224 protein-coding genes, 7 pseudogenes and 1 other annotated feature (1 of these 232 only partly in view) are annotated in these 225,829 nt (G+C 54.6%); of the genes and pseudogenes, 122 read left to right on the top strand and 109 right to left on the bottom strand.

The genetic code is table 11. The annotated features are described in order from the left end of the window. From hflD to rluE, 4 genes are all read right to left on the bottom strand, one after another. Nucleotides 1-403, bottom strand: partial view of a high frequency lysogenization protein HflD gene (gene hflD, locus ABTW00_RS13990; RefSeq protein ID WP_064546344.1) — the 5' portion only. 239 nt of this gene lie to the left of the window's left edge; the window shows 403 of its 642 coding nt (coding positions 1-403); its start codon is at nt 401-403; the stop codon falls past the left edge of the window. A 75-nt stretch (nt 404-478) separates the two neighbouring features. Next, nucleotides 479-1,588: a tRNA 2-thiouridine(34) synthase MnmA gene (gene mnmA / locus ABTW00_RS13985; protein ID WP_433636090.1), complete on the bottom strand. Its 1,110-nt coding sequence runs from the start codon at nt 1,586-1,588 to the stop codon at nt 479-481. Between the two features lie 53 nt (nt 1,589-1,641). Continuing rightward, the gene (locus tag ABTW00_RS13980; protein WP_065356322.1) at nt 1,642-2,103 is read right to left on the bottom strand and encodes an NUDIX hydrolase; all 462 of its coding nucleotides are present in this window, start codon (nt 2,101-2,103) and stop codon (nt 1,642-1,644) included. A gap of 221 nt (nt 2,104-2,324) precedes the next feature. Next, nucleotides 2,325-2,987, bottom strand: coding sequence for a 23S rRNA pseudouridine(2457) synthase RluE (gene rluE / locus ABTW00_RS13975; RefSeq protein ID WP_065356323.1), 663 nt, complete (start codon nt 2,985-2,987; stop codon nt 2,325-2,327). 215 nt (nt 2,988-3,202) lie between these two features. Here rluE and icd point away from each other — a divergent pair, with 215 nt between their 5' ends. Both icd and ABTW00_RS13965 read left to right on the top strand, forming a co-directional pair. Then, entirely contained in the window at nt 3,203-4,453 is a 1,251-nt protein-coding gene (gene icd / locus ABTW00_RS13970; RefSeq protein ID WP_065356324.1) for an NADP-dependent isocitrate dehydrogenase, read from the top strand. A gap of 461 nt (nt 4,454-4,914) precedes the next feature. Continuing rightward, nucleotides 4,915-5,355 (top strand): GNAT family N-acetyltransferase, encoded by a 441-nt coding sequence (locus ABTW00_RS13965; protein ID WP_433641040.1) that lies wholly within the window; start codon nt 4,915-4,917, stop codon nt 5,353-5,355. Nucleotides 5,356-5,466: 111 nt separating this feature from the next. Here ABTW00_RS13965 and ABTW00_RS13960 read toward each other — a convergent pair whose 3' ends face one another. The 4 genes from ABTW00_RS13960 to ABTW00_RS13945 form a co-directional block, all read right to left on the bottom strand. After that, nucleotides 5,467-6,120 (bottom strand): LysE family translocator, encoded by a 654-nt coding sequence (locus ABTW00_RS13960; protein ID WP_433636089.1) that lies wholly within the window; start codon nt 6,118-6,120, stop codon nt 5,467-5,469. A 216-nt stretch (nt 6,121-6,336) separates the two neighbouring features. Then, on the bottom strand, nt 6,337-6,870 hold the full coding sequence (locus tag ABTW00_RS13955) for a GNAT family N-acetyltransferase (protein ID WP_433636088.1): 534 nt from the start codon (nt 6,868-6,870) through the stop codon (nt 6,337-6,339). Between the two features lie 294 nt (nt 6,871-7,164). Next, entirely contained in the window at nt 7,165-7,776 is a 612-nt protein-coding gene (locus ABTW00_RS13950; protein ID WP_433636087.1) for a histidine phosphatase family protein, read from the bottom strand. 226 nt (nt 7,777-8,002) lie between these two features. Beyond that, entirely contained in the window at nt 8,003-8,404 is a 402-nt protein-coding gene (locus ABTW00_RS13945) for a GNAT family N-acetyltransferase (RefSeq protein WP_433636086.1), read from the bottom strand. 163 nt (nt 8,405-8,567) lie between these two features. Between ABTW00_RS13945 and ABTW00_RS13940 the strand changes: the two genes are divergently transcribed. Further along, nucleotides 8,568-9,803: a tyrosine-type recombinase/integrase gene (locus tag ABTW00_RS13940; protein WP_433636084.1), complete on the top strand. Its 1,236-nt coding sequence runs from the start codon at nt 8,568-8,570 to the stop codon at nt 9,801-9,803. Nucleotide 9,804: 1 nt separating this feature from the next. Continuing rightward, nucleotides 9,805-10,029 (top strand): helix-turn-helix transcriptional regulator, encoded by a 225-nt coding sequence (locus ABTW00_RS13935; protein WP_433636083.1) that lies wholly within the window; start codon nt 9,805-9,807, stop codon nt 10,027-10,029. A gap of 63 nt (nt 10,030-10,092) precedes the next feature. On the opposite strand, the gene ABTW00_RS13930 is transcribed toward ABTW00_RS13935, so the two are convergent. Both ABTW00_RS13930 and ABTW00_RS13925 read right to left on the bottom strand, forming a co-directional pair. Then, entirely contained in the window at nt 10,093-10,935 is an 843-nt protein-coding gene (locus ABTW00_RS13930; RefSeq protein WP_433636081.1) for a DUF3800 domain-containing protein, read from the bottom strand. Nucleotides 10,936-10,996: 61 nt separating this feature from the next. Continuing rightward, nucleotides 10,997-11,179, bottom strand: coding sequence for a YlcI/YnfO family protein (locus ABTW00_RS13925; RefSeq protein WP_433636080.1), 183 nt, complete (start codon nt 11,177-11,179; stop codon nt 10,997-10,999). A gap of 139 nt (nt 11,180-11,318) precedes the next feature. On the opposite strand from ABTW00_RS13925, the gene ABTW00_RS13920 reads away from it, so the two are divergent. The 9 genes and pseudogenes from ABTW00_RS13920 to ABTW00_RS13880 all read left to right on the top strand — a co-directional run bounded on the left by ABTW00_RS13920 (nt 11,319) and on the right by ABTW00_RS13880 (nt 17,496). After that, a complete protein-coding gene (locus ABTW00_RS13920; protein ID WP_072129108.1) occupies nt 11,319-11,591 on the top strand; it encodes a host cell division inhibitor Icd-like protein in 273 nt (90 codons plus the stop codon). Nucleotides 11,592-11,671: 80 nt separating this feature from the next. Next, nucleotides 11,672-11,890, top strand: a complete 219-nt coding sequence (locus ABTW00_RS13915) for a hypothetical protein (RefSeq protein ID WP_433636079.1) — start codon at nt 11,672-11,674, stop codon at nt 11,888-11,890. Beyond that, nucleotides 11,887-12,256, top strand: a pseudogene (locus ABTW00_RS13910) (hypothetical protein). The gene ABTW00_RS13915 and the pseudogene ABTW00_RS13910 overlap by 4 nt, the downstream one beginning before the upstream one ends. After that, the gene (locus tag ABTW00_RS13905) at nt 12,253-13,620 is read left to right on the top strand and encodes a helicase RepA family protein (protein ID WP_433636077.1); all 1,368 of its coding nucleotides are present in this window, start codon (nt 12,253-12,255) and stop codon (nt 13,618-13,620) included. Before ABTW00_RS13910 ends, ABTW00_RS13905 begins: the two are co-directional and overlap by 4 nt. 145 nt (nt 13,621-13,765) lie before the next feature. Further along, entirely contained in the window at nt 13,766-14,164 is a 399-nt protein-coding gene (locus tag ABTW00_RS13900; protein WP_433636076.1) for a hypothetical protein, read from the top strand. A gap of 240 nt (nt 14,165-14,404) precedes the next feature. Next, nucleotides 14,405-14,596 carry a hypothetical protein gene (locus tag ABTW00_RS13895; protein ID WP_052284111.1) on the top strand — a complete coding sequence of 64 codons (192 nt, stop codon included), beginning with the start codon at nt 14,405-14,407 and terminating at the stop codon, nt 14,594-14,596. Further along, nucleotides 14,593-16,506, top strand: coding sequence for a ClpP-like prohead protease/major capsid protein fusion protein (locus ABTW00_RS13890; RefSeq protein ID WP_433636075.1), 1,914 nt, complete (start codon nt 14,593-14,595; stop codon nt 16,504-16,506). Before ABTW00_RS13895 ends, ABTW00_RS13890 begins: the two co-directional genes overlap by 4 nt. Before the next feature lie 146 nt (nt 16,507-16,652). Then, nucleotides 16,653-16,910 carry a DUF1441 family protein gene (locus ABTW00_RS13885; protein WP_326970917.1) on the top strand — a complete coding sequence of 86 codons (258 nt, stop codon included), beginning with the start codon at nt 16,653-16,655 and terminating at the stop codon, nt 16,908-16,910. Then, on the top strand, nt 16,897-17,496 hold the full coding sequence (locus ABTW00_RS13880; RefSeq protein ID WP_433636074.1) for a tail assembly protein: 600 nt from the start codon (nt 16,897-16,899) through the stop codon (nt 17,494-17,496). Before ABTW00_RS13885 ends, ABTW00_RS13880 begins: the two co-directional genes overlap by 14 nt. A 16-nt stretch (nt 17,497-17,512) precedes the next feature. On the opposite strand, the gene ABTW00_RS13875 is transcribed toward ABTW00_RS13880, so the two are convergent. Next, complete coding sequence (locus ABTW00_RS13875) at nt 17,513-18,535, bottom strand: DUF2971 domain-containing protein (protein ID WP_433636073.1); 1,023 nt, start codon at nt 18,533-18,535, stop codon at nt 17,513-17,515. Between the two features lie 187 nt (nt 18,536-18,722). Then, complete coding sequence (locus ABTW00_RS13870; protein WP_433636072.1) at nt 18,723-19,325, bottom strand: helix-turn-helix domain-containing protein; 603 nt, start codon at nt 19,323-19,325, stop codon at nt 18,723-18,725. Nucleotides 19,326-19,368: 43 nt separating this feature from the next. On the opposite strand from ABTW00_RS13870, the gene ABTW00_RS13865 reads away from it, so the two are divergent. The 4 genes and pseudogenes from ABTW00_RS13865 to ABTW00_RS13850 all read left to right on the top strand — a co-directional run. Continuing rightward, a complete protein-coding gene (locus tag ABTW00_RS13865; RefSeq protein ID WP_433636070.1) occupies nt 19,369-20,064 on the top strand; it encodes a B3/B4 domain-containing protein in 696 nt (231 codons plus the stop codon). Between the two features lie 21 nt (nt 20,065-20,085). Continuing rightward, entirely contained in the window at nt 20,086-20,979 is an 894-nt protein-coding gene (locus tag ABTW00_RS13860; protein WP_433636069.1) for a dihydrodipicolinate synthase family protein, read from the top strand. Nucleotides 20,980-21,342: 363 nt separating this feature from the next. Further along, a complete protein-coding gene (locus tag ABTW00_RS13855) occupies nt 21,343-22,530 on the top strand; it encodes an MFS transporter (protein WP_433636068.1) in 1,188 nt (395 codons plus the stop codon). Between the two features lie 28 nt (nt 22,531-22,558). Beyond that, nucleotides 22,559-22,713, top strand: a pseudogene (locus ABTW00_RS13850) (DMT family transporter); the annotation flags it as partial. Nucleotides 22,714-22,801: 88 nt separating this feature from the next. On the opposite strand, the gene ABTW00_RS13845 reads toward ABTW00_RS13850, so the two are convergent. Beyond that, nucleotides 22,802-23,371: a hypothetical protein gene (locus tag ABTW00_RS13845; RefSeq protein WP_065356332.1), complete on the bottom strand. Its 570-nt coding sequence runs from the start codon at nt 23,369-23,371 to the stop codon at nt 22,802-22,804. 109 nt (nt 23,372-23,480) lie between these two features. Further along, a complete protein-coding gene (locus tag ABTW00_RS13840) occupies nt 23,481-24,380 on the bottom strand; it encodes a LysR family transcriptional regulator (protein ID WP_064546314.1) in 900 nt (299 codons plus the stop codon). A 104-nt stretch (nt 24,381-24,484) separates the two neighbouring features. On the opposite strand from ABTW00_RS13840, the gene ABTW00_RS13835 reads away from it, so the two are divergent. From ABTW00_RS13835 to ABTW00_RS13825, 3 genes are all read left to right on the top strand, one after another. Beyond that, a complete protein-coding gene (locus tag ABTW00_RS13835; RefSeq protein ID WP_433636067.1) occupies nt 24,485-24,964 on the top strand; it encodes a cyclophilin-like fold protein in 480 nt (159 codons plus the stop codon). Nucleotides 24,965-25,098: 134 nt separating this feature from the next. After that, nucleotides 25,099-26,313, top strand: coding sequence for an MFS transporter (locus ABTW00_RS13830; protein ID WP_433636066.1), 1,215 nt, complete (start codon nt 25,099-25,101; stop codon nt 26,311-26,313). Between the two features lie 28 nt (nt 26,314-26,341). Continuing rightward, complete coding sequence (locus ABTW00_RS13825; RefSeq protein WP_433636065.1) at nt 26,342-27,370, top strand: alpha/beta hydrolase; 1,029 nt, start codon at nt 26,342-26,344, stop codon at nt 27,368-27,370. 133 nt (nt 27,371-27,503) lie between these two features. Here the strand turns inward: ABTW00_RS13825 and ABTW00_RS13820 are convergent, their stop codons facing one another. Both ABTW00_RS13820 and ABTW00_RS13815 read right to left on the bottom strand, forming a co-directional pair. After that, a complete protein-coding gene (locus ABTW00_RS13820) occupies nt 27,504-27,746 on the bottom strand; it encodes a DinI-like family protein (protein ID WP_433636063.1) in 243 nt (80 codons plus the stop codon). A 130-nt stretch (nt 27,747-27,876) separates the two neighbouring features. Next, entirely contained in the window at nt 27,877-28,437 is a 561-nt protein-coding gene (locus tag ABTW00_RS13815) for a thioredoxin fold domain-containing protein (protein WP_416374524.1), read from the bottom strand. 224 nt (nt 28,438-28,661) lie between these two features. On the opposite strand from ABTW00_RS13815, the gene ABTW00_RS13810 reads away from it, so the two are divergent. Then, nucleotides 28,662-29,201, top strand: coding sequence for a DUF2058 domain-containing protein (locus ABTW00_RS13810; RefSeq protein ID WP_065356337.1), 540 nt, complete (start codon nt 28,662-28,664; stop codon nt 29,199-29,201). Nucleotides 29,202-29,212: 11 nt separating this feature from the next. Here ABTW00_RS13810 and ABTW00_RS13805 read toward each other — a convergent pair whose 3' ends face one another. Continuing rightward, nucleotides 29,213-29,896: an RluA family pseudouridine synthase gene (locus ABTW00_RS13805; RefSeq protein WP_064546301.1), complete on the bottom strand. Its 684-nt coding sequence runs from the start codon at nt 29,894-29,896 to the stop codon at nt 29,213-29,215. Between the two features lie 191 nt (nt 29,897-30,087). Between ABTW00_RS13805 and ABTW00_RS13800 the strand changes: the two genes are divergently transcribed. Continuing rightward, entirely contained in the window at nt 30,088-30,564 is a 477-nt protein-coding gene (locus ABTW00_RS13800) for a cold-shock protein (protein WP_065356339.1), read from the top strand. A gap of 67 nt (nt 30,565-30,631) precedes the next feature. Here ABTW00_RS13800 and ABTW00_RS13795 read toward each other — a convergent pair whose 3' ends face one another. Beyond that, nucleotides 30,632-31,027, bottom strand: coding sequence for a DUF1398 family protein (locus ABTW00_RS13795; RefSeq protein ID WP_064546298.1), 396 nt, complete (start codon nt 31,025-31,027; stop codon nt 30,632-30,634). A 247-nt stretch (nt 31,028-31,274) separates the two neighbouring features. Here ABTW00_RS13795 and ABTW00_RS13790 point away from each other — a divergent pair, with 247 nt between their 5' ends. From ABTW00_RS13790 to ABTW00_RS13780, 3 genes are all read left to right on the top strand, one after another. Next, nucleotides 31,275-31,499 (top strand): hypothetical protein, encoded by a 225-nt coding sequence (locus ABTW00_RS13790; protein ID WP_064546296.1) that lies wholly within the window; start codon nt 31,275-31,277, stop codon nt 31,497-31,499. A 299-nt stretch (nt 31,500-31,798) separates the two neighbouring features. Beyond that, complete coding sequence (locus tag ABTW00_RS13785) at nt 31,799-33,133, top strand: MASE4 domain-containing protein (RefSeq protein WP_433636061.1); 1,335 nt, start codon at nt 31,799-31,801, stop codon at nt 33,131-33,133. A 105-nt stretch (nt 33,134-33,238) separates the two neighbouring features. Next, nucleotides 33,239-33,874: a carbonic anhydrase gene (locus ABTW00_RS13780; protein WP_065356340.1), complete on the top strand. Its 636-nt coding sequence runs from the start codon at nt 33,239-33,241 to the stop codon at nt 33,872-33,874. A gap of 277 nt (nt 33,875-34,151) precedes the next feature. Here ABTW00_RS13780 and ABTW00_RS13775 read toward each other — a convergent pair whose 3' ends face one another. The 3 genes from ABTW00_RS13775 to ABTW00_RS13765 are packed head-to-tail and all read right to left on the bottom strand — an operon-like array spanning nt 34,152 to nt 35,051. Beyond that, the gene (locus tag ABTW00_RS13775) at nt 34,152-34,334 is read right to left on the bottom strand and encodes a DUF1869 domain-containing protein (protein WP_064546290.1); all 183 of its coding nucleotides are present in this window, start codon (nt 34,332-34,334) and stop codon (nt 34,152-34,154) included. A 5-nt stretch (nt 34,335-34,339) separates the two neighbouring features. Further along, nucleotides 34,340-34,693 carry a DUF1971 domain-containing protein gene (locus ABTW00_RS13770; RefSeq protein WP_065356341.1) on the bottom strand — a complete coding sequence of 118 codons (354 nt, stop codon included), beginning with the start codon at nt 34,691-34,693 and terminating at the stop codon, nt 34,340-34,342. 31 nt (nt 34,694-34,724) lie between these two features. Continuing rightward, nucleotides 34,725-35,051: a DUF1971 domain-containing protein gene (locus tag ABTW00_RS13765; protein ID WP_064546286.1), complete on the bottom strand. Its 327-nt coding sequence runs from the start codon at nt 35,049-35,051 to the stop codon at nt 34,725-34,727. 213 nt (nt 35,052-35,264) lie between these two features. On the opposite strand from ABTW00_RS13765, the gene ABTW00_RS13760 reads away from it, so the two are divergent. Together ABTW00_RS13760 and ABTW00_RS13755 are read left to right on the top strand one after the other, a co-directional pair. Continuing rightward, the gene (locus ABTW00_RS13760; RefSeq protein WP_064546284.1) at nt 35,265-35,525 is read left to right on the top strand and encodes a DUF2534 family protein; all 261 of its coding nucleotides are present in this window, start codon (nt 35,265-35,267) and stop codon (nt 35,523-35,525) included. A gap of 195 nt (nt 35,526-35,720) precedes the next feature. Next, the gene (locus ABTW00_RS13755) at nt 35,721-37,196 is read left to right on the top strand and encodes a GGDEF domain-containing protein (RefSeq protein WP_433636060.1); all 1,476 of its coding nucleotides are present in this window, start codon (nt 35,721-35,723) and stop codon (nt 37,194-37,196) included. A 99-nt stretch (nt 37,197-37,295) separates the two neighbouring features. Here the strand turns inward: ABTW00_RS13755 and ABTW00_RS13750 are convergent, their stop codons facing one another. Beyond that, on the bottom strand, nt 37,296-37,400 hold the full coding sequence (locus ABTW00_RS13750; RefSeq protein WP_100249921.1) for a YoaK family small membrane protein: 105 nt from the start codon (nt 37,398-37,400) through the stop codon (nt 37,296-37,298). Nucleotides 37,401-37,446: 46 nt separating this feature from the next. Beyond that, a complete protein-coding gene (locus ABTW00_RS13745) occupies nt 37,447-38,466 on the bottom strand; it encodes a sensor domain-containing diguanylate cyclase (RefSeq protein ID WP_433636058.1) in 1,020 nt (339 codons plus the stop codon). A 323-nt stretch (nt 38,467-38,789) separates the two neighbouring features. On the opposite strand from ABTW00_RS13745, the gene ABTW00_RS13740 reads away from it, so the two are divergent. Both ABTW00_RS13740 and ABTW00_RS13735 read left to right on the top strand, forming a co-directional pair. Beyond that, complete coding sequence (locus ABTW00_RS13740; RefSeq protein WP_433636056.1) at nt 38,790-39,038, top strand: putative hemolysin; 249 nt, start codon at nt 38,790-38,792, stop codon at nt 39,036-39,038. Between the two features lie 61 nt (nt 39,039-39,099). Next, a complete protein-coding gene (locus ABTW00_RS13735; RefSeq protein ID WP_271446837.1) occupies nt 39,100-39,405 on the top strand; it encodes a hypothetical protein in 306 nt (101 codons plus the stop codon). Nucleotides 39,406-39,439: 34 nt separating this feature from the next. Here ABTW00_RS13735 and ABTW00_RS13730 read toward each other — a convergent pair whose 3' ends face one another. Continuing rightward, nucleotides 39,440-39,784 (bottom strand): DUF488 domain-containing protein, encoded by a 345-nt coding sequence (locus ABTW00_RS13730; RefSeq protein WP_065356346.1) that lies wholly within the window; start codon nt 39,782-39,784, stop codon nt 39,440-39,442. Between the two features lie 139 nt (nt 39,785-39,923). Between ABTW00_RS13730 and ABTW00_RS13725 the strand changes: the two genes are divergently transcribed. Next, entirely contained in the window at nt 39,924-40,631 is a 708-nt protein-coding gene (locus ABTW00_RS13725; RefSeq protein WP_433636054.1) for a CTP synthase C-terminal region-related (seleno)protein, read from the top strand. 50 nt (nt 40,632-40,681) lie between these two features. Here the strand turns inward: ABTW00_RS13725 and ABTW00_RS13720 are convergent, their stop codons facing one another. Continuing rightward, a complete protein-coding gene (locus tag ABTW00_RS13720) occupies nt 40,682-41,872 on the bottom strand; it encodes a CynX/NimT family MFS transporter (RefSeq protein ID WP_065356348.1) in 1,191 nt (396 codons plus the stop codon). 99 nt (nt 41,873-41,971) lie between these two features. Here ABTW00_RS13720 and ABTW00_RS13715 point away from each other — a divergent pair, with 99 nt between their 5' ends. After that, a complete protein-coding gene (locus ABTW00_RS13715) occupies nt 41,972-42,763 on the top strand; it encodes an AraC family transcriptional regulator (protein ID WP_433636052.1) in 792 nt (263 codons plus the stop codon). Here ABTW00_RS13715 and ABTW00_RS13710 read toward each other — a convergent pair. The 6 genes from ABTW00_RS13710 to eamB form a co-directional block, all read right to left on the bottom strand. Further along, nucleotides 42,747-43,193, bottom strand: coding sequence for a DUF441 domain-containing protein (locus ABTW00_RS13710; protein WP_064546264.1), 447 nt, complete (start codon nt 43,191-43,193; stop codon nt 42,747-42,749). The genes ABTW00_RS13715 and ABTW00_RS13710 overlap by 17 nt on opposite strands. A 163-nt stretch (nt 43,194-43,356) precedes the next feature. Beyond that, nucleotides 43,357-45,393, bottom strand: coding sequence for a glycoside hydrolase family 31 protein (locus ABTW00_RS13705; RefSeq protein ID WP_433636050.1), 2,037 nt, complete (start codon nt 45,391-45,393; stop codon nt 43,357-43,359). A gap of 7 nt (nt 45,394-45,400) precedes the next feature. Beyond that, nucleotides 45,401-46,744 (bottom strand): glycoside-pentoside-hexuronide (GPH):cation symporter, encoded by a 1,344-nt coding sequence (locus ABTW00_RS13700; RefSeq protein WP_074398798.1) that lies wholly within the window; start codon nt 46,742-46,744, stop codon nt 45,401-45,403. A 216-nt stretch (nt 46,745-46,960) separates the two neighbouring features. Then, on the bottom strand, nt 46,961-47,461 hold the full coding sequence (locus tag ABTW00_RS13695; RefSeq protein ID WP_065356350.1) for a YbaK/prolyl-tRNA synthetase associated domain-containing protein: 501 nt from the start codon (nt 47,459-47,461) through the stop codon (nt 46,961-46,963). Then, nucleotides 47,454-48,962 carry a diguanylate cyclase DgcJ gene (gene dgcJ / locus ABTW00_RS13690; protein ID WP_433636049.1) on the bottom strand — a complete coding sequence of 503 codons (1,509 nt, stop codon included), beginning with the start codon at nt 48,960-48,962 and terminating at the stop codon, nt 47,454-47,456. The genes ABTW00_RS13695 and dgcJ overlap by 8 nt, the downstream gene beginning before the upstream one ends. 175 nt (nt 48,963-49,137) lie before the next feature. Then, nucleotides 49,138-49,722 (bottom strand): cysteine/O-acetylserine transporter, encoded by a 585-nt coding sequence (gene eamB, locus ABTW00_RS13685; RefSeq protein WP_065356352.1) that lies wholly within the window; start codon nt 49,720-49,722, stop codon nt 49,138-49,140. Nucleotides 49,723-49,833: 111 nt separating this feature from the next. On the opposite strand from eamB, the gene ABTW00_RS13680 reads away from it, so the two are divergent. Then, nucleotides 49,834-50,763: a LysR family transcriptional regulator gene (locus ABTW00_RS13680; RefSeq protein ID WP_271446833.1), complete on the top strand. Its 930-nt coding sequence runs from the start codon at nt 49,834-49,836 to the stop codon at nt 50,761-50,763. A 46-nt stretch (nt 50,764-50,809) separates the two neighbouring features. On the opposite strand, the gene ABTW00_RS13675 is transcribed toward ABTW00_RS13680, so the two are convergent. Beyond that, entirely contained in the window at nt 50,810-52,093 is a 1,284-nt protein-coding gene (locus ABTW00_RS13675) for a YeaH/YhbH family protein (RefSeq protein WP_064546253.1), read from the bottom strand. A gap of 112 nt (nt 52,094-52,205) precedes the next feature. Next, entirely contained in the window at nt 52,206-54,140 is a 1,935-nt protein-coding gene (gene yeaG, locus ABTW00_RS13670; RefSeq protein WP_064546251.1) for a protein kinase YeaG, read from the bottom strand. A 436-nt stretch (nt 54,141-54,576) separates the two neighbouring features. On the opposite strand from yeaG, the gene ABTW00_RS13665 reads away from it, so the two are divergent. Further along, the gene (locus ABTW00_RS13665) at nt 54,577-55,323 is read left to right on the top strand and encodes a MipA/OmpV family protein (RefSeq protein WP_433636047.1); all 747 of its coding nucleotides are present in this window, start codon (nt 54,577-54,579) and stop codon (nt 55,321-55,323) included. Between the two features lie 175 nt (nt 55,324-55,498). Next, nucleotides 55,499-56,350 (top strand): aldo/keto reductase, encoded by an 852-nt coding sequence (locus tag ABTW00_RS13660; protein WP_433636046.1) that lies wholly within the window; start codon nt 55,499-55,501, stop codon nt 56,348-56,350. Between the two features lie 49 nt (nt 56,351-56,399). Here ABTW00_RS13660 and ABTW00_RS13655 read toward each other — a convergent pair whose 3' ends face one another. Then, nucleotides 56,400-57,284 (bottom strand): D-hexose-6-phosphate mutarotase, encoded by an 885-nt coding sequence (locus ABTW00_RS13655; protein ID WP_433636045.1) that lies wholly within the window; start codon nt 57,282-57,284, stop codon nt 56,400-56,402. Between the two features lie 81 nt (nt 57,285-57,365). Continuing rightward, the gene (gene gapA, locus ABTW00_RS13650) at nt 57,366-58,361 is read right to left on the bottom strand and encodes a glyceraldehyde-3-phosphate dehydrogenase (RefSeq protein ID WP_064546246.1); all 996 of its coding nucleotides are present in this window, start codon (nt 58,359-58,361) and stop codon (nt 57,366-57,368) included. Nucleotides 58,362-58,700: 339 nt separating this feature from the next. On the opposite strand from gapA, the gene msrB reads away from it, so the two are divergent. After that, the gene (gene msrB, locus ABTW00_RS13645; protein ID WP_064546244.1) at nt 58,701-59,114 is read left to right on the top strand and encodes a peptide-methionine (R)-S-oxide reductase MsrB; all 414 of its coding nucleotides are present in this window, start codon (nt 58,701-58,703) and stop codon (nt 59,112-59,114) included. Between the two features lie 43 nt (nt 59,115-59,157). Further along, a complete protein-coding gene (locus ABTW00_RS13640; RefSeq protein ID WP_065357636.1) occupies nt 59,158-59,436 on the top strand; it encodes a YeaC family protein in 279 nt (92 codons plus the stop codon). Here ABTW00_RS13640 and ABTW00_RS13635 read toward each other — a convergent pair. Next, on the bottom strand, nt 59,433-61,361 hold the full coding sequence (locus tag ABTW00_RS13635) for an aliphatic sulfonate ABC transporter substrate-binding protein (protein WP_433636044.1): 1,929 nt from the start codon (nt 61,359-61,361) through the stop codon (nt 59,433-59,435). The two genes, ABTW00_RS13640 and ABTW00_RS13635, sit on opposite strands and share 4 nt — an antisense overlap. Before the next feature lie 273 nt (nt 61,362-61,634). Here ABTW00_RS13635 and ssuD point away from each other — a divergent pair, with 273 nt between their 5' ends. From ssuD to ABTW00_RS13620, 3 genes are read left to right on the top strand one after another with little or no spacing between them, the layout of a single operon-like run. Then, nucleotides 61,635-62,807, top strand: a complete 1,173-nt coding sequence (gene ssuD / locus ABTW00_RS13630; protein ID WP_065357634.1) for an FMNH2-dependent alkanesulfonate monooxygenase — start codon at nt 61,635-61,637, stop codon at nt 62,805-62,807. 10 nt (nt 62,808-62,817) lie between these two features. Then, entirely contained in the window at nt 62,818-64,203 is a 1,386-nt protein-coding gene (locus ABTW00_RS13625) for an FAD/NAD(P)-binding protein (protein WP_433636043.1), read from the top strand. A gap of 56 nt (nt 64,204-64,259) precedes the next feature. After that, nucleotides 64,260-65,657, top strand: coding sequence for an LLM class flavin-dependent oxidoreductase (locus ABTW00_RS13620; RefSeq protein WP_065357633.1), 1,398 nt, complete (start codon nt 64,260-64,262; stop codon nt 65,655-65,657). 56 nt (nt 65,658-65,713) lie between these two features. On the opposite strand, the gene ABTW00_RS13615 is transcribed toward ABTW00_RS13620, so the two are convergent. The 4 genes from ABTW00_RS13615 to sppA all read right to left on the bottom strand — a co-directional run bounded on the left by ABTW00_RS13615 (nt 65,714) and on the right by sppA (nt 70,716). After that, a complete protein-coding gene (locus ABTW00_RS13615) occupies nt 65,714-66,967 on the bottom strand; it encodes a glycoside hydrolase family 18 protein (RefSeq protein ID WP_433636040.1) in 1,254 nt (417 codons plus the stop codon). A 173-nt stretch (nt 66,968-67,140) separates the two neighbouring features. Further along, complete coding sequence (pncA, locus tag ABTW00_RS13610; RefSeq protein ID WP_433636039.1) at nt 67,141-67,782, bottom strand: bifunctional nicotinamidase/pyrazinamidase; 642 nt, start codon at nt 67,780-67,782, stop codon at nt 67,141-67,143. A gap of 10 nt (nt 67,783-67,792) precedes the next feature. Next, nucleotides 67,793-68,809 (bottom strand): asparaginase, encoded by a 1,017-nt coding sequence (ansA, locus tag ABTW00_RS13605; RefSeq protein ID WP_433636038.1) that lies wholly within the window; start codon nt 68,807-68,809, stop codon nt 67,793-67,795. Nucleotides 68,810-68,865: 56 nt separating this feature from the next. Continuing rightward, a complete protein-coding gene (sppA, locus tag ABTW00_RS13600) occupies nt 68,866-70,716 on the bottom strand; it encodes a signal peptide peptidase SppA (RefSeq protein WP_433636037.1) in 1,851 nt (616 codons plus the stop codon). A gap of 162 nt (nt 70,717-70,878) precedes the next feature. Here sppA and ABTW00_RS13595 point away from each other — a divergent pair, with 162 nt between their 5' ends. The 3 genes from ABTW00_RS13595 to ABTW00_RS13585 all read left to right on the top strand — a co-directional run bounded on the left by ABTW00_RS13595 (nt 70,879) and on the right by ABTW00_RS13585 (nt 74,544). Continuing rightward, entirely contained in the window at nt 70,879-71,430 is a 552-nt protein-coding gene (locus ABTW00_RS13595; protein WP_064546227.1) for an NAD(P)H nitroreductase, read from the top strand. 128 nt (nt 71,431-71,558) lie between these two features. Further along, the gene (selD, locus tag ABTW00_RS13590; RefSeq protein WP_064546226.1) at nt 71,559-72,602 is read left to right on the top strand and encodes a selenide, water dikinase SelD; all 1,044 of its coding nucleotides are present in this window, start codon (nt 71,559-71,561) and stop codon (nt 72,600-72,602) included. A gap of 4 nt (nt 72,603-72,606) precedes the next feature. Further along, on the top strand, nt 72,607-74,544 hold the full coding sequence (locus ABTW00_RS13585; RefSeq protein ID WP_433636036.1) for a DNA topoisomerase III: 1,938 nt from the start codon (nt 72,607-72,609) through the stop codon (nt 74,542-74,544). Between the two features lie 143 nt (nt 74,545-74,687). On the opposite strand, the gene gdhA is transcribed toward ABTW00_RS13585, so the two are convergent. Then, the gene (gene gdhA, locus ABTW00_RS13580) at nt 74,688-76,031 is read right to left on the bottom strand and encodes an NADP-specific glutamate dehydrogenase (protein WP_433636035.1); all 1,344 of its coding nucleotides are present in this window, start codon (nt 76,029-76,031) and stop codon (nt 74,688-74,690) included. Nucleotides 76,032-76,266: 235 nt separating this feature from the next. Here gdhA and ABTW00_RS13575 point away from each other — a divergent pair, with 235 nt between their 5' ends. Next, nucleotides 76,267-76,536 (top strand): DUF1496 domain-containing protein, encoded by a 270-nt coding sequence (locus ABTW00_RS13575; protein WP_433636033.1) that lies wholly within the window; start codon nt 76,267-76,269, stop codon nt 76,534-76,536. Here the strand turns inward: ABTW00_RS13575 and ABTW00_RS13570 are convergent. Beyond that, the gene (locus ABTW00_RS13570) at nt 76,496-76,912 is read right to left on the bottom strand and encodes a pyrimidine (deoxy)nucleoside triphosphate diphosphatase (RefSeq protein WP_064546216.1); all 417 of its coding nucleotides are present in this window, start codon (nt 76,910-76,912) and stop codon (nt 76,496-76,498) included. The two genes, ABTW00_RS13575 and ABTW00_RS13570, sit on opposite strands and share 41 nt — an antisense overlap. Nucleotides 76,913-76,990: 78 nt before the next feature. Here ABTW00_RS13570 and ABTW00_RS13565 point away from each other — a divergent pair, with 78 nt between their 5' ends. Together ABTW00_RS13565 and ABTW00_RS13560 are read left to right on the top strand one after the other, a co-directional pair. Then, nucleotides 76,991-77,557 (top strand): carboxymuconolactone decarboxylase family protein, encoded by a 567-nt coding sequence (locus ABTW00_RS13565; protein WP_064546214.1) that lies wholly within the window; start codon nt 76,991-76,993, stop codon nt 77,555-77,557. Next, nucleotides 77,550-78,182, top strand: coding sequence for a CDP-alcohol phosphatidyltransferase family protein (locus tag ABTW00_RS13560; protein ID WP_064546212.1), 633 nt, complete (start codon nt 77,550-77,552; stop codon nt 78,180-78,182). The genes ABTW00_RS13565 and ABTW00_RS13560 overlap by 8 nt, the downstream gene beginning before the upstream one ends. On the opposite strand, the gene ABTW00_RS13555 is transcribed toward ABTW00_RS13560, so the two are convergent. The 7 genes from ABTW00_RS13555 to xthA all read right to left on the bottom strand — a co-directional run bounded on the left by ABTW00_RS13555 (nt 78,179) and on the right by xthA (nt 85,226). After that, entirely contained in the window at nt 78,179-79,483 is a 1,305-nt protein-coding gene (locus tag ABTW00_RS13555) for a rhodanese-like domain-containing protein (protein WP_065357640.1), read from the bottom strand. The two genes, ABTW00_RS13560 and ABTW00_RS13555, sit on opposite strands and share 4 nt — an antisense overlap. 84 nt (nt 79,484-79,567) lie before the next feature. Continuing rightward, nucleotides 79,568-80,200 (bottom strand): ATP-binding cassette domain-containing protein, encoded by a 633-nt coding sequence (locus ABTW00_RS13550; protein ID WP_433636032.1) that lies wholly within the window; start codon nt 80,198-80,200, stop codon nt 79,568-79,570. Continuing rightward, entirely contained in the window at nt 80,200-81,735 is a 1,536-nt protein-coding gene (locus ABTW00_RS13545) for a thiamine ABC transporter permease (protein WP_433636031.1), read from the bottom strand. The genes ABTW00_RS13550 and ABTW00_RS13545 overlap by 1 nt, the downstream gene beginning before the upstream one ends. Then, nucleotides 81,708-82,898: an ABC transporter substrate-binding protein gene (locus ABTW00_RS13540; RefSeq protein ID WP_433636029.1), complete on the bottom strand. Its 1,191-nt coding sequence runs from the start codon at nt 82,896-82,898 to the stop codon at nt 81,708-81,710. Before ABTW00_RS13540 ends, ABTW00_RS13545 begins: the two co-directional genes overlap by 28 nt. Next, complete coding sequence (locus ABTW00_RS13535; protein WP_433636027.1) at nt 82,898-83,590, bottom strand: TVP38/TMEM64 family protein; 693 nt, start codon at nt 83,588-83,590, stop codon at nt 82,898-82,900. The genes ABTW00_RS13540 and ABTW00_RS13535 overlap by 1 nt, the downstream gene beginning before the upstream one ends. Next, on the bottom strand, nt 83,587-84,243 hold the full coding sequence (locus ABTW00_RS13530; RefSeq protein ID WP_433636026.1) for a TVP38/TMEM64 family protein: 657 nt from the start codon (nt 84,241-84,243) through the stop codon (nt 83,587-83,589). The genes ABTW00_RS13535 and ABTW00_RS13530 overlap by 4 nt, the downstream gene beginning before the upstream one ends. 179 nt (nt 84,244-84,422) lie before the next feature. Then, nucleotides 84,423-85,226 carry an exodeoxyribonuclease III gene (gene xthA, locus ABTW00_RS13525; RefSeq protein ID WP_433636024.1) on the bottom strand — a complete coding sequence of 268 codons (804 nt, stop codon included), beginning with the start codon at nt 85,224-85,226 and terminating at the stop codon, nt 84,423-84,425. A gap of 449 nt (nt 85,227-85,675) precedes the next feature. Between xthA and astC the strand changes: the two genes are divergently transcribed. From astC to spy, 6 genes are all read left to right on the top strand, one after another. After that, a complete protein-coding gene (gene astC / locus ABTW00_RS13520) occupies nt 85,676-86,896 on the top strand; it encodes a succinylornithine/acetylornithine transaminase (protein ID WP_433636022.1) in 1,221 nt (406 codons plus the stop codon). Further along, the gene (astA, locus tag ABTW00_RS13515) at nt 86,893-87,927 is read left to right on the top strand and encodes an arginine N-succinyltransferase (protein ID WP_433636021.1); all 1,035 of its coding nucleotides are present in this window, start codon (nt 86,893-86,895) and stop codon (nt 87,925-87,927) included. Before astC ends, astA begins: the two co-directional genes overlap by 4 nt. After that, complete coding sequence (gene astD / locus ABTW00_RS13510) at nt 87,924-89,402, top strand: succinylglutamate-semialdehyde dehydrogenase (RefSeq protein ID WP_433636020.1); 1,479 nt, start codon at nt 87,924-87,926, stop codon at nt 89,400-89,402. Before astA ends, astD begins: the two co-directional genes overlap by 4 nt. Continuing rightward, the gene (gene astB / locus ABTW00_RS13505) at nt 89,399-90,724 is read left to right on the top strand and encodes an N-succinylarginine dihydrolase (RefSeq protein WP_433636018.1); all 1,326 of its coding nucleotides are present in this window, start codon (nt 89,399-89,401) and stop codon (nt 90,722-90,724) included. Before astD ends, astB begins: the two co-directional genes overlap by 4 nt. Before the next feature lie 9 nt (nt 90,725-90,733). After that, on the top strand, nt 90,734-91,711 hold the full coding sequence (gene astE / locus ABTW00_RS13500) for a succinylglutamate desuccinylase (protein ID WP_064546190.1): 978 nt from the start codon (nt 90,734-90,736) through the stop codon (nt 91,709-91,711). Nucleotides 91,712-92,028: 317 nt separating this feature from the next. Continuing rightward, a complete protein-coding gene (gene spy, locus ABTW00_RS13495) occupies nt 92,029-92,541 on the top strand; it encodes an ATP-independent periplasmic protein-refolding chaperone Spy (protein ID WP_074416846.1) in 513 nt (170 codons plus the stop codon). A gap of 82 nt (nt 92,542-92,623) precedes the next feature. Here the strand turns inward: spy and nadE are convergent, their stop codons facing one another. Beyond that, nucleotides 92,624-93,451, bottom strand: a complete 828-nt coding sequence (gene nadE / locus ABTW00_RS13490) for an ammonia-dependent NAD(+) synthetase (RefSeq protein WP_433636017.1) — start codon at nt 93,449-93,451, stop codon at nt 92,624-92,626. 218 nt (nt 93,452-93,669) lie between these two features. On the opposite strand from nadE, the gene osmE reads away from it, so the two are divergent. From osmE to cedA, 8 genes are all read left to right on the top strand, one after another. Then, nucleotides 93,670-94,011, top strand: a complete 342-nt coding sequence (gene osmE / locus ABTW00_RS13485; protein WP_065357612.1) for an osmotically-inducible lipoprotein OsmE — start codon at nt 93,670-93,672, stop codon at nt 94,009-94,011. A gap of 285 nt (nt 94,012-94,296) precedes the next feature. Next, complete coding sequence (locus ABTW00_RS13480; RefSeq protein WP_064546183.1) at nt 94,297-94,617, top strand: PTS sugar transporter subunit IIB; 321 nt, start codon at nt 94,297-94,299, stop codon at nt 94,615-94,617. 79 nt (nt 94,618-94,696) lie between these two features. Beyond that, the gene (gene chbC, locus ABTW00_RS13475; protein ID WP_065357611.1) at nt 94,697-96,055 is read left to right on the top strand and encodes a PTS N,N'-diacetylchitobiose transporter subunit IIC; all 1,359 of its coding nucleotides are present in this window, start codon (nt 94,697-94,699) and stop codon (nt 96,053-96,055) included. Nucleotides 96,056-96,111: 56 nt separating this feature from the next. Further along, nucleotides 96,112-96,459 (top strand): PTS N,N'-diacetylchitobiose transporter subunit IIA, encoded by a 348-nt coding sequence (gene chbA / locus ABTW00_RS13470; RefSeq protein WP_064546179.1) that lies wholly within the window; start codon nt 96,112-96,114, stop codon nt 96,457-96,459. Nucleotides 96,460-96,484: 25 nt separating this feature from the next. After that, on the top strand, nt 96,485-97,309 hold the full coding sequence (gene chbR, locus ABTW00_RS13465; RefSeq protein ID WP_100249979.1) for a transcriptional regulator ChbR: 825 nt from the start codon (nt 96,485-96,487) through the stop codon (nt 97,307-97,309). A gap of 104 nt (nt 97,310-97,413) precedes the next feature. After that, nucleotides 97,414-98,760 carry a 6-phospho-beta-glucosidase gene (locus tag ABTW00_RS13460; protein ID WP_433636014.1) on the top strand — a complete coding sequence of 449 codons (1,347 nt, stop codon included), beginning with the start codon at nt 97,414-97,416 and terminating at the stop codon, nt 98,758-98,760. An 11-nt stretch (nt 98,761-98,771) separates the two neighbouring features. After that, nucleotides 98,772-99,527 carry a chitin disaccharide deacetylase gene (gene chbG / locus ABTW00_RS13455; RefSeq protein WP_433636013.1) on the top strand — a complete coding sequence of 252 codons (756 nt, stop codon included), beginning with the start codon at nt 98,772-98,774 and terminating at the stop codon, nt 99,525-99,527. A 133-nt stretch (nt 99,528-99,660) separates the two neighbouring features. Then, the gene (gene cedA, locus ABTW00_RS13450) at nt 99,661-99,900 is read left to right on the top strand and encodes a cell division activator CedA (RefSeq protein ID WP_065357608.1); all 240 of its coding nucleotides are present in this window, start codon (nt 99,661-99,663) and stop codon (nt 99,898-99,900) included. Between the two features lie 65 nt (nt 99,901-99,965). Here the strand turns inward: cedA and ABTW00_RS13445 are convergent, their stop codons facing one another. The 4 genes from ABTW00_RS13445 to hxpB all read right to left on the bottom strand — a co-directional run bounded on the left by ABTW00_RS13445 (nt 99,966) and on the right by hxpB (nt 103,799). Then, nucleotides 99,966-101,357, bottom strand: a complete 1,392-nt coding sequence (locus ABTW00_RS13445) for an L-cystine transporter (protein ID WP_433636012.1) — start codon at nt 101,355-101,357, stop codon at nt 99,966-99,968. A 178-nt stretch (nt 101,358-101,535) separates the two neighbouring features. After that, nucleotides 101,536-102,126, bottom strand: coding sequence for a metal-dependent hydrolase (locus tag ABTW00_RS13440; protein WP_065357639.1), 591 nt, complete (start codon nt 102,124-102,126; stop codon nt 101,536-101,538). Nucleotides 102,127-102,215: 89 nt separating this feature from the next. Beyond that, nucleotides 102,216-102,977, bottom strand: coding sequence for a 2-dehydro-3-deoxy-D-gluconate 5-dehydrogenase KduD (gene kduD, locus ABTW00_RS13435; RefSeq protein ID WP_433636010.1), 762 nt, complete (start codon nt 102,975-102,977; stop codon nt 102,216-102,218). 153 nt (nt 102,978-103,130) lie between these two features. Further along, nucleotides 103,131-103,799, bottom strand: coding sequence for a hexitol phosphatase HxpB (hxpB, locus tag ABTW00_RS13430; protein WP_271446816.1), 669 nt, complete (start codon nt 103,797-103,799; stop codon nt 103,131-103,133). 137 nt (nt 103,800-103,936) lie between these two features. Here hxpB and ABTW00_RS13425 point away from each other — a divergent pair, with 137 nt between their 5' ends. After that, nucleotides 103,937-104,473: a YniB family protein gene (locus ABTW00_RS13425; RefSeq protein ID WP_433636009.1), complete on the top strand. Its 537-nt coding sequence runs from the start codon at nt 103,937-103,939 to the stop codon at nt 104,471-104,473. A 33-nt stretch (nt 104,474-104,506) separates the two neighbouring features. Here ABTW00_RS13425 and yciA read toward each other — a convergent pair whose 3' ends face one another. Genes yciA through ABTW00_RS13405 form a run of 4 tightly spaced genes read right to left on the bottom strand, consistent with a single transcriptional unit; the run spans nt 104,507 to nt 106,689 of the window. Beyond that, entirely contained in the window at nt 104,507-104,905 is a 399-nt protein-coding gene (yciA, locus tag ABTW00_RS13420) for an acyl-CoA thioester hydrolase YciA (RefSeq protein WP_064546155.1), read from the bottom strand. Between the two features lie 15 nt (nt 104,906-104,920). Beyond that, entirely contained in the window at nt 104,921-105,460 is a 540-nt protein-coding gene (locus tag ABTW00_RS13415; RefSeq protein ID WP_065357604.1) for a septation protein A, read from the bottom strand. A gap of 46 nt (nt 105,461-105,506) precedes the next feature. Then, nucleotides 105,507-106,250, bottom strand: a complete 744-nt coding sequence (locus ABTW00_RS13410) for a YciC family protein (RefSeq protein ID WP_433636008.1) — start codon at nt 106,248-106,250, stop codon at nt 105,507-105,509. Between the two features lie 25 nt (nt 106,251-106,275). Then, entirely contained in the window at nt 106,276-106,689 is a 414-nt protein-coding gene (locus tag ABTW00_RS13405) for a YkgJ family cysteine cluster protein (protein ID WP_065357602.1), read from the bottom strand. A 269-nt stretch (nt 106,690-106,958) separates the two neighbouring features. On the opposite strand from ABTW00_RS13405, the gene ompW reads away from it, so the two are divergent. After that, entirely contained in the window at nt 106,959-107,594 is a 636-nt protein-coding gene (ompW, locus tag ABTW00_RS13400) for an outer membrane protein OmpW (RefSeq protein ID WP_065357601.1), read from the top strand. 514 nt (nt 107,595-108,108) lie between these two features. Further along, a complete protein-coding gene (locus ABTW00_RS13395; protein WP_064546054.1) occupies nt 108,109-108,540 on the top strand; it encodes a hypothetical protein in 432 nt (143 codons plus the stop codon). A 370-nt stretch (nt 108,541-108,910) separates the two neighbouring features. Here the strand turns inward: ABTW00_RS13395 and ABTW00_RS13390 are convergent, their stop codons facing one another. Then, entirely contained in the window at nt 108,911-110,392 is a 1,482-nt protein-coding gene (locus tag ABTW00_RS13390) for a UbiD family decarboxylase (RefSeq protein ID WP_433636005.1), read from the bottom strand. 111 nt (nt 110,393-110,503) lie between these two features. Between ABTW00_RS13390 and ABTW00_RS13385 the strand changes: the two genes are divergently transcribed. Further along, complete coding sequence (locus ABTW00_RS13385) at nt 110,504-111,421, top strand: LysR substrate-binding domain-containing protein (RefSeq protein WP_433636003.1); 918 nt, start codon at nt 110,504-110,506, stop codon at nt 111,419-111,421. Here the strand turns inward: ABTW00_RS13385 and ABTW00_RS13380 are convergent. The 6 genes from ABTW00_RS13380 to ABTW00_RS13355 form a co-directional block, all read right to left on the bottom strand. Further along, the gene (locus ABTW00_RS13380) at nt 111,418-112,053 is read right to left on the bottom strand and encodes a LysE family translocator (protein WP_271446814.1); all 636 of its coding nucleotides are present in this window, start codon (nt 112,051-112,053) and stop codon (nt 111,418-111,420) included. The two genes, ABTW00_RS13385 and ABTW00_RS13380, sit on opposite strands and share 4 nt — an antisense overlap. Before the next feature lie 356 nt (nt 112,054-112,409). Next, on the bottom strand, nt 112,410-113,219 hold the full coding sequence (gene trpA / locus ABTW00_RS13375; protein WP_065357598.1) for a tryptophan synthase subunit alpha: 810 nt from the start codon (nt 113,217-113,219) through the stop codon (nt 112,410-112,412). Further along, nucleotides 113,219-114,412: a tryptophan synthase subunit beta gene (trpB, locus tag ABTW00_RS13370; protein WP_163448901.1), complete on the bottom strand. Its 1,194-nt coding sequence runs from the start codon at nt 114,410-114,412 to the stop codon at nt 113,219-113,221. The genes trpA and trpB overlap by 1 nt, the downstream gene beginning before the upstream one ends. Before the next feature lie 9 nt (nt 114,413-114,421). Further along, complete coding sequence (trpCF, locus tag ABTW00_RS13365; RefSeq protein ID WP_433636001.1) at nt 114,422-115,780, bottom strand: bifunctional indole-3-glycerol-phosphate synthase TrpC/phosphoribosylanthranilate isomerase TrpF; 1,359 nt, start codon at nt 115,778-115,780, stop codon at nt 114,422-114,424. Nucleotides 115,781-115,783: 3 nt separating this feature from the next. After that, a complete protein-coding gene (trpD, locus tag ABTW00_RS13360) occupies nt 115,784-117,379 on the bottom strand; it encodes a bifunctional anthranilate synthase glutamate amidotransferase component TrpG/anthranilate phosphoribosyltransferase TrpD (protein WP_065357595.1) in 1,596 nt (531 codons plus the stop codon). Further along, a complete protein-coding gene (locus ABTW00_RS13355) occupies nt 117,379-118,941 on the bottom strand; it encodes an anthranilate synthase component 1 (RefSeq protein ID WP_065357594.1) in 1,563 nt (520 codons plus the stop codon). Before ABTW00_RS13355 ends, trpD begins: the two co-directional genes overlap by 1 nt. A 34-nt stretch (nt 118,942-118,975) precedes the next feature. Next, nucleotides 118,976-119,068: a sequence feature (Trp leader region), on the bottom strand. A gap of 165 nt (nt 119,069-119,233) precedes the next feature. Between ABTW00_RS13355 and rnm the strand changes: the two genes are divergently transcribed. Together rnm and ABTW00_RS13345 are read left to right on the top strand one after the other, a co-directional pair. Beyond that, nucleotides 119,234-120,115 (top strand): RNase RNM, encoded by an 882-nt coding sequence (gene rnm, locus ABTW00_RS13350; RefSeq protein WP_065357593.1) that lies wholly within the window; start codon nt 119,234-119,236, stop codon nt 120,113-120,115. After that, entirely contained in the window at nt 120,112-120,732 is a 621-nt protein-coding gene (locus ABTW00_RS13345; RefSeq protein WP_065357592.1) for an L-threonylcarbamoyladenylate synthase, read from the top strand. The genes rnm and ABTW00_RS13345 overlap by 4 nt, the downstream gene beginning before the upstream one ends. Before the next feature lie 47 nt (nt 120,733-120,779). Here the strand turns inward: ABTW00_RS13345 and ABTW00_RS13340 are convergent, their stop codons facing one another. Then, a complete protein-coding gene (locus ABTW00_RS13340) occupies nt 120,780-121,310 on the bottom strand; it encodes an HNH endonuclease (protein WP_271446809.1) in 531 nt (176 codons plus the stop codon). Nucleotides 121,311-121,565: 255 nt separating this feature from the next. Here ABTW00_RS13340 and rluB point away from each other — a divergent pair, with 255 nt between their 5' ends. The 4 genes from rluB (at nt 121,566) to ABTW00_RS13320 (ending at nt 127,378) form a co-directional block, all read left to right on the top strand. Next, nucleotides 121,566-122,468 carry a 23S rRNA pseudouridine(2605) synthase RluB gene (gene rluB, locus ABTW00_RS13335; RefSeq protein ID WP_065357590.1) on the top strand — a complete coding sequence of 301 codons (903 nt, stop codon included), beginning with the start codon at nt 121,566-121,568 and terminating at the stop codon, nt 122,466-122,468. Between the two features lie 181 nt (nt 122,469-122,649). Then, nucleotides 122,650-124,011, top strand: a complete 1,362-nt coding sequence (locus tag ABTW00_RS13330) for an MFS transporter (protein ID WP_065357589.1) — start codon at nt 122,650-122,652, stop codon at nt 124,009-124,011. Between the two features lie 17 nt (nt 124,012-124,028). Next, nucleotides 124,029-126,380 (top strand): beta-glucosidase, encoded by a 2,352-nt coding sequence (locus ABTW00_RS13325; protein WP_433635998.1) that lies wholly within the window; start codon nt 124,029-124,031, stop codon nt 126,378-126,380. 23 nt (nt 126,381-126,403) lie between these two features. Next, nucleotides 126,404-127,378 carry an AraC family transcriptional regulator gene (locus ABTW00_RS13320; protein WP_433635997.1) on the top strand — a complete coding sequence of 325 codons (975 nt, stop codon included), beginning with the start codon at nt 126,404-126,406 and terminating at the stop codon, nt 127,376-127,378. Here the strand turns inward: ABTW00_RS13320 and cobO are convergent. Together cobO and ABTW00_RS13310 are read right to left on the bottom strand one after the other, a co-directional pair. Then, complete coding sequence (gene cobO, locus ABTW00_RS13315) at nt 127,350-127,940, bottom strand: cob(I)yrinic acid a,c-diamide adenosyltransferase (protein WP_064546030.1); 591 nt, start codon at nt 127,938-127,940, stop codon at nt 127,350-127,352. The two genes, ABTW00_RS13320 and cobO, sit on opposite strands and share 29 nt — an antisense overlap. Continuing rightward, the gene (locus tag ABTW00_RS13310; RefSeq protein ID WP_433635994.1) at nt 127,937-128,695 is read right to left on the bottom strand and encodes a YciK family oxidoreductase; all 759 of its coding nucleotides are present in this window, start codon (nt 128,693-128,695) and stop codon (nt 127,937-127,939) included. The genes cobO and ABTW00_RS13310 overlap by 4 nt, the downstream gene beginning before the upstream one ends. A 254-nt stretch (nt 128,696-128,949) precedes the next feature. Between ABTW00_RS13310 and sohB the strand changes: the two genes are divergently transcribed. After that, complete coding sequence (gene sohB / locus ABTW00_RS13305) at nt 128,950-129,996, top strand: protease SohB (RefSeq protein WP_249021934.1); 1,047 nt, start codon at nt 128,950-128,952, stop codon at nt 129,994-129,996. An 82-nt stretch (nt 129,997-130,078) separates the two neighbouring features. Here sohB and ABTW00_RS13300 read toward each other — a convergent pair whose 3' ends face one another. Next, nucleotides 130,079-130,330 (bottom strand): YciN family protein, encoded by a 252-nt coding sequence (locus tag ABTW00_RS13300; RefSeq protein ID WP_064546024.1) that lies wholly within the window; start codon nt 130,328-130,330, stop codon nt 130,079-130,081. A gap of 395 nt (nt 130,331-130,725) precedes the next feature. Between ABTW00_RS13300 and topA the strand changes: the two genes are divergently transcribed. The 5 genes from topA (at nt 130,726) to acnA (ending at nt 137,986) form a co-directional block, all read left to right on the top strand. Beyond that, a complete protein-coding gene (gene topA / locus ABTW00_RS13295) occupies nt 130,726-133,323 on the top strand; it encodes a type I DNA topoisomerase (protein ID WP_433635992.1) in 2,598 nt (865 codons plus the stop codon). 180 nt (nt 133,324-133,503) lie between these two features. Then, nucleotides 133,504-134,478 carry an HTH-type transcriptional regulator CysB gene (cysB, locus tag ABTW00_RS13290; protein WP_035892921.1) on the top strand — a complete coding sequence of 325 codons (975 nt, stop codon included), beginning with the start codon at nt 133,504-133,506 and terminating at the stop codon, nt 134,476-134,478. Nucleotides 134,479-134,782: 304 nt separating this feature from the next. Continuing rightward, entirely contained in the window at nt 134,783-134,932 is a 150-nt protein-coding gene (locus tag ABTW00_RS13285) for a YmiA family putative membrane protein (protein ID WP_416374479.1), read from the top strand. Between the two features lie 2 nt (nt 134,933-134,934). Continuing rightward, entirely contained in the window at nt 134,935-135,099 is a 165-nt protein-coding gene (locus ABTW00_RS13280) for a hypothetical protein (RefSeq protein WP_157093553.1), read from the top strand. Between the two features lie 211 nt (nt 135,100-135,310). Continuing rightward, a complete protein-coding gene (gene acnA / locus ABTW00_RS13275; protein WP_433635990.1) occupies nt 135,311-137,986 on the top strand; it encodes an aconitate hydratase AcnA in 2,676 nt (891 codons plus the stop codon). 72 nt (nt 137,987-138,058) lie between these two features. On the opposite strand, the gene ribA is transcribed toward acnA, so the two are convergent. Then, complete coding sequence (ribA, locus tag ABTW00_RS13270; RefSeq protein WP_035896308.1) at nt 138,059-138,649, bottom strand: GTP cyclohydrolase II; 591 nt, start codon at nt 138,647-138,649, stop codon at nt 138,059-138,061. Between the two features lie 166 nt (nt 138,650-138,815). Here ribA and pgpB point away from each other — a divergent pair, with 166 nt between their 5' ends. From pgpB to yciH, 5 genes are all read left to right on the top strand, one after another. Then, nucleotides 138,816-139,547 (top strand): phosphatidylglycerophosphatase B, encoded by a 732-nt coding sequence (pgpB, locus tag ABTW00_RS13265; protein WP_065357937.1) that lies wholly within the window; start codon nt 138,816-138,818, stop codon nt 139,545-139,547. 163 nt (nt 139,548-139,710) lie between these two features. Then, nucleotides 139,711-140,019 carry a LapA family protein gene (locus ABTW00_RS13260; protein WP_065357938.1) on the top strand — a complete coding sequence of 103 codons (309 nt, stop codon included), beginning with the start codon at nt 139,711-139,713 and terminating at the stop codon, nt 140,017-140,019. Between the two features lie 6 nt (nt 140,020-140,025). Further along, complete coding sequence (lapB, locus tag ABTW00_RS13255; RefSeq protein ID WP_064545998.1) at nt 140,026-141,195, top strand: lipopolysaccharide assembly protein LapB; 1,170 nt, start codon at nt 140,026-140,028, stop codon at nt 141,193-141,195. Nucleotides 141,196-141,345: 150 nt separating this feature from the next. Further along, a complete protein-coding gene (gene pyrF, locus ABTW00_RS13250; RefSeq protein ID WP_064545996.1) occupies nt 141,346-142,080 on the top strand; it encodes an orotidine-5'-phosphate decarboxylase in 735 nt (244 codons plus the stop codon). Further along, entirely contained in the window at nt 142,080-142,406 is a 327-nt protein-coding gene (gene yciH, locus ABTW00_RS13245) for a stress response translation initiation inhibitor YciH (protein ID WP_064545994.1), read from the top strand. Before pyrF ends, yciH begins: the two co-directional genes overlap by 1 nt. An 83-nt stretch (nt 142,407-142,489) precedes the next feature. Here yciH and osmB read toward each other — a convergent pair whose 3' ends face one another. The 14 genes and pseudogenes from osmB to ABTW00_RS13175 form a co-directional block, all read right to left on the bottom strand. Next, nucleotides 142,490-142,708, bottom strand: a complete 219-nt coding sequence (gene osmB / locus ABTW00_RS13240) for an osmotically-inducible lipoprotein OsmB (protein WP_064545993.1) — start codon at nt 142,706-142,708, stop codon at nt 142,490-142,492. 275 nt (nt 142,709-142,983) lie between these two features. Further along, complete coding sequence (locus ABTW00_RS13235; protein ID WP_271446795.1) at nt 142,984-143,733, bottom strand: DNA-binding transcriptional regulator YciT; 750 nt, start codon at nt 143,731-143,733, stop codon at nt 142,984-142,986. Nucleotides 143,734-143,805: 72 nt separating this feature from the next. Next, nucleotides 143,806-143,988 carry a YciZ family protein gene (locus ABTW00_RS13230; protein ID WP_064545989.1) on the bottom strand — a complete coding sequence of 61 codons (183 nt, stop codon included), beginning with the start codon at nt 143,986-143,988 and terminating at the stop codon, nt 143,806-143,808. An 81-nt stretch (nt 143,989-144,069) separates the two neighbouring features. After that, nucleotides 144,070-146,055 (bottom strand): cyclic di-GMP phosphodiesterase, encoded by a 1,986-nt coding sequence (gene pdeR, locus ABTW00_RS13225; protein ID WP_433635984.1) that lies wholly within the window; start codon nt 146,053-146,055, stop codon nt 144,070-144,072. Between the two features lie 135 nt (nt 146,056-146,190). Continuing rightward, nucleotides 146,191-148,125 carry an exoribonuclease II gene (locus ABTW00_RS13220; RefSeq protein ID WP_433635982.1) on the bottom strand — a complete coding sequence of 645 codons (1,935 nt, stop codon included), beginning with the start codon at nt 148,123-148,125 and terminating at the stop codon, nt 146,191-146,193. A gap of 80 nt (nt 148,126-148,205) precedes the next feature. Next, nucleotides 148,206-149,363: a CMD domain-containing protein gene (locus tag ABTW00_RS13215; protein ID WP_433635979.1), complete on the bottom strand. Its 1,158-nt coding sequence runs from the start codon at nt 149,361-149,363 to the stop codon at nt 148,206-148,208. A gap of 252 nt (nt 149,364-149,615) precedes the next feature. Continuing rightward, nucleotides 149,616-149,702: pseudogene (locus ABTW00_RS13210) on the bottom strand (enoyl-[acyl-carrier-protein] reductase FabI); the annotation flags it as partial. A 123-nt stretch (nt 149,703-149,825) separates the two neighbouring features. After that, a complete protein-coding gene (fabI, locus tag ABTW00_RS13205; RefSeq protein WP_065357943.1) occupies nt 149,826-150,611 on the bottom strand; it encodes an enoyl-ACP reductase FabI in 786 nt (261 codons plus the stop codon). A gap of 37 nt (nt 150,612-150,648) precedes the next feature. Then, complete coding sequence (sapF, locus tag ABTW00_RS13200; RefSeq protein ID WP_064545963.1) at nt 150,649-151,455, bottom strand: putrescine export ABC transporter ATP-binding protein SapF; 807 nt, start codon at nt 151,453-151,455, stop codon at nt 150,649-150,651. Between the two features lies 1 nt (nt 151,456). After that, nucleotides 151,457-152,449: a putrescine export ABC transporter ATP-binding protein SapD gene (gene sapD / locus ABTW00_RS13195; RefSeq protein ID WP_064545961.1), complete on the bottom strand. Its 993-nt coding sequence runs from the start codon at nt 152,447-152,449 to the stop codon at nt 151,457-151,459. Then, nucleotides 152,449-153,339 carry a putrescine export ABC transporter permease SapC gene (gene sapC, locus ABTW00_RS13190; protein ID WP_064545959.1) on the bottom strand — a complete coding sequence of 297 codons (891 nt, stop codon included), beginning with the start codon at nt 153,337-153,339 and terminating at the stop codon, nt 152,449-152,451. Before sapC ends, sapD begins: the two co-directional genes overlap by 1 nt. Then, entirely contained in the window at nt 153,326-154,291 is a 966-nt protein-coding gene (sapB, locus tag ABTW00_RS13185; protein WP_064545958.1) for a putrescine export ABC transporter permease SapB, read from the bottom strand. The genes sapC and sapB overlap by 14 nt, the downstream gene beginning before the upstream one ends. After that, nucleotides 154,288-155,937 carry an ABC transporter substrate-binding protein SapA gene (sapA, locus tag ABTW00_RS13180; RefSeq protein ID WP_064545956.1) on the bottom strand — a complete coding sequence of 550 codons (1,650 nt, stop codon included), beginning with the start codon at nt 155,935-155,937 and terminating at the stop codon, nt 154,288-154,290. The genes sapB and sapA overlap by 4 nt, the downstream gene beginning before the upstream one ends. Nucleotides 155,938-156,027: 90 nt before the next feature. After that, the gene (locus ABTW00_RS13175) at nt 156,028-158,325 is read right to left on the bottom strand and encodes a helix-turn-helix domain-containing protein (RefSeq protein ID WP_433635978.1); all 2,298 of its coding nucleotides are present in this window, start codon (nt 158,323-158,325) and stop codon (nt 156,028-156,030) included. Nucleotides 158,326-158,497: 172 nt separating this feature from the next. Here ABTW00_RS13175 and ABTW00_RS13170 point away from each other — a divergent pair, with 172 nt between their 5' ends. Together ABTW00_RS13170 and ABTW00_RS13165 are read left to right on the top strand one after the other, a co-directional pair. Next, nucleotides 158,498-159,670, top strand: a complete 1,173-nt coding sequence (locus ABTW00_RS13170; RefSeq protein WP_065357508.1) for a M20 aminoacylase family protein — start codon at nt 158,498-158,500, stop codon at nt 159,668-159,670. Between the two features lie 27 nt (nt 159,671-159,697). Continuing rightward, entirely contained in the window at nt 159,698-161,089 is a 1,392-nt protein-coding gene (locus ABTW00_RS13165) for an MFS transporter (protein WP_433635977.1), read from the top strand. Between the two features lie 80 nt (nt 161,090-161,169). Here the strand turns inward: ABTW00_RS13165 and ABTW00_RS13160 are convergent, their stop codons facing one another. The 3 genes from ABTW00_RS13160 to pspF all read right to left on the bottom strand — a co-directional run bounded on the left by ABTW00_RS13160 (nt 161,170) and on the right by pspF (nt 163,124). Beyond that, nucleotides 161,170-161,343 carry a hypothetical protein gene (locus ABTW00_RS13160; protein ID WP_164092385.1) on the bottom strand — a complete coding sequence of 58 codons (174 nt, stop codon included), beginning with the start codon at nt 161,341-161,343 and terminating at the stop codon, nt 161,170-161,172. Nucleotides 161,344-161,426: 83 nt separating this feature from the next. Continuing rightward, a complete protein-coding gene (locus ABTW00_RS13155; RefSeq protein WP_065357510.1) occupies nt 161,427-162,002 on the bottom strand; it encodes a hypothetical protein in 576 nt (191 codons plus the stop codon). Nucleotides 162,003-162,149: 147 nt separating this feature from the next. Then, nucleotides 162,150-163,124 (bottom strand): phage shock protein operon transcriptional activator, encoded by a 975-nt coding sequence (pspF, locus tag ABTW00_RS13150; RefSeq protein WP_433635975.1) that lies wholly within the window; start codon nt 163,122-163,124, stop codon nt 162,150-162,152. A gap of 167 nt (nt 163,125-163,291) precedes the next feature. Here pspF and pspA point away from each other — a divergent pair, with 167 nt between their 5' ends. The 16 genes from pspA to ABTW00_RS13070 all read left to right on the top strand — a co-directional run bounded on the left by pspA (nt 163,292) and on the right by ABTW00_RS13070 (nt 179,268). Beyond that, the gene (gene pspA, locus ABTW00_RS13145) at nt 163,292-163,960 is read left to right on the top strand and encodes a phage shock protein PspA (RefSeq protein WP_065357512.1); all 669 of its coding nucleotides are present in this window, start codon (nt 163,292-163,294) and stop codon (nt 163,958-163,960) included. Between the two features lie 52 nt (nt 163,961-164,012). Then, on the top strand, nt 164,013-164,237 hold the full coding sequence (gene pspB, locus ABTW00_RS13140) for an envelope stress response membrane protein PspB (RefSeq protein WP_035894063.1): 225 nt from the start codon (nt 164,013-164,015) through the stop codon (nt 164,235-164,237). Further along, nucleotides 164,234-164,593 (top strand): envelope stress response membrane protein PspC, encoded by a 360-nt coding sequence (gene pspC / locus ABTW00_RS13135; protein ID WP_163447468.1) that lies wholly within the window; start codon nt 164,234-164,236, stop codon nt 164,591-164,593. Before pspB ends, pspC begins: the two co-directional genes overlap by 4 nt. Nucleotides 164,594-164,607: 14 nt before the next feature. Further along, nucleotides 164,608-164,826 (top strand): phage shock protein PspD, encoded by a 219-nt coding sequence (gene pspD, locus ABTW00_RS13130; protein ID WP_064545936.1) that lies wholly within the window; start codon nt 164,608-164,610, stop codon nt 164,824-164,826. A gap of 34 nt (nt 164,827-164,860) precedes the next feature. Further along, nucleotides 164,861-166,258: a YcjX family protein gene (locus tag ABTW00_RS13125; protein WP_064545935.1), complete on the top strand. Its 1,398-nt coding sequence runs from the start codon at nt 164,861-164,863 to the stop codon at nt 166,256-166,258. Then, nucleotides 166,255-167,322, top strand: a complete 1,068-nt coding sequence (locus ABTW00_RS13120; protein WP_433635972.1) for a TIGR01620 family protein — start codon at nt 166,255-166,257, stop codon at nt 167,320-167,322. The genes ABTW00_RS13125 and ABTW00_RS13120 overlap by 4 nt, the downstream gene beginning before the upstream one ends. 124 nt (nt 167,323-167,446) lie before the next feature. Further along, nucleotides 167,447-169,015: an ABC transporter substrate-binding protein gene (locus tag ABTW00_RS13115; RefSeq protein ID WP_433635969.1), complete on the top strand. Its 1,569-nt coding sequence runs from the start codon at nt 167,447-167,449 to the stop codon at nt 169,013-169,015. 78 nt (nt 169,016-169,093) lie between these two features. Then, the gene (locus ABTW00_RS13110; protein WP_065357517.1) at nt 169,094-170,143 is read left to right on the top strand and encodes an ABC transporter permease; all 1,050 of its coding nucleotides are present in this window, start codon (nt 169,094-169,096) and stop codon (nt 170,141-170,143) included. Then, complete coding sequence (locus ABTW00_RS13105) at nt 170,143-170,976, top strand: ABC transporter permease (RefSeq protein WP_433635966.1); 834 nt, start codon at nt 170,143-170,145, stop codon at nt 170,974-170,976. The genes ABTW00_RS13110 and ABTW00_RS13105 overlap by 1 nt, the downstream gene beginning before the upstream one ends. Then, the gene (locus ABTW00_RS13100) at nt 170,969-171,805 is read left to right on the top strand and encodes an ABC transporter ATP-binding protein (RefSeq protein WP_433635965.1); all 837 of its coding nucleotides are present in this window, start codon (nt 170,969-170,971) and stop codon (nt 171,803-171,805) included. The genes ABTW00_RS13105 and ABTW00_RS13100 overlap by 8 nt, the downstream gene beginning before the upstream one ends. Then, nucleotides 171,792-172,496, top strand: coding sequence for an ABC transporter ATP-binding protein (locus tag ABTW00_RS13095; RefSeq protein WP_433635962.1), 705 nt, complete (start codon nt 171,792-171,794; stop codon nt 172,494-172,496). Before ABTW00_RS13100 ends, ABTW00_RS13095 begins: the two co-directional genes overlap by 14 nt. 204 nt (nt 172,497-172,700) lie before the next feature. Continuing rightward, nucleotides 172,701-174,242, top strand: coding sequence for a transcriptional regulator TyrR (tyrR, locus tag ABTW00_RS13090; RefSeq protein WP_433635960.1), 1,542 nt, complete (start codon nt 172,701-172,703; stop codon nt 174,240-174,242). A 211-nt stretch (nt 174,243-174,453) separates the two neighbouring features. Further along, on the top strand, nt 174,454-175,713 hold the full coding sequence (locus ABTW00_RS13085) for an oligosaccharide MFS transporter (protein WP_433635959.1): 1,260 nt from the start codon (nt 174,454-174,456) through the stop codon (nt 175,711-175,713). A gap of 7 nt (nt 175,714-175,720) precedes the next feature. Beyond that, entirely contained in the window at nt 175,721-177,379 is a 1,659-nt protein-coding gene (locus tag ABTW00_RS13080) for a hypothetical protein (protein ID WP_433635957.1), read from the top strand. Between the two features lie 120 nt (nt 177,380-177,499). Continuing rightward, nucleotides 177,500-178,177: an oligogalacturonate-specific porin KdgM family protein gene (locus ABTW00_RS13075; protein WP_164092390.1), complete on the top strand. Its 678-nt coding sequence runs from the start codon at nt 177,500-177,502 to the stop codon at nt 178,175-178,177. Between the two features lie 215 nt (nt 178,178-178,392). Continuing rightward, on the top strand, nt 178,393-179,268 hold the full coding sequence (locus ABTW00_RS13070; protein WP_065357524.1) for an AraC family transcriptional regulator: 876 nt from the start codon (nt 178,393-178,395) through the stop codon (nt 179,266-179,268). A 46-nt stretch (nt 179,269-179,314) separates the two neighbouring features. Here ABTW00_RS13070 and tpx read toward each other — a convergent pair whose 3' ends face one another. Beyond that, complete coding sequence (tpx, locus tag ABTW00_RS13065; protein ID WP_064545896.1) at nt 179,315-179,821, bottom strand: thiol peroxidase; 507 nt, start codon at nt 179,819-179,821, stop codon at nt 179,315-179,317. 100 nt (nt 179,822-179,921) lie between these two features. Between tpx and ycjG the strand changes: the two genes are divergently transcribed. Next, nucleotides 179,922-180,887, top strand: a complete 966-nt coding sequence (gene ycjG / locus ABTW00_RS13060) for an L-Ala-D/L-Glu epimerase (RefSeq protein WP_433635955.1) — start codon at nt 179,922-179,924, stop codon at nt 180,885-180,887. On the opposite strand, the gene mpaA is transcribed toward ycjG, so the two are convergent. Continuing rightward, nucleotides 180,878-181,597: a murein tripeptide amidase MpaA gene (gene mpaA, locus ABTW00_RS13055; protein ID WP_064545892.1), complete on the bottom strand. Its 720-nt coding sequence runs from the start codon at nt 181,595-181,597 to the stop codon at nt 180,878-180,880. The genes ycjG and mpaA overlap by 10 nt on opposite strands. Before the next feature lie 191 nt (nt 181,598-181,788). Between mpaA and ABTW00_RS13050 the strand changes: the two genes are divergently transcribed. Then, nucleotides 181,789-183,405: a peptide ABC transporter substrate-binding protein gene (locus ABTW00_RS13050; protein ID WP_433635954.1), complete on the top strand. Its 1,617-nt coding sequence runs from the start codon at nt 181,789-181,791 to the stop codon at nt 183,403-183,405. A 229-nt stretch (nt 183,406-183,634) separates the two neighbouring features. After that, a pseudogene (locus tag ABTW00_RS13045) lies at nt 183,635-183,805 on the top strand (Arm DNA-binding domain-containing protein); the annotation flags it as partial. A gap of 177 nt (nt 183,806-183,982) precedes the next feature. Here the strand turns inward: ABTW00_RS13045 and ABTW00_RS13040 are convergent. Beyond that, nucleotides 183,983-184,810 (bottom strand): SDR family oxidoreductase, encoded by an 828-nt coding sequence (locus ABTW00_RS13040; protein ID WP_065357529.1) that lies wholly within the window; start codon nt 184,808-184,810, stop codon nt 183,983-183,985. Nucleotides 184,811-184,882: 72 nt separating this feature from the next. After that, nucleotides 184,883-186,031 carry an iron-containing alcohol dehydrogenase gene (locus ABTW00_RS13035; RefSeq protein WP_433635951.1) on the bottom strand — a complete coding sequence of 383 codons (1,149 nt, stop codon included), beginning with the start codon at nt 186,029-186,031 and terminating at the stop codon, nt 184,883-184,885. A 131-nt stretch (nt 186,032-186,162) separates the two neighbouring features. On the opposite strand from ABTW00_RS13035, the gene ABTW00_RS13030 reads away from it, so the two are divergent. From ABTW00_RS13030 to ABTW00_RS13020, 3 genes and pseudogenes are all read left to right on the top strand, one after another. Continuing rightward, complete coding sequence (locus ABTW00_RS13030; RefSeq protein WP_433635950.1) at nt 186,163-187,125, top strand: LysR family transcriptional regulator; 963 nt, start codon at nt 186,163-186,165, stop codon at nt 187,123-187,125. 194 nt (nt 187,126-187,319) lie between these two features. Next, nucleotides 187,320-188,171 (top strand): aldo/keto reductase, encoded by an 852-nt coding sequence (locus tag ABTW00_RS13025; protein WP_433635948.1) that lies wholly within the window; start codon nt 187,320-187,322, stop codon nt 188,169-188,171. Between the two features lie 26 nt (nt 188,172-188,197). Beyond that, nucleotides 188,198-188,368: pseudogene (locus tag ABTW00_RS13020) on the top strand (aldo/keto reductase); the annotation flags it as partial. Here ABTW00_RS13020 and bdcA read toward each other — a convergent pair. Next, nucleotides 188,368-189,081, bottom strand: coding sequence for an SDR family oxidoreductase (bdcA, locus tag ABTW00_RS13015; RefSeq protein WP_433635947.1), 714 nt, complete (start codon nt 189,079-189,081; stop codon nt 188,368-188,370). The pseudogene ABTW00_RS13020 and the gene bdcA overlap by 1 nt on opposite strands. A 37-nt stretch (nt 189,082-189,118) precedes the next feature. Here bdcA and ABTW00_RS13010 point away from each other — a divergent pair, with 37 nt between their 5' ends. Continuing rightward, complete coding sequence (locus ABTW00_RS13010; RefSeq protein ID WP_077248597.1) at nt 189,119-189,745, top strand: TetR/AcrR family transcriptional regulator; 627 nt, start codon at nt 189,119-189,121, stop codon at nt 189,743-189,745. Between the two features lie 54 nt (nt 189,746-189,799). On the opposite strand, the gene ABTW00_RS13005 is transcribed toward ABTW00_RS13010, so the two are convergent. Beyond that, a complete protein-coding gene (locus ABTW00_RS13005; RefSeq protein WP_065357533.1) occupies nt 189,800-190,006 on the bottom strand; it encodes a DUF1471 domain-containing protein in 207 nt (68 codons plus the stop codon). A gap of 29 nt (nt 190,007-190,035) precedes the next feature. Then, nucleotides 190,036-190,965, bottom strand: a complete 930-nt coding sequence (locus ABTW00_RS13000; RefSeq protein ID WP_433635946.1) for an aromatic alcohol reductase — start codon at nt 190,963-190,965, stop codon at nt 190,036-190,038. A gap of 142 nt (nt 190,966-191,107) precedes the next feature. Between ABTW00_RS13000 and ABTW00_RS12995 the strand changes: the two genes are divergently transcribed. Then, on the top strand, nt 191,108-192,007 hold the full coding sequence (locus ABTW00_RS12995) for a LysR substrate-binding domain-containing protein (protein ID WP_433635945.1): 900 nt from the start codon (nt 191,108-191,110) through the stop codon (nt 192,005-192,007). Here ABTW00_RS12995 and ABTW00_RS12990 read toward each other — a convergent pair whose 3' ends face one another. Further along, nucleotides 192,008-192,934: a LysR family transcriptional regulator gene (locus tag ABTW00_RS12990; RefSeq protein WP_065357572.1), complete on the bottom strand. Its 927-nt coding sequence runs from the start codon at nt 192,932-192,934 to the stop codon at nt 192,008-192,010. A gap of 91 nt (nt 192,935-193,025) precedes the next feature. Between ABTW00_RS12990 and ABTW00_RS12985 the strand changes: the two genes are divergently transcribed. Then, on the top strand, nt 193,026-193,868 hold the full coding sequence (locus ABTW00_RS12985; protein ID WP_065357536.1) for an MBL fold metallo-hydrolase: 843 nt from the start codon (nt 193,026-193,028) through the stop codon (nt 193,866-193,868). Beyond that, a complete protein-coding gene (locus ABTW00_RS12980) occupies nt 193,868-194,779 on the top strand; it encodes an NmrA/HSCARG family protein (RefSeq protein ID WP_433641036.1) in 912 nt (303 codons plus the stop codon). Before ABTW00_RS12985 ends, ABTW00_RS12980 begins: the two co-directional genes overlap by 1 nt. A gap of 40 nt (nt 194,780-194,819) precedes the next feature. Here the strand turns inward: ABTW00_RS12980 and ABTW00_RS12975 are convergent, their stop codons facing one another. Further along, nucleotides 194,820-195,725 (bottom strand): SDR family oxidoreductase, encoded by a 906-nt coding sequence (locus ABTW00_RS12975; protein WP_433635943.1) that lies wholly within the window; start codon nt 195,723-195,725, stop codon nt 194,820-194,822. A gap of 100 nt (nt 195,726-195,825) precedes the next feature. Here ABTW00_RS12975 and ABTW00_RS12970 point away from each other — a divergent pair, with 100 nt between their 5' ends. Beyond that, on the top strand, nt 195,826-196,692 hold the full coding sequence (locus tag ABTW00_RS12970) for a helix-turn-helix transcriptional regulator (protein ID WP_271447730.1): 867 nt from the start codon (nt 195,826-195,828) through the stop codon (nt 196,690-196,692). Nucleotides 196,693-196,696: 4 nt separating this feature from the next. Here ABTW00_RS12970 and ABTW00_RS12965 read toward each other — a convergent pair. Then, a pseudogene (locus tag ABTW00_RS12965) lies at nt 196,697-196,894 on the bottom strand (3-oxoacyl-ACP reductase); the annotation flags it as partial. A gap of 51 nt (nt 196,895-196,945) precedes the next feature. Beyond that, complete coding sequence (locus ABTW00_RS12960; protein WP_433635941.1) at nt 196,946-197,332, bottom strand: VOC family protein; 387 nt, start codon at nt 197,330-197,332, stop codon at nt 196,946-196,948. A gap of 100 nt (nt 197,333-197,432) precedes the next feature. On the opposite strand from ABTW00_RS12960, the pseudogene ABTW00_RS12955 reads away from it, so the two are divergent. Further along, nucleotides 197,433-198,193, top strand: a pseudogene (locus ABTW00_RS12955) (SDR family NAD(P)-dependent oxidoreductase). Between the two features lie 318 nt (nt 198,194-198,511). Here the strand turns inward: ABTW00_RS12955 and ABTW00_RS12950 are convergent. Next, nucleotides 198,512-199,267, bottom strand: a complete 756-nt coding sequence (locus ABTW00_RS12950) for an SDR family NAD(P)-dependent oxidoreductase (RefSeq protein ID WP_433635940.1) — start codon at nt 199,265-199,267, stop codon at nt 198,512-198,514. Nucleotides 199,268-199,424: 157 nt separating this feature from the next. Between ABTW00_RS12950 and ABTW00_RS12945 the strand changes: the two genes are divergently transcribed. Further along, the gene (locus ABTW00_RS12945; RefSeq protein WP_433635938.1) at nt 199,425-200,327 is read left to right on the top strand and encodes an AraC family transcriptional regulator; all 903 of its coding nucleotides are present in this window, start codon (nt 199,425-199,427) and stop codon (nt 200,325-200,327) included. On the opposite strand, the gene ABTW00_RS12940 is transcribed toward ABTW00_RS12945, so the two are convergent. Beyond that, on the bottom strand, nt 200,296-200,838 hold the full coding sequence (locus tag ABTW00_RS12940; protein WP_433635937.1) for a TetR/AcrR family transcriptional regulator: 543 nt from the start codon (nt 200,836-200,838) through the stop codon (nt 200,296-200,298). The genes ABTW00_RS12945 and ABTW00_RS12940 overlap by 32 nt on opposite strands. A gap of 88 nt (nt 200,839-200,926) precedes the next feature. Between ABTW00_RS12940 and ABTW00_RS12935 the strand changes: the two genes are divergently transcribed. Then, a complete protein-coding gene (locus ABTW00_RS12935) occupies nt 200,927-201,955 on the top strand; it encodes an NADP-dependent oxidoreductase (protein WP_433635935.1) in 1,029 nt (342 codons plus the stop codon). 227 nt (nt 201,956-202,182) lie between these two features. On the opposite strand, the gene ABTW00_RS12930 is transcribed toward ABTW00_RS12935, so the two are convergent. From ABTW00_RS12930 to ABTW00_RS12920, 3 genes are all read right to left on the bottom strand, one after another. Beyond that, nucleotides 202,183-204,675, bottom strand: coding sequence for an autotransporter domain-containing protein (locus tag ABTW00_RS12930; RefSeq protein WP_433635934.1), 2,493 nt, complete (start codon nt 204,673-204,675; stop codon nt 202,183-202,185). Between the two features lie 497 nt (nt 204,676-205,172). Continuing rightward, nucleotides 205,173-206,363 carry a glycosyl transferase family 8 gene (locus tag ABTW00_RS12925; protein WP_433635933.1) on the bottom strand — a complete coding sequence of 397 codons (1,191 nt, stop codon included), beginning with the start codon at nt 206,361-206,363 and terminating at the stop codon, nt 205,173-205,175. Further along, nucleotides 206,360-208,441: a tetratricopeptide repeat-containing sulfotransferase family protein gene (locus tag ABTW00_RS12920; protein ID WP_433635931.1), complete on the bottom strand. Its 2,082-nt coding sequence runs from the start codon at nt 208,439-208,441 to the stop codon at nt 206,360-206,362. Before ABTW00_RS12920 ends, ABTW00_RS12925 begins: the two co-directional genes overlap by 4 nt. A gap of 355 nt (nt 208,442-208,796) precedes the next feature. Here ABTW00_RS12920 and ABTW00_RS12915 point away from each other — a divergent pair, with 355 nt between their 5' ends. Together ABTW00_RS12915 and ABTW00_RS12910 are read left to right on the top strand one after the other, a co-directional pair. Further along, nucleotides 208,797-209,636 carry an alpha/beta fold hydrolase gene (locus ABTW00_RS12915; protein WP_433635929.1) on the top strand — a complete coding sequence of 280 codons (840 nt, stop codon included), beginning with the start codon at nt 208,797-208,799 and terminating at the stop codon, nt 209,634-209,636. 252 nt (nt 209,637-209,888) lie between these two features. Continuing rightward, on the top strand, nt 209,889-210,758 hold the full coding sequence (locus ABTW00_RS12910) for an aldo/keto reductase (RefSeq protein ID WP_433635928.1): 870 nt from the start codon (nt 209,889-209,891) through the stop codon (nt 210,756-210,758). Nucleotides 210,759-210,820: 62 nt separating this feature from the next. Here the strand turns inward: ABTW00_RS12910 and ABTW00_RS12905 are convergent, their stop codons facing one another. Further along, nucleotides 210,821-211,387: a DJ-1/PfpI family protein gene (locus ABTW00_RS12905; RefSeq protein WP_163447384.1), complete on the bottom strand. Its 567-nt coding sequence runs from the start codon at nt 211,385-211,387 to the stop codon at nt 210,821-210,823. A gap of 260 nt (nt 211,388-211,647) precedes the next feature. Here ABTW00_RS12905 and ABTW00_RS12900 point away from each other — a divergent pair, with 260 nt between their 5' ends. Beyond that, nucleotides 211,648-212,013 carry a hypothetical protein gene (locus ABTW00_RS12900; RefSeq protein WP_164092389.1) on the top strand — a complete coding sequence of 122 codons (366 nt, stop codon included), beginning with the start codon at nt 211,648-211,650 and terminating at the stop codon, nt 212,011-212,013. 26 nt (nt 212,014-212,039) lie between these two features. Here ABTW00_RS12900 and ABTW00_RS12895 read toward each other — a convergent pair whose 3' ends face one another. Beyond that, nucleotides 212,040-214,184 (bottom strand): putative bifunctional diguanylate cyclase/phosphodiesterase, encoded by a 2,145-nt coding sequence (locus ABTW00_RS12895; protein WP_433635927.1) that lies wholly within the window; start codon nt 214,182-214,184, stop codon nt 212,040-212,042. Nucleotides 214,185-214,560: 376 nt separating this feature from the next. Between ABTW00_RS12895 and ABTW00_RS12890 the strand changes: the two genes are divergently transcribed. The 3 genes from ABTW00_RS12890 (at nt 214,561) to dbpA (ending at nt 218,596) form a co-directional block, all read left to right on the top strand. Then, nucleotides 214,561-215,739, top strand: a complete 1,179-nt coding sequence (locus tag ABTW00_RS12890) for a methyl-accepting chemotaxis protein (protein ID WP_433635926.1) — start codon at nt 214,561-214,563, stop codon at nt 215,737-215,739. Between the two features lie 167 nt (nt 215,740-215,906). Next, complete coding sequence (zntB, locus tag ABTW00_RS12885; protein WP_064545875.1) at nt 215,907-216,890, top strand: zinc transporter ZntB; 984 nt, start codon at nt 215,907-215,909, stop codon at nt 216,888-216,890. A gap of 332 nt (nt 216,891-217,222) precedes the next feature. Then, complete coding sequence (dbpA, locus tag ABTW00_RS12880) at nt 217,223-218,596, top strand: ATP-dependent RNA helicase DbpA (protein WP_433635925.1); 1,374 nt, start codon at nt 217,223-217,225, stop codon at nt 218,594-218,596. Between the two features lie 45 nt (nt 218,597-218,641). Here the strand turns inward: dbpA and ttcA are convergent, their stop codons facing one another. Further along, on the bottom strand, nt 218,642-219,577 hold the full coding sequence (gene ttcA / locus ABTW00_RS12875; protein ID WP_064545871.1) for a tRNA 2-thiocytidine(32) synthetase TtcA: 936 nt from the start codon (nt 219,575-219,577) through the stop codon (nt 218,642-218,644). A gap of 309 nt (nt 219,578-219,886) precedes the next feature. Between ttcA and umuD the strand changes: the two genes are divergently transcribed. Together umuD and umuC are read left to right on the top strand one after the other, a co-directional pair. Then, the gene (umuD, locus tag ABTW00_RS12870) at nt 219,887-220,321 is read left to right on the top strand and encodes a translesion error-prone DNA polymerase V autoproteolytic subunit (RefSeq protein ID WP_065357552.1); all 435 of its coding nucleotides are present in this window, start codon (nt 219,887-219,889) and stop codon (nt 220,319-220,321) included. Then, nucleotides 220,305-221,558, top strand: a complete 1,254-nt coding sequence (gene umuC / locus ABTW00_RS12865) for a translesion error-prone DNA polymerase V subunit UmuC (protein ID WP_433635924.1) — start codon at nt 220,305-220,307, stop codon at nt 221,556-221,558. The genes umuD and umuC overlap by 17 nt, the downstream gene beginning before the upstream one ends. A gap of 33 nt (nt 221,559-221,591) precedes the next feature. Here umuC and ABTW00_RS12860 read toward each other — a convergent pair whose 3' ends face one another. Next, entirely contained in the window at nt 221,592-221,855 is a 264-nt protein-coding gene (locus tag ABTW00_RS12860) for a hypothetical protein (protein ID WP_240492964.1), read from the bottom strand. 226 nt (nt 221,856-222,081) lie between these two features. Then, nucleotides 222,082-222,285 (bottom strand): putative selenium delivery protein YdfZ, encoded by a 204-nt coding sequence (gene ydfZ, locus ABTW00_RS12855; protein ID WP_433635923.1) that lies wholly within the window; start codon nt 222,283-222,285, stop codon nt 222,082-222,084. Nucleotides 222,286-222,621: 336 nt separating this feature from the next. Between ydfZ and amyA the strand changes: the two genes are divergently transcribed. After that, complete coding sequence (amyA, locus tag ABTW00_RS12850; protein ID WP_433635921.1) at nt 222,622-224,109, top strand: alpha-amylase; 1,488 nt, start codon at nt 222,622-222,624, stop codon at nt 224,107-224,109. 231 nt (nt 224,110-224,340) lie between these two features. After that, nucleotides 224,341-224,904, top strand: coding sequence for a class I SAM-dependent methyltransferase (locus ABTW00_RS12845; RefSeq protein WP_433635920.1), 564 nt, complete (start codon nt 224,341-224,343; stop codon nt 224,902-224,904). Nucleotides 224,905-225,001: 97 nt separating this feature from the next. On the opposite strand, the gene ABTW00_RS12840 is transcribed toward ABTW00_RS12845, so the two are convergent. After that, entirely contained in the window at nt 225,002-225,745 is a 744-nt protein-coding gene (locus tag ABTW00_RS12840; protein WP_433641034.1) for an SDR family oxidoreductase, read from the bottom strand. Nucleotides 225,746-225,829 lie beyond the last annotated feature (84 nt).

Here is a 225,829-nt window from a genome sequence, read left to right as displayed (position 1 = left end):
CCATGGCGCTTAGCAGGGTATCGGACTGTAAATCAAAATGGTCGAGCTGGCGCTGTAACCCATTGATGCGGTTACCCAGCGTGTCCATGGCGCCTTTCGCGGCGGCGAGCTTCCGCTCAAGCACCATCAGGCTAAGAGTATAGCGGGTTAACTCGGCGTTCAGACCCTGACGGCTGCTGGCATTGAGCACGCCGAGTAGGGTTTCCAGGCCGAGACGAAGATTTGCTTCGCTGCCACCGAACACGCCCAGCGCGGAATCTGGGTTGAGGTCGATAACGCTGTTCAGCGAAACGTGTAACGCCTCGCCGTCGCAGTGCCCCTGATGGGCCAACTGCTGCACCAGACGGGCTGACTGGCAAATTCCCGCCAGCGCCAGGGTGATGTCATAGTAATTCTTCGCCACGCTAACTCCTTGTTGGCGCCTGCCCGACGGCGCGACGCCAGGCAGACTGTGTTACGCCCTACTCAGGTGAGGGCTTTATTCCACTGGCAGCGGCAAACGCTGCTCAATCACGCCGCCACCCAGGCAGATTTCACCGCGGTAAAACACGGCGGACTGACCAGGGGTGACCGCGGCAACAGGTTCATCAAAACGAACCTCAATACGTTCTTCATCCAGTGCGGTCACGGTGCAAGGGATATCCGTCTGACGGTAGCGGGTCTTCACCGTGCAGCGGAAGGTACCGGTGACCGGCTCGCGATCGACCCAGTGCAGCTGTTGGGCAATCAGGCCCACCGACATCAGGCGCGGGTGATCGTGACCCTGAGCGACAATCAAAATGTTGTTCTCGACGTCTTTATCGACGACATACCACGGATCTTCGCTGCCTTCTTTGGTACCGCCGATGCCCAGGCCTTTACGTTGACCCAGCGTGTGGTACATCAATCCCTGATGGGTGCCAATCTCTTCGCCATCAACGGTGATGATTTTACCCGGCTTCGCGGGCAGGTAGCGACCGAGGAACTCACGGAATTTGCGCTCGCCGATAAAGCAGATACCGGTAGAGTCTTTTTTCTTCGCGGTGATGAGATCCAGCTCTTCGGCGATTTTACGCACCTGCGGCTTTTCCAGTTCGCCAACCGGGAACAGGCTTTGCGCGATCTGTTCGTGGCCCAGGGTATAAAGGAAGTAGCTCTGGTCTTTGTTGCCATCAAGGCCACGCAGCAGTTGGCTCTTACCGTCGACGTCAGCACGGCGCACGTAGTGGCCGGTGGCGATGTAGTCGGCGCCGAGATCCTCTGCGGCGAACTCCAGGAAGGCTTTGAACTTGATCTCTTTGTTGCACAGGATATCCGGGTTCGGCGTGCGGCCCGCTTTGTACTCCTGCAGGAACAGTTCAAACACGTTGTCCCAGTATTCGGCAGCAAAGTTCACGGTGTGCAGCTCAATGCCGAGCTTATCGCACACCGCCTGCGCATCGGCAAGGTCGGCGGCGGCAGTACAGTATTCCTCGCCGTCGTCTTCCTCCCAGTTCTTCATGAACAGGCCCTCCACCTTATAGCCCTGTTGTTGTAACAGGTAGGCGGAAACGGAGGAATCAACACCGCCGGACATGCCGACGATCACTTTTTTCTGGCTTTCTGACATTGGAATACTCACGACATTGGACTTCAAGGCGGCATATTCTAGCACGCAGCCCGTTACTTGGCACCCTCGGTAAACGGCCAGTTAAATGCGCCGATTAATGACAGCGGATAGCGCTCGCCCTGCTGATAGCAACGGATGCTTTCAGCCACCAACGCCGAGCGCAGATTTTTAGCCCGAAGGATCTCTTCCGCGCTGACCCACAGGCAGCGGTCGATATCACTATCGTGCGGCTGGGTAGGGCAAATTTCGCTGAGTTCAATAGCGAAAAGGAAACGCAGAAACGGCGTGCGGTCCGGGGCAATCCACTGGTGCAGACGAATAAAGTGTTGCGGAGTCGCGCGAATGCCGGTCTCCTCCCACAGTTCGCGCTCGGCAGCCTGTACCAGCGTTTCATCCGCTTCAAGATGGCCTGCGGGTTGGTTCCATAACGCTTTACCGTTGATGGTTTCTTCAACGACGAGAAATTTGCCCGCGGCGTGAACAATACAGGCAACGGTAACGTGGGGTTTAAACATGCGTCGGCATCCTTATCGGGCGAGAAAGGAGATAAGGATATAAAGAAGGAGAGGGGAAAATCAAACGCCTGTTCTACATCATCATGACGCTCTGCTGATGGCGAAGCGTCACCGTGATTTGTGGTGCTGAAAACCCTGGCGACATCAGCTAACCGGTTCCTGGAAACAGCTAAGCGTATTGTTGTCCCTGATATTTCCAGGCATCCGTTGCCGGAAGAAGGCTATCCGCGCTCGCCGTCGGCTTCACGCCACTCGCCGTTACCGAGGTTATCCAGCGTATAATCGCCCATGGCATAACGAATTAATCGCAGCGTCGGGTAACCCACGTGGGCGGTCATCCGCCGGACCTGGCGATTGCGGCCTTCATACAGCGTGACTTTCAGCCAGGCGGTCGGGATCGACTTGCGCTCGCGTATCGGTGGGTTACGCGGCCACAGCCAGTCGGGAGCGTCCACGCGTTCGATACCGGCCGGCAGCGTTGGCCCATCGTTCAACGTGACGCCATGCCGCAGCGCGTCTATGGCCTCTTCCGTCGGTTCCCCTTCGACCTGCACATAATAAATTTTTCCCGTCCGCTTGCCCGGCTGCGTGAGCCTGGCCTGCAGGGCGCCGTCGTTTGTTAACACCAACAGGCCTTCACTGTCGCGGTCAAGACGCCCGGCAGCGTATACATTCTGTACGGGAATAAAATCTTTCAGCGTGCTACGGCCTGCTTCGTCGGTAAACTGCGGCAAAACATCATAGGGTTTATTGAACAGAATAACGCGTTTTGGTTGGTTATCCCGGCGCGGCTTAGCGGCTTGTTTTGAGCTGAATCGCTCAACTCGGTGTTTTCTAAAAGAAGTTTTAATCATAGTATTTTCAGGCTTTATAGATTCGCGCATTATAGCCTAAGAACGAGAGTCTTTCATGGCGCCAAACAATCAGGTAGTATTGACAGGCTTATTACAAAACATTAACAAAAATGCTCTAACTCTTTGTGTTGCAGGAAGACGGTAAGACAGTGCATCTCCAGACTCGGTGGAGTGGGTGTAGTAGCGGCAAGAACCTGTGGCGTAAAGGATGACGAGCACACCAGTAGCGCTCGAAGGAGAGGTGAATGGAAAGCAAAGTAGTTGTTCCGGCGGAAGGTCAAAAAATCACCCTGAAAGACGGCAAGCTGAATGTGCCACACAATCCGATTATCCCATTTATTGAAGGCGACGGTATCGGCATTGACGTGACTCCGGCAATGCTGAAAGTGGTTGATGCCGCTGTTGAGAAAGCCTACAAAGGCGAGCGTAAAATTTCCTGGATGGAAATTTACACCGGGGAAAAATCCACTCAGATCTACGGCCAGGACGTATGGCTGCCAGCAGAGACGCTGGATCTTATCCGTGATTACCGCGTTGCTATCAAAGGCCCACTGACCACGCCAGTTGGCGGCGGCATTCGTTCTCTGAACGTTGCGCTGCGTCAGGAACTTGACCTGTACGTTTGTCTGCGTCCGGTTCGTTACTACCAGGGTACCCCTAGCCCGGTTAAACACCCAGAACTGACCGATATGGTTATCTTCCGTGAAAACTCCGAAGACATCTACGCGGGTATCGAATGGAAAGCGGACTCCGCTGACGCTGAGAAAGTGATTAAATTCCTGCGCGAAGAGATGGGCGTGAAGAAAATTCGCTTCCCGGAACATTGCGGTATCGGTATCAAGCCGTGCTCCGAAGAAGGGACCAAGCGTCTGGTGCGTGCGGCGATCGAATATGCGATCACCAATGACCGTGACTCCCTGACCCTGGTGCACAAAGGCAACATCATGAAGTTCACCGAAGGCGCGTTCAAAGACTGGGGCTACCAGCTGATTCGCGACGAATTCGGCGGCGAACTGATCGACGGCGGCCCGTGGCAGAAAATTAAGAACCCGAACACCGGCAAAGAGATCATCATTAAAGATGTGATCGCCGATGCGTTCCTGCAGCAGATCCTGCTGCGTCCGGCAGAATACGACGTTATCGCCTGTATGAACCTCAACGGTGACTATATTTCTGACGCCCTGGCCGCACAGGTTGGCGGCATCGGTATTGCACCGGGCGCAAACATCGGTGATGAGTGCGCACTGTTTGAAGCTACTCACGGTACCGCACCGAAGTACGCAGGTCAGGACAAAGTAAACCCAGGTTCCGTAATCCTTTCTGCTGAGATGATGCTGCGTCACATGCAGTGGTTCGAAGCCGCAGACCTGATCGTTAAAGGCATGGAAGGCGCAATCGCCGCGAAGACCGTGACCTATGACTTCGAACGTCTGATGGAAGGCGCGAAGCTGCTGAAATGTTCAGAGTTTGGCGACGCGATTATCGCGAACATGTAATCCAGATTATGGATGAGTGAAAAACGGGAGCCGATGGGTTCCCGTTTTTATTATTAGAGTTCGAACGGCTATCAACCGTTTATCAAAACAAGCGATCTAATTTCCCTCTAAACTTTTTTCTGGATGGTAGGTTTCTTCGGCCAGTTCCACTTTGGCGTAATCGTTCAGGAAATGATGGCTGTCGGCCTGGCCGTACCGTCATTGTTCTCGGTCGAAATCATTCTGTGCCGGGCCGCTCCGGTGATTTCTGACCGGGTCGGGTATGACAAGCTTTGAAATAAAACTCGGGGCGAAAGACGTTAGCTGAGATAAGAATCCAACACAGGGTAGCGCACGCTCCTGATGTATTTATGAGAGCCTGTTCTTCTGAGCAAAAGGTCCGCTGTGGGCGAGGAGCGGAAGTTGGCAACGTGCGGGTGATTTGGATATTTTTACTAAACTTTTATGAAGGAAGTTATGGCATGGTCTTAATCAGGACGCCAAAGTTAAAAGATATACCCTCTCTAAATAAGCTGTTTCTGCAACTGGGATATCAGACAGAGAGAGAACGCTTAGAAAAGCACATTGACCAAGAGCATACCGGTCTTAGCATATTGGTTGCTGAATTAGAAAAAGAACTTTGCGGGGTTATTGTGGTGAATTTTATCACGCCTCTGCATGAAAACAGTTTATGGGCATTAATTTCAGCGCTGGTCATAGATGAATCATTGCGAGGGGCAGGGATCGGGCGGAAGCTCCTCATCGCCGCTGAGCAAATCGCCCTGGAGAAAGGATGTTCTCAAATTGAGCTTTCAAGCAGTGAAAGAAGAGTCAGAGCACACAAGTTTTATGAAGATAATGGTTATCAGGAAGTGAGGAAGCGTTTTGTTAAACACCTCGCCGACGTTCCCGTTGTTAATTAACTCCCTCGCAAGGTTTGCATTATCCGCTCCTGGCACAGAGCGGACGAACCCACTGAGTTTCAGCTTCACTCTGAGCGAGAAGCGGAACCGGGTTTACCGGTTGTGTGTAACTTAACGGGCTGATTTCGATACTATGCCGGACCCGCTTAACAACATGCGGATACCCAGGCCAATCATGACAATACCTGTAAATCGTTCCTGCCATTTGATAACGCCTGGGTGTTTACCTAGCCAGTTGCCAAAGGTTCCTGATGCCATCGCGACTGACCCCAGGGAAACAATCCCAGCCAGCTTTTGGATACTGCCCAGGACAAGTAATTGCAGCCAGATAGGGCCCGCGGCGGAATCGACAAACTGAGGAAGAAAAGCAAACATGAACAGCAGGGATTTTGGATTAGTCAGGCTGTTCAGGGCGCCTTCCTTAACGGCATTCCAGTCAGAAATTTTTGCCGTTTTTCGCAGCCGCGTATCAGTGCCTGAAGTCGCAATCATTTTTATGCCCAACCACATCAGATAAGCCGCACCGACCCACCTTAGCAGATCTAGCGCTACTGGCCAGGCATGAACAACGGTTACCAGGCCCAGGACAAGAAAAGAAACTTGCACAAAACCAGCGACAAATACATTACCCAGTACCGTAAGCAGTGCAATACGTCTTCCCTGGCCGACGCCTCGGGCGATAGTCAGCATCATGTCTGGCCCAGGAGAAATCTCCAGAAGCGTCAGCGCGAGAAGGAAAGTCATAAATGTTTCGATGGAAGGCATTTTGGTTGAGTCCGGAACACTGTTTCCGCTACGTTACCTCAGTCCGAGTCGAGTCGAAAGTGGAATGTACTTCAACGTCAGCTGTGAACGAGAAGCGGACATTCTGTCAGGAATCCCAGGATTGCTGTTTCTCCATAACCTTTGATCCGTTTGATTCACACGAAGCCCCCTGATTTTCACTGTTTTGACAACGGCAAAGTTGACACTTAATTGAAGCTAAACAGAGGACAGTGGACGGATTAGCAGGCGTACATTTTTATTATGGTATATAACATGGCTCTGGTATTGAAAACCGAATCGCTCAGCCAAATAATTTGAACGCTGGTTTTCTTCCGCAATAATACAGCATACAGGGGAGGTAAATGTCTGGTCTGCCCAGCCTAAAATCGCTGCCAATGCCTCATTGGCGTAACCCTTTCCGCGCATTTCAGCGATGATTGTCCATCCTGCTTCTGGATATGTTAATGCTGGTTCAATATTGCGATGCGCATCCTGAAACCCAAACGCGCCAATATAAAGATGGGTTGCTTTCTCAAAAACAGCCCAGTAACCATAGCCTAACGCTTGCCAGTGACCTATGTAACGTAACAAGCGGGCCCATACTGCTTCTGAAGTAGGAACTTCTCCGCCATTTATCTTAACCATTTCTGGATCGGCCCAGCATGCCTGAAGAGCAGAGAAATCTTCCAACGTGAAATGTTTTAGAATTAAGCGCTCGGTCTCTAGCTGAGGTGCCTGTCGCAAAATCATCATATCCCCTTGAATAGTCAGGTTACATTGTCCGGTTTATTAGTATAAATTGCAGCCAGCCTAGGCTATTAACATAGAATTAACAAGGCATGCTTCCCACAATAAATCATTTGTACGCATCACTATCGGCAATCGATCAATCAAAATGATGCTCGAAAACCAAACTGTCCGCTTCTGGCGCGAAGCAGAATGGGCTGAAGGGAAAATCCCCTGGTGCTCGATGGGCGAGAAGCGGACGTCCTGCTAATGGTGATGGCTCATGCAAGCTGGCCTTGAAGGATTGAAAGTTAACGATTAATCCAGATGACGTAAATGTGTAGCAATCCCCCATCTGAGAGTGTCGCATCTTCCATTAATCAGGTCGAAAACGGAGTAACTCGCGTTGGGTTGGGCATATCGGGAAAAATCATCGACAGATCCACTTTTTAGAATTGAAAGCACGCCCTGACTGACGCGCCCGTGAGACACAATACATATTGTTTGATGATGTCGTTTTTTTTCCAGATTGTATAAAAAATGCATCATTCGCTGAGAAGCATGCGAGAGAGACTCTCCCCCAGGCGGGCAATACTCTGCGTCAAGTTTGAATAACGCCTTTACCGCGTTCGGAGGGAGCTGTGCTGTTGACATGCCTTCAAACTGACCAAATGCCTGTTCTTTCAGGGCGGATTCAGCGATCGGTGAGCAACAAAAGCTCTCAGCCAGACGCTGTCCCATTTGCCAGGCACGGCCGAGCGGAGAAGCGTAAACACATCCTACCCGGTAATCACTCGCTGTAAGCGCCGCAAGTAAGGCCGATGTTTGGCGTTTCCCCCGAGGGGTCAACGCACTGTCACTCTGTCCCTGAATAATGCCTCTTACATTCCACTCTGTTTCCGCGTGTCGAACAAGTATCACTTGCATCATTAAAGGTCCGTGTAGGTTATTGATTTAAATGACGCAGACCAAACATATCCCGTTAATATGATGGGATGTTCTCTGTTCTGGACGAAAAACAGGAACAAGTGTAGATGAATATTGTTATGTTCAGCCTCAGAAGTGATGCATTGAATAGCGTTAATATTCGTTTTTGACACGGAGCGAACGCGCTAAAGGTCTGCCCTGTACCAAAAGTGGACGTCGCAATGTTTGTTCAACTGACACAAGTTGAGCGTTTCATAATGATATCTCTCTGAGGATCTGTCCCAACCTGGATTATCCGTCGCAAACGTGACATCAATGGATGGGCGTGACAGCATTCAATCAGCCAACGACCAAGACCACTTTTCTGATAATCGTTCAGCACGTAGACGTCGCACAAATAAGCAAAAGTGGCATAGTCTGTGACCAGACGGGCGAAGCCGATTTGTTTTGTTCCATCCAGAAGCGCAAAACAGAGGCTGTTCTGGATTGATATCCTGACCGTTTCAGCATCAATGCCAGGAGCCCAGGACGATTGCGAGAGATAATCGTGAATGGCTTCCTGTTGGAAAAAGGCGGGATCGGTTGTGACGGTAAACTGGCCTTTGGTAAAACTCAGATGCTGATTATCCATTATCCATCACACTACCTCATGGGTACGCATGAAGAACCAGATTCATTCATTAACTCATTGTTAATTATGAAGAAGAAAGAAATGTTGTTTGCATTGCTTTTCTACTGTTTTTCGGCGTTGCAGCTAAGTGTGTATTGCAATGTGTATTGCAGAATGAGGTTTTATGGCTGGCGAGAACAAGTTAAGTGACAAGGCATTAAAAGCCTTACATGGTAAACCGCAGCAGCGCCAAAAAATGGTGGCTGATGGTCGGGGGCTGTCTGTCAGAGTAAGCATGAGTGGCACTGTCAGCTTTGTTTACTTCTTTAGGCATTCCGGCCGACAGAGTGCCCCCGTCTGGATGACGTTAGGCAAGTACCCTGATATGACACTTAAACAGGCCAGGGAGAAAAGGGACGAGTGCCGGGGATGGCTGTCACAGGGACTTGATCCACGGATAGAGAACAAACTCACTAAAGAGAGCTTGTTTACTCCGGTGACAGTTAAGAACGCTGTCGATTACTGGTTTGATAACTATGCCAGGGAAAAACGCAAAGAGACGGTGCGCCTCTATCGCCGTTATGAGAGATATATCTTTCCCTACATCGGCGGGTTTCCTGTCGAAAAATGCGGTCTGTCGGACTGGATAAAATGCTTTGAGCGCGTGAAGAAAATAGCACCGGTTCAGTCTGACGCAATGCTGATTGAGTTAAAGCAGATCTTCAAATACTGCCGGGTGCGCCAGTATGTGCGATGTAATGTGCTGGATGACTTGAGTCCTACAGATATTGGTAAGTATCAGAACAAGAGGGAGCGGTTGCTTGAAGAAAGCTATGTTGCTGACCTGTGGGGCGTTTACTTTCATGGCAAGGGCAAAACCCGCGTAATGAATTACAAAAAACGGATGGCGATTTTGTGCCTTGTGTTTGGATGCCGACTCAGTGAGGTTCGTCTATCCACATGGGATGAATGGGACTTCGATAAATGGCTTTGGACGGTGCCTAAAGAGCACAGTAAAAACGGCGAAGAGATTATTCGTCCCGTTCCTCAAAAGATGCGCCAGTGGCTTGTAAACCTTCGTGAAGAGACTAAACGGCGTAAATATATAATGGGTGAACTTAAATCTAACTCAACAGTGAGTGCTATGGGATGTTCAAACTTCACTTCCCTCAAACATGAAAAACGCTGGTCATTACATGATTTGAGACGAACGTTCTCGACAAGTCTTAACGATATGGGCGTTGATTTTATTGTGGTAGAACAGCTGCTGGGGCACACCATAAAGGGCGTGGCCGGAATCTATAATCGCAGCAAGTATATTCCTCAAAAGCAAGAAGCGCTGGACCGATGGGTTGATTACCTTGATGGGCTGGTGGGTGAAGAGAATACAGTCAAAGTGATTAAGAAAAGGAGCGCCTGATATGGCTATGTTATCCGTAGTGAAAAAAAAAGATTTACAGTTGATGCCTGAGCTTGACCGAATGATTCGTGAACCTGAATGCCGAGCTATGACCACGCTGTCTAACTCTACGCGCTGGCGTATGGAACAGGAAGGAAAGTTTCCAAAGCGCATCAAAATTGGACCTTCAGCTGTCGCGTATCGGCTTTCCGAGATCCAAGCATGGATCAAAGGTAGTTGGAATTAATTATAAATATGTTTTAAGTAATTTACAGGGAAGGTATCTTTATCGTCGATACCTTCTCATATTTTAATTTTTCCTACCAGGTCCAAATATTTTCCCGATTAAATTTATCTCTTCAAGGTCTGGGGTGAATTGTAACATTAAAAATTCCTCCAAGGGATGACCTGAACTAGCCTTTGATGTATTAAGAACCATTGTAGGATTATCTTTCATAAATTTAATCAGATGTTGAAATGTTGTGTAAGATAATACATCGGAAATAAATGTGGTTGTTGAATTTTCAACGCGAATATCAACTTCGAACTTCCCATTTTTGGGTCTCGGGTCATGTGATAAATTAGTTATTTCTGATTCGACATATTTGGTTTTGGTTATGTATGTTCGATTCCTTGTCCCATTTAAAAAATTAACTATTCTGGAATAATCTTTTTTCATTGTTTTTAATACGCCGGAATCTATATTATCACTTACGATTTGTAATTTTACATCAGTGTTGAACTTTTCAATTAGACGGGTACAGAATGATAGAGCTGTAATTAAGATGGTTTGTAGTAACTGAGAGTGCATGGACTCTTTTTTTTGCTCTGGGCTGAGTCCAACAAAAGATGCATACGATGACGTATATATTACAGAATAAAAAAACTTAAGATTAAATTGTTTAAATAACTTTTTGATTAAATCAATTGCTTTGGCTTGCTGATTTTTATCTAACTCTGACATGTGAAGTTTTTTTAATGGATCGAGGTTGAGTTTTCTTAATCCACTCTCCATTTTTTCTTCTAGGCTCGGAAGATCCCAGTCGTTGATGAGGAAGCCTGCCATTACTCCTATTTCATGACGGGGTTTTGAGTTTGAATAACCTTTATCCCCTGATTCATCTATGTAGAAGTATATAGTTGTACTATTCATAAACGTCCTTCTAAAAACATTAATATTACAAAGTTTAGATTTTGCGCTAAAAAATTATAACTTAGCCTTTAGGTTCTATTCCGATTTTACGAAGCTTTTCACGGCAGGCATCTTTTACCCATGAACTGAACTGGCCAGAACCAGCAGCCGTATTGATTTGCTCCAGTAGCTCGTCCTCAAAGCGTATGTTTTTAGCCGTGCTGCTAGAACGGTCGAAATCGCGTTTAGTCTTTTTCTCTTGCATTGGTATATACCGGAAGTGTAGAGTGATTATAGATGGTATATACCATCTGCTTATGAAGCAAGTTTTAAAAAAAACGAAGCCCCGAAGTGCTCGAACACTGCCGGGGCTTCTAACCAAACCGTTAACTGGAGTAACGACTATGGCTGGAACACAGCATACCCAAACTCACCCTAAATTTACATGGTTGTTCCTTGGAATGCCTAAAGGACACACATGTAATCCAGTAGTTCTTCGAACGACAGCTGCAACAGAGGAAATTGCGCGTGATGCTTTCAGCGGTTGGGAACTAACCTTCGCAGCAAAAATTCGAACTGAAAGCCCATATTCAGTCACATGGGCAGACCATGATAGCCAGACCCTTTGGTCAATCATCGGCGGGAAAATCGATGTTTCGGGGGTTGCTCATGGCTGATATGCACAATCTCCAGTTACTTATAGACGCTAACTACAATTGTGACGCGAACACAGCGAAACAGGTTTTAACCGCTGCTGATGAAGCTGGTACGACACTTCCGCTTGGTTTGGCATATAGGTAACCTGATGTACTTCGCATCTTCTAATGAAGATTACGACGAAGAATCGTTACGTGCCGACATGTTCAATGTTGGATTACTCATGCGTTGCTTGGGCAACTTTCAGGTAGCAATTAGGACGGCAGAAGAAAATGCAGGTGCTGTAGTGCGTAGCGAAAAAGAGGGGGCTGCCGAATGATTAGCAACGTGAAATTTAACGAACTCGAAAAACGCGTAGATCTGTCTGGTGGATAAGGTGATTTCGCTCGAGACGCAGATCAAATCGTTAACTGATAGTCAGGGAGGCGAAATTCCTCCTGGCATGACAGCAGTAGCGACGTTGGCGGCAGAGTTTGGTATATCGACCAAAAAGGCTGAGGAGCTGGCGAAGAATACCGGGGTTATGCTGGTTAAGCTGAAATCGGGTGGTTTTATTGCACCTGATGAGAAATTTAGAGAAGCGGCCCGTTTAGTTCTGCGCAGTGCCAAACGCAAATACGGATCCGCGTACTGGTTCCATCCACTGATCGGCAAGTTTCAGATGAGTGGGGGTATTCCAAAATGACAGTACAACTGACAGCCGTAGAAACTGTATCTGATGCCCTGTTTACCTGCTCTTATCAGTGGGCCCATGGCAAACAGTACAGTCGTAGTGATTTGGATAAAGCCCTCCACCAGCATAAGGATCCCACTACCCGATACGGGAAGCTGGTGACGCGTCTCAATCAGATAGCTGCGATGCCATACGAGGCGCTTTGTGATGCCGGGTATCTTGATACCGACCGCAAGAAAATGGTTGTCTCTCGCCGTGCCGTTCTGGTGGAAGAGATTGGCGAAGCTGAGATGAATGCATGGTTGTCTGATGTTCAACGGATTCACCGTGTCTTTCCTGATTCCAGTGCAAAGTTCAGAACAAAACTACCGCTCTCCCGGGGTTCTGACGGCTTTGATGTTCGTCAGGACTATATCCTTAAACACTTTTTGCCAGCGCAGTCACTATGCAGTATTTACGGCCCCAGCGGTTCGTATAAGAGCTTTCTCGCGGTTTCGTGGGCCTGTCATATCGCCGCTGGTTTGTCATGGGCAGGGAAGAAGGTATCTCCCGGTGCTGTGCTGTATGTGGTCGGTGAAGGCGGTGTTGGTGTTCCCCGGCGCGTACGGGCATGGGAACAGGTGCACGGCAAACAGGCCGACAATCTTTGGCTAGTTAATCGCCCAGTGTTTCCAGTACGTGAGAGTGAGGTTGCTGAAGTGCTCCTGGCTGCCAGGCAAATTGAATCTGAAAGCGGGGTTCCAGTTCGCATGGTGGTGATCGATACGCTTGCCCGTTGCTTTGGTGGCAATGATGAGAACGATGCTCGTGATATGGGGGCGTTTATCGAGGGCTGTGATGTTATCAAACAGAAAACAGGTGCAACGGTGCTGGTAGTCCACCACTCTGGAAAGGATGAGGCGAAAGGTGCCCGCGGCTCCAGTTCTTTCCGTGCTGCGCTTGATACCGAGTTTAACGTTAAGCGTGAAGGGGATGGAAAGGCGCTTATTATGACCTGCACCAAGATGAAGGATGCAGAAGAACCTGAGCGTAAAGCATACGACCTGAAAACGGCGGAGCTTTACACCGATGAGGATGGTGAGTTGGTTTGCTCTCTGGTGGTACATGATGAGCCAAGGGCGGCAAAAGAGGTGGAACCAGAGCTGTCCAATGTGTCACGCCTTAGCGATAACCACCAGGCGTTATGGCAGGCAGTACGCAGTCGAACAGCCAGAGGGGAGTCATGCACAAGATCTGTTATACGTGACGATTTGAAAGCGATTGGTATCGACACTAAGCACTTTAGCCGTTGGGTTCAAAAGTTGGTAGATGATGGATTGATTATTCAGAACGATGATGTATTAACTGTACAGTCATTACGGGAAGTGGGCGTGTAAGTGGGTAGCAGGTGGGGAAGGTTGGGGAAGTGCCTCTGTTTTCCCCACTTTGCACCTATATACACAGACTAAGTGGGTAAAATTGATGGAAGCCTTGCCATTACTGGTTTGACGTGGTGTTAGTAAAAATGCTTATGGGTAGTAAGTGGGAACTCAACCAAGTGGGGAAAATGTGGGGAATATGAAGGAAGAACCAACTCGTAATGTAGTGGATGAAGCATTTGTACGATTTTTCGATACGTTTCATACTGTGGCTGAAAAATCTTCCGGTACTTTGGCAATAGGCATTATCCAGTTTTTGGTCATGGCTACTTCTGTAATAAAAAGAGCTCAAGCTAATGGATTAATGTATTGGGGGCTAACATTTTTTGCGGTTGTTTCTACTGTTGGTTTCTTTGTGAGTTTTTTTTCTATAATTAATGTGATTTTAAAACAAAATGAATGTGAGAAATGGATTAAGTGTTTGATGATACTGCTGTATGCACCTGTTTATGTAGGGGTGATGCTTTCTGCCATTTCAACATATTATTCATTGAATGGATGATGTTTTTTGAGCCAACTAATAGAAGTTAAAATCGCTTGAGGCATTAGAAAATCGGCAACCAGATACAGGAAGAGCACTAAAACGAAGTTAATGACATGGATGAGTATTCTACGCCGGGGAAACCCGGTTTTTTTATGTCTAAATCTGATTAATCTGTTTTTCTGATAAAAATCTGTTTACTTACCACATTTATCGATCAATTATTCGGCTTGTACCAATAATCACGATAAGGGTAAGAGAATGGATAACGACAACGATAGCCTCAACCTGGGTGAACCGAAGGGCTGTTCAGTGCACATTGATGCGGCCACTAACCAGCGGCTTAAGCAGTACCGTATTCGCTTCATCAAAGAAAACCCGGGCAAGCCAGTGCCGGGGATCGCGCAAATTATTCGCCATGCCGTGAATCAGTGGCTGGATGGTGCCGAATGAAAAGCTGGTACACCATCAAAGCGGCCGGCGATGCCACCGGCGCCAATATCAGTATTTACGAGGAGATCGGCGGCTGGGGTATCACTGCCCAGCAGTTCTCTGAAGATCTGAAAGCCCTTGGCGATATTTCCCATATCAGTCTTCACATTCACTCACCCGGCGGTGACGTTTTCGACGGCATCGCTATCTACAACCTCCTGAATAAACACCCGGCAAAAGTCACAGTGCATATCGATGGTCTGGCCGCTTCTATGGCATCAGTCATTGCGATGGCCGGTGACCGTATCGTTATGCCTGAAAATGCACTCATGATGATTCACAAGCCATGGGGAATTTCAGGCGGTAACGCAAACGATATGCGCGACTATGCCGAGCTGCTGGACAAGGTGGAAAGCGTCCTGATCCCGGCTTACGCCCGTAAAACAGGTAAATCAGCTGAGGTGCTGGGGACCATGCTGGAGAGTGAGACCTGGATGGATGGCCGTGAATGTGTGGCTCAAGGTTTCGCTGACGAACTGTTACCGGCGGTCAGTGCAATGGCCTGTATTGAATCGAAACGAATTGAGGATTTTGAGCATATGCCAAAAGATATTAAAGGGATGATCACCAGCCCGAAAGGCTCCACCGGCAGCGCGGTACCGGAACAGAACCGCATCAACGGGATTAAAGACCTGTTTGCTATGTTTGGCGGTAAGCATGATTCACTGAAGATGCAGTGCCTGGAGGATGTGGACTGTACGCCGGAAAAAGCGAAAGACATGTTGCTGGCCTCACTGGGCAAAAATGCCACCCCGTCGAACAAAACCGCTGATGCACACATTTACGCAGGTAACGGTAACATCACCGGCGATGCTATCCGCCAGGGGCTTTATTCCCGTCTGGGTCACGAACGCGCCGAACGGGGAAACCCTTACGCCATGATGAGCCTGTTTGATATGGCTCAGGCTTCGCTGGTGGATCGCGGCATCAGCGTTAGTGCTTTTGGCAACCGTTCGCAGATTGTGAATATGGCATTTACACACAGCAGCAGCGATTTCTCGCATATCCTGGCTGGTGGTGCTGAAAAGTCGGTGCTGACCGGCTGGCAGAACAGCGGTGAAACATTCCAGCAGTGGACTAAAACCGGCTCGCTCTCTAACTTCCATGAAGCCAAGCGCGTTGGTCTGAATGGCTTCTCTGAGCTGGATAAGGTGCCGGAAGGCGCTGAGTATAAATATGTCACAACCAGTGATAGTGGCGTACCTATCGCTCTGGCGACGTACGGCAATATCTTCTCCATTACCCGCCAGGCCGTCATCAATGACGATTTGAACCAGTTAACGACCATTCCCCAGGCAATGGGCCGCGCTGCGGCGCGTACCGTAGGTAATCTGGTCTACCTCAACCTGACAGCGAACAGTAAGTTCACCGATGGTAAAGCGCTGTTCCACGCCGACCATAAAAACCTCATTGCTAAAGGGATGGATACAGACGGACTCAATGAGGCCCGTAAGGCTATGCGTCTGCAGGAGGATGCAAACGGCGACCCAATCAATGTCATCCCAGCCTATATCCTCGTTCCTGCTGCTCTGGAAGGGGCAGCCAATCGCGCGGTGCTCTCATCTTCCTCGCTGTTCCCGATAGACCAGGACGGCACGCTGAACCAGAACCCAGGCATTATCAACGTGGTGAAGGATATGGCTCAGGTGGTGGTTGAGCCGCGACTGGATAAGGCGGACAACAAGCAGTGGTATGTTGTCGCGGCACAGGGTACAGACACTATCGAGGTGGCTTATCTCGACGGGATGGATACACCATATCTTGAGCAGCAGGAGGGCTTCACCGTTGATGGTATCGCCTGGAAGGTACGCATCGATGCAGGCGTGGCTGCGCTGGACTACCGCGGGCTGGTCAAATCGAGTGGGGCATAAGAGCAGCGGGGCGGCCACAACCACCCATTTCACGTGGGTCCTCCGGGTGGGGCGACCTGCCACGGGGCGGCGGCATCGCGGGAAACGGCTCGTTTTTGAATTGTATGGTCATCATCATCATGTGCTAACTGATTGATTTTAATTGCATGAAAATGATGAAAAACAGGAAAGATGATGGATTGTATGTTTTTTGTTCATCATCTTTGGGGGTAATGATGAAACAAATACGGTTGACGATTACTGAGCTGGCTGGCGCCACGGGGATGCACCGGCAGACAGTATCAAAGCGCCTGCGGGATATTCCACCCGCACCAGGCAGCAGCTGTAAGAGAAAACTATACGACCTGAAATCAGCCTTATCGGCAATCTATTCCACCGGGGGAAGCCAGAATGCAGAACACTGAAGTAATGACAAATATCAAACTGAGCGGGTCACTGGCTAAATTATTTGGAAGGGAGCACCAGAGGGTTATCGGGCCAACACGGGAAGCATTTAGAGCGTTATCAGCCACCATTCCTGGATTCCAGAAGTTCATGAATACCAGTAAAGCCCGCGGGTTGACGTTTGCAATTTTTGTAGGTGAAAAGAATGTTGGAGAGGATGACTTGGCATTCCCTAATGGCGGTCGGGAAATTCGTATAGTTCCTGTAATTATCGGTAGTAAGAAGGCTGGTATCTTCCAGACAATACTAGGCGCGGTCATCATTGCGGCTTCAGCTGTCGGGAATTATTTCGCACCCGGTAACCCATTTTCAGCATTTGGATATAAGGTTGGTGCAGCAATGATGTTAGGTGGTGTCGTTCAGATGTTGTCACCGCAACCAGCCGGATTAGCCAGCAAACAGGATGCCGACAATAAAGCCTCCTACGCCTTTGGTGGTGTGACTAACACCGCGGCTCAGGGGTATCCTGTGCCACTTGGTTACGGTAAGCGCCGCATAGGCGGCGCTATAATTTCGGCAGGAATATATGTAGAAGATAAACTATAGTTAAACCCTGTTCAATTTAAGTAAGGTTGTCGATGATATTTTTAGTATAGTCGAACTTGTTATTCCACTCGGCAACCACTTCACGAGTCATTTTGTTTACTCTTCCTGTTTTTATGTTGTGAGTATTGCCGGATACTATTTGAATTTCATTGTTGTTATTTAATGCTGAATCGAATGATAAAAAATCGTTCTGTTCTCCAAACGATCTATTTTCGTGCAAGGCTTTTATTGTTCGCTCTTTAAAATTAACATCACAGCGAGAACCAAAAATAACCCCTTTTACCAAAGACACTTCATGATGAAGTATTTCTCCTGCTGACCTTGTTTGAGAGAAGATTACAAGTCGGCTTTCTTTCTCATATTCCCAGTGTTTATTTTTAGAGATGAAGCATGAACTGTCTGTAAAGACATTGTTGAATATTAACGACCATAAATCAACTTGGCTTACTCTATCTAAATAAGTTACGTCTTGCATTTCAACTTTTAATACATCCCCTCCATAAATGTGCTTTTTTAATTCTGTCTTTCCATGTTCAAAATCATAAATCAATACACATCCCTTAAAACCATTGGCATAATGCGACCACATTAGATAATTAAATGGGTCTTTACTAAAGGAAACAGATAAGAAATTAATTTCATCCTTTAGTCTGCAAAATTTACCAATCAAAAATGATGCAGCGGAATCAATGTCTTGACCTGATGCTAGATTATGGTTTTCTATTATTTTAGCTACATCTCTTTGGATTTGTGATTTATCTTCAACTATCTGCATTAAATTCTGGTTGCAGAATAATTTGTTTGTATCTATATAAAAACTGTCATCTTGAGGTTTTGTAATATAATCCGAAAAATATATCCCAAAATAATTTAGATGTTCTAGAAGTTTTTTCCATTTTTCGATGTCATCCCAAAGCACAGGATTGAACCACAAATCCATTGGATCGTTTAGCGTGCTGTTGGAAGCGAAAAAAAGTTCGTTGTATCTTATTGATTTTTCGAAATAAGTGTCATTTCTAAAATATTTGAAATAATACATATTTGAGAGTTCTCTTTACGTTTCCAAGTGTATTGCAAAGTGTATTGCAGCTCTTAAAACGACAAATATGATATAGGGGAAAACGCTTTAAAACCAGTGGGTTGTTTTCAAAGCATTGCATGATGATCCACCACTCCTTGCAACTTGCTTTGATGAGGCAAGCCCTAATGGCATACCGGGCAACAATTCAGGATGCTTTCTCATGTACCGTCATGAGAAATACCAATGGGTCCTTCTCCCGGTTTTCATAGAAATGAGGAACGTCCGTTCTGGCCGTTGCCGAACAGCCGGTTTTTACCCGATACAGATGGTCCTGTACGCCCAGTGTGAGCGTGCCCTTCTGAACATAAAAAAGTTCAAGCGTTCCTTCCGTGTGGCCGGGTGACGCAAACTTTTCCCCTGGCTGCATTTCCCACATCCAGAGCTCGGTCATATCAGGGCCACCCGACCCAGCAAGCAACCTTGCTCTCCCACCTTTTTCACCTGCCCACAATTCTGGGATCTCGTCTTCAGCAATGAGATGAACGGTCGGCTTGGAACTGACATCCACAAAATCTGCCACCGAAACCCCCATCGCGGCAGCCAGACGGCATAACAGGGCAATGCTGGGATTCGCCCGGCATCCCTCAATCTCAACCAGCGCTCCCTTGCTGACGCCGGCCCGACGGGAGAGCTCATCGAGGGATATTTTCTTTTGCTTACGATACCGTTTAATTCGCTGAGATACGGCTTCATTCACCGTGTTGACGATAGAATTTGCATCGGTCATTAAATTGACTTTTTTGGTCATCGGTCATTATTATGGGATAAATTAGTCATTACAGGATTATCGCGTGTTAACAGTATCTCCGTCAATTGCCCCTGAAATTTATCGTATTGCGCCAGGTTTTCGGGCTCTCAGTATCTATGTAAACGCTGCGCCAGTGCTTAATCCTGACGCTGGAGAAACCGCGCTGCGGGAAGCCTGTGAAGCCGTTCTGGCCGGTGAACCTGAATGGGCGGAAGCTCATCTGGCCGCATGGGCCGATGTTTTTCAAAAATTTGGCGCTAAACCTAAACGCGCCCCTTGCTCAGCGGATGCGTTACGTAAGCGCGTATTACGTGACGGAACGATGCCATCGCTCGACCCCATCGTTGATCTTTATAATGCCGTTAGCCTCCGCTACGCCATTCCGGTTGGTGGAGAGAATATTTCTGCCTATCAGGGGGCGCCACGTCTGGCTGTGGCAAAAGGAATCGAGCCTTTTGATACCGTCAAAGAGGGGGAAACGGCCGTTGAATATCCTTCACAAGGCGAGGTTATCTGGTGTGATGACACCGGCGTGACTTGCCGTCGATGGAACTGGCGACAGGGGATCAGAACCCGCTTAGGCGTGGAAGCTCAGCAAATGTGGTTCATTCTGGAAAGTCTCCCACAGATGCCGTTGGAGAGGCTTCACGAAGCCGGGAAAATGCTGACCGATGGACTTGAAAAAATGATGCCTGGTCTGTGGTTTGAAGTGGCTCTCATCGAAGAACAACAACAGTAATACCATTCAGGAGAAACACTTATGTTTACCGGTTTGTCGGCGTTTCCATTAACGCCAGTCACCGCCAGCGGCGTGGATGAAAAGGGGTTCAGCCATATTCTTTCCCGCCTGACAGAAGCTCGGGTGGATTCTATGGGCATCCTGGGGTCAACCGGAAGCTACGCCTATCTGACCCGGGAGCAGCGCAAGCGGGTAGCTACTCTGGCAAAACGGCATGCCGGGGATATCCCTGTTATGGTATGCGTGGGGTCGGTCAGTACCGATGCCATTCTGCACCTGGCAGATGATGCGCAGGCCGCCGGCGCGAATGCCCTGTTACTCCCGGCGGTCAGTTATCAATCACTCCGTGACGAAGAAGTCTTCTCACTCTTTGAGACCGTTACCCGGCACGTGTCTGTACCGGTGTGTATCTACGATAATCCGGGCACTACGCATTTTACCTTTACGGATGAACTCCACGGTCGTCTCTCATCACTTGAGGGTGTTTGCTCGGTCAAGATCCCTGGCGTCCCGGATAGTTCGGCTGCTGCGGCCGAACGGGTAGAGGCCTTACGTCGACATCTGCGCCCTGGCGTAACAATCGGTATCAGTGGCGACGCTTATGCGGGGCTGGGATTAAACGCCGGTTGTGAAGTCTGGTATTCCGTGTGCGGCGGTCTGTTCCCTGAGATGTCGAAACAAATCACTGAAGCCGCGGCGGTAAAGGATCATCAACGCGTTACAGCCCTGACAGACCGCCTTGAACCTTTGTGGGCGCTGTTCCGTAAACATGGTGGAAGTCTTCGTGTTATTGCCGCTGCCGCAGGTGTGCTTGGACTTACCAATACGGACTGCTTGCCTCGACCTCTACAGCCGTTGTCAGCAGATGATATCGCGGATATTGCCCGTGTGATAAGCAAGCTGGAGCTGAAGTAATCTACCTGCAGTGCCGCCAGTCCTTCTGGAACCTGGCTGAATATCAATCCTCATTACCTGTTTAAAGCAACAGCTTTAGGCCCATTTCTTGCTCATCAGGCGCAACCATACTCAAATCTTCCACATTGCAGGAGATTTGAGTATGAACAAGCCATCGTGGAACAAAGACCGTATCATTGGCCAAAAAGACCGCTTCAGATAACTCACCTCTGGACCGGGAACGTCAGTCGAGCTTGCGTGGACACAACGGTGGCGCTTGCGCCCCCAGCCAGCCTGCCATAGTTTATTTATGAAAAATGATTCTCATTAACATTTAGCGTGATGTGATGTTTAATAGCGTTTTTCCTATTCAAAGGATGTGAAATGAGTCTTCGATTTTCGACATTACGTCGCATTCCCGGTGGCGTCTGGATTATTGGTTTCGTCAGCCTTTTGATGGATATTTCATCTGAAATGATCCACAGCCTCCTGCCACTTTTCATGGCAACGTCTTTAGGGGCTCCGGTAGTTATCATCGGACTCATAGAAGGAGTGGCTGAAGCGACAGCGTTGTGCGTCAAAGTTTTTTCAGGGGTTATCAGCGATTACATTGGCAAACGTAAAGGGCTGGCTGTCCTTGGATATGGCCTTGGCGCGCTTAGCAAGCCGCTGTTCGCACTGGCCTCCACATCAGGAATGATATTCAGCGCACGAATGATTGACCGTGTAGGCAAAGGAATAAGAGGGGCGCCCCGAGATGCTCTCGTTGCTGACGTTACTCCGCCCGAGATCAGAGGAGCGGCTTATGGCCTGCGCCAGACACTGGACACAATGGGAGGGTTCCTCGGACCGCTGCTTGCCGTGGGCCTGATGCTGTTATGGAGTAATGATTTCCGCGCCGTTTACTGGGTGGCGGTCGTTCCAGCCTTTCTGGCCGTGGCCCTGTTATTCTTCGGATTACATGAACCACGCTCGCCTGTCGTAACAGCCAGGACTAACCCGATAAAAAAAGAGAACCTGAAAAGGCTGGGCGTAGATTGTTGGTGGGTGATAGGGCTCGGCGGGGTATTTACTCTCGCCAGGTTTAGTGAGGCTTTCCTGGTTCTCAGAGCTCATGAGGTCAATATTCCACTGGCTTTCATCCCTCTCGTTATGGTCGCCATGAATATTGTATTTTCATTTACAGCCTATCCGTTCGGACGCTTATCAGACAGCACCAGCCACCGGCGATTGCTCCAGATGGGGCTGGTGGTGCTCATCGTGGCAGATTTAGTCCTTGCCCTGAGTCATTCCTGGGTGGGGATTATTGTTGGCGTAGTATTGTGGGGTGTACATATGGGAATGACACAGGGTTTGCTGAACTCGATGATTGCTCACACCGCACCAGCTGACCTTCGTGGAACGGCGTTCGGATTATTCAGTTTGTTGAGTGGCCTGGGATTACTGATAGCGAGTCTGGGGGCAGGATTGTTGTGGGACATCTGGGGTTCTGCTTCTACATTTTTTGCTGGCGCGGTGATCTGTGTATTGACGTTAATTCTGACTCGGTTTGTCCCTGAGAAGTCCGATTAATCAATCGGTGCCGATGAAATCCTGAGATATGCCTCTCAATAGCTTCGGCTGGCTGGGCAATGAGTCATTCCGTGCTCGATGAGCCGACTCGGCGTCATCGTTCTAATGGGTATCGCGCTGTTTTTCATTTACGCCAGCAGCAAGTCACAAGCCGCACCGACGAAAATTTCGAACCGAGGCTGACATTTTTAAATCCCTCCCGGTTTGCGACTAAACAGGGAGGGGCAGGAGAGGATGTCATTATCGCCTGAATCTCCCGAAAGGCAGGTCGTCAGATACAGGGCCCAGTGGCACATCCGTACATCATGTATAGCGGAAACAAAGGTACTAAGGGGATCATGGCGACTTGGCCAAGATCGCTAATCGTTTTGGTCTTATCATTGATGGATACCACAACCGGGTGTTCTAACTGGTAGGCGGCGGCCAGATCGGGCGGGTACGATGAAGACCAAAATCCTGCTGCTTTAAACGAAACACCGAGGTGATCGTTATCAATTTGCACCGCATGATACTCATTGCGCAATTGGGTCAACTGCCCGGCATCCAGCTTGCGCTTATCCATCACAACCTGGTATTCCGCCGTCACCTCATGTTGCTCTACCTCAAAGCTAACCCGCACCCCGGAAGCCTGTTGGTGATAGCGTTCATAAAAAGTCTTATAACGTTGATACTCCTGAGGTACACCGTTACGGTTAAAACGGTAACCGTATTTAGCTGAACTGGCGATAATGCCGGACTCGGTAGGTTTAACAGCCACAATGGTATCCGTAGGCGGCAAGTTGGGTGCACTTGTACATCCTACAAGCATCACCACGACCAGCAGCGATAAATATTTCATCATTTTGAGCGGTTCCTGTTCGCTATTTTCTCTGTGATATCAGGAGGTTTTTTAACACACGGAGACAAACATTTATCCTTGTGTATCATCATTTCCGAACCTGCTTTTAACCCTACATTTTCTTGTTCATACGCAGCGCATCAACAACGAGTGAAAAAGCCGGTGAAGGCTGTTTACGGCTGGGGTAATAAAGATAGTAGCCTGGAAAAGGATGACACCAGGACTCAAGTACGTGTACGAGACGACCTTCTCGAATGTGTGAGCCGAACTCTTCTTCGGGCAAAAAGGCGATGCCTAACCCAGCCAGCGCAGCGTCGACAACATGTTCCGACGTATTAAATGTCAACTGTCCGTTAACCCGGACGTTCAGTTCTCCTCCTTCCCGATCAAATTCCCAAACATAAATCCCCCCGGATCGGACCATACGCATATTAATACACTGATGCTGTGTAAGATCATGGGGCGTTTGGGGGATCGGATATCGTTCGAAATAATCGGGCGAGGCTGCCGCTGCCATACGCAGTTTCGGGCCGATTGGCATCGCTATCATGTCTTTATCGATCGTGTCACCAAGCCGTACGCCCGCATCAAAACGATCTGCCACGATATCCCGGAATCCGTGGTTTGCATCGAACTCGATATGAATATCCGGATACTCGCGCAGCAGTGGCGTCAGTTTAGGCAGAAGGGTCGTTTTCAGCACGTTCGGCCCGCAGGTTATTCGGACGGTCCCCGCAGGCTTGTCCCGCAGTTCGGTCAGCATATCCAGCTCAGCCTCAATCTCGTCAATGCGATGGCCCACTGATTGCAGCAGGCGCTCCCCGGCGGCCGTCGGGGACACGCTGCGGGTTGTCCGCGTCAGCAGGCGGATTTGCATCCGCTCTTCCAGCCCGGAAATCGCCTGACTCAGCGCTGGCTGGGTCACGCCAAGCAGCGCGGCGGCACGCGTGAAGCTGCCTTCCCGCGCCACGGTGACAAAAGAGAGTAAATCGTTGAGGTTGCGTCTTGCCACGTTTGTTTCCTGGCTATTTATAAATTTTACTTATAAGGCTATTAAGCATTCATTAGCTAGTTTTGCCGCTGCCTATTGGTAACAATAATGCGATGAAAAAGTCAATGCTAAACAATACGCAAAATGCTGATGGCAAAACGTCGCTGTTGCTTCTGCTCTTTATCGGGCTGCTGTGCGTCACGCAGTTCGTGATGGCGGGTAACAACAAACGGGTAGCCGTACAGGAGACGCTGATGAAAATTGAGATCGTTGTGAACGGTGAGACCGCGACCGCCACCCTCTATAACACACCGACAGGGCGGGATTTTGCGTCACTGCTTCCCCTCAGCCTCACGCTGCAGGATTACGCCGATATAGAGCGCATTAGCGATCTACCGCGCAGGCTTTCTACGGCACAGGCTCCAGAAGGCATGACGCCGCAAGCCGGGGATATAACTTTCTACGCGCCCTGGGGCAACCTGGCGATTTTTGTCCAGGGTAGACCTTACGCCCGTTCACTGATCCCGGTTGGCAAAGTCGATTCAGGGCTGCCCGCCCTGCAGCGCCACGGACCGCTTAGGGTACAGATCAGGGCCGTAGACTAAGCGGTCACGCGTTTCAAAAAAACGCATTTCCTTTTACCACCAGACTTATCCCTCACGTCGTCGCTTCGGGGTCTCTTGCAGGCCTGAAGGCGCAAGGGGAGGGCATCGTATTATCTACAGAAAAGAAAGGCTAAATGCGTAATCAGAAAACTGAAACCAGAAACAACAACGGAGCAAGTGAAAAACAGCGGGCGCACTGGGGCGGCGTGTTTGCCATGACGCTGTGCGTCTTCGCCCTGATCGCCTCCGAATTTATGCCGGTCAGCCTCCTGACGCCGATGGCGCACTCCCTGAATATTACCGAAGGCATGGCCGGGCAGGGAATCGCCATTTCTGGCGCGTTTGCGGTAGTGACTAGCCTGTTTATTTCCAGAGTGTCAGGCGCGCTTGACCGGAAAATCCTGCTGCTCGGCCTGACGTGCATGATGGCGCTTTCCGGCGCTGTCATCGCGATGGCGCCCAATTACCTGACCTATATGGCGGGTCGCGCCCTGATTGGCATCGTCGTCGGCGGGTTCTGGTCGATGTCGGCGGCGACAGCGATGCGATTGGTACCGGTGCACCGTGTTCCGTTGGCGCTGGCTATTTTCAATAGCGGTAATGCGCTGGCAACCGTCGTGGCTGCCCCCCTGGGCAGTTGGCTGGGTTCAGTCATCGGCTGGCGGGGAGCCTTCTTCTGCCTGTTACCTGTCGCCATCATCGCGTTTGTCTGGCAACTGCTCAGCCTACCCTCCATGCCGGTTACCCGTCAGCCGGCGGGGGCCGGCAATGTCTTCATGCTGTTTCGCCGCCGGGTGGTCACGCTGGGCATGCTGGGTGTGGGAATTTTCTTTATGGGCCAGTTCACGCTCTTCACTTATATCCGGCCTTTCCTTGAGGCGGTCACGAAGGTGGATGCCTCGGCGGGGACTCTCATCCTGTTGGTCATCGGTATGGCCGGTTTCATCGGCACCGCGCTGATTGGCCGGGTATTGAAGCGCGGATTCTACCCGACCCTGATGGCGATTCCCGTGCTGATGGCAATTGTCGCACTCGCCCTGATCGCGTTTGGCAGCCAGGCGGCCATTGTGACGGCGTTGCTGGGGCTGTGGGGGTTTATTTCAACCGCCGCGCCCGTGGGGTGGTGGGCATGGATTCCACGCACGTTCCCGCAGAATGCCGAAGCGGGCGGCGGGCTGATGGTGGCGATGGTGCAACTGTCTATTGCGCTGGGCTCCACCGTCGGGGGCCTGCTGTTCGACCATCATGGCTACCAGAGCACCTTCCTGACCAGCGCCGCGATGTTGATTATTGCAACCGTACTGATTTTCCTGACCTCACGTGCAGACGCATCTGCCGGTGACCATTGATAACACTAATCCTGATAAGGAAACCATCATGAATAAATTCACGTTAGCGCTGGGGCTGTTCATCAGCGCATTTGCCTCCTCTGCGGCGGATATGTCCAGAGGTGCTGATAACTTTTATAAAAGCGATAAGCTCACGCAGCAAAAAGTGACCTTCAAAAACCAGTATCAGATGAACGTGGTCGGCAATTTGTTTATCCCGAAAACGATGAATCAGAACGCTAAAAACCCGGCGATCGTCGTTGGTCATCCAATGGGCGCGGTCAAGGAACAAAGCGCAAACCTGTATGCGCAGACGCTGGCGGAGCAGGGGTTTGTCACGCTGGCGCTCGATCTCTCGTTCTGGGGAGAAAGCGAGGGTAAGCCGGGTCACCTGATTTCACCGGAAATCTACACGGATGACTTCAGCGCGGCGGTTGATTATCTCAGTACACAGCCGTTTGTTGACCCGGAAAACATCGGCGTGCTGGGCATCTGCGGCAGCGGAAGCTTTGTTATCAGCGCCGCGAAAGTTGACCCGCGGATGAAAGCCATCGCCACCGTCAGCATGTATGATATGGGAGCCGCGTTCCGTAACGGCCTTAACCATTCCCAGACGCTGGAACAACGCAAGGCTTTTATCCAGTCGGCCATTGAGCAGCGGTTTGCCGAGTTCCAAGGGGGAGAGACAGCTTACATTCCGGGCACCGTGAATAAACTGGACGCTTCCACGCCGGAAATTCAGCGCGAGTTCTTTGATTTCTACCGCACCGAACGCGGCGGCTATACTCCGGAGGGCGAGAAAGAAGAACTGACGACAAAACCAATGCTGAGCAGTATCGGTAAGTTTATGAACTTCTACCCGTTCAACGATATTGAAACCATTTCACCGCGTCCGATGCTCTTTATTACCGGTGACCGGGCCCATTCAAAAGAGTTCAGCGAGGACGCCTTCAAACGCGCCGGTCAGCCTAAAGAGCTGTATGTCGTTCCGGGGGCCGGGCACGTCGACCTGTATGATCGCACTGACGTGATCCCCTTCGACAAACTGGCTAACTTTTTCCGTAGCAACCTGAAATAACGCGCTCGGTTAAACCAACTCGCGTCAGGATCATGGATGAGGCGGTATCCACTTTTCGATACCGCCGCTCTACACGGCGGGCTGCAGACTTGAGGGAACCGATGGGTTCCCTTTATTTGCGTGTACTGCTGTCTTACTCGCTGACCAGCCAGAATTCTGCTTCATCAAACATTTCTGTCACCACTCTGCTTATCTGCTCTTTCTCATGCTTGCTGGCGTCAGTATTGATGGCGGGTAAGGTCATCATGGGTTTGACGCGGACTTCCGCGTCAGGAAATACGGTGCGCACTCTTTTGCTCAACTCTGCCAGGATTATCTCTTTCGCGCCAGGCAAACCTTCAAAATTCCGTTTGTCATAGACGAGTTCCACAAACATGCTTTTACTCCATTTTACTGTATATAAAAACAGTATATAAACCGTCTGGGTCAGTGGTGTCAATTTTATTTGGCAATAAAAAACCCCGCCAGGCGGGGTGTATCAAAGCGAACGGCATGCTATACGGGGCTTACAGGGCTTTACCGCTAATCTTTTCCAAAATGGCGTCAGGTTTCGCGCTACCCAGAATCACCTTCGGCGGGTTATCGAGCACGATCATCGTGGGCGTCAGTTGGATGCCGAGACGTTCGGCCAATGCCGATTGTTTGACCACTTCATCCGAACAGCTGGCGCTGGTGTCGTTATTGGGCAGGAAACCGGCCATGGCGCCTTGCAGACTCTTCTGGCGATCGTCTGAGCACCAGACGCGACCCATATCTTCAATCACGGAATCGCGAATAGAAGGTGGGGCAACGGTCAGAAATGACATAGTCAGCCCGGCATCGTTGTAACTCTTAATGTTCTTGACTACCTGCGAACAGAAAGTGCACTGGTTATCGATGAACACCAGAACCTTGTGTTTTTCATCGGCAGCGGCAAAAGTCACTGGGGTTAATTCAGGCAGAGTGCGGTCGAGATCCTTTAATGCTTCTGCGGTGCTCTCATCGGCGCTGGCCGGGGCATCAGCGGAAAAAACGCTAAAACTCATCGCCCAGACTACTGGCAGGGCAATCAGCGGAATTACTTTCACGGTATACCTCATTGGATAATGCTTAGGATCGTCAACGGCGTTTACGGATGATGCTTTTAACATCAACTGCAAAACGCTGTGACTGTAGCGGATTGTGGTGTATTTGATCAATGTTTATTTTTTGTACAAAATGCGCGGGCTGGGGAAGCTATTTTGCAATCTGGAATCGGCGCAAACATTACGGGTATAATCTTGCAAAATTTATCAATGAGTTTAGAGCGAAGATGACAAAACTGACCTTACAAGAGCAGATGCTAAAAGCAGGGCTGGTCACCAGTAAAAAAATGGCTAAGGTTCAGCGCACGGCGAAAAAGTCGCGCGTTCAGGCCCGCGAAGCGAGGGAAGCCGTAGAGGAAAACAAAAAAGCCCAGCTTGAGCGTGATAAGCTGCTGAGCGAGCAGCAGAAACAGGCGACGCTGTCGAAAGAGTACAAGGCGCAGGTTAAACAGCTTATCGAGATGAACCGCATCACCGTTGCCCGAGGCGATATCAACTTTAACTTTACCGACAATAACTTGATCAAAAAAATTGCGGTGGATAAGCCGACGCAAACTCAGCTGATTAACGGCCGTCTGGCGATTGCGCGTCTCGCCACTAACGCGGCAGGCGAAAGTGAATACGCGATTATCCCGGCGGTTGTGGCGGAGAAAATCGCGCAGCGTGACGCAACCAGCATCGTTCTGCACAGTGCGCTCAGCCAGGAAGTACAGGACGAAGACGATCCGTACGCAGATTTCAAAATTCCTGACGACCTGATGTGGTAATCCGCTTCGGATTAAAACGGACTGGCGCTGTAGGCGTCAATCTTTTCCCGGGTAACGGGATGCACAAAGCTCAGCGCGCTGGCATGCAGCATCAGACGTGGCGTCTGTTCGGTTCCAGGGCGTTCGCGGCCACCGTAGAGGTCGCAACCTAAAATTGGGTAGCCCAATAGCTCGCAGTGAATACGTAGCTGATGGGTGCGCCCGGTTTCAGGAATAAGCTGCACGCGAGTCAACGCCAGGCGGTCGTGATAAAAGCGTGTCACAACCTGGTAGCGAGAACGCGCCGGCTTGCCATTGGCGGCGGAAATTGACATTCGCGGAAACCGTGCAGGATCTTTGGCAATTGGCGCATCAATCACTCCTTCATCCTCGTGTAGGTGTCCGCAAAGTAGGGCGCTATAGGTTTTTGTCACCGAACGCTGGCTGAACTGCTGACAAAGGGCGGCATTGATCGCTTTATTGCGGGCGACGACCATCAGCCCGGATGTCCCGAAATCCAGACGGTGGGCCAGCGTGCAGTCTGGAAACTGCTGAACCAGACGGTAGTGTACGGAGTCGAGATTCTGCGGGTTTTTACCCGAGAGACTGAGTAACCCGCTGGGCTTATTGATAATCAGCAGATGCGCGTCCTGATGGAGTATCTCTATTTGCTCATGGCAAGGTGGGGCAATAAAGGTATCGAGAATGGTAGACATCTGGCTGCACGGCTGGAGAGTGGGAGCGGATGATACCCAATTTTTCGCCAACAGGCGAATCCGGTGGGCTCGCCCAGAGGAAATTTATCATCCACACTTAACCCAAAGACATAGTCTGCGCGGGCATTGTGCATTACACTGCGCGCTGCAAAAAATTGAGTTGATAAACGATTAACCAGGCGGTAACGGCGATGAATGGAACAATCACAACGTGGTTTAAAGATAAAGGTTTTGGATTTATCAAAGATGAAAATGGCGATAATCGCTATTTTCATGTGATTAAGGTTGCCAACCCTGAGCTGATTAAAAAAGATGCAGCGGTAACTTTTGAACCCACGACCAATAACAAAGGGCTGTCAGCCTATGCGGTGAAGGTGATCCCGGATAGCAAGTACATCTACATTGCGGGCGAGAAGCTAAAGCTGACATCCATCAAGTCTTTCCTGGTCTATAGCGAAGAGGTTCCCGCGGAGACCCGAATCGATAAAGAAAATGCGGTGTTGTCGGTGGGCTTACTGATGAATAGCATCAAACCCAAAGCCGATGTCAAGCCGGGTGAGATGCGTACGCTGAAGAAGCTGGCCATCACGACGTTCCAGGGAACGACGCTGATTTTCTCGGAAGATGAGATCGATATAGAAGACACGGTAAAAATGCTGAAAGTCTGATCGCCGCGCGGTGATAAAAAGGGAGATAGCCATAATGGCGAGTCTCCCTTTTTTTATCGGTACCTAATTACGTAGGGCTAATAATATTCTCAGTATGTAATAGCTGGTTATCTTTAGACCAGTAATGGCGGCTCACCTCTTCAACGTCCACCACCCATTTAAATACCCCCGCTCGGGCTAACTCACGGCAGTATTGATCGAAATGAGTGATGCCAGTGAAATGGCGCCTGGCGGCAATTTTGGTTAAACAGCTACTGCCACCCGCACTGACCTTAATTAAGCTACGATGACTCTTCATGGCAACATAGGAATCGGTTGTTGTTACAATTTTGACATTGCCGGTGGCGACGAAATAAATGTAATACGAGATGTTGTTTTGTTTTAACTCTGTTAAAAACTGCAGGAAATCTGACTTGCATCTGACCTGCTCAAATAAGCCGCAGAGCATTTCACTAAATTCCATTTCTGTCCTCTATATATGCCTTTTATAACATTCGTGTTACTTATTGTTTTTGTGTGCGTTGTGATGATGTTTAGTTTAAACGATTAATCAATTAGAAATCGAATAATTAATCACGGACATTTTAGGGGCTGCGAATGAAATGGAGTAGTGTTTCAATTGTTACCAGGTGTTGCATGGCCCTACCGATTTTGATGGCGTGTGCAGGTCTATCCCCCTACACTAGGAAAGAAACTAAAAGGAGAGAACAATGTTAGAAGGGTACTTTGATCTTGATGGCGCAACCGGTGCCGATGTGGTTGAAAACAGAAAGCGTTTGCTGGCCGTTCAGGCGGCGCTGGAGATAGCAAAAGCGGCGGTTTCTGCCACGACGGCGAATTCCGGGATCCGTTCACAGATGGATCTGCGCAATGTCTCTCAAGAAGTGGCGACACTGGCTGACGCTATCCAGGATGCGTTGGAGTCTGAGGCGTAATAGGACAATACCGCCTTCGGGCGGTTATTAGCAATATCTATTGGTAAGCTTCATTTATATATAATTGTATATGTTTTTTGGGCATTTATCTCCAGCCGGGGTTGATGCTATGGTAGACATATTCATGCCGTATGAATTCAAAAAACATATTGGTATTAATTATAATTCCGCTGTAAATCAGATGTATATAAATAGCAAGTCACTAATTATTTTTTTTTGAATTCTAAGTTTGACTAAGCGCAATATTTTTTAGCATCTCAGCAGACTATAACATATAGAGTGGTCATGGAGGACTCGTAATGAGCCTAAGTTGTTCCAGAATAAATAGTCGAACGAGTTTATGTATCGTCTCCGCATGTTGCCTACTTGCGGCGATGTTTATGTTAGCGGACTATCTCACAACATTTAATATTGCTATCCCAGATATTTATTACCTGGTTTTTTCTGGGTTACTGCTATTACTTGATGCAATTATCTTTTTCTTCATGTTTTTCCAGTTTATTTGTAATAGAAAGCTACTCTATGTTGCCATTCTTGGGCTCGGTTTTTTGGTCGCAGATATCTACTGGCTTGAGGCGCTAACGCTTATCCAGCAACTTATTGCGTTATGCATCCCGTTGAAATCGATTACTAATGATTTGGCCATATTTTATCTGTTCCGCCAACTCACCATGATGTTTGCCGTTCTGGTCGCACTCTTTTATGTGTATCGCATGAATCGGAACATCGCACCTTCAGGTAAAGACGAGGTGTGGGTAATCGTACTGGCCTGTGTCTTCCTGCTGATGGCCATTCTGGCGCATAATTTATCTAGCTATAATCCGCAGATATCGCTCAACCTGATTGGTACAACATCACTGAATGGTCGTAATGCGTGGAATAATTATTACGGTATAGCGATCGTCGCCGCCTGGTTTATCACGCTGTTGCTGGCTATCGTCATTACGCAGCTGCGAAGCCTGTTATGGGTGAGTATCGCGGTCTTCTGCGTTTCCAGCTTGTTTAGCAACCTTATTCTGCTGAATCTCAGCGATTATAATTTCCCTGTCTGGTACCTCAGCCGCGGCATCGAGGTGGTCTGCACCTTTTTTGTGATTAATGTCCTGCTCTACGACATTTTCGTGATGCATAAAGAATCGACGAAGCTGTCGAACCACGACCCGCTGACCGGCATCTATAATCGTGCCTATTTCTATCGAGAGCTACAGCTACTGCTGGCATCCCGGGAGGATATCAGTTTGATGATTCTCGATATTGATCACTTCAAACGTATCAACGACCGTTATGGGCATCCGGTGGGCGATACGGTCATCAAAACCGTTGTGGACCTGGCGAAACGTTCCATCCGCGAGTGCGATATCATTGCCCGCGTTGGTGGAGAAGAATTTGCCGTGCTGATGCGCAACGCGTCATCAGAAGTCGCCATGCAGGTGGCTGAGCGGATTCGCGGTAAGGTTGAGGAGGAAACGGCGAAGCGCGCGCCTTACCGTACGCCGGAGCCAATGACCATCAGTATCGGCGTCTTTACGTCGTCAGATAAGCACTTCACCGCTGATGAATGCATTTCGTTTGCCGACAGGGCGCTGTATGCGGCCAAAAATAGCGGTCGTAACAAGGTGATGACCAGTGCTTAACATGCGCATTAGCGTGAGAAGGGGCTTTTCCTTCTGCGTTCAGGTGGTAAACTGAAAATGTGATGTTAATCATGACCTGCGTAAAAACGAAAAAGAGATACTGCTATGCAACATATCATTGAAGGGTTCCTCAACTTTCAGAAAGAAGTTTTCCCTCAACGTAAGGAACTCTTCCGCAGCCTGGCATCCAGCCAGAACCCAAAAGCGCTGTTCATCTCCTGTTCAGACAGCCGTTTAGTCCCCGAACTGGTCACGCAACAAGAGCCGGGGCAGCTGTTTGTCATCCGTAACGCCGGTAATATCGTGCCTTCTTTTGGTCCGGAACCGGGCGGGGTATCCGCGACGATTGAGTACGCGGTCGTTGCTTTAGGCGTAACGGATATTGTTATCTGCGGTCACTCTAACTGCGGCGCGATGAAAGCTATCGCCACCTGTCAGTGCCTGGAGCCGATGCCGGCTGTCTCCCACTGGCTGCGCTATTCCGACGCGGCCAAAGCGGTGGTTGAGAAAAAAACCTACGATAACGAAACCGACAAAGTTAACGCCATGGTCGAAGAGAACGTTATTGCTCAGTTGAATAATATCAAAACGCATCCGTCGGTGGCCGTGGGGCTCCGTGACCATGCGATCCGCCTGCACGGCTGGGTGTACGATATTGAAAGCGGCGAAATCCGCGCGCTGGACAAAAACAGCAAGACTTTCGTGTCGCTGGCCGATAACCCAGAGGTCTTTTTCGAGTAATCGGCAATAAGCGCCGCGTAATGCGGCGCTACGCGTTGCTGACCAGCTTCAGTTTTCCGCGTCTCGCTGAACGACGCGGGGCAGGGTTGGAAATCAGAAACAGAAAAGGGCGCCAGGCCATTACATTATCCTCCCGCTATCACTGTTTTAACCATGGCAAAGCGGGAGGAAAGGGCGTTACAACGAAAGTATGAATCCGTCGAATGCAGCCGATTCATGGGTGTGACGGCGAAAAAAGGGAGCCACGATAGGCTCCCTTTTTGACGTCCGGACGGCGTTACCAGCCGCAAACGTCATGCTCGTTTTCGGTATCGTACGCACGGACGGTATTGATCAGATCTTTCACCACATCCGCGGCAACATCCGGGACCAACAGCTCCATCGGCGTTTCAGTTTCATAATCGACGGAAATGCCGTTGCTATTGTTGGTGACGGTTACCGTATAAGTTGCCTTACTCATTGTTATTACCCCTTATGCGAATTAACCACTTTGCCCAGACCGGTGCCTTCAAGCGTCGCCTCAGGATCGGCAAAGAAGTCGATATTAAACCAGGTGTCGTCAGTCAGTAGCTCAATGCGATGCCACTTCTGCGGCGGCGAAATACCAAAGGACCCGGCTTCAATCACCACGTCGACGTCCGGTTCGGTGGCGTCGGCGTCAGGGAAGCCAAAGTAGCGCACGGCGCCTTGCATCACGGACAAGCGGCCATAGACGTGGGCTTTGGTATTGTGGTGGGTGAACAGGGCTTTCGGCGCGGTGTCTTTATTCCAGAACGGGGTCGAACGCGAATGAACAAAGTTCTCAGGAATACGTAACATGAATGATTCCTTACTCCAGTAGCTCGGAGTTCTATAGGGATTTCAGCACTTCAGCTTCAACAAAAAAGTCGATTTGAAAGACGGTATCGTCGGTCATTGTTTCGATGTAATGCCATTTTTCCGGTGGGAACACGCCAAAGTGACCGGTGTTGATGATCAGCTCACTGTCGGCCTCTGGTGACGTTTCGCTGGCAAAGCCGAGATAGCGTACGGCTCCCTGATGTACCGACAGGCGTGGATAGACGCCCGGGCGGGTGCCTTTATCAAGATGGCGCTGAAAAATACCGGCAGGCGCGGTGTCTTTGTTCCAGAACGGCGTGGAACGGGTATGAATACAAGTGTGCGGAATACGTAACATGTTTTCCCCCTCTATGTTGAGAGTATTAAAACACAAATTCAGAGCGCTGTTGATTAGAAAATGCATTTTAAATGCATCTTATTGTGGGTGTTAAAAAGTTGTTCTTTGCGCCAGGCGTAATAGCCAAATAACGCAACAATAAACATTCAATTTATGCTTCATTAATGTTACAAATACAGCAAAATATCGTGAGATCAGCGTCGGGAGGATGCGATGATTCTGGAGAAACTGCGGACGCCAAACGGCAAAAAATTCCTGCTGTCCGCTTTTGTGGTGTTTGTGATTGCCGCAGTGGTTGTCGGTCGTGCAACCTTTGGTGGCGTGGTGCGTGAATACAATCTGCCGTATGCCGACTGGACCACCAGCATGTTTGTGCTGCAAGGGGCGATGGTGTTTGTTTACAGCTGTATTTTCACGTTGCTGTTTGCGATTCCGCTGGGCTTCTTCTTCTTAGGTTCAGATAACCAGCGTTAATCCTTTCGTGCGGGCATTCTGCCTGCACGCGCATTTTCTTATTGTCTTTCCGGCAAGGAGCTGACACGATCAAAATTCACGCTTGCGGAAGATTTCATCCATACTGATCCAGATACGTAATGAAGACGTACCGTGACGCTTAGGTTGATTGCGTGGGTGGCGTTTCAGGGATTAACCCGTCGGTACGGAGTAGCAGTGAGAATTATTCAGGATAGTTTGCGTAAGAAGCAGTCGCTGCTGGCCTCCGCAGCGATAACGTGTCTGCTGGTCTGTATTGCCCTCTTTTTTCTGTATCAACGCGCGCTTTCACAGGTTAGCGAAGGCGTCAACACGTTACAAAACCAGATGATGACGATATTTAATGATAACGAGCTGATGGCTGAGGCTGCTGGCGTGCGTTATCAGCAAATCAGTCGTCATGAACTGTGCGGTGACGGAGATATTTTTCAGCCCCACGCTGGGGCCTGGGGGATTAATGCCGACCCTGAAACACTGGTGCCTGACCGTGGCGCCCTGGTGACCAGAACGCCGGAGTACAGCGCCCGCTGTATCTATGTTGCCGCGGAATATATTCGCGCAAAAGTGAAGGCGCTGAATCCGGGTCTGCACGATATCCATCGTTATATCATCGCCAATGATGGTCGCTGGTTTTACTGGTTTAACCCCGCCGACTCGATACCTTTTAGTTTTGCTACCTCGCAAATGGCGCGCGACCCTCAGCGTTTTTTCAGCGAACCCGAAATGTTCTATGACCGGGTTCTGCAAAAAGGCATGCGAAAGAAGTCGCTGAGTTCGACCCGTTTATACGCCGATAAAATAACCGGCGACCGGGCCTACAGCGTGGTGAGCTACATTTACGATCTCTCCGAGGGAGAACCGAGCAACCATATTATTGGCTATCTGGCCTACGATCTTTCTCGCCCGGAGCTGGAGTACATGCTACGTGAGGCGTTTAATGGCAAGGTGCCTGAAGGGCTGATTCTCGGATATGAAAGCCGACAGAGCGGTGAAGTGCTGTGCATCGTTAATAACTGTCGCTGGCTTGACGATGCGCATTCACATCCGGTTTCGCGGCGCTATGAGATTAAATACGCATTGCCCGGCTGGCTGTTTATCTCCCAGGACCGCAATGCGCTGGGCGTGCTCGCACTGGCGCCGGTGCTGCTCATTCTGCTGTTTATGTTGATACGTTACCATCTCAATCAAGCCGACCTGCGTTTTTACCGCGATCCGCTGACCGGGTGCTTCACGCGTAATATTTTCACCCTGATTCAGCAGCGATCGTTACCCTTTATGACGGTCATTCTGTTCGATTGTAATAAGTTTAAGGCGATTAACGACAGCTACGGCCATCAGGCAGGCGATCGTGCGCTGCAGGCGATTGCCGATTGTATGCTCAATGATGTGCGCGCCAACGATGACTGGGTGATTCGTAGCGGCGGCGACGAATTTGTCGTATTACTCAGTGACACCGATATTGCGCACGCGCATATGGTGGCTCAACGTATTGCAGCCAGCATTGCCGTGTACCCGTTCAGCCCGCAGGGACACCCGGTACATCTATCGGTATCGTGGGGCGTGGCGCCGTGCGTGGACTCGCTGGATGCGGCTATTCAGCAGGCGGATGCCCAGATGTATCAGATGAAGAAACGCCGAGGCGAGAGACGATAAGCCGACGCATGCGCGGCTTATCTAAGATTTACCACCAACCGAGCTGGACGCCGACGACGGTCACGATCGCGATGATTAGCATGATGATTGTGGTCTTTCTCATTGTGCTCCTCCCGGCAGCGCATAGCCGCCGATAAAAAACCAACCCAGAAAGATCACGGCAATAAAAAAGATAACGATGGGGAAGGCGATACCCAGTCTCATGGTGATATCCTGATTCCTGTTATAGATAGCGCGTATGATACTGTAATTAGCTCACCCGCTGGGTGCTAATTTCCGGGCGATGGCGAAATTTCTTGTCGCGATACATCGCGCTATCGGCTGCCCGTAGCGCGCTATCCGGGTCCATTTGGGTCGGGTCAACGCTGATGACGCCAATGCTGGCGCCGGGGTAGTGAATCAGTACGTCGCTTAGCAGGTAATCGCCAACCAGCAGCTGCCGCAGCGTCTCGGTAAACTGAGCCAACTGCGCCGTTGAGCGTTCAAGGGTGGCGACCATAAACTCGTCCCCGCCCAATCGCCCAAGCTGGTCATCGGCTGAGATGCCTGACTTCAGGCGCTGGGCCACCTGCTGTAAGAACTCATCGCCCGCCTGATGGCCATAGCTATCGTTGATCTTCTTGAAGTGATCGAGGTCAATAAATGCCAGAATCACTGAATGGTTGAGGTGCCTGGCCAGGGAAAAGAGGGTCTCGAGGTTTTCAAACACCGCGCGACGGTTTGGCAGCCCGGTGAGTGCATCGGTGTAGGAGTGGTAAATCAGCGCGGCATTCGCCTCCTGCAGCTGAGACACCAGCGATTCTTTCTCAATATAACGGGCAATGATACTGGCAAACAGCTGAAGTACGTGCTCGCTGTTAAAGCTGAGCGGCTTCTGTTGCTTGCTGGCGGCGCACAGCGTGCCGTACAGCGAACCATCGGTCAGATGAATAGGCGTACTCAGAAAGGTGGTGATCCCCAGCGCTTTTGCCGCGTCGCAATCGTTCCAGCGGCCCGGTACGTTATCGCTGTAAAAACAGTTGTCGTCCATGGCGCGTTTGCACAGCGTATCGCCCCACGGGACGGAGAGATTTTCGGGGATATCCATGTCACCGCTATTACGCGAGTAGACAATGTGCTGCAGGTCGGCCTGGGTATCAATTTTCGTCAGATAGGTCGATTCCATATTAGTGACCAACTCAAGCATCTCAAGCAGTTGACGGACAAGGTTCTCTAACGATTGTTCCGTAGCAAGTGTTTGCGATACTTTGGCAAGGATAATATCTGACATGGAAACGAGGGGCCCCTGGATTAGCAAAAGTAGTTATGGTGTATGATCCCAAAACGAAATTGGACCTCCTGAATTTTATACATTATGTATCCAGAAGGTAAGCGCTGTGTTGTGAAAACGGACAAAACTGAGGGTATGCGCTTCTAATTACAGGTAAAAAAAGCCCCATCGGGGGAGATGGGGCAAAGTAACTCATTGATTATGGAATGTTCTGTTCTCTGGTCAGTTGAGAACGAGACGTACTTTACGTCTCAAAAGTGTAGTTAAAATGAAGAAATTATGGAGTTTAAAGCTAAACTTCAGCGTAAAACTAAGGAGAATTTATGCAATCCCGCTATCTTTTACTGCTGCTTCTGCTCCTTGCTGGCTGTGCGAAACAGGCAGAACCCGAGGCGCCGAAACCGCCGCAGGTGGGTATGGCAAATCCTGCTGCGGTTTACTGCCAGCAGAAGGGCGGAGAAAGTATTCCGCAGGTTAATTCGCAGGGGCAATACAGCCTGTGTAAATTGCCAAACGGTGAAACCATTGAGGAATGGGCATTATGGCGTCGCGATCACCCTCAGAAACAATGACAGCGAAGCGCGCATCCAGTACAATTCGTGACCTAGGATTATTCTGATTAACGAGAGATGTATGTTTTCGCTTAAACCGGGCACCACCGCCATTATCATCGGTGCTCGTACGACTGCTGGTCGAGCCAATATCGGTAAAAGCGTTGAGCTTTTTGCCCTGATTAACCCAGGTGAGCGTTGCCTGAATCCGGTCAACGGCGTGATGACCGAACTGGCCGCCGACGCGCCGCGCGCGCTGTGGCTGGTGACTGGCGAGGTCAGCGCCGGTGAAGGTCAGCACGGTTTTGCATTTGTCCGTTCCGAGTATTTACTGCCATTGACGCCCGATGCGTTGCCTGCGCATGAACGTGAGGCGCTAGTAGGGTAAACGCGACGCCGTCAGACGCCGCGCGGTTGATGGGTTACAGGTTTTTCAACCACTCGGCGAGCACGCGCGCATGGTTTTGCGCCGTGTTCGCGGCGGCGTAAACCAGCGTCACCCCCTGCTTTTGTGCAATGTCCGCCAGGCGACGCCCATCCTCCAGATGATGGGCGAGCTCGTCGCGATAGTGTTGGCAGAAACAGGCAAAATCGATCACTTCGCCGTGAAAGGCCTTGCGCAGTTCGGCGGACGGGGCAAGGGTTTTACACCACTCATCGTAGATGAGATCTTCCTTTTTGATGCCGCGTGGCCACAGTCTATCAACCAGAACACGGTAGCCGTCATCGGGTGCGGCGTCTTCATATACGCGTTTACACTGGATCATATCCTTCCTCCCTTTATCCTCTTTGACCATACCACAAACTTTGGCTGGGTACGCTAGCCGGGTATTGCTATTGCGCGCAGACATCGTTAGTCTGAGGTTCCTTATGCCGTACGTTAACGTCAGCCCATAAGGACCTATCATGGAAAACTCCGCTGTAACTCCCACTCTTCATATTGCTCTGGTTGGCGACTATAACGCCGATGTTATCGCGCATCAGGCCATTCCGCTGGCGATCGATGACGCCGCGGCGGTGCTGGAAGTGCCCGTTGAATACCGCTGGCTGGCAACGCGTGATGTGAAAAGCGCCGACGATCTCGCCGAATTTGATGCTATCTGGCTGGTGCCTGCCAGCCCTTATCAAAATACCGAAGGCGCACTGACCGCCGTGCGCTATGCGCGTGAAAACAGCGTGCCATTCCTCGGAACCTGCGGCGGTTTTCAGCACGCCATACTGGAATACGCGCGTAACGTGATGGGCTGGGATGATGCAGCGCATGCGGAAACCGACAGCGAAGGGCGGATGGTGATTGCACCGTTGGTCTGCTCACTGGTGGAAAAAAGCGATACCATTGAGCTGCGCGCAAATACGCTGATTGCCCGAGCCTATGGGCGTGACAGTATTGAAGAAGGGTACCACTGCAACTATGGGATTGCCGACGACTTTGCCGCCGAGCTGGAAGCCCAGCCGCTGCGGGTGACGGGCTGGGATGATAATGGCGATATTCGCGCGGTGGAGCTGGTGACGCATCCGTTCTTCGTGGCGACGTTATTCCAGCACGAACGCAACGCGCTGGCCGGGCGTCCGGCACCGCTGGTGCAGGCGTTCCTGCACGCCGCCGCGCAGTAAAATCGATTCCAGTAGGCCGGATGGCGGCTACGCCTTATCCGGCCTACCTATCAGCGACTACCGACGTGAATTTCTCTATCGCGTCCGGCCAGCCCGCCGAATACGGCCATCACCAGCGCAATGGCTGCTACTGCCATCAGCGAAAGATGCCATGTCCCCGTGGCATCATGCATTTTACCCATCAGCGGCGGCCCGCAAGCCGCCAGCAGATAACCGACGGCCTGCGCCATGCCCGACAGCGCCGCAGCCTGGTGCGCCGAGCTGGCGCGTAGCCCGATAAACGTTAGCCCCAGAATCATTGTTGCGCCGGAGCCGAAACCAAAAATTACCGTCCACAACGCCGCTTGCGACGGGTATATCCAGTAACCCATGGCGCTTACCGCGCACATCAGCGCGACGGCGATGGCGATCCCGCGCTGATCCTTAAACCGATGCAGGATCAGCGGGATGACAAAGCCGGGCGCGGCGGTTGCCAGTTGGAGTAGGCCGTGCAGAGAGCCCGCCTGCGCTTCGCTGTAGCCCTGGCTCATCAAAATAGTCGGCAGCCAGCCGATGATGACGTAGTAAACCAGAGAGTTCAGCCCGAGGAAGAGCGTCACCTGCCAGGCTAGCGCCGAACGCCAGATCCCACGGTTGTGCATCGCACCGCTGCTGGAGAGCGCCGTGGCTTTCGATGCTCGCCACTGCGGTAGCCACAGCAGCAGCGCCAGCAGGGGGAAAGCCATGAGTAATAGCAGCGCGCCGCGCCAGCCGAAGCCGCTCAGCGCAATCGGCACGACCAGCGCCGAACCCAACGCGGCAGCGGCCCCCATCGTGACCGAATAGGCGCCGGTCATTTTGGCCACCTGGCCGGAGAAGTCCCGCTTAATCAGCCCGGGTAGCAGGACGTTACCAAGCGCGATCCCGCAGCCAATGACTGCGGTGCCGATAAACATCAGCATGATAGAGGGCAGGGAACGCACGGCGATTCCGGCGCAAATCATCAGCATGGCGATAAACAAGCTGCGTTCCATGCCAAGCCGACGAGCAATGCCAGCCGCCAGCGGCGATACCAGACCAAAGGCTAACAGCGGAAGGGTGGTGAATAGCCCGGTCTGCGCGGTGGTCAGGCCATATTCAGCGCGAATCGCATCGAGCAGAGGAGCCGCGCCGGTAAAAGTCACGCGTAGCGTCGAGGCAATCAGTAAAATACCGACAATCAACAGCCAGCGGCGTTGTGATGAAGCAACAGCGTCAGACATAGTGTTCTCAAACAGAAAATTGAGCGACTACGATACCCGGTTTAGCTCACGTTGAAATCAAGCTAAAATGACAGATTATCGCTAAATTCGGACAAAATAATGCTCGGACTCGGTTTAGGCGGCTATCACCCGGACAGTCACGATGACGCGGCGGTGGCGTTTGGTATACAAGTGGTGGAGGGAGAGCAGCACATTCCCGTCCATCAGCACCGTAAGGGGCAGTTGATTCTGGCGCTGCGCGGAGCGATTACCTGCGAGGTGGAGAACGCGATGTGGATGGTACCGCCGCAGTTTGCGGTGTGGATCCCCGGCGAAGTACCGCACAGCAACCGCGCCACGCCGCAGGCGGAACTGTATTTTTTGTTTATTGAGCCGGGAGCCGCGCGGATGCCGGCCCATAGCTGTACGCTGAAAATATCGCCATTAGTGCGCGAGCTGATTCTGACTCTGGCCGAGCGGAATGAAGCCGCACGTCAGACGCCAGAAAGCCAGCGTCTGATACAGGTGCTGTTTGACGAGCTGCCGCAGCAGCCGGAACAGCAGCTACAGCTGCCGGTATCCGCGCACCCGAAAATTCGCCTGATGGTCGAGACCATGGAAGCAGAACCGGCACAGTGGCAGACGCTGGCGCAGTGGGCCAGCCGCTTTGCGATGAGCGAACGCAACCTGGCGCGGCTGGTGGTCAAGGAGACCGGGCTTAACTTCCGTCGCTGGCGGCATCAGCTACAGCTGATCCTCGCGCTACAGATGCTGGTGCGCGGCCTGAACGTTCAGCAGGTTGCGCTATCGCTGGGCTACGACTCCACCACGGCGTTTATCACCATGTTTCGCAAAGGGTTAGGGCAAACGCCGGGGCGCTACCTGGCGGCGCTGACTACGACTTCCCAATAAGCAGCGATACCAGCCCGGCGGCAATCAGCGGCCCCACCGGCACGCCGCGAAACAGCGCCACGCCAAGTACGGTGCCGATCAGCAAACCCGCCACCAGATGGGGTTGACTGCCCATCAGCGTCACGCCGCGCCCGCCAAGCCAGGAGACAAATATACCGACGGCGATAGCCACCAATGATTTCCAGTTGCCGAACGAGTGGATAAGCGTGCTGGCGGGCAGAGCGCCGCTGGCGATCGGCGCCATGACGCTAATGGTGAGAATGATAATACCGATACTCAGCCCCTGTTTTTCCACCCACGGGAAAAAGGCACTGAGTGGCGTCACGCGGATAATGATCAGAACCAGAATAGAGACAGCGACGGTGGTGTTGTGGCTGATGAAGCCGAGCGCAGCCAGACCCAGGAGGATCAGCAGGGTGGTATCGAGCATAGAGCGGTAATCCTTGCCAAAAAGAGAAAAAGACAGCATTTCGTAGCCACGGCATCGCGACGCGTAGCCGGGCTACGTATTTTCGTTTGTCTACTTTACGCAAGAAGCGGCGCGTAAACAGGTCTTTTTCAATCTTAGTAATGGATTTCAGGCATTTGCCTGATTATTTGACCAATACCGTGATTAATGGGCTGCCTTCGCGAATAAACAGAGGAATCGTCTCCAGCCCGGCGGCGACGGCGATCCGCTGCCCCCCCTGATACTGCTCACCATCAAGGCCAACCCAGGCGTTGCCGCTCGGTAACCAGACGTCACGCTGACGCTGTCCGGCGTGCATCACCGGCGCGACCAGCAGGTCTTCGCCGAACAGATACTGATCCTCCGCTTGCCAGCTCTGTGGCTCGTCCGGGTAGTGCCAGAACAGCGGGCGCATCAGCGGGTCGCCGTGGCGGTGCGCATTGTCATACAGCGCATCAATGTAAGGACGCAGGCTTTCCCGCACCTCAAGCCAGCGCTGCATAATGGCGTAGTTTTCCTCGCCGTAGCTCCACAGCTCGTTTGGCGAGCCGCTGTCGCACTGCGGAATGCCGTTACGGTAGCTTTCCGGCGGCTGCACGCGCGGTTCACGGTAGCCATGCATACGCAGCACCGGGCAAAATACCGCCCACTGGAACCAGCGAATCAGCAGTTCGTGGAACGCCGGATCGTGAATATTGCCGCCCTGGAAACCGCCGATATCGGTAGTCCACCAGGGGATGCCCGCCAGCCCCATATTCAGCCCGGCCGTCAGCTGATTGCGGAAGGCGTGGAATGAGGAGTGGACATCGCCGGACCATGCCAGCACGCCGTAACGTTGGCTGCCCGCCCAGCTACAGCGCACCAGGTTGACGATATCGCGCTCGCCCGCCTCGCGCAGGCCGTCGTAGAAACCCTGGGCAAAATCGCGCGGATAACGGTTGCCAACTTCCAGCACCGGGCCCGCGTGATAGCGGTAGTTGTCAAAATCATAAGCGCGGTATTCCGGCTCTGCTTCATCCAGCCAGAACAGCTTGATCCCGAGATCGTAGTAGTTTTTCTTCACAGTCTCCCAGACAAACTGGCGCGCCTGCGGGTGGGTAGCATCGAAGAAGGTGGTATTGCCCATAAAGTCGAGATTGACCTGTACGCCCCGGTCGCTGGTGACCAGCCAGCCTTTAGCCTTCATCTGTGGGAACAGCGGACTGCGCGCTTCAACCGTTGGCCAGACTGAGACCATCAGCTTGATGCCCAGCGATTCCAGTTCGTCGACCATCGCCTGCGGGTCCGGCCAGTCAACCGGATCAAAACACCAGGTTCCCTGGTTCGGCCAGTGGAAAAAGTCGATAACCATGACCGACAGCGGCAGGTTGCGTCGACGATATTCACGGGCAACCTCCAGCACCTCCTGCTGATTGCGGTAGCGCAGCTTGCACTGCCACAGCCCGCTGATAAATCCCGGGGCGGGCGGCGGCGTACCGGTTGCGCGTGCGTACTGGCGGGTGACCTGAGCGATGCTATCGCCCGCGGTGATCCAGTAGTCCATCTCTTCGGTGACGCGCGCCGTCCACTCGGTGTGGTTTTTCGCAAGCCGCGCTTCTCCGATGGCCGGGTTGTTCCACAGCATGCCGTAGCCGAGGCTGGACTGTAAAAAGGGCACGCTAGCCTGCGAGTTGCGCTGGGCAAGCTCCAGCGAGCAGCCTTTGAGATCCAGCCACGGCTGCTGGTACTGGCCCATACCGTACAGCCGCTCACCATCGCGGGATTCAAAACGTACCGTGAGCTGGTATTTGCCGCCGGGCAGTGGTTTAAATTCACGGCCGTCCAGCTTTAGGGCACTGACGTATTTGTCCTGGCTCTTTTCGCTGGCGCCAATCCCAACGGTTGAACGCTGACGCCACATCTCTTCCAGCAGCAGCTCGCCGCGCTGGTTATAAAACGCCAGTTGTCCTTTGAGGTTCAACACCGCGCGAATGTTGCCGTGGGTTAAGGTCAGCGTTTCCGCATCCTGCTCAATGACGGCCTGGCCGCTGGCCTGTGGTAACAGCGCGTGCAGTTGGTCATTGAACGACGGAGCGCAGGTAGCACGTACGCGCAGGCTGTTCTCTCCCCACGGCTCAATGCGCAGGATCTGTCGTTCAAAACGCCATTCAATAGCGTTAGCGTGCTGGATTAATTCGCTCATGGTTGGCTCATCCTTTAACGAGAGATTGGGTTTTCGCGAGATTGATTTCCTGCATGGTGTGGTCGTCGAGCTTGTACCAGCGCAGGGTGATGAATGCGCCGAGCGACAGCAGCCCCGGCACCACGGTAAAGAGCGCGACGATGCAGTGCATCGCCAGCGGCGTTTGCTCCGCCGCGTTGGCGACGTAGCCGCTGAAGCCGAGCGTCCAGCCGACGATAGCCCCGCTCAGCGCCATACCCAGCTTAAGCACGGCCAGGAAGGTCGAGAAAATAATACCGTCCATGCGCTTGCCCTGACGCCATTCGCCGTAGTCGGCAACGTCGGCCATCATGACCCACATCAGGGTGGTCGTAGACTGATAAAGAGTAGAGACGATAAAGGTAAGCGGAACCAGCACCAGGACCGCTTTCGGCGCGAAGAACAGCCCGATGCTCAATAGACCGGCTAGCACGGAACAGTAGCCGAACATCTGTACCTTATTGGCATTGCGGGTCAAGCGTTTCGCCAGCAGGCTGCCGGCGGCCTTGCCGATAATGTGCGCGGCCAGCATCCACATAAAATAGGCGGCGTTACCAAGATAGTAGGTGACGAAATACATCATCGCGCCCAGGCGGATAACGCCGAAACCGATGTTGGTCATCACCAGCACGGCGACAACGCGCCACTGGTCATTGCGCAGCAAATCACGGAGTTCCGCGAGATAGTTGTTGTGGGTAGCGGGGGCTTTAATGCGCTCGCGGGTGTTGGCAAAGCAGAACCAGAACATGATGACCGCGGCGCTGGCCATAATCGCCATGGCCCAGCGATAGCCCGCCAGCTTGTCCGCGCCGCCGAGATATTCGGCCAGCGGCATCATAAAGAACGTTGACATTGCTCCGCCGAGGGTGGCGAGAAAAAAGCGCCAGGACTGCAGCGAAATGCGTTCGTCATTATCCGGGGTGATCACCGCCCCCATTGAACAGTAGGGAATGTTGATGGCGGTATACATCAGCATCATAAAGGTGTAGCTGACGCTGGCAAAAATCATCTTGCCAGACATATCCAGCGACTGCGGTACGGCGTAAGTCAGCAGGCAGCTTACGCCAAACGGCAAGGCCAGCCACAGCATCCACGGGCGAAATTTACCCCAGCGAGAACGCGTGCGGTCGGCCATATAGCCCATTGCCGGGTCGATGATGGCGTCGGCGGTGCGGGCCAGTAAGAACATGGTGCCGACAAAGGCGGCCGGTAGGCCCACCACGTCGGTATAGTAGAAGGTTAAGAAGATAATGACGTTATCCAGCCCGATGTGGCTGGCCATGTCGCCCAATCCATAGCTGATCTTTTCTTTACGGGTAACTTTCGTATTCATCAGGTCACCTGGTGTCGTTAAGGTACGATTGTGGGGAAAGACGCTATATAGTGTGGATGGGAGCGGGGAGTTAACAATTGCGATATTCCGTATTACGTTTACGTAAACTGCTTTACGTGATACCGGTAACAAAAGTACGTAACACGAGCGCAACGATTCATTCACCGGATTGATATCCGGCAAATGAAGGGATTAAGTCAGATTGAAGAGAGGGCGTCAGGACTGACGGCGGAAGGCAACCAGCTCCGGCTGGGCAATACGCAGGTAGTCGGCGGTGTTGAGAATGACCGATTTCTCCAGGCTACCGGCGTTAAAGGCGATCTCGTGATAGCGTTCAAACAGCAGCGGGTCGGCGATCAGTCGCAGGGCGCGATGAAAGCTAAATGGCGGGATAGCGCCAAAAACGCAGGCGGTCAGCGCGTCCACTTCGGCAGGGCTGGCCAGCGAGGCCTTCAGGCCGCCAACATACTGCGCGAGGCGCGAAAGATCGGCCTGCTGGTCGGCGGCGAGAATCGCCAACACGTGTTGATTCACGCCGTTGCCCTTCACCTTGCACACCAGCGCTTTGGCCCCCTGGCCCAACGCGGTGCCGCGTATTTCTGACACGGCTTCACATTTTCCTACCGCTTCATGCTCCATGACTCGATAACGCGCCTGCTGCTCGTCGAGCAGGGCGAGCAGCTGCTGGTGGATATTGGGTGATACTGGCTCAATCATGTTTTTTCCCCTGATGCGCCCCGCTCTTGCTGTGGCGCTGATTTTTCTGCTGGTACAGACGCCGATCGGCGATCTCCATCGCGCCGTCGAGATTGTCCCCAACGCGCATTTTGTACGCTCCCCACGAGAAGCTGACGCGGTTGTCTTCGTCGATAAGCGCCAGTTGATGCTTGATTCGCTGCGGAATCAACTGCGCGTCCTCTTCGTCATAGTCCACCAGAATTATGCAGAACTCGTCGCCGCCAAGACGCACCGCATAGTCGCTTTTGCGTACCGTCGCGGAAATGGCCTGCGCCAGCAGGATGATCGCCCGGTCGCCCTCGTTGTGCCCCCAGGTGTCATTAATGTGCTTCAGTTTATCCAGATCCAACGCGATGATCACGATGCTCGCACCCTGTTCGGTCAGCCGCTGCAGGCGCAGACTCTGCATCGGCGAGAGAATTTTACGGTTATATAACCCGGTGAGCGAGTCGCTGATGTTCTCTTTGCTGACCATCCGATAAAGACGGAAATGGGTGCGTACCAGGTGCAGCAGCGCAGCGGTGGTGAGCAAGTAGAAGAGGAACAGCTTCCAGGAACTGAGCAAGAAATAGGTCACGTCCAGCGACAGCTCCACGCGCATGTTCTCCGCCAGCGGGCGTGAGTAGTGAACATAGCTCAGCAGATGCGCTGCGCTGCGCTGGACTTCGATATTGGCGTTGTTGTCGGAATCAGTAAAGGAGATATCGAGATAACGCCAGACCAGCGGGCGATCGCGAGTGTAGAAAATCTCACGCATGTCCTGATGTGACAGGTCGACCATGACGATACCTTTCAACTGCTCCTGACGATAAACGGGGGTCAGAAAAGTTAAGATATTCTTACGAGTGAAGGTATCGACATAAATACTGGAGACCACCGTACGGCCAAGAAATAAATTTTCCAGACTGGCTGATGAAATTCCCAGGCGTGCGCCATAAAGAAAATTCCAGCTGGTTAAAGTAGGGTCTTTAATTATGACCGGTGAATTAAAATAAATATATTGATTCACCATATCAATATAATAGCGAAAACGCTTTTCCGGTCTGAGATCGTCAGGCAGCAGAGGATTCCAGACAATATCGTTGCTAATTGCGCTATCAAATGCCTGAAGCATCGGGAGGTCCTGAACCCACTGCGAGCAGGGCGTTTTGCCTGCGGTTAATGAACCCTTGAGCGGTGAGTAGTTATGACCGTCAATGTTCAGACCAACCACCTCGCCGCGGCGCTGCACGCTGTCACAAGCTCTCATGGCCGCATCGGCGGTAGGGACTTCATCCATCTTTCTCGAGAGTTGCGATATAATCAGCTGGTTCTGATATTTATCATAGAGAAAAGCCGATTCTCCTTTGTCTATGATATATCGCATATAATCCGTCATATCCCGATGGCTTGAGATCAACTCATAGATCAGAAATGAAGATGTGAGTATTACCACGCCGGATGAAATCACGAAGCGGAGTATTTTGTTTTGCAGTTTCATGGCGAAATGATGAGTTCTTCCGTGTAATGGGAAATTTTACCATGTGCGGGGCGCTATCACTAGCGAAGCATTAGCTATGAGAATGTATTACGAATATCGGGTGAGGACGACCTGTGACGAGGCTGCTGATTTATCTCCTTTTATTCCCATTCCTCGTCACGCATTGCACGAGAGGTTAGACAAACATCCTGACGGCACAATACACCAGCAGCAGCGCCAGGACGATATTCACGCTCCGGCCATGCCGACGAAACAATGACTGAAACAGATGGCCAGCCAGCGCCCAGATCAGATTCCCCAGACTGCCAATCACGGCCAGCAGCACGCTGACGGCGATGACCCAGAACATATCCTGCGTATAGGGTAATACGAAAGCGGACAGCGCCGTAATACCGTAAAGAATGATCTTCACGTTGGCAAACTGAAGACCAAAGCTGAGCCAAAATCCTAAAGGCTGCGTATTGGCTTCTGCTGCTGATGAACTGGTCGCTATTTTCCAGGCCAGCCAGAGTATATACGCCGCGCCTACCCACACCAGCCATCGGGTGATGGATGGCATCACGCTGATCAGCGCATAGGTAAACAGACCGCAAAGGAGCATCAGCACCAGAAAGCCAGCGCTCATACCGGCCAGGACGCGAACACTACGGCGTAAACCATGCTGATTGACCGAACTTAACGCGAGGATATTGTTAGGCCCGGGCGTCAGCGCGGTAATGAGGGTATAGGTTAAAAAGCCGCTAATAATGAGAGTGGTCAATTGTATTCTCCTTGTTTCTGCTGCATATTAGCCGCGTAAAAACATTCAAAAAAGCGAATGTTTTAAATGTCAAACTTTCAGTATTTCGATGTGTTTGCGTGAGAGGAATCTATGGACTTGCGTCGTTTCATCACTTTTAAAACGGTTGTTGAAGAAGGGTCGTTTGCTCAGGCCGCGCGCAAGCTGTGCTGCACGCAATCTACCGTCACTTTTCAGATCCAACAGCTGGAACAGGAACTGTCATACTCGGTATTTGAGAAAGTGGGGCGCCGAATGGTTCTCACGCCTGCGGGGAAATTACTCCTGCCAAGGGTAAGAGAACTGACGCGTGTGCTGGAGGGAATTCGGCAGATCTCCGATCGCGAGGAAGAGATCGCCGGGGACCTTAGGGTGATGGTTGGGGAAACCTTACTCGCCTACAAAATGCCGGAGGTTCTGAAACTGCTGAGGATTAAAGCGCCAAAAGTGCGTCTTTCTCTCCAGTCGGTAAACTGTTATGCCATTCGGGACGCGCTGCTCAACGATAATACGGATCTGGGCGTCTTTTACCGCGTGGGCCATGATGAAGCGCTGCACAAGGAATATTTTGGCCAACAGGAATTGGTGCTGGTGGCATCCCCGGAGCTGCAGGGCGTTGATTTCACCAGAAAGAATCAGCATATTCCGCTCAGTTTCATTATCAATGAACCGCAGTGCGTTTTCAGGCAACTCTTCGAATCGACGCTCCGCGAAAGAAAGATCACGTTAGACAACACGATTGAGCTATGGAGCATTGAGAGCATTAAACGCTGCGTGGCCAGCAATCTGGGGATCTCATTCCTGCCTCTTTTCAGCGTATTGCGGGAACTGGAATCCGGCGAGTTGATAAGGCTTCCTTTTTCCGCCGCGCCGATGACGATAACGGCGCTTTGCGCCTATCATGCCGACAGAACGCTGAGTCCCGCGATGGAGATATTCATTGACTGCATGCGGCAGTGTTTAGGGGAGGCGCATTCTGAATGCCTGGGGGAATTATCTCCCCATCTTGACGTCTCGTCGTAGGTGAAGAAATCAGCCAGAAAACAAGTTAACTGGCTGATTTTTTTTATTAATCCTTGATGGTGCTACCCTGTTTGTGGAACAGCTCGCGGAACACCGGGTAAATATCTTCCTGATCGCGGATATGCTGAATGGCAAAGTTATCGAACGTCTGTTGCAGATGTTCATACTCGCGCCATAGGGTCTGATGCGCCCGGCGGGTGATTTCGATATAGCTGTAGTAACGCACCACCGGCAGAATTTTCTTCGCCAGAATTTCGTGACACAGCGGTGAGTCATCCGCCCAGTTATCGCCATCCGACGCCTGTGCCGCATAGATGTTCCACTGCGCCGGGTCGTAGCGCGCTTTAACCACCTCATCCATCAGCTTCAGCGCGCTGGAGACGATGGTGCCGCCCGTTTCCTGAGAGTAGAAGAACTCATGCTCATCCACCTCTTTGGCCTGGGTGTGGTGACGAATGTAGACCACTTCGACGTTTTTATAGGTTCGGCTCAGGAACAGATAGAGCAGGATATAAAAGCGTTTTGCCATGTCTTTAGTGGACTGATCCATCGAACCGGAAACATCCATCAGGCAGAACATCACCGCCTGGCTGGAGGGCTCTGGCCGTTTCTCGTAGTTTTTGTAGCGTAAGTCAAAAGTGTCGATAAACGGTACGCGATCGATCTTCGCCCGCAGCTCGGCGATCTCTTTGCGTAAACGCTCCTCTTCCAGCAGCTGCGCCGGCTCGCTTTTCGCGACTTCATCCAGCGTGGCTTCCAGCGCGTGCAGTTCACGGCGCTTGCCTGCCGTCATGGCGGTACGGCGGGCAAGGGAGTTTTGCAGCGAACGCACGACGCTGATATTGGCGGGCACGCCGTTCGAGGTGAAGCCCGCGCGGTGGGTTTTATATTCGGTAAGCTGGCGCTGCTGGTTGCGTTTGAGATTCGGCAAGGCCAGATCCTCAAACAGCAGATCCAGATACTCGTCTTTGGAAATCTGAAACACAAACTCGTCCTGGCCTTCGCCGTCGGCGCTGGCCTGGCCCTGTCCGCTACCGCCACCTCCGCCGCCGCCCTGAGGGCGCTCGATGCGATCGTTTTGTACAAAGTGGTCGTTACCGGGATGAACCCGATGGCGTAATCCTCCGCGTCCCTGATGGAACATAGGTTCGCTAATATCATCCGTCGGAATAGAGACGGACTCGCCGCTGTCGATGTCGGTCACCGAACGCTTGTTGATGGCCTCGGAGATCGACTGTTTTATTTGCGCTTTATAACGGCGCAAGAAGCGCTGGCGGTTAACCGCGCTCTTGTTTTTGCCGTTGAGACGCCGGTCAATAAACCAGGTCATATATCCCTCCCGTACTGCATTTGCCAACTTGCAGCGCCTGTAAGTGCCGGAAACGCCGGCCTACGGGACATTGTTGTAGGCCCGGTAAGCGCACGCGCCACCGGGCAGATTGTTAAGACGATTTACGCACGCGCAGGTACCACTCGCACAGCAGACGGACCTGCTTGCGGGTGTAGCCTTTTTCCATCATCCGATCGACAAAATCGTCGTGCTTTTTCTGCTCATCGGTTGAGGTTTTCGCATTGAATGAAATAACCGGCAGCAGCTCTTCGGTATTGGAGAACATTTTCTTCTCAATCACCGTGCGCAGCTTCTCGTAGCTCGTCCAGTTCGGGTTGCGACCGTTGTTGTTGGCGCGGGCGCGCAGCACAAAGTTGACAATTTCGTTACGGAAGTCTTTCGGGTTGCTGATCCCGGCAGGCTTCTCAATTTTCTCCAGTTCCGCGTTCAGCGACTCGCGGTCGAACAGCTGGCCGGTATCCGGGTCACGATATTCCTGATCCTGAATCCAGAAGTCCGCATAGGTGACATAACGATCAAAGATGTTTTGTCCGTATTCGGAATAGGATTCGAGATACGCGGTCTGGATCTCTTTACCGATAAACTCAGCGTATTTCGGGATCAGATAGCCTTTCAGGAATTCCAGATAGCGTTCCGACTGCTCCTGCGGGAACTGCTCGCGTTCGATTTGCTGCTCCAGTACGTAGAACAGATGCACCGGGTTGGCGGCCACTTCGGCATGGTCGAAGTTAAACACGCGCGAGAGGATCTTAAAGGCGAAGCGCGTCGACAGGCCGTTCATGCCTTCGTCCACGCCTGCGTAGTCACGATACTCCTGGTACGACTTGGCTTTCGGATCGGTATCTTTCAAGCTTTCGCCATCGTAGACGCGCATTTTCGAGTAGATGCTGGAGTTTTCCGGCTCTTTCAGACGCGAAAGAATCGAGAAGCGCGACAGCGTTTCCAGCGTACCCGGCGCACACGGCGCATGGGTCAGCTCACTGTGGTTAAGCAGTTTTTCGTAGATTTTGATCTCTTCGGAGATCCGCAGGCAATAAGGCACCTTGACGATATAAACACGGTCGAGGAACGCCTCGTTGTTTTTGTTGTTACGGAAGGTCACCCACTCAGACTCGTTCGAGTGCGCGAGGATTATGCCGTTAAACGGCAGGGCGGAGATCCCCTCGGTACCGTTATAGTTGCCTTCCTGGGTTGCGGTCAGCAGCGGATGCAGCACCTTAATCGGCGCTTTAAACATCTCGACGAATTCCATGATCCCCTGGTTGGCGCGGCACAACGCGCCGGAGTAGCCGTAAGCGTCCGGGTCGTTTTGCGCGTAGTGCTCCAGTTTACGGATATCGACTTTACCGACCAGCGCAGAGATATCCTGGTTGTTTTCGTCGCCCGGTTCGGTTTTGGCAATCGCAATCTGTTCCAGAATGGACGGCCATACCTTCACCACACGGAATTTGGTGATGTCGCCGCCAAACTCGTGCAGGCGTTTCGCCGCCCACGGCGACATGATGGTTCCAAGATAGCGGGGAGGCACGCCGTACTCTTTTTCCAGAATTTGCGCGTCTTCCTGCGGGTTAAACAGGCACAGCGGATGGTCGTTAACCGGGCTGCGTTCGCCATTAGCGCTCAGCACATATATCGGCACCCGCTGCATCAGGGATTTCAGTCGTTCAGCCAGCGATGATTTACCGCCGCCGACCGGCCCCAATAAGTAGAGGATTTGCTTTTTCTCTTCCAGTCCCTGGGCGGCATGTTTCAGATAAGAAACAATCTGCTCAATGGCTTCTTCCATGCCGTAAAACTCTTCGAACGCCGGGTAGCGCCCGATGACTCGGTTCGAAAAGAGACGGGAAAGCCGCGGTTCCTGGGCGGTATCAACCATTATCGGCTCGCCAATAGCCGTTAATAGCCGTTCTGCCGCGTTAGCATAAGCACTGCGATCTTGCTTACATACAGCAAGAAACTCCTGCAGTGTGAACTCTTCGTCCTTGGCAGCTTCATAGCGCTGGCGATAGTGATCGAATATATTCATGGCATGCCGTCCTTTCGTTTTTTAGCACAGGTTAAGAGCCGTTGGTATGAATAATGGGGGCTCCCGGAAGAGGTAAGCCGAACGACGCTCAACCTTGATCCAGCAACCTGTGTGCCAGGTTGTCGGACAATAAGCAATGACGTTCGCGGCAATTACACCTTCTAAAAATAAGCGTAGATGGCATTTGCAAAACTTGCATGGCGATAAAATCGATTTTCAATGACATATCAATAACTCATCAAAAAATACGGGCATTAAATCTTTTCATCTTTTTTCTTCTTTCATATAGCTGTCACGTATTTGCAAGCCTGTTGCCATGATAGGTAGAGATAATGGCAAGTCATAATGTGTAATTACAGGTAAAAAATTTGTCGTAGGGCAATGTGAAAGGTAAACTTTCGCCGTTGATACGTTGAATAAAAAGGAATTACAGATTGTGAATCGAATCAAACTTCTAACGCTAGGGGTCCTGATCGCCACTTCTGCTACTGCGGTACATGCAGAGAGTAAGTTCACGCTGGGCGCTGGCGTGGGGATCGTTGAGCATCCTTACAAGCAATACGACCATGATGTGTATCCCGTTCCGGTTATCAGTTACGAAGGGGACAACTTCTGGTTCCATGGCTTGGGCGGCGGTTACTACCTGTGGAATGACGGTACCGACCAACTGTCCCTGACGGCCTACTGGTCGCCGATGTACTTCAAACCAGGCGACAGCGACAATAGCCAACTACGCAGACTGGATCGCCGTCAGTCGACGATGATGGCCGGTGTTTCATGGTTCCATCACACGCAGTACGGCTCTCTGCGCACGACGCTTGCGGGAGATACACTGGATAAAAGCAACGGTCTGGTCTGGGATCTGGGCTGGGTTTACCGCTATACCAACGGCGCTCTGACCTTGACGCCGGGCATCGGGGTTGAGTGGAACAGCGAGAACCAGAACGACTACTACTACGGTGTATCCCATCGTGAATCGGCGCGTAGCGGCCTGCGCAGCTATAGCCCGGACAGCAGCTGGAACCCGTATCTGGAACTGAGCGCGAACTATCGCTTCGCCGGCAGCTGGAGCGTGTACGGCACCGCGCGTTACACCCGCCTGTCTGACGAAATCACCGACAGCCCGATGATTGATAAGAGCTGGACCGGCCTGCTGTCTACCGGTATCACCTACACGTTCTAATCGTCAATGTTGATGATGGATAAAAGCTCGCCAGCAGGCGGGCTTTTTTTGCACCAAAAAAGGGCGGAGTTAGGCGACTGCACGATGATGGTGCGCGAAATTTGGGCAACCACACGGCGATGTACTGAACGGTTATCCTTTACGGTAGTTATCGCTAACCGAAAAGGAGGTGCATATGAAGGCCCGTAACATCCTTTTTTGCGGTCAATCGCTGCCTGCGATTGGCCAGGGGACCTGGTATATGGGGGAAAATGCGACGCGGCGTCAGCAGGAGGTAGCGGCGCTGCGGGCGGGTATCGAACGCGGGCTCACGGTGATTGATACCGCGGAAATGTACGCGGAAGGCGGAGCCGAGAAGAGGGTTGGGGAGGCTATTCGCGGTCTGCGCGATAAGGTATTTCTGGTATCCAAGGTGTATCCGTGGAACGCGGGGGGAAAGCAGCTGGTCAGCGCCTGTGAAGGCAGCCTGCGCCGTCTGGGTACCGAGATCATCGACCTCTACTTGCTGCATTGGCGCGGCGGTTTTGAACTTGCGGAAACCGTAGAGGGCATGCAGGCGCTGATTGCTCAAGGCAAAATTCGCCACTGGGGCGTGTCTAACCTTGATGTGGATGATATGCAGGAACTGTGGTCGGTGGAGGGGGGCGCAGGCTGTGCTGCTAACCAGGTGCTTTACCATCTGGCGTCACGGGGAATTGAGTATTCGCTGTTGCCCTGGTGTCAGTCGCGGACTGTACCGGTGATGGCATACTGCCCGCTGGCGCAGGCGGGCCGTTTACGCAGCGGCCTGTTGGCAGACGCTACGGTACAGCGTATTGCCCACGATCATCTGGCGACACCTGCCCAGGTGCTGCTGGCGTGGGTGATTCACCATCACGGGGTCATGGCAATTCCTAAGGCGGCGACCATCGCCCACGTAGAAGAGAATGCCGCGGCGTTGCAATTAACGCTGACAGCGGAAGATATCACGCGTCTGGAGAGGGCGTTTCCGGCGCCGGAGACAAAGATCGCGCTGGACGTGGTGTAGGTTTTGGCAAAAACCCGGCGTCGCATGGCTTAGCCGGGTAACCAGGGACTTAGCGTTTGGCGACTTTAATGGTCTGTGACAAACGCGCTGGTTTTTCTTCGGTAGCTTTCTGGGCCGCACTGGCACAGGCGGTTTCGACGCACACGAAGGTTTTGTAGCCGTCGTCCGGCATGTCGGTCATGCTAACGGAGAGCGCCGGGCCTGGGTTCCAGCCCACCACGTTGAGGTGGTGATGATGGATCACGTCAATTGCACGCTTCAGCGAGGCATCGTGGATGACGCTGCACGCTTCAGGATTCAGATAAACGCGGTCTGTTCGGTCCGGGAAGGTCTGCACACCGTCGCTCAGCTCGCCGATTTCGGCATTCTGCACTTTATCGATGTAACGATCGCCCAGGCCACTCACTTTAACGGCGTGAATATCGCCGACGTTGAAGTAAGTGTGCAGCGCGGTGGTGGTTTCAAATTCGCCGTGCGCTTCCAGCTCCATCTCGCAGGTGTTACCCAGCTTGAATCGGGCCAGCAGGCTGAATTCATGCGGCCAGTACTGGCGGGTGGCATCACTGCTTTTCAGTTCGAAGGTTAACACCACGCCGTTATCGTCTTCATTGTGCGCTTTCAGCTCCCACGGCAGATTACGGGCAAAACCGTGTGCCGGAAAACCTTGCTGCGCCGCCGGGCCGAACCAGGGCCAGCAGATCGGTACGCCACCGCGAATGGCAACGCCGTTTTTGAACGGTGTGTTACCGCTCAGCCACAGCACTTCTTCTTCACCTTCAGGTTTCCAGGAGAGCAGGTGAGCGCCCTGGAAGGCCACGGAGGCTTTTACTTTTGGGTGATTGACAACGATAACGTCCAGCTCGTCTAACTGGCGGCGAGAGAGCACAGGGGTAAGCTGTTCGAGAACCGGGAGAGCGAAAATTGTCTTAATCATAATGCAATCCTTGGTGTTGAAAACGTAACCATAAAAAAAGGCGACCGAGGTCGCCTTTTTGGATCAGTTTCTCATCTCAACTTATTTGGAGATGTGAGCGATCAGGTCCAGAACTTTGTTGGAGTAACCAGTTTCGTTATCGTACCAGGAAACCAGTTTCACGAAGTTGTCGTTCAGAGCGATACCTGCTTTAGCATCGAATACGGAAGTGCAAACTTCACCGTTGAAATCGGTAGATACAACGTCGTCTTCGGTGTAACCCAGAACACCTTTCATCGGGCCTTCGGAAGCAGCTTTGATTGCTTTCTTAATTTCTTCGTAAGAAGCAGCTTTTTCCAGACGAACGGTCAGGTCAACTACGGATACGTTCGGGGTAGGAACGCGGAACGCCATACCGGTCAGTTTGCCGTTCAGTTCTGGCAGTACTTTACCTACAGCTTTAGCAGCACCGGTAGAGGACGGGATGATGTTCTGAGCTGCGCCGCGGCCGCCGCGCCAGTCTTTGTGAGACGGGCCATCAACGGTTTTCTGAGTTGCGGTGGTCGCGTGAACAGTGGTCATCAGACCTTCGATGATGCCGAAGTTGTCGTTGATAACTTTTGCCAGCGGAGCCAGGCAGTTGGTGGTGCAGGATGCGTTGGAAACGATGTCCTGGCCTTCGTATTTGTCAAAGTTAGCGCCTTTAACAAACATCGGAGTGTTGTCTTTAGACGGACCAGTCAGAACCACTTTTTTCGCGCCAGCGGTGATGTGCTTACGAGCGGTTTCGTCGGTCAGGAAGATACCGGTTGCTTCAGCAACTACGTCAACACCAACTTCGTCCCATTTCAGGTTAGCCGGATCACGTTCAGCGGTAACACGGATTTTTTTACCGTTTACGATCAGATGACCGTCTTTCACTTCAACGGTACCGTTGAAACGGCCGTGAGTGGAGTCATATTTCAGCATGTAAGCCATGTAGTCTGCGTCTAACAGATCGTTGATTGCAACGATCTCGATGTCAGAACGTTCCTGAGCAGCACGGAAAACAATGCGACCGATACGGCCAAAACCGTTGATACCTACTTTGATAGTCATATATTCCACCAGCTATTTGTTAGTGAATAAAAGGTTGCCTGTAAAATTACAAAAACCTTACGCAGCGTCAAGCGGAATCGTGTCAATCATTGCGACAAATCAATCTGCTGCCTAAGCTTTGCACGACTAACCTGTCTCACTCTTCCTATGAGCTAGAAACCACATGAGGGCGGCGCCGGGAATTTTAAAGGGCACGCGAGATAAAAATGTGATGTTTATCACAATTACCTGGCTGCCTTTTCACGCCGATTAAGTTTAGAACAAAAGTTCACGCTTCATTGTTAATGTTTTGTTAGAATCGCCTGGTAAATGTATTTTTCATAGCGAGATGTGAGCAAAATGGTGAATAAACCTTCCCCGGATGACCTGAAAAATACCCTGAGTGAAATGCAGTTCTACGTCACGCAGAAACATGGCACAGAGCCGCCGTTTACCGGGCGTTTACTGCACAACAAGCGTGATGGGGTTTACCACTGTCTGGTGTGCGATGCGCCGCTTTTTCACTCCCAAAGCAAGTATGATTCCGGATGCGGCTGGCCGAGTTTCTATGAGCCGGTGAGCGAAACCGCCATTCGGTATCTCAACGATTACTCCCACGGCATGCAACGTACTGAAATTCGTTGCGGAAACTGTGATGCGCATCTGGGGCACGTCTTTCCCGACGGCCCACAGCCAACCGGCGAGCGTTTTTGCGTCAACTCTGCGTCGCTCAGCTTCACGGATGACGAAAACGGTGATTCCACCAAAGGCTGAAGAAACGATTCAGCAAATTATTCCACAGGAGAGGGGGCTGAACATGAATATTGAGCAAATGATCGACAACATGACGCCGGAGATTTATCAGCGTTTAGCCACCGCGGTGGAGCTGGGAAAATGGCCGGATGGCGTGGCGTTGACCGACGAGCAAAAAGAGAACTGCCTGCAGCTGGTGATGCTCTGGCAGTCACGCAATAACCGCGACGCGCAGCATATGACCATTGATACCAACGGCCAGATGGTGATGAAGAGCAAGCAGCAGTTGAAGGAAGACTTCGGCATTGTGCCGAAGCCGATTGCGACGTTTAAGCCGCACTAAGCGGCTGCCCACGGCTCGATAAGCCGTTCTCTGGCGTACCACATCGCTTCTCTGACCGCGACGGGCCTGCTCAGCAGGCCCAGCGCGTAAAAGCGATCGGCGATGGTCTGCTGTGCGCGGATGGCCTGCATATCCATTTCTCGCGTCTGATGGCTGCGCCGCGCCAGCGCACAGGCCAGCGATGCGGTGTCCAGCCCCAGTTCTCCCGCCAGCAGTTGCGCCGCCTCGAGGCGATGCCGGTCAATAAATTTCCCCGTTTTCACCAGTGCCGCCACGACGCCGGCAATAATTTCTTCGTTCTGCTGTGCATACTGGCGGCGGGTGAGATAGAACTGATGGTTGCTGACGCGGCCTTCACCGGTTGCCAGCACGCGCAGCGTCCCGCTACGCTCAGCGGCGCTCAGTACCGGGTCCCACATCATCCAGGCATCTGCGGACAGATAGTCGCTGGCGGTCAACGGGTATTTTGGCGGCGCGTAGACGATCTTAACGTCATCCAGGCCCAGACCCGCTTCTTCCAGCAGCTGCACCAGCAGCCAGTGCACGTTCGAACCTTTATTCAGCGCAATGCGCTTTCCCCGTAGCTGGGCGAGCGAGCGTATATCGCTGGCGTTGGGCACGACCATGGCCACACTCCGCGGCGCTGGGGGCTCCCAGGCCACGTACAGAAGCGCGTTGTCTTTCGCCTGCGCGAAGATAGGGGGGGCTTCACCGGTGGTGCCAAAGTCAATTTCGTTGTGACTGAGCGCCTGAAGCAGCTGTGGTCCAGCCGGATATTCGCTCCACATCACGTTAATCCCCAGCTCGGCAAAATTCTGCTCCAGCAGCTGACGCGCCTTCAGCACGCCCAGATTGCCAAACCGCTGGTAGCCAATGCGCAGTTCGCGCTCACGCGGCGTGGGGGCAGGCAGCTCTCCAGTCTTGCGCCGCTGCTTGATGACGCCCAGATGAGCCAGCTGTGTGCGCAACGTATGGCGGCTGACGCCAAGCAGCTGTGCGGCCTGGCTCTGATTATTTTGGCTTTGACTCATTGCCGCCTGAATCATGGCGCGCAGCATACGGTCGTACAGCGCGCCGCTGTGGGCCAATAGCTGACGGCGCATAAACTCTCCCAGTTCATCGTGTTGCGCAGGCGATGAGGAGGGCGCCGAGGTCGCAGAGGTGAGGCGAAGATGCTCAGGGCCCAGTTCCACATCCGGATTCAGCAGTACCGCATTGTGCAGGGTATTTTCCAGTTCGCGAATGTTCCCCGGCCACGGATAGTCCTGCAGCAGCGCAAGCGCTTGATCGGAAAGTCGCTGCGCCGGGCGCCCGAGCCGGCGCGCGTAAAGCTGCACGAAATGGTGCGCCAGAACCGGGATATCCTGCCGGCGCTGGCGTAATGGCGGCAAGGTCACGGCGGCGATATTCAGGCGATAGAAGAGATCTTCGCGAAAACGACGCTCCTGAATGGCGCGTGCCAGATCGACGTGTGTCGCCGCCACGACCCGCACGTTAATGCGAATGGGTTTGTGGGAGCCGACGCGGGTAATCTCCCGCTCCTGGAGGACGCGCAGTAGCTTCACCTGCAACGACAGGCTCAGTTCGCCAATCTCATCCAGTAATAACGTTCCGCCTTCCGCAGCCTCAAACCAACCCTGGTGAGTATGCATTGCGCCACTGAATGCGCCTTTCTCATGGCCAAAAAGCTCTGACTCGGCCAGCGACTCGGTCAACGCGCCGCAGTTAACGGCCAGAAAAGGCCCATTGGCCCGTGGGCTATGACGGTGGAGATAACGGGCGACCACCTCTTTGCCGGTCCCCGTTTCCCCGACGATCAGCACCGTGGCGTCGGTGGGAGCAAGTCGCGCCAGCACCTTCTGAAAGGCCTGTGAGGCCGGGTCGACCAGGGCGGGCCCGGATAATGTGAGTTCTGCGTTGAGCATCGGAATTCTCCAGCAAGTTCATGTCTGGACGGTATCTGTTGGCGACGTAAGTTTCCAGAGGGGGGAGGCGCGCGGTTGTCGCGATTGCGGCAGCGGATGCCGTCTGAGTGTTGCATTTGCAACAGTTTCCGAAAGTCAATGTTTAGGTTAATTAATTGATAGTTAACAATATTTTTTCTTCTGAAAATTGGCATGTATTTCGCTAACTCCTTTATAACTGACGAAGATAACTGCTTCTATAAATACCAAATATAGTTATAAAGGAAATGGATAATGACAGTACAAGCCGCTGAACAAATCAATGTCTTCTGGTTCTTACCCACCCACGGTGACGGGCGGTATCTGGGCACCACCGAAGGCGGTCGTCCGGTGGATCTCCCTTATCTGCAACAGGTGGCGCTGGCGGCGGATAGTCTCGGCTATTACGGCGTACTGATCCCCACGGGGAAAAGCTGCGAAGATTCCTGGCTGGTGGCCGCCGCGCTGGCGCCGATTACCCGTCATTTGCGCTACCTCGTGGCCGTCCGCCCCGGGCTTCAGCCGCCCACGCTGGCGGCGCGAATGGCCGCAACGCTGGACCGCCTTTCGGAAGGGCGCCTGCTGATTAATGTGGTGACCGGTGGCGATCCGGTGGAGAACAAAGGCGACGGTATTTTCCTCAGCCACAGCGAACGCTATGAAGTGACTCATGAATTCCTCGAGGTTTACCGTCGCCTGCTGGCCGGTGAAAAGGTGGACTATCACGGCACGCATATTCAGGTTGAAGGGGCGGAAGTGCTGTTCCCGACGGTGCAGCGCAATGGCCCGCCGCTGTACTTTGGCGGCTCATCGGCGGAGGCGATTGACGTTGCCGCCGACCATATCGATGCCTACCTGACCTGGGGTGAACCGCCGGCGCAGGTGGCGGAAAAGCTGGCGGTCGTGAAAGCTCGCGCGCAAGAGAAGGGGCGTCAGCTGGAGTACGGTATCCGTTTGCATGTGATTGTGCGTGAGACGGAGGAAGAGGCGTGGGCCGCCGCGGATAAGCTGATTGCTCACCTGGATGATGACACTATCGCTCAGGCGCAGCAGATTTTTGCCCGCATGGACTCTACCGGGCAGGCGCGCATGAGCGCGCTGCACAACGGAAATCGCGACAAACTGCGGATTGCACCCAATCTGTGGGCGGGCGTCGGGCTGGTTCGCGGCGGCGCCGGGACCGCGCTGGTGGGAAATCCCCAGCAGGTTGCCGAACGTATCCGTGAATATCAGGCGCTGGGGATCACCAACTTTATCTTCTCCGGCTATCCGCATCTGGAAGAAGCGCACCGCTTCGCTGAGCTGGTGATGCCGCTGCTGCCCACCAGCACCCAGCCGCGTTCCGCGAAGGGGCAGGTTAACACCGGGCCGTTTGGCGAAACCATCGGTGGGGCGAAACGGCCTGTCCCGCAGGCGAGCGCCAGCTGAGGAGTTTGCGATGTCACGACCAGAAAGCGAACCACACATTGTGATTGTCGGCGGCGGATTCAGCGGCGCGGCCGTTGCCCTTCATCTGCTGCGCGAGTCGCGCCGCGCTCTGCGCATTAGCGTGGTGGAGCCGCGTCCCGCGCTTGGCTTTGGTGTGGCCTACTCGGCAACCGATCCCGCGCATCGAATCAACGTTCCCGCCGCGCGCATGCAGCTGGCGGGTGACGACGACGGCGCATTCGACCGTTGGTATCGTCGGCACGGCGATTTTCCGCAGGACCCCCACGCACGGCTGGCGGACGGGAGCGTCTACCCGCAGCGTGGCGCATTTGGTCGCTACGTCCAGGACAATCTGGCACAGGCGATAAAAGCGCACAGCGGCAGCCTGACCCATATACGGGATCGCGCGGTGGGCTGGCATGACGGATGCGTGATCACCGCCGAGGGGCAGCGGCTGCGCGCCGATGGTCTGGTGCTGGCGGTGAGCCACCCGCCGCCACGGCTGCCGAAGGTGGTCCAGCACGTCGCTCAGCACCCTGGACTGATTGCGAATCCCTGGCGCGCTGGCGCGCTGGCGGCCATTCCGTTGAACGCGCGGGTCGCCATTATGGGGACGGCGCTCAGTATGGCGGATGTTGTTGCGACGCTGCATCGTCAGGGGCATCAGGGAACAACGCTTGCCTTCTCACGCCATGGTTTACTCTCCCGAGCCAACGCGCCGCTCGCCGCATCGGCATGGCAGGCCAACTATCAGACGGGCTCATTACGCCAGCGCCTGCGGCAGATTCGCGAGGATATCCCGCGTGCAGCGGCGCAGGGATTGCCCTGGCAGGCCGTTCTGGATGCCGTACGTGGTCAGGGACAGGCTATCTGGCAGCAGCTTACGGAGGCGGAAAAGCGACAGTTTTTACGTCATCTGCGTCGCTTCTGGGATGTGCATCGCTACCGTATTGCGCCGCAGGTGGCGCAAGCCATCGCGGAGAAACGGGCGGACGGCACTTTCCGCTCGCTGGCGGCGCGGCTACAGGCGCTGACGGTCGAAGGCGAGGCCCTTCGCCTTCAACTGGCGCAGCGCAGCGGCGGCACCGTGTGGCAAGAGGTTGACTATCTGGTGCTCACCACCGGGCCAGACCATGCCGATTTAGTGGCGAGTCAGCCTTTTCTGGCGGCACTGCATCAGGATGGGCAGATTCGCCCGGATGCGCTGGGCATGGGCATTGAGGTTAACGCGCATTCGCAGGCGGTTGGCGCTTCCTCGCCGATATGGGTCGCCGGCCCGGCGGCGCGCGGGCGATTCGGCGAACTGATGGGGCTCCCGCAGGTGGCGGAACATGCCCGACAGGTCGCGCAAACGGTGCTGCAAACCCTGACAAGCCGTCAGAACGTGACGGCCTGACCCCCGATATAAACGCATTATTGTGCCGGGAACAACCGGGCGCAGGAGAGATTGTTATGTCATCACAACGTGAAATTCGTCTGAATGCTTTTGATATGAACTGTGTCGGCCACCAGTCGCCGGGGCTGTGGGCGCACCCGCGCGATCGATCCTGGCAGTATAAGGATCTGGACTATTGGGTTGACCTGGCGCGTCTGCTGGAGCGCGGAAAGTTTGACGGCCTGTTTATTGCCGACGTGCTGGGCGTCTACGATGTCTATAACGGCAACGGCGACGCGGCGATTCGTCAGGCGGCGCAGGTGCCGGTAAACGATCCGTTGGCGCTGGTTACCCCAATGGCGCTGGTGACGGAGCATCTGGGCTTTGGCCTGACCGCCTCGCTGTCGTTTGAGCACCCGTATCCGTTTGCTCGCCGTCTCTCGACGCTGGATCACCTGACCAAAGGCCGCGTAGGCTGGAACATCGTCACCTCGTATCTGGAAAGCGGCGCGCGTAATATTGGCCAACAGGCGCAAACGGCGCACGATGCTCGCTACGACTATGCCGATGAGTATCTGGAGGTTATCTACAAGCTGCTGGAAGGCAGCTGGGAAGAGGGAGCGATTCTGCGCGATCGTGAACGGCGCATTTTCAGCGATCCGAGTAAAATTCACGCCATTAATCATCATGGCAAATTCTTTGATGTGCCGGGCTATCACCTGTGTGAACCGTCGCCGCAGCGCACGCCGGTGCTGTATCAGGCGGGCGCGTCCAGCCGCGGCAAGCAGTTTGCCGCCAGCCATGCCGAGTGCGTGTTTGTGGCTTCGCCGTCAAAAAGCGCGCTGAAAAAGACCGTGGCGGATATTCGTCGCCGCGCGGCGGAGGCGGGGCGCGATCCGCACAGTATTCTTATTTTCAATATGCAAACGGCGATCGTCGGTGAGACGGATAAGGCCGCGCAGGCGAAGTGGCAGGAGTATAAAAACTGGACCAGCTACGAAGGCGCGCTGGCGCTGATCTCCGGCTGGACGGGCATCGATTTTGGGCAATATCAGCCGGATGAAGTGTTCACCTATGCCAAAACCAATGCGATTCAGTCGGTGGTCGATACCTTCTCCACCGCCGATCCGGATAAACAGTGGTCGGTAAAGGCCATGGCCGAGTGGGTTGGTATCGGCGGCTTTGGTCCGCTGATTGTCGGCAGCGCGGAAACGGTCGCCGATGAGCTGCAGTCGTGGGTGGAGGAGACGGACGTGGATGGCTTCAATCTTGCCTACGCGGTCACGCATGAAACCTTTACCGATGTGGTTGAACTGTTGATTCCAGAGCTGCAAAAACGCGGCGTCTATAAGCGCGAGTACCGCCAGGGGACATTACGCGAGAAGCTATTTGGCGGTAGCGCCAGGCTTCAGGCTCCACACCCGGGCGCAGGCTACCGTATTCATGAGCAAAGCGGGATTTTAATGCCGGTGTAATGCTGGCCGATTAACGATAACCCGGACTGGTAACCGGGTTATCGTGTTGGGGGACCTTAGTGTTTAATCCCCAGCGACTCCGCCAGCTGCTTCGCCAGCTGGTTGTTGTCGTCCGCGCCGTACTCCCAGAACATCGCGCCCGCTAGCCCTTTGCTCTTGATATAGTCCGCTTTAATGCTGACCGATCGCGGATTCTCGTAGGAGAGGGCGAACAGCGGTTTGCCCTCCGCCGATTGCACCGACAGCCAAGGAACCTTCGCCTGGTCATCCCAGTGCTCGGTAAAGCGCTTCTGCGGGTCGTTCAGCAGCTTGCTGACGATATCTTTGTACTTCACGTAGCTGTCTTTGCTGAGGTCAACGCCGAGCGATTTAAACAGCGCCACCTCCTGTGCGCCGAAGTAAGGCTGAGTCACCGGGTTTTTTTGCGCGTCCGGCTTGCTCCAGTCGATGCCCGGTTCCACGCTGCGTTTCGGTACGCGGCCATAGAAGCCAATCCCGAGGTTCATCTGGCTGGGTTTTAAACCGGTGGCGAGGTAGTTATTGACCACGAAATCGGCGCTGTATTTATCCGCTTCCGCCACCGTTGGCCACTGCGTTGAATCGTACAGGTTCGAGTTAAAGTACTGGGTACCGTACGCCATGTCGTAGGTCATCAGGTTGATGTAATCCAGCAATGGCGCGATGGCTTTAACGTCAACCCAGCTTTTTGGGCTTTCGGCGTTAGCGCCGACGGCAATGGTCACCAGCTTTTTATTGCCAAACGCCGCGCGTAGCTCTTTGAGCAGGGTGGTGAAATTATCGCGGTCCGCCGGCTGGCTTGCCACCAGCCCCCACGCCCCGTTGACCGGATATTCCCAGTCGAGATCGATGCCATCGAGGCCGTATTTTCCGACCACTTCCTGCGCCGAGCGGATGAACACCGCCCGTGCTTCCGGCGTGGCGGCCGCGCCGGAGAAGCCGCGCGCGCCCCAGCCGCCGACCGACAGCAGCACTTTCAGATTGGGGTTCTGCTGACGCAGTGTTGGAATTTTTGCTAAATCGGACTGTACCTTGGGCGATAGCCAGATTTGATGCAGCTTCGCAGGATCTTTTAACGCGTCGTTGGTTTCGTCTTTCTCATCGTTGTAGATAAGGCCAAACGAATAGTTGAGGTGGGTAATTTGCCGCACGTCCAGCTTATCGATATCACCGCCCGGCCCGGCGGTAACGTCACCGCCGCCGTTGAAGTAGCCAACGGACATCAGGGAATTCGCGGAAACAACCGAAACGCAGAGCAAGGGTAATGCTGCCAGCAAAGGCAAAAGTTTCATACACGGTCCTCTTTGACATTAAAAAAGCAAACACGCCACGGAAATGGCGTGGCGAAAAAACAACCTTTCGACCCTATCATTGCCGCTGCGTTAAATCTGCGAGATGGTTCACGAGGGGAAAAAGAGGAGAGAGTTGTAGGCCGGATAAGCAAAGCGCCATCCGGCACTACGGGCTAGTGCTGAATTTCCAGCCAGTCATCCAGCGTATACAGCGTCGCGCCTTCTGCCGCCATTTCCATAAAAGCCTGAGCGCTATCCTGCGGCTGAATGTTGACGCCGCGACAGCCGTCGGTAATGACGTTGACCGCATAGCCAAGCTGGAGGGCGTCCAGCACGGTAAACTTCACGCAGTAGTCGGTAGCCAGCCCGAGAACCGTCAGTTCGTCAATCGCCTGTTCGCGCAGCCAGGCGTCCAGCCCGGTCTTCTGCCGATGACCGTTGTCGAAAAAGGCGCTGTAGCTGTCGATGTTGACGCTTTCGCCCTTGTGGAACACCGCGTCGATCGCGTTGTGCGCCAGCAGCGGATGAAACGCCGCGCCATCGCTGTTTTGCACACAGTGATCCGGCCAGAAGGTCTGCGGCAGACCGTCGAGCGTTCCCTGGCTGTAAGGCTCCACGTCGTGCTGGCTGGCAAAGCTGCCGTGATTGGCCGAGTGCCAGTCCTGGCTGGCAATCACCGCTTCACCGCGGCGTTGCGCTTCACCGATCAGCACATTGGCGACATCAATCGTGCTGTCGCCATCGGCAACCGCCAGGGCGCCGCCCGCACAGAAATCATTCTGTAAGTCGACTAATAACAGGGCGCGTTTGCTCATCACTCTCTCCTTAATCGTCTGGCGTCAGTTCGCCGCGCAGGTTCTGCTGCATCGCCGCGCGAATGGCGTCGGCATCCAGCCCCTGACTCAACAGGTAATGTAACTTGGTCAGCGTCGCTTCCACCGTCATATCGGCACCGCCGATGACGCCCGCCTGCGCCAGCGCGTTGCCGGTCGCGTAGCCGCCCATATTCACCTTGCCGGACATACATTGGGTGAGGTTAACCACCACAATACCGCGGCTGCTGGCTTCTGCCAGCTCTTTCAGGAAAACAGCGTTTTGCGGGGCGTTACCCACGCCATAAGAACGCAGGATAAGCGCTTTGACCGGCTGAAGCAGGAAGTTGCGTACCACATCGGCGGAGATCCCCGGATAAATCGTTACCACGCCAATCGGCTGCGGGGTAATGGGATGCACAATCAGCGCACCGTCGCCGTGCGGGGCGGGCGGGGTACCCAGCTTACGAATATGGATACCCGCTTCCAGCAGCGGCGTCAGGTTTGGCGAGGCAAACGCGTCAAAGCCATCCGCATGGGCTTTGGTCGTCCGGTTACCGCGATAGAGACGGTTGTTGAAGAACAGCGTCACTTCGTTAATCGGGTAGTTGGCGGCGACGTACAGCGAATTCAGCAGGTTAATCTGCCCGTCGGAACGCAGCTCCGCCAGCGGGATCTGCGAGCCGGTCACGATAACCGGCTTACCGAGGTTTTCCAGCATAAACGACAGCGCTGAGGCGGTGAACGCCATGGTGTCGGTGCCGTGCAGGATCACAAAGCCATCGTACTCGTCGTAGTGCGCTTTAATATCGTCGGCGATGTGCTGCCAGTCTTCCGGCGTCATGTCGGAAGAGTCCATCAGCGGGTCGTATTCGTGGATAGTAAAGTCCGGCATCTCGGGGCGATGGAACTCTGGCATCAGCGCCAGCTGGCGCTGCAAATGCCCGGAGACCGGGATATAGCCGTGGTCTGAGCGCTGCATCCCGATGGTCCCGCCGGTATAGGCGACGTAAATGGATTTTTTTGGCATGGTTCGTCTATCGATTGAGCAAAAGAAAATCCCCTCCGACAAGGAGGGGATTGCGATTAGCGAATATTGGCGCAGGTCAGGCAAATTGCATAGCGATTTTGCGGATCGTTAAACACCGCCAGCTTATCGCTTTCGGCCTTGACTGCATTTGCGGCGTTCGCCAGCGGGGCCGGGAGATACGCCTGCAGCGCCTGCGGCAGAGAGGCGCGCACCGAGCCGGAGAGGTTATCCATCACCATATCGAAGAACGTCGGTTCGCTCTGATAGTAGTCGATGTGCCACGTCTTCACTTTCGCCAGCTCGGCGGCTTTCGCTACCGCATCGTCAAAGTCGCCAAGGCTATCCACCAGACCATTGGCTTTGGCGTCCTCACCGGTCCAGACATGGCCCTGAGCGATTTTATCAATCGCTTCCGGCGTGCTCTTACGCGACTGCGCCACAAGGGTAATAAAACGTTTGTAGCCGTTTTCGATGCTGAGCTGCATCATCTGCTGCACTTCCTGCGTCAACGCTTTGGTCATCGCCATATCCGCCAGCGGCGAGGTGGCGACGCCGTCGGTGTGCACGCCGATTGAATCCAGCGTGTTCTCGACGGTGTTGATGACGCCAAAGATGCCGATAGACCCGGTCAGCGTGCTCGGGCTGGCAATAATGTAATCCGCCGGGGTAGAAATCCAGTAGCCGCCGGAGGCCGCCATGCCGCCCATTGAGACCACCACCGGTTTGCCCGCCGCTTTCGCTGCCGCCAGCTCTTCGCGAATGACCTCAGAAGCGCTTACGCTGCCGCCAGGGCTGTTCACGCGCAGCACGATGGCTTTGACCTTCGGATCCAGACGCGCGTCGCGAATCTGCGCTGCGGTGGTGTCGCCGCCGACGTTACCCGGGGTTTCTTCACCGTCCATGATGGCGCCGTTTGCAAACACCACTGCGATACTTGAGCCGGTGTCCGCCGGCGTTTTCACCGCATAGTCATACATGCTGATGGCGCTGTAGTTATTGTCGGCCTTGCTCCAGCCGAACGCTTTGGTCATCGCTTTTTCGATATCCGCGCTGGAACCTAAGTTATCCACCAGCTTGTTATCCAGCGCGTACTGCGCCGTGTCGCCATCGACTTTACGCAGCCCATCCAGCACGCCCTGCGCGCCGGGGAAGATCTGCTGCGCCGTCACCTGACGGTTTGCCGCGACGGTGTTGAGGTAGTTCTGCCACAGTTCGCCAATCCAGCGGCTGTCCGCTTCGCGTGCGGCAGGGGACATATCGTCGCGAATAAACGGTTCAACGGCAGATTTATAGGTGCCGACGCGGAACACGTGGGTTGAAACCTTCAGCTTGTCGAGCAGGGTTTTGTAGTACAGCCCGTTAGTGGCAAAACCGTGCAGATCGACCACGCCCTGCGGCGACAGCCAGATCTTATTGGCGAAGCTGGCCAGGTAGTACTGCGCCTGGCTATAGCTATCGCCCACCGCGTAGACCGGCTTGCCGCTGTCGCGGAATTCACGCAGCGCTTTGCCGATATACTGCATAGAAGGCTGGTCGCCGCCGGCAAAGTTTTTCAGATCCAACACAATACCGGTGATATTGCGGTCATCTTTCGCCTGGCGAATGGTCTGCACGATATCAAACAGGGAGTTTTCCTGGAGGCGGTCAGAGCTGGCGCCGAAGAACTGGCGGCCAATCACGCTGAGCTTGCTGCTCGGCGACGGCTTGTCGACCACCACGCCGCTGATATCCATCAGCAGCGCGCCGCGGGTACTGTGTTCAGTGGTACTGCTGAGCTGCATCCAGATGCCGACGCCGACCAGCACCAGCAAGATGAAGAACAGGTTCAGCACCAGCTCACGGACGAAATTGAGTAATCGCCACGTCCATTTAAAGAATCCGGCAATGAAGCGCCATACAGTTCGCATGTATTCTCCCTGCAAAAACGAAAAAAGGTTTACCGAAACGGTAAAACGTGTGGCTATCCTAAATAGACCGTCGCCGCTTGTCAGCAGGAATCGCCTTCTGCGCTGTAACAAAATCCTTGCGCATGTTAATTTTATGAAAAATAACGTGAGAGGAGTGATTCAATGGATGCACTGGAACTGTTGGTGAATCGCCGCAGCGCTTCCCGCCTGACCGAACCGGCCCCAGCGGGGGAACAGCTACAAAATATTCTCCGTGCCGCGCTGCGTGCGCCGGATCACGGCACGCTGCAACCGTGGCAGTTTGTGATTGTGGAAGGCGAAGGCCGTGAACGTTTCAGCCAGCTGCTGGAGCAGGGGGCGAAGGCTGCAAACGGCGACGAGAAGGCCATCGAGAAGGCGCGTAATGCCCCGTTCCGTGCGCCGATGATTATCGTGGCGATCGCCAAATGTCAGGATCACCCGAAGGTGCCGAAATGGGAGCAGGAGATGTCGGCGGGCTGTGCGGTGATGGCGATGCAAATGGCGGCGGTCGCGCAGGGCTTTAACGGTATCTGGCGCAGCGGCGCGTTGACCGATAGCCCGGTAGTGCGCGCGGGCTTTAACTGCGGCGAGCAGGATAAGATTGTCGGCTTCCTCTATCTGGGCACTCCGCAACTGAAGGCTTCGACTACCATTACGCCACCGGATACGGCCCCATTCGTCCGTTATCTCTGAAAAATCACCACGATTGTCTGGATTTCAGGCAAATGCCCGCGAATTCAGACAGTCGTACTTATCACCGCTGTGTTCTGGCGTTAACATACCCCCTCTATACCATGCCAAAGCAATGACAGGAGTTGTCCATGAGCGAGCAGGCCATTCGTTTAACGCAGTACAGCCACGGAGCGGGTTGCGGTTGTAAAATTTCGCCCAAAGTGCTGGAGACCATCCTGCACAGCGAGCAAACGAAGTTTATCGACCCCAACCTGCTTGTTGGCAATGAAACTCGCGACGATGCTGCCGTTTACGACCTGGGTAACGGTACCTCGGTCATCAGCACCACCGATTTCTTTATGCCGATTGTCGACAATCCGTTCGACTTTGGCCGTATTGCGGCAACCAACGCCATCAGCGACATTTTCGCCATGGGCGGTAAGCCGATTATGGCGATTGCCATCCTCGGCTGGCCGATCGGCAAACTGGCGCCGGAAATTGCGCGTGAAGTCACCGAAGGCGGACGCTTTGCCTGCAAACAGGCCGGGATCGCGCTGGCAGGCGGCCACTCTATCGACGCGCCGGAACCGATTTTCGGCCTGGCGGTCACCGGAATTGTGCCTACCGAACGGGTGAAGAAGAACAGCACCGCGCAGGCGGGCTGCAAGCTGTTCCTGACCAAACCGCTCGGTATCGGCGTGCTGACCACCGCCGAGAAAAAATCGCTGCTCAAGCCTGAACATCAGGGGCTGGCGACGGAAGTGATGTGCCAGATGAATCTTGTGGGCTCGGCGTTTGCCAATATTGACGGCGTGAAGGCGATGACCGACGTTACCGGTTTTGGCCTGCTGGGTCACCTGAGCGAAATGTGCCAGGGCGCTGGCGTGCAGGCGCAGATTGATTTTGCCGCCGTACCGAAGCTGCCGGGCGTGGAAGAGTATATTGCCCAGGGCGCGGTTCCGGGCGGTACCGAGCGGAACTTTGCCAGCTATGGTCACCTGATGGGCGCGATGAGCGACGCCCAGCGCGCGCTGCTGTGCGACCCGCAAACCTCCGGCGGCCTGCTGTTGGCGGTGACGCCGGACGCCGAAGCCGCCGTACAGGAGGCTGCCGCTGAGTTTGGTATCACGCTAACCGCTATCGGTGAACTGGTCACCGCGCGCGGCGGCCGTCCGATGGTCGAGCTGCGCTGACCCCATGCGGCTGTTTATTGCGGAAAAACCGAGTCTGGCCCGCGCCATTGCGGATGTACTGCCGAAGCCCCACCGCAAGGGCGACGGCTTTATCGAATGTGGCAACGGCCAGGTGGTGACCTGGTGTATTGGTCACCTGCTGGAGCAGGCGCAGCCGGACGTCTATGACAGCCGCTATGCGCGCTGGAATCTTCAGGATCTGCCGATCGTGCCGGAAAAGTGGCAGCTCCAGCCACGCCCATCGGTCACCAAACAGCTGAACGTCATCAAGCGTTTTCTTCATGAAGCCAGCGAAGTTATTCACGCCGGAGACCCCGATCGCGAAGGACAGCTGCTGGTGGATGAAGTGCTGGACTACCTGCAACTGTCGGCGGAAAAACGCCAGCAGGTGCAGCGCTGTTTGATAAACGACCTCAACCCGCAGGCGGTGGAGCGCGCGATTTCCCGTCTGCGTGCCAACAGCGAATTTATTCCGCTGTGCGTCTCGGCGCTGGCCCGCGCGCGTGCTGACTGGTTGTACGGGATCAATATGACCCGCGCCTATACGATTCTGGGGCGCAACGCCGGTTATCAGGGCGTGCTTTCCGTGGGGCGCGTGCAGACCCCGGTGTTGGGGCTGGTGGTGCGTCGCGACGAAGAGATTGAACACTTCGTCTCAAAGGACTTCTTTGAGGTGAAGGCCCACATCGTCACGCCGAAAGACGAACGGTTCACCGCCGTCTGGCAGCCGAGCGAAGCCTGTGAACCGCATCAGGATGAAGAAGGTCGCCTGCTGAACCGCGCGCTTGCGGAACACGTAGTGAAACGCATTACCGGGCAGCCCGCGCTGGTCACGACCTATAACGACAAGCGCGACTCGGAACCCGCGCCGCTGCCGTTTTCGCTGTCGGCCTTACAGATTGAGGCGGCGAAGCGTTTTGGGCTTAGCGCGCAGAACGTACTGGATATCTGCCAGAAACTGTACGAAACCCACAAGGTGATTACCTATCCGCGCTCCGACAGCCGCTATCTGCCGGAAGAACATTTCGCGGGCCGTCACGCGGTGATCAACGCCATTGGCGTTCACGCTCCGGACCTGCTGCCGCAGCCGGTGGTCAACACTGACACCCGCAACCGCTGCTGGGACGACAAAAAGGTCGATGCCCACCACGCGATTATCCCAACCGCGCGCGCCAGCCACGTCAATCTCAACGACAACGAAGCGAAGGTGTATAACCTGATTGCGCGTCAGTATCTGATGCAGTTCTGCCCGGATGCGGTTTATCGCAAGTGCCAGATCGATCTGGATATCGCTAACGGTAAGTTTGTCGCCAAAGCGCGTTTCCTGGCGGAAGCGGGCTGGCGTACGCTGCTGGGGGCGAAAGAGCGTGATGAAGAGAACGACGGCACGCCGCTGCCGGTGGTGGCAAAAGCGGACGAACTGCTGTGCGAGAACGGCGAAGTCGTTGAGCGACAAACCCAGCCGCCGCGACACTTTACCGACGCCACGCTGCTGTCGGCAATGACCGGTATCGCCCGCTTTGTGCAGGATAAAGATCTGAAAAAAATCCTCCGCGCGACCGACGGTTTAGGCACCGAAGCAACGCGTGCGGGTATTATCGAACTGCTGTTTAAGCGCGGTTTCCTGACCAAAAAAGGACGCTATATTCACTCTACCGACGCCGGTAAAGCGCTGTTCCATTCGCTGCCCGAAATGGCGACGCGTCCGGATATGACCGCGCACTGGGAATCCACCCTGACGCAAATCAGCGAAAAGCAGTGCCGCTACCAGGACTTTATGCAGCCGCTGGTTGGGACGTTGTTCCAGTTGATTGACCAGGCGAAGAGCACGCCGGTACGGCAGTTCCGCGGGCTGGCCGCGCCAGGCGGCGCGAAGAAGTCGTTCAGTAAAGGCAAAGGAAAAAGTAAGAAAGCAGCGGCAAGCCCTGCACCAGACGTCTAGTCGGGGATGTCCACTTGTAGGCCGGATAAGGCGTTTACGCCGCCATCCGGCAATGTGCTCAGACCGCCTGATGGCGCTGCGCTTATCAGGCCTACGGTTCAAAACGATAGCCCGGCGTCGCTTTCGCGTCCGGGCTATTTGTTTTAAATCACGCCCTGCGCCAGCATCGCGTCGGCCACTTTCACAAAGCCCGCAATGTTCGCGCCGCGAACGTAGTTGGTTTGCTTCGCTTCGCCGCCGTGCTCAACGCAGGCATGGTGAATATCCAGCATGATGTGGTGCAGACGCGTGTCCACTTTCTCGGCTTTCCAGCTCATACGCGCGGCGTTCTGCGCCATTTCCAGACCGGAAGTTGCTACGCCACCGGCGTTCGCCGCTTTGCCCGGCGCGAACAGGACGCCTGCCTCGAGGAACAGGTCGGTTGCTTCGATGGTGGTCGGCATGTTGGCGCCTTCCGCCACGGCCTTGACGCCGTTGGCGATCAGCACGCGCGCCGCGTCGGCATCCAGCTCGTTCTGGGTGGCGCACGGCAGCGCGATATCCACCGCCACGCTCCACGGCTGCTGACCTTCCAGATACACCAGACCGAATTCGCGCGCGTAGTCGGCGACGCGACCGTCGCGGCTAGCTTTGATTTCGCACAGACGCGCCAGCTTCTCTTTGGTGAAGCCAGACTCATCCACCACGGTACCGCTGGAGTCGGAGGCGGTGATCACGCGCGCGCCCAGCTCCATCGCTTTTTCAATCGCATACTGCGCGACGTTGCCGGAGCCTGACACCGCCACGCGCATGCCTTCGAAGCCCAGACCGTGACGTTTGAGCATCGCTTCGGTGAAGTACACCAGGCCGTAGCCGGTGGCTTCCGGGCGAATCAGACTGCCGCCGAAGGAGAGCCCTTTACCGGTGAAGACGCAGGAGGTGTCGTTAGACAGTTTTTTCATCATCCCGGCCATAAAGCCGACTTCACGACCACCCACGCCAATATCGCCCGCCGGAACGTCGGTGTCGGAGCCCAGATGACGGTAGAGTTCAGTCATCAGCGCCTGGCAGAAACGCATCACTTCGCCTTCGCTTTTGCCTTTCGGATCGAAGTCAGAACCGCCTTTACCGCCGCCCATTGGCAGGGTGGTCAGGGCGTTTTTGAAGGTCTGCTCAAAGCCGAGGAATTTCAGAATAGACAGGTTTACAGACGGGTGGAAACGCATCCCGCCTTTGAACGGCCCGATGGCCGAACTGAACTGTACGCGCCAGGCGCGGTTAACTTGTACCTGATTACGATCGTCCACCCACACCACGCGGAACTGAATCACTCGCTCAGGTTCAACTAATCTTTCCAGCAGGGAGAGCTGGCGATAGCGCGGGTTTTGTTCGAGGAACGGCCAGAGTGTTGTCATGACTTCGCGTACGGCCTGAGCAAACTCGGTCTGGTGTGGGTCGCGCTGTTGAACATGAGCCAGAAAGGTATCCAGGGAGCAAACCTTGTCCATAAGTATAAGTACCTCTTATGATTGTGGATGTATGTAGTTGTTATGGTTGTGTTTAATGACGTGCGTTATTTCGACTATATCACTACCCGGCTAACGGATGACAAGGATTTTCCGGAAGCGGAATAAAATTAATACTCAATGCCGGGTCATAACTAAAAGCGATGACGTAAAAAAGTTAAGTTGCACGCCCATTTGGTCGATAGTAATACAAGGTGCTTTTTTAAGGAGACAGGTGATGAAATGCTTCTGGATTGCTGGCGCGTTAGCGCTGTTTTGTAACGTCGCGCAGGCGCGTCCTCAGGTGGAAGTTAACGTTCCCCCCGAGGTTTTCAGCAACAACAACAGCAGCCAGCGCGTGCAGCCGTGCGCCCAGTGCTGTATTTATGAAAATCAGAACTACTCTGAAGGGGCGGTGGTGAAAGTCGAGGGGGTGTTGCTCCAGTGCCAGCGCGACGAGCGCGCCATCAGCACGAACCCGCTCGTTTGGCGTCGGGTAAAGCCATAAACGCCGCTAATAATGGCACGTCGGCGGGGGCCAGATCGTAGCCTTGCGCTTCCTGCGGCGTGCACCACACCAGGGCGCTATGCTCGCGTGCGATGAGCTCGCCATCAAAACGCGGCACGTACCAGGCGTGCAGATGAATGATACGTCCGGAGACTTCGCGGCGATGGCTCGCCACATAGCAGGCGGGCCAGGCGGTAATCGCCAGCTCTTCCTGCAGCTCGCGGATCAGCGCTTCCCGCTGGCTCTCTCCGGCCTCCACTTTGCCCCCGGCAAATTCCCACAGCCCGGCCTGATCGGCATGAGGTGGACGTTGGGCGAGAAGAATTTTGCCATTTTGTTCAATAATAGCGGCAACAACATCAATCGTTTTCAGCATAGCGGTCAAAGACGAGATAACAGAGTTGCCATAATATCCTTGCTTTGCCGTTAGCTAAAGTTTTGCAGGAGTCTCCGGGTGAAAAACCGCCAACCCTGGGTGCAGCCGCTCAGCCAATTACCGCTCAGTTTAAAACCGATTACCGCCATGCAGCGCAAGCACTATGGCGAGGTCCTCAATCCCACGCGCTGGTGGGGGCGCATGCCGCGCCTGTTCTGGCTGGTGGCGCTGTTTGTCGGCTATCTGGAACGCAAAAAAGCGCGTCTTGCGCCGACGCTGCGCGCGCTGCTGATGACCCGCGTATCCCAGCAGTGCGACTGCGCGTTCTGCATTGACGCCAACAGCTTGCGCCTGGCGCAGCGCTGCGGGGCGATGGATAAGGTGCTGGCGCTGGAGGCGTGGCGCACTTCGGCGCTGTTTACCCCGGCTGAACGCGCCGCGCTGGATTACGCCGAGGCGATGACCGCCACGCCGCCGCGAATCTCTGAGGCTCAAAAACAAGAGTTACACTGTCACTTTAACGATGCGCAGATAACGGAAATGACGGCGCTGGTGGCGTTTCAGAATTTATCCGCGCGCTTCAACGCCGCGCTGGAGATCCCCTCGCAAGGGCTGTGTTCGATGAGAGAAAAAACCGATGCTTGATAAACACCTGCACCCACGCCTGAAGCCGTGGCTTAACCGCGCCGCGCAGGCTTTGGATAAGCCCGGCGTGTCGGCGGATGGCATTACGCTGGTCGGTTTTGCTATCGGCGTACTGGCGTTGCCGTTTCTGGCGCTGGGATGGTATGGCGCGGCGCTGGTCGCCATTATTGTTAATCGTCTGCTGGATGGTCTGGACGGCGCGATGGCCCGCCGTCGCGGGCTGACCGACGCGGGCGGTTTTCTCGATATCGCGCTGGATTTTCTGTTCTACGCGCTGGTGCCGTTCGGCTTTATGCTTGCCGACCCGGCGGCCAACGCGCTGGCTGGCGGCTGGCTGCTGTTCGCTTTTATGGGCACCGGTAGCAGTTTTCTGGCCTTTGCCGCGCTGGCAGCGAAGCATCAGATCGATAATCCGGGCTACGCCCATAAGTCGTTTTACTATCTTGGCGGCTTAACCGAGGGGACAGAGACTATCCTGCTGTTTGTGCTGGGCTGTCTCTTTCCGGCGTGGTTTGCGTGGATGGCGTGGATTTTCGGCGCGTTGTGCTGGCTCACAACCTTTAACCGGGTGTGGGGAGGATACATGACGCTGAAAAATCTTCAGCGTCATGAAAACGTGGATTAACGTGAACTTTCCGGGCCGCGATCGCCGGTGGCAACCGGGTTTTTCGGATTGCCGCTCCACTCATACCAGCCGCCGTCGTAGACGCTGACGTTTTTCCAGCCCATTGCGCGGGCGTACATGAAGGTCTCCGAGGCGCGCCAGCCGGTACCGCAGTAGAAGGATACCTGCTGGTCTGGCGTGATATTCCAGGATTTCCACATCGCCGCGATATCATCTGCGCTGCGCATAGTGCCGTCCGGGTTATGGAAGTCTTCCATATGGGTGGAGTCGCTCCCCGCGTGGCCCCAGCGTGCGCCCGCAATGTCACCTTTGGGCTTGATATAGCTATAGCCGCTGGTGGTGCCGATAAACTCCGGCCACGAACGAATGCTCACCAGCGATGCGTCCTGACGATGCAGTAGACCGCGCGCCTGTTCCATATCCAGCATCAGCTGTGGTTGTGCCGGGATAGTCACGCCGAAATCCGGCTCAGGTTTCACGTCTTTTGCTAAGCCGCGCTCGACAGGCAGACCGGCATCCGACCAGGTTTTCCACCCGCCATCGAGCAGACGTACGTCTTTAACACCGGCATACAGCATAATCTGCGCCACGCGCGCTGCGGCGTAAACGTCGCGACCATAGAGGATCACGGTCGTATCATGACGAATGCCGTGTTTCGCCAGCATCGCTTTCAGCTGGGCGTCGGACACTTTATTCCACAGCGGCTCGCTTTCCACCTCGTTGGTGTCGATATAGCCTGCATTCGGAATATGGCTGACCAGATAGAGCTTCGGCGCGCCCCAGGCAGCTTCAATCACCTTATAGTCGCCCGCCGGTTTCGCCGGAACGTCTTTCCCCTGTTGCAGGTCGTGCAGCCACTGTGGATAAACCAACTGTTCGAAGTGCGGCAGCTTTTGCAGACGCTCGGGCTGTTGCAGCGCGTCGCTCAGGGTAGAGATATTGGTGTAGCCCGCTTCTTTCAGGCGCTTAGCCACCGCGTCGTTATCTTTACTGTCGCCGTACAGGGCAATATCAGTTTCTTTTTTCAGCTGGTGCTGCTGCGCCCACGCGATCAACTGTTCGTTGTTCATGGCGGAAAGCCAGCTGGCGGAGAGGTTTAGCGCCCCCGGTTCATGCCCCTGCGGGCCGTTCACCTGCTGCGGCCAGCCGTTGTAGAACGCGCTCAGACGCGTATCGATGGCGGTGCCTTTTTGCTGGAGCAGATGGGTGAAGGTCAAGGTTTTTGCCGTTTCAGCGGCGAAGACAGAGGAGGCGAGGCCAAGTGCAAGGGCCAGCGCGGTCAGTTGAGAAACACGTTTCATCAAATCGTCCGACGAGGATAAAAGGAGCGTCATTTTGAACCTCCGGTGAAATAAAAACCTTGCGTTAACGCAGTTTTTCCCGCGTCAACGCCAGTTTGCGAGCTGCAGACAGCGGCCGCCTGGCGGGACGTCATCCGGGTCGTGGGTGACCTGTACCACCGGAATATGCTGCTGCTGGAGTTCGCTAAACACCCACTGGCGGAAGCTGCCGCGTAGCTGTTGGTCAAGGCGGCTGAACGGTTCATCCAGCAGCAGCGCATCAGGTTGTGCCAGCAGGGCGCGCAGCAGGGCGACGCGGGCGCGCTGGCCGCCGGAAAGCGTGGCCGGGTCGCGGGCGTAAAAGCCGGACAGTTCAGCATGTTCCAGCGCCTGCTCAACCCGCATTTGACGGGTATCCCGGGCAACGCTTGCCGGTAGCGCAAGACGCAAATTCTGCCCTACGCTCAGGTGGTCGAACAGCAGTGCGTCCTGAAACAAAATGCCGATACGTCGTTTTTCGGTTGGCAGCGTGTCGGTACGCTTATCGTTAAGCCACAGTTCGCCTTGTGCGCGAAACGCGCCATCCAGTGCGCCCACCATCCAGGCAAATAACGTTGATTTTCCGCAGCCGGAAGGGCCCATTAGCGTCACAACTTCGCCGGGCGGAACGTGAAAGTTCACCGCACGCAGCAGCGGCTGACCGGCGAGCGTGAGCGTCAGATTCTGCACCAGCAACATTAGCGTAGTCCTCGTCGAAAATGGCTGATGCGCCGTGCCAGCAGCGCGGTCAGCAAGAAAAAGAACATTGGCAACAGCAGTTGCCACAGCGCCTGGGCGGCTAATGTGTCGGTGGCACCGCCGCTGCTCAAAGCGACCGCTTCGGTCGTAAGCGTTGGGATTCGTCCGCCGCCCAGCCACTGGGTAGGCAGATACTGGGCGATGCTGACGGAAAATCCCACCGCCAGCGCAGAGAGCGAAGGGCGGATAATCAGCGGGCATTTCAACTGCCAGAATCGGCGTAGACGGCCCCAGCCGAGCGTTTGCGCCAGCAGTATCTGGCGTGGGTCAATTTGCTGCCAGGCGGGACGCAATACAAACAGCATCCACGGCACGACCCACAGCAGATGCCCCCACAGCACGGCACTGAACTGGCCGTCAAACCAACCATACAGCGCCAGCTGATACTGCCCGGCGGCCAGCGGCAGCGCGGGCAATACCAGGGGAAGAGAAAGCCAATGCTGATGTCGCGTCGGGCCCCATTCCAGCCAAACCAGGCAGACGGCGCCGCCGATGAACGCCGACAGCAGCGCCAGCCACAGGCTGTTGGCGAGGGTTTTGGAGGCAGGCAAGGTGCTGTTCGCTAACCCCAACAAAAACACAACGCACAGCAGCCCGCATAGCGGCAGCGCCAGCCCGACTATTCTGCCAGGCAGCAGAGGGAAATGTGGGTGGCGTGTGCCGTTAAGACGCGGCGTATGTCCCCGCCAGATGCGCCACAACAGGCTGGCCGCAGCGGCTAATACAGCGAGGAGCGCCAATAGCAGCAGACAGGCCAGCTCCCCTTTAGCCTGAACATCCGCGTCAGCATCATTCAACCATTGCCAGGCCAGCACCGCCAGCGTCGGCGGGTTACCGGGGCCAATGATCGTCGCCACGTCCACCACCGACAGCGTCCAGGCGGTGGTGGCCAGCAGCGCGACGCGCAAGGACGGCATCAACGCCGGGAGGATCACGCGAGTCAGGCACTGACCGCGTCCGTAGCCAAGGCTTTGAAACACGATTACCTGCTGCGCCAGCCGCCTTTCACCGAGCAGCGCCCAGCACACCCACAGCAAAAAGCCGCACTCTTTGACCGCCAGCACCAGGCCGAGCCCGATGCCGTAACGATCCTGTACAGGCGTCAGCGTCGGCAGCAGGCGGTACAGCGTGCCACCTTCGGCAAACAGCAGCAGCGCGCAGGTGGCGAAAGCGACGTGCGGTAGCGCCAGCAGCCACGGCAGGCGTGAGGAAAGCCGTTGCCAGGCTGGTGAGGGCCAGAGGGTGGTGATAAGCAGCAGCGTCAACAGCAGCGCGCCGCCGACGGCGATAAGCGTTGAAATCAACGTTGCCGCCACGGCCTGCGACAGCTGCGGGTCGGACAGCAGCTGTTGCCAGTGCGTCAGCGACAGTGCTGGCGTGAGGAGGATACCCGCAGCTGGCAGCAGGGGCAGATAGATGATCAGCATCATGCCCCAGCACAGCAGTATTAATGCGTACCGTAACGGCGCAGCCATTCCTGCTCCAGCGCGTTAACCCATGCCGCATGCGGTTCAGCCAGTACCGGCGGAGTATTTTCCGGCATCAGGGCTTGCAATGTTTTTTGCTGCCCGGCGTCGAGCTTTGCCGGATCCAGCACGCTGGGGTCGCCCCAGATCGCCGGGTCGGCTTTACGCAGCTGCGCGGCAGGCGACAGCAGGAAGTTTGCCACCACCTGCGCCCCGGCGCTGGCGGAGGCGTTGGCCGGGATGGTGACAAAGTGGACGTTGCCGAGCATACCGTTGCTAAAGCCGAAGCTGTAGCTATCTTTCGGCAACTGGCCTTTCGCCACCTTTTGCTTTGCGTGCATCGGGTTAAAGGTCAGCGACAGGCGCAGCGTACCGTTGGCCAGCATCGTATCCATGCGCGCCGGTGACGGCGGGAAATCTTTGCCGTTACGCCACAGCAGCGGATGCAACTGGTCGAGGTAGGCCCACAGCGGGGCGGTGACGGCGGCGAACGTTTTCTCCTCCGGCTGCTGTTTCAGCGCCTCGGGTTGGCCGGTGAGGTCAATCAACAATTGCTCCAGCAGCGCAGTACCGGTGAAATCCGGCGGGCGCGGATAGGTGACGGTACCGGGATGCGCTTTGGCAAACTCAAGAACCGCCTGCGCAGAGCGGGGTGGCTGCGGCGTTTGCTGCTGACGAGCGATAAAGGTCAACTGTGCGCTGCCCCAGGGGGACTCAGCGCCTTCGACCGGCACGGAAAAATCTTCGCGGACGGGTTTACTGACGTCGACATAGCGCCAGTTCGGCAACTGCTCTGCCCAGCCGGTATGCAGCAGGTTGGCTTCTTTCAGCGTGCGGAAGTTCTCGCCGTTGACCCACAACAGATCGACCGAACCGTTGGTTTTACGCCCGGCGCGGGCTTCGGTCTGGATACGCTTCACCGTATCTGCCGCGTCGGCGATGTGCACAATGCGCAGATCAATCGCGTAATCGCGCTTTACTTCGCCGCTGACCCAGTCCAGGTAGTGGTTGACCGCCTCGTCGCCGCCCCAGGCGTTAAACCAGACGGTCTGGCCTTTGGCTTCCTGTTCAATCTGTGACCAGTCGGCAGCAGCGGCGGTGAGCGAACAGAGCGATAATAGCCCCAGCAGGCCGTTACGCAGCTGTCGACGGGTTTTGCCGTGATAGCGCATCAAGATTTCCTCTTTTGGCGTTCGTGGTAGAACGTCTTAGCGACAAAAATAACGATAGTCAGTGCGAACAGAATAAATAGCCCGGTCACCAGCCAGAACGTGCCGCCGGTGAGTAGGCTGCCAACCCACGAGTAAACAATCGTCGCGGGAAGCTGCCCGAGACCGGTCGCCAACAAAAAGTGGCGAAAACGCAGAGAAGTCAAACCCGCGGCGTAGCTCACCGGATCGAACGGTACGAACGGCAGCAGGCGGCAGATAAGGATCGTGTGTTTACCGTAGCGATCGAAAAAACCGTCGACGCTCTTGAGCACCGTTTTCCCGGTCAGTTTTTCAACCACGCCGCGGCCCATCAGGCGGGCGATATAAAAACAGAGCGCCGCCCCGACCATCGCGCTGCTCCAGGAGAGCACGCCGCCCCAGAAGGCGCCAAACAGCGAGGCGTTGGCGAAGGTGATCAAAAACGCGGGCAACGGCGCGGCAATGGCCTGGAAAATCATCAGCAGAAACGACACCACCGCGGCCTGCGAGCCATAAGAGTGAATAAAGCGCTCGATGCCTTGTTGATCGAGTGCCAGAAATGCGCCCAGGCTATTGTGGACGAAAAGGTTAACGCTCGGTATCCACCACCAGGCCAGCAGCAGGGCGATAAAAGCCGCGACGAGCAGCGCGCGGGCGTACCAGATAGGTTTCATTCACCGTCCTCGACAGGAAGCGTGACGCGTTTATGGCGTGCATAGCCTTTTGCCGCCTGTACCAGCGCAAACAGCGCCAGCCCCGCAAGGCTCAGCTTAAGGATGAAGGCGAGGGTGATGCCGTCCGTCGCCAGTTCGCTCGCCATCAGGGTATAAATAAAGATCCCCGGTAGGGTGGTGAGCGCAGAAATCAGCGTATACGGCCAGAAGCGAATGGCGGTTAAGCCGTAGGCGTAGTTTTGAATATTGTATGGAAACAGTGGGATCAGTCGGGTGAGAATCAGAAAATCAATCCCGGAGCGCCCGATCCCGCGCTCAATGGCCTGAAAGGTGTGCGTATGTCCGACGTATTTCAGCAGCAGCGCCCGCCCCAGCCAGCGCGCCAGCAAGAACGACAGCGCCGAGGCGACGGTGGCGGCAATCAGCGACAGGAGGGTGCCGAGCCACGGGCCAAACACGATACCGCCTGCCAGCACCAGCACGCTCCCTGGCAGCAGACAGACCGTCGCGAGAATAAACAGCGCGATATAGAGCGCGTAGCCGAGCGTACCGCTGGCCTGCACGGTATCCTGCAGACGGCGTAAATGGGTTATCAGGTCAATGAGACCAACGGTGTGAATCAAAAAGAAAAGCAGGCTGATAACAACAGCCATGAGCAGGAGCTTAGCGGCTGTGCGGTACCGACTTCTTTTGCATGGGGTCCTCCTGCCGGGAAGAAAAGGTGCGCGCGACGTTATTATACATTCTCGAGTCCAGCAAGAGTTTAGCGCCTGTTTATTGATTTTGCTCAGAATTATTTGGGTAGCCCTGCGCGGACTACCCAGGATAACGCTTACTTAAAGGTTGCCCACACCGGCGCGTGATCCGACGGTTTTTCCATCGCGCGAATTTCGTAGTCGATGCCGGTTTCCACGCAGTGCGCCGCCAGCGGGGTGCTTGCCAGCAGCAGGTCTATACGCAGACCGCGGTTGTCATCAAACCCTTTGGAACGATAGTCAAACCACGAGAAGCGGTCGTGGGTCTCCGGGTTGGCGTTACGGAAGGTATCCACCAGGCCCCAGCCCAGCAGGCGCTGCATCCACTCGCGTTCTTCCGGCAGGAACGAACACTTACCGGTGCGCAGCCAGCGCTTGCGGTTCTCTTCGCCGATACCGATGTCGAGGTCGGTCGGGCTGATGTTCATGTCACCCATAATCAGCACCGGGTTCTCTTTACTCAGGTGGGTTTCCAGGTAGTCCTGCAGATCCTGGTAGAATTTGGTTTTGGCCGGGAATTTGGTTTCGTGATCGCGGCTTTCCCCCTGCGGGAAATAGCCGTTAACCACCGTGACGTTACCAAACGGCGACGGCACTTCGGCAATGATAATGCGGCGCTGGGCATCTTCATCATCGGTCGGGAAGCCGCGATAAACGGCAACCGGCTCGGCTTTTGTCAGCATTGCGACGCCGTAGTGGCCCTTCTGACCATGGTAGAAAATGTGGTAACCGAGTTTTGCGACCTCTTCAAGCGGAAACATGTCGTCGTGAACCTTTGTCTCCTGCAGGCCAATCACATCGGGCTGATGCTTTTCGACGATGGCTTCCAGTTGATGAGGACGGGCGCGCAGGCCGTTGATATTAAAAGAGACAAATTTCATAGTCGTCGCCACTTTGCAGAATGAATTGTGACGGGATAGTAGCAGAATTTAACGTTCCCCGCTGCCTTCCCCCAGCGGTATGACCGATTTCTTTTATTGCCGCTGCCGTCCTGACGAGCAAAATTTGCACCAGATTGAGGCAATCTGCGCCGTTATGAGGCGTAAATCTACGATAAATTTCGCAGTCGATCACAAATCCAGAATGATATTTTGCTGATGCATAATATTTCTTAATTTCCCTCTGCAACATCGCTGTATGTCATTAATATTCACTTTATATGCAAGTTTAGTGAATAATAATGACTTGTAAGTCATTGATATTTCGTCAACGCCCTGCGTTTATGCACTTTTTCTCCTCGCTGGCACGAACCGTGCAATCTACATTTACAGTGAAATACACTCAATTAATTAACAAAAAATAAACCATTTATTTACCTGTCGAGGTCGCTATGTCTCAGTCAATCAGCCGTCAAGATTTTGATCAGTGGATGATGCCGGTTTACGCACCGGCACCGTTTATTCCGGTACGCGGTGAGGGCGCCTGGCTGTGGGATCAACAGGGTAAAGGCTATGTCGATTTTGCGGGGGGGATTGCCGTGAACGCACTCGGGCACGCCCACCCGGCGATGATCCGCGCGCTGACCGAACAGGCGGGGAAATTCTGGCATACCGGGAACGGTTACACCAATGAACCGGCGCTGCGGCTGGCGAAACAGCTGATTGACGCCACCTTCGCCGATCGCATCTTTTTCTGTAACTCGGGCGCGGAGGCTAACGAAGCGGCGCTGAAGACGGCGCGTAAATATGCCCATGATCGCTTTGGCAGCCACAAGAGCGGCATCGTGGCGTTTAAAAACGCATTTCATGGCCGCACGCTGTTTACCGTGAGCGCCGGGGGACAGCCCGCCTACTCACAGGATTTCGCGCCGCTGCCGCCGGATATTCGCCACGGCGTCTACAACGACATCGACTCCGCCCGAGTACTGATTAACGACGATACCTGCGCGGTGATTGTGGAGCCTATCCAGGGAGAAGGCGGCGTGATCCCGGCATCGCTTGAGTTTTTGCAAGAGCTGCGCGCGTTGTGCGATCGCCACCACGCGGCGCTGATTTTTGACGAGGTACAGACCGGCGTGGGGCGCACCGGTGAGCTCTATGCCTATATGCACTACGGCGTCACGCCGGACCTGCTCACCACGGCAAAAGCGCTGGGCGGCGGATTCCCGATCGGCGCGCTGCTGGCGAGCGAAGCCTTTGCCAGCGTAATGACGGTGGGCACCCACGGCACAACCTACGGCGGCAATCCGTTAGCCTGTGCGGTTGCCGGCGAGGTACTGTCGATTATCAACACCCCACAGGTGCTCAACGGCGTGAAGCAGCGCGAGCAGTGGTTTAAAGAACGGCTGCAGGCGATTAACGCGCAGTTTGGGCTGTTTAAAGAGATTCGCGGCGTCGGCCTGCTGATTGGCTGCGCGCTGCGCGATGAATATGCCGGTAAGGCCAAACAGATAAGCCTGTTGGCCGCCGACGAAGGGCTGATGGTGCTGATTGCCGGGGCCAACGTGGTGCGTTTTGCTCCGGCGCTTATCGTCAAAGAAGAGGATGTGACCCTCGGTCTCAACCGCTTCGCCGCCGCCTGTGAACGTTTTGTCGCGGGAGAGTCATCATGATGATTATCCGTCCGGTTGGGGCTGGCGATCTCCCCGGCCTCTTGACCCTGGCAGGGGAAACGGGCGGCGGGCTGACCTCGCTGCCCGCCGATGAACAGACGCTGGCGGCGCGTATCGCCCGCTCGCAGGCGACCTGGCAGGGAACGTTGCCGAGCGGTGACCAGGGGTACGTTTTCGTGCTGGAAGATACCCGCAGCGGCGCGGTGGTCGGTGTTTGCGCTATCGAAGTGGCGGTCGGGATCAACGACCCCTGGTACAACTATCGGGTAGGGACGCTGGTGCATGCCTCGAAGGAGTTAAACGTCTATAACGCGCTGCCAACGCTGTTTTTGACCAACGATCACACCGGCAGCAGCGAACTGTGTACGCTGTTCCTTGACCCCGCATGGCGCAAAGAGAGCAACGGTCATCTGCTGTCATCCTCGCGCTTCTTATTTATGGCTGCCTTCCGCGATCGCTTCAACCATAAGGTGGTGGCGGAAATGCGCGGTGTGATTGACGAATATGGCTACTCGCCGTTCTGGGAAAGCCTGGGAAAACGCTTTTTCTCAATGGAGTTTGCTCGCGCCGACTATCTGTGCGGTACCGGCCAGAAGGCGTTTATTGCCGAACTGATGCCAAAACATCCGATCTACACCGATTTTCTCAGTGAAGAAGCCCGCGCGGTGATCGGGCAGGTTCATCCGCAAACCGCGCCTGCGCGAGCCGTGCTGGAGAAAGAAGGCTTCCGCTATCGCGATTATGTCGACATTTTTGACGGCGGTCCGACGCTGGAGTGCGAAATTGACCGGGTGCGCGCGGTGCGCAAAAGTCGCCTGGTGACGGTGACAGAAGGAGATCCCGGCGGTACAGAGCTGCCGCTTTGCGTGGTCGCGAATGAACAGTATCAGCACTATCGCGCCATGCTGGTGCACGCCGACCCGGCGGGCGAAACCCTGACGTTAAACGCTGAGCAACTGGATGCCCTGAACTGCCATCCGGGCGATGCGGTTCGCCTGGTCCGCCTGTGCCCTGAGGAGAAAAAAATATGAGCCTATGGATTAATGGGAAATGGCTGATCGGCGAGGGGCCGCGTCGTCAACGCGCCAATCCGGTCAGCGGTGAAACGGTATGGCAGGGACACGATGCCAGCGCCCTCCAGGTGGAGTCCGCCGTAGATGCGGCCCGGCAGGCCTTTCCGGCCTGGGCGAAGCGCGCGTTCAGCGAACGTCAGCAGATGGTTGAAACGTTTGCCAGTCTGCTGGAGGCAAATAAAGCGGCGCTGACGGAGACTATCGCCCGCGAGACGGCGAAACCGCGCTGGGAAGCGGCGACCGAAGTGGCGGCGATGATCAATAAAATCGCCATTTCCGTGAAGGCTTATCACAGCCGGACCGGCGAAAGCCATGCCGATATGGCCGATGGCGCGGCGACGCTGCGCCATCGACCACACGGCGTGCTGGCGGTGTTCGGCCCCTATAATTTCCCCGGTCATTTGCCGAACGGCCATATCGTTCCCGCGCTGCTGGCTGGGAATACGCTGGTGTTTAAGCCCAGCGAACTGGCGCCGGACTGCGCCCTGGCCGTGGTGAAGCTCTGGGAACAGGCGGGGCTGCCGCCGGGGGTACTCAATCTAGTGCAGGGCGGGCGTGAGACCGGCGAAGCGCTGAGCGTCCAGCCGGGCCTCGACGGCATGTTGTTCACCGGCAGTTCCGCGACCGGTTTCCATCTGCACCGCCAGCTTGCCGGGCAGCCGCAAAAAATGCTGGCGCTGGAAATGGGCGGCAACAATCCGCTGATCGTTGATGAACCCACGGATATCGATGCCGCGGTGCACCTGACCATTCAATCGGCGTTTATTACCGCCGGGCAGCGCTGTACCTGTGCGCGCCGGCTGCTGGTCAAGCGCGGCGCGCTGGGTGATGCTTTCTTGCAGCGGCTGGTGGAGGTGAGCGGGCGCATAATTCCCGCGGCCTGGGATGCCGAGCCGCAGCCGTTTATTGGCGGGCTGATCTCGGCGCAGGCGGCTGAGCGCGTGCATCAGGCCTGGCAGATGCAGGTGGAACATGGCGGCGTGACGCTGCTGGCACCGCGTTTGTTACAGCCGGGTACCTCGCTGCTGACGCCGGGAATTGTTGAGCTGAGCGAAGCGCATGATATCACCGATGAAGAGGTGTTCGGGCCGCTGCTGGGCGTCTGGCGCTATGATGATTTCGACCAGGCTATCGCGCTGGCCAACGCAACGCGCTATGGGCTGTCCTGCGGGCTGATTTCGCCGGAACGGGATAAATTTGAGCGCCTGCTGCTGGAAGCGCGGGCCGGTATCGTGAACTGGAATAAACCGCTAACCGGGGCGGCCAGCACCGCGCCGTTTGGTGGCGTCGGCGCCTCCGGCAACCATCGTCCGGGGGCCTGGTATGCCGCTGATTATTGCGCGTGGCCGATGGCCAGCCTTGAAGCACCGACGGCAACCTTGCCGGCGACGCTCAACCCGGGGCTGGATTTCCAGCGCGAGGTGCCATCATGAAGGCCTGGGAGGTGAATTTTGACGGTCTGCCGGGGCTAACGCATCACTATGCCGGATTGTCGTTTGGCAATGAGGCCTCGACCCGCAACCAGTACCAAATTTCGAACCCGCAGCGCGCGGCGAAGCAGGGGTTGCTGAAAATGAAGGCGCTGGCGGATGCCGGTTTCCCGCAAGGCGTGATCCCACCGCAGGAGCGACCGAACGTGGCGCTTCTGCGCCAGCTTGGTTTTAGCGGCCGCGATGAGCAGGTGGTGGCGAAAGCTGCCGCACAGGCACCGGAACTGTTGAGCGCGGCCAGTTCGGCGTCGGCAATGTGGGTCGCGAACGCGGCGACGGTATGCCCCTCGGCGGATGCCTTAGATGGCAAGGTGCACCTGACGGTCGCCAACCTCAGTAGCCTGCTGCACCGCGCGAGCGAAGCGCCGACGACTCAGGCCGTGCTGCAGGCCATATTTGCACATCCGGCGCATTTTGCCGTACACGGTCCGCTGCCATCGGTGGCGGCGCTGGGCGACGAAGGGGCGGCGAACCATAACCGGCTGGGGCGTGACTATGGGCAGCCGGGGACGCAGCTGTTTATCTACGGCCGCGATTCGCTGAACGCGCGTCAGCCGCAGCGCTATCCGGCGCGCCAGACGCGTGCCGCCAGCGAGGCGGTGGCGCGCCTCAATCAGCTCAACCCTCATCAGGTGATTTTCGCTCAGCAAAACCCGCAGGTGATCGATCGGGGCGTGTTCCACAACGATGTGATCGCCGTCAGTAACCGACAGGTGCTGTTTTGTCATGAACAGGCGTTTGTCGACCAGCCGGGACTGCTGCGCCAGCTGGCGCAGAAAGTACCGGAGTTTATGCCGATTGAGGTTCCCTCCTCGAAGGTGACGGTTGCCGAAGCGGTGGAGACCTATTTGTTTAACAGCCAACTGCTCAGTAAACCCGACGGCAGCATGTTGCTGGTACTGCCGGGCGAAGCGCAGGAGCACCCGCGCGTCTGGCGTTATCTCAACGCGCTGCTGGCGCAGGATAATCCGATTGACGAACTGAAGGTGTTCGACCTGCGCGAAAGCATGGCCAACGGCGGTGGGCCAGCATGTCTGCGCCTGCGGGTGGTGTTGACCGAGGATGAGCGCAGGGCGGTGAACCCGGCGGTGATGATGAACGATACGCTATTTGCCACGCTCAATGACTGGGTCGACTGTTATTACCGGGATCGGCTGACGCAGGCCGATCTCGCCGACCCGCAGCTGCTGGTGGAAGGGCGCGAAGCGCTGGACAGGTTGACCCAGATTTTACAGTTAGGATCGATCTACCCTTTTCAGCGCTAAGGAGGCGGCATGAAACAATTTCTGGCGTTGACGCTGGCGGGGAGGTTACCGCCGCAGCCTGAGGGTGAGACGGCAAGTTTTCACTGGGAGTGGCGTGAGGCGGGCGTATTGCAACTGACGCCGCATCGCCCCTGTTCGCGGGCAATGGTGCTGTCAGCGGGGATTCACGGCAACGAAACCGCGCCGGTTGAAATTCTCGATAACCTACTGGCCGCACTGATAAGCGGCAAGCAGACGCTACGCTGGCATTTGCTGGTGGTGTTGGGTAACCCGCCAGCGCTGCGCGATAACAAACGCTATCTGCACAGCGATCTCAACCGGATGTTTGGCGCCCGTTGGCGGCATTTCCCGGTGAGTGATGAAACCGTGCGTGCCGCCAGCCTCGAGCAGACCGTGGCGGCGTTTTATCAGCGCTGCCCGGCTGAGACGCGCTGGCATCTCGATATGCATACCGCCATTCGCGGTTCTCATCACCCGCGTTTTGGCGTATTACCGATGCGAGAGACCCCGTGGGATGCGGAGTTTTTACGCTGGCTGGGCTCGGCGGGACTGCAGGCGCTGGTGTTTCATCAGGCGCCGGGGGGAACGTTTACCCATTTTACCTGCGAAACGTTTGACGCGCTGTCCTGCACGCTGGAGCTGGGTAAGGCTCGCCCTTTCGGACAAAACGATCTTAGCCAGTTCGCGCTGGTTGAGCGACAGCTGGCGAATTTGCTGGCGGGGGAATCTGGCGGTGGGGCAGCATCGACGCCCCTTTACTACCGGGTGGTGCAGCAGATTACCCGCCGCAGCGCGGACTTTCGGCTGCATATGTCAGCGCAGACGCTGAACTTCACGCCTTTCGCGAAGGGGACTCTGTTGGCGGAAGACGGTGATACGCGCTACGTGGTGGAATCGGCCTGTGAGTATGTCTTGTTCCCCAACCCGGACGTGGCGTTGGGGTTGCGTGCTGGCCTGATGTTAGAACGTTGCCCGCCTGCGATATAGCGAACAAAGCCGCACAACTCAGCGTTGCGGCTTTTTATTTTCGCGTCTGAAGATATTACGGATTATTCCTGGAATATCGCTTTATTAATAATCGACCCTGCTTTATAATTTTTAAAAATTCCCTTGTTAATCATTGAATTGAATATTTTCATTGCAACTCTCCACACTTTATCCTTAATTTCATCATAATTGGCGAAAAATTGTTTTTTACACTTTCATTGTTTTACTCACGCTCTGATTAATTGACGATAAACCCCGTAAAGTTAATCTCGTCAACACGGCAATGCGCCGTCAGAATAACTGAAAGTAAGGACTTGATGATGAAAAAATTAACTGCACTGTTTGTTGCTTCTACTCTGGCTCTGGGCGCGGCTAATCTGGCTCATGCGGCAGACACAACCTCTACGACCACCACTACCGCCGACGCCACGCAGCCAGCCGGTAAAATGATGCATCATCACAAAGGTAAGATGGGCCCGCGTCACGATATGATGTTCCAGGGGCTGAACCTGACCGATGCGCAGAAACAGCAGATTCGCGACATTATGAAAGACAACCGCGAACATATGAAACGTCCGCCGCAGGAAGAGATGCGCGCCATGCATGACCTGATTGCCAGCGACAGCTTCGATAAAGCGAAAGCGGAAGCGCAGATTACGAAGATGGAGGAGCAGCATAAAGCCATGATGCTGTCTCGTCTGGAAACCCAGAACAAGATTTACAACATCTTAACCCCAGAACAGAAAAAGCAGTTTAATGCCAATTTTGAGAAGCGTCTGACAGAACGCAAGGCGCCAGAAGGTAAAATGCCACCTGCGCCTGCCGAATAATCGACTCGGCACACTGTCTTAAGACCGCCGGAGTTGCTCATATATGCCAAAGGGCTATGGGCAGCTCCGGCGGTTTTCTTCTTTATTTCTTCCAGAAATCATCAAACACGGTAATCGGCGGACGACGCTTATGCTCGGTCTTCAGATACCAGCCTTCAATCGTCTTCGCCAGCTCTGGCGCCAGCGTTTTGCCTTCCAGATAATCGTCAATGTTGTCGTAGGTGACGCCCAGCGCCACTTCGTCTGGCAGGGAAGGGCGATCGTCTTCCAGGTCGGCGGTTGGCGCTTTCTTATAGAGATGCTCCGGGCAGCCAAGCGCGGCCAGCAGCTGTTTACCCTGGCGCTTGTTCAGGCGGAAGATCGGGTTAATGTCGGTGCCGCCGTCGCCGTACTTAGTAAAGAAGCCGGTGATGGCTTCCGCGGCGTGATCGGTGCCAACCACCACGCCGTGGGTCATGCCAGCAATGCTGTACTGGGCTTTCATACGTTCGCGGGCTTTTTCGTTGCCGCGAACAAAGTCGCTCAACTCAATACCCGCTTCGCGCAGCGCCTGCTCGCTGGCCAGCACGGCACCTTTAATATTCACCGTCAGCACGCGGTCTGGCTGAATGAAGGCAATCGCATCCTGACAGTCCTGTTCGTCGGCTTGAACGCCATAGGGCAAGCGTACGGCGATAAACTGCAGCGCGCTGTCGCCGCTTTCCGTCCGCAGCTCATTGATGGCCTGCTGGCACAGCTTGCCGGTCAGGGTCGAGTCCTGGCCGCCGCTGATGCCCAGCACCAGTGATTTGATAAACGGATAGGTTTGTAGGTATTCCTTAAGAAAATCCACGCTGCGACGGATCTCTTCTTGTACCTCAATCTGCGGTTTTGCGCCGAGCGCCTGAATAATTTCTTGTTGTAACGCCATTTACCCCTCCGGAATGTTGTGTGCCAGCCTTGCCGTTAGCCCATCAGAACAAAGTGTTAAAGCTACCTCTTTGACGGTAAAACGACAAGGATCACAGTTTTGACTGCGGTAAATTAATCCGATTTTTCAGGCGAGGTGAGATTGATTTCGGCGTATTGGTTGATAAATAGCAATATTTATCCCACGCTTATTACACATTGAACGAAAGGAGAGGGAACATGAATAAAAAAGTCGTAGGGCTTCTGGGCGCCGCCACCGTGCTGGCAATGCTGGCGGGTTGTACCGCATACGATCGAACCAAAGATCAGTTTACTCAGCCGGTTGTCAAAGATGTTAAAAAAGGAATGAGCCGTTCACAGGTAATGCAAATAGCCGGCAAGCCGTCATCTGAAGTCAGTATGATTCACGCTCGCGGCACCTGCCAGACCTATATACTGGGTCAACGAGATGGTAAAGCGGAAACCTACTTTGTGGCCCTTGATGAAACTGGCCACGTCATCAACTCCGGCTACCAGACATGCGCCGAGTACGACACGGATCCGGCTGCCGCTAAGTCATAATCGTGTATTTATAGGACGCCTACGAAAGCCCGACCTCAGTGTCGGGCTTTTTTATCAGATCTGATGCTTATTTCTTGTCGCGAATTATTTTGAGCAAAATGTGAAGACAGTCAAAACCGAAGGTCAATGAGAGACAATTTTTGCCTGTTAAGAATTATCGGTAGGCAAATTGTTGCCGTATACTCAATGCATAAACAGAAGATAACTCATCTGTTACATACGAGGGTAGTGGGCACATGGAACATCGCCCGGTGATGACAGATTTCACAAGTTGAGGAAGCGTGAATGGAAAAGAAACATATCTATCTTTTTTGCTCTGCAGGGATGTCCACGTCACTGTTGGTATCTAAAATGCGAGCGCAGGCTGAGAAGTACGAAGTTCCGGTAGTGATCGAAGCATTCTCCGAAACGTTTGCGGCAGAAAAAGGGCCGGAAGCGGATGTGATTTTACTCGGTCCACAAATTGCTTATATGTTGAACGATATTAAAAAGATTTTACCGAACAAACCGGTTGAGGTAATTGATTCAACGCTGTATGGCAAGGTCGATGGTTTAGGTGTGCTTAAGGCAGCTGTTGCTGCAATTAAAAAAGCAGCTGCGCAGTAATTTTATTATTTTTCCCGTCAAAGAGTTATTTCATATTTAATCGCCGCAATTTTGTTGCGGCCCTTTAAGGGTATTTTCTATGAGTAAAGTGATCGATTCGCTTGAAAAGGTACTCCTTCCTTTTGCTGTTAAAATAGGAAAGCAGCCACACGTTAACGCAATTAAAAACGGTTTTATTAAATTAATGCCGCTGACCCTTGCGGGGGCCATGTTTGTATTAATTAACAACGTTTTTCTGAGCTTTGGCGAAGGTTCATTCTTCTATTCAATGGGCATTCGTCTGGATGCATCAACTATTGAAACTTTAAACGGCTTTAAAGCCATCGGCGGTAACGTTTATAACGGTACCTTAGGCATTATGTCGCTGATGGCGCCTTTCTTTATCGGTTCAGCGTTAGCGGAAGAGCGCAAAGTTGACCCGATGGCCGCAGGCCTGATTGCGATTGCCGCGTTTATGACCGTTACGCCTTACAGCGTAGGTGAAGCCTATGCCGTTGGCGCAAACTGGCTGGGCGGGGCGAACATCATCTCCGGTATCGTTATTGGTCTGGTGGTAGCCGAGATGTTCACCTTTGTGGTGCGCCGTAACTGGGTTATCCGTCTGCCGGATAGCGTACCGGGCTCGGTTTCCCGCTCTTTCTCGGCGGTTATTCCTGGCTTTATCATTCTGTCCATCATGGGGATCGTTTCCTGGGCGTTGACCCACTGGGGAACCAACTTCCACCAGATCATTATGGACACCATCTCTACGCCGCTGGCCTCGATGGGTCACGTTGTGGGCTGGGCTTACGTTATCTTTACTTCGCTGCTGTGGTTCTTTGGTGTACACGGCTCCCTGGCGCTCTCCGCGCTGGACAGCGGCATCATGACCCCATGGGCGCTGGAAAACATCTCTCTGTACCAGCAGTACGGTTCGGTTGAAGCTGCGGTTGCCGCAGGCCACCAGTTCCATATGTGGGCGAAGCCGATGCTCGACTCCTACATCTTCCTGGGCGGTACCGGTGCGACTCTGGGTCTGATTATCGCTATCTTCATCGCCTCTCGTCGTGAAGATCACCGTCAGGTGGCGAAGCTGGCTCTGCCATCAGGCCTGTTCCAGATTAACGAACCGATTCTGTTTGGTCTGCCAATCATCATGAACCCGGTTATGTTTATCCCGTTCATCCTGATTCAGCCGCTGCTGGCCGCCATCACCATGACGGCGTACACCTTAGGGATTATCCCACCGATCACCAACGTGGCGCCGTGGACAATGCCGACCGGTCTGGGTGCATTCTTTAACACCAACGGCAGCGTAGCCGCACTGATTCTGGCACTGTTCAACCTGGGTATCTCAACGCTGGTCTACCTGCCGTTCGTGATTATCTCGAACAAAGCGCAGGCCACTATTGAAGAAGAAGAAAGCGAAGAAGACATCGCTGAATCGCTGAAGTTCTAATGCCAACGCGGTATGGAGCCGGTCTCCATACCGCCCTCAACAAAAAAGGAATAAATATGTTTGATCTGGATAATGTCGTTGCTGAGGACGTGCAGGAAAACGATCTCGAAGAAGTGGTGATGGGCCTGATTATCAACTCCGGACAGGCGCGTAGCCTGGCCTATGCTGCACTGAAGCAGGCGAAACAGGGGGATTTTACCGGCGCGAAAGCGACCATGGAACAGTCCCGCGTTGCCCTGAGCGAAGCGCACCGTGTACAGACCCAGCTGATTGAAAGCGACGAAGGCGAAGGCCGTATGAAGGTGAGCCTCGTGCTGGTTCATGCGCAGGATCATCTTATGACGTCAATGTTAGCGCGCGAGCTGGTTGCTGAATTGATCGAACTTCACGAGAAGGTACAATAGGCTTTTCCCTATGAGGCAACCTAAGATGATCACCATGGAAATCAACACCGCCCGAGAACAACAGCTCTTTAACGGTAAGAATTTTCATGTCTTCATCTACAACAAAACGGAAAGCATCAGCGGGCTGCACCAGCATGACTACTACGAATTCACTATCGTACTGACCGGGCGCTACTATCAGGAGATAAACGGCAAACGGGTTATGCTGGAGCGGGGAGACTTTGTGTTCATCCCGATGGGTTCACATCACCAGAGCTTCTATGAGTTTGGTGCGACGCGAATCCTCAACGTCGGGATCAGCAAAGATTTCTTCGATACCCACTATCAGTCGCTGGTTCCCTTTGCGCTGGTTGCTTCGCAAGTCTATTCGATTAAAAGCACGTTTCTTAGCTATATCGAGTCCGTTATTTCGTCGCTTCACTTTCGCGAAACGGAATTTGACGAATTTATTGAACTGGTTTCCTTCTACGTGATTAACCGTTTACGTCATCACCGTGAAGAACAGGCGCAGGATGTGACGCCACAGTGGTTAAAATCCACTGTCGAAGCCATGCACGATAAATTAAAGTTTGGTGAAGGCGCGTTGGAGAATATGGTCGAGTTATCCGGGAAAACCCAGGAATATTTAACCCGAGCCACCCAACGCTATTATGGTAAAACGCCGATGCAGATTATTAATGATATCCGCATCAACTTTGCCAAGAAACAGCTGGAAATAACGAATTACTCGGTGACCGATATCGCGTATGAGTCAGGTTATAGTAGCCCAAGTTTGTTTATTAAAACTTTCAAGAAGCTGACCTCATTCACACCGAGCAATTATCGCAAACAGCTGACGATTATCAAATAACGCGCTGTGGAATAACGCCGCAGCTTTGAATTAAAGACTTTAACTATCCACGTATAATGTGGAGGGTAACCCACGTTTACTTGTGGATCACGAGGGAGAAAAAGATGAGCCAGAAATTAAAAGTCGTCACAATTGGTGGTGGTAGCAGCTATACGCCGGAATTACTGGAAGGTTTTCTCAAACGTTATCACGAACTGCCGGTCAGCGAACTGTGGCTGGTTGACGTTGAAGATGGCCAGGAAAAGCTGGATATCATCCACGCCCTTTGCCAGCGCATGGTGGAAAAAGCCGGCGTACCGATGAAGGTCTATAAGACGCTGAATCGCCGCGAAGCGCTCGAGGGTGCCGACTTTGTGACCACGCAGCTGCGCGTTGGTCAGCTCAAAGCCCGTGAGAAAGATGAACGTATCCCGCTGAGCCACGGTTACCTGGGACAGGAAACCAACGGCGCGGGCGGCCTGTTTAAAGGTCTGCGTACCATTCCGGTCATTTTTGACATCATTAAAGATGTCGAAGAAATTTGCCCGAACGCGTGGGTTATCAACTTTACCAACCCGGCGGGGATGGTGACCGAAGCGGTTTATCGCCACACCAATTTCAAACGTTTTATCGGCGTATGCAACATTCCAATCGGCATGAAGATGTTCTTCACCGACGTACTGCGCCTGAGCGAGAAAGACGATCTTTCCATCGACCTGTTCGGCCTGAACCACATGGTTTTCGTGCGCGATGTGCTGGTCAACGGCGAGTCTCGTTTTGCTGAACTGCTGGACGGCGTGGCTTCCGGTACGCTGTCGGCGAACACCGTGAAAAATATTTTTGATATGCCGTTTAGCGAAGGTTTGCTGCGTTCTCTGAACCTGCTGCCGTGCTCTTATCTGCTGTACTACTTCAAGCAGAAAGAGATGCTGGCTATCGAAATGGGCGAGTATTACAAAGGCGGCGCGCGCGCTCAGGTGGTGCAGAAGGTTGAGAAGCAGCTGTTTGAGCTGTACAAAAATCCGGACCTTAACGTCAAGCCGAAAGAGCTGGAACAGCGCGGCGGGGCCTATTACTCCGATGCGGCGTGTGAGGTGATCAACGCTATCTACAACGATAAGCAGACTGAACACTACGTGAACATTCCGCACCACGGTCATATCGACAACATCCCGGCGGATTGGGCGATTGAAGTCACCTCTATCCTGGGCCGCGACGGTGCGAAACCGCATCCGCGCGTCACGCATTTTGACGAGAAAGTGCTGGGTCTGATCCATACCATCAAAGGCTTTGAAATCGCGGCCAGTCAGGCAGCGATCAGCGGTGAATTTAACGATGTGCTGTTGGCACTGAACTTAAGCCCGCTGATCCACTCTGATAAAGATGCAGAGATTCTGGCGCGCGAACTGATTCTGGCCCATGAAAAATGGTTGCCGAACTTCGCTGCCACCGTGGAGAAACTGAAACAGTGACAGGAGGCATGATGGAACGTTTGTTAATCGTGAACGCCGATGATTTTGGCCTGAGTAAAGGGCAGAACTACGGCATCCTCGACGCCTGTAAGAACGGACTGGTCACGTCCACCACCGCGCTGGTTAACGGCGCGGCTATTGACCACGCGGCTCAGCTGAGCCGCCGTACGCCAGAGCTGGCGGTGGGCATGCACTTTGTGCTCACGCTGGGCGAACCGTTGACGCCGATGCCGGGCCTGGTCCGCGAAGGCAAACTCGGTAAGTGGATCTGGCAGGTGGCCGAGGAAGATGCGCTGCCGCTGGAAGAGATTGAACGCGAGCTGGCGTGTCAGTATCAGCGGTTTGTCGACCTGTTCGACGCTGAGCCGACACATTTTGACAGCCATCACCATGTGCACATGATCCCGCAGATCTTCCCGCTGGTGGCCGAGTTTGCAAAATCCAAAGGCATTGCGCTGCGGATTGATCGCACCGTCCCGTATCCGTTTGCCATCCCGGAAGGGCTGCGCAGCAGCGAAGGGTTTAGCAGCGAGTTCTACGGTGAAGCTATCTCTGAAGCCCTGTTCCTGCAGGCGCTTGACGCCTCGACCGCGCGCGGTGAAGCCTCGCTGGAAATGATGTGCCATCCGGCATTTGTCGACAACACCATTATGGGCAGCGCCTATTGCTACCCAAGACTGGCGGAGCTGGACGTCCTGACCTCTGCTTCGCTGAAATATGCCATTGCGGAGCGGGGCTATCGCCTCGGCACTTACCGCGACGTGTAATCTGTTGTGTTACCCCTCAACCCTTTGCCCGGCAGCGACCCTGCCGGGCTTTTTTGTGTATGACGATCGCTGGTGAATGCTGCTATTATAGGGGTTTACCGCTTTGTCTTACTGATTGTGAATTTAACTGCTTATGAAACCGCTTCGCCAACAAAATCGGCAGATTATCAGCTACGTACCGCGCACCGAACCCGCTCCCCCCGATCACGCCGTGAAGGTTGAAGGCTTTCGCGATGTGTGGCTGCTGCGTGGAAAGTACGTTGCGTTTGTGTTGATGGGCAGCGCGTTTCGTCGTTCGCAGGCGTTCAGTATTCCGGAATCGGCCCAACGTTGGGCGGTGCAGATGCGCCAGGAAGGGGAGCTCGACGCTTAATCGCGTTGGCTGGATATAAAAAAACCGCTGAGTCAGCGGTTTTTTTATCGGTATAACGGTCTGTTTTAGCGATGCGCCAGTTCGGCATCCTCTTCGCTGTTTAACACGTCTTTGTCGGTCTGGCGCAGCCACTGGCTGGTCAGGGTGCCGGCAGTCATGGAACCGCTGACGTTCAGCGCGGTACGGCCCATGTCGATCAGCGGTTCCACGGAAATCAGCAGCGCAACCAGCGTGACCGGCAGCCCCATCGCGGGCAGCACGATCAGCGCAGCGAAGGTTGCACCGCCGCCCACGCCCGCAACGCCTGCTGAGCTGACGGTAACCATACCCACCAGCGTAGCAATCCACAGCGGATCCAGCGGGTTAATGCCAACGGTCGGGGCAACCATCACTGCCAGCATGGCCGGGTAGAGACCCGCACAGCCGTTCTGACCAATGGTCGCACCAAAGGAGGCAGAGAAGCTGGCAATGGATTCCGGTACGCCCAGGCGACGGGTTTGCGCTTCGACGTTCAGCGGAATAGACGCGGCGCTGGAGCGGCTGGTGAAAGCGAAGGTCAGTACTGGCCACACTTTGCGGAAATACTTCAGCGGGCTCACGCCGTTGACGCCCAGCAGAATGCCGTGCACCACAAACATGATCAGCAGGCCAAGGTAGGATGCCACGACGAAGCTACCCAGCTTGATGATGTCTTGCAGGTTAGAACCGGCAACTACTTTAGTCATCAGCGCCAGTACGCCGTACGGCGTCAACTGCATCACCAGACGTACCAGCTTCATTACCCATCCTTGCAGGGTGTCGATAGCGGTCAGAACGCGCTGGCCTTTCGGTTCATCATCTTTCAGCAGTTTCAGCGCAGCCATCCCCAGGAACGCGGCGAAGATAACAACGCTGATGATAGAGGTTGGGTTAGCGCCCGTGAGGTCTGCAAACGGGTTTTTCGGTACGAACGACAGCAGCAGCTGCGGCACGCTCAGGTCAGCAACTTTGCCCACATAATTGCTTTGAATGGCGTTCAGACGTGCGGTTTCGGCGGTGCCCTGAACCAGACCTTCAGCGGTCAGGCCGAACAGGTTAGTCACCAGCACGCCAACCAGCGCGGCGATAAGCGTGGTAAACAGCAGGGTGCCGATGGTCAGCACGCTGATTTTACCCAGCTGAGAGGCATTATGCAGACGGGCTACCGCGCTCAGAATGGAGGCGAAGACCAGCGGCATGACGATCATTTGCAGCAGTTGCACATAGCCGTTACCGACCACGTTAAACCACTGGATAGAGTCCTTCAGCACCTGGCTATCGGAACCGTAGATCAGCTGCAGCGCCAGGCCAAAGACCACACCGATAACCAGGCCGACCAGCACTTTTTTGGCCAGGCTCCACTGCTTGTGACGCGTTTGCGCCAGCGCCAGCAGTAATACGGCGAACACAATTACGTTCGCGACTAGTGGAAAGTTCATCCCCGTTCTCCTGAAGTTTTTTTCACGCCGTTCGCGGCGATTTTGTGTTGCCGCGGCGGGTGTCTTTTTAGGACAAACCCGTAAAGATTTGTCTGGATGTGAGAAGGTTAACAGAACTGAAATGGTACGCTTATATCCAAATGGAATGGATTATGCCAAAAATGCGATCTTCGCCGAATTATTGCTCAGCCCGGCGATGAATGAAGCGATTAAAGTCGGTTTGTAGCGAATTTATCATCGACGATGACCAGCGTATGGCGCTGTTTTCCGGCAGCGACTGCGGCATGAACACGGCGTAGGCAAACAGCGCCATACACAAAACGCGTTCCAACTGGTTACCTTTACGCGGTGCGAGAATCGGCAGACGAAAACGCCAGCGGCAGGGCCACAGCAGCGGGACGCCAGCAGGCGTGAGCATGTCGGCGAGAATGTGGCTTAGATAGCCCAGCACCATCCCCTGTAGGGCATCGGCGGGGACGATCCAGCTGTCCGGCACTTTCAGATAGAAAAGGGTCAGAGCGGCAAAGACGGCGAGCAGGCTGTGGGTAAAACCGCGATGACCACACATCCGCGCAATGGGTTTAGAAAGCCAGCTTAGCCGTTGCCCCAGGAAAGAACGTGGGTGGTCAATGTCAGGAAGCAAACAGGTCAATATCGCCGACGGCACGATGTGCCACCAGTCTCCTTGCGCCAGGACCGGCGTCAGTTCGGCATTTTTAGCAAATACCGCGCAGGCGATTGAAAAAAGGAGATGACCTTCCGCCGTCATGATAAAACCCATTAATCTGTGAATTCATACAGTATAGGGTTTTTATACAGTAGGCGGAAGAGGTTACAGTGTAACTCTTTGTCAAAAAATTAACGTGCCAGCCAGCCGCCGTCTACGGCGACCGTATAGCCATTAATGTAGTCAGACGCCGAGGAAGCGAGGAACACGACCGGGCCTTTGAGGTCGTCTGGCGTCCCCCAGCGTCCGGCCGGAATACGGTCGAGAATTTCCTTGCTGCGTTCAGCGTCGTCACGCAGCTGCTGGGTGTTGTTGGTCGCCATATAGCCCGGCGCGATGGCGTTCACGTTGATACCGTGTTGTGCCCATTCGTTGGCCAGCAGGCGGGTGATGCCTAATACCCCGCTTTTTGAGGCGGTGTAGGATGGCACACGAATGCCGCCCTGGAAAGAGAGCATCGACGCAATATTGATAATTTTCCCGCCGTTACCCTGTTGCAGGAACTGTTTCGCCACCGCCTGTGAGAGGAAGAACACCGACTTCAGGTTCAGGTTCATCACATCGTCCCAGTTCTTTTCGCTGAAGGTCAGCGCATCTTCACGTCGAATGGTCCCGGCGTTGTTGACCAGAATGTCTATACGGCCCGCGGCAGCCACGGCGGCGGGAACAATATCAGCAATGGCGTCAGGCTGGCTCAGATCGGCCTGAATAGCAAACATCTGACGGCCCAGCGCCGCCACTTTTTCTGCGGTTTCTTGCGGAATGCTGCGGCTGACGCTGACGATATCACATCCGGCTTCCGCCAACCCCAGCGCCATACCCTGACCGAGACCTTTATCGCAGCCGGTGACGAGTGCGATTTTACCTTGCAGATTGAAAGCATGAAGAATCATTTCGACCCCTGTATACGGTTTTTATCATTATGAGATGACCTACAGGGTTAAAGCATAGAAGGGCATAGTAGAAAATTCAAATAAAAATAAAACAGCGTTTCATTTTTATGATTGGGTTGGCATTTGCGGGCACAATCCGTGCCCGCATCATGATTAGCCGCACAAATTTTCGCGGGTGAGGAATTCCAGAGACGGCAGCTTCACGTCGGCCAGAGCGAAGCGCGGGTCGAGTTGGCTTTCCGGAGCCGGGACAACAATGGAGCGCATGCGCGCGGCTTTGCTGGCAATCATGCCATTCACCGAGTCTTCCAGCGCCACGCAGCACAGCGGGTCGACCCCCAGCGCGGCCGCGCAGTTCAGATAGACCTGCGGATGCGGTTTGCTATAGGCCAACGTGTCGGCAGAGGCCAGCGCGTCGAACTGCTCACGCAGCTCGAACATGGCCAGCACTTTCTCCAGCATATAGAGCGGAGAGGCGGAAGCGAGGCCGACTTTTAACCCTTGCGCTTTGCACAGGGCCACGGCTTCACGCACGCCCGGCAGCAACGGGCGCGTTTGCTCAACCAGCGAAATGACGCGGGCAATCATCCGTTCCACCACGGCGGCGCGGTCCGGGCCGCTCCACGGCTGTTGACCAAACCACAGATCGACCACCAGATCGATACGTAAACCGCGGGTATCGGGAAGCTCGTGGCGACGGGTAAAATCGACGCCCAGCTCGCTCAGCACTTCGTGCTCGGCACGGTCCCACAGCGGCTCGGAATCGATCAGTAATCCATCCATATCGAATATTGCGGCGCGTATTTGACGCTCGGTGGACATAACTACCTCTCCTTTAGGGTAACGAATGCCGGTTAATGGTATATCATATCGGGCGTAAAGTCGGGCGAAAGTCACCTTCAGCGGGTAGACTTAATAAGCACTTAGCCCGAGAGACAGCGTCTTAACAAGGGGAACCCATGACGTATCAACAAGCTGGACGCATTGCCATCCTCAAGCGTATTGCCGGGTGGGTTATTTTTATTCCTGCCCTGATCTCTACGCTGATTTCCGTGCTGAAATTCATGTATGAACACAGCGCTAAGCAGCCGGGAATCGATGCCGTCATGATGGATTTTGTCCACGTGATGGTCGACATGATGCGTTTCAATACGCCATTCCTGAATCTCTTCTGGTACAACTCGCCGCAGCCGGACTTTCAGAACGGTCTGAATATTATGTTCTGGATTATTTTTGCGCTGATTTTCGTTGCGCTGGCGCTACAGGACTCCGGCGCGCGGATGGCGCGGCAGGCGAAGTTTTTGCGCGAAGGGGTGAACGATCAGCTGATTCTGGAGAAGGCGAAAGGGGCGGAAGGGATGAGTCGTGAAGCGCTGGAGGCCCGCGTCGAGGTGCCGCGTCATACCATTTTCGTGCAGTTTTTCCCGCTCTATATTCTGCCGATTATCGTGATTGTGATCGGCTACTTCGTTCTGAAGGTGCTTGGTTTCCTCTGAATGCAACAGGCCCGGCGAATGCCGGGCCTGTGATTATGCGGTTGGAATGGCGCGTGGTTTCCCCGAAGGGTCGACCGCAACATAGATAAACAGCGCCTCGGTCGCTTTATAACGCTGACCAATTGGCTCTGATGATACCTTTTTCACCCACACTTCAATATTAATCGTCACCGACGTATTGCCGCGTTTAACGCAGCGCGCATAGCAGCACACCACGTCGCCAACCGCCACCGGGCGCAGGAACGTCATCCCGTCTACCCGCACGGTCACCACGCGGCCATGGGCCACTTCTTTCGCCATAATGGCGCCACCAATATCCATTTGCGACATGAGCCAACCGCCAAAAATATCGCCGTTGGCATTGGTATCCGCAGGCATGGCTAAGGTGCGTAATACCAGCTCTCCCTGTGGAGCGTCATTCTGTAGTGTCATTATTATTCTCTGTGCTTACTTATGGTCATCTTGTGGCATATGACGATAGATATACACGCCGCTCAGCACCGTGAACACCAGCGTCAATGCCGTCAGGCCAAACACCTTAAAGTTTACCCAAATGTTTTGCGGTAACCAGAAGGCGATATAAATGTTTGCCAGCCCGCAGAGGATAAAGAACACCGCCCAGGCGAGGTTCAGCTTCGACCAAACCGCTTCCGGCAGGGTGATCTCTTTGCCCAGCATGCGTTGAATCAGCGGTTTTTTCATCACCCACTGGCTAATCAGCAGCGCACCGGCGAACAGCGCGTAGATCACGGTGACTTTCCACTTAATAAACTCATCGTTATGGAAGAAAATGGTCAGGCCGCCAAACACGGCCACCAGAATAAAGGTGATCAGCGCCATTTTTTCGACTTTACGATAGCGCACCCAGCTATAAATCAGCACCACTGCGGTGGCGACAATCAGCGCGCTGGTGGCCGCATAGATGTCATAGATTTTATAGAAGGCAAAAAAGACAACCAGCGGTAAGAAATCAAGAAACTGCTTCATACTTCGATTCCGTAGTTCAGCGCCGCCCTCTACGGGCGGCATCAGATTATTGACGAATAAGCATATACACGCGGAATAAATAGATCAGCAACAGTGCGGAAATCAGGTTGCTCAGCGTGTTAGCCACCACGGCACCAAGGTATGGCGTCAGGAAGGCAAAGCTCGATGCAAACAGCAGCAACAGCGTCTTAGCCAGCATCCAGCCAACCACCGCGGGGGCAATCAGACGAATATTGGCCCAGCCGAGACGGGTGCTGTGACGAATGGCCGAAAAGACGCCCAGCTTATCCTGCACCATGATGACCGGCGCGAAGGCCAGCACAATAGCTAACAGGATACCGGGAACCACAATCAGCATCACGCCCATCTGTATCAGGAAAGTGCTGATAAAAATCAGTACCAGCAGCTTTGGCAGCACCGGCGCGCTGGCGCCAATTGCCCGCAGTGCGCTCACCGGCTGACCGGCGGAGATCAGCTGAATCATCAGCAGAATACCGCCCGCCAGAATGGCATTTCCGATAAGCCCGGCGAAGGTGGATGCCGCGGAGGACTGCAGCAAAATTTGTTGCTGCTCCGGCGTCATGTTCTGCACCAAATCAAACAGCCCCGAGCTGCCCGCCAGATGGTCACCGGTGGTCAACGTCGCAAGCTGTTCATCGCTGGGGGAAAAGGCATGGCCAAGCACCACCGTGATAAATGAACAGAGCAAAGCAATCAGTAAAATGGTCACGAACTGATTACGGAAAAAATTACCCGTGTCACGGTATACAGACTGCGCCGTGATAGACATGCACTCTCCTTGAGTATTGCAGGTGTTAATTAGCCGGCAATTGTACCGCAAATCGCACCTGCGTAGCAGCCTCTGCGCCGGCTCCGCTAAGTATATCTTTGTAAATAGGATTCAGCGCCGGCAGGCCGTATCGTGCACGGGCGCGATTACAAGCCTCGTTAGGCTCGCCATTTTCGCCGGACATGGCGAATTCGCGGCAGGGAGAGGGGCGATTGGCATAAATGGTGCAGCTGACCGAACCGCCGATTTCCCCCGAGAGGGCCGCGCAGCGAGGCTGACGCTGGTTGGTGCCGGTCATACAGCGTAGCAAGGGGGTAACGGGTTCGGTGAGCTGCGCAGGAACAGGGCCACCGGCATCATCGGCTTCTGCCCAGTAAAAAGAGACTCGAAAATACGCACAACAGGCACCGCACGTCATGCACGGGTTGATTTCACTCATGATTACACCTGATAAAAACGCATCAACAAAATTGTCATGGTCTAAATTATCCAGCCGTTCTGATGCCGACAAGAGGCTGCAAAAAAAATTTTCCGGCAAAATCAATGAAATTGATGTGGGTAATAATTTCGCGTCTGACATAATTCACGAAAATTGATCTGGATTAATAAATGTTAAATCTAATGACTTTGTGTGATCTGTGATGGTTCAAAAGTAACTCATTGTGGGTATATTTGCCGCGCTTGAAAAACCATAATGAGGAAGTGGATATGAAAAAGTTAGCAGTGGTTGCATTGATGTTGAGTACCGTTTCCGGCGGTGCCTGGGCGCATGAAGCAGGGGAGTTTTTCATTCGTGCCGGTTCTGCAACGGTGAGGCCTACCGAGGGTTCCGATAATGTTCTCGGCAGTCTGGGGAGCTTTAACGTCAGCAACAATACGCAGCTTGGCTTAACCTTTACCTATATGGCGACGGATAACATCGGTATTGAACTGCTGGCCGCCACGCCGTTCCGCCACAAAGTCGGCACCGGCCCAACCGGTAATATCGCGACCGTTCACCAGTTACCGCCAACGCTGATGGCCCAGTGGTACTTTGGCGATGCGCAGAGTAAGTTTCGCCCGTACGTAGGCGCGGGGATCAACTACACCACCTTCTTTGATAATGATTTCAACAAAACGGGCAAAGAGGCGGGTCTTTCAGATCTGAGTCTGGATGACTCCTGGGGCGCAGCCGGGCAGGTGGGGCTGGATTATCTGATTAATCGCGACTGGCTGATTAACATGTCGGTCTGGTACATGGATATCGACACCAACGTGAAGTTTAAACACAATGGCGTCAATCAGAGCGTCAGTACCCGTCTGGATCCGTGGGTGTTTATGTTCTCCGCCGGCTACCGTTTCTGATCCTCTCTGGACAACTGGTCGTTATACGGCCAGTTTTCTCTTTTTGAGCGTGTGAAGCGTCCGCTCATTATTCCGGCAATAAACCACCGCGTTCGAGAGCATTTTGTGAAGAGATTGCAGAAAGAGCGAGAGTCCGCTCCCTTTGCTAATGCTTTGCCTAATAACCCTTCCGAATTAATCCATTATTGTCCTGGTTCCGGCAAAAAAGAGGAATACGTCTTCTTTCCACTGAACTTCACACAAAACGCCAAAAAATGAAACAAATAGCTATTATTGCTTCTCACAGATATTTAAAAATTAATAGGCTAATCATTTTTTGAAATTCAATTGCCACGGAAAGTATATTTATAATGGCTTGTTGTTTTATTTTTCTATTGTAAAAGCACGCATATAATAATAAATTGCACCGCTTGCAATCGTCCTTCTTATTTTAAGCGTGGAATTGAGCTGCGTAGTTTATTTCGTAATAGTTAACTCATATACATATATTCAACAATTGATGATGGTGTTTCGTATGAAAGTTTCAATCCTGGCCGCAATTATTGCTATGTCGAGTTTCTCGGGTATTGTTTTTGCTACTGTTGACCATACTCAGGGGCAAATCGTTGGGAAGGCCGCTGATGGTACTTATTCTGTCGATCACGGTAATTCAGTCTGGAGTGGCGTAGGCGCTGAAGAAGTGACTGCCCAGCAGGTTAAAAGCTACCAAATGAATGAAGCGCTCAAAGAAGCTGAAAAAAATCAACCAGCGGTAGTAAAAAACAAACCTGTATCAACACCTTTCGTGAGTTATAAAGGTGGTAATCGTCAATCGGACAATCATAGTCACAATGAGCACGGTAGCGGTAATGGTGGAAATAATGCCGCCAACTCCCACTCCGCACACGGGCTTGGCGGTAGCGACCATGTTGGTGGCGGCCGTAGCGGTGGTGGCTTCCATTACTAATAGGCGGCCTTAGCGCCTAAGAATACGCTTGATTTTAAACACAATGTGCGGGAGATAAAATATCTCAAATAGTCTCAGCATTCTTAAAATAAGATTCAGTGCTAGCGACGAGTGCGAAAAAGACGGCTTCACGAATTCTGAATGTTTGGGTGATAGTTAATGCCGGAATATCAGTAATTACATCAGTTTCGGCTTCGTAAAACGTAATCCTGATAAAGGCTGAATGTAAGCAGGAAGGTGTCAGCCAACATGTGAGCATGCTGCTGAATTCGAGGCATTACTGACTCTTTCTGGCGATCGTTTTGAAATAACTGGCCAGCATATGGCCAGTTATTTCACGTTAATACTTTTATAACACGACAACGGGCCGCTATTTTTTGAATAGCTCAGGTGCCCACGGTGTTGGATCAACGTCCATAAACGGCGCGCGTTCGAATCGGGACTTCAGCGCCCATGGAACGGTGCAGTCAAATATAGTCTTACAGGTGATGCCGTTGGCGCGGATGGAGTGACTGTAATCCGGTGCCTGCGACGGATCCAACTGATGACCGCGTAGTCCCGGCAGATTGGTGATGCTGACATCCCCCTGCATGCGAGTGGTCATGGCCCAGAGAATATCATCGCTGTCGAAAATATCGACATCCTCATCAACGAGAATAATGTTCTTAAGTTCGGAATAGGTGGCTAAAGCAATGAGTGCCGCCTGACCCTGGCGCCCTTCATCTGACGGTTGACGTTTTTTCACCTGCAAAATACCGAGGAACTTACCGCCGCCCGCGGTATGCGCGTACACGTTTTGTAAAAAGCCGGGAATCGCCTCTTCAACGGCGTTGCGAATGCTGGCTTCCGTTGGCAGCCCGGCAAGCGTGGTGTGTTCTTCACCCGGCCCCACTAGCGTTTGTAGAATCGCCTGGTGGCGCATGGTTACCACTTTCACCTTAATGACGGGTAACGAGGGATTCGCTTCGCCACAGTAGCCGGGGAACTCCGGCATCGCGTGCCCGCTATCGGTATGCTGATCTTCTCTAACCCGGACGCCGGGCAGCAGTTCGCCTTCGATAATGATTTCCGCACGTGCAATGGCTTTTTCGTGGACCGCCACACCTTGTACCAGCTCCACCGGTTGCTGGCGTAATGCGCCAGCGACGCCCAGCTCGTTGTAACCAAACGGCGTGGTGGGGGCTTCAAAACAAGCGCCAATATAGATAGCCGGATCCAGACCCATATTGATGGTCACCGGCAGCGGTTTACCCGCATCTTCTGCTTTTTGACGAAACACTTCGATATGGCGACCGGCGGCGAGAAACATCGATAGCTCGTCGCGCTCCTGCACGCAGAGACGATGGATGGTCACATCGGTCAGCGAAGCATCTTCGGGATCGCTTGCCAGCACCAGCCCAAGGCAGAAAAACGGGCCTGCATCAATGGGGGTATTGGTCGGGGCCGGGAGAAGTTTACGTAGATCGAAGTCAGGATCGTCTGCGTAAAACACCTGTTCCTGGCAGGGTGCCTGCGAGGCCGGAACGACAATGGGCGCAATCGGCGCTTTGACCGCCTGGCCGACATGCTGTGCCAGCTTCGCGGGTTCACAGCCTAACAGGAGCGCGGCTCTTTCCCGGCTGGCGTGCATACCAACAAGAATTCGGGAGTTCGGGTAGCCCTTAATGTTATTGAACATCATGGCAGGGCCGATGCGGGTCGGGCGTTTCACCGTCCCACCGGCACCGATATGACGGTAAACGCCTGCCAGTTCTGCATTGGGGTCAACGGGGTGATCGGTTTCAATATACTGGCCCTCTTGGCGCTGGAGTAATGCGATTGCGCTTCTGAGATCGTTAATCTGGTTTTTCATGTTTTGCTCCTGCTAATCATTAACCCCATTTTTATTCGAATGAGAGTGAGCATCAATTGCATCATTTATGCTATTTTGATATGTATTTTATTATCAATTTTGGTGTGAGTGATGCAATTTCGACTGATGCGCAATTTCATTGTGGTGGCTGAAGAACTCCACATGCATCGAGCCGCAGAGCGGCTAAATATGGCGCAACCGGCACTGAGTCAGCAGATTAAAACCCTGGAGGAACGCTTAGAGGTCACGCTGTTTAGCCGCGCGCACCGCCGTTTGACGTTGACGCCAGCCGGTACGGCATTTCTCAAGAAAGCCAGAATTGCCATCGCCATGGCCGAGCAGGCCGCTGTTGATGCCAGGCAGACGGCGAGAGGCGAGCAGGGGGTGTTGAATCTGGGCTGCGTGTCGAGCGTGATGCTCGATAGCAAATTGCCAACCTATCTGCGTCAACTGCATGCACAATGGCCCGCCATATCAATTTCAATGATGACGGGCAATGTGCAAAGCCTGTACACCGCCGTGCAGAGCAATCAGTTAGATGTCGCCATCATCCGCGCACCGATTCCGATTCTGCCGGAAGATCTGCAAAGCCGCGCTTTTACCTCAGAAAAAACGGTGTTGGCGCTCAGCAAGCAGCATCCTCTGGCGGGCTCGTCGGCGCTGACGCTCGCATCGGTTAAGGACGATAAGTGGATTTCTTTGCGCGATCCCGAGGGCGTTGGCCTGGAGCAATATCTCTATGATGCCTGCCATAGCGCGGGTTTCCAGCCACATGTGATCCAGAATGCGACCGACGTACTCACCGTCATTAGCCTGGTGTCCGCAGGTTTCGGGATCGCGTTGCTCCCTGTTTCAGCAAAAGCGGTCAGGCTAGAGAATGTGGTCTATGTCGATATTCTCGACAGGCTAGAGGAGAGCGAATTAACGCTGGTGTGTCATCGGATCATTCGCTCAGAGGTGTTGAATAAATTTCTGCGCACGCTTGAACCTTCCAGGAAAGGGCGGCGTGATGCCCCCCCGGGAAACTAGGTGGGTCCGCGCTCGGAGGCAATCTTCACCGCTAGCCCGGTCAGAACGCCAGCCATCAGCCAGCGCTGAATGACGGCAAACGACGGTCGGCGCAGCAGAAATAACGCGATGGTTCCTGCCGAGATTGCCACCACTGCGTTTATCGAAACGCTGATCGCAATCTGCGTCATGCCAAGCAACAACGATTGCCCCAGTACGCTGCCGTGCGCCGGGTTGATAAACTGGGGCAGCAGCGACAGGTAGACGATGGCAATTTTCGGATTGAGTAGGTTGGTCAGAAACCCCATCAGGAATAGCTTACGAGGGCTGTGTCGGGGTAATTCTTTCAGTTGAAACGGTGAGCGCCCGCCGGGGCGCACGGACTGCCACGCCATCCACAGGAGATAAAGCACGCCAGCAATGCGCAGCGCGTCGTAGGCATAGGGTACCGCCATCATCAGCGCGGTCAGGCCAAAGGCGGCGCAAATCATATAGAAAATAAAACCAAGCGCTACGCCGCCAAGAGAGACCAGCCCCGCCGCGCGTCCCTGAGAGATGGAGCGGGAAATCAGATAGATCATATTCGGCCCTGGCGTGAGTGCCATGCCAAGAGAGACGAGCGCGAAGGCGAGAATGTTATGGGACTCTGACATGAAGGACTCCTGCGAGGCGATGTTTTTTTATCCTATGCCATTCTGTTTTGTTCCGCGAGGCAATTGTTAGTAGGGGATTAATTCCGCGAGCGCACGCGTTTACACCCACGGCGACGGTGATATCGGACTAAAAAAAAGCCCGCATTGGATGCGGGCAAAAAATACTGGAAGCAATGTGAGCAATGTCGTACCGAATATCTGAGCGTTTGACTCAACTATTCGGTAATGAGAAAGATAATGCTTCTCATTTAATATATCAACCCTATTTTTTGTGGGAAAACGCAATGGCTTCTGTGGGTGTGGAAATAGGGTGGGGAATAAAGGGCCGCCCCGCGGAAGCGGGGCGGCCTGAAGGGCTACGCGACTTTCGTCGCCGCTTTCATGCTTTGGACAAAGCTTTTCAGTTCATTGAGCATCGCCTGCGGATTCTCGACGTTGCGTTCGATGATCTTCACAATTGCCGAACCGGAAATGGCCCCGGCGGCTCCGGCATCAATTGATGCCGCAACCTGATCCGGCGCAGAAATCCCAAAGCCCTGCAGCGGCGGCGCAGCGTTGTACTCTGCCAGCTTCGCGACCAGGTGATGCAGCGGCAGGGCGGCGCGGGTTTCGGTACCCGTCACGCCAGCGCGGGAGAGCAGATAAGTGTAACCACGGCCATGTTCGGCAATCTGGCGCAGTAAATCATCATCGGCATTTGGCGGGCAGATGAAAATTGGCGCGACGTTGTGACGCAGGGCCGCCTGACGGAACGGTGCAGACTCTTCCACCGGCACATCGGCAACCAGTACTGAATCCACGCCGACGCGAGCGCATTCCGCGTAGAACTCATCGATACCGCGGTTGAATACCAGGTTGGCGTACATCAGCAGGCCGATAGGGATGGCCGGATATTTCTGGCGAATCGCCGCCAGCATTTCGAAACACTGGGTTGGCGTTACACCCGAAGCAAACGCGCGCAGGGTCGCGTTCTGGATGGTCGGGCCGTCGGCCAACGGGTCGGAGAACGGAATGCCCAGTTCGAGGGCGTCTGCACCGCCTTCGATCAGCGCATCAATGATTTTCAGCGACTGTTCCGGGTTTGGATCGCCTAAGGTCACGAAGGGAACAAAGGCGCCTTCCTTACGGGCCTTCAGTTGAGCAAACAGGTTGTCATAGCGTTCCATCAGATTTCCCCTCGCGCTTTCAGAATATCGTGTACGGTAAAGATGTCTTTGTCGCCGCGGCCGGAGAGGTTCACTACCAGCAGCTGCTCTTTTTCCGGGTTTTCGCGCATCATTTTCAGCGCGTGAGCCAGGGCGTGGGACGACTCCAGCGCCGGGATAATCCCTTCGTGGCGGCTCAGTTCTTTGAAGGCGTCGAGCGCTTCGTTATCGGTAATGGACACGTACTCTGCGCGACCGATACTGTTCAGGAAGGCGTGCTGCGGCCCTACTGACGGGAAATCCAGACCGGCGGAAATCGAGTAAGACTCTTCAATCTGGCCTTCATCGGTCTGCATCATCGGTGACTTCATGCCGAAGTAGATGCCCACGCGGCCATGCTTCAACGGCGCGCCGTGCTCGCCGGTTTCGATACCGTGACCGGCAGGCTCAACGCCAATCAGGCCGACGCTGGTCTCGTCAATAAAGTCGGCGAACATACCGATGGCGTTGGAGCCGCCGCCGACGCAGGCAATCACCGCATCCGGCAGGCGACCTTCTTTCTCACGCACCTGCACTTTGGTCTCTTCACCGATCATGCGCTGGAACTCACGCACGATGGTTGGGAATGGGTGCGGGCCCGCCGCGGTACCGAGCATGTAGTGCGCGGTTTCATAGCTGCCGGACCAGTCGCGCAGCGCTTCGTTACAGGCATCTTTCAGGGTCGCGGAGCCACTGTGCACCGCGATAACCTCAGCGCCCATCAGGCGCATACGGAACACGTTCGGCGACTGACGTTCAATATCTTTCGCACCCATATAGATGCGGCACTTCAGGCCGAGCAGGGCACAGGCAAGCGCAGACGCCACGCCGTGCTGACCAGCGCCGGTTTCGGCGATGATTTCGGTTTTGCCCATTCGTTTTGCCAGCAGCGCCTGACCCAGCACCTGGTTGGTTTTGTGCGCGCCGCCGTGCAGCAGGTCTTCACGCTTGAGGTACAGCGTGGTTTTGGTGCCCGCCGTCAGGTTGCGGCACTTAGTGAGCGCCGTTGGGCGGCCAGCATAGTTTTTCAGCAGGTCGGTAAATTCGGCCTGGAAGTCAGGATCTTTCTGTGCGCTAACAAACGCTTCTTCCAGCTGGCGCAGGGCCGGCATCAGAATCTGCGGGACATACATGCCGCCAAATTCGCCGAAATAGGGGTTCAGTAAAGTACTCATTATTGCTCCTTAATATGCGCGCAGCGTCTGAAATACCGAGGCCAGTTTGCTGGCGTCTTTAATGCCCGGTTTTGACTCGACACCTGAATTGAAATCTAGCCCGGCGCAGCCGCTTTTGGCTGCCTCTACGCAGTTGTCTGCGCCTAACCCACCGGCCAGCATCACGTTGCTGAGATCCTGACCTTGTAACAGAGACCAATCAAAACGCTGGCCGGTGCCGCCCTGACCGTTGTCGAAGAGATATTTGTCGACATGATTCAGATTGCGCGGCGGCAGCGTGTCGGCCACGCTCAGCGCTTTCCAGATTTGCACGGCGTCCGGCAATTCAGCCCGCAGGGCGTCAATATAGGCCTGGTCTTCATCACCGTGCAGTTGCACCGCACGCAGCGATAACGTGGTGGCAAGCGCGATAACCTCTGCCTGCGGCGTATTGCGAAACACGCCGACGTAGCTTAGCGGCGCGGCGGCTATCACCTCACGGGCCTGCTCCACGCTGACTGCACGCGGCGACGCGGGTACAAATATCAGGCCTCCGTAAATCGCGCCGGCTTCATAGGCCGCCTGCGCATCCTGGGCGCGGGTCAGGCCACAGACTTTATTTTCCCCCAGCAGCACGCGGCGGACGGCGGCATTGAGGTCGTCGTGAGACATCATCGCCGAACCGATCAGGAAGCCGTTGGCGAAGTGGGCCAGCTCGCGAACCTGCGCGTTGGTGTTAATACCGGATTCGCTGATGACCGTCACATCGTGGCCCAGACGCGGCGCCAGCTGACGGGTGCGGTTGAGGTCGATGGAGAGGTCACGCAGGTCGCGGTTATTAATGCCGACGACTTTGGCCTTCAGCGCAATGGCGCGTTCCAGCTCTTCCTCGTTGCTCACTTCGGTCAGCACGCCCATATTCAGACTGTGCGCCACGGCGGCGAGCTGACGATACTGTTCGTCGTCCAGCACCGAGAGCATCAGCAGGCAGGCGTCCGCCTGGTGGAGGCGCGCCAGGTAGATCTGGTAAGCGTCGATGATAAAGTCTTTGCACAGAATCGGCTGCGGCGCGATTTGGCTGACGATCGGCAGGAAATCGAAGCTGCCCTGGAAATACTTCTCGTCGGTTAAAACCGAAATCGCCGATGCGTAGTGTTTGTACACGTTGGCGATACGCGCCGGGTCGAAATCATCGCGGATCACCCCTTTCGACGGCGAGGCTTTTTTACATTCCAGAATGAACGCCGTGCGGGTGCCACGCAGCGCGTCATAGAAACTACGCTGGCTTGGCTGTACGTCATTCTGGAACGAGGCTAACGGTTGTTGTTGTTTGCGGGCTGCTACCCAAATCGCTTTATCGGCCACGATTTTTGCTAATACGGTCTGCATTTTTTATCCTCTTGCCGCTAATGCGGTGACGCGGTCGTAGGCTGCGCCGCTGTGCAACACATCGAGCACTTTCTTGACGTTGGCCTTCAGGTCCTCATGACCGTAAAGGCGCATCAGCATGGCGACGTTAACCGCCACTGCGGACTCATGCGCAGCTTCACCTTTACCTTGTAGTAAGCGCGTCAGAATGTCACGGTTTTCTTCCGGCGTACCGCCTGCCAGCTCGGCCTGATGGTAAGGCTTGAGGCCAAAGTCGTCGGCGGTCAGCTGATAACTTTTAATTTCGCCGTTGTTCAGTTCGGCCACCACGGTCGGCGCGTGTAGCGAGACTTCATCCATACCGCCGCTGTGGACGACCGCCGCACGTTCATAGCCCAGTACGCGCAGGGTTTCAGCAATCGGCAGTACCAGCTCCGGGCTGTAAACGCCAATCAGCGCCAGCGGCGGGTGAGCCGGGTTAATCAACGGACCCAGCACGTTGAACAGGGTGCGGGTTTTCAGCTGTTGGCGAACCGGCATCGCATGGCGGAAACCGGTGTGGTATTTCGGTGCAAACAGGAAGCACACGCCGAGTTCATCCAGCGCCTGACGCGATTTGTCGGCGTTCATATCGAGATTAATCCCGAAGGCGGCCAGCAGGTCGGAAGAGCCAGACTTACTGGAGACGCTGCGGTTGCCGTGCTTGGCGACTTTCAGCCCACACGCCGCGGCAACGAAGGCGCTGGCGGTGGAAATGTTGATGCTGTTGCTGCCGTCGCCGCCGGTACCAACGATATCAGCAAACGGATAGTCCGGACGTGGGAACGGCGCGGCGTTTTCCAGCAGAGCGGTGGCAGCACCGGCGATTTCATTCGGGCTTTCGCCACGAATTTTCATGCTCACCAGCGCGGCGGCCAGCTGCTCCGGCTTCACTTCACCGCGCACCACCGCAGAGAACAGCACATGGCTTTCCTGCTGGCTCAGCGTTTGCGCCTGATACAATTTTTCCAGAATCGGCTGGAGAGTGTTGCTCTGCTCCAGCTTCTGCAGCGCCCATGCCAGGGTTTGTTCCAGCAGGCGTGCGCCCTGCGTGGTGAGGATCGATTCCGGATGGAACTGGAAACCGCAGACGCGATCGGCATCGTGCCGGACCGCCATCACCATTCCGTTAAAGTGGGCGTTGATGGTTAAACCTGCCGGAATATTGCTGCCAACCAGCGAGTGGTAGCGGGCGACCGGCAGCGGATTACTTAAGCCGTCGAACATGGCCTGACCGTCGTGTTCAATGCTGGACGCTTTACCGTGCAGGATTTCGCCAGCCTGGCCGACATAGCCGCCGTAGGCTTCCACAATGGCCTGATGGCCAAGACAGATGCCGATAATGGGCAGCTTACCGCGCATACGCGTTAGTAACTCCGGCATGCAGCCCGCTTCCGACGGTGCCCCCGGGCCGGGAGAGAGCATCAGCACCGGGTTGTCCATGGTGCCGAGGCGGTCGATTAAGGTTTGTGCCGGAACGTGATTACGGTAAATCACCACGTTATGCCCGTTCGCGCGCAGCTGATCTGCCAGGTTGTACGTAAAGGAGTCGATATTATCGAGCAGCAGAATGTCAGCCATCAGAAAATCTCCTGTGCATGATGGGCGGTGGCGATGGCGCGCAGAACCGCACGCGCTTTATTACGGGTTTCATCGGCTTCAGACTGCGGGACAGAATCCAGCACCACGCCTGCGCCGGCCTGTACGGTGGCGATCCCGTTTTCAACAAACGCCGAACGAATAACGATGCAGGTGTCGAGGTCGCCGTGGGCGGTAAAGTAGCCCACCGCGCCGCCGTAGCTGCCGCGACGCTTGCCTTCAGCGGCGGCAATCAGCTGCATTGCGCGAACTTTCGGCGCGCCGCTGAGGGTGCCCATATTCATGCAGGCGCGGTACGCATGCAGTACATCGAGGTCCTGACGCAGTTCGCCGACCACGCGGGAGACGAGGTGCATCACGAAAGAGTAACGGTCTACCTTTGTCAGATCGGCCACGTAGCGGCTACCTGGCGTACAGATGCGGGCCAGATCGTTACGCGCGAGGTCAACCAGCATCAAATGTTCGGACAGCTCTTTGTGGTCGGTACGCATCTCCAGCTCAATGCGGCTGTCGAGGTCACGATCCAGCGAACCGTCGGCGCGGCGGCCGCGCGGGCGAGTACCGGCAATCGGGTAGATTTCAATCTGACGGTTGGTGGCATCGTACTTCAGCGAACTTTCCGGCGACGCGCCGAACAGGGTGAAATCGTTATCCTGCATAAAGAACATGTACGGGCTGGGGTTGCTCTTCTTCAGCACATCATAAGCGGCCAGCGGGGAAGGACACGGCAGCGAGAAGCGGCGAGACGGCACCACCTGGAAAATTTCTCCGGCGCGAATGGCTTTCTGCATTTTGCGCACCACGTCGCCGTACTCTTCGTCGCTTTGATTGGTTTCGCAGCGCATCTCTTTAATGGTGTGTACCGGCAGCGCCGTCGGCGGTTCGTTCAGCTGCTGGCGTACCTGCGCGATGCGCTGCAGCAGGCGATCTTTTTCCGACTCAGACGGGGTAAACAGGCTCGCCTGAATGCGCGTGTTTTTGGTCTGGTGATCGATTACCAGCAGCGTCTCGGCGAGATAGAAGCAGTAGTCCGGGCAGGCAGTGTCGCTTTCAAGCTGCGGTAAATCCTCAAAACCGGCGACCAGGTCATAGGCGAACAGGCCGCCGAAGAACATCGCTTCACGCTCGTCCTGCGGGACAGAGACCAGTTCTTGCAGCAGGCGGAAGGCGTCAAACACCGACAGCGAGCACAGGCGCGCATCTTCATCCAACAGCGCGCTGACCGAAGGGAAACGCAGCACGCGGCCGTTCGGCTGGCGGGTGTTCTCCACGCCGGCAGGCAGTGCGGCATCGAGCAGCGGCAGCAGGGACGCGCCGTTATCGGAAAGCGCCTGCAACGTGACGGTATCGCCCAGCGCGGTGATGCGCAGCGCGCTATCGACCAGCAGCAGGCTTTTTAAGTCGTTTTTGCTATCAATATCAGCTGATTCAAGCAGCAGCGTCGCCGGGCGCGCGCCGCACAGCTGGTGGAACAGTGCGGTGGGGTTTTCACGGTAAATCGCGTCGCTGGTCAGAAGCTCGAGCATAGGTTTTTGTGTTTGCATCGTTGTTCTCGCCTGTTCTGTCTCTTTTTTGCTTAATAAAAAGCCCGCTCATTGGCGGGCTGGGTATCTGTATGCTTTACGCAGACGTGATGACTCCGCCCTATCGGGAAGTACGCCACCAACCGCCGTGCAGAGCAATCATTTTACGTGTCATTTGCAGATACCTTACTAAGTGAACTTGCGTACTAGTTAACTAGTTCGAGGGGGCAAAGTCAACCCCTGATTTCAGAATTTCCCGTAATCCCGCTATGATAGGCCGCTAACAACGCTGAGTCGTATTAAGGAAGCCGTTTTGAGCGATACCAATTACGCAGTGATTTACGATCTGCACAGCCACACCATCGCCTCGGATGGCCGCCTGACGCCGGAAGAATTGGTGCACCGCGCCGGGGAGATGCGGGTGGGAACGCTCGCTATCACCGATCACGACACCGTCGACGGCATTCCTCGGGCACAGGCGGAAATTGCCCGCGCCGGGCTGCCGCTCACCCTGATTACCGGCGTGGAAATTTCTACGCTGTGGGAAAATCACGAAATTCATATCGTCGGGCTGAATATCGATATTGCCAACCCGACGCTCACCGCCTTTTTAAACGCGCAGATCGATCGCCGACAGCAGCGCGGACAAATGATCGCCGAGCGCCTGGAGAAAGCGCATATTCCGGGCGCCTGGGAAGCCGCGCTGAAAATGGCCGAAGGCGGAGCGGTCACCCGCGGCCATTTTGCCCGCTTTCTGGTCGAGCAGGGCAAAGCCAGCAATATTGGCGATGTTTTCAAAAAATATCTCGCACGTGGGAAAACCGGTTACGTTCCGCCGCAGTGGTGTACAATAAAGGAAGCTATTGATGTCATTCATCATTCGGGTGGCGTAGCGGTCATTGCTCACCCGGGGCGGTATAACCTGTCCGCCAAGTGGCTGAAAAGGTTGCTGGCACACTTTAGCGAACACGGCGGCGACGCGATGGAAGTTGCCCAGTGCCAGCAGGCGCCGCACGAGCGCGCTCAGCTTGCCACCTATGCCCGCGAATACGGTTTACTGGCGTCACAAGGGTCGGATTTCCATCAACCCTGCCCGTGGATTGAGCTGGGACGTAAACTGTGGTTACCCGCAGGCGTCGAAGGTATCTGGCAGCGCTGGGAGCAGCCGCAGAATACAACTGAGAGGGAAGTATGAGTCAGTTTTTTTATATCCATCCGGATAACCCGCAGGCACGTCTGATTAATCAGGCGGTCGAGATAGTGCGTAAGGGGGGCGTCATCGTTTACCCAACCGACTCTGGTTACGCGCTGGGCTGCAAAATTGAAGATAAAGGCGCGATGGAGCGTATTTGCCGCATCCGTCATCTGCCGGACGGCCACAACTTTACGCTGATGTGCCGCGACCTGTCCGAACTGTCGACCTACTCCTACGTCGACAACGTGGCGTTTCGTCTGATGAAAAACAACACGCCGGGCAACTACACCTTTATCCTGAAAGGGACCAAAGAGGTGCCGCGCCGCCTGCTGCAAGAGAAACGTAAAACGATTGGCATGCGCGTGCCGTCCAACCCGATCGCCCAGGCGTTGCTCGAGACGTTAGGCGAGCCAATGCTCTCTACCTCGTTGATGCTGCCGGGCAGTGAATTTACCGAGTCCGATCCGGAAGAGATTAAAGACCGTCTGGAAAAGCAGGTGGATTTGATTATTCACGGTGGTTATCTTGGCCAGCAGCCGACTACGGTGATTGACCTGACCGAGGACTCGCCGGTGGTGCTGCGTGAAGGCGTCGGTGATGTGAAGCCGTTTCTGTAGTCACCTATATCCGGTGGCGTCTGCCGCCGGGTTATTTCCCTGCCTTGCTAGCGCCACTGAATATTATCTTTGTTGCTTTTCGAAACATTGCACTCTTCGCACATAATTTGCAGGTTGGTGATTTCTAACGCCAACTGTGGGTAGTACGAACGTGGTTTTATATGGTCAACATGCATGACCAGGCCGTTTTTTGGCCCTCGCCCACATACGCAGCAGGTGTTGCCGTAGCGTTTAAATGCCTGGTAGCGCAGCTTACGCCACTCTTTCGAGGCGTAAAATGTGCTGGCTGAGCGCTTCATTTTCTCTTCCGCCTGGCGGCGTCTTTCTTCCTGACTGCGGCGAATCTGCGCAAATAAGCCAGGGTTGTCTTCTTCATCCGCGCGTTTCAGAAATTCGCTATTGGCGAACAGTGTGCCTTCGCGCGTGATGTCTATTTCATGTCCCCATGCATCCCTGGGTTTTAATCGGCCCTGCTCATCATAGCGTTCCCACGCGGCCAGCGTTCGTCTGGCTTTCCGTTCCTGCCATTGATACCAGATGGCAAAGAGTGCGCCGAGCGCCTTTTCAATTACGATCATCTACGTCTAATCCTGGTCCATAATCAATCATATCTGTGGCTTGCCGACAGCCGTGAACTGAGGCAAATGTAACGTGGAAGAGCATTCATCTTAAACTTCGTGTAGTATGTCGGACCACGTTTGTCTGCGTGTGCACATAACGGTGTCCGCAGAAGAAAAAGTATTTACACAACAATAAGTTATTATTTTTATGCTAACTTGTTGTTTCATAAAGTATACCAGACGCCTGTGAAGGCGACACCTGAAGGAAGCTCTATGAGCGATAAAAGCGAAAAACTGCAAAAAGTGCTGGCACGTGCCGGCCACGGCTCCCGTCGTGAAATTGAAACGATTATTGAAGCGGGCCGCGTGAGCGTCGATGGCAAAATCGCCAAGCTGGGCGATCGCGTTGAAGTGATCCCGGGCCTTAAAATTCGTATCGATGGACATCTGATCTCCGTTAAAGAATCTGTCGAACAGATCTGCCGCGTCCTGGCCTACTACAAACCAGAAGGCGAACTCTGTACCCGTAACGACCCGGAAGGGCGTCCGACCGTGTTTGATCGTCTGCCGAAACTGCGCGGCGCGCGCTGGATTGCCGTGGGCCGTCTTGACGTGAATACCTGTGGTCTGCTGTTGTTCACCACCGACGGTGAACTGGCTAACCGCCTGATGCACCCAAGTCGTGAAGTTGAGCGTGAGTACGCGGTGCGTGTCTTTGGTGAAGTGGACGACAATAAAGTACGCCAGCTTTCTCGCGGCGTGCAGCTGGAAGATGGCCCGGCAGCGTTCAAAACCATCAAATTCAGCGGTGGCGAAGGCATCAACCAGTGGTACAACGTGACCCTGACCGAAGGCCGTAACCGTGAAGTCCGTCGTCTGTGGGAAGCGGTAGGGGTACAGGTAAGCCGCCTGATCCGCGTGCGCTATGGCGATATCCCGCTGCCGAAAGGGCTGCCGCGCGGCGGTTGGACCGAGCTGGACCTGGCGCAGACCAACTACCTGCGCGAGCTGGTTGAGCTGCCGCCGGAAACCTCGTCAAAAGTGGCGGTGGAAAAAGACCGGCGTCGCATGAAGGCGAATCAGATTCGTCGCGCCGTGAAGCGTCACACGACTACCGGCAATAATGCGAATAACGGCAACCGTCGTTCCAGCACGCGTAATAACCCGAAAGGGTAAGTACCTTCGTTCCGACGGGCCACCGTCGGAACTTTTTCCCCGTATTTCTCTTCTCCTGTGATTCTATTCACACTTCTGTATAAAGACAAAAAACAGGAATTCCTCAGACAAAGAACGCAAAGTGATAAAATAGCGTCCGCCATATACTGATGCCACAGATTACTCAAACAGGTAGCCCGAAATGGAAACAACGAAAAAACTCTCGGCAAGCTATGTGGTTATCGGCGTTAAAGAAAAGATAGGCTATGGCTTTGGCGATTTTGCCTCTAATTTATCCTTCGGTTTCGTTTCGCTTTTTTTATTATTCTTCTATACCAATATCTTCGGCATTAGCGCTGTCCAGGCCAGCCTGATCTTTGTTATTGCACGGGTTGTGGACGCCATCTTTAATATTCTGATTGGCTTTGCCATTGATAAAACCCACAGCCGCTATGGCAAGCTCCGTCCCTGGTTATTATATGGATCAATACCGCTTGGGCTGCTGACCGTGTTGTGTTTCCTGCCGCTGGGCGGCGAAGCGAAATTCTGGTTTGCGCTGTGTTCTTACACCATTTATTGTCTGGCCTACACGGCGGTGAACACCCCGTATTCGGCGATGACCAACCGCTTAACCCAGCATGAGGCTTCGCGTTCGTCGCTGTCGGTGTATCGCTTTGTGCTGGCTATCGTCGGCTATCTGATTGTTTCAACCACCGCGGATATCCTGATTTCACCGTTTGACGACAAGCAGATGGGTTACGTTTTCGCCGTCTCCTGCTTTGCACTGCTGGCGACCTTCTTGTTCCTCGCCTGTTTTGGCATGACCAAAGAGCGCGTGGGAGAAGAAGAAGATACGCCTGCGCCGACCCTGAAAGAAATGTTCCGCGCCGTGATGGGCAATGGCCCTTTGATTAACCTGTCGCTGTTTACCGTCTTCTTTTATATCGCCTATACCGTGTGGATGGCGATTGCCATCTACTTTATTAAATACATTATCGGCAATGAAGGTTTTACCTCATCGTTCTTTATGATTCAGTCGGCCGCCTATATTTTAGGAACGGTCGTCTCTGAGAAAGTCATCGCCATGATGGGGAAAAAGAAAATGACCCTGCTGGCGCTGCTAATTGGCGTACTGGGCGTGCTGATGCAGTATTTTGTCGCCGGGAATAATATCTGGTTAATTATGACCGGGGTGTGCCTGTTCAGTATTACCTTAGGCATGGGATTCGTCGCCATGTGGTCCATGATTGCGGATACCGTGGAATATGCGGAATGGCATCACGGCGTGCGTACCGAAGGCGCGATATACGGCTTCTTTAACTTTATTACCAAAATTGCAATGGCGATCGGCGGCGGCTGTGCCGGGTGGATGCTGGATTATTACCACTATGATGCCGCCAGCATTAGCGCCAGTGCGTTAAGCGGTATCAATATCCTGATGACGCTGTTCCCCGGCGCCATGTTCGCGATAAGCGCTATTTTTGTCGCCAGCTACTCGCTCGATGAAAAAACCTACCGCGATATCGTTCAGAAAATCAGCCTGCGTAAGCAGAACGCGCTTTAACCTCAGGGAGTCGAGACATGAATCGTGATTTTAAAACCCTTATTGCCGCGATGAGCGCCGAAGACAAAGTGGCGCTGCTCAACGGCAGCGGCCTGTGGCGCACGGCCAGTCTGCCGCAGCACGGTATTGACGATATTGTCATGACCGACGGCACCTACGGCGTGCGCTACAGCAGCGCGCAGATAGACGGTAGTGAAAAATGGAGTATGGACGATTTTATCTCCGTGATTACCCAAACCGCAGACCAGGCCAACGCCGAGGAATCGGCGGCGAAAGGCGGCAGCGAAGCCTTGTTCAGCGCCTCGCTGCCGGCCACCTGTTTCCCGAACGGCTCAAGCCTCGCCTGTAGCTGGGATATCGACCTGGTCTATCAAATGGGTCAGGCGCTGGGCCGCGAGTGCCAGCATATGGGCGTCGGGATACTGCTGGGGCCAGGTATCAACATTCGCCGCACGCCGCTAGCCGGGCGCGGTTATGAATACTACGCCGAAGATCCGGTTGTCAGCGGGGATATCGCGGCGGCATTGATCAACGGCCTGCAGGATGAAGGCGTTGGCGCCAGCCTGAAGCACTTTGCTGCCAACAACTCGGAGTACCGCCGCACGGAAATGGACTCCATTATTGAAGAGCGTGCGCTGCGCGAAATCTATCTTGCAGGGTTCCAGCGGGCGATCGCGAAGTCGCAGCCGTGGACGGTGATGTCTTCCTACAACCGGCTGAACGGTGTGCAAACGTCACAGGATCCGTTCCTGTTGACCCAGGTGTTGCGTGACGAGTGGGGCTACCAGGGGCTGGTGATGTCCGACTGGTATGGCGTGAAGGATCGTCCCGCATCGCTGCTGGCGGGTAACGATCTGGCGATGCCGGAAACCCGGCGCGATAAACAGACGCTGTTGGCGGCGATTGAATCCGGCGAAGTACCGATGTCGGTGGTCGATCGCGCCTGCCTGCGGATGCTGGAACTGCTGGATAAGGTGCAACGCCACCGTCGCCCCAATGCGCAGGCCGATTTCCCGGCGCATCATGCGCTTTCGCAGCAGTTGGCCGCAGAATCTATTGTACTGCTCAAAAATGAAGACGCCATACTGCCGCTGCGTCCGGAGAAAACGCCGCGTATTGCCGTGCTGGGTAAACCGGCGCAGGAGCCGGTGATTCAGGGTTCCGGCTGCGCAACGACGGTACCGTATCTGCTTGACCGTCCGTTAGATGAAATTTTCGACCTCGCGGGCGATGATTTCAGCGTGCGGTGGGCGGTGGGCGCGCCTGACGATCTGCGCGATGACGAAGCGGCGTTGGCCCAGGCGAAAGCCGTGGCGCAGGAGGCCGATGTGGCGGTGATCTTCGTCAGTACCGCGGTGGGCGAGGATGGCGAAAACGGTGACCGTCAGGATCTCAATATTCTGGCCGTCCATGAGCGTCTGATTCGCGAGGTGGCCACGGTGCAGCCGAATGTCGTGGTGGTGCTGGCTAACAGCGATGCGGTGGTGATGCCGTGGCTGAGTGATTGTAAAGCGCTGCTGGAAACCTTCTTTGCCGGGCAGGGCATGGGCCGCGCGGTAGCGGAGATTTTGTTCGGGTTACGTAACCCAAGCGGCAAGCTGACGGTGACGGTACCGAATACGCTGGAAGAGACCCCAGCCTGGCTACAATACCCGGGGGAGAATCTGCGCCACCATTACGGTGAGGGATTATTCGTGGGCTATCGCTACTACGATAAACGCTGTCTGAATCCGCTCTTCCCGTTTGGTTTTGGCTTAAGCTATACGCAGTTTGCCTATGACAATCTGCTGCTGTCGACAACGCGCGTGGGGGCGGATGATACGCTAACCGTCACCGTTGATTTACATAACGTGGGCGCGTATGACGGTAAAGAGGTCGTTCAGCTGTACGTTTCCGCACCAAAAGGCGAGCTGATTCGTGAAGTGCGTGCCTTAAAGGGCTTTACTAAAGTCGCATTGGCGGCCGGGGAAACCCGCCGTGTCAGCCTGCAGCTGCCGATCGCCGAGCTTGCCTGCTATCATCCGGGTCTGGCCGATTGGGTTATTACGCCTGGCGAATGGCATCTTCACGTGGGGGCGTCATCCCGCGATCTGCCGCTGAGCGCGACGTTTGAGATTGATTGCCCGCCGCGCTACGTGCCGCTGCGCGATGATAACTCGTTGCAACAGCTGATTCAGCAGCCGGAAGCCTTTGCCCGGGTCGTACAGCTGATTGCCGGAAAAAGTCAGATTCCTGCGGAACAGGTACGAGAGAAGCTGATTCGCCTGGCGCCCGATCTGTTCTGCGGTCTGCTGATTGCGCTGACCGAGTTTCTGGCGCTGGACATCGAGCGTGATGAACTGAACGCGGTGTTGGCCGGAACAAACTAACCGCTAATAACAGGAGAAGGCGCGTGTTTCCTTTTTCAGTGACGCATCCTCGCCCGGCCGCCCATGCCGAGCGGCAGACGGCAAGCGGCTACGAGCTGATCGCCTTTGACGCGGAGAAACTCAACGTTTTTGCGGCGGAGGTTCGCTACTGTGAGCCGCACTGGCACCCGGCACCGGAGCTTATTACGGTGCTTCGCGGGCGGTTTTCGCTGGCGGTGGGGCAGCAAAGCGTAGCGCTTCACGCGGGGGAGATGCTGTATATCAATGCCGAAGAGGTACACGCGCTGAGCGCGGAAGAAGACGGCAGCCAACTGGTGACCGTGCAGTTTTCACCGGGACTGTTTGATGAACTGCACCCGGCGCCATTGCTGAACTGGCGAACGCATCGCCACGCCATGACGCCAGCCGACAGTGCCGTTTTCCCCCGACTACAGGCGTTGCTGGCGCGAATTATCGACAACGATGCGCCGTTTCAGCGCATTGCGGCTATCTATCTGCTGCTGGATGCGCTGGTGGCAGCCGGGCAACCGACTCAGCGGGCTGAAAGTTCGCTGCGGGAAGATGCGATGATTAAAGAGGGGATTGATTACATTAATCAGCACTTCGACCAACCGCTGACCTTGAGTGATGTTGCCGAGCATAGCGGCATGAGCTACTCGTACTTTTCCCGGCTGTTTAAAAAGGTCAGTCGACACAATTTCAAAGAATATCTGACGCTGGTGCGGCTGAACAAAGCCCGCACCCTGCTACGTGATACCCGCACGCCGATCACTGACATCAGCCACAGCTGTGGTTTTCAGGAACATAAGGCGCTGATTGCCGCCTTTAATAAGTACTGTGGGCTGACGCCAACCGAGTACCGTAAACGCTTTCTTTCGCGCCAGAATTTAGCGGAAAGTACGCTGGCACAGGGCGAAGATTGCCTGTGCCTGCCGCTCAACGCCGCGCTGCTCGAGAGGCTAACGCAGCTTAGTAATCAATGCCAATCTGCGCCTTAATTCCGGCTTCAAACGCATGTTTGACGGGGCGCAGTTCACTAACGGTATCGGCATACTCAAGGATGTCCCGGTGGCAACCGCGGCCGGTGATAATGACCGTTTGATGCTGCGGGCGCGCTTTCAGCGCCGTTAAGACTTCTTCCAGCGGCAGATAGTCATAGGCCACCATGTAGGTCAACTCGTCGAGTACGACCATATCCAGCGTCTCGTCGGCCAGCATCCGTTTGGCGTGCTGCCATACGGCAAGGCAGGCTTCCGTGTCGCTTTCGCGGTTCTGAGTGTCCCAGGTAAACCCGGTGGCCATCACCTGAAATTCAACGCCCAGCGGTTCGAGCAGGTTACGCTCACCGTTTGGCCACGTGCCTTTAATGAACTGAATCACCCCGACGTTATGGCCGTGGCCGACCGCGCGGGTGGCGGTACCGAAGGCGGCAGTGGTTTTGCCTTTGCCATTGCCGGTAAACACAATCACGATCCCTCGTGTGTCCTGGGCGGCAGCGACGCGGGCAGCGACGCGCTCTTTCACGCGTTGCTGGCGTTCACGGTAACGTTCATCACTCATTGGGCAATTCCTGGTTTACGCCCGGGTTGGGCATCAAAAGTCATACCGGTTTTCCGGCGGCTATCATCGCCCATCAGCCACAGATACAGCGGCATGATATCGGCAGGGGTTTTGAGCTTCAGCGCATCTTCCGTCGGGAAGGCGCTGGCGCGCATTTTGGTTCGCGTACCACCGGGGTTAATGCAGTTGACGCGCAGCTGACCCTGATACTCTTCGGCCAGCACCTGCATCATACCTTCGGTGGCGAATTTCGACGCCGCGTAGGCTCCCCAGTTGGCACGCCCTTGACGCCCCACGCTGGAGGAGGTGAAGACCAGCGAACCGGCATCCGATTGCAGCAGCAGCGGGAGCAGCGCCTGGGTTAACATAAAGGTACCGTTGACGTTAACCTGCATCACCTGCTGCCAGACCTGCGGATCCTGCTCGCTCATCGGGACCACGTCCCCCAACAGCCCGGCGTTATGCAACACGCCATCAAGACGCGGGTAGTGCAGGCTGATTTGCTGCGCGACCTGCTGGCAGTCTTGCGGGGTGCAGGTTAGCAGATCCAGCGTATACCAACGGACCGGTAATTCACTGATATTGCTGATTTCCTGCGCAACTGAACGTAATTTTTCTTCGCTACGACCTAATAAAATGACGCTGGCGCCATAGCGCGCGTAGGTGATAGCGGCTTCTCGCCCGATACCGTCGCTGGCTCCGGTGACCAGGATGATACGATTCTGCAACAAGTCGAGCTGGGGTTGATAGTGCACGGTAGCTCCTCTATGGCCTTTAGTGACCATATTTTATGTACTTTTCATCGCTTTTGGGCTTTATGCCTGAATCTCTTCGCTATTTCAATCGGCGCACCGGAGAGACAACGTCTAATTAACAATTTGCAATGATTTCATTTGCAAAAAAAATCATCTGGAAGCGGCCTCGAGGACGGATACGCCAGTCGAGACGTACCGGACGCGGTGTTGTACACTGAGCGACAGATTATGTGATTTTTGTACAAGGTGGATGTGTGGAATTACTTTTTCAATATGGTCTATTTCTCGCGAAGATCGTGACGGTTGTCGTCGCTATTGCCGTCATTGCCGTGCTGATTGTCAATCTGACGTCGCGCAAGCGGCAGCGCGGCGAACTGCGGATCACCAACTTAAGCGAGCAGCACAAGGACATGCAGGAAGATTTAGCCGTCGCGCTGCTCGACGGGCCGCAGCAGAAGCTGTGGCATAAAGCGCAAAAGAAAAAACTGAAGCAAGAAGCAAAGGCGGCAAAAGCCAAAGCGAAGCAGGGCGAAAGCGCGGTCTCCGGCAAACCGCGCGCGTGGGTGCTGGATTTTAAAGGCAGCATGGATGCCCACGAAGTCGCCTCGCTGCGTGAAGAGATCACCGCCGTGCTCACGGTCGCTACACCGCAGGATCAGGTGGTGCTGCGCCTTGAGAGCCCTGGCGGCGTGGTGCACGGTTATGGGCTAGCGGCCTCCCAGCTGCAGCGTATTCGTGATAAGCAGATCCCGCTGACGGTCGCAGTCGATAAAGTCGCTGCCAGCGGCGGCTATATGATGGCCTGCGTGGCGAATAAAATCGTCGCGGCGCCGTTCGCCATCCTCGGTTCGATTGGCGTGGTCGCGCAGATCCCAAACCTCAACCGTTTCCTGAAAAATAAAGATATCGACGTTGAGCTGCACACTGCGGGTCAGTACAAGCGTACGCTAACGCTGCTGGGCGAAAACACCGACGAAGGGCGACAGAAGTTCCGCGAAGAGCTGAACGAAACCCATCATCTGTTTAAAGATTTTGTGAAAACAATGCGTCCGACGCTGGATATCGAGCAGGTGGCAACCGGTGAACACTGGTACGGCTCTCAGGCGCAGGAAAAAGGGCTGGTTGATGAAGTGGGCACCAGCGATGAACTGCTGCTGGGGCTGATGGCCGACCACGAAGTGGTCAACGTTCGCTACACGCGACGTAAGAAAATGATGGACCGCTTTACCGGCAGCGCCGCGGAAAGCGCGGATCGTCTGATGATGCGCTGGTGGCAGCGCGGGCAAAAACCGATGCTTTAAGCCACTATAGCCCAAAAATAATCACGCCCGGTAAACGTTGTTTACCGGGCGTGTTCTTTTGGCTCAGGCGACGGCCTTAAGCTCAGTCAACCAGGTGATATTTTTCAGACAGCTCGTGGGCGAGATATTTGAACATATTAAACACCGCCGTGCTTTTCGGCGTAGGCAGGCCCTGTTCATCCAGGAAGTACTCGCCGCTGAAGACCAGCACGCCGTTGCGTTGCTCAACGCCGGTAGCTTCAATGCCGGCTAAAGTATCTTCGTGTTCGCGAATAAGGCGATTGGCTTCAATCAGCAGCGTCTGGCGATCGATAGGTTGGCTATTATTTGACATATTCAACTCCTCAAAATTCTCGCGCTAGTTTACGCCGGGCGCCCGTCGTGGGCAAATATTCCCGACGTTTACCAGGGGCAACGATTTTACCGCAGAGTTGGCATGATTGGTGTTTGCATGCTAATAAAGTTGCGTAACGAATTTTATCAGGTACAGTGTGACGCTTTCGGCAATCTGGCAACAGATTTGCTTGACATTCGACCGAATATTCTTCGTGCTATAGCTCCTGACGAAAAAAAGTCTGTGAACTCAGCCATCTGCGTGCTTACATCAAAAGCCGGTCAGTAAAGGGTTGATATCTATTGGCGTTGCCGCAACATACAAGGCTCGTCGCCAGTGGAATGTGGAACATGTGCGATGTATTCCTGGAAGAATCAAATTAGGTAAAGGTGAATATGGGTAAAGCTCTCGTTATCGTTGAGTCCCCGGCAAAAGCCAAAACGATCAATAAGTATCTGGGTAATGACTACGTGGTTAAGTCCAGCGTCGGTCATATCCGCGATTTGCCGACAAGTGGCTCAGCCGCCAAAAAGAGCGCTGACTCTACCTCCACCAAAACGGCCAAAAAGCCTAAAAAGGATGAACGAGGCGCGCTGGTTAACCGCATGGGCGTCGACCCATGGCATGACTGGGCGGCACACTATGAAGTGCTGCCAGGCAAAGAAAAGGTAGTTTCGGAACTCAAACAGCTGGCGGAAAAAGCCGACCACATCTATCTCGCAACCGACCTTGACCGCGAAGGGGAGGCCATTGCATGGCACCTGCGGGAAGTGATCGGCGGTGATGAAACACGCTATAGCCGCGTGGTGTTTAACGAAATAACCAAGAATGCGATTCGCCAGGCGTTTGAAAAGCCGGGCGAACTGAATATCGACCGTGTTAACGCTCAGCAGGCGCGTCGCTTTATGGACCGCGTTGTGGGCTATATGGTTTCGCCGCTGCTGTGGAAAAAAATCGCTCGCGGTTTGTCTGCCGGTCGCGTGCAGTCGGTTGCCGTGCGTCTGGTGGTTGAGCGTGAGCGTGAAATCAAAGCCTTCGTTCCGGAAGAATTCTGGGAAGTGGACGCGAATACCACTACGCCTGGCGGCGATGCTCTGGCGCTGGAAGTCACCCATCAGGGCGACAAGCCGTTCCGTCCGGTTAACCGCGACGAAACCATGGCGGCGGTCAGCCTGTTGGAAAAAGCCAGCTACAGCGTGCTGGAGCGTGAAGATAAGCCGACCAGCAGCAAGCCGGGCGCGCCGTTCATCACCTCAACGCTGCAGCAGGCCGCCAGCACGCGTCTGGGCTTCGGCGTGAAGAAAACCATGATGATGGCGCAGCGTCTGTATGAAGCGGGCTACATCACCTACATGCGTACCGACTCCACCAACCTGAGTCAGGACGCGGTGAACATGGTTCGCGGCTATATTAGCGATAACTTCGGCAAGAAATACCTGCCGGAAAATCCGAATCAGTACGCCAGCAAAGAGAACTCGCAGGAAGCGCACGAAGCGATTCGTCCTTCCGACGTTGCCGTGCAGGCGGAAGCGTTGAAAGATATGGAAGCGGATGCGCAGAAGCTGTACCAGCTTATCTGGCGCCAGTTCGTGGCTTGTCAGATGACGCCAGCGCAGTATGACTCCACGACGCTGATCGTGAAAGCGGGCGACTTCAAGCTCAAAGCGCGCGGCCGTACCCTGCGCTTTGACGGCTGGACTAAAGTCATGCCGGCATTGCGCAAAGGCGATGAAGACCGCACGCTGCCGATGGTGAACCAGGGCGACAAGCTCAGCCTGGTGGAACTGATACCGGCCCAGCACTTTACCAAGCCGCCTGCGCGCTTTAGCGAAGCGTCTCTGGTGAAAGAGCTGGAGAAACGCGGTATCGGCCGTCCGTCCACCTATGCGTCGATTATTTCGACCATTCAGGATCGCGGCTACGTGCGCACTGAAAACCGTCGCTTCTACGCCGAAAAAATGGGTGAGATCGTCACCGACCGTCTGGAAGAGAACTTCCGCGATCTGATGAACTACGATTTCACCGCGCAGATGGAAGACCATCTCGACCGCGTGGCGAATCACGAAGCCGAGTGGAAGCAGGTGCTGGACCTGTTCTTTGGCGACTTCACCAAGCAGCTGGAAACCGCTGAGAAAGCGCCGGAAGAGGGCGGCATGCAGCCGAACCAGATGGTGCTGACCAGTATTGATTGCCCAACCTGCGGACGCAAAATGGGTATCCGTACCGCCAGTACCGGCGTGTTCCTCGGCTGCTCGGGCTACGCGCTGTCGCCGAAAGAGCGCTGCAAAACCACCATTAACCTGGTGCCGGAAAACGAAGTGCTGAACGTGCTGGAAGGCGACGACGCTGAAACCAACGCGCTGCGCGCCAAACGCCGTTGCCAGAAATGCGGCACGGCAATGGACAGCTACCTGATCGATCCGAAGCGTAAGCTGCACGTCTGCGGTAACAACCCGACCTGCGACGGCTACGAGATTGAAGAAGGCGAGTTCCGCATCAAAGGCTATGACGGCCCGATCGTTGAGTGTGAGAAATGTGGCTCCGAAATGCACCTGAAAATGGGGCGCTTTGGCAAGTACATGGCCTGCACCAACGACGAGTGTAAGAACACGCGTAAAATTCTGCGTAACGGTGAAGTCGCGCCGCCGAAGGAAGATCCGGTGCCGCTGCCGGAGCTGCCGTGCGAGAAGTCCGACGCTTATTTCGTGCTGCGTGACGGCGCTGCTGGGGTGTTCCTGGCTGCCAACACCTTCCCGAAATCACGTGAAACGCGCGCGCCGCTGGTGGAAGAGCTGTTCCGCTTCCGCGACCGTCTGCCGGAGAAACTGCGTTATCTGGCCGATGCGCCGCAGCAGGATCCTGCCGGTAACAAAACGATGGTACGTTTCAGTCGTAAAACCAAGCAGCAGTACGTCGCTTCTGAAAAAGACGGGAAGGCGACGGGCTGGTCAGCGTTCTTCGTTGACGGTAAATGGGTCGAAGCGAAAAAGTAACGTTCCACGCAAAAACTTCACAAAGGGCCGCTATGCGGCCCTTTTTTATAACCTCGTTATTATTTTTTGTTTCCATCTATACACACTTGCTATAAATGATATAGTGGTTATAGCAGATGCATTTCTTATGATTAAATCGTCTTTATGAGCGCTTTCTGAGTACAGACTGGATACAACCGCATGAAATTACAGCAGCTCCGCTATATCGTTGAGGTGGTTAATCACAACCTTAATGTTTCCTCTACCGCTGAAGGGCTTTACACCTCGCAGCCGGGTATCAGTAAGCAGGTCAGAATGCTGGAGGATGAGCTGGGTATTCAGATTTTCGCCCGCAGCGGCAAGCATCTGACGCAGGTCACTCCGGCAGGTCAGGAGATTATCCGTATTGCTCGGGAAGTGCTGTCGAAAGTGGACGCCATCAAGTCTGTTGCGGGCGAACATACCTGGCCGGATAAAGGCTCGCTGTACGTCGCTACGACGCACACCCAGGCGCGTTACGCGCTACCGGGCGTGATTAAAGGCTTTATTGAACGATATCCGCGCGTGTCGCTGCATATGCATCAGGGGTCGCCAACCCAGATTGCCGAAGCGGTTTCCAAAGGCAACGCCGACTTCGCGATTGCGACCGAAGCGCTGCACCTGTATGACGATCTGGTGATGCTGCCTTGCTATCACTGGAACCGTTCTATTGTGGTGACGCCGGAACACCCGCTGGCCTCCAAAACATCGGTCACGATTGAAGAACTGGCGCAGTATCCGCTGGTGACCTACACCTTTGGCTTTACCGGGCGCTCTGAGCTGGACACCGCGTTTAACCGCGCGGGCCTGACGCCGCGTATTGTCTTTACCGCCACCGATGCAGACGTGATTAAAACTTACGTGCGGCTGGGGCTTGGGGTAGGGGTGATTGCCAGCATGGCCGTCGATCCTATCTCCGATCCGGATCTGGTTAAGCTCGATGCAGACGGTATTTTCAGCCACAGCACCACGAAGATTGGCTTCCGTCGCAGCACCTTCTTACGAAGCTACATGTATGATTTCATTCAGCGCTTTGCCCCACATCTGACCCGCGACGTGGTCGACACCGCGGTAGCGCTGCGCTCCAATGAGGACATTGAAGCCATGTTCAAAGATATTAAGCTACCGGAAAAGTAATCTTCCATGATTATCCGCCCCCGGGCATCGGGGGCGAAAAGGCTTATATTGTCCACCCCAATCCCCTGATTTTTATCCCTCATCCGTCCATCGTCGAGATTAAGAATTGTTTCTATTGGCAACATCGCAGCAAAAGTAGAAATAAATTTAACGTTAAGCAAACTTCTCTACTCAAATATCCCTTCAGCGTCAAAAGAATAAATAAATCTCTCTCCAGGATTCGTAAAATCGCTGGATTTTTGCTTAAAATTTACTTAGGATTTATCTCATTGATGATTAGTTGTAACAATTAATTGGTGTGAAAATGATAAGTAATATCGATTGTGAGAGGCATGTAATGGCGTCAGAAAATAAAGAACCGGGCGTGAAGCGCAAAGCATGGCTAAGCGTATTCCTGGGTTCTGCGCTGTTCTGGGTTGCTGTCGCACTGCTGATCTGGAAGTTCTGGGGCTAACCATGCTGACGTCTGAACGCGTTAAACCGGCGAAGCCCCGCGCGCCGGCGGCAAAGAAACCCGTTGAGAATAATAATAAGGTCAATGTCCCGGACGAGTGGAAATTGACGCCTGAGCAAAAAGAGTTTATCGAACTGTTCAATCAGGATGAGAATAAGAAACAGTAACTCCAGGGTTATTGCTCATATTTCTTTCCCTACTGCTATATTCAGAAAATCCTTCCCCTGCTATTTATTTCCCTTCGTCTCTTTTTTAATAAAGCGTTGATGCATTTATCAATCTGAGCCCTTTTCCGGCGTGTTCGGGTCGTTGTGTTATCTTTAATAGAGGCTCTGAGGAGTGTCAGAGTGTGCAATTCCCGTCATTTAAGGAGGAGCTATGTCGTCAACCCTACGAGAGGCCTGCAAGGAAACGCTACAGGTCGACAATAAAACCTACCACTACTACAGCTTAGCGCTGGCCGCAAAGACCCTTGGCGATATCGCCCGCCTGCCGAAATCACTCAAAGTTTTACTGGAAAACCTTCTGCGCTGGCAGGATGGCGACTCGGTGACTGCCGACGACATTCAGGCGCTGGCGGGCTGGCTGAAAAACGCCCATGCCGACCGGGAGATTGCCTATCGTCCCGCCCGTGTGCTGATGCAGGATTTTACCGGTGTACCGGCAGTGGTGGATTTGGCTGCCATGCGCGAGGCGGTGAAGCGCCTTGGTGGCGATACCTACAAGGTGAACCCTTTGTCGCCGGTCGATTTGGTGATTGACCACTCGGTCACCGTAGACCGCTTTGGCGATGAGGATGCCTTCGAGGAAAACGTGCGGCTTGAAATGTCGCGCAACCACGAACGCTACACCTTCTTACGCTGGGGGCAGCAGGCGTTCAGTCGCTTCCGCGTGGTACCACCGGGCACCGGTATTTGTCATCAGGTTAACCTTGAATATCTGGGGCAGGCGGTGTGGAGTGAACTGCAGGGCAATGAATGGGTGGCCTACCCGGACACGCTGGTCGGTACCGATTCCCACACCACCATGATTAACGGCCTGGGCGTGCTGGGCTGGGGGGTTGGCGGTATTGAAGCGGAAGCGGCGATGCTCGGGCAGCCGGTCTCCATGTTGATTCCCGATGTTGTCGGCTTCAAGCTGACCGGCAAGCTGCGTGAAGGGATTACCGCCACCGACCTCGTGCTCACCGTCACCCAAATGTTGCGCCAGCTTGGCGTGGTGGGGAAATTTGTTGAATTCTACGGCGATGGACTGGATTCACTGCCGCTGGCCGACCGCGCGACTATCGCCAATATGGCTCCGGAATACGGGGCAACCTGCGGTTTCTTCCCGATTGATGACGTCACGCTCTCCTACATGCGTCTGAGCGGGCGCAGCGATGAACAGGTGGCGCTGGTGGAGGCCTATGCCAAAGCGCAGGGCATGTGGCGGCACGCTGGCGATGAGCCGGTCTTCAGTCAGACGCTGGCGTTGGATATGGGCGATGTCGAGGCGAGCCTCGCCGGGCCGAAACGCCCGCAGGACCGCGTCGCGCTGGGCAACGTGCCGAAAGCGTTTAACGCCACGACTGAACTGGAAGTGAACGGTGCAGGTAAAGCAAAGCCGGCCGTCGCCTTTAGCCTCAACGGCGAGCAGTATGCGTTGCCGGAAGGGGCGGTCGTGATTGCCGCGATTACCTCGTGTACCAACACGTCGAACCCGAGTGTGCTGATGGCCGCCGGGCTGCTGGCGAAAAATGCCGTTGCGCGCGGATTAAAGCCGAAGCCGTGGGTCAAAGCGTCGCTGGCGCCGGGGTCGAAGGTGGTGTCGGAATACCTGGCCTATGCCGGGCTGACGCCGTATCTTGACCAGCTGGGCTTTAACCTGGTTGGCTATGGCTGTACCACCTGTATTGGTAACTCAGGCCCATTGCCCGATCCGATTGAAAGCGCGATCAAACAAGGCGATCTGACCGTTGGCGCCGTGCTGTCCGGCAACCGTAACTTTGAAGGCCGTATCCATCCGCTGGTAAAAACCAACTGGTTGGCCTCGCCGCCGCTGGTGGTTGCTTACGCGTTGGCGGGTAATATGACCGTCGATCTGACGCAGGATCCGCTAGGGAAAGATAGTCAGGGGAGAGCGGTGTATCTGAAGGATATCTGGCCGGGCAGCGATGAAATTGCGCGCGCGGTGCAGCAGGTATCGACCGATATGTTCCACAAAGAGTACGCTGCGGTGTTTGCCGGCACGCCAGAGTGGCAGGCGATCGACGTGCCTGCCTCGGACACTTACCGTTGGCAAAATGACTCCACCTATATTCGCCTGTCGCCGTTCTTTGACGAGATGGGCGCGATCCCTGAACCGGTGAAAGATATTCATGGTGCGCGCGTGCTGGCGATGCTTGGCGACTCGGTCACCACTGACCATATTTCCCCGGCAGGGAGCATCAAGGCGGATAGCCCGGCAGGGCGTTATTTGCAGGAAAATGGCGTGGCCACCCGCGACTTTAACTCCTACGGTTCCCGTCGCGGCAACCATCTGGTGATGATGCGCGGTACGTTCGCCAATATTCGTATCCGCAACGAGATGGTGCCCGGCGTGGAAGGGGGTATGACGCGCCTGCTGCCCGGAAATGAGGTGATGTCGATCTACGATGCGGCGATGCATTATCAGGCGCAGGGCACGCCGCTGGCGGTGATTGCGGGTAAAGAGTATGGCTCGGGTTCCAGCCGCGACTGGGCGGCGAAAGGCCCGCGCTTGCTCGGAGTCCGCGTGGTGATTGCCGAGTCGTTTGAACGTATCCACCGTTCCAACCTTATCGGTATGGGCATACTGCCGCTGGAGTTCCCGCAGGGCCAAAGCCGCAAAACGCTGCAGCTCACCGGCGAGGAAAGGATTGATATCGCCGGGCTACAGCAACTGAAGCCGGGGGCAACGATCCCCGTCGTGCTCACCCGGGCAGATGGTCAGCAGCAAACCGTGCTGTGCCGCTGCCGTATCGATACGGCGACCGAGCTAACCTACTACCAGAACGACGGTATTTTGCACTATGTGATTCGTAATATGCTGAGTTAGAAAAAGGGGCCGATAACGGCCCCATAAAGACGATTGCGTAGAAAAATACGCACAAGCGTGGCACCTGCGGCATTACTTACTGAGCAGGTGCCCCATTTTTGCCGCTTTGGTGTCGAGGTAGTGGGCATTTTTCGGGTTACGTCCGACGATCAGCGGCACGCGTTCCACAATATTGATGCCCGCTTCGGTCAGAATTTCGACTTTTTTCGGGTTGTTGGTCAGCAGACGCACCGCATCAACGCCCAGCAGTTTGAACATATCGGCACACAGGGTGAAGTCGCGTTCGTCGGCGGCAAAACCGAGCTGGTGGTTGGCCTCTACGGTATCGTAGCCCTGATCCTGCAGCGCGTAGGCGCGAATTTTGTTCAGCAAGCCGATGTTACGACCTTCCTGGCGATGATAAAGCAGAATCCCTCGGCCTTCTTCCGCAATGTGCGACAGTGCGGCCTCAAGCTGGAAACCACAATCACAGCGCAGGCTAAAAAGCGCGTCGCCGGTTAAACATTCCGAGTGTACCCGCGACAGCACCGGCGTTTGCCCGGTAATATCACCAAAAACCAGCGCGACGTGATCGTGCCCGGTTGCCAGTTCTTCAAAGCCCACCATAAGGAAATCGCCCCAGGGGGTTGGCAGTTTGGCTTCTGCCACACGTTTAAGCTGCATGTGATTCTCCAGATTATGTTAGCGCCAGCGACGCCTTCTGTTTTCCTTATTTTGCCACAACGTGCTTTACTTCACCTAATCGTGCGCGGGTGACCGCCGGGAAAGCGCACAAAATTGAACATTTTTGAGGTTTCGCGCGGTAACCTCATTGAAAAAAGGAAGAAAAATGCTGACCATCGCCCGACGAACGCTTATCGGAGCCATCTTACTTTTACTCATGCCGTTGACGGTCTGGATCTCCGGCTGGCAATGGCTACCGGGGCCCGGCGGCTGGTGGTTGCAGGCGCTGTACGCGGTGACGGAAACGGTCACCCAACCGTGGGGGATTATCACCCATCTTCTGCTGTGCGCGCTGTTTGTCTGGTTGCTACGGCCGCGTCTTCGCGGGGCAATCATACTGGCGATCGTTCTCAGCGCGGCGGTACTTCTGGGGCAGGGCGCAAAATCGTTGGTGAAAGGGGTCGTACAAGAGCCGAGGCCGTTTGTTATCTGGCTGGAAAAAACGCAGCAGATCCCGGTCGAGCAGTTCTACACTTTAAAGCGAGGTGAACGCTCGGCGCTGGTCAAGGAGCAGTTGGCACAACAGCATGATATCCCGGGGTTTTTACGCCATCACTGGCAAAAAGAGACCGGCTTTGCCTTTCCGTCAGGGCACACCATGTTTGCCGCGACCTGGGCACTGCTGGCGGTTGGGCTGCTGTGGTCGCGTCGCCGGGCGTGCGCCGTCGTCGTGCTCATGGCCTGGGCGGTAACGGTGATGGGCAGCCGCCTGCTGCTTGGGATGCACTGGCCGCTGGACCTGATGATGGCGACGGTTATGTCGTGGCTGCTGGCGACAATCGCAGGCTGGCTGGCGGTGAGATACTGCGGGCCGTGGAAAAAAGAGACAGAAAAATAGGGCGCGATAGGACGAAAAGGGGAAAAGGGTTGATTTCCAGCATGCTAACCCACAGATCTAAGGCCTGCGGAACGCTTTTCCATTTCGTCGTCGCGGTGAAGATGTTATTTTATAAGGCTAGGTGCTGTGTCGACACTGTAGAAGCCGCATAACGGGAAGTAATGTGAAATACCTACTCATTTTCTTATTGGTGTTAGCGATTTTCGTCATCTCAGTGACGCTGGGTGCGCAAAACGATCAGCTTGTGACCTTCAACTATTTGTTGGCGCAGGGTGAGTTCAGAATTTCAACGCTGTTGGCGGTGCTGTTTGCCGTTGGCTTCGCGATTGGCTGGCTGGTCTGCGGCCTGTTCTGGCTGCGCGTGCGCGTTTCACTGCTGCGTGCCGAACGTAAAATTAAACGCCTGGAACATCAACTTGCCCCTGAGACGGCGACTACGGTAGCGCCGGCAGTTCCGGCGGCGAAGGAATAATCATCTATGCTGGAGTTGTTGTTTCTGCTTTTGCCCGTCGCCGCCGCTTATGGCTGGTATATGGGCCGCAGAAGTGCGCAACAGTCCAAACAGGACGAAGCGAGCCGCTTGTCGCGTGATTACGTGGCAGGGGTGAACTTTCTTTTAAGCAACCAGCAGGATAAAGCGGTTGACCTGTTCCTCGATATGCTCAAAGAGGATACCGGCACCGTGGAAGCGCACCTGACCCTGGGGAACCTGTTCCGCTCGCGCGGTGAGGTTGACCGGGCTATCCGCATTCACCAGACGCTGATGGAAAGCGCCTCTCTTACGTACGATCAGCGTTTGTTGGCGGTACAACAGCTTGGCCGCGACTATATGGCCGCCGGGCTGTACGATCGTGCTGAAGATATGTTCAACCAGCTGGTTGACGAAACCGATTTCCGCATCAGCGCGCTTCAGCAGCTCCTGCAAATCTATCAGGCCACCAGCGACTGGCAGAAGGCGATTGATACCGCCGAGCGTCTGGTGAAGCTGGGTAAAGATAAACACCGTGGTGATATCGCGCATTTTTGGTGCGAACTGGCGCTCCAGCAGATGGGTAACGACGAGCTGGATAAAGCCATGTCGCTACTCAAACGCGGCGCGGCGGCGGATCCTTCCAGCGCGCGTGTGTCCATTATGATGGGGCGCGCATGGATGGCGAAGGGTGACTACGCCAAAGCGATGGACAGCCTGCTGCGAGTGATTGATCAGGATAAAGAGCTGGTCAGCGAAACGCTGGAAATGCTGCAAACCTGCTATCAGCAGCTTGGCAAGGACAAGGAGTGGGAACACTTCCTCCAACGCTGTGTGGAAGAGAATACCGGTGCGACGGCAGAACTGATGCTGGCGCAGGTGGTTGAGCAGAGCAAAGGCGGCGACGCGGCGCAAACCTACGTCACCCGCCAGCTCCAGCGTCATCCCACGATGCGCGTTTTCCACAAGTTGATGGACTACCATCTCAATGAAGCGGAAGAAGGGCGCGCGAAAGAGAGCCTGATGGTGCTGCGCGATATGGTCGGCGAACAGGTACGCAGCAAACCGCGTTATCGCTGTCAAAAGTGCGGTTTCACGGCCTATACGCTGTACTGGCACTGCCCGTCATGCAGAGCGTGGTCGACCATTAAGCCGATTCGCGGCCTTGATGGTCAGTAATTTCTAAAAAACGATCCCCTTAGTTACAACATACTTTAATTTCCCCAACCGTGACCGCCTCTGCCATTGTGCCTGCTGGGTCACGCAGGTAGAATGCTGCCCGTTTACCTTTTCTGCACCGCGCGTGCCCATCAACAAGAAGGTCCAGTCATGTCCGTTGCTTCATCTTCTTCTCGTGTTACCACATCTTCTCCCGTTGTTGTCGCCCTCGACTATGATAATCGTGATAAGGCGTTGGCCTTCGTTGACCGTATCGACCCGCGCGATTGCCGCCTGAAAGTCGGTAAAGAGATGTTTACGCTGTTTGGCCCGCAGCTGGTGCGTGATTTACAGCAGCGTGGCTTCGATATCTTCCTGGACCTGAAATTCCACGATATTCCAAACACCACGGCGCATGCGGTAGCGGCGGCGGCCGATCTCGGCGTGTGGATGGTAAACGTGCATGCCTCCGGCGGCGCGCGAATGATGACCGCCGCGCGTGAAGCGCTGCTACCGTTTGGTAACGATGCGCCTCTGCTGATTGCGGTTACCGTGCTGACCAGCATGGAGTCCAGCGACCTACAGGATTTGGGTATTACCTTAACCCCGGCGGACTACGCGGCGAAGCTGGCGACATTGACCAAAAACTGCGGCCTGGATGGCGTCGTTTGCTCAGCACAGGAAGCCGTTCGCTTCAAGCAGGAGCTGGGCCAGGCATTCAAACTGGTGACGCCGGGGATTCGTCCGGCCGGCAGCGCGGCGGGCGATCAGCGTCGCATTATGACCCCGGAACAGGCGCTGGCGGCGGGCGTTGACTATATGGTTATTGGTCGTCCTGTCACCCAGTCTGCTGACCCGGCGCAGACGCTGCGCGACATTAACGCATCATTAAATCTGGAGGCATGATGAGCGATGCTAACAGCCGTCTGGTCTATTCCACGGAAACCGGGCGTATTGACGAACCTAAAGCCGTTGCCGAGCGCCCCAGGGGGGACGGCATCGTACGCATTCAACGTCAAACCAGCGGGCGTAAAGGAAAGGGCGTATGCCTGATTACCGGGATTGACCTGGATGACGACGCGCTGGCGAAGCTGGCGGCCGAGCTGAAGAAAAAATGCGGCTGCGGCGGCGCGCTGAAAGATGGCGTGATTGAAATTCAGGGCGACAAACGCGACCTGCTGAAAACGCTGCTGGAAGCCAAAGGTATGAAGGTGAAGTTGGCGGGCGGTTAAAGCGTCCTCTGGTCTGATTGCCAAACGACCAATAAAAAGGGCCCCGAGAATCCTCGGGGCCCTGATAATCTTGCTGAAATAGCTTATTTACCAACCTGGTGGCCGATGATCCCACCAACCGCCGCACCGCCCAGTGTACCCAGCGCGCTACCGTCGGTTAATACGGCGCCACCGATGGCACCTGCACCGGCGCCCAGCGCGGTGTTACGATCGCGTTTGGACCAGTTAGAACATGCGCTCAGCGACATGACCAGCGTTACTGCTACCATCGCGGCAGCCATTTTCTTGCTCATTGAAGTCATTTTATTTCTCCTGAATATTCTATTCACGGAAGAGCACCTTAAGTATAGCCATTGCCAGAGGTTTCTCCTGTGAAGCTTGTTGCGCAGGTTGTAAATTTTATTGCTAAAAGTCACGTAAGTGATAGTTACTTCCTGTTATATCGCTAACATTAATTTTACGATTTTGTGATGTTGCTGACAGGTAAAAAGTCTTAATTCAGGGGTCGGAAAACTCTCATAGCGAGGCGGGAAGGGGAAGAGGAAACCCGATGTGGCTGCACACCGGGTTGAGTCAATCAGGGACGTGGCACAATATTCACAGTCAAACCGGCCTGCTCAAGCTGTAGCTGTTTTTCCGTTGCCAGATTATCGTCGGTAATTACCCGGCTGAACTGGTTCATCGGCCCCAGTGCATACGGATGAATGGCGCCGAATTTCGAACTGTCGCTCAGGACAATGGCTTCGCTGCCTTTCTCCAGTACCGCGTTGACGATATCAGCGCGCATCATGTCACGACCGGTAAACCCGGTTTCCGGTTGCCAGCCATCAATACCGATAAAGGCTTTGCTGAAATGTACCTGCTGAATGTACTGACGCGTCAGCGGGCCAACCATGCTTTCACTTTTCTTCTGATAGATACCGCCCAGCAGAATCACTTCTCCCGGCGTCTCTTTCAACAGATGGGCGATATAGCTGCTGACGGTAATAATGGTGATGTCCGGCTGTGTCGCCAGCGCGCGCGCCAGCAGAGCATTGCTGCTGCCGTTTTCGATAAACACGGTTTCGCCCGGGTGCACCAGAGAAGCGGCAAACTCGGCCAGCTCGCGCTTGAGAGCGAAATTGTTCATCATGCGCGTTTCAACGTCTTCGCTATCCAGCGGGACCGCGTAACCATGAGTACGTCGCAAATAGCTCTGTTTCTCCAGCAGATTCAGATCCTGACGAATCGTCACTTCCGAAACGCCGGTCATTTTTGCCAGGTCGGCAACGCTCATGCGGCCTTTATCGATGACCAGTTGTAAAATTGTTTGCTGTCGGGAATTCATAATAAATCGATCAATTTCTCTACGCGAAGGCGGCTGTCAGGCTCAGTGCCGCCGTCCGCTGGGCAAAGGACGTCAGATTTCCCACGGGGATTTAGGCTGACCTGTTCTGCTGTCGCGTTCGTCTGCGGCGTGGGCCAGCAGTTCCGCTTTTAATATTTCCAGATTGTTGATGGCGGAGTGGGTGTCACCGCCGACCAGAATATCCAATACGGTATCAATACGTTGGGCTACCTGACGCGCATCGAGCTCGGACATGGTGGGATCCTGTTGATAAATTCGATTGAAATCAATGATGCAAAATTTACAGACAAAAGAGAAGTGAAAAAAAGGCTTACCTTATAACCCCCGACGCGCTTCCAGCCAGCGTTCCAGTTCGGCGATGGGCATCGGTCGAGCAAAATAGTAGCCCTGCCGCTCGTCAACGCCATTTTGCAATAAGAAAGCGTCGTCGTCAGCATCCTCCACCCCTTCGGCAATAATGCGCAGATTGAGCGCGCGGGCGACGGCGATAATCGCCAGCGCCAGTGACTGCGAAACCGACGGTTTGTGCACGTGATGCACAAAGCTATGGTCCAGCTTGATGGTATCGATGGGAAAACGCGCCAGCTGTGACAGCGATGAGTAGCCGGTGCCGAAGTCGTCGAGGTGAATCTGTGCGCCGAGGGAGCGAAATTGCTGAATGACCTCGAGGGCCTGGTCGGCATTATCAATCAGGCAGCTTTCGGTCAGCTCAATATCAATCGGGCATTCATCAAAGTGCTGCGCCTTCAGCGCCTGTTTAAGGTCGCTGAAAATGGATTGGTCGACCAATTGGCGCGCCGAAACGTTGACCGCGACGCGCAAATGAATACCGCGGTCGCGCCATCGCGCCAGCTGACGAATGGCTTCGAGCATTACCCAGCGTCCCAGCGGCACAATCAGTCCGGACTCTTCTGCGTAGGAGATAAAGTCGAGCGGCGGGATTAACCCACGCTCCGGTGAATTCCAGCGTACCAGCGCTTCCAGACTCAGGATCTCACCATTTAGCGCCACTTTGGGCTGATAATGGATGACCAACTGATCGCTTTGCAGCGCTTTGCGCAGGTTAGTATCCAGCCACAGGTATTCGAACACCCGTTGATTCATTTCGGGGGAAAAGACGCTAAACCGTCCACGGCCTTTTTCTTTCGCGGTATACATCGCGGTGTCGGCATTGCGTATCAGGCTCTCACGGTCTTCGCCGTGCCGCGGCGCGAGTGAAATGCCGAGTGAACAGCCGCTGTAGACCTCAATCAGGCCGATACGGAACGGGTCGCGAAGGCGGGTTAGCACCCGCGATGCCATCGCTTCCAGCGCACTCTGCGAGGTATTTACCGCCAGGACAATAAACTCGTCACCGCCAAGCCGTGCCAGCGTCTGCCCGTCTTCCAGGCAGCTTAAAATCGACAGCGCGACCGACTGCAAAAGCTGATCGCCAAATACGTGGCCGTAGGCGTCATTCACCTTCTTGAAGTTATCGAGGTCGAAATAGACGAGGCCAATCTGATTATCACCCTGGCGATTGTCTAACGCGCGACCAATCAGCTCATTGATAGCATGTCGGTTTGGCAGGCCGGTAATGGTGTCCGTATTGGCCAGCATCCGCAGGCGTTCCTGGGCTTTGCGTTCCTCAGTAATATCGGTTCCGGAGCAGATGAGATAGATCTCATTCTTGCCGCTACCGCTGTGCACAAAGCGGTTGCGAAATAAAAACAGGCGCGAGCCTTTACGCGTTTTGATCCAGCGCTCCACTTCATATGGTCCGCCGTTGGTAAAAAATCGACTGACGTTCTCCCGTGCTGCCGCGGCTTCCGGTGCAGACATAAACAGCTCGAACGCGGTTTTACCAATGACATCCTGCTCTTTGAGACCGGTATACTCTTCGCACAGGCGGTTGAAACGCTGAATTTTGCCTTCTCTATCGAGAATGACGATCACGGCGTTGGCTTCTGATACCACCTGTTCTGCAAATAGCAAGCCTTGTAACAGATCGCGGGCGACGGAAGAGGTGTCAAACCAGGAGGAGGCGGTACCGGCCCATTCGGTGCTGCTAACCTTGCGGCCAATTAAATGAATAGGGACGTCGTAGCCGTTAAGCTGAATATTCAGGGCGATACTGGAGGTAGTGACGCTCATGGCTCGAATGCGGCTGGCGTTTTCTTCACTTAACGGGACGGCAACGTCGGCATTCGCATCGGGGTCCGACCCTAAAAGCAGCGTCGACTCGGCACGCGATAAACGCCAGTAGAGGCTGGTTTCGCTGGAGTTTGGGTCGAGCAGATTTTGTGCCAGAGACTTGACCATACCTTCCTCTCATCCCTCTGCGTTCGGATGCCATGATATTCAGTGTGAATGCTTTTTGGCTTTTTCGCCGAGAAAAAAGATCGTCGGTGGGCGGTAGATAAAAAAACGGCCCCTGAAGGGGCCGTTTGGCGCAGATTACGCGGCCGGGCGGGCAATCACGCTGCGTGTCTCCATACGGACTTCCGCGATGGTGACATCAATGACATCGGTGACCTTATAGGCCACTTCACCTTTGATCTGCACGGTGCCGCTTTCCTGGCTGCAGACCAGCTCGTCGCGCACAGCATGCAGGAACGGAGCCGGAATAAAGGCGACCGCGCCGTTATCGACCAGGCGCACGCGCATACCGCCGCGGCTGATGTCGATAATCTCAGCGGCAAAGCGAGTCTCTTTACCTGCCATCGGGCTAAGGTAACGGGCATACAGCCAGTCTGCGACGTCGCGTTCTGCCATGCGGTTCAGGCGACGGCGCTCGGCCATCTGTACGGTCACATCATCCTGCGGTCGTGAGGCGCTTTCACCTTTGATCACCGCCTTCAGCAGGCGATGGTTAATCATATCGCCATACTTACGGATCGGCGAGGTCCAGGTGGCGTAGGCCTCAAGGCCTAAACCAAAGTGCGGACCCGGTTCGGTGCTGATTTCAGCGAATGACTGGAAGCGACGAATACGGCTGTCGAGGAAGCCAGATGGCTGCGCGTCCAGCTCGCGGCGTAGCTTGCAGAAGCCTGCCAGCGTCAGCACTTCCTGCGGATCGACGTGCACATCATGCGTTTTCAGCAGGGCCGCCAACGCTTCGGTGTTATCCGGTGCGAACCCGGTGTGGACGTTATAAACGCCGAAACCGAGTTTGTCGCGCAGCACGCGAGCAGCGCAGATGTTCGCCGCAATCATGGACTCTTCAACGATGCGGTTGGCAATGCGGCGCGGCTCGGCGACGATATCCAGCACTTCGCCTTTCTCCCCCAGCACGAAACGGTAGTCCGGGCGGTCTTTAAACACCAGCGCATGGGTTTTACGCCATTCGCTACGTGCCTGGCATACGCGCTGCAGCAGGGTAATCTGGCGTGCAATGGCTTCGTTCTGCGGCTGCCAGCTACCGGTGTTCTCCAGCCAGTTGGACACGTCGTCGTACACCAGTTTGGCTTTTGACTCGATATTGGCGGCAAAGAATTCAATGTTGTCTTCGATGGTGCCATCGGTGGCCAGCGTCATGCGACAGGCAAGCACCGGGCGCACCACGTCAGCGCGCAGCGAACACAGATCGTCAGACAGTTCGCGCGGCAGCATTGGAATATTGAAGCCCGGCAAATAGTTGGTAAACGCGCGAATTTTTGCCGCGTTGTCCAGCTTGCTGCCTTCCACAATCCAGGCGGTAGGATCGGCGATGGCGACGGTCAGCAGCAGTTTGCCATCGGCGGCTTCTTCCACGAACAACGCATCGTCCATATCTTCAGTGCTGGCGCTGTCGATGGTGACAAAGTCCAGCGCGGTGAGATCGCGACGCTCAAGCCCTTCGTCCTGCATCTCGGTGGCGACGCCGTTCGGCGCTTCTTTTTCCAGGTTGTGACGGGCGAGGGTGACCCACCATGGCACAAAGTGGTCGTCACCAAAGGTGATGAATTGGGTCAGTTCGGCATAGAAGCTGCGGTCGCCTTTCAGCGGATGACGGCGCATTTCAGCAACGGCCCAGTCACCCTCTTTAAAGTCGTGAGTTACGCCACGTTCGGCGCGGCAAGGAATGGCGTCTTTCAACAGCGGATGGTCAGGCACGATAGACAGACGATCGTCCTTACGATGCACCTTACCCACAAAGCGGGTCAGGAACGGCTCGACCAGTTCTTCCGGCTCAGCACTCTCTTTTTCGCGTTCAGAGTGGATCACCGCAATAATACGGTCGCCGTGCATCACTTTTTTCATCTGCGGCGGCGGAATAAAGTAGCTTTTCTGTGCATCGACTTCGAGGAAACCGAAACCTTTTTCCGTGGCTTTGACGACCCCTTCCGCGCGGGGCGTTTGGGAATGGAGTTGCTGTTTTAGCTGCGCAAGCAGCGGGTTGTCCTGAAGCATATTGTTCTATTTTCGTGGCCAAAAGAGCGGCTGTCATTTTTACGCGAATCTATAGGACGCAGCAAGCGCTGTTTCACCTTTTACGTAACTTGTTGTGCGTCGCCAAGCGCGATGTGCAGGCGATTTAACCAGCCGCTCAATGCGCTCCAGGTTAGCAGGGTGATGGCGTCCGGCGTCGATAGCCCATGCTCGATAAGCGGGTTCAACTGCGCGGCGCTAAAACGGTCCGGCGCGCGGGTCAGCAGCTGTGTGGCCTGGGCGAGCGCCCGTTCGCTCGGGAAATTATGGCTCCAGGCCAGAATGGCTCGCTCGCCGTTGCGTACCGCTTCGGGCAGGCCGCTGGCGCCTTGCCATAATCCGCTGTTGTAGTTGAAACAGCTCACGCTGCCGTTTATGCGTGCGGGAATGAGCGCCGACAGCGGCAGCAGCGGATGGGTAAACGTCAAAGCCTCAAGCAGTTCGCCGAATCCCACCAGCAGTGTCTCCTCATGAGCCAGCACCGGGGACAGCGCGTGCAGTTCTGGCAGATTTTGCCAGCGCGAGAGCGCTTCCCCCTGCGGCGTGTTGGCCTGGTGGGCTTCGATGACCGCCAGATCGGTATGCCACAGCGTGCTTTCACTATTGAAGCGGTCGGCGTCTGAATCCTCCTGCACCGGCATGCCGGGGATCCAGCGCACCGGAAAGCCCAGGTGCGCCTGGAAGAGGGCAACCACGCGGGCCTGGAAGCCGACAAAACCCACAATCTGATTAATCAGGATGATGTCGTGCAGCGTGAGCCCTACATCGTCCAGCTGCTGGCGTGAGCGCGGGGTGATGATGGACGGCGAGCTGGCAAGCTGGCGGGCGTATTGCGTAATTTGTGCCAGCCGACGGTTACTTTCTCGCGATGAGTCTGGCCCCTGCAGCGGCGCCAGACGTGCGGCATAGTGATTACACAGCCGCTGAACGCCGGAAACCTGCGCCACGGTCAGGGCGGTACTCAGTCGGTCATAGTCGCTGAACGTACGCAGACGGTTCACCGGGACGGTGTCCGGGAACAGTAAATTAGCCAGCTTACGGGCAGCGTCCAGCCAGCGCAGATTGGCATTAAGCAGCGCATCGGGCAGGGTGAGGTCCAGTAAAAAACGGTCGTCAACGTGCGCGGCTTCGGGAACCAGCGGCATCACGTCGCTGTGTTGGGTTCTCGACTGGGTTTCATGATACCAGTGATTTTTGCCGGAAACGCGGCGTGGCTCCATGGGAGTTCCTTGATCTGAAGGTGGCGAGCCAGCAGCGTCGAAGGAGATGTTGCCGGATCGTTATGGATAAATATCCTGGCGCATGCGAGACGAGGGAGAAAATATTGTTCGGCGATAATTAATAACTGACTGGAATAACAAAGGCAGAGAGGGCCGTAGGCCGGATAAGGCGTTTACGCCGCCATCCGGCAATATGCGTCAAATTGCGCCAATTTGCCTGATGGCGCTGCGCTTATCAGGCTTACAGTCGGGCTACAGATCCAGCTCGTTCATGGCCGCAATGTTGAAGCCACCGTCAACGTGCAGCACTTCACCCGAGATACCGGCGGCCAGATTTGAAGAATAACAAAGGCGGGAGGGGGCTGTAGGCCGGATAAGGCGTTTACGCCGCCATCCGGCAATATGCGTCAATTTGCGCCGATTTGCCTGATGGCGCTGCGCTTATCAGGCCTACAGTTGGGGTTACAGATCCAGCTCGTTCATTGCCGCAATGTTGAAGCCACCGTCAACGTGCAGCACTTCACCCGAGATACCGGCGGCGAGATTTGAGCACAGGAAGGCTGCGGAGTTACCGACATCTTCAATGGTCACGGTGCGGCGAATCGGCGTGACCGCTTCGCAATGGGCGAGCATTTTTCGGAAATCCTTGATGCCGGAGGCGGCCAGGGTACGAATCGGGCCCGCTGAGATGGCGTTTACGCGAACGCCTTCCGGCCCCATGGCGTTAGCCATATAGCGGACGTTAGCTTCCAGCGACGCTTTCGCCAGGCCCATCACGTTGTAGTTGGGGATGGCGCGCTCTGCGCCGAGGTAAGAGAGCGTCAGCAGGGCAGCGCCTGGAGTCAGCATTCCACGGCAGGCTTTCGCCATCGCCACAAAGCTGTATGAACTGATGTCGTGGGCGATTTTAAAGCCTTCACGGGTGACGGCGTTGACGTAGTCGCCGTCGAGCTGATCGGCCGGAGCAAAGCCAATCGAGTGAACGAAACCATCGAACGTTGGCCATGCTTTTACCAGCTCGCTGAACAGCGCTTCAATGCTCGCGTCTTCTGCCACGTCGCACGGCAGCACAATGTCGGAGTCCAGCGAGGCGGCGAAATCTTCAACGCGGCCTTTCAGTTTGTCGTTCTGATACGTGAACGCCAGTTCGGCCCCTTCACGGTGCATCGCTTGGGCAATGCCGTAGGCGATGGACAGTTTGCTGGCGACGCCGGTAATCAGGATACGTTTGCCGGAAAGAAAACCCATAGCGTAATCATCCTTCTCTTGATGGTGGTAGCGGCGATTAGCGGTCTTTACGCCAGGCATCGGCGGTCAGCGCCTCGCCAAAGTGACCGGCAATCAGCCGTTTGGTTAAATCGTGCAGCGGGGAGGCCAGCACGTCGGCGGTGCTGCCGCGCTCGACCACTTCCCCCTGGTGCATCACCAGCACCTGGTCGCTGATGTGCTTCATCATGCCCAGATGCTGGGTCACATAGATGTACGAGATACCCTGTTTTTCCTGCAGTTCGAGCATCAGGTTTACCAACTGCGAACGCATTGACATATCGAGCGAGGCCAACGCTTCGTCGCAGATGATCACCTTCGGGCGCAAAATCAGCGCGCGCGCCAGACCCAGACGCTGTTTCTGCCCCGGTGCCAGCATGTGCGGATAGTAGCTGACGTGGTCCGGCAGCAGGCCGACCAGGCGCAAGGTATCGATAATCTGCTGACGTCGCGCCTCGGGTTCAAGGTCGGTGTTCAGACGCAGCGGGAAATCGAGAATCTGCGAAATACGCTGACGTGGGTTCAGCGAGGTGCTCGGATCCTGGAAAATCATGCGAATGCGCTGGCTGCGGAATGAGTAGTCGCCGAACTCCAGCGGATGATCGTCAATCAGCAGCTCGCCGGTGGTGGGCTCCACCATGCCGGCCAGCATTTTCGCCAGCGTCGACTTGCCAGAACCGTTCTCGCCGATGATTGCCAGCGTTTGCTTCTCGCGCAGGGTAAAGCTCAGCGGCTTCACCGCCTGTAGCGTCTGGCGATGGAACCAGCCGGTACGGTAGCGGAAGGTTTTGCTCAGGTTGCGAACTTCAAGCAGCGTTTCGACCATGTCACTCTTTCTCCATATTCAGCGGGAAATGACAGGCGAACAGGTGGTTCTTCGCTCCCGTCAGACGCGGGGTTTCAATACATTTGCGCTGCGCGTACGGGCAGCGCGGCCCCAGACGGCAGCCCATCGGCAGCTGTTCCAGCAGCGGAATCGCACCGGAAAGGGTATTCAGGCGACTTTTATGCGGCATTGAGCGACCAAAGTCCGGAATCGCGCGGATCAGCGCCTGGGTATACGGGTGGTGCGGGGTGGTCACCAGCTCTTCGCTTGGCGCGGTCTCTACCGTTTGCCCGCAGTACATCACGTTGATCTTATCCGCCCAGTGGGTCAGCATCTGCAAATCGTGAGAAATCAGCAGGATGGTGGTGTTGTTATTCTGGTTGAGGCCGGTTAACAGACGGAAGATCTGCGCCTGGGTGGTCGGTTCCATGGCGTTGGTCGGCTCATCGGCAATCAGCAGGCGCGGCTGGTTAGCCAGCGCGATGGCAATCATGACCTTCTGGCATTCGCCTTCCGTTAGCTCATACGGGAAGCTGCGCATCGCGTCTTTGTGATCTTTAATGCCGACGCGGTGCAGCAGTTCGATCGCGCGGCGTTTGCGCCAGCCAAAACGCTGCCACCAGTGGCCTTTGAAGGTCCAGCCGGGGATGTTCTGCATCAGCTGCAGGCCCACGCGTTCAGAGGGATCCAGACAGGACTGCGGCTCCTGGAAAATCATGGAGACGTTGTGGCCGACCAGTTTTCGCCGCTCGCGGTTGGACAGGCGCAGCAGGTCGATATCGTCAAAACGCATGCGGTCGGCGGTAACGCGCCAGTTATCTTTGGTGACGCCGCAAATGGCTTTGGCGATAAGGCTCTTGCCTGAACCGGATTCCCCCACCAGGCCGCGAATTTCGCCTTCGGCCAGCGTCATGCTGACGCGATCAACCGCCTTCACCCAGCCTTCGTTGGTGTTAAATTCGATGGTTAAGTTGCGAATATCAAGTAACGGCATTACTCCACCCCCGCGTTAATGGCGCGGCGAATACCGTCGCCCAGCAGGTTGACCAGCAGTACGCTGATCATAATCGCCGCGCCCGGCAGCATCACCGTCCACGGCGCCACGTAGATAAGCTCCAGCGCATCGCCGAGCATAGCGCCCCATTCCGGCGACGGCAGTTGCGCGCCAAGATCGAGGAAGCCCAGCGCGGCGATATCAAGGATCGCCATCGACAGCGCGCGGGTAATTTCGGTGACCAGCCCGGCGGCAATGTTCGGCAGAATGGCAAACCACAGAATATTCAGCGTAGTTGCCCCGTCGAGGCGGGCGGCAATCACGTAATCGCGTTCCAGTTCGTCGTGTACCATGCTGTAGATGGAACGCACCATGCGCGGCAGCAGGGCCAGCCAGACGGCAAACATCGCATGGCTGAGATGCGGCCCGGCAAAGGCGACGACGATAATCGCCAGCAGCAGCGATGGAATCGACAGTAAAGTGTCGAGAATATGGTTCAGCACCGCCGAACGCAGGCCACGGGTTGAACCCGCAAATGCGCCCAGCACCAGCCCGAAGGCGGTGGCGGCGAGTGTGACAACAAACGCGCCGCCGACGGTGGGCGCGGCGCCGCTAAGCAGACGGCTCAGCACATCACGGCCCAGATCGTCGGTACCGAGGAAGAAAGAGACTTCGCCATAGCGCGACCATGATGGCGGCAGAAGCTGATAGCCGAGGAACTGCTGGTCGATACCGTACGGCGCAAACCAGCCGCCCAGAATGCACACGACCGCCAGCCCGGCGCAACCGTACAGGCCGATCATCGCCGTGGTGTCGCCATAGAATTTGCGCCACACGGTGCGCAGCGCACCCGGCGGGCGTTTCTCGAGGTAGACGCTATCGTAAGGCATACCATTCCTTATGTTTCAACGGGTTAGCCATAGCACCCAAAATATCGGATATCACGTTCACAATGATCACCAGCGCGCCAATCACCATCACTCCGGCAGAGATTGCCGCATAGTCCTGCTGGCGAATGGCGTTAATCATCCAGCGCCCCAGTCCCGGCCAGCTAAAGACCATTTCGGTGATCATCGCCAGGGTCAGCATTGTGGAGAACTGTAGGCCCAGACGTGGGATCACCGGCGGCAGCGCGTTGTGCAGCACATGGCGACGCAGAATGGTCAGACGCGAAACGCCGCGCGTGGCCGCTGCTTTCACGTAGTTGGTGTCGTAGACCGCAATGGTGCTGATACGCATCAGGCGCACCACCTCAGTGGTGGGCGCTACGGCCAGCGTCAGTACCGGCAGCACCATATGGCGCACAGCGCTCATAATCATTTCATGCCGCCACGGCGAGTCGGAGAGCCAGGCATCAATCAGCGCGAAGCCGGTGACGCTTTTCACCTCATACAGCAGATCGAAACGCCCGGAAACCGGCAGCCAGCCGAGCGTCAGGGAGAAGAAGAGGGTCAGCAGCAGCGCCAGCCAGAAAATCGGAATCGAGAAGCCGAGCAGGGCGAAGAAGCTGATCACCTTGTCCTGCCATTTATTGCGGGTGATGCCCGCCAGCATGCCAACGGGAATGCCTATCAGCAGCGCAAAGCCAAACGCCAGAATGCACAGCTCCATGGTGGCCGGGAACACTTCGCGCAGCTGTTCGGAAATCGGCTGGCCGTTAATGCTCGACACCCCGAAATCCCAGTGCATGACGCCGTCAAACCAGAAGGCCCAGGCGTTCCACAGCGACGCGCCCTGCAACGGCGCGTGCGGCGTAAAATAGCTCAGGCTGAAGCCGACGAAGGTCAGGAAAAAGAGGGTAACCAGCAGCAATAACAGGCGACGAAGGGTGAAAATAATCATGGTTTTTGCACCTTCTCTTCTTTTTCCCGCGACACGCCAGCGAATGAGGTATTGCCAAACGGACTCAGCACCAGCCCTTTAATATCGTAACGATAGGCCTGCAGGCGTAACGAAGACGCCAGCGGCAGCACCGGCAGCTCGCGGGCCAGAATTTGCTGCGCTTCGTCGTAGGCGTCAATGCGCGAGGCCAGTTGCTGCGAGTCCAGCGCTTTGCGCAGCACATTATCAAACTCGCGGTTACACCAATGGGCGAAGTTGGTCTGCGAGGTAATGGCCGCGCAGCTCAGCAGCGGACGGAAGAAGCTGTCCGGATCGTTACTGTCCGTGGCCCAGCCGGAGAGCGTCAGGTCATGGTTCATGTCCATCAGCCGTGCTTCCTGGAAGCGGCCCTCTACCGGCACGATGATCACCTTCACCCCAATCTGCGCCATGTCCGCCTGAATGAGCTCGGCGGTTTTCAGCGGGCTCGGGTTCCACGCCTGAGAGCTGGTCGGCACCCACAGGCGCAGCGTCAGCTTATCCAGCCCCAGTGCCTGTAGACGTCGACGCGCCTCTTTCGGGTTGTATTCGGTAATTTTAGCTTCGTTATCGTAAGCCCAGGAAGCGCGAGGCAAAATTGAGGCCGCGGTTTCTGCGGTGCCGTAATAAATGGACTGCATCAAACGCTGATTATTAATCGCCAGCGACAGCGCGTGACGCACTTCTGGATTATTTAGCGGCGGTTTGTCGGTGTTGAAGGCCAGGTAGGCGATATTCATCCCCGGGCGCAGCGTCAGGCGCAGGCGCGGGTCGTCGCGCAAAATAGTGAGCTGGCTGGCGGCAGGCCAGGCCAGCACGTCGCATTCACCGGTCAGCAGCTTGGACAGCCTTCCGGTGCCCCCGGAACCCAAATCGACCACCACCTGCGGCATCAGCGGCGTGCCGCGCCAGAAGGCGGAGTGGCGCTGCAAGCGAATGTACTGCCCGGCGCGGTACTCGTCGAGCTGGAACGGCCCGGTCCCTACCGGCTGGCGGTCGAGCTGTTCCTGACGGTCCTGTTTCGTGAGCTGATTGGCGTATTCCGCCGACATCACCGACGCGTAGTGGGTCGCCAGATGCCAGAGGAATGAGGCATCGGGACGATTGAGGCGAAACTCTACCGTGTGGCTATCAAGTTTGCGCACGCTCTTCACGCTGTCGGCAAACTGCAGGCTGTCAAAATAGGGGAACGCGCCGCCGTTGACGTTATGCCACGGATGCTGGCGATCGAAGATGCGCTCGAAGGTAAACACCACGTCGTCGGCGTTCAGCGCGCGCGACGGCTTAAACCAGCGGGTGGTTTGAAACTGTACGTTAGGGCGCAGGTGGAAACGGTAGGTTGCGCCGTTATCCAGAACTTCCCAGCTTTCCGCCAGCTCGGGCACCAGACGATAGGTGTACGGGTCGACGTCCAGCAGACGGTCGTAGAGCTGGGCGGCGAGGGTGTCGACAATCAGCCCGCTACCGGCTTTTTGCGGGTTAAACGTGTTGACCTGTCCGCTGACGCAGTAGACAAAGCCGCTGTCGCGAATGTCGGCATGGGGTGGGGCGAGCGGCTGCGGCGCGGCCATCGCCTGGCTGCAGATTAACCCCAACGCTGCCAGGAAAGGTGACAAATTCAGGCGCATAGTTTCATTGTTTTTTCGATTGATCTGCAAAGTGTATCGCACTTACGGCTACCAGGTACAAATGTCTGCGTGCAACTGCTTTAAAAGTCATCAAATCAGTGGGGTTAACTCGTATAACACCAGCGCATTGCTCTCCAGCGCCTCAACCACCTGCCAGCGCTCTTCCAGCGTTTCCTCGCGCACGCTGAGCGCGGGCCGGGTTGTGTGCGCCAGCCATGTCCAGCTCTCCTCGTCCGGGCCGCTGCTGCTTTCTATCGCCTCCAGCCGCGGGAAAAGCGCGCCATGGTGCTGATCGAACAAGTGGCGTTTGATTTTCCACTTACCGCTCAGCCCCTGAAGCTGCACCGGGTATTGCTGACGAAACCGCTGGATAAAGGCCTCTTCGCTGGATAGCCACGGATTAAACACCACCGGGTTGCGTAGCAGCAGCTGATAGCGCCCGCGCTGGTGCAGCAATAGCACGTTTTTGTCGTTGACCAACACGTCGCCCTGTAAACGTCGCCACAGCCACAGCACCCAATAGATGGGGCGGGGCAATCCGTGATGGTAGAAGAGCGCCAGGCTGGAAGTATCGAAGGTGCCATTGCTTCGTGCCTCACCCTGTTGGCTGGAGTTGAGCCAGAAGCCGGTAAAATGCACCCGATCGGCCAGCCCCAGCAGGTTATTCATCAGCAGCGCGCCGCGGAAGAATTCACCATTGGTTCGCCGGGTTGAGCCGGTTAGCGTATTCCACGACAGCAACCAGAGCGGCAATGCGAGCTGATGCTGGCGCAGGGCGAGCTGAATCTGGCGCACCTTATGGACCGGGTAGTTTTCCGCGGCGGCTAGCCGAGTGCGTTCGAATGGCTGCTGGTGGAAGCGTTCGTTGGCATTGGCCGAACAGGCGAGAAAGTCGGCCTCTTTCAGCAGAGGAGAGGTGAGGATCGCGTCGTCGACGGTATCGTCATCGGTGACGGTAAAGCGGTGGCAGATGCCCAGCTGCGAGTCCGGCGACCATTGACGGATAGCCGCTTTTTGCTGCGCCCAGACCTCGGCGCTCGCCTGCGGCGACCAGTGCCAGACGAACTGCCAGCTCGCCAGCGTTGACGACGGGAAGTGCTGCGCGGCGAGACGTAAAAACTGGCGCAGCAGATCGGGGCGCGTCGTCAGGCTGGTGTGGAGCAGAACCTGCCAGCCCATCCGGGCCAGGAAAGTAAAGACCTGCTGCAAATGGTACCAGCAGGCGTAGCCGACCATTTGTGGGTCGTCCCAGCCTTCACTGAACAAACGGCTGCTCAGAAAGGGTTCATGGATATCAATGCCGTGAATGGGGATCTGTGTATGGAGCGTGACCAGCGACTGACGGACATCTTCACGCAGCAGATCGTCAAGTTCGCGCAGCGTAATAATGATCTGGGTAGGACGCAACGGCACGTGGCGCAATAAGAGCGCGTCCAGGGCAATCTCTCGCGCCTGGAGGGGCGGCTGGAGCGGCGGCGGGCTTTCCCAGGCCTGCTTGTCGGTATGGTTGAGCAGGGCATAGAGCGTCTCGGCAGCCACCGGTTGCACGCGGTCAGGCGGATTTTCGCGCGTGCGGTTACGGACCACGGTGGTCGACCGCTGACGATACTGGCGCGGCGTCATGCCGTGGCGGCGCTTAAACAGATCGCTCATCATTCGTGCGCTGGCAAACCCCTGCTGCTGGGCGATGCGCTGCACGGGGAGTGTGCTTGTCAGCAGCTGTTCGCCGGCTTTTTCCAGACGCAGCGCGGTGATGTACTGCATAAAGCTGACGCCGACCTCTTTGTGAAACAGGCGTGAAAGCCAGGCTTCCGAGACGCGCTCGGCGCGGGCGATTTCAGCAAGCGATAGGCGCTGGCTGTACTGTGATTCAATCCGTGTTACCACCTGGCGGATGCGGTGGCTCCAGGTTGATTCGTTGTTGCGCGGCGCGCCCGTTTTGCGTGGTTGTTGAAAATGGGTAGCCAACAGCAGCGCAATTTCGCTAAGCCAACGGTTGGCCTCCAGTCGGGAGGGGTTTTCATGGTTGATCAGATGGGTGACCAGTAGCTGACGCATCAGGCTGCGCAGCCGCCCCTCGTGCTCCATCGTGGAGTGTGGTACTTGATAATCAAAGGCAAAAAAATGCGCGTCGAGGCGTGTCAGCCAACTGCTGGCTATCGTCAACGTCATGACCGCATTGTCCTGCCCGCTGCGCATACGCCAGCGCTGGTTGGGATTGACGATGGCCAGCGCACCGGTTTGCAGCGTACGTATGTCGCCGGTACTCTCCAGCACCACCTCGCCTTGAAGCAGCCAAATCAGCGTTAACACCTGCTGTTCGTCGTGCGTCTGCTGACGGATGTCCTGCACCATCACGGAAAAATCACTGATTTGCTGCGCTACCATTCCGCCCTCCAGCGAAGACAAAAAATAACGGTCTCTTTTTTGTCATAACTAAACCGTATGAAAAATAGTCATTACATTTTTCGTCAATATAAAACAAAAAAGCGCCTTTTGTGGTCGCTTTGCCGTCATAAACTCGACGTTATCACTGTGGAGCAATAAAGGGATAACAAAAATGACACATCCTATCGTTGAGGCATTGCAGAGTCAGGAAGCCGAATTTATCGCGTTACGCCACCGTTTCCATCAGCAGCCGGAGATTGGTTTTCAGGAGCACAAAACCAGCGCCGAAGTGGCGAAGCTGTTAAGCAGCTGGGGCTATGAAGTGGACTATGGGCTGGCGGGCACCGGCGTGGTGGGGACGCTTAAAGTGGGTAACGGCGACAAAACGCTGGGGCTGCGCGCCGACATGGATGCGCTGCCGATGCAGGAACGCAGCGGCAAAGCGTGGGCCAGCGAAACGGATGGCTGTTTCCACGGCTGCGGACACGACGGTCACACCACCACGCTGCTATATGCCGCGGAGTACCTGGCGCGTACCCGTCAGTTTAACGGTACGCTGCACCTGATATTCCAGCCGGCGGAAGAGCTGCTGTACGGTGGGCGGGTGATGCTGGAAGACGGGCTGTTTAACAAATTCCCCTGCGACCACATTTTTGGTTTACACAATATGCCGGGGCAGAAGCTGGGCAAAATTGGCCTGCGTGATGGCGCGATGATGGCCTCATCGGACACGTTGCATATTGAGGTGCAGGGCGTGGGCGGCCATGGCGCGGTACCGGAGCATACCGTCGATGCCACCGTGGTTGCCTGCCACATCACCCTGGCGCTGCAAACCATCGTCTCACGCAACATCAGCCCGTTCGACCCGGTGGTGGTGACGGTTGGCAGCATTCAGGCGGGCCACGCACCAAACATCATCAACGACAAGGTGCTGATGAAGTTGACGGTGCGTACGCTGAACGAGCAGGTCCGCAAAACCGTGCTGCAACGCATTCACGACATCGCCGTGGCGCAGGCGGAAAGCTTCAACGCCACCGCCACGCTCACCCACGTCAACGGCAGCCCGGTACTCAAAAACGATCCTCAGGCAAACCAGATGGTGCGCGATGTTGCGACGTCGCTGTTCGGCGCGGAGTCTATTGGCACGGTGAATCCGTTTATGGGCAGTGAAGACTTCGCGTTTATGCTCGAGCAGAACCCTAACGGCGCTTATTTCACCATTGGGGCAGGCGATGAGCCGGACCGCTGCATGGTTCACAACCCGGGTTATGACTTTAACGACAACATCCTGCTGACGGGGGCGGCGCTGTGGTGCGGCCTGACGGAACACTATCTGCGTGGATAAGTGACGCGCGCAACATGAGGGCGAGCCATGAGTACCGTGACGTTGAGTGAAACGCAGTATGTCGGCACCGACCGGCTGCTGACGGGGATTGTGTTAAGCGTGTTGACCTTCTGGCTGTTTGCCCAGTCGGTGATTAACGTGGTTCCGGTAGTGAAAAACAGTATCGATATTTCGCTGGAGACGCTCACCCTCGCGGTGAGCCTCAGCGCACTCTTCAGCGGCTGCTTTGTGGTTGCCAGCGGCGGGCTGGCCGACAAATTTGGCCGGGTACGTTTAACGCTGATTGGCCTGGCGTTAAGCATGGTCGGTAGCGCGCTGCTGGTGGTGTCTCAGGGGCCGCTGTTGTTCCTGACCGGGCGGATAATTCAGGGATTGTCTGCCGCCTGCATCATGCCGGCGACGCTGGCGCTGATTAAAACGTGGTACGAGGGGCGCGCGCGGCAGCGGGCGATCAGCTTCTGGGTGATCGGTTCGTGGGGCGGCAGCGGTCTGTGCTCGTTCGTTGGCGGCGCGATCGCCACTGGCCTGGGCTGGCGCTGGATCTTCGTCTTTTCCATCGCGGCGGCGTTGGCGGCATTTTTGCTGATTCGCGGCACGCCGGAGAGCCGCAGCGCCACCGCCGTGCAGCATAAAATGGATCTCAGCGGGCTGTTGAGCCTCGTGGCGGCGCTGGTACTGTTCAATCTGTTTATCTCCAAAGGTCACCACTGGGGATGGACCAGCGGCCTGTCGCTGACGATGCTGACAGGCGCCATTGTGGCGATGATCTTTTTTGTGCGCAGCGGAATGCGTAAAAAAGAGGCGGCGCTGATTGATTTCGCGCTGTTTAAAAATCGCGCTTATAGTGCGGCGGTGCTGTCGAACCTGATGTTGAACGGCGCGATTGGCACGATGATGATCACCAGCATCTGGCTCCAGCAGGGGCGGCACCTGAGTCCGTTCCAGACGGGCATGATGACGCTCGGCTATCTGGTGACCGTGCTGCTGATGATTCGGGTGGGGGAAAAACTGCTGCAACGCTACGGGGCAAGGTTGCCAATGATGGGCGGCCCGGCGATCGCGATGGTGGGGATTTTCCTGATCTCCTGTACCTTCCTCGACACCTGGACCTATATCGTCACCGTCTTTTTCAGCAACGTTCTGTTTGGCCTGGGGTTGGGGTGCTACGCCACGCCCTCCACCGACACCGCCGTCACCAGCGCGCCGGAAAATAAGGTGGGCGTCGCCTCCGGGATTTACAAAATGGGCAGCTCGCTGGGCGGCGCGTTTGGCCTGGCGATGACGGCGTCACTCTACGCGCTATTTTTACCCTACGGCATGGCAAAGGCGGCACAATACGCGCTGTGGTTTAACTGCATGTTGTGTCTGGGGGCCATTGCGGTTAGCGCGCTGATGCTGCCGCGTCGCCTTAAAAACTGATGCTTCGACTTTCTGTCACTGATTTTAAAAACAATTAAGGCTCCAGATGGAGCCTTAATTGTTTTTAAAAAACGAGCGCGTTATCCGTAATTTACGAATTTAACTTTCTTTGTCGGCCCGATAATATCCATCTCTTTTTCGCGATGGCCGAGTGTAGCAAGTTTGCTACCATCAATTGCCGTCCAGAAATCCAGCGATTTTTTGGCGGCGGTCATCGCTTTGTTTTTATCGATTTTCTTATGTTGTTTGGTCATATCGCCTCCTCGCTGGCACGTGGCCGCTGCCTATAATTTTACACCAATGCTGATTACATAACAAACAGTGCCGGGAGTCAGGATTATTCATCAAAGGTGTTCTCCATCGCCTGAATCTTACTTTTTATTCGCTGTTTGACGTCCACTACCGTGGAGGACATTCGATTTAACCGGGTGAAGTCTTCGGCAAAGCCATATGAGCGGTAGCGTGGTTTTGCTTCATCTGATGGGTCTTGAATCCCGACATCTTCTATCTCTCTCATGTCACAAAAGGTTGTTGCGTACACGAGAGCGATAGTTAATACGTTGCCCGTCAATACTGTCGTCTGGTTGCTGATGAGGTTTTCTAACATGCAGATAGCAAATTCGTCGCGGCGCGGGTCAAATCTACAAATGATTACAGCATGCAAACCATCGGGTTCGGCGTGGTCAGAGACTTTTAACGTGATATCTAAAATCCCCTCATCGGCACTTCCGGCATATTGCGCCATTGCCCAGGGCCAGTTCAGTACGCTCGTTTCAATCCCATTTTGCAGCGTTCTTTTTTCCGCATCACTTAGCACGCCAACAGAAATTCCGAACCATCCAAAAGACTGTAGAACTTGCCGTGTAACCTCAAGGCTCTGTTCATGTGTTTCCTGAATTGATAATTCGCTCACTCCATTTGCCTTTCTTTGCGATTTACGGGGATAAAATGGTAAGGCAGTTATCACGAAAGGTTAATGAATACCGTGTGTCTGAAATCAGACAATGGATTAGCCAGGAGTGGTGCTTTCAGGACGAAAGCACCAGACGGTCGTGCAAGTTTACAGCGCGTGCTTTTTCAACAATGCCCGTAGTTGGTGATAGGTTAACCCCAGCAGTTCGGCGGCGTTTTTCTGGTTAAACCGGGCCTGTTGCAGACTCTGCTGCAACAGGTCTTTTTCTTGTTCAAGCTGGAACTGACGCAGGTTCAACGGTAACGCCGGGCCCGTGATTTCCGTTGCGGGTTCGTCGGCGATGGTCGGCTGGCGGCGGAACGGATCGATAATAATGTCATCCAGCGGTTCGTCGATGGAACCGTGGCGATAAACCGAACGCTCAACCACGTTTTTCAGCTCGCGAATATTCCCCGGCCAGCGGTAGTGCAACAGCGTGTCGCGGGCGCGGTCGGTAAAACCGGGGAACAGCGGTAGCTTCAGCTCGCGACACATCTGGATAGCGAAATGTTCGGCCATCAACATGATGTCGCTCTGGCGTTCGCGCAGCGGCGGTAGTAGCACCACATCAAAGGCCAGACGGTCGAGCAGGTCGGCGCGGAAAGTGCCTTCTTCCACTAACTGAGGCAGATCGGCATTGGTGGCGCACACCAGGCGGACGTTAACCTGCAGCGGCTGACTGCCGCCGACGCGCTCCAGCTCACCGTATTCAATCACCCGCAGCAGCTTTTCCTGCACCAGCATCGGCGCGGTGGCCAGCTCATCAAGAAACAGCGTGCCGCCATCGGCGCGTTCAAAACGGCCGGGGTGGCGCTTTTGCGCGCCGGTAAAGGCGCCCGCTTCATGACCGAACAGCTCGGAATCGAGCAGGTTTTCGTTCAACGCCGCGCAGTTCAGCGAGATAAACGGCCCTTGCCAGCAGGAGGAGAGGTAGTGCAGACGGTTGGCGATAAGCTCCTTGCCCGTGCCGCGCTCGCCGATAATCAACACCGGCTTGTTGAGCGGTGCCAGCCGGGAAACCTGCTCCAGCACCTCGATAAAGCGGTTGGCCTCGCCGAGAAGGGTATCTTTGTAATCTGCCATGATGAAATTCGCCACTTGTTGGTGTAATTCGCCATTTCACTGTAGGCGTTTGCGGCGCAAAATTCAATCACATCGTTTATAATCAATAAGATAAAAAGTTGGCACGGAAGTTGTAATAGTCATTGCGCAGGGCTAAGCCCGAAACACAGAACTATGAGGATTGAACAATGGGTATTTTTTCTCGTTTTGCCGACATCGTGAACGCCAACATCAACTCGCTGCTGGAAAAAGCGGAAGATCCGCAGAAGCTGGTCCGTTTGATGATCCAGGAAATGGAAGACACGCTGGTGGAAGTGCGCTCCACTTCCGCCCGTGCGCTGGCGGAAAAGAAAGATCTGACTCGCCGCGTCGAACGCGCGCTGGCGCAGCAGGAAGAGTGGCAGGAGAAAGCCGAGCTGGCGCTACGTAAAGATAAAGAAGATCTGGCACGCGCGGCGCTGATCGAAAAGCAGAAGCTGACCGACGTGATCGCCACTCTGGAACATGAAGTGACGCTGGTGGATGAAACCCTGGCGCGGATGAAAAAAGAGATTGGCGAGCTGGAGAATAAGCTCAGCGAAACTCGCGCCCGTCAGCAATCTCTTGCACTGCGTCATCAGGCGGCGAATTCGTCCCGCGATGTGCGCCGTCAGTTGGACAGCGGTAAACTGGATGAAGCGATGGCTCGCTTTGAATCCTTTGAACGCCGTATCGACCATATGGAAGCCGAAGCGGAAAGTCATCGTTTTGGCAAACAACCGTCGCTGGATCAGCAGTTCGCCGAACTGAAGGCCGATGATGAAATCAGCGAGCAGTTGGCCGCGCTGAAAGCCAAAATGAAGCAGGACACCCAATAATGATCCCGGCGGCACTGACCGTGCCGCTGCTCATACTATATAAGGAGTTTCTATGAGCGCGCTTTTCCTCGGCATTCCCCTGACGTTATTTGTCCTGTTTGTATTGCCGATTTGGCTGTGGCTGCACTACAGCAATCGCTCCCGCTCTGGCGAGTTGTCCCAGGGCGAGCAGCAGCGGCTGATGCAGTTAACCGATGACGCAAAGCGGATGCGCGAGCGTATTCAGGCGCTGGAAGCCATTCTGGATGCTGAACATCCAAACTGGAGGGACAAATAATGGCGCTGGATTTTAACAAAAAACTGTGGCGAATCCCGCAGCGGGGCATGGTGAAAGGGGTCTGCGCCGGTATTGCCGAGTACCTCGACGTGCCGGTGAAGCTGATTCGTATTATTACCGTGCTGGCGATGCTATTTGGACTCTTTTTCTTTGTCGTTGTCGCCTATGTCATTTTAACCTTCGCCCTCGACCCGATGCCGGAAGGGGTGATGAACAACCCGCATCAGCCCTCCAGCCGCGATTTGTTGGATGCGGTGGATGCTGAATTAGCCGCCGGTGAACAGCGGTTACGCGAGATGGAACGCTATGTGACGTCCGATACCTTTACGTTGCGCAGCCGTTTCCGTCAGCTCTGATACAGAGGTGAATAATGAGCAATAAATGGCAGCGGGCAGGCCAGAAGGTGAAGCCCGGTTTGAAAATCGTCGGCAAGCTTGCCCTGCTGACCGCACTGCGCTATGGCCCGGCAGGCGTTGCCGGGTGGGCGGTGAAGTCCGTTGCCCGCCGTCCGCTGAAGATGTTTCTGGCGGTGGCACTGGAACCGCTGCTGTCGCGCCTCGCCAAACGCTATTTCCCCATGGCAAAATAGCGCTATCGGCGTTGACAGGAGTGTCTGATAAGCAATGAAGCGACTCAAAAATGAATTCAATGCGCTGGTCAACCGTGGCGTTGACCGGCATCTTCGCCTTGCCGTTACCGGCCTGAGCCGTAGCGGCAAGACCGCTTTTATCACCGGCCTGGTGAATCAACTGCTGAACGTACATACCGGCGCGCGGCTGCCGCTGTTAAGCGCGGTGCGCGAAGAACGCCTGCTGGGGGTGAAACGTATTCCTCAGCGCGACCTCGGCATTCCCCGTTTTACCTACGATGAAGGGCTGGCTCAGCTGTACGGACAGCCGCCGTCGTGGCCAACACCGACGCGTGGCGTGAGCGAAATTCGCCTGGCGCTGCGCTACAAATCGCATGACTCGCTGCTGCGCCACTTTAAAGAAACTTCCACGCTATACCTGGAGATTGTCGATTATCCCGGCGAGTGGCTGCTTGACCTGCCGATGCTCAATCAGGACTACCTGACCTGGTCGCGGCAGATGACCGGTCTGCTGAATGGTCAGCGCGGTGAGTGGTCGGCCAAATGGCGTCAGCTGTGCGCCGGGCTGGATCCGCTGGCTCCGGCCGATGAAAACCGGCTGGCGGAAATCGCCCAGGCCTGGACCGATTATCTGCATCAATGTAAGCAGCAAGGTCTGCACTTCATCCAGCCTGGACGGTTCGTGCTGCCCGGCGATATGGCCGGCGCGCCCGCGCTGCAATTTTTCCCGTGGCCGGACGTTGACGGCGTGGGAGAGGCAAAACTGGCGCAAGCCGATAAACACAGCAACGCCGGGATGCTGCGCGAACGCTTTAACTACTATTGCGAAAAGGTCGTAAAAGGCTTCTATAAAGATCATTTCCTGCGCTTTGACCGCCAGATTGTGCTGGTGGACTGCCTGCAGCCGCTGAACAGCGGGCCGCAGGCGTTTAACGATATGCGCCTGGCGCTAACGCAGCTGATGCACAGTTTCCACTACGGTCAGCGCACGCTGTTCCGCCGCCTGTTTTCGCCGGTCATTGATAAGCTGCTGTTTGCCGCCACCAAGGCGGATCACGTCACCGTGGACCAGCACGGCAATATGGTGTCGCTGCTGCAACAGCTGATTCAGGACGCCTGGCAGAACGCCGCCTTTGAAGGCATCACCATGGACTGTCTGGGGCTGGCGTCGGTACAGGCAACGCAAAGCGGGCTGATTGAGGTGAACGGCGAGAAGATCCCCGCGCTGCGTGGGCACCGGCTGAGCGACGGACAGCCGCTGACCGTTTACCCCGGCGAGGTGCCAGCGCGTCTGCCGGGGCAGGCGTTCTGGGATAAACAGGGCTTCCAGTTTGAGGCTTTCCGCCCGCAGACGATGGACGTTGACCAGCCGCTGCCGCATATCCGCCTGGACGCCGCGCTGGAGTTTTTAATTGGAGATAAGCTGCGATGACCGACTCATTTAAACCGCGAATCGATTTTGACGGGCCGCTCGACGAAGTGAAGCCGGAACAGTTTAAAACCGCACAGGCGTTTGAGGGGGATGCGGCGGATAAATTTGCTCCCGTCGCGCTCGATGCCGACGGCGAGCAGGAAGGGCAGGCCGAAGCCACCGTGGAAGCGGCGCTGCGGCCAAAACGTAGCCTGTGGCGTAAAATGGTCACCGCCGGGTTGACGCTGTTTGGCGCCAGCGTCGTGGCGCAGGGCGTGCAGTGGACGGTCAACGCCTGGCAAACTCAGGACTGGGCCGCGCTGGGCGGCTGCGTCGCCGGTGCGCTTATTGTCGGCGCAGGCGTGGGTTCGGTCGCGACGGAATGGCGCAGGCTGTGGCGGTTACGCCAGCGCGCACAGGAGCGCGATGAAGCGCGGACCTTGATGCACAGCCACGGCGTGGGGAAGGCGCGCGCGTTCTGCGAAGGGCTGGCGCGTCAGGCCGGGCTGGATCAGTCGCATCCGGCGCTTCAACGCTGGTACGCGGCGATCCACGAAACCCAGAGCGATCGCGAGGTGGTGAGCCTCTACGCGCATCTGGTGCAGCCGGTGCTGGATGCTCAGGCACGTCGTGAAATCAGCCGCTCGGCGGCGGAATCGACGCTGATGATCGCCGTCAGCCCGCTGGCGCTGGTGGATATGGGCTTTATCGCCTGGCGCAACCTGCGCCTGATCAACCGCATCGCTAATCTGTACGGCATTGAGCTGGGCTACTACAGCCGCCTGCGCCTGTTCCGCCTGGTGCTGATTAACATCGCCTTTGCTGGCGCCAGCGAACTGGTGCGTGAGATTGGTATGGACTGGATGTCGCAGGATCTGGCGGCGCGTCTGTCCACCCGAGCGGCGCAGGGCATCGGCGCCGGGCTGTTGACCGCACGCTTAGGTATCAAGGCGATGGAACTTTGCCGTCCGCTGCCGTGGATCGATAACGACAAACCGCGTCTTGGCGATTTCCGCCGCGAGCTGGTGGGGCAGTTGAAGACCACGCTGCAGAAGGGGAAAAACGCGGCGACGCCCGAGCAATAAGCGAAGATAAATAACCTTATAACAAAATGGCATAGAGTATATTTATACTTAACTTTACTGAAAGTGACATGCGGGGCTAACTTAGCGGATACCGTCAACTGCATGATCACTCTCAGGAAGTCCGATGACCAGAAAACTGCTGCCGTTATTTGTGCTGACCGCGCTGTCAGCCTCCGCTTATGCCGCCACGCCGCCGAATACGCTGGTGGTGGCTCAGGGGCTGGATGATATTGTCAGTCTCGACCCGGCGGAAGCCAACGAGCTTTCCAGTATCCAGACGGTGCCGAGCCTGTACCAGCGGCTGGTGCAGCCAGACCGCAACGATCCGGCAAAAATCACGCCGATTCTGGCGGAAAGCTGGCAGGCCGATGCGGCGGCGAAAACGCTGACCATCAAGCTGAAAAACGACGCGAAATTTGCCTCCGGCAACCCGCTACGTCCCGAAGATGTAATTTTCTCTTACATCCGTGCCGTGACGCTGAACAAATCACCGGCATTTATTCTCAACGTCCTCGGCTGGCAGCCGGACAACATCGCCAGCCATCTGAAAAAAGTGGATGACCATACCCTGCAGCTCAGCTGGACCGCCGACGTCAGCCCGGCGGTGGCGCTGAATATTCTGTCCACGCCCATTGCCTCGATTGTGGATGAGAAGCTGGTAGCCGCCAACGTGAAAGGCGGCGACTTCGGCAACGAGTGGCTGAAAATGCACTCGGCGGGCAGCGGCGCGTTCAAAATGCGCGTCTATCAACCGCATCAGGCGATCGTCCTTGAAGCCAACGCAACGTCGCCAACCGGCGCGCCGAAGCTGAAAAGCGTGATCATCAAAAACGTGCCTGACCCGGCTTCCCGTCGTCTGCTGATTCAGCAGGGCGACGCCGACGTGGCGCGCGATCTGGGCGCTGACCAGATTGACGCTCTGCAGGGCAAGCCGGGCCTGCAGGTGCTGAGTATTCCTTCCGCTGAACAAAATTACCTGGTGTTCAACACCGGCAACAGCGCTAACCCGCTGCTGGCCAACCCGGCTTTCTGGGAAGCGTCCCGCTGGCTGGTGGACTATAACGGCATCACTAAAGATTTGCTGAAAGGCCAGTACTTCGTGCATCAGAGCTTCCTGCCGGTCGGTTTCCCGGGCGCGCTGGATAACACGCCGTTCAAATTTGACCCGGCGAAAGCGAAAGAGATTCTGGCTAAAGCGGGCATTAAAGATGCGCACTTTACCCTTGATGTGGAAAATAAACCGCCGTTTATCACCATCGCGCAGTCTATGCAGGCGAGCTTTGCGCAGGGTGGGGTGAAGGTCGATCTGCTGCCTGCCGCCGGCAGCCAGGTTTACGCTCGGGTGCGGGCGAAACAGCATCAGGCGGCGATTCGCCTGTGGATCCCGGATTACTTCGATGCCCACTCTAACGCCAGCGCCTTCGCCTATAACGACGGTAAGTCCAGCACCGTGGCCGGGCTGAACAGTTGGAAAATCCCTGAGCTGAACAAAGCGACGCTGGCGGCGGTGGCCGAGCCGGATGCGGCAAAGCGCCTCGACCTGTACAAAAAAATGCAGGAAGAACTGCAACGTAACTCGCCGTACGTGTTTATCGACCAGGGCAAAACCCAGATTGTGGTTCGCGATAACGTGAAAGGCTATCAGCAGGGGCTTAACGCCGATATGGTTTGGTACGACCGCGTGACGAAATAGACCGTCTGATAAACATGGCCCGGCGGCGTAAACCGTTCGGGCCATTGTCGTTTTTTCTCGTTGATATACGGAATTCACATGCCCGCCGCTTTACCGAATCCCACCGCGCAACGCACCCGGCGTTTTCTGTCGGCGCTATTGCAAGGTCTGCTCACGCTGGCGCTTACCCTGCTGGGGCTACTGCTGGTCACTTTCGCGCTCTCTGCGCTCTCTCCCGTTGACCGGGTGCTGCAAATTGTTGGCGATCACGCCAGCCAATCGACTTACGATCAGGTGCGTCACCAGCTTGGCCTTGACCGCTCACTGCCCGTACAGTTCTGGCACTATCTTGTTAATCTGGCCCACGGCGATCTCGGTACCGCCAGCGCCACCGGTCAGCCGGTACTGCACGATTTGCTGGCGGCGTTTCCGGCAACGCTGGAACTGGCGACGCTGGCGCTGATTATCGGCGCGTTCTTTGGCGTAATTGCCGGCGTGCTCTGCGCCCGCTATGCCGGTTCTCCGTGGGATTTAGCCGTGCGTACGCTGACGCTGCTGGGCAACTCGGTGCCGATTTTCTGGCTTGGGCTGCTGATGCTGGCGCTGTTCTACGCGAAGCTGCAGTGGAGCTCCGGCCCCGGTCGTCTGGACGATATCTACCAGTTCACTATCGAAGCGAAAACCGGCTTCGCGCTGATTGATACCTGGCTTTCCGGCGACAAAGACGCATTTCGCAATGCCTTCAGCCACCTGGTGCTGCCCGTTTTGCTGCTGGCCTACTATTCGCTCGCGAGCATCACGCGCCTCACGCGTTCCGCCTGCCTGAGCGAGATGAACAAAGAGTACATTCTGCTGGCGCGCGCAAAAGGTGCGGGCGAGATGAGCATTCTGCTTCGCCACGTGCTGCCGAACATTCGCGGTACGCTGCTGACGGTGATTGCGCTGGCCTATACCTCGATGCTGGAAGGCGCCGTGCTGACCGAAACGGTGTTCTCCTGGCCGGGCATTGGCCGCTATCTGACGACGGCGCTGTTTGCGGGCGATACGGCGGCGATTATGGGAGGAACGCTGCTGATCGGCGTTTGTTTTGTGTTGATTAATAACCTCACCGATGTTCTGGTGCGGCTAACCGACCCGAGGGTTCGCTGATGCCAGCTTCGCTATTTTTACGCCGTCTGTTGCGTTCACCTGCGGCATTCTGCGGGCTGATCGTTATCGCTTTACTGCTGCTGGTAGCGCTTTTCGCGCCGTGGCTCGCGCCTATCGATCCGAACTGGCAGGATGCCGCGCTGCGCCTGCAAATGCCTTCATCCCAGCATTGGCTGGGCACCGACAGCTACGGACGCGACCTGCTCTCAAGGCTGATTTACGGTACCCGCCCGGCGCTGGGGCTGGTGGCGCTGGTCACGGTGATTACGCTGCCGGTGGGGCTGCTGATGGGGATTCTCTCTGGCTATTACGGCGGCTGGCTGGAGCGCATTCTGATGCACTTTACCGACGTGGTGATGTCGATGCCGCGATTGATTCTGGCCTTTGCCTTCGTGGCAATGCTTGGGCCAGGGCTCGTCAACGGCGCGCTGGCGCTGGCGCTCACCACCTGGCCCGCCTACGCGCGTCAGGCGCGCAGTGAGATTCAGCGTCTGCGGCACAGCGATTATCTGGCCGCCGCTGAGATGATGGGCATTCGCGGTCTGCGGTTGCTGGTGGGCCATATTCTGCCGCTGTGTCTGCCGTCGGCGATCGTGCGGCTGGCGCTGGATCTGGCGGGGATCATTCTGGCCGCCGCTGGGTTAGGTTTCCTCGGTCTGGGCGCGCGTCCGCCGATGGCGGAGTGGGGCGCGATGATTGCCGATGGCATGCAGGTGATATTTGACCAGTGGTGGATAGCCGCCGCGCCGGGGGCCGCGATTCTGATCGCCAGCCTGGCGTTTAACCTGCTGGGTGATGGTTTACGAGACGTACTGGAGCCGCAACATGACTGAGCCACGACTCTCCGTAGAAGGGCTGAATATTGATTATCCCGGCGCACGCGTCGTCAACCAGATGCGCTTCACCCTCGGCAACGAGCGGCTGGCGCTGGTGGGGGAATCCGGCTCCGGTAAATCGATGACCGCACGTGCGCTGATGGGGCTGGTGCGCAAACCCGGCATCGTAAGCGCTAAGCGCCTCAACGTACTTGGGCGCGATGTGCTGTCACTGAATGCTAAAGGCTGGCAAGCGCTGCGCGGTAACGATATCGCGATGGTGTTGCAAGACCCTCGCTATGCGCTGAATCCGGTGAAAACGGTTTATGCGCAGTTGGAAGAAGCGTTAACGCTGCATCAGAGACTGAGCCGCCGTGAACGACAGGAGAAAATTGAAGCCGCGGTGCTGGCGATGGGACTGGACGTACGGGTACTGAGCCGCTATCCGGGCGAGCTGTCCGGCGGCATGGGCCAACGGGTGATGATCGCGATTGCGCTGATCAACGACCCGCAGGTCCTGATTGCCGATGAGCCGACCTCGGCGCTGGACGCGCGGCTGCGTAACCAGATCCTGGAGCTGCTGGTGACCCAGTGCGAGCAGCGGCATATGGCGATGCTGCTGATTAGCCACGATTTGCCGCTGGTGGCCCAGCACTGTCATCGCGTGCTGGTGATGTATCAGGGCAACGGTGTTGATGAGATGGCGGCCCGTGAGCTGCCACAGGCGACGCATCCTTATACCCGCACGCTGTGGACCTGCCGCCCGAATGCGCAAACTTACGGGCAGATGCTGCCGACGCTGGACCGCACGCAGAATTTTGAGGAGGCGGCGCATGACGATCGTTAATCTTGAGGCGCTGCAGGTGACCTTCGGTGACAAAACCGCGGTATCTGCCGCCAGTTTTCACGTCGATGCGGGAGAGACCTTTAGCCTGATTGGTGAGTCGGGCTGCGGTAAATCGACGATTTTGCGCGTCATTGCCGGACTACAGCGCGAGTGGCGCGGCAACGTCGCGCTGTTTGGTCAGCGCATTGCGCCGGGAGCACGTTTCCAGGGTGAACGACGCCGCAACGTACAGATGGTTTTCCAGGACCCGTATGCGTCTTTGCACCCGAACCATACGCTGTGGCGTACGCTGGCAGAACCGCTGCGCATTCACGGCGAGGCGGAGATCGACATGCGCGTGCGTACCGCACTGGAACAGGTGGGACTGCCCGCTGATGCCGCCAGCCGCTACCCGCATCAGCTCTCCGGCGGCCAGCGACAGCGCGTCGCGATTGCCCGCGCGCTGCTGCTGCGGCCCAAAATTTTGTTGCTGGACGAACCTACGTCGGCGCTGGATATGTCGGTGCAGGCAGAGATCCTCAATTTGCTCAATCGCCTGAAGCTGGAGCACAGCATGACCTATCTGCTGGTCAGCCACGATGCGGATGTGATTGCACACATGTCCGACCGCGCGGCGTTTATGGCCGGAGGGGTGATTCAGCGCTTTTTTGACCGTACTGCGCTGGAACGCGGCGAACACCGGATGGGGTAACGCTTTAACTCCCTGGCACAATGGTCCCCTCTCCCCAAAGGGACGAGGGGCCGTTAAGAGCGGTTTATTAATTGAACGCATAACTTTACGGCACAACGGCCATTTTCCCGCCATACTGTCAATAATTGTTGACAGTTATCTTCCCGCCAGCCGAGAACTGTCTTATTATTCATGCGTCTTTGGCTCTTAAGGGTGAACACTCCCATGCGTCTTGAAGTCTTTTGTGAAGACCGTCTCGGTCTGACACGTGAACTGCTCGATTTATTGGTGCTGCGCGGCATTGACCTGCGCGGTATCGATATCGACCCTGTTGGCCGAATCTACCTGAATTTCGCGGAGCTGGATTTCGCCAGCTTCAGCAGCCTGATGGCGGAGATCCGCCGTATTGCTGGCGTCACCGACGTCCGCACCGTACCGTGGATGCCCTCCGAGCGCGAACATCTGGCGCTGAGCGCGCTGCTGGAAGCGATGCCGGAGCCGGTGCTCTCTTTGGATACGCGCAGCAAAATTGAACGCGCTAACCCGGCAAGCTGCCAGTTGTTTGGTCTTAGCCAGGAGCGCATGCGCAACCATAACGTGGCGCAACTGATAAGCGGCTTCAACTTCCAGCGCTGGCTGGAGAGCGATACGGTGGAGTCACATGCTGAACATGTGGTGATCCACGGGCAAAACTTCCTGCTGGAGGCCACGCCGGTCTATCTCAACGGTGAGAATGACGCGCGTATTCTGGCCGGTGCGGTAGTGATGCTCCGCTCCACGCTGCGCATGGGGCGTCAGCTGCAAACCATGACCACGCAGGATGTCAGCGCGTTCAGCCAGATTGTCGCCGTGAGCCCGCGCATGCGTCAGGTGGTGGAGCAGGCGCGCAAGCTGGCGCTGCTGACCGCGCCGCTGCTGATCGTCGGCGAAACGGGCACCGGTAAGGATCTGCTGGCGCATGCCTGCCATCTGGCGAGCCCGCGTGCGGCGAAGCCGTATCTGGCGCTGAACTGCGGCTCCATTCCGGAAGATGCTGTGGAGAGCGAGCTGTTTGGCGACGCCGCCGACGGTAAGAAGGGCTTCTTCGAACAGGCTAACGGCGGGTCGGTGCTGCTGGATGAAATTGGTGAAATGTCGCCGCGTATGCAGACCAAACTGCTGCGCTTCCTTAACGACGGCACTTTCCGCCGCGTTGGCGAAGATCACGAAGTGCACGTTGACGTGCGCGTTATCTGCGCGACGCAGAAAAATCTGGTGGAGCTGGTGCAGAAAGGGCTGTTCCGCGAGGATCTCTACTATCGCCTTAACGTCCTGACGCTGAACCTGCCGCCGCTGCGCGATCGCCCGCAGGACATCATGCCGCTGACCGAACTGTTCGTTGCGCGCTTTGCCGATGAACAAGGGATTTCGCGGCCGAAGCTGTCTACTGACCTTAACACCGTGCTCACCCGCTACGGCTGGCCGGGAAACGTTCGTCAGTTGAAAAACGCGGTCTACCGCGCGTTGACCCAGTTAGAAGGTTACGAGCTGCGTCCGCAGGACGTGCTGTTGCCGGATCATGATGTTTCAAGCGCCGCGGTCGGCGAAGAGGCGATGGAAGGCTCGCTGGACGATATTACCCGTCGTTTTGAACGCTCGGTGCTGACCCAGCTTTACCGCAGCTATCCGAGCACCCGTAAGCTGGCCAAACGGCTGGGCGTATCGCACACGGCGATTGCGAACAAATTGCGGGAATATGGCCTGAGCAATAAGAAAGGGGAAGAGTAACCCTTTTCCCACATTGTCCCGGCAGCGCCGTGCTGCCGGGATAAATTGCCCCGCATCAGAAAAGAAAAATTTGCATCATAATTCCAAAACTTTCACCGTTTCCTACGTCAATTAACGCATCGATTTGCGCAGAATGATTTTTTTTGTGATCTCAATGCCGTTTTAGAACAAGTCTCCCGAATACTGTTGGCACTCCAAAATAGGGGGGTGTATGAATACGTGCGACGGTGCAGTAAAAGCAAGGCGGAAAATTTATATTACGCTGAGCCTGTTTATATTAGTGTACTTCTTTTCATGGAAAGCCACGCTGGATACCTATTCATTCTGGTTGTCAGAAAAAATAGGTTTAGATGGTGTCGCGATTGGTATTGTTTTTGCGGTTAACGGTTTTTGTGCCGTGTTGATTAAACCAGTATATGGCTTTTTAATTGACAGGCTCGGGCTACGCAAAGATTTATTGTTCTTTATCTCTCTGATTTCGATTACCGTATTTCCGTTCTTCTTTTATATCTACAAACCACTGTTACAGCATGTCCTGTATCTCGGTATCGTAGCGGGCGCGGTATTTTTGAGCATGGGATATTATGCAGGCTGTGCTGCGGCAGAATCCTATCTTGATCGTTTTGGGCGTCTTTTTGACCTTGAATTCGGGCAGATCCGGATGTGGGGGGCGATCGGCTCCGTTTTCTCGGCGGCAAGTACGGGCTACATTTTCAACATTAACCCGATGATTAACTTCGGTATCAGTTCCGTTGGTGCGCTGATGATTCTGGTTATCGTCATGACCTTGAAGATTGAGGTCAGCGATGAAGTGAAAAGCCGTATTATCGCCAAAGAAAAAACCACGTTAAAAGACATTACTGCACTGTTTCAACAGCGTAAATTCTGGGCGTTTGTCCTCTATGTCTGCGGCGTAGTATGGGTGCTGTTCGTCGCTGAGCAGCAGTATCCGCGTTTCTTCATTACCTTTTTTCCCAGCAAAGAGGCCGGGCACCAGATGTATGGCTATCTGGGGGCGGCGAGCCTTGGCTGCGAATTCCTGTTTATGATGATTGCGCCGGGGATTGTCAACCGACTGGGGCCGAAGGCCGGGATGCTGATTACCGGTTTTGTGGTGGCGGCACGCTTTATCGGTTCCGGGTTGGTCACGAGTGCACTGGCGATTGGCATTATTAAACTCTCCTGGGGAATTGAAATGTCATTCTTGCTGGTGTCGATATTTAAATACCTGGAGCTAAATTTTGATAAAAAAGTAAACGGCACAATGTATTTATTAGGCTACCAGAGCGTTAACTATATTGGTACGGTACTGCTTTCGCCTTTAAGCGGCTATTTGTATGAAAAAATTGGTTTTGCTGATACCTATCTATTGATGGGAGGGACGGTGCTGCTGTTTACGATTATTTCTGCAGTGTTGTTGAAAAACAATCAATCCTCAGCCCGATTTACATTGAATACCGAACACTCATGAGTTGAAAATGAAAAGAGAACACATTATTAGCCAGCTGTACCAGGTGATAAACACCACCGTCAATAGAACCCTGAATAAGCAGAAGAGTTTTGGGCACACATTAACGCTGGATGGCGATCCTTATGTAAGCGGTAAATTTGCGCTGGCATTAAGTTTATTACTTGAAAGGGGAATGGAACCCGCCGACGCATGGCGAGGCGTATGGCCGGTGCTGGTTGCCTTGCCTTGCGATAATTGGGGGAAATACTATTTTCTTCAGGCGCTGCTGAAGCTAAAACAACAAGAAAAACTGGAACGTGTGCTGAGCGCTGAACAGCTGATGACACTGCGCAACAAGTTGAACTGGCAAGAGATGGTTGACGAGGGGACGTGGCAATTGAATTCGCGTTTTCCCACTAACTTCTATGGCGTGGCGTTTAGCGTTGCACGTTTGCGTTTTTTATTGGGCTGGGAGAGCGAGCGGGCATCGCAGGAAATTCTGCAGCGATTGCTTGCGCATTATCGTGCCCACGCGCAGAACGGTTGTGCGGATGAGACTAACGGACATGGGCGTTTCGACCGCTACAGCGTGTTACTGGTAGCGGAAATTTGCCAACGTCACCTCGAAACCGGATTAGAAGTTGCCGACTGGCTTAAGAGCTCATTGCGACAGGCGGTGACGTTGGTGCTGTCCATGCTCAACAATGACGGCAGTGGTTTCCAGTGGGGGCGCTCGATTGGCGCTTATGGTGACAGCGCCTTTAATGAAATTCTGGCTGTCAGCGCACGCTTAGGTTTGCTGAATTCGCAAGAGCAGGCCGCGGCGAGCGCATTTTCGCAGGCCTGTACCGATCGCTTTCTTAATTTCTGGTATGACGACGACGAGCAAAGCGTGAATCTGTGGTTTAAGGGGCGACAGACGGATGCATATCGCGCTGAACATCGGTTGGTCGGCGAGAATATTAGCCTTTGTGTGCAGCATCTCAATGTACAGCAAGCGTGGACCCATCTGCCCGTTCCCGAAGCGCGTGCAGCGGGGCCGCTATCGCCCGCGCTCACCTTTACCGCATTCCGCGATGTGGGCTACACGCGCGGATTGTACCTGTGGCATGACGGCCAACGCACCTTTACGCTGCCGCTGATCAACGGCGACCGACCTTATCATGCGACGTCACCTTATTTCCCTACTCCCTTTAGCGCGGGGTTATTGACCGGCGTGGCGCAAGGCGATGCGCCGCTGTGGGTGCCGGGGATACATGACCAACACGGGCGGGTACTGCGACCACTGGTCTGGTTTCGCGATTGTCGCTACCAGAAAACCGCTGAAGGTTGGGAGATAGTTTTTGAGTGCGATGCGCTGGATGTCGTCTTCGAAGAAGGGGATACGGTGCAAGAACCGCAGCGCGACCCCGATTTCAGCTGCCGGACACGCTACCTTATCGCGCCGGGAAGCGTGACGCGCGAGGATACCTTCACCTGCCCGCCGGGGTGTGCGACGCGTGTCGAGCTGCTGGCTGCCGTGTACGACGCGCATCTGCCGGTAACGCTGCAAGGCTATACCGATACCGAACGCCGATGTACGACGTTATGCAGCCCGACCGGCCCGCTGGCGCAGGAGATCGTTGGGCGAAGTGAATTGTCTGGTCAAACACAATTGACTGTGAGTTGGCAGGTTTGTTACGGCTAATTTAATTGCCCTGTCCGGGGCAATTAAAAATACATTATTAATATAAATCTATTTATTTAATCCTTCACTGGAGTCTTGTCTATGTTTTTTTTAAGGAAAAATACGCTACTGGCGGCATGTATGTTGCTGGCGCTTTCTTCTACTGCACGTGCGGTACAGTTCGATGTTCGCGGCGGTTATAATATTGGTAATCACAGCTATGAATCCCGATTTAAAGTCAGCGATAGTTGGCAGAATGGCTGGTGGGCCAGCATGGAGACGGATAACAATAACGGTTCGCCGTCCGTGGACGATATGACCACATCTTATAATGAAATGGAAACGAACTATACCTGGCATATTAACGATCGTTTCGCGTTGGTGCCGGGCGGTGCTATTCACTGGAGCAATAGTGGTACCCAGCTTCGTCCCTATATTCGTCTGAATTATAAAGTAACGAATGACCTGTCGAGCGGTATCCGCTACCGTCTGGACCATCATAATTACGATATTGAAGATAATACAGGTGACACGGTACATGACAACGAGCACCGTATCGATCTGTTCCTCAGCTATAAAATTAACCCGGACTGGAATCTGATGTGGCAAGGTACGGCCTACATGCATCAGGATCCCGATCTGCAATACAATAACGGTAAACGCTGGGCAACCGAAAATGCGCTAACCATTAAATATCGCTGGAATAACTACTTTAGCCCCTATTTTGAATATGATTATCTCGATGAGCAAAGTAATTATAATGGTGAGACCGGCAAGCCAGACTCTCGAGTCAGGCTTGGGGTTACATTCAATCTTTAAATAATGCCGTCTTATTTTTTATGCCTTTAACCGGGAAGGGAGAATATTGGTCGTGGTTAAATATTGCCCCTTCATTTTTTAGATAACTGTTTCAATTTATTGAATGTGATTTGTCGCAGGGTTTGATTTATCGGAGTTAACGACAATATTGCCACCTGTCATTACAGGTATCTACGTATCACGGAATAAATACCATTTGTTTGAACAGAGGCTCTATGGCAACACCACGCGGCTATGGGAAAGATGTCACTTTGCTGGAAACCCTCGAGATTGATGAAACGGCAATCTATTTTAATCGCATGAGGAATACACCGGCAGATTATTATCATTTTCATGAATGCCCCGAGATGCTATTTATTACCCAGGGGGTGGGCATTGCCGTGGCGGAACATCAGCAGTTCACGGTAAAACCGGGGCGGCTCTTTGTGTTCCCGCCGGGAAGGGTGCATAAAGTTCATGTTGAGCAGGGAGCGCGCAATCAGTATCACCGTACCACGCTGCATTTCAACGGAACGCTGCTGGAACCTTTCTTCCGCGACTTTCCCCGGCTACAAATACTGCTGCGCCAGCTTAGCCGTTATGGCGAGAAGATTCGCATTTTCGATGTTTCGGCCATTCAGCCGATGATCGAGATGCTGTTCGAGCGTTTTGAACGGCTGACCAGCGCTAACCAGGTCACCATCAACGACAGTGCGCTGCTACTGATGCAGCTGATTAGCTTACTTCCGGAACAGGAGCTGGAAAATGCGCTGCTTTCAGATCAGAACGCCTTTTCTGCCAGCATTATCCGTTGGATTGAAGGGCACTTTCAGGGGCACTGCTCGCTGGAGGCGCTAGCCGCAGCGTCAGGTTGCTCGGAAGGGCATGCATCGCGTCGTTTTCGTCGGGAGACGGGGGGCACGTTACAGGAATATTTGATCATGCGGCGAATTCGCCACGCTTGTGAGCTGCTGGTGCATACTACGCTGTCGGTCAGGGAAGTGGGGGAACAGTCGGGATTTACGGAATATGCCTGGTTTATCACCAGTTTTCGAAAATATATGGCAAAAACACCCCTTCAATACCGCAAATCATATAGTCTAAGAGGCTGAGGGATAAGAAATTGTCCTGACCACAGCGTGGGTCAGGACAACGGTATTACGCTTTCAGTGCTGCCAGTGCCGCATCGTAATCCGGTTCGTTGGTGATTTCGTTCACCAGCTCGCTGTACACGACGTTGTCGTTTTCATCGATAACGACGACGGCACGCGCCGCCAGGCCTTTCAGCGCGCCATCAGCAATGCCGACGCCGTAGGTCTGCAGGAATTCCGGCGCACGCAGGGTGGACAGAGTCACCACGTTGCTCAGGCCTTCTGCGCCGCAGAAGCGAGACTGGGCGAACGGCAGGTCAGCGGATACGCACAGAACGACGGTATTCGCCAGTTCACCCGCCAGCTGGTTGAATTTACGCACGGATGCCGCGCAAACGCCGGTATCGATGCTCGGGAAAATGTTCAGAACTTTACGTTTGCCGGCGAACTGGCCGAGGGTGACGTCCGACAGATCTTTTGCCACCAGCGTAAACGGTTGAGCTTTATCGCCCGCCTGTGGGATAGAACCTTGAACAGCAACGGGATTGCCCTGGAAATGTACGGTTTGCGACATGATTATCTTCCTGTTTACATATAGTTAACGTCGACCCTAGTGTATGACAACAGGCGTTAACACGGCAAACCCTATTTATGCCTGAATGAAAGGAGCCAGAATGAGAAAGCTGCGAGTGTTTGAAGAGGCCTGGCCGCTGCATACGCCGTTTGTCATTGCGCGCGGTAGCCGCAGCGAAGCAAAGGTCGTGGTGGTCGAGCTGGAGCAAGATGGCATCAAAGGCATTGGCGAGTGCACGCCTTATCCACGCTATGGCGAGAGCATCGCTTCGGTGATGGCGCAGATTATGGCGATTGGCGAGCAGCTGGAGCACGGCATCACGCGCGAGCAGCTCAATCATCTGCTACCGGCAGGGGCGGCACGCAATGCGGTCGACTGTGCGCTCTGGAATCTGGAAACCGCGCTCACTGGAAGTGACGTTGTCACTCAATTGGGCGTCACGCTGCCGGAGACAATCACGACGGCGCAAACGGTCGTCATCGGCACGCCGGAACAGATGGCAGCCAGTGCGCGGGCATTGTTTGAAAGCGGTGCCCGGCTGCTAAAGGTGAAGCTTGATAACCACTTTATTTGCGAGCGGATGGTGGCGATTCGTGAGGCGGCACCGGGGGCCACGCTGATAGTCGATGCGAACGAATCCTGGCGTAGCGACGGCCTGGCCGCACGCTGTCAGCTATTGGCCGATCTCAACGTGGCGATGCTCGAGCAGCCGTTACCGGTGGGCGAAGATGAGGCTCTGGATAACTTTATTCATCCGTTGCCAATCTGCGCGGATGAAAGTTGTCATACCCGTGAAGATCTGCCGGCGCTACGCGGACGCTATGACATGGTCAATATCAAGCTGGATAAAACCGGCGGGCTCAGCGAGGCGCTGGCGCTGGCTGCGGAAGCCAAAGCGCAAGGGTTCGCGTTGATGCTGGGTTGTATGCTGTGTACTTCTCGCGCCATTGCCGCCGCGCTGCCGTTGGCGCCGCAGGTGCGTTTTGCCGATCTCGACGGTCCAACGTGGCTGGCCGCTGACGCGCAGCCAGCTTTACGCTTTACCTGTGGAGCGCTTCATTTGTGATGCGCCGACTGCCAGTGCAGCAACCCTGTCATCGCTGACAGGTAGCGCTCGCTGGCCTCGTCCGATGAGATTGCCGGAAACTCAGCGGTAATGCAGTGCAGGCCGATATCGTTGCACCAACTGCCGAACGAGCCGGGCGTTTCGTAGCCGACGCTGCTGACCAGCGGTAGCGTGAACGCGTCCGCCAGCCATTGTCCCAGCTCGCTGTCGCGGGCGTCTTCAATACAAGCCAGCGGGTCATGGAACGACACCACCCATGCCGGGGTTATCTGATGAATGAGCTGACACAGCGCGCGGCTTTCCGGTTCAGAACCGGGCCGGCTACCGGTCAGCAATACCACATCGCGCTGCTCGGCCGCGCTGTTCCAGCGATAGACCGTTTCACCGGCTTTCCAGTTGGCCGAGGGAAAGTTGCGATTAAGATCCACGCCGTTGGCGTTCGCGCGCAGCCCCAGTTGGCAGCCATCCGGGTTAACGGCCAGTATTACGTGATGACGCCGTAGCTCCGGTGCCAGCGTGCGCAACGCGCAGGAGAGGGTGACCACCGAGGCGTTTTCATCACCGTGCGTACCGGCAATGATTAAGCCGCTCTGCGGACCGGCCAGCGGCGCGGGAAACCAGATAAGCGGCGCGCCTAACAGTGAACGACCGTAGTGCTGTGTCCCGGGCGGGAAAGCGCCGCGCTGGGCGCGGGGGCGGGTAGCTGACATAGGTGAGTCCTGATACACAAAGAGGATAATGAGCAGTGTTGTGCAAAAATCGCCGCGAATCAAATAGTTTCCCTTATGGATATTGCTGGGGATATATCAAGTTTATGTGACATGCTGTTTGCAATTAACGTGAGTGAAACAAATAATATTTTCATCGAGTTGTGTGGATTGACCTATTTTAAGGGGATGACATGAAGTTACCGTTCACCTTGACCTGTTGCGCCGTCTTGCTTTCAGGTCTGAGTTCTCTCGCCGTCGCGGCCGACGTTCCCGCCGGAACGGTGCTGGCAAAGCAGCAAGAGCTGGTTCGCCACATCAAAGATGAACCCGCTTCATTAGATCCCGCGAAGGCGGTGGGGCTGCCGGAAATTCAGGTGATTCGCGATCTGTTTGAAGGCCTGGTGAATCAGGATGCCAACGGCAATATCATTCCGGGCGTTGCCACCCGCTGGCAGACCAACGATCAGAAAATCTGGACGTTTACCCTTCGCAACGACGCCAAATGGTCGGACGGCACGCCGGTGACGGCGCAGGATTTCGTCTACAGCTGGCAGCGTCTGGTTGACCCGAAAACCACCTCGCCGTTTGCCTGGTTTGCGGCGTTAGCGGGCATCACGAATGCGCAGGATATTATTGATGGCAAAGCCAAGCCCGAAACTCTGGGCGTAACAGCCGTGGACGCGCATACGCTGCGGGTCCAGCTCGATAAGCCGCTGCCGTGGTTCGTGAATCTAACGGCTAACTTCTCGCTCTATCCGGTGAATAAAACCGTTGTCGAAAGTGATAAAAACTGGACGCGTCCGGGGAAACTGGTGGGTAACGGCGCCTATGTTCTGGCCGACCGTATCGTGAATGAAAAGCTGGTGGCGGTGCCGAACAAGTACTACTGGGATAACGCGAAAACGGTGATTCAGAAAGTCACCTTTATGCCGATTAACCAGGAGTCTGCGGCCACCAAACGCTATCAGGCCGGAGATATCGATATCACGGAGTCGTTTGCGAAAAACCAGTACCAGAAGCTCAAAAAAGAGCTGCCGGGACAGGTCTTCACGCCTGCGCAGCTGGGCACCTATTACTACGCCTTTAACACCCAAAAAGGCCCAACCGCTGATGCGCGTGTGCGTCTGGCGCTCAGTATGAGCATCGATCGTCGTATCATCGCTGAGAAGGTGCTGGGGACGGGGGAAAAGCCGGCGTGGCGCTTTACGCCGGATGTGACCGCAGGCTTTAAACCACAACCGTCGGCGCTGGAAGAGAGCAGCCAGGCGGAGCTGAACGCGCAGGCGAAAATGTTGCTGCAAGCGGCAGGCTATGGCCCGAATCGTCCGCTGAAGCTGACGCTGCTGTACAACACCCAGGAAGTGCACCAGAAGATTGCTATCGCCGTGGCGTCGATGTGGAAGAAAAATCTGGGCGTCGACGTGAAGCTGCAAAACCAGGAGTGGAAAACCTATATCGATAGCCGCAATACCGGCAACTTCGATGTGATTCGCGCTTCGTGGGTGGGCGATTACAATGAACCGTCTACTTTCCTGTCGCTGCTGACCTCGACTAACAGCGGCAACATTGCGCGCTTTAACGATCCTGCCTATGACAAAGTGATCCGTCAGGCGAGCCTGGAAAACACCGCCGAGGCGCGTAACGCCGACTACAACGCCGCGGAAAAAATCCTCGCCGAAAAAGCACCGATTGCGCCCATCTACCAGTATACCAACGGTCGCTTAATCAACCCGTGGGTGAAAGGATACCCGATCACCAATCCGGAAGACGTGGCGTATACGCATACGATGTATATTGTGAAGCACTAATGCGTACTGATCTCTTGCTAACATCAGGCAACCATTGCTAAACCCATAGCTGGCGCGGATTGCAGCGCCAGTTTCTCCTTCTGACCATCTCTCGCCACGCCACAGCAGAAAGCATCACTTTTCTGACGGTATTTTTGACGTATTCAACGAAAAGCGGTTGCGGTAAATTGCGGATTTTACCGTCACACCTTCCCTGAAATGACGGTAGATTTGAGCAGAGGATACCGTCATGCTGACTGATGCTAAGCTTAAGTATCTGAAAAACAGAGAGAAAAAAGACAAGATTGCAGGCCGTGACGGTCTGTATCTTTTGGTTACGCCAGCGGGTTCGGTGACATTTCGGTACGATTACCGAATCAATAATCGTCTGACTATCGGGGGGTATGGTTCTGGAGGCGTCAAAACAGGGAAAGTGTCTGGCGGAGTGGCGGACAGGGGAACAAAGAATTGAAACAGCGATGAAAAGATTTCTACTATGAATAAGCGGACGGTCGCGACAGTTGATGGCCGAACGAGACATCCCGTGATGTCTCGTTCGGCCACTCAGAATGAAGTTTTTTATGTAAACAAAAACGATTCAGGGGCGGAGTTCTCCGTACTTATAAGAGGCCGTCACGCCACCATCAATCAGAATATCGCTGCCGCTGATGTACGTTCCCGCTGGCCCGAACAGAAACTCGGCTAACGCGCCAATCTCATCCGGCGTTCCGCCGCGCCCGGCAGGTGACTTTTCAAGCATGTTTCGGTAAAAATCGCCACGTTCAGCGCTTGTCAGTTCATCGTAGGCCAGAGGGGTGAAAACAATTCCCGCGCTGATACAGTTGATGCGAGCCCCGCGTTTCCCCCATTTTACGGCCTCAGCCATCACCCGCAGCGCATTCCCGCGTTTAGAGATTTGATAGGCATACAGGCTGTCATCAATTTCTTTAACCAGCGGCAGTTCCAGCAATGCCTCCGGTGACAGGGTTGCCAGCGCATCAGCCTGTGCCTGTGAAAGCGCATCAATATTCAGGCGGTGGCTGGACTGAGAGCCAATCACCACGGCGGAGCCACCCGGTGCAATGACTTTTCCGAACTCTTCAAATACCACCGCAGTGCCATACAGATCCACACGCAGAATATCCTGTGCTTTGGCCTGTGAAGGGGATAAGCCTGCCGTGTTGATTACCCCTTTAATTTCGCCATGTCGGGTCGCTATTTCGACTAAATCCTGTATGGATTTTCGGCAAGCGACATCGACAATTGCGGTACTGACCGTGAAACCGGCGCGGGTCAGGGTGTTTTCAGCTTGCTGGGTATTTTCGGATTTGATATCTGCCAGCAAAATATGCTTACCCACGCCGACTCTTCGCGCAATCGCCTGGGCAATGGCCCCACTGCCAATAACAACAATGACTTCTTTCATGCAAAATACCTCAATGTCATGGGCGAATGTGCGCCGTGCTCTTTCGCCGGCACACACCTTTGCGGTTTAGTGTTATAACGCCAGTTTAAGAATGGTAGTCAGCGTTTCCTGAGTATAGGTATCCGCCAGGCCAAACCAGCGGGTATTTCCTTTCAGGTTTTCCAGTATGGCTGGCATATCGGCCTCTGTAATGCCTAACTGCGACAGACGGGTTGGTGTGCCAATTTTATCGAACCATGCTTCAAGCGCGGCAATGCCTTCTTCTGCGGTTCCTTTACCAAATAGCGTCCGGGCAAAGCGCGCAAACTGCGCCGGATTTTGGCTGTGATACCACTTCATCCATGCAGGCATGACTACCGACAATCCCGCCCCGTGCGGGACGTTAAACACCGCGGAAAGCGAGTGTTCAATCATGTGGTTAGGGTAGCTAAAGCCTGATGTCCCGGCATACGTCAGCCCATTTAGCGCCAGCGTGGATGCCCAGGCAAATTCGGCGCGGGCGTCGTAATCTCCCGGATCTTTTAACAACATTTCTGTTGTCTCCAGTACGGTGGCAATCACTGACTCAACCAGACGCGACTGAATTTTTGGTTGTACCGCTGCGGTGAAATAGCCTTCAATCGAATGGGCGATAATGTCGGCGGCGGAATAGACCAGATAATCACGGGAAACGGTCTGCATCAGCGCCGGATTGACGACAGAGACCTTCGGAAATGTATGTACAGATTGAAGAGCAAACTTCTCCCGGGTCACGTCATTGGTGATAACGGCGCCGCTGTTCATTTCGCTGCCGGTTGCTGCAAGCGTCATAATCGAAAACACCGGTAACGCCGCATTGATCTGCCCTTTACCAATAAACAGATCCCAGACATCCTCCTCATACAGGGTACCTGCCGCAATGGATTTGGCGCTATCAAGCACCGAGCCGCCGCCCACGCTCAACACCGCATCAACCTGATGTTCTCGCGCCGCCTGAATACCTTCCCGGACCTTAGAGAGTAACGGGTTACTAACAATGCCGCCAAACTCAACATAGCGGATCCCATGCTGCGTCAGGCTCTGGCTAATCGTCGCAAACAAGCCATCGTGTTTGATGCGCTCGCTGCCATAAGCCAGCAGGACATTTTTGACGTTATGTTCAGCCAGAATCTGGCCAATAAGCTTTTCTTTGTCTGAGCCGAACTCAATACGGGTCGGATTATAAAAACTGAAGTTATCCATCTCACTGCCTCTCTGAAATTAGGTCCGATATTTGCGAAGTGCCACTACTATAAGAAAATTATTTACAACCAACTAGACGGTAACTGGATGGATCAGTTACAACTAAATGATGTAAATAAGTGGAGGCGACCATGATTAATGAATTGCGCTCTATGACGACGTTTGTCCGTACGGTTGAGCTGGGAAGCCTGAGTAAAGCCGCAGATGCTCAGCAGATATCACCCCAGGCGGCGAGCAAGGCCTTAAAACAACTGGAAACGCATCTGGGGGTGAGGTTGTTCCACCGTACCACGCGAAATATGTCATTAACGGAGGAGGGACAACGTTTCTTTGAAGCGGCAAAACCGGCATTAATGGGGCTGCAACAGGCGCTGGCGACGGTACAACAGACGCGCGAGGAGTTTGCCGGACCGCTACGTATCGTCGGCCCCCGTTCAGTTGTTCAGCAGGTTATTAAGCCCGTGCTGATTGAATACAGCCGGCTCTACCCGGAGGTTCAGCCCGATGTGCAACTTGATGACGGGATAACTAACTGGGTTGAGAAGCGAGTGGATGTCGGTTTTCGTATCAGCGTTTCGCCGCAGGAAGGGCTGATTGCCCGTCGCTTGTTCCCCCTACAGTTGATCATTTGTGCTTCGCCAGCCTATTTGCGTAAATATGGCGTACCGAAAACGTTGCACGATCTCAGTGCCCACCGGTGTAGCGTGTTTCGCCATGCCGCAACCGGGCGCCTGATCCCCTGGACAGTGAAATCCGGGGACAATGTGCAGGATCATCATGTTAACCCTGCCATGTCGACCAATGATGAGATGCTGGAGTTACATGCTGTATTGATGGGAGAGGTCATTGCGCAACTGGCTGGGCCGACGGCGGCGCAATATATCCGGACGGGCCAGCTTGTTCCGTTGTTGCCTGAGACTATCGCCGATATTCATGGCTTGTTTTTATATTACGGGAGTCGCGTCGCACAACCGCTCAGGGTTCGCCGCTTTATCGACCTTGCGATTGAACGTTTAGCCAACAGGCAGGACGTTGTGTTATCAGCAGAGGAAATCAGCCTTGCGCATATTCAGGGGACGTCAGGATACTCATAGCTATCCAACGTCATGCGCTGAAAAGCAAAATGCTGGTTTTATAGTGCAGTTGTATGGGTTAAGCGACATCTGGTTACCTGACATAGCGGTGTAATTAATGAATTTTTGTAATAGGCCCTAGTCGATTACCCTACCTGATAAAATAACTCACTTCGCGTTATGCTTTTTCTGAACAACAGCCAAAGGATAACGTGATGCAAACTGTAAAACTGAACAACGGTATTGAAATGCCCCTGCTGGGCTTTGGTGTGTTTCAGATGACGGATGCCGCCGAATGTGAAAGAGCCGTTATCGATGCCATCGATACGGGATACCGCCTGATCGATACCGCCGCGTCTTACCAGAATGAAACCCAGGTCGGCAACGCACTGAAACAGACCGGCATTGCCCGTGACGAACTCTTTGTAACGACCAAGCTATGGCTGCAGGACACTCATTACGAAGGCGCTAAAGCACAGTTCGAACGCTCTCTGAATCGACTGCAACTTGATTATGTTGACCTGTACCTGATTCACCAGCCTTACGGTGATGTCCATGGGGCATGGCGTGCCATGGAAGAATTGCATCAGGCAGGCAAAATTCGCGCTATTGGCGTCAGTAATTTTCATCCTGACCGACTGGCCGATCTCATTGCCTTCAACCACGTTGCCCCGGCGGTAAATCAGATTGAAGTTAACCCCTTCAACCAACAGCTGCATCCCGTGCCGTGGATGCAAAGCCGGGGTATTCAGCCGGAAGCTTGGGCACCTTTTGCAGAAGGTAAAAATGGTCTGTTTGAGCATCCCATATTAACGGCGATTGGCCAGAAGTACGGTAAAAGCGTGGGGCAGGTTGTGCTGCGGTGGATTTTCCAGCGAGGCATTGTTTCGCTGGCAAAAACAGTGCGAAAAGAACGCATGGAAGAGAACATCAACATTCTCGATTTCGAACTGAGTGATGAAGATATGTTGCAGATTACCGCTATCGATACCGCAACAAGTGCTTTCTTCTCACACCGCGATCCTGCCAGAGTTGAATGGTTGGCCGGTCGCAAACTGGACGTTTAAGACGCGATAAAAGAGGCAATTAATCAATGCAAAAACGTTACCTGGGTCAATCAGGAGTCGAAGTGTCCGCGCTTGGGGTTGGTTGCATGGGCTAAAGCCCGGCGACAGATAGGCGTCAGGCTACCGAACGTATTCACGCCGCGGTTGAACGTGGCGTCACCTTCTTTGATACCGCCGAAGTGTATGGCCCCTTCCTTTATGCGCCAAACGCACCGTCGATGGTGTGCATGGCGCCTGTCACAAATGACGTTTCCGGGCCTGCCAGCCATGCTACCATGCCCGCCACCTCTTCAGGTCTTCCATGACGTTTGATGGCCATAAAACTGTGCATCAGTTCTTTCATCGGGCCGCTTTCCGGATTGGCATCGGTATCGATAGGACCGGGTTGCACAACGTTGACGGTAATCCCTCGTGGACCAAAGTCACGCGCTAAGCCGCGGGCAAGGCCCTGCAGAGCTGATTTGCTGACAGCATAAGAGGCCATTCCCGGGAGCGGCATGCGATCGCCATTCACTGAGCCAATAACAATAATACGCCCACCCTCCGGCATATTCCGCGCCGCTTCTACCGCAGCATGGTAGGGAGCGTGGATATTGATGCGGAATAAACGATCGATGGCATCGCTATCCTGCTCCAGCGCATCGCCGAAGATGCCGATGCCAGCGTTGATGACCAGAACATCCAGTGGTCCGCTGTCTCGTACCCGCGTTATCACCGCATCACGGTCGGCGCTGTCTGTCAGGACTGCGGTGCTTCCGGTCTCTGCTGACAGTTGCCTGGCGGCTTCAGGCGAGCCGGCGTAGCTGAAAATGACCGATGCGCCATCGGCGGCAAAGCGTCGCACGATAGCCGCGCCAATGCCACGACTTCCCCCCAGTACCAGTACAGATTTCTTATGAAATGCAGCCATAACACTCCCCTCATGATATTGTAGTGAGGATTACAATATGCTTCGGCAGTTCGTGCCGTCAAGGAATAATGTAGTGACTACTACAAAAAATAATCGAACCCCAGGACGACCTCGTCGGTTTGATCCAGAGCAGGCCGTGGAAACGGCGCAACATCTTTTTCATTCACGCGGTTATGATGCGGTGAGCGTGGCTGACCTGACAAAAGCGTTCGGTATCAATCCCCCGAGTTTCTATGCCGCATTTGGCAGCAAACTTGGACTGTATGCACGTGTATTGGAGCGCTATAGCCACACTGGCGCGATCCCTTTTACGTCGCTTTTGCGTAACGATCGTCCGGTGACTGAATGTTTGATAGACGTTCTGAACGAGGCGGCAAGACGCTATGTTGCCGATCGGACCGCTGCCGGATGTCTGGTGCTGGAAGGCATCCATTGCAACGATCACGAGGCTCGCGAGGCGGCGTGTGCGCTGCATATTGCCGCTGAAAATATCATTCGGGATTATATTGCCAGGCAATATCCGCAGGACGCGGTTCGGTTAACTGACTTTATGAGCACGCTGATGTCTGGCCTTTCCGCGAAAGCGCGGGCGGGGGATAGTCTGGAACGTTTACAGGAAACGGTACGTCTTGCAGGACTGGCGTTAAAGCAAATCGTTGAATAGCGATATGCGCGTTGAAAAATACATGAGGGGGCGGTTCTGCCCCCCGGTTATTTATTATGGTGTAATTTCTGCCGTAATATGAACTTTATTGCCCATCCGCGCTTCAATTATTTTATAGGATTGACCGCCTTCCTTCTGTACCCATTGGCGAATTTTGCTTTCCGCGTTATCAAGCGTATCGCCGGTTGCGGTGACGGTTTGAGCATATACGGAAAATGGCGGGAGAAAATAAACCAATAAAAGCGGTATGAGGGTTTTCATAGTACTAGCCTCCTGAAGCGGCAGGTCAATTAAATAACGGTTTTAAGCCACGATTCAATATTTTGAGTTGGCATATTATTCTGTACATTCCAGGTGTTATTCATCGGCCACCACATGCCGTCTCCTCGGGCGAAGGCCGTGCGATAGCAAAGCATCTGGTCATCCGGATTTAAATGCAGTGCATCCATTAGCGCGGGTAGGGGCAATACATCTTTGGTGAAGGTTTGATTTGTCACGCGTTCGACGGTTTCCGCCAGTTTTTCGTATGATGTCGTTTCACCCGCGATAAATATCACTTCATTTACGATTCTCGGCTGATGCAAATAAATTTCGGTGGTGAGGCGACCAATATCCGCAGGTGATGTCACGGTAACCTGTGTTTCCCATCCTCCGAGCGCATGGATGGTTTTTTCGGATAAATTCACCACATCAAATGCCGGTTCGAAGAGAAAACTGGTAAACATGCCGGTTGAAACAATGACCCATTCCGTCGCCTTCTGTTCCCGCAGTAGCGTTCTGACATCATACTGCTCGTCCCAGACGGGCTGACCGCTACCTTTGCCCACCACATCGTAATTCACGCCAAACTGCCAGGGAAAATAGCGTCTAACGCCAGCCTCCAGTACCGCGCGGGTAATCTTTATCTGTGTTCCCGCGCCAGCGACAAACCCCATGCAGTTGATAACGGTATCAAAATCCGCGAAGTGGTTTTTTAACACGTCAATTGTGCTGGCAGCGACATCGACAGAGATAAATTTTGCCCCTGTATCAGCCAGTTTTTGATGAATATCAGACTGCAGGTTGCCTTGTTTATCCCGAGAATCGGGCGACACGATAACCGAAACGGCACCATTGTGTTGGGTGACCGCTGGAATCAGATACTTCAACACGGCAGCCCCCAGTTGTCCTGCGCCAAGCACTAATATTTTTTCACCCGTTGTAATATCACGTTCTTTCATATTGTTCTCCACTCTGTTAAATCGCCTGTTTGCTGCGAGTAGAGAAAGGTTATGTCAGTGAAACGCATTCGATAAGACGACGAATGCAGGTTAGACTGTTCGCATAAATGGGATAATCAATGCGTTCAGGCAGGGGGGAAATATGGATAAGCTGGCGTCAATGCAGGTCTATGTTTGTGTGGTCGATACCCATAGTTTCGCCAGGGCGGCAGAAGTTCTTGGGCTGCCGCGCTCAACGGTATCGCGGGTCATTAAGGAGCTGGAGTCCTGGCTTGGGATTCAGCTTTTACAGCGCACCACCCGCAAACTCAGCGTAACCGCAGATGGTCGACGTTATTACGACGAGAGCAAAAGGCTTCTGGCGGATATCGCAACGATGGAATCTTCGTTTCCCGGCCGATCCGCACAGCCCAAAGGCCGTTTTAAAGTGGGGATGCCGCAGTCACTTGCCCGGCATTGTATTATCCCCAGGCTGCCGGCGTTTCTGCATCAGTATCCCGAACTGGAGTTGCGACTCTGTTCAAGCGATAACGTCGAAGACATCATTCAGGAAGGGTATGACTGTGTGATTCGCACCGGAAGGATAGAGGATTCAACGACGCTGGTCGCGCGCCCTCTTGCGAATTTTCGGTGGGTGATCCTGGCCTCGCCAGACTATATTTCCGCCTATGGTAAGCCGGATAACGTTGACAGTCTGGAAAGACATCGCGCCGTTGGCTACCTGAACCACCGCACCGGACGTACTACCGACTGGATTTTTACGCTGGATGATGGCGACTGTGCGATCCGTATGAAAGAGACGCTGATTGTTGATGATACTGACGCTTATATCCAGGCCGGAATACAAGGGTGCGGGTTGATTCGTATCGCCAGCTATCTGGTTGCGCCCTATCTGCAAAGCGGAGCGCTCGTTCTCTGTATGGAGAACTTCTCTTTTGATTTACCGCTTTCGCTGGTCTATCCGCAAAACCGCTATCTTCCTCCTTCGGTACGCGCCTTTTATGACTGGAGCAGAGCGGTGCTACACCAACATGGCGACTAATTATTGAAATTGCAGCATGGCTGTTTTTAACTGCGCCATCAGCCAGTTTAGCGCCGGGTCCTGCGCCCGGCGCTTGTGGTGCAGAATACACAGCGTGAAGGTGTGATAATTCACGGGTGTTGCGCTGGACCGTAAAGTAAAATATTGCTGCCATCGTCGGGCCAGCCCGTCGGGAACCGTGGCGAAAATCGGCATGGTGGTTAGCAGCAGAGGAAAGGTAGAAAAATTCGCCGTAACGTAACGCACACGGCGTTGTAATCCCTGGCTGGCGAGTTGTCGGTCAATTTCGCTATGGTTTGATTCGCGATACGACACCATGACGTGCTCATAAGCGATAAAGTCGTTTATCGACAATGGCCCATCGCAGGGGATCTGCTGTGGCGACCAGAGTGTGGAAACCCCCATCGTCATGACCGGTTCACTGATGACTTCACCGGTGCTCGGTTTATTCAGCGAAACCGCAATATCAATGACATCCTCCTCCAGCAACCGACGGACCTGGAAGGGATCGGCGGCGATAATATGCAGCTCCACGCCCGGAGCCTCATGGGCGATGGCGGGCAATAAATCCGGCATCAGCCAGTGCTCGCTCCAGTCGCTCATTCCTACCCGAAAGGTCTGATTTGCCGTGGCGGGCGAAAAGTCCTGTACGCCAAACATCACCGTATGCAGGTTTTCCATCAGCGGCTGCATATGAGATATCAGCGCTTCGGCGCGCGGCGTCGGCAGCATCCCTTTAGCGCTGCGCACAAATAGCGGGTCATTGAACATCTCGCGCAGCCGTTTCAGCGCCCCGCTGATGGCGGGCTGCCCAAGATGTAAAACCTCGGCGGTACGGGTGACGCTGGCCTCGCGGTATAACACCAGAAACACCGTCAGCAGATTCAAATCTACGCGGTTGAAATCATTTTCAATGATTTTCTTCATCATAATAATCAATTTGAATGTTATTCCTGCCAGAAGGATAGTGAACATCACCCTGATAAATCAACCATGCGCAGAGTGCGCGGAGGGCGTGATGAAACAGTATCGAACAGGCGACAGCGTTATTTTTAAAGTACTGGAACGTGAAATTCACATTCCGACAGCGGATTTATATCCGGACTCTTTCCTGTCAGCAGATTCAGATGAGGCTAACCAACCGGTTGCACTATCAATACATAGTTGGGTCGTCCGCACCCCCGACGATATTATTGTGATTGATACCGGGACCGGTAACGACCGCGATCGCGGGAATAATCCGTTTTATCATCAGTTAGACACACCCTATCTGGAGAACTTTCTGGCAACAGGTATCAAGCCGGAAGAGGTGACGTTGGTATTAATGACGCACCTGCATACTGACCATGTCGGCTGGAATACCGTTTGGCGTGAAAATCGTTGGGTGCCGCTGTTTCCTAATGCGCGATATATCTGTTCTGAGAAAGAGCTGATGCGGGTAAAAGACAGCGAGCGCTACCGGAATTTATGGCTCGATAGCCTGTTGCCGGTGATTGAGGCGGGACAACTGGAAACGGTTGATATTGCCGCACAGCCAGCGTTTGGCGGCAGAATACGCTACATGCCAACGCCCGGGCACAGCCCCGATCATGCGGCGTTGATACTCTCCTCATGCGGTGAATATGCTTTTTTTGCCGGGGATATTGTGCATTCGCCATTACAGTTTGCCCATCCGGAATGGAATTCGGTGTTTTGCGGCGATCGCGAACAGGCGGAAACGTCGCGACGCCGGGCGATGGCGTGGTGCACAGAGCATCATGCCCTGTGGTTTAGCGCGCATTTCGCCGGACAGTCCTGCGGCTGGCTGAGCGTCGATAAGCATGGGAACTATGGCTGGACGGAGGCGAGTGACAGTAAATGATGAATAACCGTTCTTTCATATTGGTTTTTGGCGCGACGGGCCAGCAGGGCGGTTCGGTGGCAAGAGCACTGATAAACAAAGGCTGGCCGGTGCGTGTTATGGTGCGCAATCCATCCTCTCCGGCATCACTCGCCCTTCGGGATGCCGGGGCTGAAATGGTCGCCGGGAACTTTGACGATATCGAGGCGATGAGGGGCGCAATGACAGGGGCATACGGCGTCTTCAGCGTCCAGCCCAGCTCGCCGGGAGGGACAGTGACCGACGACGATGAAGTTCGCTATGGCAAGACGATCGCCAGCCTTGCCTCCGAATGCGGCGTGCAGCATCTGGTTTATTCTTCAGGCGGTGCGGTGAGCGATCGGCCAACGGGCGTTGCGCATTTCGACACAAAAGCGGAAATTGAACGGCATATCCATACGCTGCCAATTGCTTCGACCATCGTACGACCTGCGACTTTTATGGAGCTGTTGGTCATGCCAGGTTTCGGGCTTGATGAGGGGCAATTCCACTTCTTTATGCAGCCTGATGGTGCGATGCAGGTTCTCGCGGTAGAAGACATCGGCAAGATTGTCGCCGCGATTTACGCACAGCCGGAGCGATTTAAAGGCAAAACATTTGAAATTGCCAGCGATGTGGTCACTGGCCTGCGGCTTCAGGAGTTGTTCTCAGCAGCGGCAGGGCGGCTGATTCCTTATTCTCGTTTTTCCGATGATGTGCTGACCGCGAATCCCTTCCTGCAAAAGTTGACTGCGCTGGCGGATGATGGCCGGCTGGTGGGGCATGCCTCCCTGGAGGAGATGCGGCAACTGAATCCGCAACTGCAATCCTTTGAGTCCTGGCTGGCAGGAAGCGGGCGTGGTGCTTTCGAACGGGCGCTGGCAATCTCTGCCAACTGGGAGTTTAACCGGTAAAGCCTTTACCCGGCTCCAGCTATGCGGAGCCGGGAAGGGGTTATTGCGACGATAAAAACGACGTGTAATCCATATTCTGCAAATCGTCGGTCAGGCAGGGGCCGGTGGGATGCCAGTCCAACTGTTGACGCGTCCAGGCCGATGATGCGCGTAGATTCATGGCGGCAAACATCGCAAACCAGCCAAAATGTGCTTGTGCCTCTGAAGGCGAGATTGATATCAGCGGTAGCCTGAGCTTACCGGCAACCACTTCCGCAATCTGGCGGAGAGGGACGCCTTCTTCTGCAACGCCATGGTAGCGTTTACCGTTTTCACCATGCTCCAGCACCAGTCGGTACAATCTTGCGACGTCGCTGACGTGGGCCGCCGACCAGCGGTTGTCGCCCTCACCGATGCAGGCAACTGCGCCTTTTTCCACGGCGTGTTGAATGTAATAAGTGATAAGCCCCTGACGGGTGGTGTCATGGACCTGCGGCAGACGTACGACCCGCAGATTAGTGCCCTCGGCGAGCAGGGCGTTACCCTCAATTTCGGAGGCAACCCGGGGATTCATGTTGTCCGGTTTAAATTGATCTTCCCGCGCCAGGGCCGTGTCGCCGTCATCGCCGATACCGGTGCCGGAGGTGATGATAAATGGCCGATCGCTGCCTTTTAGCGCCTGGCCGATGGCGTGGATAACCCGTTGGTCTTTTTCACAACTTTCGACGAAACGGTGAAAATCATGGTCAAACGCGGTATGAATGACGGCATCGGCGTGCTGTACTGCCGTCACTATCGACGCTGGCGCTTCCAGCGTACCGCGATGAACATCGGCCCCCGCTTTCTTCAGCGCCTGTGCGCTGTTCTCCGAGCGGGCAAGGCCGATCACCTGGTGTCCGGCTGTCAGCAGTTCTGTCAGGATGCGGGAACCAATAAATCCGCTGGCTCCGGTAAGAAATACTCGCATAGCGTACCTCCAGATTAGGGTTCCGCAACAGAGTAACGCTATAGTCATACGGTAAAAGTAGAGACATTATCAGGGTATAAACGTTAACAGGATAACGGCGATGCAAACGGCAATGCAGTCACTGGGCGATTTCCTGCGGGCGCTACGTTTGCGCCTCGATCCCACCGCGTTTGGCTTTGTTGCCGGCAGACGGCGTACGTCCGGATTGCGCCGCGAAGAGGTCGCACAACTCGCCTGTATCAGCCCGACCTGGTACACCTGGCTTGAACAGGGGCGCGGCGGCGCACCGTCGCGGGAAGTGCTTAATCGTATTGCCAGCGGGCTGCGTCTGACTTCCCTCGAACGCGAACACCTGTTTATTTTGGCGTTTGGCCATCCACCCGACGCGAAATTCACCATTTCTGCCGATGTTACGCCGCGTTTACAGCGGGTTTTGGATACGCTCACCATCCCGGCGATCGTCAAAACTGTGACCTGGGATGTGATTGCCTGGAATCACCCCGCTGCATGCGTATTAACGGATTACGGGCAACTGCCGCGGGAGGAACGTAATGTTCTACGCCGAATGTTTACCGATCCTGATGTACGCCGCGCGCAGAGTGACTGGCAAGCGATGGCGCGGCTGGTGGTTAACGCTTTTCGAGCCGACGTCGCGCGGGCAGGGCAATCTGCGGAGATCGACAGTCTGGTGACGGAGCTTTCGCAACGAAGCCCTGAATTTGACGCCTGGTGGCGCAGCAACGACGTCACCAGCCACGGTGAAGGGGCAAAACGCATTTATCACCCGCAAGCTGGAGCGATCGATCTTGAATTTTCGACGTTTATGGTAGAGGGCCGACAGGATCTGAATATGATCGTTTTTAACCCGGTCAATGAAGAGAGCCGCCGGAAAATTGATGAGCAGGTAAGAAAATCCCTGTCAGGCGGCGGTGAATCGAACGGCCATCATGCCGTCCTTCACAAATAATTCATTACCAGGGGACGGTTCTTCCCTGGTCATCCAGATAATACAGGCCTGAACGTCCAGAGTAGTTTTCCATGATATTGACAAGAGCAGGACTGCTTTCATCAATGGTCAGAAGCGCATTGCTGCCGCCCATATCTGTCTTTACCCAGCCAGGCGCCATCAGCAGTAAGGCTCTGCGGTCGCCGCTGTGGCGGGCGGCGAAACCTGCTTTGCGGCGACGCGCTAAATGAATGCGCTGCCAGAAGAGTAAACATCAGAAGATCTCATCCGCTGGATTTTTGCTTTGATGCTCAACGTATTCGGCAATCATGCCGTCCGGGTGGCGAACCAGCATGTTCCAGCCGGTGGGGACGCGCTTCACCGTATTGATAATCGTCGCGCCGGTAGAGGGCAGGTGTTTCTCCCAGGCGGCAATGTCGTTGACCAGAAAAGTGGCCAGGGTGGCGCGAAAAGGCGCCAGGCTCTTATCGGTTCCGCCGATTAAAAGCACCGAACCCACCTGGGCCAGTTTGAGGTCGTATTCGGGATAGTCGAAGCGCAGTCTTGCCTCCTGGGCAATCAGGGTTTCATAAAAGGAAACCGTTTCGTCAAAACGACTAATCATGATGCATTGACGGGTCAGTATATTCAGAATTTTCATCATGCCTCCTTCGTTATTTCCACAGAAATAGCGTAGCAGCACAGGGGGGAGGGGATTGCTGTATCACCGTTGTTTTAACCCAAAAACGCTGAAGATTATTATGAGCAATAACGCAACAATCGCACTTGTTACCGGTGGGAGTCGTGGTTTGGGCCGTTCTACGGTAGAAGCGCTGGCTCGCCGGGGCGTCAACACTATCTTTACCTATAAAGCGAATCACGCCGAAGCCAACAAGGTTGTCGAACGGGTTAAATCTCTCGGCGCAACGGCGATTCCGCTGCAACTCAGTACGGAGGAAACGGTCACTTTCGACGCTTTTCTTGAGCAATTTAAGGTTGCGCTCAGGGAGTTGGGGGCCGATAAATTTCATTATCTTGTCAATAACGCAGGTAACTCCAGCGGGATGGGGTTTCTAAATGCCACTGAGGCGGAATTGGATGCGCTGTACAACATCCATGTGAAAGGCGTCTTTTTCCTTACGCAAAAACTGGTGCCGTTGATGGTTGATGGGGGCGGATCGTCAATATTTCATCCGGGCTTACCCGTATCGTTATGGCGAATCGCGCACCTTACGCGATTATGAAATCTGCCGTTGAAACCATGACGAAATACATGGCATTTGAGCTGGGCAGCCGCGGTATTGCGGTGAACTGTGTTGCACCGGGCGCGATTGCCACCGATTTCAGCGGTGGGGTAGTACGCGATAATCCTGAGGTCGCTACAGCCATCTCCGCCATGACGGCGCTCGGACGTCCCGGGCAGCCTGATGACATCGGCCCGATGATTGCCTCGTTGCTTTCGGAAGACCATCGTTGGGTCAACGCACAGCGTATTGAAGTCTCGGGCGGTATGCGCATATGAGCATATTCTTAATAAAATTAGATAAAGTGAAGTAGATATCTCATTCTTAGGACTGGCTTATCCGCTATCTCTGATGGGGGAGTAATGAACGAGATCACCAAACAGAAAGCTTTTTTGCCTGCGGCAAAAATGTCGGTATTAGTTTATGCAGATAAGACAAAACCATTATCAGATATGGTGTTACAGCACGAGTACATAACCAAACATTAATGCGTAGGGTTGCCTGATAATGTCAGGCAACTTGCGGCACCTCCAGCGCTGGCACGGTTTCCCGTGCCAGATTCTCTTCAATATGACCGCCGCAGCACGTTTTCCTGGTCAGATAGTTTGCCCGCCTGACACTTCAATGCGTTGCCCCGTCACCCATCGGTTGCCGTCGCCCAGCAGGCTGGCGACCATTGGCCCTATGTCGTCTGGGACACCGACCCTCCCTAGTGCGGTCATGGCGGCGAACTGTGCGTTGACATCAGCGTTATCGCGAACCAGGCCACCGCCAAAGTCGGTTTCAATCGCGCCTGGCGCGATGGTATTGACCGTGATGCCGCGCGAACCCAATTCACGCGCCAGATAAACGCTGAGCATTTCCACCGCCGCTTTTGCCGCGGCGTAGGCGGAAAAGCCGGGGTACGATACCCGGGTTAGCCCGGAGGAAAAGTTGATGATGCGTCCACCGTCTGCAAGCAGCGGCAACAGCGTCTGGATCAGAAAAAATACCCCTTTGACATGGACATCGAACAGCCCGTCGAACTGGTCTTCGGTGGTTTCGGCAATCCCGGCAAACTCGCCGTGGCCGGCGTTATTGATCAAATGATCGAACGTGTCGCGTTGCCAGACCTCGGCAAGCTGTCGCCGCAACGTTTCGGCAAATGCCGGAAATGTTGCCTTCTGCGCCATATCAAGCTGAAGCGCGATCGCTTTACGACCCAGCGATTGGATCTCCGCGGCAACCGCTTCAGCTTCGTCGGCGTTTTTTCGGTAGGCGATGATGATATCGCCGCCCTGACGCGCGATGGAGAGGGCGGTGTTACGGCCAAGGCCACGGTTGGCACCGGTGATGAGAGCAATTTTACTCATGATGTATCCTCGATTGGGTGGAGCCTTTACCATAAGAGAGACGCGTCTGCCCACATTGCCTGATTGTTGCTATCTTTTGCCTATTCCTCTTTTCCTGATTCGCGCGGGCGCAAATTACCGCATATTATGGTTTAAAAACTTGCCTGAAAGAGTTCTTATGCACGATGCTCTGTTCGATCTCTGCCGCCGCTATGCTGACATTCACGTCGATCGTAAAGGCGTTGCCGTAACGCCAGTTCCGGGTGTGACGATTATCCGGGCTTTGCATCCTGGCGAATTGCAGGCGGCAATCAATAGACCGCTGATCGCCATGCTGCTGCAGGGGCGCAAACGTGTTGCTACCGGGAGCGAAAGTTTTGAATATGGCCCCGGCGAGGCGATGGTGATTGCCGCCGATGTCCCAACACTCAGTCAGATTACCCAGGCCAGTCTGCGTCATCCTTACTATTCTCTGGTGCTGGAACTGGACACCACCATTCTGCGTGAGCTGCAGGATGCAGTACCAGCGGAGCAGGGGAATACGCCTTATGTTGGCATCGAGCCGATAAATGCTGACGTGACGGATGCTGTCTACCGGCTGGTAAGGTTATTTGAGCAACCGGAGGTATTGCCCATTTTGGGGGACGGTCTGCGGCGAGAGCTGCATTATTGGCTACTGCGTAGCGTGCATGGTCCTGCGATTCGCGCCCTTGGCGCGGTGGATAGCCATTCCGGGCGAATTAGCCGTGCGGTAGCGATATTGCGTAAGGAGTTTGCACGCACGATAAGCGTTGAGGAGCTGGCCGGCGTGGCGGGCATGAGCGTGTCCGTGTTTCATCAGCATTTTCGCGCGGTTACCACGATTTCGCCCCTGCAATTTCAGAAGCAGCTGCGCCTGATTCACGCCCGTCGTCTTATGTTTGGTGATGGCGTGGGGATCGCAAAGGCGGCGTATACGGTGGGTTATGCCAGCGTTTCACAGTTTACCCGCGAATATGCCCGTATGTTTGGCGCCCCGCCAGGGAGAGATAAACGCATGGCGACATCCACTACCTCAGAATCGCTGCTGCAATCACGCTGAAAATCTTTTCGGCGCGCGGGGCATGCGAGGGGTGCCCGCGAAGCCAGGCGAGTGCAGCGATAAGATCAAACAACTCCGCGCCACTCAGATCGGCTCGCGCTTTGCCGGCGGCCTGAGCGCGTGCAAGGAGTGCGCTACCCGCAGCGCGTAGCGTAACGCAAGACGTGTGCAGCGCGGAATCGGGATCTTCGATGGCGCTCATCATCGGCGCAATAATGCCACGATGTTCATAGGTGAACGCAATCGTCTCCTGTAACCACAACATCAAGGCTTCTCTGGCGTCAGCCGAGGTCAGAAGGGCTTCGGCCCTGTCCCTCAGCGCATCAAAACTTGAACGCAACAGGACTTCAAGCAGCGCTTCGCGGTTCGGGAAGTGACGGTAGAGCGTACCGAGGCCAACCTCGGCTCTGCGGGCAATATCGCGCAATGACGCGTCGGCGCCTTGCTCAATGAAGACGTCGCGCGCGACGGTAATCAGGTGGTCGTAGTTTTTTCTCGCATCGGCTCGCATGAGGTCTCCTTGACAAACGGAGCAGTGCTCCATATATTCGGAACAGTGCTCCGTTAAAGATAACGTATTCTCACGCGAGGAGAAAGCCATGTCGATTAAAGTGATGAAGGCCGTGCAGCAGTACGCGTTTGGTGGGCCGGAGGTTCTTCGCTATGAAGATGTTCCGGTTCCTCAACCGCAGCCCCATGAGGTGCTTGTCCGTGTCCATGCGGTCGGTCTTAATCCTCCTGACAGCTATTTACGCGACGGTTACAAAATGCTGCCGCCAGAATGGCAGCCCAAAGTCGCTTTCCCTCTGATTCTGGGAACAGATATTGCCGGGGTGATTATCGCGCTGGGCGACAACGTCAGGGATTTTGCTGTGGGGGACGAAGTGTATTCCATGGTGCGCTTTCCCGATGGCGCGGCGGGCGGTAGCCGCGCCTATGCCGAATATGTCAGCGTGCCGGCTACGGAGATCGCCCATAAACCGCGGAGCCTTGACGCTATTCATGCTGCCGCTGTGCCCATGTCGTTGCTGACGGCATGGCAGTTTATGATTGAACAAGGGCATGAGGTACAAAATCCGCTTCAGGCGCACCGACATGAACCGGTGCCGCTGGCAGGGAAAACGATCCTGATCAACGGTGCGGCAGGCGGCGTCGGTCATTTTGCTGTGCAGCTGGCGAAATGGCAGGGGGCATACGTCATCGCGGTGGGATCCGGTAAGCATGAAGCATTCCTGCTTAACCTGGGGGCGGATGAGTTTATTGATTACACGAAGCGGCCGGCTGAAGATAGGGTGCGCAATGTCGATCTGGTTATCGATGCGGTGGGGGGCCCTTCCGCGGACCGTTTCTTGCGCACCCTAAGACGCGGCGGGGCGTTGTTTCCGATTTTCCCTCTCGGCTTTTCAGGGGCAGAAGAGGCCCGTCAACGAGGCGTGACCGTCTCGGCCACCCAGGTCCGCTCCAGCGGTGCGCAGCTCAGTCAGCTTGCTGATTTGCTGGACTCGGGAGTCATCCGTGTTGCCATTGACAGCACGTTCCCCCTGGAGCACGCCCAACAAGCGCATGAGCGTGCGGCTGCCGGGCATGTTCAGGGGAAAATTGTGCTTTCGGTTTGCGAACGGGAATGACGTTAATTGTCTGTACCCTATTACAAACAATTTATTACCATGAAACGATTCATGCCAAATCATCCACTTAAAAAAACCGGAATGGACAGGATTGCATAAAGCCAATTCAGGCATGACGACGCAGGCGTATTCTGGCCAAACGGAGGGCATTCGCCCAATGATTGCCCCATCGTTTCTGAGGACTTTCGTTGGGTCGATACCCGACGTATTATGGCCCTCGTTAATTGTCAGAATAAGTGTCTGATACGCAGACTGACCGACTGATTTGTGTAATTCGGGGACACGCCCAAATCATAGAAAGCGGTCAGACTGGTATTTCCGAAGCCCCGCAGCGTTGCACCCACGCTGATGTCGGCGGCATCTTTCTCCGGGCTACTCCCTCGAGAGATAAAACTGGTTTCATCTATCGCACCAGCATAAGCGGCGGAAACCGCCATTTTGTCGTTGTTGTACTCATGGCTCCACAATGCCTGAGCATAAGGAACCACGTCTCCCCAGCGAGTGGGCAGTGTGATTTCAAGTTTAGCCCCAAGGCCGGACTTTATTGAATCAGTATGAGCCGAATCTACCTTCAATGCGGCACCGTTGCCGCCGCTCTCGGTATAGCCATTCTGGTACAGATAGCTATAGCTGGCGTTGGCGACAGGGGTCAGGGCCACCGTCCGGGAAAGGGCGATCGGGTAGCCAAACTCCACCTTTAGGGCATATTGCTGGCCATCGAAATCACCGTCAGCCGTTCCGTTATAGCCCGTGAAGCTGACTTGCCGTTGTGTGTTATAGCGCTGTTCGAGGACGGCCGCATACAGATTGGAATACCACGTCGGTGCCACATAACCCGCATAGGCGGTCAGGCCATAAGACTTCACGTTGGAGCCTGAGCCCTTAACATTGTCGGTACCGTCAACGCTGGCATAGGAATAGCTGATGGCCCCGCCCAGGAGCCAGTTATCGCTGATGGCGTGATCATAACCGATGACGACGCCCGTGTAGTCAGCACGGTAACCTGAGATGTCATCTGTCATATCCTGCCGTGTTCGCCCGCCAAAAACCTGACTCCAGAGAGCCTGCTGTGTGACGTCATCGCCAGCAGAAATACCGCTCTCCCCGTGGCTGGACTGAGCGATGCTGACAGCATCAACGGTAGTGATACGGTTGCCTATGACATTGATCATGTCAGAGGTGGCGGAGCTGGCCGCTGAAGCTGCGCTGATATTCTGATGAGGCAAAAGCTGTTCGCCGACTCTGTTAGCTTCAGATACCGAGCTGATGGCGAGAGAGGCATTATACAGGTTCAACAGAGCAGCATTGGATGTACCGGAATAGCGTTGCAGCCCCCCCAGCGACGAAATGGCATTAGGGGTGGTGGCCCGGATGGTGCGGCCACTGTTGCCACTGGTGGAGGGGGAAGCCAGCGTCAGGACCAGGTTGTTATTCGCGCCATCAATCACGGATGCACCCGTAATCACTCCGGTGTAGCCTGTTGCAGAATAGTTGAGTGCCCCCGCGTTATAATTGGTACCAGTCGTGGCTGCCGAGATGACCACATAACGCTGGCCGGCGGCAAAATTATAACCGAGGCTGCTGAGACCGACTGACGAACCAGCAGCTATCTCAGCCGCACCCGAGACCACCAGGCGGCCATAGCCGGAATCGGTGCCGTTCAGGCCCTGCGTTGTGGCTCCGCTGGCCACGCCGAACAGCACACTGGCACCCGTTGCCTGGGTGTAGTTGCCGGTGACGTGGAGGACATTGTTGACCTGCAGTGTTGTTCCCGTGTTGTGCACGGTATTGCTGCCGACGTCGATATTGTCATTGAGCAGCAAATTGCCGGAAGCGAAATACACACTGGAGGCAGTGTTGTCGATAACCCCGATGTCAGCGCTGCCGATACTGCCGCCTGCACCGGTCAGCGTGCCGAAGGTCGTACCGCTGCCACCGTTGATGGTTAAGCTGTTGCTTGTTGAATTGGCAATGGTGCCTGCGATCAGGCCACTGTTGGTAATTGGCCCGAGTATTCCTGTGGTATTAGTAGATGTCGCCAGCGAGAATGGGGCATTGTAAATAGCATAAGAGTTGCTGGCAATGGTGCCGCTGTTGATCAGCATATCGAGAGTACCACCAGCATTAATGATGCCGGCAATATTACCGGTGATGGTACCGCTATTGTTAAGACTACCAATGGTGCCGTTAAGGTTGAGGGCAATGCCGACGCTCGTCCCTGCAATCTGGCCAGCATTAGTTAAGGTGTCGATTTTTATTGTGCCGGGAGCGATCTGATTACTAATTTGAATCCCGGCGGCTCCCGCGATGGATCCTGTGTGGGTATTTTCCAGTGAGGCAATTTGTCCGTCATTATCGGCCAGAATACCGTAGCTTGAGCCTGAAATCGTTCCGCTGTTGGATAAGCTGGTGATATTCCCCCGGTTCTGAATACCATTGATTGTTCCGGCGATGGTTCCCGTGTTAGTCAGAGTGCTAATCATGCCACCATTGAGAATGCCGGCTCCACCGGAGATGATATTGGCATTGTCGAGCGACATAATGAGGCCGCTATTCTGAATTCCCGCCGTGCTACCGTAAATAGTCGCGCCGGCATTGTTGTTCAGCGAAACGATCGTTCCCTGATTGTCAATCCCGACAACGTCACTGGCGATCGTTCCGTTATTCTCAACGGTCAGGGTACTGCTCAGGTTCTCCAGAGCCGAAGCGGATATCCCCATGATTAATCCGTTGTTGGTCAAGGTTGTCGCTCGGTCTATTGCGGTCAACGCTGTTGTACCTGTTGAACTAATAGCTGTGTATACATTGTTTAGTATAAGGCTACCGTCACTCCAGATAAGACAGTCCCACTGTCCCCCTATATCACCGTATCCGGGAATTGGTAAACAGGATGCATAGACGTCTGTGGAGGACAGCAATGCGATAGCTGATCCTATGGAAAGGCCCAGCGCCTTGCGTCTGTTGAGTGAAACAGGACACGTAACAGGTTTTGACATTGCTAACTCTGCATTTAGTTAGATTTATAAGATTAAACTTATAGCAGCGTTTTACTTTTTGTGTTAGATAACTGTTGCGATAATGTCAAATAATTTCAATGAAAACTTATGGCAGCCAGGAGACTGGCATGCCGACAGCCCAAATCTCTTCCCTGGCAGGAAACACAACCGAGCGAAAGCGTGATAGTTGTCCGGTTCGGTGCACTGGCCTTCTTCGTATCTTACTGGGGAGCCTGGCGGCGTATCGCCGTTGCATTTTTCAAGCTTTTTAATGCGGTGGCCACGTTTTGCAGGGCGATATGCCATTGCTCTGGCGCGGGCTGACGAAATAATCGCATCCCGGGATACCAGGGAGAGCTGTCACCGTACTGTAGCCAGCGCCAGTCATTCAGAAACGGTAACAGTACCCAGGCCGGACGGCCAAGTGCTCCGGCAAGGTGAACCGGGGAAGAGTCCACAGAAACCAGAGTGTCGATCACGCTGAGTATGGCCGCCGTATCATCAAAATCGCCGATCTCATCGCTCAGTGACAGCAGTGACATGCCTGCTGGTGGCGCGTGAGCCTGCTTTGCCGCAGGCCCTTTCTGAAGCGCCAGAAAAGTGATGCCCTCCTGGGCCAGCGGTGCGAGGTCAGACAACGCCAGCGAACGGCGTTTGTCGTTGGTATGGGTGGGGCTGCCAGCCCAGACTAATCCCACTAATGGTCGCGGCAGGTCGGCCAGCCGAGCGCGCCATTTTTCCACCCGCCCGGGGTCGGCGAACAGATAGGGCACGCTTCCCGGGAGATCGGATAGTTGTAAGCCGATTGCCGCTGGCAGGCTCATTAGTTCACAGTGAAAATCGAAAGGCGGTGGCAGTGTTCCCTGGACAATCAGCTGGTTAAAACCACTGACGCCACGCGCTAAGTTGTACGCTTCCTGATTCACCTCCAGCACAACATGGGCACCGCTGCGTGCTTGTGCCTGTTGCACCAGTCTCAGAAACTGGAAGGTATCACCGTAGCCTTGCTCATCATGTATAAGCAGTGTCTTTCCTTTGATTGATTGTCCTTCCCAGCGTGGTTTTTGCATATGGCGCTCAAACATGCGGGTGTTGTCGAGCTTGTAACGAAAACGGTATTCGCGCCAGCCGCGGGTGAATTCACCCTGCAGCAACAGCATCTCGGACAGGTCAAAGCGAGCATTCATGTCGCCGGGGGCGGCCTGCACGATCATCTCCAGCACCCGGGTTGCCTCGGTAAATTGCCCCTGCTGACGAAACGCTATATAGAGCTGACGCCATAAGAAGAGCGGTCCACTACCCGAGGCAAGCGCCTGGCGCAGCACCACCTCAGCCTCGGCCCAGCGTTCGGCTTTCACAAGCTCGTTAACCTGCAGGAAAATCGTGTGGAGTGCGGTTGGCTCGGGGTTCATTTCTGCTCCATTCCCAGTACGTCGAGCAAAGGACCCAGGTGTGCCATGTGTTGCTGCCAGCGTCCCCTGGAAGAGGTGTATATTGGCTGACGACGTGCCGTGTGCACAATACGGCCAGTCTCCTGGATGTGAAGGCCGGTGTTGTTGCTGGGGAGGTCAATGAACTCAACCAGGCGTTGTGCCTGACCTTCGGGATCCCCGACTACCGCTTCGTAGTCGACTTCGATAAAGCATTGCGGTGGCAGTAGCTGGCGAAAATGCGCCATCAACTGCTGATACGCCAGGTAGAAGCTGCCCAGTTCATCCAGTTGATAAGCGAATAACATCTCGCTGGAAAATAATTTGCTGTAACAGGATAAGCAAGTATCGACAGGATCGCGGCGACAATGGATGATGCGAGCACCGGGCAGCAGCAGCGGTATCAAGCCGGCATAGAGGAAGTTTCCTGGCAGATTATCGATCACCCGTAGTGCATTCGGCGCCAGCTGACTCATCTGTTCAAGGTAATCTGCGCCGATACGAGCAAAATCAGTATGTTCCCAGTGCAGCACATCATCGGGGAAGCGCCCGTGACATGCTACTGTCCGATGCAATGTGCGCAGTTTTCCTGCACTGTAAACGTCCGGATATGAGGTCAGAAGTTGCTCAATCAGCGTCGTTCCTGAGCAGGGCATGCCGACGACGAAGACCAGCCGGTCGGTTGCGGTGCCTGTGCTGTGGAACCGTTGCATCAGTGCCGGAGTGAAAACTGCCGCAATCTTGTTCATCAAGGTGCTGCTCTGGGCAGCATCGTAACTGAAAGAGGAACGTTTAAAAGCATTGCCCTGATTTAAATGGAAGAATGCACGACCGGAATCACCGATGTCCAGATAGGCTTTGCCGAGCGAAAAATGCAGCCTCATTTTTACGGGAAGCGGAGGCGCTGGCGGGTTTAGTAATGCCTTTTCCATGACCATAATGTCGGGATCGCCTGCACAATAGACTTTATTGTCACTGCGCGCAGCGATTATCCGCAGCGAATCAGGGAAACGTTTTAATGCCTGTTCAAACCCCTCCGTGGCCCTCTCGTTGTCACCGATTTCCATCAGTAAAACCGCTCGTTCAATCAGGGCTTCCTCGGCGGTCGTTCCTGGCAATGACGCAGCCTGGCAATAAGCTCGCTCTGCGTCTTCATACAGCCCAAGCGCCTGCAAAGCGTTACCGAGGATCTTATGCGCATTTGCATGATGCGGAGCAACAGTCAGAGTCTTGCGTGCTACGGTTATAGCCTCTTCATACTGCTCATGGACGATCATGATTTGGGCCAGTGCGGTGAGTGCCCCGACGTGCTGCGGCGAAAATTCCAGCAACACGTTGACCCAGTGCAATGCATCGGAATAGTGCCTCCGCGACAGCTCAATGTCCGCCAGATTCAGATACGCGTCAGCCAGATGCGGGTTGATATCTATCGCCCGTCGGGCGGATGCTGCTGCCTCATCAACGCAGCCCTGGCTGTGTAAAAGTACAGCGAGATTGCTATGCACCTCGGCGTAATCGGGACGCAGGGTCAGGGCGCGTTGGTAACTTTCCTGAGCACGTGGGAGATCTCCCAGATGCTTATAAGTATTGGCCAGATTGTTGTACACCTCTGCGTTATCTGGTTGCTGAGAAGCAACGTATAGCAGGCACTCAAGGCTGGCACTGAAATTTCCGGTTTCCTGCAGAATTATTCCAAGGTTGTTCCATGCGGCAACAAGTTCCGGCTCTTGCTCCGTTGCTCGCCGGGCGGCTTGCTCAGCGTCCTGCAGCAAACCCTGCTGGCGACAAAGTTCAGCCAGGTTGCTGAACACGGTTGCCGGTGCTTCCGGCGACTGGCTGGCTTTACGGATATAATCGAGGGCGAGTTCCGTTTTGCCGTAAGCATACATCATGAGCCCCAACAGATTGAGGGCATCGGGCTGTAATGGCGCGACCTGAAGCACCTGCCGACACAGTTGTTCTGCAGGTGCAGCCTGACCAGCATTCCAGTGAGCGTTCGCCAATTCCAGGGCCTGAAGAACCGTCAACTGTTGCGGATAAAGAGGGGGTGTATTATTCAAAATATTCCTCTGACAAAAGCGCAAGATTTTCACTGGGTGCAATGGAGCAGCGTAACGCGCTGAACCCTCTATTCCGCAAGGGCAGCACAAACGGCCTTGTAAACATCATCGGTGATTTTCGATATATGATTGACGATTCTTTCACCTTCAGAATAGGTGGTACAAAAAACAAGTGCAATGGCAGATTTTTCAGGTGGTAACGCAGGGGGGGAGATATGACGTGAAGACATTCTGGACGATGTATTGCGTCTAAAGAAGGAGGAAATGATAAGCGACCAGGAACCTGACTGATCCCCGCTTATACTGGAATGGGTGCCGTCTGCATGAAGGCTAATGAGTTAAGAGAACGTCTTATATGATAATGAATGAAGCTGCCCTCCGTCGTGCTATCCTGGCGGTTTTGACAGTATTACTTTCCGGATGCATATCCTCTCCCATCGATGATGCAGATCAGATTGCCTTCTCTGGCGGACTAGTCAGGCACACTATTACAACTCCGTTGTTTACTTACACGGTATTTAGCCGGATAAACGATGAAAAACAGGCCCTGCATGTTTACATTGAGGGCGATGGCAAAGCATGGTTATCCCGCACACAGGCATCTCCAGACCCAACACCGGATAATCCTGTGGGCCTTACTCTCGCGGCTGTGGATCCGGCCCCGAATGTGTTATATCTCGCGCGTCCATGCCAGTTTACCTCGCTTACACGCAATCCTAATTGTCAGGTTACTTACTGGACTGATAAGCGTTTTTCCCCGGAGGTCATCAATTCTATCTCTCAGGCGTTGGATCAGGTAAAAGCAGCTACTCATATCAGCAAATTGGCATTGATTGGTTACTCGGGGGGAGGGGCTGTCGCAGCCCTGTTGGCGGAACAACGTGATGACATCCAGTCCCTACGCACCGTCGCGGGGTATCTTGATATTGCCTATGTCAATCAGCAGCACAATGTGTCCGCGATGCCTGAATCGCTCAATCCTATTGATAAGGCTTTGCAACTGAAACGGTTACCGCAGGTGCATTTCAACGGAGAAAAGGATCGTATCATTTCACCAGAGGTTGCGAGGCGCTTTGTTCATTACACCGGTATCAGGTGTGCCAGCGAGATCTCGATTCCAGATATGAATCACCAGGGCCCCTGGGCAAGAGTGTGGCCCCGGTTACTGACAATTACACCGGTTTGCCATCAATAGCTTGTCATAAATAGTGTCACGCCCCTGTGCTAACAACCATTCATCGAACTCATCGCCAAAAATACGTTAAAACCAGGTGGTTTTAGTATTTCCACTGACGATAGCAGATTAAGCACTAAGCGGTTGGATACGTCAGAAAAGAAGCTTACTGGTATTAATGAATTTATTGCATAGGTCACTTCTGGGATTGTGGACTAATCGTCTTAATGTTTCTGCCCTAAAATCATGTTTTAACCTGATAGAGGCATTACCGTGGAATATTCATTATTAAGTAACAATCTAAAAATGCCGATGGTGGGGTTTGGCGTATTTAAGGTTACCGATAAAGAAGAATGTAAGCAGTCGGTGTTAAGCGCTATTCGCACGGGTTATCGCCTTATCGATACCGCTGCCGTCTATGGCAACGAAGACGCCGTAGGGGAGGCCGTTCGTGAAGCCATCGCTGAAGGGCTGTGTACCCGCGAGGAACTATTCATTACCTCCAAGCTGTGGGTGCAGGACATGGCCAGCTACGACGCGGCGAAAGCCGGTATTGACGCGTCGCTGAAAAAGTCAGGGCTAGTCTATTTTGACCTCTATTTGCTGCATCAGGCGATGGGGGATTATTTCAGCGCGTGGCGCGCGCTGGAAGAGGCTTATGATGCCGGTAAACTGAAAGCCATCGGCGTGTCGAATTTCTATGCGCATGTGTTAACCAACTTCTGTGAAACCGTCAGAATCAAGCCGATGGTCAACCAGGTGGAATTGCATCCTTACTTCGCGCAGCCTGCCGCGCTGGAAACCATGAAGCGCTATAACGTTCAGCCTGAAGCCTGGGCGCCGTTAGGCGGCGGAAGACATAAACCGTATGAAGATGAAATGCTGCAAGGCATTGCCGATGCCCATCAAAAAACCATTGCGCAGGTTGTCTTGCGCTGGAACGTGCAGCGTGGCGTCACGGTTATCCCGAAATCCACCCAACAAAAGCGTATTGCAGAGAACTTTGCCATCTGGGATTTTTCCCTGACCGATGCTGAAATGGCTAAAATCAGCGCGCTGGATGCAGGCTATGTGGGGGAAGCGGTGAAACATTTTAATCCGGAATTTGTTCGCGGCTGTCTTGGCGTTAAAATCCATGACTGAATCGGGTTTATCCCATGAAAACAGGCGCTAAAAAGCGCCTGTTTTTGAGTCCGATAGCCGTTCTATCGCAACAGTTCAGCGAACTTCGCCAGCCATTGCGGATGTGCAGGCCATGCTGGCGCGGTCACGAGGTTGCCGTCCACATACGCTTCATCGATACCAATATCGGCATATTCGCCGCCGCTCAGCCGCACTTCCGGCGCACAGGCCGGGTAGGCGCTGCAGGTCCGCCCTTGCAAAACCCCCGCGGCGGCCAGCAGCTGCGGGCCATGGCAAACCGCGGCAATGGGCTTGTTCGCCACATCGAAGTCCTGAACCAGCTTAATGACCGCTTCGTATAGACGCAGGTATTCTGGCGCGCGTCCGCCGGGGATCAGCAGCGCGTCGTAATCCGCCTCATTGACGCTGGCAAAATCGGCGTTGAGCACGAAGCGATGACCGGGTTTCTCGCTGTAGGTTTGGGCACCGTCAAAGTCATGAATCGCCGTCATAATATAGTCGCCTTTCGGCTTGTCAGGGCAAACGGCATCCACCTGATGACCAATCATCTGTAGCGCCTGAAAAGGCACCATGGTTTCATAATCTTCCGCGTAATCGCCAACCAGCATCAATATCTTTTTGCCTGCCATAGCCCATCCTCTTTGAGTAAAGATGTCTAAGATATAGCCTGGCAACAAGGGGATAGCGAACCGCAAACCGCGCGCTGCATCACGGATATCAGCAATGATTAACGTGGCAAAGGCACTGCCAGCATGGAGTATCGTTCTGCTGAGACGCTTGCGGAGATGACGGGAGTGCTATAATTGGCGGACGATATCATGCGTGCGATATCCTCTGCGGATAGGCCGCGTTTCACCTTCTTATGCTCGGGCAAACAGCGATGATTTATATGTCTGATGTCATGATATTTGGCAAAGTGCTGCTCGGCATCTTTCTGCTTTTGCTGCTGGCCAGTTATTTGTTTTCAAAGCTTAACGTACCGATTGCCGTGCTGTTCACGACATGGCTTTCCGCTGCGGCGGCCTTTGCGTTGTTGGTGGTGCTGGTGCTGATGCCGGGGATCAAGAGCGATGAGGTCGCCCTGGGAAAACGCTGGCTTGAAGAGTGCACGCTCGTCGAAAAGTTTGAGCGCCATACGCTACGCGAACCGACCAACCGCCTGCAATGCCATGGCGTAGAAGAGCAGGTCGACGCCAGCGACTACCAGACCTTCACTGTTGCCTATCTCGAACGCGGGGATCGCGATCCCCGCTGATGCTCCGGACTGGGGATCGCCGATTTTCACGCCTGTCTCTTTTTCCCCGTTGATGATGAGATATCGCGGCGCAGCGCGGCTGGCGCGTTAGGGTCGCCGCTGAGCGGGAGATTACTCAGCATCACTTCAATATCCTCCGCCGGTACCGGGTCGGAGAACCAGAACCCCTGCAGTGCGTCGCAGCCCAGCCCGGTGAGGATACGCTGCTGCTCCTGGGTTTCTACGCCTTCCGCCACTACATCCATGTTCATTGAGTGGGCGATGGTGATAATCGTCGAGACGATTTTGATGTGTTTACTGTTCTCCCGCATATCTTTCATAAAGCTTTTATCAATCTTCAATTCTCCGGCGGGGAGATCCTGTAGCGCCAGCATATTGGAGTAGCCGACGCCAAAGTTATCAATCGAAATAGTGATACCAATGCGGCAGAAATCATTAAAAATCTGCACGCTGCGATCGAAACCGTGCAGCGCCGTGGTTTCGGCAAGTTCGATGGTTAAGCGCGTTGGTGAAATGCGATGGCGAACCAGCGCGTCGCAGACCAGCTCGTAGAAGTTTTGCTGCTCAAACTGGACCGGTGAAATATTCAGCGAAAGCGTCCAGTCATCGTGCCCGGAAAGGCTCCACTTATGCATCTGAATGCAGGCCTGCTCCAGCACCCAGTTACCCACTGAAACAATCAGCCCCGTATTCTGTAGCGTAGAAAGGAAGACTTCCGGCAGTAAAATGCCTTTTTTCGGATGCCGCCAGCGCAGCAATGCTTCAAAGCCGTAAATCCGTTTTTCTTTGACGTGGTATTTCGGCTGGTACCACAGTTCAAACTGATTGTGCTCCAGCGCCTGGGTGAGATCCTGTAAGAAATGCGCGCCCTGCCAGGTGCTATCGAGCATCGACTCGTTGTAGAACACCCATCCGTTTCGCCCGCTATGTTTCACGTGATACATCGCGGTATCGGCGGCGAGCTTTAGATCCTGCGGCGTTTCGCCGTGACCGGGGTAGAGGCTGATGCCAACGCTCAGCGAGATTTGCAGTATTTGCCCGGAATGGTAAAACGGCCGCCGGATGCTTTCGACCATCCGCGTGCAGATATCGGCGATTTCCGCCTCGGTGCAGTCGGGCGCCAGCAGAATAAACTCGTCGCCGCCGATGCGGGCGAGGGTCATTTTCGGCATCAGGCAGGCGCTCATGCGGTTGGCGACGGAAACCAGCAGGTTGTCGCCGACGTGATGGCCCCAGGCGTCGTTGACCAGCTTAAAGCGGTCGAGATCCATCAACACCAGCGCGAAAGTGCTGCCTGCCAGTCGAGCCTGATGGAGGCAAGCCAGCAGGCGCATGTCAATCTGGCTACGGTTAGCGAGGCCGGTAAGCCCGTCGTAGCGTGCCTGCTGCTCAAGCTGTTGGTTCAGGCGCTGGAGGTTTTCGGTGAGCCGCGTCGTGCGCACCTGAGAATCAACCATGGAGATCATGAGCATCAGCCCCAGCAGCAGTAGCGTGGTGGCGGAAACCCATATCGAAAGGCCTTCTTCGCTCACCATGGCCGCATGATTGGCCATGATATGCTCACCGCCGGTAAAAGTGGCGGCGCTCATGCCGGTATAGTGCATCGCGGCAATCGCAATCCCCATGGCAAACGCCGCGCCAACGCGCGTCAGCAATACCCCTTTACTGTTCAGACGCAGGCTAAAGGCTAACCACAAGCCGACGCAGGAGGCAACGATAGCGATCACCACGGAGGCGATAATCAGCGGCACGCTCCAGATGATATCGTCATGCGACATTAGCGCAGCCATACCAACATAGTGCATGACGACGACGCCGCTGCTGAGTAGGGCGGTGGCAATGCACAAGCGTTTAAGCGACAGCGTATTTCCCGCGACGGCGATATTAATCGCCAGTGAAGACGCGATAATCGCCGCCAGCAGTGAAATGACCGTCAGCGCCAGGTGATAGCTCATTGGCATGGGCATCTTCATGGCCAGCATGCCGATAAAATGCATCGACCAGATGCCAATGCCCAGCGTAGCGCCGCCGGTAATACGCCAGAAGATAGCCGCCTTCTTATTTGAAGCAGCAATTTTTGCAGCACTATCAAGCGCAACGAAAGATGCGATGAATGCCACCAGGAATGAAATACCGACCAGTATCGGGTCCCACGAAGCGTGTAGCGTCATGCAAACCATACCTTTTCATAGAGTGGGTTCTATTTAATCTATCAGTAAATTCCGAATTTAAACCAGTAAAATAGCGAAAGAGTTATCTTTTTTTATCTGATTGGGCATCTTATCTAATATATTAAGCATGGCTTAATGATAATGAAATAACAGTTAATAAATAAGCGCCGTTCATTATATTGTTCTTTATTTCTATAGGGTTAAGCCATGCTTAAATAGTATTGCGCGGTGAATTTATCTTTAGTCATCATTCTGTTCTGTATAAAGGCAAACTGACACCGCGAACGGTTAAAGTGATGAAAATAGTTAAAATGGTCTGGAAAATACACCTTCTGGTGATATAACCAAATTATACAACCAGCGTTGAGGGTAGGTTATGTTTAAAAACATTAGCGTCCGAACGTTTATCCTGGTATTTATTTTGACGGTTTTTGTTATTGCCGATGTGATCTGTTTAATACTATCAAAAAATATATTCTTGCTATTAACAATTAATATTGTATGGGTAGCGGCGTTGGGGCTTTTGTGGCTCTACATGACCAAATATCTGGTGACGCCGATTAATGCGGTTAAGCGCAGCATTGATGAAGTTAATGATGGCAACCTGTCGGTGCGCATTCCTGTTTTCGGCAATAACTGTGCCGGGCGCTTAATTCCGGGAATCAATAGTTTATCGAATAATATTTCAACGCTGGTCGCAGAAATTCGCGCCTCTTCGGACACCGCCATGTCGCTATCCGATCAGTTGGCAACCCGCAGCGGCGAACTGTCGGTGAAAACCGAGCAGCAGTCGGCCACTCTGATGGAGACCGCGGCGAGCATGGAGCAGATCGCCGCCAGCACCAAAAATAACGCGGAACATACGCGTCTGGCGAGCGAACGCGCTAGTGAGGCGACGCAGTGTGCCCGTAAAGGCGGCGCGCTGATGGGGGAAGTGGCGACCAATATGCAGTCGATTACCGACTGCGCCCGACAGATGACGGAAATTATTGCCATGATTGACGGCATTGCCTTCCAGACGAATATTCTGGCGCTGAATGCGGCGGTGGAAGCGGCGAGGGCAGGCGATCATGGCAAGGGGTTCTCGGTTGTGGCCGGTGAAGTGCGTAATCTGGCTCACCGTAGCGCGGAAGCGGCCAAAAATATTAAGACCTTAATTAGCGTCACCAGCGACAACGTTACGCAGGGGGCCAGTATCGTCGCCGAAGCGGAGAAAAACATGCAGGAGATCGTCGCTGGCTCGGGCGAGCTAAACGGTCTGATGGAACAGATTGCCGTGTCGACTTCCGAGCAGGAAAAAGGGATCGATCAGATTACGCTGGCGTTGAATGAGCTGGAAACGGTGACGCAAAGCAATATCACGGTGGTTGAAGAGCTGGCGAGATCGTCCGATATTCTTAAGCGTCAGGTGATTGAACTGCAGTCCCGCACGCAGAATTTCCGCGTGGGCGACGAACAACATACCGCATCCCCGCGCCAGGCTGCCGGTGGCCTGCCGCTACAGCCTGTTGTCGCGACGGGTAGCAACGAGCAGAATTTCTGGCAATCGTTTTAATCCTGCTTGCTTTACATCAACCCGGTAGCGATACCGGGTTTTTTTATGCCTGTCATTCATGTGTAGCTGTTTTTATGAACAATTTCAGCGTCATGGCACCACCGTATATTGCTTAACAAAAGGAGATGGCTAGACTATCAGGATAAAGAGCGCTAAGCGGAGGCGATGTGGAAGCCATAAAAGGATCGGACCTTAACGTACCAGACGCGGTATTTGCGTGGCTACTGGATGGCCAGGGCGGCGTGAAGCCATTAACCGACGCGGACAGCGTCAGTAAAGAGAATCCGTGCTGGCTGCACCTGAACTATACCCACCCCGACAGCGCACAGTGGCTGGCGACGACGCCGCTGTTGCCCAATCTGGTGCGCGATGCGCTTGCCGGTGAAAGCCTGCGTCCGCGGGTCAGCCGTTTGGGCGAGGGGACGCTGATCACCCTGCGTTGCATTAACGGTAGCACCGATGAACGCCCGGACCAGCTGGTGGCGATGCGCCTTTATATTGATGAGCGCATGATTGTTTCGACCCGTCAGCGGAAAGTGCTGGCGCTGGATGATGTGGTGAGCGACCTTCAGGAGGGCAGCGGCCCGACGGATTGCGGCTCCTGGCTGGTGGATATCTGCGATGCGTTAACCGATCACGCCAGCGAGTTTATCGAGCAGTTGCACGACAAAATCATCGACCTCGAAGATAATCTGCTGGAACAAGAGGTGCCGCCGCGAGGTTTTCTGGCGCTGTTGCGTAAGCAGCTTATCGTCATGCGCCGCTATATGGCGCCGCAGCGCGACGTTTACGCCCGTCTGGCCAGCGAGCGTCTGTCGTGGATGACCGACGACCAGCGTCGCCGTATGCAGGACATTGCCGACCGTCTGGGACGTGGGCTGGATGAGATTGACGGCTGTATCGCGCGCACGGCGGTGATGACGGATGAAATTGCGCAGATGATGCAGGAGTCGCTTTCCCGGCGAACCTATACCATGTCGTTGATGGCGATGGTCTTTTTACCCAGCACCTTCCTGACTGGGCTGTTTGGCGTCAACCTTGGCGGTATCCCCGGCGGCGGCTCGCATCTGGGCTTTTCCCTTTTCTGTATTATGCTGGTACTGCTCATCGGTGGTGTTACGTGGTGGTTACACCGTAGTAACTGGTTGTAAAAAATCACCTTTTTTACCCCTTTTGGAGAGGGTAACGCCACTTAATTTGAGCAAGGTCAATAAAACAGCGTGCCAATCGAGGCAATATCGATCCCGCAGGTGAATGCAACGTCAAGCGATGGGCGTTGCGCTCCATATTGTCTTACTTCCTTTTTTTGAATTACTGCATAGCACAATTGATTCGTACGACGCCGGCTTAGAATAGTCGGCTTTTTTTTGTCTTTTTTCCGCTACCCTGATGGTACCCGCCGATTAATTTGTCGCATCCCGCGTCGAGATCTGCGAGGATACGCGCCTGCTGAACCTTAGCCCCTAATTCGCGAGAAAATACTGTGACCGCTTTTGCCACCCTGAATGCCCTTCCTGCCGCCCAGCTCGATAATCTGAACGATCTGGGCTATCTCTCCATGACGCCGGTTCAGGCCGCGTCGCTGCCGGCGATTCTGGCCGGAAAGGACGTGCGCGTGCAGGCGAAAACCGGCAGCGGCAAAACGGCAGCGTTCGGTCTTGGTCTGCTTCAGCATGTCGATGCCAGCCTGTTCCAGACCCAGTCGCTGGTTCTGTGCCCGACGCGTGAACTGGCCGATCAGGTCGCCGGTGAGATTCGCCGCCTGGCGCGCTATCTGCCGAATATTAAGGTGCTGACGCTCTGCGGCGGCCAGCCTTTTGGCGCGCAGCGCGACTCGTTGCAGCATGCGCCGCATATTATCGTCGCGACGCCGGGCCGCCTGCTGGATCACCTGCAAAAGGGCACCGTCTCGCTGGATGCTCTGCAAACGCTGGTGATGGATGAAGCGGACCGCATGCTGGATATGGGCTTTAGCGACGCTATCGACGAAGTGATTCGCTTTGCGCCAGCGTCCCGCCAGACGCTGCTGTTCTCCGCGACCTGGCCGCAGGCGATTGCCGCCATCAGCGGCCGCGTGCAGCGTTCACCGGAAACGATCGAAATTGATAGCGTTGACGCGCTCCCCTCGGTTGAGCAGCAGTTTTTTGACGTACCCCGTCACGGCAAAATCGCGCTGTTACAGCAGCTGCTGAGCCAGCATCAGCCATCCTCTTGTGTGGTGTTCTGTAATACCAAAAAAGATTGTCAGGCGGTGTTTGAAGAGCTGAACGCGGCGGGGCAGAGCACCATTGCGCTGCACGGCGACCTCGAACAGCGCGATCGCGATCAGACGCTGGTACGTTTTGCCAACGGCAGCGCGCGTATTCTGGTGGCTACCGACGTGGCGGCGCGCGGGCTGGATATTAAATCGCTGGCGATGGTGGTGAACTATGAGCTGGCGTGGGATCCGGAAGTGCACGTACACCGTATTGGCCGCACCGCGCGTGCGGGCAACAGTGGGCTGGCGGTAAGCTTCTGCGCGCCGGAAGAGGCGCAGCGCGCCAATATTCTGGCCGAAATGCTGCAGCTGAAGCTGAACTGGATGTCGGAACCGGCTAAAACGCGGATTACGCCGCTGGTGCCGGAAATGATGACCCTGTGTATCGACGGGGGTAAAAAGGCCAAAATGCGTGCGGGCGATGTGCTGGGCGCGTTAACCGGCGATGTCGGGCTGGTCGGCGCAGATATCGGTAAAATTGATGTCCACCCGGCGCATGTCTACGTTGCCGTACGTGAAGGCGTGGCCCATCAGGCCTGGAAATTGCTGCAGAAAGGGAAAATCAAAGGCAAGGCGTGCCGCGTACGTCTGCTGAAATAGCATCCTGAAAAGCGTCTCAGGCCGCAGCCTGAGACGCCAAATGACTTATTTCACTTCAACCACGTTCAGACGCAGCTCATCCAGCTGACCGTCTTCTTCTTCCGGCTGCCAGCCCACCGGCTGTAGCGGCAGTTCTTCCCGGTCAAATGCCAGGTCGCCACCTTCAATCACTTCGCTGCCGTGGGTCAGCCCTTTAAAATCAAACAGATTGGTATCACACAGATGCGAAGGCACTACGTTCTGCATGGCGCTGAACATAGTCTCGATACGGCCCGGATAGCGTTTATCCCAGTCGCGCAGCATATCGCCAATGACCTGACGCTGCAGGTTCGGCTGCGAACCGCACAGATTACACGGAATGATCGGGAACGCTTTGGCTTCCGAGAAACGCTCGATATCTTTTTCGCGGCAGTAGGCCAACGGGCGGATAACGATATGCTTGCCGTCGTCGCTCATCAGCTTCGGCGGCATGCCTTTCATTTTTCCGCCGTAGAACATGTTCAGGAACAGCGTTTGCAGAATGTCGTCACGGTGATGACCGAGGGCGATCTTTGTCGCGCCCAGCTCGGTGGCCGTGCGGTAGAGGATCCCGCGACGCAGGCGAGAGCAGAGCGAGCAGGTGGTTTTCCCTTCCGGGATCTTCTCTTTGACGATACCGTAGGTATTCTCTTCGACGATTTTGTACTCAACGCCCAGCTTTTCCAGATACTCCGGCAGAATATGCTCCGGGAAGCCCGGTTGTTTCTGGTCGAGGTTGACCGCCACCAGGCTGAAGCTGATTGGCGCGCTCTGCTGCAGATTGCGCAGAATTTCCAGCATGGTGTAGCTGTCTTTACCGCCGGAGAGGCAAACCATAATGCGATCGCCGTCTTCAATCATGTTGAAGTCAGCGATGGCTTCGCCCACGTTACGACGCAGACGCTTCTGTAATTTGTTCAGATTGTATTGTTCTTTTTTACTAATTTCTTGATTTTCTTGCATTTAATAGTTACTCAAAAATCTAAATGGAAACTCAGGCCACTACAGCGTCTTCCAGTCCATTTGATTTACGATAAAAGAGCTGTCCCGCGCTGACGGCGAATCAGCGAATGTGTGGCGTGTATGGTACGGATTACGGCGACGAATGCCAGCATGTTTTGCAGGACTGGCCCGACTTACCCGCTGACATGAATAGCCCTGCATTAAATCTATTGCGTCTTCAACGGGTTGACCACGAGGGGCGACAAGCCGCTTGATCTCTGCGCTCATTGCATAATACTGTATATATAAACAGTATTATGGTGTATAAAGATGTTCGCCACTTATTTATATAAAACAGAACGCCCCCTCGAACTGCCATTGTTCCTGGAGCGGATTCCCTGCGGTTTCCCCAGCCCGGCTCAGGACTATGTTGAAGAGAGCCTGGACCTGAATCGACTGGTGGTCAAGCACCCCAGCGCCACCTATTTTGTGCGTGTTAGCGGTGATTCGATGATCGGCGCGGGTATCGGTGACGGCGATCTTCTGGTTGTTGATCGCTCGTTAAAAGCCGATCACGGCGATATCGTCGTTGCGGCAGTGGCGGGGGAGTTTACGGTTAAAGAGCTGCGAACCCGGCCCTCGGTAGTGCTGATGCCGCATAACCCGAAGTACAAGCCGATTACCTTTCATGCAGAGGAAGAGCTGCAAATCTTCGGCGTGGTGACGTTCAGTTTAAAAGCGCATAAATATGTTCGCGTTGGTTGATGTTAATAATTTCTATGCCTCCTGTGAGACGGTATTTCGCCCCGATTTAGTGGGTAAACCGGTGGTGGTAGTATCTAACAACGATGGCTGCATTATCTCTCGTTCGGCGGAGGCAAAAGCGCTCGGTATTAGCATGGGGGCGCCGTATTTTAAAATTAAAAATGAATTGTCCCGCCAGCGGGTGAGCGTGTTCAGTTCTAACTACGCGCTGTATGCCGATCTCAGCCATCGGGTGATGCAGACATTGATGGATCTTGCTCCCCGCGTGGAGATCTATTCCATTGATGAAGCCTTTATTGAATTGCCCGATGATGGCTCGTTTGAGGCATTGGGTCATCAGATACGTGATGCGGTACGAAGAAATACCGGGCTGGCGGTTGGGGTGGGTATTGGGCCGACCAAAACGCTGGCGAAGCTGGCGAATCTGGCGGCCAAAACCTGGCGAAAAACCAACGGTGTCGTCGATCTCTGTGCAACGGAGCGCCAGCGTAAATTGCTCTCCTTAATTCCAGCGCATGAAGTCTGGGGCGTTGGAAGACGTACCCGTAAGAAACTGGAGCTGATGGGAATAGAGAGCGCGTTACAGCTTGCGGATAGTTCAACCTGGGTTATTCGCCAGCATTTTAACGTGGTGCTGGAGCGCACGGTACGCGAACTGCGCGGGGAGTCCTGCCTGGCGTTAGAGGAGTTTGCCCCCACCAAACAGCAGATCATCTTTAGCCGCTCGTTTAGCCATCGCATCACAACATATGACGAGATGCACCAGGTTGTATGCACCTATGCCGAACGGGCGGCAGAAAAACTGCGCGCGGAAAGGCAGTACTGCTGTGTGGTAAGCCTGTTTATGCGCACCAGCCCGCACGCGGAGAATGAGACATTTTATGCCCCGCAGGCTAGCGGCAGGCTCATCGTTCCAACCTGTGATACTCGCGATATTATCCGCCTTGCCGTCAGTTCGCTGGAGAGTATCTGGCGAGACGGCTTTCGCTACATGAAAGCCGGGATAATGCTGAGTGATTTTTTCAGCCAGGGCGTCGCGCAGCTCAACCTGTTTGACGCTTTGCCTCCGCGAGCCAATAGCCAGGCACTGATGCAGGTCATCGACAGTATTAATCACTCCGGTCTGGGCAGTATCGGTTTTGCCGGAAAAGGAATGGAACAGACATGGAGGATGAAGCGAGAAATGCTGTCCCCCAGCTATACGACACGCTACGCGGATCTGCCGGTTGCCCGATGACCAACGCTGCCGTCAGGTACCGTCGATGGGCGCTCAGCCGAAGGTCGGGTAGACCGGGCGTTCGTCCAGCTTGAGACAATGTTTTACCCGTTCTTCACCGTAATAAACATAACCGAATGTATCGGTTGAGATGCGGTGCAGCAGCGTATCGCCGTTGGCGAAGGGGATTATCTCAATATCGCCGACGCGCTTATGGCCTGCACCGGTTTCAAAATGGCCTTTCCAGGACTGCTGGGTATGCTCATAGACGTGCAGAATCACTTCAACCAGCCCGCGCTCAGGGCAGTTTAATTTCAATATTGTCGATGAGAAATTGAGCGCATAGCTTTGACAGGGAATAATAACGAGGATAAAAAATAACTTGAGGAAATTCATTGGATTAAATACTTGTTGTTACAACAAAGCGTGATTATTGCCTGATTTGGTCGTGCGGGCTTTGTGATTGATCAATATAAGTTTTTTGTTTTCCCTGCGATGTTTGAAACAAATAAGGCCACCGGAGTGGCCTCAAACGGTTGCCGTATCAGTTAAAACCCAGGCGGATCAAATCAACCGGGCAGAACGTACCGTCACAGCCTTCAACCTCTATGCAGCTCTCGCGACGCAGCTGTTCCGCTGTTTTACCTTCACCATGGATAGCGGTAATCACGCCGGTTGCGCCATTGTTGGCAATCATCACCCGGGTGCCGAGCGTGATAGCGTTACGGTTACGATCGTAGGTTTTCATCGTCTCCTCCTTTCACATATCAAGACGGTTTAGATTGGCGGTGTGAATTAATAGCGCGATCGAAAACGCGATGTTTTGCGCTTCGTCAAAGTGCCGTTTTTTTCATGATGATTATGGATAAAACGACTATCTCGTTGTCAGTTTATTGACCATCTCTCTCAATAGGAAGGCCGCAATCAAGCCAGAATGCAGGTTGCTCCATAGAGTGGCTATGTAAAATATGCGTGCATTCAGCATGTGAAAGCATTCTTTCTGGTGGGGGCGATAGGCTAAGACTCTCGCGGCCTGTGGATTTCCCTCTTATAGTTTTTGTGTCGCCTTCAACGGAGAACAGGTATGCGCAACCCCACCTTATTGCAATGCTTTCACTGGTATTACCCCGCTGGCGGTGAATTGTGGCCGGAGGTCGCGGCTCTCGCCCCGAACCTACATGAGATTGGCATTAATATGATCTGGTTGCCGCCCGCCAGCAAAGGGGCCTCCGGTGGTTATTCCGTTGGCTATGACAGCTATGATCTTTTTGACCTGGGGGAATTTGAGCAGAAAGGTTCGGTTGCCACAAAATACGGGGATAAAGCCCAGCTACTCAAGGCGATTGATGCACTGCAACAGCACGATATTGCCGTGTTGATGGACGTGGTGTTGAACCACAAGATGGGGGCGGATGAGAAAGAGCGCATCCGCGTACAGCGTGTTAACGCCGACGATCGGACCCAGATTGATGAAGAGATCATCGAGTGTGAGGCGTGGACCCGCTATTCATTCCCCGTTCGAGAAGGAAAATATTCGCAGTTTATCTGGGATTTCAGATGTTTCAGCGGCATCGATCATATTGAAAACCCTGATGAGGACGGCATTTTCAAAATCGTTAACGACTATACCGGCGAAGGCTGGAATGACCAGGTCGATGACGAAATGGGTAACTTTGACTATCTGATGGGCGAGAACGTTGATTTCCGTAATCAGGCCGTTACCGAAGAGCTGAAATACTGGGCGCGCTGGATGCTCGAACAAACGCATTGCAACGGTTTTCGTCTTGATGCGGTTAAACATATTCCCGCCTGGTTCTATAAGCAATGGATTGAACATATACAGGAAGTGGCGCCTGAACCTCTGTTCATTGTGGCGGAATACTGGTCTCATGATGTGGATAAATTGCAGCAGTATATTGCTCAGGTTGATGGAAAAACGATGCTGTTTGACGCGCCGTTGCAGATGAACTTCCACGAAGCCTCCCGCATGGGCCGCGATTATGACATGAGCCAGATTTTCACCGCGACGCTGGTAGAGGCCGATCCGTTCCATGCGGTGACGCTGGTCGCCAACCATGACACCCAGCCGCTGCAGGCGCTGGAGGCCCCGGTGGAGGCGTGGTTCAAACCGCTGGCCTATGCGCTCATCCTGCTACGTGAGAACGGTGTACCTTCGGTTTTTTATCCGGACCTGTTTGGCGCCCATTATGAGGACACCGGTGGTGATGGCGAAACTTATACTATCGATATGCCGGTGATTGAACAGCTGCATGAGCTGATCCTCGCGCGTCAGCGGTTTGCGCATGGCGTTCAGACGCTGTGGTTCGATCACCCAAACTGCATCGCATTTAGCCGTAGCGGCACCGATGAAATGCCTGGCTGTGTGGTGGTGCTCTCCAACGGCGATGAGGGGGAAAAAACGCTGACGCTGGGAGACAATTATGCGCATAAACGCTGGAAGGATTTTCTGAACAACCGTGAGGAAGTTGTTGAGACCGACGCTGAAGGCAGTGCGACTTTTACCTGTAATGGCGGTAGCGTCAGCGTATGGGTGATTGAAGAGATACTCTGATGCGTGGTTGGCGGGAGAATGAGGTAGTGCCGCTGGCGGGCTTATTGTCTGCGCCAGAGGAAACCATGGCACAGCAATAAGCGAGGGAACTTAATTGTTTTTAGGCTTTGGGCGCGGCGGTAGGCCGCCGAGTCGATCGCGTTTGGCGCCTAACTATTTACAATGCAGTGTATTCGCCGCCGTACTTATTCATGCGATTCAAGATTCTGTATTATTCGCTGTAGCGACGATTTGAGTAAGCAACAGACAGCACTAAAAAATTGTATCAGGCAAAATGCTCCGCTGAATGCGCTGGAATTAGGATGTGGTCTGGGGTTGTTTGCCGACTATTTTTCTAAGGAAGGAATAAAAATAACGGCCGGTGACTTTTCGGCAGTAGCCATCGAAAAGGCACGAAATCGTGTTCGGGAAGGGTATGAGTCTCCCCATTTCCACTCCGGGGATGTCGCCAATCTGAAAGATATATCAGGGCCATTCGATGTTTCTTATGATGTTGGTTGTTTTGATTGCCTTGATGAGCCCGGGCAGATGAAATATGCCCGTGAAGTGAACCGCTTACTGAAACCTGACGGCGTGCATCTGATACGGGCGATGGATATTTCGCCACGGGGCATGCGACTCACCCCGCAGGTCATCGAGAAAGTATTTGGCCAATATTTTGAGCGGGTAAGCGCAGACCGTCATTATCGTCGCGAGGCTGATTCTCATTGGTACAGGCTTTTGAAAAAACGGATAAGTCATAAACGAGAATACAGGGTTGACGCGCTGTATGTGCTGGCGCGCAGCCATGAATAGCGGACCGGATTAGCATTTCAGACATGAAGTAACAAAAAAGAACATATACCTGTCTATTGTTTATAGCGGCGTAGGCTGGATGCGGGATGTCGTTAGATTATTCCTGACACCGCAAGTCTTCGCGCGTTGGCCCTTGAAAGTAGATAGTACTGATATGGCAACTACGTGGTTGAGTCAGTACAAAACGAATCGTTTCCCAGACGGAACGTCCATTCATTAGGCGCTCACCCATTCTGGATTGATTATCAACAGGCTCTTCTAACCCCGTCACTTCAAAATCCGGCGGATACAACCCGGTTACCCGTATATTTTCTCTGGATAATTGTTCTGACAGTTTAGTTGTAAAACCGCTAAGCCCATGTTTGCTAGCAAAAAAAGCAGGGTGGGCAATTGAATCAGTAAAGTGAGGAATGCCGCATGCGGAGATAATTGACACAATGTCAGCACTGTCTGAGCGCCTTAATCCGGGAAGCAATGCCTGCGTGAGGAGAATTGAACCCGTCAGGCCTGAACTGATGGTATTAAATATTTCAGTAGCAGACTGCTCGTCCATTGTGCCTGGCAACCATTGAGCAGCATTGAGGATTAAAATGTCTATGGGACTGTTGGCGCTTAAGATCTGTGAAGAAAACTGAGAAATGGATGCCGGCTGGGTTAAATCACAGATATACCCTTGTGCACTACCACCTTGAGCAGTGATGATGCTGCAGGTTTTTTCGATATCATCAACCCGTCGAGCGGAAAAAATGACTTCGACGCCTTCTTGCGCCAACCAAACGCATAATGCCTGCCCAAATCCTCCTCCGCCTCCAGTGATAACGGCTTTTTTACCTTTCAACATCGTCATGTTTCCCTCTCGTGATGAGTATATGTTGACGGAGGTATAGCATGATGGGATGGGATAACATCTTCCCGTTAGTGCCAT

The sequence above is a fragment of the Kluyvera georgiana genome (assembly GCF_050990895.1).
GTDB classification, from domain to species: Bacteria; Pseudomonadota; Gammaproteobacteria; order Enterobacterales; family Enterobacteriaceae; genus Kluyvera; species Kluyvera georgiana.
This window is presented reverse-complemented; position numbering and strand designations above follow the sequence as displayed.

Bases quoted from the DNA above. Each gene is read 5' to 3' on its own strand.
- ABTW00_RS13410 (WP_433636008.1), bottom strand. From the start codon at position 106,250: ATGTCTATCACGGCGCAGTCTGTATACCGTGACACGGGTAATTTTTTC.
- ABTW00_RS13595 (WP_064546227.1), top strand. From the start codon at position 70,879: ATGGATGCACTGGAACTGTTGGTGAATCGCCGCAGCGCTTCCCGCCTG.
- ABTW00_RS13540 (WP_433636029.1), bottom strand. From the start codon at position 82,898: ATGCGCTATCACGGCAAAACCCGTCGACAGCTGCGTAACGGCCTGCTG.
- ABTW00_RS13785 (WP_433636061.1), top strand. From the start codon at position 31,799: ATGAGCCTAAGTTGTTCCAGAATAAATAGTCGAACGAGTTTATGTATC.
- ABTW00_RS13125 (WP_064545935.1), top strand. From the start codon at position 164,861: ATGAAGCGACTCAAAAATGAATTCAATGCGCTGGTCAACCGTGGCGTT.
- ABTW00_RS13215 (WP_433635979.1), bottom strand. From the start codon at position 149,363: ATGGAGCCACGCCGCGTTTCCGGCAAAAATCACTGGTATCATGAAACC.
- amyA (WP_433635921.1), top strand. From the start codon at position 222,622: ATGCGCAACCCCACCTTATTGCAATGCTTTCACTGGTATTACCCCGCT.
- ABTW00_RS12900 (WP_164092389.1), top strand. From the start codon at position 211,648: ATGTCTGATGTCATGATATTTGGCAAAGTGCTGCTCGGCATCTTTCTG.
- ABTW00_RS13805 (WP_064546301.1), bottom strand. From the start codon at position 29,896: ATGTCTACCATTCTCGATACCTTTATTGCCCCACCTTGCCATGAGCAA.
- ABTW00_RS13460 (WP_433636014.1), top strand. From the start codon at position 97,414: ATGAGCCAGAAATTAAAAGTCGTCACAATTGGTGGTGGTAGCAGCTAT.
- ABTW00_RS13560 (WP_064546212.1), top strand. From the start codon at position 77,550: ATGCTTGATAAACACCTGCACCCACGCCTGAAGCCGTGGCTTAACCGC.
- ABTW00_RS13885 (WP_326970917.1), top strand. From the start codon at position 16,653: ATGAAAATGATGAAAAACAGGAAAGATGATGGATTGTATGTTTTTTGT.
- ABTW00_RS13715 (WP_433636052.1), top strand. From the start codon at position 41,972: ATGCTCGGACTCGGTTTAGGCGGCTATCACCCGGACAGTCACGATGAC.
- cysB (WP_035892921.1), top strand. From the start codon at position 133,504: ATGAAATTACAGCAGCTCCGCTATATCGTTGAGGTGGTTAATCACAAC.
- ycjG (WP_433635955.1), top strand. From the start codon at position 179,922: ATGAGAAAGCTGCGAGTGTTTGAAGAGGCCTGGCCGCTGCATACGCCG.
- nadE (WP_433636017.1), bottom strand. From the start codon at position 93,451: ATGGCGTTACAACAAGAAATTATTCAGGCGCTCGGCGCAAAACCGCAG.
- ABTW00_RS13545 (WP_433636031.1), bottom strand. From the start codon at position 81,735: ATGGCTGCGCCGTTACGGTACGCATTAATACTGCTGTGCTGGGGCATG.
- ABTW00_RS13965 (WP_433641040.1), top strand. From the start codon at position 4,915: ATGGTCTTAATCAGGACGCCAAAGTTAAAAGATATACCCTCTCTAAAT.
- ABTW00_RS13585 (WP_433636036.1), top strand. From the start codon at position 72,607: ATGCGGCTGTTTATTGCGGAAAAACCGAGTCTGGCCCGCGCCATTGCG.
- ABTW00_RS13570 (WP_064546216.1), bottom strand. From the start codon at position 76,912: ATGCTGAAAACGATTGATGTTGTTGCCGCTATTATTGAACAAAATGGC.
- ABTW00_RS12970 (WP_271447730.1), top strand. From the start codon at position 195,826: ATGCAAACGGCAATGCAGTCACTGGGCGATTTCCTGCGGGCGCTACGT.
- ABTW00_RS12945 (WP_433635938.1), top strand. From the start codon at position 199,425: ATGCACGATGCTCTGTTCGATCTCTGCCGCCGCTATGCTGACATTCAC.
- ABTW00_RS13905 (WP_433636077.1), top strand. From the start codon at position 12,253: ATGACAGTACAACTGACAGCCGTAGAAACTGTATCTGATGCCCTGTTT.
- ABTW00_RS13770 (WP_065356341.1), bottom strand. From the start codon at position 34,693: ATGTTACGTATTCCTGAGAACTTTGTTCATTCGCGTTCGACCCCGTTC.
- rluB (WP_065357590.1), top strand. From the start codon at position 121,566: ATGAGCGATAAAAGCGAAAAACTGCAAAAAGTGCTGGCACGTGCCGGC.
- ABTW00_RS13780 (WP_065356340.1), top strand. From the start codon at position 33,239: ATGCAACATATCATTGAAGGGTTCCTCAACTTTCAGAAAGAAGTTTTC.
- acnA (WP_433635990.1), top strand. From the start codon at position 135,311: ATGTCGTCAACCCTACGAGAGGCCTGCAAGGAAACGCTACAGGTCGAC.
- ABTW00_RS13100 (WP_433635965.1), top strand. From the start codon at position 170,969: ATGACTGAGCCACGACTCTCCGTAGAAGGGCTGAATATTGATTATCCC.
- ABTW00_RS13480 (WP_064546183.1), top strand. From the start codon at position 94,297: ATGGAAAAGAAACATATCTATCTTTTTTGCTCTGCAGGGATGTCCACG.
- ABTW00_RS13050 (WP_433635954.1), top strand. From the start codon at position 181,789: ATGAAGTTACCGTTCACCTTGACCTGTTGCGCCGTCTTGCTTTCAGGT.
- rluE (WP_065356323.1), bottom strand. From the start codon at position 2,987: ATGCGCGAATCTATAAAGCCTGAAAATACTATGATTAAAACTTCTTTT.
- ABTW00_RS13890 (WP_433636075.1), top strand. From the start codon at position 14,593: ATGAAAAGCTGGTACACCATCAAAGCGGCCGGCGATGCCACCGGCGCC.
- ABTW00_RS13425 (WP_433636009.1), top strand. From the start codon at position 103,937: ATGACGTATCAACAAGCTGGACGCATTGCCATCCTCAAGCGTATTGCC.
- ABTW00_RS13095 (WP_433635962.1), top strand. From the start codon at position 171,792: ATGACGATCGTTAATCTTGAGGCGCTGCAGGTGACCTTCGGTGACAAA.
- ABTW00_RS13860 (WP_433636069.1), top strand. From the start codon at position 20,086: ATGTTTACCGGTTTGTCGGCGTTTCCATTAACGCCAGTCACCGCCAGC.
- cedA (WP_065357608.1), top strand. From the start codon at position 99,661: ATGAAACCGCTTCGCCAACAAAATCGGCAGATTATCAGCTACGTACCG.
- selD (WP_064546226.1), top strand. From the start codon at position 71,559: ATGAGCGAGCAGGCCATTCGTTTAACGCAGTACAGCCACGGAGCGGGT.
- cobO (WP_064546030.1), bottom strand. From the start codon at position 127,940: ATGAGTGATGAACGTTACCGTGAACGCCAGCAACGCGTGAAAGAGCGC.
- ABTW00_RS13870 (WP_433636072.1), bottom strand. From the start codon at position 19,325: ATGACCAAAAAAGTCAATTTAATGACCGATGCAAATTCTATCGTCAAC.
- pncA (WP_433636039.1), bottom strand. From the start codon at position 67,782: ATGAGCAAACGCGCCCTGTTATTAGTCGACTTACAGAATGATTTCTGT.
- ABTW00_RS12890 (WP_433635926.1), top strand. From the start codon at position 214,561: ATGTTTAAAAACATTAGCGTCCGAACGTTTATCCTGGTATTTATTTTG.
- ABTW00_RS13760 (WP_064546284.1), top strand. From the start codon at position 35,265: ATGATTCTGGAGAAACTGCGGACGCCAAACGGCAAAAAATTCCTGCTG.
- ABTW00_RS12840 (WP_433641034.1), bottom strand. From the start codon at position 225,745: ATGTTGAAAGGTAAAAAAGCCGTTATCACTGGAGGCGGAGGAGGATTT.
- ABTW00_RS13830 (WP_433636066.1), top strand. From the start codon at position 25,099: ATGCGTAATCAGAAAACTGAAACCAGAAACAACAACGGAGCAAGTGAA.
- ABTW00_RS13330 (WP_065357589.1), top strand. From the start codon at position 122,650: ATGGAAACAACGAAAAAACTCTCGGCAAGCTATGTGGTTATCGGCGTT.
- ABTW00_RS13220 (WP_433635982.1), bottom strand. From the start codon at position 148,125: ATGCTTCAGGACAACCCGCTGCTTGCGCAGCTAAAACAGCAACTCCAT.
- ABTW00_RS13355 (WP_065357594.1), bottom strand. From the start codon at position 118,941: ATGCAAACACAAAAACCTATGCTCGAGCTTCTGACCAGCGACGCGATT.
- ABTW00_RS13235 (WP_271446795.1), bottom strand. From the start codon at position 143,733: ATGAATTCCCGACAGCAAACAATTTTACAACTGGTCATCGATAAAGGC.
- ABTW00_RS13030 (WP_433635950.1), top strand. From the start codon at position 186,163: ATGATTAATGAATTGCGCTCTATGACGACGTTTGTCCGTACGGTTGAG.
- ABTW00_RS13950 (WP_433636087.1), bottom strand. From the start codon at position 7,776: ATGATGCAAGTGATACTTGTTCGACACGCGGAAACAGAGTGGAATGTA.
- pspA (WP_065357512.1), top strand. From the start codon at position 163,292: ATGGGTATTTTTTCTCGTTTTGCCGACATCGTGAACGCCAACATCAAC.
- ABTW00_RS13080 (WP_433635957.1), top strand. From the start codon at position 175,721: ATGAAAAGAGAACACATTATTAGCCAGCTGTACCAGGTGATAAACACC.
- xthA (WP_433636024.1), bottom strand. From the start codon at position 85,226: ATGAAATTTGTCTCTTTTAATATCAACGGCCTGCGCGCCCGTCCTCAT.
- ABTW00_RS13105 (WP_433635966.1), top strand. From the start codon at position 170,143: ATGCCAGCTTCGCTATTTTTACGCCGTCTGTTGCGTTCACCTGCGGCA.
- umuC (WP_433635924.1), top strand. From the start codon at position 220,305: ATGTTCGCGTTGGTTGATGTTAATAATTTCTATGCCTCCTGTGAGACG.
- ABTW00_RS13855 (WP_433636068.1), top strand. From the start codon at position 21,343: ATGAGTCTTCGATTTTCGACATTACGTCGCATTCCCGGTGGCGTCTGG.
- topA (WP_433635992.1), top strand. From the start codon at position 130,726: ATGGGTAAAGCTCTCGTTATCGTTGAGTCCCCGGCAAAAGCCAAAACG.
- ABTW00_RS13800 (WP_065356339.1), top strand. From the start codon at position 30,088: ATGAATGGAACAATCACAACGTGGTTTAAAGATAAAGGTTTTGGATTT.
- ssuD (WP_065357634.1), top strand. From the start codon at position 61,635: ATGACAGTACAAGCCGCTGAACAAATCAATGTCTTCTGGTTCTTACCC.
- ABTW00_RS13700 (WP_074398798.1), bottom strand. From the start codon at position 46,744: ATGAATACGAAAGTTACCCGTAAAGAAAAGATCAGCTATGGATTGGGC.
- ABTW00_RS13705 (WP_433636050.1), bottom strand. From the start codon at position 45,393: ATGAGCGAATTAATCCAGCACGCTAACGCTATTGAATGGCGTTTTGAA.
- ABTW00_RS13680 (WP_271446833.1), top strand. From the start codon at position 49,834: ATGGACTTGCGTCGTTTCATCACTTTTAAAACGGTTGTTGAAGAAGGG.
- trpD (WP_065357595.1), bottom strand. From the start codon at position 117,379: ATGGCTGACATTCTGCTGCTCGATAATATCGACTCCTTTACGTACAAC.
- ABTW00_RS13300 (WP_064546024.1), bottom strand. From the start codon at position 130,330: ATGTCAAATAATAGCCAACCTATCGATCGCCAGACGCTGCTGATTGAA.
- ABTW00_RS13165 (WP_433635977.1), top strand. From the start codon at position 159,698: ATGAGTACCGTGACGTTGAGTGAAACGCAGTATGTCGGCACCGACCGG.
- astE (WP_064546190.1), top strand. From the start codon at position 90,734: ATGAAACAATTTCTGGCGTTGACGCTGGCGGGGAGGTTACCGCCGCAG.
- ABTW00_RS13530 (WP_433636026.1), bottom strand. From the start codon at position 84,243: ATGGCTGTTGTTATCAGCCTGCTTTTCTTTTTGATTCACACCGTTGGT.
- pspB (WP_035894063.1), top strand. From the start codon at position 164,013: ATGAGCGCGCTTTTCCTCGGCATTCCCCTGACGTTATTTGTCCTGTTT.
- astA (WP_433636021.1), top strand. From the start codon at position 86,893: ATGATGATTATCCGTCCGGTTGGGGCTGGCGATCTCCCCGGCCTCTTG.
- ABTW00_RS12925 (WP_433635933.1), bottom strand. From the start codon at position 206,363: ATGAACCCCGAGCCAACCGCACTCCACACGATTTTCCTGCAGGTTAAC.
- ABTW00_RS13000 (WP_433635946.1), bottom strand. From the start codon at position 190,965: ATGAAAGAACGTGATATTACAACGGGTGAAAAAATATTAGTGCTTGGC.
- ABTW00_RS12915 (WP_433635929.1), top strand. From the start codon at position 208,797: ATGATAATGAATGAAGCTGCCCTCCGTCGTGCTATCCTGGCGGTTTTG.
- ABTW00_RS12895 (WP_433635927.1), bottom strand. From the start codon at position 214,184: ATGACGCTACACGCTTCGTGGGACCCGATACTGGTCGGTATTTCATTC.
- kduD (WP_433636010.1), bottom strand. From the start codon at position 102,977: ATGATTCTTCATGCTTTCAATCTGCAAGGTAAAATCGCACTCGTCACC.
- ABTW00_RS13230 (WP_064545989.1), bottom strand. From the start codon at position 143,988: ATGTCCGAGCTCGATGCGCGTCAGGTAGCCCAACGTATTGATACCGTA.
- ABTW00_RS13875 (WP_433636073.1), bottom strand. From the start codon at position 18,535: ATGTATTATTTCAAATATTTTAGAAATGACACTTATTTCGAAAAATCA.
- ABTW00_RS13820 (WP_433636063.1), bottom strand. From the start codon at position 27,746: ATGTTTGTGGAACTCGTCTATGACAAACGGAATTTTGAAGGTTTGCCT.
- ABTW00_RS13660 (WP_433636046.1), top strand. From the start codon at position 55,499: ATGAAGGCCCGTAACATCCTTTTTTGCGGTCAATCGCTGCCTGCGATT.
- ABTW00_RS13445 (WP_433636012.1), bottom strand. From the start codon at position 101,357: ATGAACTTTCCACTAGTCGCGAACGTAATTGTGTTCGCCGTATTACTG.
- ABTW00_RS13735 (WP_271446837.1), top strand. From the start codon at position 39,100: ATGTTTTCGCTTAAACCGGGCACCACCGCCATTATCATCGGTGCTCGT.
- sapC (WP_064545959.1), bottom strand. From the start codon at position 153,339: ATGCCTTACGATAGCGTCTACCTCGAGAAACGCCCGCCGGGTGCGCTG.
- ABTW00_RS13795 (WP_064546298.1), bottom strand. From the start codon at position 31,027: ATGGAATTTAGTGAAATGCTCTGCGGCTTATTTGAGCAGGTCAGATGC.
- ABTW00_RS13740 (WP_433636056.1), top strand. From the start codon at position 38,790: ATGCAATCCCGCTATCTTTTACTGCTGCTTCTGCTCCTTGCTGGCTGT.
- sapA (WP_064545956.1), bottom strand. From the start codon at position 155,937: ATGCGCCTGAATTTGTCACCTTTCCTGGCAGCGTTGGGGTTAATCTGC.
- ABTW00_RS12935 (WP_433635935.1), top strand. From the start codon at position 200,927: ATGTCGATTAAAGTGATGAAGGCCGTGCAGCAGTACGCGTTTGGTGGG.
- trpCF (WP_433636001.1), bottom strand. From the start codon at position 115,780: ATGCAGACCGTATTAGCAAAAATCGTGGCCGATAAAGCGATTTGGGTA.
- ABTW00_RS13025 (WP_433635948.1), top strand. From the start codon at position 187,320: ATGCAAACTGTAAAACTGAACAACGGTATTGAAATGCCCCTGCTGGGC.
- ttcA (WP_064545871.1), bottom strand. From the start codon at position 219,577: ATGCAAGAAAATCAAGAAATTAGTAAAAAAGAACAATACAATCTGAAC.
- ABTW00_RS13535 (WP_433636027.1), bottom strand. From the start codon at position 83,590: ATGAAACCTATCTGGTACGCCCGCGCGCTGCTCGTCGCGGCTTTTATC.
- ABTW00_RS13115 (WP_433635969.1), top strand. From the start codon at position 167,447: ATGACCAGAAAACTGCTGCCGTTATTTGTGCTGACCGCGCTGTCAGCC.
- ABTW00_RS12995 (WP_433635945.1), top strand. From the start codon at position 191,108: ATGGATAAGCTGGCGTCAATGCAGGTCTATGTTTGTGTGGTCGATACC.
- yeaG (WP_064546251.1), bottom strand. From the start codon at position 54,140: ATGAATATATTCGATCACTATCGCCAGCGCTATGAAGCTGCCAAGGAC.
- ABTW00_RS13925 (WP_433636080.1), bottom strand. From the start codon at position 11,179: ATGCAAGAGAAAAAGACTAAACGCGATTTCGACCGTTCTAGCAGCACG.
- ABTW00_RS13170 (WP_065357508.1), top strand. From the start codon at position 158,498: ATGACACATCCTATCGTTGAGGCATTGCAGAGTCAGGAAGCCGAATTT.
- ABTW00_RS13345 (WP_065357592.1), top strand. From the start codon at position 120,112: ATGAGTCAGTTTTTTTATATCCATCCGGATAACCCGCAGGCACGTCTG.
- ABTW00_RS13160 (WP_164092385.1), bottom strand. From the start codon at position 161,343: ATGACCAAACAACATAAGAAAATCGATAAAAACAAAGCGATGACCGCC.
- pspD (WP_064545936.1), top strand. From the start codon at position 164,608: ATGAGCAATAAATGGCAGCGGGCAGGCCAGAAGGTGAAGCCCGGTTTG.
- ABTW00_RS12950 (WP_433635940.1), bottom strand. From the start codon at position 199,267: ATGAGTAAAATTGCTCTCATCACCGGTGCCAACCGTGGCCTTGGCCGT.
- bdcA (WP_433635947.1), bottom strand. From the start codon at position 189,081: ATGGCTGCATTTCATAAGAAATCTGTACTGGTACTGGGGGGAAGTCGT.
- ABTW00_RS13920 (WP_072129108.1), top strand. From the start codon at position 11,319: ATGGCTGGAACACAGCATACCCAAACTCACCCTAAATTTACATGGTTG.
- ABTW00_RS12985 (WP_065357536.1), top strand. From the start codon at position 193,026: ATGAAACAGTATCGAACAGGCGACAGCGTTATTTTTAAAGTACTGGAA.
- chbR (WP_100249979.1), top strand. From the start codon at position 96,485: ATGATCACCATGGAAATCAACACCGCCCGAGAACAACAGCTCTTTAAC.
- msrB (WP_064546244.1), top strand. From the start codon at position 58,701: ATGGTGAATAAACCTTCCCCGGATGACCTGAAAAATACCCTGAGTGAA.
- hxpB (WP_271446816.1), bottom strand. From the start codon at position 103,799: ATGTCCACCGAGCGTCAAATACGCGCCGCAATATTCGATATGGATGGA.
- ABTW00_RS13930 (WP_433636081.1), bottom strand. From the start codon at position 10,935: ATGAATAGTACAACTATATACTTCTACATAGATGAATCAGGGGATAAA.
- ABTW00_RS13175 (WP_433635978.1), bottom strand. From the start codon at position 158,325: ATGGTAGCGCAGCAAATCAGTGATTTTTCCGTGATGGTGCAGGACATC.
- ompW (WP_065357601.1), top strand. From the start codon at position 106,959: ATGAAAAAGTTAGCAGTGGTTGCATTGATGTTGAGTACCGTTTCCGGC.
- ABTW00_RS13280 (WP_157093553.1), top strand. From the start codon at position 134,935: ATGCTGACGTCTGAACGCGTTAAACCGGCGAAGCCCCGCGCGCCGGCG.
- pspF (WP_433635975.1), bottom strand. From the start codon at position 163,124: ATGGCAGATTACAAAGATACCCTTCTCGGCGAGGCCAACCGCTTTATC.
- astB (WP_433636018.1), top strand. From the start codon at position 89,399: ATGAAGGCCTGGGAGGTGAATTTTGACGGTCTGCCGGGGCTAACGCAT.
- ABTW00_RS13765 (WP_064546286.1), bottom strand. From the start codon at position 35,051: ATGTTACGTATTCCGCACACTTGTATTCATACCCGTTCCACGCCGTTC.
- sapD (WP_064545961.1), bottom strand. From the start codon at position 152,449: ATGCCGTTACTTGATATTCGCAACTTAACCATCGAATTTAACACCAAC.
- spy (WP_074416846.1), top strand. From the start codon at position 92,029: ATGATGAAAAAATTAACTGCACTGTTTGTTGCTTCTACTCTGGCTCTG.
- ABTW00_RS13615 (WP_433636040.1), bottom strand. From the start codon at position 66,967: ATGAAACTTTTGCCTTTGCTGGCAGCATTACCCTTGCTCTGCGTTTCG.
- gdhA (WP_433636035.1), bottom strand. From the start codon at position 76,031: ATGGACAAGGTTTGCTCCCTGGATACCTTTCTGGCTCATGTTCAACAG.
- trpB (WP_163448901.1), bottom strand. From the start codon at position 114,412: ATGAGTACTTTACTGAACCCCTATTTCGGCGAATTTGGCGGCATGTAT.
- mpaA (WP_064545892.1), bottom strand. From the start codon at position 181,597: ATGTCAGCTACCCGCCCCCGCGCCCAGCGCGGCGCTTTCCCGCCCGGG.
- ABTW00_RS13945 (WP_433636086.1), bottom strand. From the start codon at position 8,404: ATGGATAATCAGCATCTGAGTTTTACCAAAGGCCAGTTTACCGTCACA.
- ABTW00_RS13285 (WP_416374479.1), top strand. From the start codon at position 134,783: ATGATAAGTAATATCGATTGTGAGAGGCATGTAATGGCGTCAGAAAAT.
- chbA (WP_064546179.1), top strand. From the start codon at position 96,112: ATGTTTGATCTGGATAATGTCGTTGCTGAGGACGTGCAGGAAAACGAT.
- fabI (WP_065357943.1), bottom strand. From the start codon at position 150,611: ATGGGTTTTCTTTCCGGCAAACGTATCCTGATTACCGGCGTCGCCAGC.
- sppA (WP_433636037.1), bottom strand. From the start codon at position 70,716: ATGCGAACTGTATGGCGCTTCATTGCCGGATTCTTTAAATGGACGTGG.
- mnmA (WP_433636090.1), bottom strand. From the start codon at position 1,588: ATGTCAGAAAGCCAGAAAAAAGTGATCGTCGGCATGTCCGGCGGTGTT.
- ABTW00_RS13960 (WP_433636089.1), bottom strand. From the start codon at position 6,120: ATGCCTTCCATCGAAACATTTATGACTTTCCTTCTCGCGCTGACGCTT.
- ABTW00_RS13675 (WP_064546253.1), bottom strand. From the start codon at position 52,093: ATGACCTGGTTTATTGACCGGCGTCTCAACGGCAAAAACAAGAGCGCG.
- astD (WP_433636020.1), top strand. From the start codon at position 87,924: ATGAGCCTATGGATTAATGGGAAATGGCTGATCGGCGAGGGGCCGCGT.
- ABTW00_RS13695 (WP_065356350.1), bottom strand. From the start codon at position 47,461: ATGATTGAGCCAGTATCACCCAATATCCACCAGCAGCTGCTCGCCCTG.
- trpA (WP_065357598.1), bottom strand. From the start codon at position 113,219: ATGGAACGCTATGACAACCTGTTTGCTCAACTGAAGGCCCGTAAGGAA.
- pdeR (WP_433635984.1), bottom strand. From the start codon at position 146,055: ATGGTCAAGTCTCTGGCACAAAATCTGCTCGACCCAAACTCCAGCGAA.
- ABTW00_RS13750 (WP_100249921.1), bottom strand. From the start codon at position 37,400: ATGAGACTGGGTATCGCCTTCCCCATCGTTATCTTTTTTATTGCCGTG.
- ABTW00_RS13635 (WP_433636044.1), bottom strand. From the start codon at position 61,361: ATGCTCAACGCAGAACTCACATTATCCGGGCCCGCCCTGGTCGACCCG.
- ABTW00_RS13555 (WP_065357640.1), bottom strand. From the start codon at position 79,483: ATGAAACGTGTTTCTCAACTGACCGCGCTGGCCCTTGCACTTGGCCTC.
- ABTW00_RS12930 (WP_433635934.1), bottom strand. From the start codon at position 204,675: ATGGGGATATCCGCTTCGGCTCTGGAGAACCTGAGCAGTACCCTGACC.
- yciH (WP_064545994.1), top strand. From the start codon at position 142,080: ATGAGCGATGCTAACAGCCGTCTGGTCTATTCCACGGAAACCGGGCGT.
- sapB (WP_064545958.1), bottom strand. From the start codon at position 154,291: ATGATTATTTTCACCCTTCGTCGCCTGTTATTGCTGCTGGTTACCCTC.
- ABTW00_RS13810 (WP_065356337.1), top strand. From the start codon at position 28,662: ATGACAAAACTGACCTTACAAGAGCAGATGCTAAAAGCAGGGCTGGTC.
- ABTW00_RS13415 (WP_065357604.1), bottom strand. From the start codon at position 105,460: ATGAAGCAGTTTCTTGATTTCTTACCGCTGGTTGTCTTTTTTGCCTTC.
- ABTW00_RS12990 (WP_065357572.1), bottom strand. From the start codon at position 192,934: ATGAAGAAAATCATTGAAAATGATTTCAACCGCGTAGATTTGAATCTG.
- chbC (WP_065357611.1), top strand. From the start codon at position 94,697: ATGAGTAAAGTGATCGATTCGCTTGAAAAGGTACTCCTTCCTTTTGCT.
- osmE (WP_065357612.1), top strand. From the start codon at position 93,670: ATGAATAAAAAAGTCGTAGGGCTTCTGGGCGCCGCCACCGTGCTGGCA.
- tyrR (WP_433635960.1), top strand. From the start codon at position 172,701: ATGCGTCTTGAAGTCTTTTGTGAAGACCGTCTCGGTCTGACACGTGAA.
- ABTW00_RS13035 (WP_433635951.1), bottom strand. From the start codon at position 186,031: ATGGATAACTTCAGTTTTTATAATCCGACCCGTATTGAGTTCGGCTCA.
- ABTW00_RS12975 (WP_433635943.1), bottom strand. From the start codon at position 195,725: ATGCGAGTATTTCTTACCGGAGCCAGCGGATTTATTGGTTCCCGCATC.
- ABTW00_RS13640 (WP_065357636.1), top strand. From the start codon at position 59,158: ATGAATATTGAGCAAATGATCGACAACATGACGCCGGAGATTTATCAG.
- ABTW00_RS13825 (WP_433636065.1), top strand. From the start codon at position 26,342: ATGAATAAATTCACGTTAGCGCTGGGGCTGTTCATCAGCGCATTTGCC.
- pgpB (WP_065357937.1), top strand. From the start codon at position 138,816: ATGCTGACCATCGCCCGACGAACGCTTATCGGAGCCATCTTACTTTTA.
- ABTW00_RS13070 (WP_065357524.1), top strand. From the start codon at position 178,393: ATGGCAACACCACGCGGCTATGGGAAAGATGTCACTTTGCTGGAAACC.
- ABTW00_RS13710 (WP_064546264.1), bottom strand. From the start codon at position 43,193: ATGCTCGATACCACCCTGCTGATCCTCCTGGGTCTGGCTGCGCTCGGC.
- ABTW00_RS13385 (WP_433636003.1), top strand. From the start codon at position 110,504: ATGCAATTTCGACTGATGCGCAATTTCATTGTGGTGGCTGAAGAACTC.
- ydfZ (WP_433635923.1), bottom strand. From the start codon at position 222,285: ATGAAAACCTACGATCGTAACCGTAACGCTATCACGCTCGGCACCCGG.
- ABTW00_RS13895 (WP_052284111.1), top strand. From the start codon at position 14,405: ATGGATAACGACAACGATAGCCTCAACCTGGGTGAACCGAAGGGCTGT.
- ABTW00_RS12960 (WP_433635941.1), bottom strand. From the start codon at position 197,332: ATGAAAATTCTGAATATACTGACCCGTCAATGCATCATGATTAGTCGT.
- ABTW00_RS13790 (WP_064546296.1), top strand. From the start codon at position 31,275: ATGTTAGAAGGGTACTTTGATCTTGATGGCGCAACCGGTGCCGATGTG.
- ABTW00_RS13380 (WP_271446814.1), bottom strand. From the start codon at position 112,053: ATGTCAGAGTCCCATAACATTCTCGCCTTCGCGCTCGTCTCTCTTGGC.
- ABTW00_RS13915 (WP_433636079.1), top strand. From the start codon at position 11,672: ATGAAGCTGGTACGACACTTCCGCTTGGTTTGGCATATAGGTAACCTG.
- chbG (WP_433636013.1), top strand. From the start codon at position 98,772: ATGGAACGTTTGTTAATCGTGAACGCCGATGATTTTGGCCTGAGTAAA.
- ABTW00_RS13405 (WP_065357602.1), bottom strand. From the start codon at position 106,689: ATGAGTGAAATCAACCCGTGCATGACGTGCGGTGCCTGTTGTGCGTAT.
- ABTW00_RS12940 (WP_433635937.1), bottom strand. From the start codon at position 200,838: ATGCGAGCCGATGCGAGAAAAAACTACGACCACCTGATTACCGTCGCG.
- ABTW00_RS13725 (WP_433636054.1), top strand. From the start codon at position 39,924: ATGGAAAACTCCGCTGTAACTCCCACTCTTCATATTGCTCTGGTTGGC.
- osmB (WP_064545993.1), bottom strand. From the start codon at position 142,708: ATGACTTCAATGAGCAAGAAAATGGCTGCCGCGATGGTAGCAGTAACG.
- yciA (WP_064546155.1), bottom strand. From the start codon at position 104,905: ATGACACTACAGAATGACGCTCCACAGGGAGAGCTGGTATTACGCACC.
- pyrF (WP_064545996.1), top strand. From the start codon at position 141,346: ATGTCCGTTGCTTCATCTTCTTCTCGTGTTACCACATCTTCTCCCGTT.
- ABTW00_RS12980 (WP_433641036.1), top strand. From the start codon at position 193,868: ATGAATAACCGTTCTTTCATATTGGTTTTTGGCGCGACGGGCCAGCAG.
- ABTW00_RS13085 (WP_433635959.1), top strand. From the start codon at position 174,454: ATGAATACGTGCGACGGTGCAGTAAAAGCAAGGCGGAAAATTTATATT.
- ABTW00_RS13980 (WP_065356322.1), bottom strand. From the start codon at position 2,103: ATGTTTAAACCCCACGTTACCGTTGCCTGTATTGTTCACGCCGCGGGC.
- ABTW00_RS13745 (WP_433636058.1), bottom strand. From the start codon at position 38,466: ATGTCAGATATTATCCTTGCCAAAGTATCGCAAACACTTGCTACGGAA.
- icd (WP_065356324.1), top strand. From the start codon at position 3,203: ATGGAAAGCAAAGTAGTTGTTCCGGCGGAAGGTCAAAAAATCACCCTG.
- umuD (WP_065357552.1), top strand. From the start codon at position 219,887: ATGTTCGCCACTTATTTATATAAAACAGAACGCCCCCTCGAACTGCCA.
- ABTW00_RS13005 (WP_065357533.1), bottom strand. From the start codon at position 190,006: ATGAAAACCCTCATACCGCTTTTATTGGTTTATTTTCTCCCGCCATTT.
- ABTW00_RS13395 (WP_064546054.1), top strand. From the start codon at position 108,109: ATGAAAGTTTCAATCCTGGCCGCAATTATTGCTATGTCGAGTTTCTCG.
- ABTW00_RS13340 (WP_271446809.1), bottom strand. From the start codon at position 121,310: ATGATCGTAATTGAAAAGGCGCTCGGCGCACTCTTTGCCATCTGGTAT.
- ABTW00_RS13655 (WP_433636045.1), bottom strand. From the start codon at position 57,284: ATGATTAAGACAATTTTCGCTCTCCCGGTTCTCGAACAGCTTACCCCT.
- sapF (WP_064545963.1), bottom strand. From the start codon at position 151,455: ATGGTCGAAACGCTGCTTGAAGTTCGCAACCTGAGCAAAACCTTCCGC.
- ABTW00_RS13730 (WP_065356346.1), bottom strand. From the start codon at position 39,784: ATGATCCAGTGTAAACGCGTATATGAAGACGCCGCACCCGATGACGGC.
- ansA (WP_433636038.1), bottom strand. From the start codon at position 68,809: ATGCCAAAAAAATCCATTTACGTCGCCTATACCGGCGGGACCATCGGG.
- dgcJ (WP_433636049.1), bottom strand. From the start codon at position 48,962: ATGAAACTGCAAAACAAAATACTCCGCTTCGTGATTTCATCCGGCGTG.
- ABTW00_RS13775 (WP_064546290.1), bottom strand. From the start codon at position 34,334: ATGAGTAAGGCAACTTATACGGTAACCGTCACCAACAATAGCAACGGC.
- ABTW00_RS13440 (WP_065357639.1), bottom strand. From the start codon at position 102,126: ATGACGGCGGAAGGTCATCTCCTTTTTTCAATCGCCTGCGCGGTATTT.
- ABTW00_RS13880 (WP_433636074.1), top strand. From the start codon at position 16,897: ATGCAGAACACTGAAGTAATGACAAATATCAAACTGAGCGGGTCACTG.
- tpx (WP_064545896.1), bottom strand. From the start codon at position 179,821: ATGTCGCAAACCGTACATTTCCAGGGCAATCCCGTTGCTGTTCAAGGT.
- ABTW00_RS13120 (WP_433635972.1), top strand. From the start codon at position 166,255: ATGACCGACTCATTTAAACCGCGAATCGATTTTGACGGGCCGCTCGAC.
- astC (WP_433636022.1), top strand. From the start codon at position 85,676: ATGTCTCAGTCAATCAGCCGTCAAGATTTTGATCAGTGGATGATGCCG.
- ABTW00_RS13325 (WP_433635998.1), top strand. From the start codon at position 124,029: ATGAATCGTGATTTTAAAACCCTTATTGCCGCGATGAGCGCCGAAGAC.
- ABTW00_RS13835 (WP_433636067.1), top strand. From the start codon at position 24,485: ATGCTAAACAATACGCAAAATGCTGATGGCAAAACGTCGCTGTTGCTT.
- ABTW00_RS13575 (WP_433636033.1), top strand. From the start codon at position 76,267: ATGAAATGCTTCTGGATTGCTGGCGCGTTAGCGCTGTTTTGTAACGTC.
- ABTW00_RS13110 (WP_065357517.1), top strand. From the start codon at position 169,094: ATGCCCGCCGCTTTACCGAATCCCACCGCGCAACGCACCCGGCGTTTT.
- ABTW00_RS13940 (WP_433636084.1), top strand. From the start codon at position 8,568: ATGGCTGGCGAGAACAAGTTAAGTGACAAGGCATTAAAAGCCTTACAT.
- ABTW00_RS13720 (WP_065356348.1), bottom strand. From the start codon at position 41,872: ATGTCTGACGCTGTTGCTTCATCACAACGCCGCTGGCTGTTGATTGTC.
- ABTW00_RS13845 (WP_065356332.1), bottom strand. From the start codon at position 23,371: ATGATGAAATATTTATCGCTGCTGGTCGTGGTGATGCTTGTAGGATGT.
- ABTW00_RS12905 (WP_163447384.1), bottom strand. From the start codon at position 211,387: ATGGCAGGCAAAAAGATATTGATGCTGGTTGGCGATTACGCGGAAGAT.
- lapB (WP_064545998.1), top strand. From the start codon at position 140,026: ATGCTGGAGTTGTTGTTTCTGCTTTTGCCCGTCGCCGCCGCTTATGGC.
- ribA (WP_035896308.1), bottom strand. From the start codon at position 138,649: ATGCAGCTTAAACGTGTGGCAGAAGCCAAACTGCCAACCCCCTGGGGC.
- ABTW00_RS13010 (WP_077248597.1), top strand. From the start codon at position 189,119: ATGCTTCGGCAGTTCGTGCCGTCAAGGAATAATGTAGTGACTACTACA.
- ABTW00_RS13075 (WP_164092390.1), top strand. From the start codon at position 177,500: ATGTTGCTGGCGCTTTCTTCTACTGCACGTGCGGTACAGTTCGATGTT.
- ABTW00_RS13625 (WP_433636043.1), top strand. From the start codon at position 62,818: ATGTCACGACCAGAAAGCGAACCACACATTGTGATTGTCGGCGGCGGA.
- ABTW00_RS13550 (WP_433636032.1), bottom strand. From the start codon at position 80,200: ATGTTGCTGGTGCAGAATCTGACGCTCACGCTCGCCGGTCAGCCGCTG.
- ABTW00_RS13935 (WP_433636083.1), top strand. From the start codon at position 9,805: ATGGCTATGTTATCCGTAGTGAAAAAAAAAGATTTACAGTTGATGCCT.
- ABTW00_RS13390 (WP_433636005.1), bottom strand. From the start codon at position 110,392: ATGAAAAACCAGATTAACGATCTCAGAAGCGCAATCGCATTACTCCAG.
- ABTW00_RS13040 (WP_065357529.1), bottom strand. From the start codon at position 184,810: ATGAAAGAAGTCATTGTTGTTATTGGCAGTGGGGCCATTGCCCAGGCG.
- ABTW00_RS13955 (WP_433636088.1), bottom strand. From the start codon at position 6,870: ATGATTTTGCGACAGGCACCTCAGCTAGAGACCGAGCGCTTAATTCTA.
- gapA (WP_064546246.1), bottom strand. From the start codon at position 58,361: ATGACTATCAAAGTAGGTATCAACGGTTTTGGCCGTATCGGTCGCATT.
- ABTW00_RS13620 (WP_065357633.1), top strand. From the start codon at position 64,260: ATGTCATCACAACGTGAAATTCGTCTGAATGCTTTTGATATGAACTGT.